The following is a 230,686-nucleotide window of genomic DNA, read 5'->3' as shown; positions in this document are numbered from 1 at the left end:
ATGGTGAGCTCGGCTCACGCGATTTCGAACGGATTGGCTGCAGACGGGGGACTGTTTGTACCCAAGGAATTTCCGCCCATCAGTGTGGCAGAAATCGATGCGATGCGGGAACAGCCGTACAGCGCCCGTGCCCTGACGGTGCTGGCCCGTTTCCTGACGGACTACAGCGAAGAAGAACTGCGGAATTGTGTGGAAACGGCCTACAGCAAAGAACGGTTCGGAGATTTTCCGGCACCGCTGCATCCGTTGAAGGACAACCTGGATGTACTGGAGCTGTGGCATGGTCCCACCTGTGCGTTCAAGGACATGGCCCTGCAGATCCTGCCTCTGTTTTTGACCCGGGCCGTCCAGAAGACCGGAGAACAGAAGAAACTGGTGATCCTGGTGGCGACTTCCGGAGATACGGGCAAGGCCGCCATGGCCGGGTTTGCGGATGTGCCTGACACGGAAGTGATTGTGTTCTATCCCCAGGAAGGGGTCAGCGACATCCAGAAGCTGCAGATGATCACCCAGCGGGGCGGCAACGTACACGCCGTGGCGGTGGAAGGCAACTTCGACGATGCCCAGACCGGCGTGAAGGTGCTGTTCGGCAGCAAACCCCTGGCGGAAGAACTGCAGGAACATGGCTGCGCTTTCTCTTCTGCCAACTCCATCAACTGGGGCCGTCTGGTTCCCCAGATCGTGTACTACTTCAGTGCCTATGCAGATGCGGTGAACAGCGGCCGCATCGAGAACGGGGATCCGGTGAACTTCGCCGTGCCCACCGGCAACTTCGGGGATATCCTGGCCGGGTTCTACGCCAAACTCATGGGCCTGCCGGTGCACAAATTCATCTGCGCCTCCAACAGCAACAATGTACTGACGGATTTCATCAATACAGGGGTATACAACCGGAAGCGCCCCTTCCACAAGACCATTTCTCCTTCCATGGATATCCTGGTTTCCAGCAACCTGGAACGGCTGCTGTTCGAGGAAACGGACCACGATGCAGCCCAGGTGGCCGAATGGATGAAGGAACTGAATGAAAAGGGCGAATACAAGGTTGGGGTGGAACTCCAGAACAAGATCCTGAAGGATTTCTTCGGCACCTGGGTGGACGAAGTGGAAACCCGGGAGACCATCGGGGATGTGTTCAACAATTATGGCTATGTGATGGATCCCCATACGGCTGTGGCCTATAAGGCCATGGAAAAATACCGGCTGCTGACCAGCGATGATACGTACAGCATTGTGCTGAGCACGGCCAGTCCCTTCAAGTTCAATGATGTGGTGCTGCAATCCATCAACCCGGACAAATTCGAAGGCAAAAACCTGGATCCCTTCGCCGCCATGGAAGAACTGAGCCGGGAAGCCAAAATGCCCATTCCCAGAGGCATGAAAGAGCTGCCCCAGCTGGAAAAACGCCAGAGCGATGTGGTGGACAAGACTCAGCTGGAAGCCGAAGTGAAAAAAGTGCTGGGGCTGGAATAACCCCCCGCATCCTGCGCAAAACTTCATACGATATACGCCGATGGTGAAAAACCATCGGCGTTTTTCATGGGGCACCGGACCTGGGAACGGACGTCCCTCATGGGCCGCCCCTACGCATGGAAACGGACGGTACGACCTGTTTCGTAGGGACTCCCCATAAGGGGAGTCCGAACCCAGGTCGCCCAGCGGGCCACTAGCCACTATATACTGTACCCATAAGTGTGGACACTTTTTAAGAGTAGCACCTGCCCACAAAATTGGACAGGCTACAATTTGAATCCTTTAAAATTGACGTGCTCATTTTGGACCCAACCTATTGAACACAATCATATGTATGTGGTATCCTCAAATCCAATAAAGCCAAGGAGAATCCACATGAGCAGAAAACTTTTTACTGAGGAGCAGATTGCAGCGTTGCGCCAGAACCCTTATGTGTATAGCGTAAGCCGCTCTACCCTGGTCCTGAGGAAGTCCTTTAAAGAAATCTTTTACACCGAATATATGGAAGGAGTCTATCCCAAAGACATCTTCAAAAAATACGGCTTTGACCCTGCTGTGCTGGGCGAAAGACGCATTGGCGGTGCTCTCCAGCATATCAAAGAGGAATATGCCAAATATGGCTGTTTCTATGAAGGCAGGAGACCCGCCGACAGGTCTGACACCGCCGCCAAGGTCAAGCATGAAGATGACATTAAGGCCCTCAGACATGAAGTTGAATACTTGCGGCAGGAAGTGGAATATTTAAAAAAAATTTCCGCGATCAAGAACACAAAAAGGTAGATTCTCTGCTCATGAACGATTCCTCTTGTGTGTTCGAAATCATAGAAAAGACGGTAAGTACCAGCGAGAACAGACTTTCCATCAGCAGTTTATGCAAGATGGCAGGCGTGTCCCGAAGCGGTTATTATGCCTGGGTGAAGGCGGAAGCATTTCGGCAGGCCCAGGAAGAACAGGACCGCAAGGACTTTGAACTGATCCTTGCCGCTTACAAAAGACGAGGGTACAAGAAGGGCGCCCGCAGCATCTATATGGAGCTGCTCCACATGGATCCGCCCGTCATTATGAATGTGAAGAAAATCCGTCGTCTGATGAAAAAGTTCCACCTGCTTTGCCCCATCAGGAAGGCGAATCCCTATCGGCAGCTGGTGAAAGCCCTGAAGACCAATACGGTGGCCGATAACTTGCTGCAGCGCCAGTTTGAGGACTATGGCCCTCGCATGGTACTGCTGACAGATATTACGTACCTTCCTTACAATGGGATCTTTGCTTATCTTTCTACCATATTGGATGCCTATACCAAGCAGATTCTGGCGTATGTCCTCAGCAATTCTTTGGAGATGGATTTCGTGGTAGAAACGGTGAACAACCTGATTCGAGATCACGGCGTCTCACTGCATGCTGAAACCATCGTGCATTCTGACCAGGGTTGCCATTATACGAGTCACAGCTTCATTGATATCCTCCATGACAAGGATCTCAGACAATCCATGTCACGGCGGGGGAATTGCTGGGACAATGCGCCGCAGGAAAGCTTCTTCGGCCGTATGAAAGACCATGTGAAAAAGAAAATTGCAGCAGCAGTGAGCTTTGGGGAGGTGAAGGCCATCGTAGATGATTACATGGATTATTACAACAACGATCGCTACCAGTGGGAACTGGCGAAACTGTCGCCAAACGAGTTCTACCAATTTGTAACAACAGGGGTTTATCCGCTCGATATTCCCAAGATGCCCGAGGTTCCTACATTGAAGCGGAGAGCCTGTGAGCTGGGGAACCAGCTCACCTCATAAAATGGCAAAAGCAGCCATTTTATGAGTAAGGAGCCAGTACATGAGATTTGGATGGTTAGGGGCCTTCTGATAGACAATTACCAGACGTCCATTTTAAAGGTACCAAGATTGTTGAACTGTCTAAAACAAGGGGTCCTACTTTTATAAACTGTCCTTGACAAGGGGTACGGTTTACTACCCACTAGCCACTACCCACTAGCCACTACCCACTAGCCACTACCCACTAACCCCGCATAAGGAAATTAGCGTACCTCATATAAGGAAAAACGTATGCTAAAGTGTAACGTTTGTTGCAGTTTTATACAAAAATATACAGTTGCCTTCTTATTTTTTCTAAGAAAATATGATATGATAGAATGTATGTAGAATGAACGTTATATCTTTTTGATTCAAAGGGGAGCAAAAGATGGAAGTCACTGTAATTACCAACATCAGACGGAAAGTGTTGACCATGCTGTCAAAAATGGCTTATGACGGGAACCTGCCGGATCACGTCTATGACATCCTGCAGATCGTCAACGAAAATACTCCGCGGACACGATGCTGCGTACATAAAGAAAGAGCGGTCCTGAAGGAACGGATCTGTGTGGCCCTGGGTGTGGATACGGATATGAACATCATCGATGCCGCCAACAAGGCCACCAGTGAACCGGTGGACCGGAGCCAGCACGTGATCGCTGTGCTGCCGGAAGGCTGCAGCGCCTGCCCGGTGAACAAGTACATGATCACCGACGTGTGCCGCCGCTGCCTGACCCACCGGTGCATGAACGGATGCCCCAAAAAGGCCATTTCCGTGTACCAGGGCCGTGCCCACATCGACTACGATATGTGCGTGGAATGCGGCAACTGCAAACGGGCCTGCCCGTACGGCGCTGTGGTGGAAATCGCCCGGCCCTGCGAAAATGCCTGCAAGGTGCATGCCCTGCATACCGGTGCCAACAAGAAGGCTGAAATCGACAAGAACATCTGTGTGGAATGCGGTGCCTGCCGCGGGGCTTGCCCCTTCGGCGCCATCGAGGAACGGAGCCATATCGTCCAGCTGATCCAGGCCATCAAAAGCGGTAAGGAAGTGGTGGCACTGCTGGCTCCTTCCTTCGTGGGCCAATTCGGTCTGAAGGTACAGCCGGGCCAGATCGTGAAGGCCTGCAAGGAACTGGGATTTACCACGGTGAAAGAAGTGGCTGTGGGGGCGGATATGACCGCCATTGCCGAAGCCGAGGAATTCCTGGAAAAGGTCCCCACGGGCAAACAGAAGGTCATGACCAGCTCCTGCTGTCCGGCTTTCGTGGCCACGGTGAAACGGCATGCTCCGGAACTGGCGGACTGCATCTCTGATGCGGTGTCTCCCATGGTGGCCCGCAGCAAACTGGAGAAACACAACCACCCCGGCGCCCTGACCTGCTTCATCGGGCCCTGCATCGCCAAGAAGGTGGAAGCCCGGGAACATCCGGAAGACATCGATTTCGTGCTGACCTTTGAAGAACTGAAGTGCATGATGGACAGCCAGGGCATCGATCCGGCCAAGTGCGAAGTGGATGCGTTCCACGCTGCCTCTTCTGCAGATGGCTGCGGCTTCCCCCAGGCGGCCGGTGTGACCCAGGCTGTGAAGGACTATGTGAAGGAAATCCATCCGGAGGTGGATGTGGACAGCCTGAAAACCGTGTACTGCAACGGGCTGGAAGAATGCCTGGCCACGCTGAAGGACATCGAAGGCGGCAAGCTGGATGTCCAGTATATGGAAGGCATGGCCTGCCAGAAGGGCTGCCTGAACGGACCGGGGGCTCTGACCGAACCGGGCCTGACCCGGGTGCTGCTGAAACGGTTCGCCGGGACCACCCAGGCCACCTCTTCTGCCGACATCAAGATGGCCATGGACGGCGTGAAGAACGTGGATATGGAACGGGTATATTTGCGCAAATAACTAGAGTGTGATAAAATAGCCGGGTATGAGTACGTTGAAAACAGGGCTCCATACCCGGCGTTTTCGAATTTATGTAGGAGGAATCTAGAATGTCAGGACATTCCAAGTGGGCGAACATCAAATTTAAAAAAGGCAAAGCAGATGCGCTGCGTGGGAAGATCACCACGAAGATCGGCAGAGAAATCACCATCGCTGTACGTATGGGAGGCCCTGATCCTACTGGTAATATGAGACTGAAACTGGCTTTGTCCAAGGCCAAAGCCAACAACATCCCCAAGGACAACATCAAGAGAGCCATTGCCAAGGGGCAGGGCGCTACGGAAGGGTCCAACTACGAACAGATCACCTATGAAGGCTACGGCCCCGCCGGCGTGGCCATCATGGTCAGCGCACTGACGGACAACCGGAACCGTACGGCTGCCGATGTGCGGCACGTGTTCTCCAAAGGCGGGAACATGGGCGAATCCGGTTGCGTAAGCTGGATGTTCAAGAACAAAGGGGTATTTACGGTAGAAAAGGAAGGGGCTCCTTCTGAGGACGAAGTGATGGAAGTGGCACTGGAAGCCGGGGCCGAAGATATGCAGACCCTGGATGATGCCTATGAGATCACCACCGCTCCGGAAGACTATGATGCTGTGGAAAAGGCCCTGGCCGATCACAACATCGATGTGGCCATGAGCGAATTGTCCCTGATCCCGGACAACACTATCGCCGTGACCGGAGAAGATGCAGAAAAAGTCCAGAACATGATCGATGCTTTCAACGATCTGGACGACGTGCAGGACGTTTATACGAACGCTGACCTGCCGGATGAAGAATAAGGGGTGCATGCCGAACAGGCATCCCGGGAGACCATAAGGCCGGCCGGCTGGGGAACTTCTTTCCCCGGGGGCCGGCTTTTTTAACCATGAGAGAGGGGAATTGCACATGCTGGCATTGGGAATCGACCCGGGTACGGCAATCTGCGGCTACGGACTGGTGCGCCTGGAACGGAGCCGGCTGATTCCCGTCCATTACGGGGCGGTCTTTACGGACAAGGATATGCTGCCGGAGCTGCGGCTGAAGAAGATCTATGAGGAACTGACGGCACTCATTGCGGAATACAAACCGGATTTCATGAGCGTGGAAAAGCTGTTCTTCAACCGGAACGTGACCACGGCCATTGCCGTGGGAGAGGCCCGGGGCATCATCCTGCTGACGGCGGCCAATGCGGGCCTGCCGGTCTACGGCTATACGCCCATCCAGGTGAAACAGGCCATCACCGGCACCGGGCGTGCGGACAAGAACCAGGTGACCTATATGGTGCAGAAGCTGCTCCATATCCAGGAAAAACCCAAACCGGATGACGTGGCCGATGCCCTGGCCATCGGGATTACAGGGCTGAACTTCATCCGGGAACAGGAACTGCGGGAGAGAATGCGATGATCGGATTCATTACCGGCCGGATCGACCATATGGGAACGAATTTCATCCTGGTGGACACTGGCGGGGTAGGGTACCGGATTTTCATGAACACCGGTGACCTGGCCCGGCTGCAGGTGGACCAGAAGGTGAAGGTCTATACGTATCTGTCAGTACGGGAAGATGCCCTGCAGCTGTTCGGCTTCCTTTCCTATGATGCCTACAGCCTGTTTACCCAGCTGATCACGGTGAGCGGCATCGGGCCCAAGATGGCCCAGGGCATCCTGTCGGCGTCCAAAGTGGACAGCTTCTATCTGGCAGTGAAGAACCGGGATGTGAAATTCCTTACCAAGCTGCCGGGTATCGGCAAAAAAACAGCGGAACGGCTTCTTCTGGAACTGAAGGATATGGTGGCGCCGGAAGGGCTCCAGGACGAGGATGGGAATGAGGTTTCCTTCAATGAAAATGACCTGGACGATGACACCACCACCCTGGGGGCTGTGGCGGAAGGGCTGGCGTCCCTGGGCTTCAGACGGGACGAAATCGATGCCGTCCTGAAACGGCTCCCTGTGAAACCGGAAAGCACGGTGGAACAGCTGCTGGACGAAGCTTTGAAGATGCTGTATCGGAGGGGTTAAATGGAAGATACCAATCGTGTGATCGCCGGGCCGGAGCAGGCCCAGGACGGCTGGCAGTACAGCCTGCGCCCCCGGCGGCTGGCGGAATACATCGGCCAGAGCAAAGTGAAGAAGAATATGGAGGTGTTCATCCAGGCGGCCCTGAAACGGAAAGAAGCCCTGGATCACGTCCTCCTGTACGGACCGCCTGGTCTGGGGAAGACCACCCTGGCCAACATCATCGCCAATGAACTGAATGTGAACATCCGGATCACCAGCGGTCCGGCCCTGGAACGGCAGGGGGACCTGGCGGCCATCCTGACCAACCTGAGCGACAGCGATGTGCTGTTCATCGATGAAATCCACCGGCTGCCCAAGACCGTGGAGGAAATCCTCTATTCGGCCATGGAAGATTACGCCCTGGACATCATCATCGGCAAGGGGCCGGCGGCCCGCAGTGTACGGCTGGATCTGCCCCGGTTCACCCTGATCGGAGCCACCACCCGCATGGGTTCCATTGCGGCACCTTTGCGGGATCGGTTCGGCGTCATCTGCCATCTGGAATTCTACAATCCGGAGGAACTGCAGATCATCGTGCAGCGGGCGGCAGAAATCCTGAAGGTGACCATCGAGCCGGAGGGAGCCTATGAAATCGGCCGCCGCAGCCGGGGTACGCCCCGGGTGGCCAACCGGCTGCTGAAACGGGTACGGGACTTTGCCGAAGTGGCAGGGTGTGATACCATCACCCGGGATGTATGCCGGCGGGCCATGGAACGACTGGAAATCGACGACCTGGGTCTGGACCAGAACGACCGTCGCCTGCTGAAGAAGCTGGTGAAGGATTTCGGGGGCCGGCCTGTGGGTGTGGATACGCTGGCCGCCTCCCTGAACGAAGAAGCGGAGACCCTGGAAGATGTCTATGAACCCTATCTGATGCAGCTGGGCATGCTCCAGCGGACCCCGAAAGGACGGCAGGCCACCCTGGCAGCCTATCGGTATCTGGGGGTACCCTATCCGGAGGAGCAGGGAAAATGAGGAAGGGTCTGGCGTTTTTCCTGTGTGTGCTGGTGCTCCTGGTGCAGGGGGTGGCACTGGGGGCGGGCTCTGCGGGGCCCAGACTGCGGGTGGGCCTGGCTGTGGACCAGTTTTCGGCCCAGGTGAGTTCCACCGGCAAAATCAAAGTGGTGGACGGCAGCGGCCGGACTACGGTGTTGGCCCCGGGCACCCATTATGTGAGCGTGAAGCAGGGCAGTCTGTATGCGGACCAGAAGAAACTGGCAGGCAGTACGGCTTCCCTTCTGGCAGGGGACCCGAAGAATCCGGTTCTGGTGAACCGGAAAAAGTACCGGGGCGCCCTGACGGTGCTGCTGAACAGCGGAAAGAAGAACCTGAACGTGGTGAATTCCCTTCCCCTGGAGCAGTACCTGTACGGGGTGGTGGCCCGGGAAGTGCTGCCTCTGTGGCCTGACGAAGCCATCAAGGCCCAGGCTGTGGCGGCCCGTTCCTTCGCCTTATATTCGATGGACAACCCCAAGTATGCCAACTTCGACATCCGGGCCAATGAAATGGGTCAGGTGTACGGTGGCATCGAAGGAGAGAACGCCAACACCACGAAGCTGGTGGATGCCACCTGCGGCATGGCCGCTCTGTACGATGGGGCGCCCATCCAGGCGGTGTTCCACAGCAGCGGGGGCGGCTATACGGAAGCGGCCAGTGCCGTGTGGGGCAAAGACATTCCCTATTTGCAGGCCGTGAAGGATTACGACCAGGATTCTCCCCGCTATGCCTGGACGAAGAGCCTGACCCGGGTGCAGCTCACCCGGCTTTTGAGCCAGGGAGGCTACCAGCTGGGCGACCTGCAGGGCATCCGGCTTTCCGCCCGTACGGCAGCCCCCATGGCCTATACCCCTGACCGGGGTGTTTCCGGGCGGGTGAAGCGGCTGACCTTCGTGGGCTCCAAAAAGAGCCTGACCCTGACGGGCAGCCAGGTGCGGAGCCTGCTGGCCCTGGACAGCACCCTGTTCGATGTGAGCATCGGACTGGAACGGCCCAAAGAACTGGATGTGACCATCACCAATGGCTACGGCTACCCGGTGGGCAAAAAGACCATCCCCATCAACGAAAAGGGTGGCACCGATTCTGCGTCCGTTGGGGATCTGCACCTGTTCACAGGAGTGGACGGGGAAAAGGTGACGTTCACCGGAAACGGCTGGGGCCACGGCGTGGGGCTCAGCCAGTGGGGCGCCCGAGGCATGGCCCTCAGCAGGGCAGCTAAAGGCAAACGCGACTATTATAAGACCATCCTGGCCCATTACTACCAGGGTGTAAAAATCAAAAAGGTATATTAGAGGAGTTAAGAACCATGGATGTAACAGATTTTGATTATGATCTGCCCAAGGAGCTGATCGCCCAGACGCCGGTGGAACCCCGGGATTCTTCCCGGCTGCTGGTCATGGACAAGAATACCGGAGAACTGGAGCACCGGCATTTCTACAATCTGCCGGAATACCTGAAACCCGGCGACCTGCTGGTGTTCAACGATACCCGGGTGATCCCGGCCCGTCTCCACGGGTTCAAGACCACCGGGGCCCATGTGGAAGTGTTCCTGCTGACCCGGAAGAACGCCACGGACTGGGAAGTGCTGGTGAAGCCGGGGAAGAAACTGCAGAAGGGTGCCCAGATCAAGTTCAGCGATGAACTGAGCTGCGAGATCCTGGATACCACCGATTTCGGGGGCCGGATCGCCCGGTTCCATTACGACGGCATTTTCGAGGAAATCCTGGACCGGCTGGGCGAAACCCCTCTGCCGCCCTATATCCACGAAAAACTGAAGGACAAGGAACGGTACCAGACGGTGTACAACCGGGAACGGGGCAGCGCTGCGGCACCGACCGCCGGCCTGCACTTCACGAAAGAGCTGCTGAAAAAGATCAAGGACATGGGCGTGGAGGAAGTGTTCGTCACCCTGCATGTGGGGCTGGGCACGTTCCGTCCGGTCAATGAGAGCAAGGTGGAAGATCACAAGATGCACCGGGAATTCTACACCGTATCCCAGGAAGCCGCGGACGCCATCAACAAGGCCAAGCGGGAAGGACGGCGGATCATTGCCGTGGGCACCACCAGTGTGCGGACCCTGGAGAGCGCCGGGGCCAGCGGCGTCATGAAAGCCGGTGGCAACTGGACGGAAATCTTTATCTATCCGGGCTACCAGTTCAAGTTCGTGGATGCCCTGGTGACCAACTTCCACCTGCCCCAGAGTACGCTGGTGATGCTGGTGTCCGCCCTGTCCAGCCGGGAGAAGATCCTCCATGCCTATCAGGTGGCCGTGGAGAACAAGTACCGGTTCTTCAGCTTCGGCGACGCCATGTTCATCCATTGATTCCATAAAGAGGAGAGGTTATGCAATCGGTCTATTTCGAACTCATCAAGGAAGATCCCCGGAGCGGGGCGCGGCTGGGCAAGCTGCACACCCCCCACGGGACCTTCGACACCCCTATGTTCATGCCGGTGGGGACCCAGGCCACGGTGAAGACCCTGACCCCGGAGGAGCTGTATGACATGCATTCCCAGGTGATCCTGTCCAACACGTATCACCTGTTCCTGCGGCCGGGCACGGAGCTGATCCGCAAGGCCGGGGGCCTGCACAAGTTCATGAACTACAAGCGGGGGATGCTCACCGACAGCGGCGGCTTCCAGGTGTTCAGCCTGGGAGAGATGCGCAAGATCACCGAGGAGGGGGTCATGTTCCGGTCCCATCTGGACGGCTCGAAGCAGTTCCTGAATCCGGAAGTGGCCACAAAGGCCCAGGAGGACCTGGGCGCGGATATCATCATGGCCTTCGATGAATGCATCCCGTATCCGGCGGATCACGCCTATGCCAAGCAGTCCACGGAACGGACCACCCGCTGGGCCAAACGCTGCCTGGAGGCCAAGACCCGGGAGGACCAGGGCCTGTTCGGCATCATCCAGGGCGGGATGTACCCGGACTTGCGGGAATACAGCGCCAAGGCTATCACTTCCATGGATTTCGCCGGGTTCGCCATCGGCGGACTGTCCGTAGGGGAACCCCATCCCCTGATGTACGACATCCTGGACAAGACCACACAGCACATGCCCAAAGACAAGGCCCGCTACCTGATGGGGGTGGGGACCCCTGACTGTCTGGTGGAAGGGGTGAACCTGGGCGTGGATATGTTCGACTGTGTGTATCCCACCCGGGTGGCCCGGAACGGTACCGCCATGATTCCCACGGGACGGCTGGTGGTACGCAATGCCCAGTACGCCGAAGACTGGCGTCCCATCGATGAGCACTGCGACTGCTACACCTGCCGGCACTTCAGCCGGGCGTACATCCGCCACCTGTTCAAGGCGGAGGAAATCCTGGCACTGCGGCTGTTATCTATACATAATCTCCATTTTCTGCTAAAATTTGCAGAGGATATGAGAAATGCCATTGCTACTGATACGTTCCCCGAATTCCGGGCGGCGTTCTTAGCCAACTATGAGACAAACAGGAGGTAATTGCAGATGGAAAACTTGCTTCAAATGGCCTGGCCCTTTATCCTGATGGGTGTGATCTTCTATGTGATGATCTACCGTCCCCAGAAACGGGATCAGAAGAAACGAAGCGAAATGCTGGATTCCCTGAAGATCGGGACGAATATCGTCACCATCGGTGGCATTTTCGGCACCATCACCAAGGTGCAGGACGACCGGATCCGCATCAAAGTGGCCAAAGGAGTGGAAATCCACATCCGGAAAAGCGCGGTGGGCGGTGTTGTAACCACGGCGTTCGACCATGGCAGCAAACCGGACGAAAAGAAAGAAGAAAAGAAGGAACCGGTGAAGGAAACCGTCAAGGCAGAACCGGAACAGCCGGCTGCAGCCCCTGCAGAAGCAGCGGCTGAAGAAGCCAGACCCGAAGAAGGGACCGGGGAAGGGAAATAATGGACAAGAAAGCGGTCCGGCTGGAAATCAGGGAGCGGATCAAGCGCCTGAACCAGCGGGAAATCCATAAATTCAACCGGGAAATCAACAGCCACATCGTGAACAGCCGGCTGTTCCTGGAAGGAAAGGTCATTATGGGCTACCTGGGAGAACCCGGGGAAGTGAATATCGACCAGTCCCTCCAGACGGCTCTCAACATGGGCAAGACCGTCTGCGTGCCCCAGATCCTGGAGGGACCGGGAGAGATGCAGGCGGCCCGGCTGGTTACATTGAAGAAGCTGGGACGGGACCGGTACGGCATCCGGACGCCCCAGGAACCTGTGGAAGCGGTGGCACCGGAGGAGATCGACCTGGTGCTGACCCCGGGGCTGGGCTTCACACCGGCCGGTGAACGGCTGGGCCGGGGCGCCGGCTACTACGATCGCTTCCTGCCACGGTGCACCAAAGCGGTTCCCATGGCAATCGGGTATGAGGTACAGGTGCAGAAAGAACTGCCCACCAATGCCCATGATGCAAAAGTCCGTTACTTGTGTACTGAAAAAGGCTTGCGGGTATGCAAGACCAACGGAAAATGAGGAGGAATCATTTTGGAGGCTAAAAATCGGGTCAAGCTGCTGGTTTCAGTGCTGGCCATCATCATTGCGTTTGCCGTATTCATCAAGCCGCTGGCCAGTACGGTCAAACAGGGCCTGGACCTGCAGGGAGGTACCCATGTGGTGCTGCAGGCACAGCCCACGGAAGAAGCCAAAGTGGATGACGATGCCATCAACCGCTCCATCCAGATCATCGAACGCCGGGTCAACGAACTGGGCCTGACGGAACCGGTGATCCAGCGCCAGGGCAAGGATAAGATCATTGTGGAACTGCCGGGTGTCAAGGATCCGGAAAAGGCCATTGCCATGCTGGGCAAGACCGCCATGCTGGAATTCAAGGACATGGATGGCAACACCGGGCTGACCGGTAAGGACCTGCAGGATTCCAAGGCCAGTGCCGACCAGAGCGGCAACCCTGTGGTCACCCTGAAATTCAACGAAGAAGGGGCGAAAAAATTCGCCGACATGACCGCCCGGAACGTGGGCAGACAGATCGCCATCCTGCTGGACGGCCAGGTACTGACTGCTCCCCGGGTGAATGAAGCCATCACCGGCGGCAACGCCCAGATCACCGGTTCCAAGGATGCCAAGGAAGCTGAACATCTGGCCATTCTGCTGCGCAGCGGCTCTCTGCCTGTGAAGCTGGAAGTGGTGGAGAACCGGACGGTGGGACCCACCCTGGGCCAGGATGCCAAGGACGCCAGCGTGAAGGCTTTCGCCATCGGGCTGGCCGGGGTATTCCTGTTCATGCTGCTGTACTACCGCCTGAGCGGGCTGGTGGCCGATATCGTGCTGCTGCTGTACACCCTGCTGCTGCTGGCGGTGATGAAGGGGCTGAATGCCACCCTGACCCTGCCGGGCATCGCCGGGATCATCCTGTCCATCGGGATGGCCGTGGATGCCAACGTGCTGATCTTTGAACGGTTCAAGGAAGAAGTCAAAGCGGGCAAGACCCTGCGGGCGGCGGTCAGTTCCGGCTTCTCCCGGGCTTTCACCACCATCCTGGACTCCAACGTGACTACCCTGATAGCGGCTGCGGTGCTGTTCTATCTGGGAACCGGACCCATCAAAGGGTTCGCCGTGACATTGGCCCTGGGCGTACTGATCAGTATGTTCACCGCTGTCACGGTAACGAAATTCATCCTCAGCGCCCTGATTGGCAGCCGGCTCGTTACGAACCCTGCCTGGTATGGGGTGCGGGGCCTGGATCACAAAAAGGAAAAAGAGGAGGCGGCACGATGAAAAAGTTCTCCATTGTACAACATGCCAAGATCTTCTTTTCCATTACGGCCATTGTCCTGATCGTGGGGATCGTATCCATGTTTACCCGGGGGTTCAACCTGGGCATCGACTTTACCGGCGGCAGCATCCTGGATGTGAAGTTCGCCCAGCCGGTGACGGTATCCCAGGTGCGGAGCGTTTTGACCAGCCATGATCTGGGCAACAGCATCATCCAGCTGGGAAGCAGTGACCAGCAGGTGGAAAGCAGCGAATCGGTGCTGATCCGGACCGGGCTGATCTCTGACAGCCAGCGGGTGGAAGTCATGAAGGACATGACTGACAAGCTGGGCCAGAACGAGGTGCTGCGGGTGGAAAACGTAGGCGCCACCGTGGGCAAGGATCTGGTGAAGAGCGCTGTAGGCGCTGTGGTCCTGAGCTGGGTGCTCATGATCATCTACATCACCATCCGGTTCGAGCTGCGGTTCGCCCTGGCGGCCATCGTTGCACTGATCATCGACGTGCTGGTGACCCTGACCTGGTTCTCGGTGCTCCATCTGGAGATCGATTCTTCCTTTGTGGCGGCGCTGCTGACCGTGGTAGGGTATTCTGTCAACGGCACTATCGTGGTGTTCGACCGGATCCGGGAAAACCTGCATACCCATCGGCGCAGCGAGAGCATGGGGGATCTGGTGGATGCCAGCATCTGGCAGACCATGACCCGGAGCGTGTACACCACGCTGACCACCCTGTTCGCCGTAGTGGCCATTTTCCTGTTCGGCGGGGAGACCATCCACAACTTCTCCTTTGCCATGCTGGTAGGCTTCTGCAGCGGGTTCTATACGTCCACCTTCCTGGCAGGCAGCATGTGGCTGTTCTTCCGGAAGAAACTGGGGAGAAAGTAAATTGAAAAAGGGAGGCTGTGAAAAAATCACAGCCTCCCTTTTTCAGTGGCTGGTGGGTAGTGGGGAGTGGCTGGGAAAGGACTTTTTTGCACGCAGACCAAGGCAGCCATCCGCCGCTTGCAGACCTGGGAACGGACGCCCCTGACGGGTCGTCCCTACGAATCTCCCCAACCATCCACCTAGCCACTTGGCCACTTACTCACTTACCCACTACCCACTACCCACTATCCACTAACCACTATCCACTTACCCCCTCCCTCCTCCCTCCTTCCCCTTGCGTCCGTCCTCTCTTTCCTGTACAATAAAAATGGATTTTTAGAACATTTTCCCGAAAGGTGGTACTACTATGAAAATCGCTGTCCCCATGTTTGTGCGGGAATCGGATCAAAAGATCCTGGAGGCGGCTGCGCCCCAGGCGGATTTCTATTATGGAAGGGACCCGGAAAAGCTGGCGGAAGCCGAGGTGATCCTGGGCAATGTGCAGCCGGAACTTCTGGGCCGCTGCCGGAACCTGAAATGGCTGCAGCTGAATTCCGCCGGGGCCGATGCCTACTGCAAGCCGGGCATCCTGCCGGAACGGGTGCAGCTGACCAACAGCACCGGTGCCTATGGCCAGGCTCTTTCTGAACATATGCTGGCCCTGCTGCTGGCCATGATGAAAAAATTGTATCTGTACCATGATAACCAGAAGGCTCACCAGTGGAAGGACGAGGGGACGGTTACCAGCTTGGAGGATGCCACCGTGGTGGTGGTGGGTTTCGGCAACATCGGCCGGGCCTTCGGACGGCTGTGCAAACTGCTGGGGGCCCATGTGATCGGCATCCGGCGCCATCGGGGAGCTGTGCCTGCAGAAGCGGACGAAATGGGGACCCTGGAGGACCTGCCCGGGCTCCTTCCCCGGGCGGATGTGGTGGCCAGTGTGCTGCCCGGTACGCCGGAGACTACCCACCTGTACGATGCCCGGGTGTTTGCGGCCATGAAGCCCGGTGCCTGGTTCATCAACTGCGGCCGGGGCAATGCCGTGGTGCAGGACGACCTGCGTCAGGCGCTGCGGAACGGCCACCTTTCCGGAGCGGCTCTGGACGTGACGGATCCGGAACCCCTGCCGGCGGAAGACCCGCTGTGGGATACGCCCAACCTGGTGATCACCCCCCACATCAGTGGCGATCATCATCTGGCCAGGACCTGGGACAACGTGGTGAACATCGCTGCCACCAACCTGAAGCATTACCTGGCAGGGGAACCGCTGGACAACCCGGTGGACCGGAAGACGGGGTACAGGAAGAGCCGGTAATGTCCTTCCCTGAAAGGGAAGGGGGACCGTCCCTATGGACGGTGGATCGGTTTCACACCGGATGCGAGACACCCTGCCTGCCAGGCGGGCCTTTCCCCTTTCAGAGGGACACAACGGGCTGTTGCTAGTGACTGTTCCCACAAAATGCGATATAATGATGAATCACGCAATCGGACGGAAAGGAAGTGGAACCCCATGTTGTATGCAATCCTGATGGGCCTCATCGCCCTGTTCATCGCCATCTTTGCCATCCAGAATGCCATTCCGGTGGAAGTCAGCTTCCTGGTCTGGCATTTTTCCCTGAGCCTGGTCCTGATCATCCTGGGCTGTCTGCTGCTGGGCTTTATCATGGCCAGCCTCTGGACCCTGAAAATCAAGGCCGGCCACTATATGAAGGACCGAAAACTGAAGAACCAGCTGCGGGACCTGGAAGCGGAAAAAGCCCAATGGGAAAAGGAAGAAACCCGGCGCACCCCTCCCATTCCCCGGGCACCCCGCACCGGCGGTTATGCTTCTAAAAGCGGGAAGCCCCTGAAAGAGGACAAAGATCCCATCATCCGGCCGTTCCGTCCCAAAGAATAAAGGAAACCCATGATCTACCATAAAATCACACCGCTGACGGACGAGGACCAGGCCACCATCGAGCGGCTCAGCACCGAGCTGGGCCTGCCCCCTCTGGTGACCGGCATCCTGGTCCGGCGGCATCTTACCGAAAAACAGCAAATCGAAGAATTCCTGGAAGGGAAGCCACAGCCGTACTATGATCCGTTCCTGCTGAAGGATATGGACAAGGCGGTGGCACGGATCTGCCAGGCCCTGCAGCAGGGGGAACCCATGACCATTTACGGGGATTACGACGTGGATGGTACATCGGCCAGCTCCCTGCTGTATTTGTTTCTGAAAGCCCAGGGTGCTTCCGTGGATGTGTATGTACCCCGGCGGGATACGGAGGGCTACGGCCTGAACGGTCCGGCCCTGGAGAAACTGGCCCGAAAGGGAACCCGGCTCCTGATCACCGTGGATACGGGCATCAGCGGCGCCCCGGTGGTGGACCAGGCTCCGAAGGACCTGGACATCATCATCACTGACCACCATCTGGCGCCCCGGCAGCTGCCTGCAGCACTGGCGGTGGTGAATCCCAACCAGCCCGGAGACACGTATCCTTTCAAGGGGATCGCCGGGGTGGGAGTGGCCTTTAAACTGTGCCAGGCCCTGTACCAGAAACTGCATCATACGGATGCCTTCTGGGACGATCTGATCGAACTGGTCGCCCTGGGTACGGTGGCCGACATGGTGCCTCTCCGGGATGAGAACCGGGAAATCGTGCGCAAGGGACTGGCCAAAATGCCCCATACGTCCCTGTGCGGCCTCCAGGCCCTGATCGGGGTCACGGTAGCCCCCGGAGCTGCCATCAACAGCGGGACCATCGGCTTTGGCCTGGGTCCCCGGATCAATGCGGCCGGCCGGCTGGACGATGCCATGGTGGCCGTACAGCTGCTGACCACAGAGGATCCGGCCCGGGCCCACGACCTGGCCAGCCAGCTGAACAGTGCCAACCAGGAACGACAGGCTCTGAGCCAGAAGATCTTTGAGGAAGCGGAACAGGAACTGGCCCGCCAGGGCGCTCCGGAGTGGGGCCTGGTGCTGGGCCGGGAAGGCTGGCACCCGGGGGTGATCGGCATCGTGGCTTCCCGGATGACGGAAAAATACCATCTGCCCTCCATCCTGCTTTCTGTGAACGGGGATATGGCCAAGGGATCCTGCCGCAGCATCCCGCCCCTGGACCTGTACAAGGCCCTGGACCGGTGCCGGGAGTACCTGGAGCAGTTCGGGGGCCACGCCCAGGCAGCGGGGCTCACCATCAAGACCGCCAACATCGATGCCTTCCGCAGGGCCTTTCAGGATGTGGTGGCGGATATGCTGGGCCAGGTTCCCTACGAACCGGCTGCCCATCCGGATTATTTCGTGCCGGAAGGCCGGGAGGTAACGGTGGAAGCGGTGCAGCAGCTGGCCAGACTGGAACCCTTCGGGGTGGGGAACCCGGCTCCGGTGCTGGGGTTCAGCCATGCCACCATCGAACAGGTGGCGCTGCTGGGCAAGGACCAGAACCATCTGCGGTTCGACCTGCACCAGGGCGGTTTCCGGTACAAGGGCCTTCTGTGGCAGGAAGGGCCCCAGTTCCATTCTTTCTACGCCGGCGAGCAGGGAGCCATCGCTTTTTCACCCCGGCTGAACACCTTTCGGGGGATTACCAGCGTGGACCTGGAGGTGGCGGCTGTGGAGGCACCCTATACCATCATCGACTGGCGGCATGAAAACCGGAATAAAGAGACAGAACTAAATAGTATTTTACAAAAAGACAGAAAAACGGTAGTATATGTAGAGGATACTGTTCCCCTGAAGACCAAATTCCCGGAAGCGACTGTACTTCCCTATGGAACGGAGGCCCCAGAGGGAACCCGGACCACGATATTTTACGGGGCCGGAGCGGACCGGGTACTCACGGCCGGGGCTTTTCCCCTGGATCCCCGGCAGACCGGGCGTCTGTACCTGTTCTACAACCGGGATGACCTGGTGGCGCTGCGGGATGCCCTGCGGCGTTCCTATCCGGATCTGGGGGGCATGCGTTTCTGTTACGCGGCCATCCGGCACCTGCTGCAGCAGCAGGGAGCCTGCCGGGAAGCCCAGCTGCTGGGCAGGACCACCCGGGAAGGGTATACGATCAGCCGGCAGGTCCTTGATATCTTTTATGAGTTACACCTGTTTACCCGGGACCGGGAACTGGTTACCCTGGGGGACACAGGACACAAGAATATGCAGGAATCCAAAGGGTTCCAGGAACTGCAGGCCACTTATGACCAAAAGTTCCAGCAGCTGAACCGAAGCTGGCTCATCACGCCGGCGGAAATCGCTGCCCTTTGGAGGACAGGAAGGTGATTCAATCATGGAACAGCTTGATGACAAGCCAATCAGTGCGGAGGAATTCTATGCCCGCATCAGCAAATATCTGACTCCCCGGCAGGTGGAGTTCGTCCGGGAAGCCTATAACTTCGCGGCGGAAGCCCATGCCAAGCAGAAACGGGCGTCCGGTGAACCCTATATCATCCATCCCCTGGGGGTGGCCTCCATCCTGGCCCAGCTCCAGATGGACGACGTGACCCTGGCGGCGGCCTTCCTGCATGACGTGGTGGAGGACACCGAAGTGTCCCTGGACCAGCTGGAAGACATTTTCGGCCGGGAAGTGGCCATGCTGGTGGACGGCGTGACCAAACTGGGCAAGATCGAATACATCTCCCGGGAAGAGCAGCAGGTGGAGAACTACCGGAAAATGTTCCTGGCCATGGCCAAGGACATCCGGGTGGTGCTGATCAAACTGGCCGACAGGCTGCACAACATGCGTACCATGAAATATATGCCGGTGAACAAGCAGAAACGGATCTCCAGCGAAACCCTGGAGATCTATGCGCCCCTGGCTCACCGGCTGGGTATCTACGCCATCAAATGGGAACTGGAGGATCTGGCCTTCCGGTACATGGAACCCCAGCATTACTACGAGCTGGTGGAACAGGTGAAGATCAAACGGCACGAGCGGGAAGCCATGGTCCAGGAAGCCATGGACGAACTGCGGAAGCTGTGCGAGGAATCGGGCATCAACTGCCAGATCCAGGGCCGTCCCAAGAGCTTCTACAGCATCTACAAGAAGATGCAGCGGGATCACAAGACCATCAACGAAATCTACGACCTTCTGGCCGTACGGGTCCTGGTGGATACGGTGAAGGACTGCTACGGGGTACTGGGAATCGTCCACGGCAAGTGGAAACCCATTCCGGGCCGGTTCAAGGACTACATCGCCGTCCCCAAATCCAACGGCTACCAGAGCCTGCATACCACGGTGGTCTCCTCCAGTGGCCAGCCTCTGGAAATCCAGATCCGGACCTTCGAGATGCACAAGGTCTCTGAATACGGTGTGGCAGCCCACTGGCGGTATAAGGAAAGCGGCGGCTCCAAGATGCCCAGCGCGGCGGACAAGAGCGTGGATGCCAAGATGGCCTGGCTGCGCCAGCTGCTGGAATGGCACAAGGACATGCGGGATCCCCATGAATTCGTGGACACGGTCAAGATGGACGTGTTCTCTGACGAAGTGTTCGTATTCACGCCCCAGGGGGATGTGCTGGACCTGCCGGAGGGATCCGTCCCCATCGATTTTGCCTACCGGGTGCATACCGGGGTGGGCAACAGCTGCGTGGGGGCCAAGGTCAACGGTAAAATCGTGCCCCTGGATTACCATCTGAAAAACGGGGACATCGTGGAGATCATCACCTCCAAGACGTCGCCGGGACCCAGCCGGGACTGGATCAACATTGTAGGGTCCAGCCAGACCAAGAACAAGATCAAACAGTTCTTCAAGAAGGAACGGCGGGAAGAGAACATCGTCAACGGCCGGGAAATGCTGGAGCGGGAATGCCGGCGCCTGGGCTACGACGTGAATACCATGCTCACGACCGAGAACCTGAAGGAAGTGGCGTCCCGGACCCATATGGACGGCAGCGTGGAGAACCTGCTGGCGGCTCTGGGGTACGGCGGCCTGATGGTGAACTCGGTGATGGTGAAGCTGGTGGACCTGTACAAGAAGGCCCAGAAGAAGAACACCAACAAGAACCTGTCCCAGCTGCTCAGTGAGCTGAAGCCCAAGACCGTGAAGACCCACAAAGGCAGCCACGGCATCCTGGTCAAAGGGGAAGACGACATCATGGTGAAGCTGGCCAAGTGCTGCAACCCCATCCCCGGCGACCCCATTGTGGGCTATATCACCCGGGGCCACGGGGTCAGTGTCCATCGGGCCGACTGCCCCAATGTGCTGGCCAATACGGAAGATCCCAACCGGATGATCGAAGTGTCCTGGAACGTGGACACGGATACGGCCTATAAGGTGGTGCTGCGGCTGACCACCTCAGACCAGCCCGGCGTCATGGCCAACATCATGACCGTGACCAGCGAGACCAAGGTGAACATCAATGCGCTGAACGCCCACACCAATCCCAACAAGACGGCGTTCATCGACATGGGACTGGACATCACCAGCCTGGACCAGCTGAACTACATCATCGGCCGGCTGCGTCGCATCAAAGGGGTCTACAAGGTGGACCGGAAAGTCTCGGGGGTGTGATATGCGGGCTGTGGTGCAGCGGGTGACGGAAGCCTCCGTCACCGTGGAAGGAAAGACGGTAGGTTCCATCGGCTCGGGGCTTATGGTGCTTCTGGGCGTGGAACAGGAAGATACGGAAAAGGACGGGGCCTATCTGGCAGAAAAGCTGGCCGGGCTGCGGATCTTTGAAGACGACCATGAGAAAATGAACCTTTCGGTGCAGCAGGTGGGGGGCAGTATTTTGCTGGTGTCCCAGTTCACCCTGCTGGGGGATGTACGCCACGGCAAACGGCCTTCCTTCACCCAGGCGGCGCCGCCCCAGGAGGCGGACGCTCTGTATGAGGACCTGGCGGACAGGCTGCGGCAGAAGGGCATCCCGGTGGAAACGGGACAGTTCCAGGCCCATATGGAAGTGAGCCTGGTGAACGATGGTCCGGTGACCATCCTGCTGGACAGCCGGAAGTTATTTTAGGAGGAAATTTTTCAATGAAGATCTATCGGGTCGTAGTGGGACCCATTCAGGAAAACTGCTATATCATCAAAAATGAAAAGAACAACCTGGGCATCATCGTGGACCCGGGGGATGAAGCCAATCTGATCCTGGACGCCGTGCACAGAGCGGGCATCCAGCAGGTGGTGGCCATTTTCATCACCCACGGCCACGGGGATCATATCTCCGCCCTGGACGAGGTGAAGAAAGCCACCGGTGCCAAGGTGTACATGAGCAAAGAGGATGCCCCCATGCTGCGGGTCTGGAACAGCAGCCTCTCCTATTCCACCAACCGGGACAAGAAATTCGATCCCCCTGATGAATACTTCACCGACGGGGAGAAACTGACCGTGGCCGGGCTGGACTTCACCATCGCTGCCACGCCGGGCCATACCCGGGGCGGGGTGTGCATCATCGGCGACGGCGTGGTGTTCTGCGGAGATACGGTATTCCTGGAAAGCATCGGCCGGACGGATCTGCCGGGCGGCTCCTACGATGCCATCCTGAACTCCATCAAGACGAAGATCCTGCCCCTGCCCGATGACTACAAACTCCTTCCTGGCCATGGCCCTGCCACCACGGTGGGCTGGGAAAGACGGCGGAATCCGTTCCTGCAGTAAGGGAAGTGGCAAATTGATGGAAATCCGACAGAAGCCCAAAGGGCTGGTGGTGAAGAGCCTGCTGGCCCTGGCCGGTTTCGGTGTGTTTTATCTGGCGGCCACGGCCTTTCTGCCCGTGCTGCTGGCCATTGGCATGAGCTTCCTGCTGTATCCCATTGTGGACCGGCTGGAAAAAATCAGGATCAAGGGACGGCCGTTTCCCAATACCCTGGCCGTGCTGATCTCGTTCCTGATCTTCGGCCTGTTTGTGGCGGCGGCGGTCAATGTATTGATCGTCCCTCTGGTGACCCAGGTGAACAACCTGCTGAAAGCCCTGCCGGGGCTGGCGGCCCATGCCAATGACAGCATCAGCCTGTTTTTGGGCGGGGAGGCCCAGAAACTGCCACCCAATGTGCGGGATCTGCTGCAGCAGGGGACCAGCAGCATGAGCAGCTATGTGATGGGGTTCCTGAAGACCATGGTCACATCCACCCTGCAGGCGGCCCGCAGCCTGGTGAACCTGGCCCTGGTGCCGTTTCTGTGCTTCTATTTCCTGAAGGACTGGCGCACCCTGAAGAAAATGGTGGTGGGGCTGTTCTCCTACAACAGGCAGACCCTGGCTGATCAGGTGCTCACCGATATCGGGCATATGCTCTGTGCCTATGTGGACAACATGTTCAAGCTGTGCTTCGTTTCCGCCATCATCCTGACCATCGGCAACACCATCCTGGGTGTGCAGTACACCCTGGTGCTGGGGTTCCTGGCCATGATCTCGGAAATGATCCCCATGGTGGGGAGCGTGGCCGGCACGCTGGCAGCGGTGTTCATCGCCCTGCTGCAGAAGCCGTCCCTGGCGGTGAAGGTGCTGGTGCTGTATCTGGTGTACTACCAGGTGGATGCCCAGGTGATCATGCCCAACCTGATGGGCCATGGCATCACCCTGCATCCGGTGCTGATCATCCTGGCGGTGATGATCGGGGGGCAGATCGGCGGCGTGGCCGGACTGATCTTTGCCGTGCCGGTACTGACCATCCTGAAAGTACTCTACGGGTACTTCTGGCATGCCGGGGAAGAAAAGAAATGACACAGATCCGTACGGTTGATAAATCCTTGCAAACTGTGTTAAAATTAATAAGTTCAAACTTGTAGTCGTATGGACGGAGGGATTTTTATGTTAACAGGGGCACCTCGTGGTACCAAAGACATTCTGCCGGGTATGGTCAATGGCTGGCGGTATGTGGAACAAATCATTCGGGAAGCTTGCCGTGAATTCAATTATCAGGAGATCCGCACTCCCATCTTTGAGCACACGGAATTGTTCCAGAGAGGCATCGGGGACGGCACCGATGTGGTGGACAAGGAAATGTACACCTTCACCGACCGCAGTGGCCGGAGCCTGACGCTGCGTCCGGAGAACACGGCTTCCGTGGTGCGTTCCTTCGTGGAAAACAAACTGTATGCGGAACCCATGCCGCTGAAGGTGTTCTATATCGGACCCATGTTCCGGTATGACCGTCCTCAGGCCGGCCGGATGAGACAATTCCATCAGTTCGGCGTGGAAGCCCTGGGGTCTGAATCTCCGGTGGTGGATGCGGAAGTCATCATGCTGGCGCTGACGGTGCTGAAGAAGCTGGGCCTGAAAGACCTGAAGCTGAAGATCAACTCCGTAGGGTGCCCCAACTGCCGTCCCCAGCACCGCAAACTGCTGCAGGACTATTTCCGTCCCCATCTGAGCGAACTGTGTGAAGACTGTCAGAGCCGTTTCGACCGGAGCCCGCTGCGGATCCTGGACTGCAAAGTGGATGCTGACAAACCGTTCATGGCCGGTGCGCCCAAAATCACGGACAGCCTGTGCGACGAATGCAGGGAACATTTTGAAACGGTCAAGAAGCTGCTGACGGAAGCCGGCGTGGAATACGAAGTGGACAGCAACCTGGTACGGGGGCTGGACTACTATACCAAGACGGCCTTCGAAATCCAGTACTCCCCGCTGGGCGCCCAGAGCGCTGTAGGCGGTGGCGGCCGGTATGACGGCCTGGTGGAGGAACTGGGCGGTCCCAGCACGCCGGGCGTGGGCTTTGCCATGGGTCTGGAACGGATCCTGCTGGCCCTGGAAAAACAGAACCTGCTGCCGAAAAGCAAGGAAGCGGTGGACGTGTTCGCCGTCATTCCCGATGAAGGCGGTGTGGCCGATGCCTTCCGTGTGGTAACGGCACTGCGTGCCCAGGGCCTGGTCTGTGACATGAACCTGGTATCCCGCAGCATGAAGGCCCAGATGAAACAGGCCAACCGGGAACAGGCCAGATTCGCACTGATCTTCGGCGAAGAAGAACGGAGCCGGGGTGCGGTGACCGTGCGGAATATGGCCGACAGCAACCAGGAAGAAGTATGCTTTGGGGCTCTGGAGTCCTATTTCCAAAAGTAAACAAATAAACCAGAGGTGTAAATCAGAATGAGTATGAAACGCAGTCATCATTGCGGTGACTTGAGAAAAGCAGATGCCGGCAAGACAGTGACCTTGTGCGGCTGGGTAAGCAAACGACGTGACCACGGCGGCATCATCTTCATCGATCTCCGTGATCGGCATGGTCTGGTGCAGGTGGTCATCGACCCCGCCCACGACAGCAAAGACTTCCATAAGGCCGAAGGTGTCCGCAGCGAATATGTGCTGCAGGTGACCGGCCTGGTGCGGGAACGGAGCGAAGAAACCGTGAACCCCCATCTGCCCACCGGTGAAGTGGAAGTGGTCGTCAAGGATCTGAACGTGCTGAATCCGTCCAAGACCCCGCCCTTCTACATCCAGGATGGCATCGATGTGGATGAAAATGTGCGTCTGCGCTATCGGTATCTGGACCTGCGCCGTCCGGAAATGCAAAAGAACCTGATCCTGCGTCACAAGGTGACCAAGGCTGTCCGGGACTTCCTGGACCACCAGGACTTCCTGGAAATTGAAACGCCGGATCTGATCCGCAGCACCCCGGAAGGTGCCCGTGACTATCTGGTACCCAGCCGTGTGAACCCCGGCAAGTTCTATGCACTGCCCCAGTCTCCCCAACTGTTCAAACAGCTGCTGATGATTGCCGGCATGGAACGGTACTTCCAGATTGCCCGCTGCTTCCGTGATGAAGACCTGCGTGCAGACCGTCAGCCCGAATTCACCCAGCTGGATATGGAAATGTCCTTCGTGGATGAAGATGATATCATGAGCCTGACGGAAAAACTGATTTCCTATGTGTTCAAACAAACCCTGAACGTGGACGTGCCCGTTCCCATGGCCCGCATGACCTGGGACGAAGCCATGGACAAGTACGGCAGCGACAAACCGGACCTGCGGTTCGGCATGCAGCTGATCAACATGAACGAAGCCCTGAAGGGGACCCAGTTCAAGGTGTTCAAGGACATCATCGACAAAGGGGGCCTGGTGAAGGCCATCAACGTCAAAGGGTACAACAAGATCCCCCGGAGAGAACTGGATGGTCTGGTGGAATTCGTAGGCATTTACGGTGCCAAGGGTCTGGCCTGGATCATCGTGAACGATGACGGCACCATCAAATCCCCTATTGCCAAATTCTTCTCCGACGAGGAAATGCAGCGGATCCTGGCTGCCGGCAAGGCAGAAAAGGGCGATGTGCTGCTGTTCGTAGCCGACCGGAAGGCTTCTGTGGTGGCTGCCGCTCTGGGCGCTCTGCGTCTGGAAATGGGCAAACGCCTGGGCCTGATCGATCCGGACAAACTGTGCTTCACCTGGGTGGTGAAGTTCCCCATGTTCGAATACAGCGAAGAGGAACATCGGTATGTGGCCATGCACCATCCGTTCACCTGCCCCTGCGATGAGGACGTGGATAAGCTGCTCACCGATCCCGGCCATGTGTATGCCAAAGCATATGATATGGTGCTGAACGGTGTTGAAATCGGCGGCGGTTCCGTTCGTATCCATCGGGAAGATGTACAGAAGAAGGTCTTTGAAGCCATCGGCCTGACCGATGAACAGGCCCAGGAAAAATTCGGATTCCTGCTGAAAGCCTTCGAATTCGGGGCACCTCCCCATGGCGGCCTGGCCTTCGGCCTGGATCGTCTGGTGATGCTCATGGCCAAACGGCCGTCCATCCGTGACGTGATTGCTTTCCCGAAATCCCAGAGTGCCATCGACCTGATGTGCCAGGCACCCAACCTGGTTGACGAAAAGCAGCTGCGTGAACTGCACATCCGCAGCACCGTTGTGAAGAAAGACAAAGACAAAGAAATAAAGAAATGATCTGGTCCGCCTGTGGGACTGGGGGGAGCGCCCCGGTCCTGCTTTATGGAGTACCATAACAGGGATCAGACTGCGAGGGAGCCCGTGAGCCGGGCTGAGAGGATACCGGAGTATCGACCGACCTGAGAGAAATCCTGTCTTGAAGGCGCGGTCTGTTCCTGAAAAAATCGGCTGTCGCCTGGTGCGGCAGCCGATTTTGTCTTATGGTGAGGGAAAGGGGAATGCAGGATGAAATTATGGAAAATGATGACAGGGATGCTGCTGGCAGGAGCGCTGCTGGCTTCCGGCTGCGGCAGTACAACGGAGAAAAAAGAAGGAAGCCGATCCATACCGGAACTGAAAATCGCCATTTCGCCCTATCAGGATGCGGATACCATCAGGACCCGGACGGAGCCCCTGGGCAAACTGCTCCAGGCCAAATTGAAGGAAAAAGGCTATGATGTGAAAAAAGTTTCCATCACCGTAGGAACCTCCTACAATGCGGTGGGAGAGGCTCTCAGTGCAGGCAGTGCCGATGTGGGCTTTATTTCCGGAGCCACGTATGTGCTCTATGACAAGGATGTGGACGTGCTGCTGACGGCACTGCGGGAAGGCATCAATAAGGACACCACGGATCTGAAGGTATGGAATGACGGCAGCCGGGATACATTCACCAAAAATCTGGTGAAATATTACCGGTCGGCCATTGTGGTGGGACCCAGCCCCAAGGGACAGGCCCTGCTTGCCAGGGTGAAACGGGGGGAAAAGCCCACCTGGGAGGAACTGGCAGATCTGAACTGGTCGGTGATGAGCCCGGCTTCCGCTTCCGGTTACCTGTATCCTTCCCTGTGGCTGAAGGAGAATTATGGAAAGACCCTGAAAGACCTGCCCCATGTGGTCCAGGCTGATTCCTATACCACCTCTGCGGCACGGCTGGCCAGTGGCCAGGTGGACGTGATGGTGGCCTATTCCCATATCCGTGCCAAGATGGAAAAAGACTGGCAGGCCAAACTGGGCGGTACCGCTCCCATCTGGGAACAGACCGGTGTGATCGGCGTATCGGACAAGATCTTCAACGATACCATCAGTGTCAGCAAAAGCAGCAAACTGATGCAGGATGAAGGATTCCGGAAAGCACTGGGCGAGGCCCTGATCGAAATCGGCAAGACGGACGAAGGGCTGAAGATCCTGAAGACCATCGGGCACAAAGGATACGACTGGGCCAGGTCCAGCGACTACGACAGCGAACGGAAGATCCAGAAGGAATTGAAATGACGAAAGAAGCACTGGGATTGCGGCATGTGACACAATCGTATCAGAAGGGACACCTCATCCTGGATGGGGTGTCTCTTTCCGTGCCGGAAGGGCAGTTCCTTTCGGTCATCGGGCCCAGCGGGGCCGGCAAGACCACCCTTCTGCGGCTGTTCAACGGCATGGTGAAGCCGGCAGCCGGGGAAGTCTGGGTGGAAGGACAGCGCTTTGACTGCCTGAAAGGGAAAAAACGCCGGCAGGTCCAGCAGCAGGTGGGGATGATCTTCCAGGATTTCTGTCTGGTGGAAGAAAGTACCTGTCTGGCCAATGTACTCAACGGCAGCCTGTCCCGTGTTCCCTTCTGGCGTGTATTGCTGGATCATTTTCCCCAGGAGGAAGTGGAACGGGCGCGGGAGGCCCTGGAACTGGTGGGCCTGGCCGATTCCGCTGACAAGAAGACCGGTGAACTGAGCGGGGGCCAGAAACAGCGGGTGGCCATTGCCCGGGTCCTGGTCCAGCAGGCATCCATCATCCTGGCAGATGAACCTGTGGCTTCCCTGGATCCCGGTTCCAGCCGGGCCATCCTGGAATTGCTGCGCCGGCTGCAGGAAACACAGCAGCTGACGGTGGTCATGAACAGCCATAACGTGGAGCAGGCCCGGCAGTATTCGGACCGGATCCTGGGTCTGCGCCAGGGACGGATCGGCTTCGATGGCAACCCGGACGAATGGACGGAAACCCGGTTCCGGGAACTGTACAGGAGGCAGGCATGAAGATTCGCTGGCGAAAACGGTGGCTCCTGCTGCTACTCCTGGCGGCGGCCTGGCAGGAGACCGGGGCCTCGCTGCTGGTGCTGGCAGAACGGGGCAGCCGGTTCCTGGACATTCTGGAAGCCATGGTCCCTCCGGACCCCCGGTATGTTGGACAAGTCCTGTACCCGCTGGCGGCCACCATCCGGATGTCGGTGCTGGGCTCGGTCCTGGGGACCCTCCTTGGATTTTTGGGGGCCCTGCTGGCCAACCGCTGGACCGATCCCTGCCCGTTTCTGCGGGTTCCCTTCAAACTGCTGATCCAGCTGCTGCGTACAGTGCCGGCGCTGATCCTGGCACTTTTCTGTACGTTTCTGGTGGGACTGGGGACCCTGGCTGGGACCCTGGCACTGACCGTTTATGCGTTCGGCGTGATGACTCGGCTGGGGTATGAAGACATGGAGACGGCGGACTGGAAGGGGGCACAGGCCCTGGCTGCGGCAGGGTCGGGAAGGGGAAAGGCGTTCTTTCGGGCCATCCTTCCCAAAGTATTGCCCGGCTATCTGAGCAATGCACTCTATCTGTGGGAGGCCAACGTGCGGCAGGCGGCCATCCTGGGCTATGTGGGCGCCGGCGGGATCGGCCTGCTTCTGAACGAGCGGCTGGCCTGGCGGGCCTACAGCCAGGTGGGTACCATTCTGCTTCTGCTGTATGGGGTGGTACTGGCTTCTGAAATGTGCAGTGAACTGCTGCGGCAGGGACTGGCCGGGAAGTGGCGGCCGGGGCAGAAAATCCGCAGGGCCCTTTGGGCGGGGGGGCTTCTGGTCCTTTTCTGGGCCCTTGGGAGTGTGGAACCCATGGGAGGGACTGGACTGAAAGCTGCCGGGGGAATGGTTTCCGGCCTGCTGCATCCGGACCTGTCCATGGTGCGGGACCTTTCCCGGGAAGGGGTCCTGTATCTGCTGTGGGAAACCTTCTGCATGGCCCTGCTGGGGACCCTGGGCGGCGCTGTACTGGCAGGAGCGCTCAGCAGTCTGTCCAGTTTCCGGCTGCTGCCGGTGGGAGTGGCACTGGTACCCCGGCTGCTGCTGCTGGCCATTCGGACGGTACCGGTCTTCGTTTATGGACTGTTATGGATCCGGGTGACGGGGCCGGGACCCTTTGCCGGGGTACTGACCCTGATGCTTTGCAGCATCGGCCTGCTGGCCAGGCGTTTCCTCAATACCCTGGAAGAAATCGCACCGGGACCCTACCTGGCGTATGAAGCCACGGGCTGCGGCAGGGCCAGGGCCTTCTGGCGGGGGCTGCTGCCCCAGCTGGAACCGGGCTGGGGTGCGGCCATCCTGTATCGTCTGGATGTGAACCTGCGGGAAGCGGCCATTCTGGGCCTGGTAGGGGCCGGAGGCATCGGTACGCCCCTGATCCTGGCCCTGCAGCATTACAAATGGCAGGAAGCCGGAGCCCTGCTCTGGGGACTGGCCCTGCTGGTCATCGCCATGGAAGCCCTCAGTGAGTGGCTGCGGAAACCATAAACCGGCAAAACCGGGAAAGGGAGCAGAAGCCGGCACTGAAACGGTTTTCCGGACTCGGGAACGGCCCCTGATGGGGCGTCCCTGCGCATACCGCGTACTGTACGATTTCGGAGGGTCTGCCCATAAGGGGCAACCGTTCCCAGGAGTGAAAAGGGAAAAATAAGGAGGCACCCATGATCATCAATACCGGGCAGCGGACGGACATCCCTGCCTTTTATGCCCGCTGGTTCCTGAACCGGATACGGGCCGGATCCGTGTGTGTACGGAATCCGTACAACCCCAGCCAGGTCAGCCGGTACCGGCTGTCACCGAAGGTGGTGGATTGCATCGGCTTCTGCACCAAGAATCCGCTGCCCCTGCTGCCCTATCTGGATCAGCTGCAGGGCTATGGCCAGTACTGGTATGTTTCCATTACGCCGTACGGACGGGATCTGGAACCTAACGTGCCGGATAAGCACCAGCTGCTGCAGGCCTTCCGCCAACTTTCCCGAGAGGTGGGCAAACAGGCCATCGGCTGGCGATATGATCCCATCCTGCTTACGGAACGCTATACGACGGAGTACCATTTGCGGGCCTTCCGGACGATGGCGGAGACCTTGGCCGGCTTTACGGATACGGTGGTCATCAGTTTCGTGGACTGCTATCCCAAGGTGCTGCAGAACTTTCCGGAGTTGCAGACGGTACCTGAAGCGGTGCGGCTGCAGCTGGGGAAGGAGCTCATAGGGATTGCGGCCCAGTATGGTATGCAGCTGAGAACCTGCGTCGAAGGGGACCAGCTAGCCCCTTATGGAGCGGATTGCAGTGGCTGTATGAAGCTTTCCGACTACGAACGGGCCATCGGCAAAAAGCTGCATGCACCGAAGGTCAAAGGGGCCCGGGCAGAATGTGCCTGTTACCTGTCATGTGATATTGGAGCCTACAGCACCTGCCGCCATTTCTGCCGCTACTGTTATGCCAATGGAGCCCGGCAGGAGGTGCTGGTACGCAGCAGGCAGCACGATCCAGATTCTCCGTTCCTGATCGGAAACTACGAGGAAGGGGACCAAATCCACGATGTGCCCCAGAAGAGCTGGGTGGAGCCGGAAATGAGTCTGTTTCCGTGAACGTATTTTGTGGCCATATTCTGTACGATTTCGGAGGGCCTGCCCATAAGGGGCAACCGTTCCCAGGCCGCCCGGCGGGCCCTACCCACTACCCACTACCCACTACCCACTATCCACTATCCACTACCCACTACCCACTACCCACTATATACTGTACCCATAAGTGTGGACACTTTTTAAGAGTAGCACCTGCCCACAAAATTGGACAGGCTACAATTTGAATCCTTTAAAATTGACGTGCTCATTTTGGACCCAACCTATTGAACACAATCATATGTATGTGGTATCCTCAAATCCAATAAAGCCAAGGAGAATCCACATGAGCAGAAAACTTTTTACTGAGGAGCAGATTGCAGCGTTGCGCCAGAACCCTTATGTGTATAGCGTAAGCCGCTCTACCCTGGTCCTGAGGAAGTCCTTTAAAGAAATCTTTTACACCGAATATATGGAAGGAGTCTATCCCAAAGACATCTTCAAAAAATACGGCTTTGACCCTGCTGTGCTGGGCGAAAGACGCATTGGCGGTGCTCTCCAGCATATCAAAGAGGAATATGCCAAATATGGCTGTTTCTATGAAGGCAGGAGACCCGCCGACAGGTCTGACACCGCCGCCAAGGTCAAGCATGAAGATGACATTAAGGCCCTCAGACATGAAGTTGAATACTTGCGGCAGGAAGTGGAATATTTAAAAAAAATTTCCGCGATCAAGAACACAAAAAGGTAGATTCTCTGCTCATGAACGATTCCTCTTGTGTGTTCGAAATCATAGAAAAGACGGTAAGTACCAGCGAGAACAGACTTTCCATCAGCAGTTTATGCAAGATGGCAGGCGTGTCCCGAAGCGGTTATTATGCCTGGGTGAAGGCGGAAGCATTTCGGCAGGCCCAGGAAGAACAGGACCGCAAGGACTTTGAACTGATCCTTGCCGCTTACAAAAGACGAGGGTACAAGAAGGGCGCCCGCAGCATCTATATGGAGCTGCTCCACATGGATCCGCCCGTCATTATGAATGTGAAGAAAATCCGTCGTCTGATGAAAAAGTTCCACCTGCTTTGCCCCATCAGGAAGGCGAATCCCTATCGGCAGCTGGTGAAAGCCCTGAAGACCAATACGGTGGCCGATAACTTGCTGCAGCGCCAGTTTGAGGACTATGGCCCTCGCATGGTACTGCTGACAGATATTACGTACCTTCCTTACAATGGGATCTTTGCTTATCTTTCTACCATATTGGATGCCTATACCAAGCAGATTCTGGCGTATGTCCTCAGCAATTCTTTGGAGATGGATTTCGTGGTAGAAACGGTGAACAACCTGATTCGAGATCACGGCGTCTCACTGCATGCTGAAACCATCGTGCATTCTGACCAGGGTTGCCATTATACGAGTCACAGCTTCATTGATATCCTCCATGACAAGGATCTCAGACAATCCATGTCACGGCGGGGGAATTGCTGGGACAATGCGCCGCAGGAAAGCTTCTTCGGCCGTATGAAAGACCATGTGAAAAAGAAAATTGCAGCAGCAGTGAGCTTTGGGGAGGTGAAGGCCATCGTAGATGATTACATGGATTATTACAACAACGATCGCTACCAGTGGGAACTGGCGAAACTGTCGCCAAACGAGTTCTACCAATTTGTAACAACAGGGGTTTATCCGCTCGATATTCCCAAGATGCCCGAGGTTCCTACATTGAAGCGGAGAGCCTGTGAGCTGGGGAACCAGCTCACCTCATAAAATGGCAAAAGCAGCCATTTTATGAGTAAGGAGCCAGTACATGAGATTTGGATGGTTAGGGGCCTTCTGATAGACAATTACCAGACGTCCATTTTAAAGGTACCAAGATTGTTGAACTGTCTAAAACAAGGGGTCCTACTTTTATAAACTGTCCTTGACAAGGGGTACGGTTTACTACCCACTACCCACTACCCACTACCCACTACCCACTATCCACTATCCACTACCCACTACCCACTACCCACTGCCCACTACCCACTACCCACTGCCCACTACCCACTACCCACTACCCACTATCCACTATCCATTACCCACTATCCCTTTTTTATTGACATCTTACTCAATCCCTAGTATCATATAGTAAATTGCAAATCTTTAGTTTCTTACTATGAATTAAAAAGGGAGCGATGACAGATGAACGGAAAAAAATGGGCATTGGCGTTGACAAGCATTCTGGCAGCGGCGCTGCTGGTGGCCGGCTGCGGTTCCAGTACGGACAAGAAGAGTGCCGGTACCAGCAGCAAACCCATTAAAATCGGGGCTACGGCAGGCCCTCATGCGGATGTGGTCCATGCAGTGGCGGACGAGGCCAAGAAGCAGGGCCTGAATGTGGAAGTGGTGGAGTTCTCCGATTACATCACTCCGGATAAGGCACTGGCCGAAGGGGACCTGGATCTGAACAGTTATCAGCACGCACCGTTCCTGGCCAATTTCAACAAACAGAACGGAACCAAACTGGTACCCATCAGCAATACCATCTTGATGCGCATGGGTATTTACAGCAATAAGATCCATGACCTGAAGAACATCCCCGACGGGGCTGTTGTGGCCATCCCCAACGATCCCACCAACGGCGGCCGGGGCCTGGTACTGCTGGAAAAGGCCGGCCTGCTGAAACTGAAGGAAGGGGTGGGCTTTAAAGCCACGGTCAATGACGTTGTAGAAAATCCCCACAACCTGAAGTTCAAGGAACTGGAAGCCGCCCAGCTGCCTCGCAGCCTGGATGACGTGGATCTGGCCGTCATCACCATGAATTACGTGATGAGCTCCGGCATGGATGTGAAGAAACAGGGCCTGTTCTGGGAAAAGGATGACGAACCGTTGGCTGTCATGGTGCTGGCTGCCCGGGAAAAGGACAAGGACAAACCGGAATACAAGAAGATCGCCGAAATCTTCCATTCCGAAGCCGTCAAGAAATTCATCGAGGAAAAATTCAAGGGAACCATCGTTCCGGCGAAGTAAGCAAGGGGGTGTGAAAAAATGCTTTTTCACACTCCGTCACTAGTCACTAGCCGATGGAAGCCAGCTGACGCTAGCGAAATAAAGACGCTGTGGATGATTTTTTCACAGCGCCTTTTTTCGTGGCCGGCAGGCAGGGAGTGGTGGGCAGGGCAGGATCCAATCCATCTTTTTAAAAAATTTTCTGAAAAACTGGACAATCTGGCACCCAGGCTGTATAATAAAACCATAAAGAGCAACCCTCCGATGTGCGAGTCGAATTCCATATGTTTTGAGCCAACACTCTCTATAAGGGAGCCCGTGAACTCCGGCCGTTGATAATATGCCCTTTCGAGGGGACATTAGATACGACAGGGAGGGCACCCACCTGCTTAGGCAGGTTCAAAACTCGGAATTGGTACGGCATTGTAGGGCTCTTTCTTTTTTTTAGCCAAATTGCCGAAAAGGAGCCGATTGATTTTTATGCTGCCCTTGATTGCGGGTGTGGTCCTGCTGGACCGGATCACCAAATTGTTGATTACCCAGACCATGGAACCGGGCATGAGTTTCCCGGTGATCCCGGGTCTGGTAAGTTGTACCTATGTGCTGAATCCCGGCGCTGCCTTTGGGCTGCTGGAACACAAACGGCTGTTTTTCGTGGTCATAACCCTGGTGGCCCTGGTGGCTATTTTCCTGTTGCGGGATCATATCCGCCGGGAAGGCCCCAAAGCCCGTCTGGGCACGGCCCTGTTCCTGGGCGGGGCCCTGGGCAACCTGATCGACCGGATTGCCACCGGGCTTGTAATTGATTTCATAGATTTTCATTTCTGGCCCGTATTCAACGTGGCGGATATCTGTATTTGTGGAGGAGTGGGACTGATCCTATGGAGCATGATGACGAACGAATCCGGGAAGAGGCAGGCCTCGGAGAAGAAGCCGGAGAACGCCTGATCACCACGGAACCGGCCACCGCTGAGGAAGCGGGGACCCGGGCGGATGTATTCCTGGCCGGCCGCCTTTCCTGCACCCGCTCCAATGTGCAGCACGACCTGGAGCAGGGCCTCATCACCCGTAAGGGGAAACCGGTGAAGGCCAATTACAAGGTGAAAGCCGGAGATTCCTTCCGGGTGAAGGTCCTGCCTCCGGTGACCCTGGAGGCCAGGCCCCAGGATATCCCTCTGGACATCCTCTATGAAGATGAGGATGTAATCGTGGTGAACAAGCCCCGGGGCATGGTGGTGCACCCGGCGGCAGGGAATCCGGACGGGACCCTGGTGAATGCTCTGCTGTACCACTGCCATGACCTGTCCGGCATCAACGGGGTGATCCGCCCGGGAATCGTCCATCGGCTGGACAAGGATACCAGCGGCGTGATGATCTGTGCCAAAAATGACCAGGCCCATCTTTCCCTGGCGGAGCAGATCCAGAAGAAAGAGGCCAAACGGACCTATCTGGCCATAGTACGGGGCAACCTGAAAGAGGACCATGGCCATATCGAGACCCAGCTGGACCGGGATCCCAGAGACCGGAAGAAGATGGCGGTGGTCCCCAGCGGAGGACGCTGGGCGGCCACGGATTATGAGGTGCTGGAGCGCTATGGCAAATTTACGGTGGTGCGCTGCAGGCTGCTCACCGGCCGGACCCACCAGATCCGGGTGCACATGACCTACCTTGGCCATCCCCTGGTGGGGGATCCCAAATACGCCCCGCAGAAAACCTGTTTTTCCATCAACGGACAGGCCCTCCATTCCTGGACCCTGACTTTCCGTCATCCCCGGACGGGGGAGCAGCTGACTTTTACGGCTCCCATTCCGGACGATATGCAAACCATCCTGACCCGTCTCCGCAACGGGCAGTTCCACTGATAAGGAGGCAATATCATGAGTACTTCCGTGAAGAAAAAAACCATTATGGATGCCGCTGCCATGCGCCGGGCTCTGGTCCGGATCGCCCACGAGATCGTGGAGCGGAACAAGGGTGTACAGAACGTGGTCCTGGTGGGGATCCGTACCCGCGGCGTGCCCCTGGCCAACCGGCTGGGAAAGGAAATCCAGCAGATCGAAGGCGTCAAGCTGCCGGTGGGTTCCCTGGACATCACCCTGTACCGGGACGACCTGTCCACTCTGGGCTATAATCCGGTGATCAGCGAAACGGACATCGACTTCGACCTGAACGGCAAGACGGTGATCCTGGTGGATGATGTGCTGTTCACCGGCCGGACGGTCCGCAGTGCCCTGGACGCCCTGATCGACATGGGCCGGCCCAGAGCCATCCAGCTGGCGGTGATGGTGGACCGGGGCCACAAGGAACTGCCCATCCGCGCCGACTACGTGGGCAAGAATGTACCCACCAGCAACAGCGAAGCCGTGGATGTGACCCTGGCGGAAATCGACGGCCAGGATGAAGTTTCCCTGTCCGATATCAAGGAATAAGAAGGAACGACTGTGCGTTTAAAAAGCTTTCAAGCCCATGGCTTTAAATCTTTCGCCGATCAGGTGGAAATTCAGTTCGAACCGGGCATCACAGCCATCGTAGGCCCCAACGGCAGTGGCAAGAGCAACATCTCCGACGCCATTCGCTGGGTCATGGGGGAACAGAGCGTCAAATACCTGCGGGGCACCAAAATGGAGGATGTGATCTTCGCCGGCAGCAGCGGGCGGCGTCCCATGGGCATGGCGGAAGTGTCCCTGACCTTTGACAATACGGACCATACCCTGCCGGTGGATTTCGACGAAGTCTGTCTCCAGCGCCGGGTGTACCGCAGCGGCGACAGTGAATATGCCATCAATCAGAAAAACTGCCGCCTGAAGGATGTGGTGGCGCTTCTGGCCGATACAGGGCTGGGGAGAGGGTCTCTGTCCATCATCGGGCAGAACAAAATCGACGAGATCCTGAACAGCCGGCCGGAAGACCGCCGGGCCATTTTCGAAGAAGCGGCAGGGATTGCCAGGTACCGGCTGCGGAAGAAGGAAGCCCTGCGGAAGCTGGACGATACCCAGGCCAATCTGCTGCGGATCCACGACATCCAGTGTGAAATTGAAAACCAGCTGGAACCCCTGGAGGCTGCGGCGGAAAAGGCCCGGCAGTATAAGGGACTGGCGGCCCGGTTGCGCCAGGTGAAGGTGACCCGGTTGCTGCGCCGGCTGGCCGCCCTGGAGCAGGATAAAGCCAGACTGGCAAGGGACCTGGATTCCCTGCAGCAGCAGCTGGAAAAGCTGGCGGAACTGAATGCCGCGCTGGAAACCCAGGCAGGGAAACTGGAAACCCGGCGGCAGCAGCAGGAAGCAGAGTACAGCACGTACCAGGAAGGCATCCTGGCCCAGGAGAAAGAGGCGGCGGGCTACCGCAGCAAACAGGCTGTACTCCGGGAACGGATCGGTCAGAGCCGCAACCGCATGGACCAGCTGGCCAGGGCCAGGGAACGGCTTACGGCCGAACTGGCGCAGAACCAGGAGAACCTCCAGCTGGTGACGGCGGAGTATGACAAACTGGAAGCGAACCAGTACCATGCCCAAAAGGTGCTGGAAAAAGCGGCTGCGGACAAGGAGACCCTGACGGGAATCGTCCGGGACGCAGAAGAAAAATTGAAAACATATCGGGAGCAGGCTTTTTCCAGCATGCAGACCCTGGTCATGACCCGGAACAGGCTGAGCAGCCTGCGTCAGGAACAGGACCGGCTACACCGGCAGCAGGAATCCCTGAAGGAAAAGGTCAATGAGGCAGAGACGGCGCTGGCGGACACCCGGAAGGCCCTGACCGGAGAACAGGACGCCCTGAGCGGACTGGCGGACCGGAGACAGCGGCTGGAGGAACAGGCCGCCAGGGCCAGTGCCCTGTTGGAAGAGAGCGTCCATGCGTACCGGGAACTGGAAGCACAGCTGCAGCAGCACCAGCGGACTCAGAACCAGAAAAAGGCCCGGCTCCAGGTGCTTTCTGTCATGGAGCGGGAACACGAAGGCTTCAGCCGGGGGGTGCGCAGCGTTCTGAACGCCCGGACCCAGTGGAAGGAACGGATCTGCGGCGTGGTGGCCGAACTGTTCACCGTGGACGACACCTATGTGACGGCGTTGGAGACGGCTCTGGGCGGCGCCCTGCAGAACATCATCACAAAGGATGCCCGGGCGGCCCAGGAGGCCATCGGATATTTGAAGAAGAACCAGGGGGGAAGAGCCACCTTCCTGCCCCTGGATACCCTGCGTCCCCGGCCGCTGGGGGTACGGGAAAAAGCAGCCCTGGGGTGCCCCGGCATCATCGGCGTTGCAGCCGACCTGGTGCAGGCGGACCCGCAGCTCCATACGGCGGTCCAGTTCCTGCTGGGGCAGGTGCTGGTGGCCGACAATCTGGACCATGCCATGGCAGCGGCCCGGAAGGCCGATATGCGGGTGCGGATCGTGACCCTGGACGGGGATGTGATCTACGCCGGCGGCAGCCTGAGCGGCGGCCAGAAACAGCCGGGCAAGAGCTTCCTTTCCCGGAAGCAGGAAATCCGCCATCTGACGGAAGAAAGCGAAACCCTGGCCAGAGAGTGCCAGACCCTGCAGCAGCAGCTGGAGGAGCTGACCCAAAAGGGACGGGAGCAGAAGGAAAAGCGGCAGCAGTGCCTGACCGCCCTCCAGCAGATCGAAGTGGAGAAGGCCGGGGCGGCTGCCCGGGTCCAGCAGCAGGAAGCCCAGCAGAAGCAGCAGCAGGAGAACCTGGAACTGCTCCTGGCTGAAAAGAGACAGGTGCTGGACGACTTCCTGGCCCGGCAGCAGGAAATCAAGGAACTGGTGCCGAAAGTCGAACAGATGGAACAGGACGACCTGGAAGGCCAGAAAGCTTCCCAGGCTCTGAGCGAGGGGCTGGTGGAACAGCGCCAGCAGCTGGACACCGCCACCCGGAAATACCAGGATGCCCTGATTGGGGTGAATGCCGGCAAAAGCCAGCTGGAAGCCCTGGATACCCGCATCCAGTCCATTGACCAGCTGGGGCAGAAGACCCAGCAGGAAATCACCGAGGGCGAGGCCCAGACTGCCAAACAGGAAGCGGCCATCACTCGGAGCCGGCAGGAGCTTGAGGACCTTTCCAGCAGACTGGAAACCCTGGAACAGGCTCTGGCCGGCTCGGACGAGACCCGGCAGAAATACCTGGCAGACCGGGAAGCCCTCCAGGAAAAACGGCAGCAGCTGACCCAGCAGAAACTGATCCTGAAAGGGCAGGAAGGCAGCGTGCAGCAGCGGCTCCACAACACCGACCTGGAACAGGTGAAGAAGACGGCAGAACTGGAACACAGCCGGCAACAGCTGGAGGAGAGCTACGGGCTCACGGAAGACGCGGCCCGAAGCGAAGCCCTGCCCCGGGAAACCCCGGATGGGGAACTGAAACGGCTGGAAAGTACGGCCACCCGGGAACTGGAGGCCCTGGGGCCTGTGAACCAGGCAGCAGAGGAGGAATTCCAGGCTGCCAGACAGCGGTATGACTTCCTGCACCGGCAGTACGAAGACATGACCCAGGCCAAGGCCCGGCTGGAAACCGTGATCAGCGGCATCAACACCGACATGACCCGGCGGTTTCGGGAGGCATTCGATCAAATCAACGGGTATTTCAGCGACTGCTATGCCAAACTGTTCGGCGGCGGCCGGGCCCGGCTGCGGATTCAGGATGACCATGCCATCCTGGACAGCGGCATCGAGATCGAGGTGCAGCCTCCGGGCAAGAAGATGCGGAACCTGTCCCTGTTTTCCGGTGGGGAACGGGCTCTCACCGTCATTGCCCTGCTGTTTGCCCTGCTGACCTATCAGCCGGCACCTTTTGTGATCCTGGATGAAATCGATGCCCCGCTGGACGAGACCAACATCGACCGGTTCGCCCAATTCCTGAAAGCGTATGGGAAGAAAACCCAGTTCATCGTGATTACGCACCGGAAAGGCACCATGGAAGCCGCAGATGTGCTCCACGGGGTCACCATGGAAGAATCCGGCGTTTCCCGGATTCTGTCAGTGAAATTATCGGAGGTACCCCAATCATGAGTTTCTTGGAACAACTGAAAGACGGGCTGAGCAAGACCCGGCAGAACTTTACGGAACGGATGGAAGACCTGGTGGGCGCCAGCGTGGAGCTGGACGACGACTTCATGGATGAGCTGGAGATGATCCTGGTGGCCGGGGACGTGGGCATCAAGACCACGGAAAAGATCATGGCCGCCCTGCGCAAGGCCGCTGCCACCCGGCAGATCAAGAGTCCGGCGGAAGCCCTGCCTTTCATCAAAAATTATATTGCAGACCTGTTGAAGACCACCGGTCCCCGGATGCGCTTCAAGGGCCATCCTTCCATCGTCCTGGTGGTGGGGGTGAACGGGGTGGGCAAGACCACCACCATCGGCAAGCTGAGCAATTATTACCGGCTCATGGGCTACAAGGTGATGATGTGCGCCGCCGATACCTTCCGGGCCGGAGCCACGGAGCAGCTTCAGATCTGGGGCAAACGGGCCCAGGTGGATGTAATCGCCCACGGGGATGGGGCGGACCCGGCCGCGGTTGTGTACGACGGCGTGAAGGCCGCCATTGCCCGGAATGCGGATGTGTTGTTTGTGGATACGGCGGGCCGGCTCCACAACAAGACCAATCTGATGAACGAGCTGGAAAAAATCTATCGGGTCATCCGGAAGGAAATCCCTGACGGACCCCACGAGACACTGCTGGTACTGGATGCCACCACGGGCCAGAATGCCATCAGCCAGGCGAAAATCTTTCTGGAGACGGCCCATGTCACCGGGGTGGTGCTGACCAAGCTGGACGGCACGGCCAAGGGAGGCGTGGTCATCGCCATCAAGGAGGAACTGGGGCTGGATGTGAAGTGGATCGGCATCGGTGAAGGGATGATGGACTTTCGCCCCTTCGACCCCCAGCAGTTTGTGGAAGCTTTGTTTGCAACGAAAAAGGCATAAAAAAGGGAGCTGTGAAAAAGTATTCTGAGCTGACCCCCAATTGTTAGACCAAAAATCTAACAATTGGGGGTTAGTTTTTTTATGGCAAGACACAGCTATGAATTTAAGAAAAAAATAGTACTGGAATACTTGAACAGTGACAAAGGGTGTATTTCTATTTCACGTAAATATGGGATGGCAAGTAGCAGCCAGCTGCTAAAGTGGGCTGCTGCTTACAAGGCATTTGGAGATAATGGTCTGAAGAGATCTCGCTCTCAAAAAATATACTCTTTCAAAGAAAAACTTTCTGTGGTAGAGTCTTACTTAACAAATGAAATCTCATATCAGGAATTGGCAATTCGTGTAGGAATCAACAATCCGTCATTGATTTCCAGATGGGTCAATGAATTTAAAATTGCGGGGCCGGATGCGTTACGGTCACATAAAAAAGGTAGGAAAAAGACTTTGAGCCAATCAAAACCCAAAAAAACAGATACCCAGGTTCAACAACCGATGGTCAACATCAGTGTGGAACATGTCCAGGAGTTAGAGAATGAAAACCTTAAACTCCGAATAGAGAATGCTTTTTTAAAAGAACTGAGGAGACTGCGTTTAGAGGACGAAGCAAAAATGAGAGAGTTGCGAAAATCATCTCCAGTCTCCGAGGATCATTCAAGTTGAAAGACATTCTCTCCTATACGCAAATGCCCAAAGCAACCTATATGTACTGGCAGAAACGGTTTGACCGCGAGAATCCAGACCAGGAAGTAGAGGAGAAAATACAGGAAATCCGCAGCCAGCATAAAGATTATGGATACCGTCGCATGACCGGTGAGCTAAAGAACCAAGGGATTTGCGTGAACAAGAAGAAAGTTCAACGTATCATGCAGAAACTGAGCCTTCAGGTAACATCTTTTACCCGGAAGAGCCGTAAATACAGCTCCTATAAGGGTAAGGTAGGAACCATTGCTCCAAATAGGATACATCGTCGTTTTGAGACGAATATCCCTCACCAGAAGATTACGACCGACACTTCAGAATTCAAATACTATGAAGCAGATTCACAGGGACATTTGACTCTGCGCAAGCTTTATCTGGATCCTTTCCTGGACATGTTCAATAATGAAATCATCAGCTATGGAATAGCCAAATATCCTTCGGCTAACAGCATACTGGAAGCTCAAGCCAAAGCAATCAAAATTACTGCTGATTGTCCGTATCGAAGAACATTTCACTCCGATCAGGGCTGGGCATACCAAATGAAATTCTATACCAAAAGACTAAAAAACGAACGAATTTTTCAGAGCATGTCTCGAAAAGGCAACTGTCATGATAACGCTGTAATGGAAAACTTCTTCGGCTTACTGAAGCAGGAAATATATTACGGAGTGACCTACTACAGCTACAAAGAATTAAAAGGCGCTATCGAACGATACATCAAATACTATAACGAGCAAAGAATCAAGGAAAAACTGGGCTGGAAAAGTCCTGTTCAATACAGGCTTTCCTTGCAGGCAGCATAAAAAAGTAACGAGACGGTAAAAACCATCTCGTTACTAAGGTCTAACTTTTTGGGGTCACATCATTCACAGCTCCTGATTTTTTTTTGCCAGCGCAGCTGGTTTCCATCGGCTAGTGACTAATGACTAGTGACTGAGCCGCTTTGCGGCTCCTATTCCGGTTTGAAGAATTCCACCATGGTGTGAGCGGCAAAGTCGCTGGTTTTGGGGTCTGAGAACGTGTGATTGGCGTTTTCTACAGGAATGAACTGGATCACATTGTCCTCGGCGAATTTTTGGGAATCCTCGATGGGAGCCAGTTTGTCCTTGGTGCCATGGAGAATCAGCATATCATCCGCCCAGTCGAAGTATTCGTACTGGCGGATGTCGCTTTTTTTCAGGTCGTCCAGGAACTGCTGGTCGCATTTCATCTTCCGCTCGTAGCCTACGGACACTTCCTTGCCCTTTTTCAGTTTGGCCAGATCTTCTTCCGACAGGTTGTTCAGCATGAGCTGGTACATGTTGATGCCCGGGCAACGGAGTCCCACCTTTTTGAAGGGATTGCCGATCTCTGCCATGTATTTCAGGGTCAGGTAGGCACCGAAACTGACCGAGTAGTTGTACAGGTCCTGGGCATGGAGCTCTTCCCGGCAGTAGTCGATGACCAGGGTCAGATAGGTCATGAATTCCTCCAGAACCAGTTTCTTTCGGGCATCCTGGCCATGACAGGGCCAGTCGAACACAATGGCACCATACCCTTTGTATTTGCTGATCAGCTGCTGGGCAAATTTGGCGGCAGAATGGTTTTCCTTGTTGCCGCCGAAACCGTGGGTACAGATCACCATGTGGGGAATGTTCCGGAAATCTTTCTGGTAGAACAGCTTGCACCGGACGCTGAGACCGTTTTTGTTGATGTCGATGTATTTTTCCATGGGTTCAGGTTCCTTTCCAAAAGTCACAGGATATAGTATAGAACAGATGGGAAGGAAAAGAAAGGGGGCGAGGGCTTATGGCATACGCGCGCCAACTGACCGTGGAGGATGCGCCGGAGTACTACCATGTGCTCCACCGCAGCTACCAGATGGACCGGCCGTATCCCATTTCTTTCTCGGCCATGGATGCCACGCTGGAAGATGAGAAAAAGTGGCTGGCGGAGACGCCCACCTACGGGTGGTTCGAGAATGACAGGCTGATCAGCGCCATCTCTTGGGTGGAGGAAGAAGTGCTGAAGAAACAGCTGAAGGCTCCTTTTGTCACCCTGGGGACGGCCAATACCCATCCCTGGCTGAAGGATATGTATCTGCATCTGGGTTTCCACATCATTGGGGAAAAACAGCTGCCGGGGAAAAAACATAAGACCATCTTTCTGCAGAAAGAGCTGTAAAAAATCATCATGGCCAGCAAAGCTGGCTTCCATTGGCTAGGGACTAGTGACTAGTGACGGGGTGTGAAAAGCAATTTTCACACCCCCTTGTGCTATAATGAATTTATCTTATGATAGGGAGCGTGATCATCCATGGATCCACAACAGATCATCGAACAGGCGGTGGACAACCGGTATAAAGACGAGCTGATCGGTCTCAGCCAGACAATCTGGGAGCTGGCGGAAGTGGGCTACGAGGAATTCAAATCGGCGGAGGCGCTGTGCCAGGCCCTGGAAAAACACGGATTCACCGTGACCCGGAATCTGGTGGATATCCCCACGGCCTTCAAGGGCGTCTGGGGAAAGGGAAGTCCGGTCATAGGCATCCTGGGCGAATATGATGCGCTGCCGGGGCTGAGCCAGGAAGCCGGCTGCCCGGTGAAGAAACCGGAACACGAAGGCTGCCCGGGCCATGGCTGCGGTCACAACCTGCTGGGCACGGGGGCGCTGGCGGGGGCACTGGCCCTGAAGGACTATCTGGAAGCCACCGGCCAGCCGGGTACGGTGGTGTACTTCGGCACCCCGGCAGAAGAGAACCTCAGTGGCAAGACCTTCATGGCCCGGGATGGGGCCTTTGACGGGGTGGATTTCTTCCTTTCCTGGCATCCAGCGGCGGAAAACCGGACGGCCACACCCCACTTGAATGCCAACGTGTGCCGTACCTACAAGTTCCAGGGCATCACCTCCCACGCGGCTGCAGCACCGGAATTGGGCCGCAGTGCCCTGGATTCCTGTGAGATCATGGGCGTGGGGGCCAACTACCTGCGGGAACATGTGATCATGGAGGCACGGATCCAGTATGCCTATCTGGACGTGGGCGGCCGGGCACCCAACGTGGTGCAGGACCATGCAGCGGTGCGCTATGTGGTGCGGGCTCCCTACTACCGGCAGGTCAAGGAAATCGTGAAGCGGCTGGATGATGTGGCCCGGGGCGCAGCCCTGATCTGCGGTACGAAGGTGCGTGTGGAACGGGAAAGCGGCTACTCCGAGTACATCAACAACAAGGTGCTGGCGCAGACGGCCACGGAAGCTTTTCATGAAATCGGGGTACCGAAATGGGACGAGGCTGATTTCGCTCTGGCCAAAAAATTCACGGAGGCTTTCAGCGACAGCATGAAGGAAAAGGAAAAGCAGATGCTGGTGAACCGGTACGGCAGGAACCGTCTGGCTGAAAAGCTGTCCCAGCCCCTGGATACGGAAATCAGGGATTTTGAACCGGATCGGGAAGAACTGGATTTCGGTTCTACGGATGTGGGGGACGTGGGTTTCATTGCGCCCACCTATTACTTCACGGCGGCCACGGAAGCCTTTGGGACGCCAGGCCATTCCTGGTACAAGACTGGACAGGTGAATTCTCCCATTGGCTGGAAAGGCATGCTGACTGCCGGGAAGGTCATTGCCCTGACGGCGGTGAAAGTACTGGAAAACCCGGCCCTTTTGGAAGCGGCCCAAAAAGAGTTCATGGAAAAGAACGACGGTCAGTACGACTGTCCGGTGGAAGGCGTAGACCATCTGCCGAAGCTGTAAAAAACAAAACAGGGTGTGAAGAAATAAAGGTCCATTTCTTCACACCCTGTTTTTCAATACCACCGCGTCATGGGCAGATTGTTGTTGTTTCCCTTGGTCATCAGTGTCTGGTGCACATCGATGTACCCGATGTGGAAGGCGGCGGCACAGCCGCACAGGTACAGATCCCACATGCGGACGAATTCCGGATCCTTCCAGCGGGCCACTTTTTCATGGACCTTGCAGAAGTTATGGTACCAGCACAGCAGGGTCCTGCAGTAATGCTGGCGCAGGCTTTCCACATCCAATACCCGGAAGCTGGCGTCATAGGCGTGGGAAATCAGCTCCCGCAGAGAGGGCAGGGTACCGCCTGGAAAGATGTATTTCCGGATCCAGGGTTCTGACACCACCTCATCGTGACCTGTGATGGAATGGAGCAGGAACAGGCCACCTTCCTTCAGCAGGTGGTTGGCGCATTCCATATAGGTGGCATAGTTGGAGCGGCCCACATGTTCCATCATGCCCACACTGGCAATGCGGTCGAAATGATTGCCCAGTCCTTTATCCTCCAGATCCCGGTAATCGCACAGGTCGATGGTTACCAGGTCTTCCAGGCCTTCCGCCCTGATCCGTTCCTGGCCTTTTTTCCACTGTTCCCGGCTCAGGGTACAGCCATAGCCCTTCACGCCATACTTCCTGGCCGCCTCGATCAGCAGAAAGCCCCAGCCGCAGCCGATGTCCAGCAGGTTCATGCCTTTTTTCAGATACAGTTTCTGCAGGATGTAATCCACCTTGTTCCTCTGGGCCTGCTCCAGGGTGTCATCCGGATGCTTGAAGTAGGCGCAGGAATAACTCATGGTCGGATCCAGCCACAACTGATAGAAATCGTTCCCCAGGTCATAATGGGAGGAAACTTCCCGGGCCTGGTCTTTTTTCTTTTCCGACATGTACAGGATGTTGCGCAGTCCTTTCCGGTCCAGGCTGAAACGGTCGGCCTGATCCAGCAGGGTACACAGCATATGGAACAGATCCCCCTTAATTTCGATGTCACCCCGCATGTAGGCTTCGCCCAGCGCCAGTTCGGTGGATTCCAGCAGTTCTTTTTTGGGGATGTCCCTGTGGATGAGAATCGTAAATTCCGGCTTGCCTTCGCCGATGGTGTACTCTTCGCCGTGGATCTGCACATTGAAGCAGTGCTTGTCGAAATGGCTCAGGTAATAGATGAAGAAATTATCCATAAGCTTATGAAACATAGCAATCATGACTCCTTCCGGTCCGCAGGTCGGGTGAGATCCATTACAGATCTCTCTCGAAAGAAATAATAATATAACCTTATTATAACATTGTTTGGATGGATTAATCAATTGCACGATTAATAGAAAACCGTTTCGAAGAAAGTGCAGAGGAAAATGTGTCAATTCGGGAAATCAAACCGTCCGTTTATGCTATGATAAGAAAATCATTGGAATTTCATGAAAATCACAGTTGGAGGTCTTACCCATGAGAATCAATACCCTGCGTTTCCTGCTTCCCCTGCTGCTGGGAAGCCTTTCTGCGCCCCTGCCGGCCCTGGCCCGGGTGACGGCCAATGTGCCGGTGGACAGTCCCTATTACGATACCGTGGATAAGCTTTCAGCCATGGGATATCTGCAAAGCCTTCCCAATGGAGCCCGGCCCTATAGCCGGCAGCAGCTGGCCGGGTGGGCCATGGAGGCGGAACAGCGGGCAGAGACGAAACCCCTGCCCGGCTATCTGGCTGATGAACTCCGGGCTCTGGAAACGTATGTGGCACCGGAAATGGATCTGGCTCGGGGAAAGACCGCCTCGGATCCGATTCGCCTGCGCCAGGTCAGCGCAGGGGTCGGGTATCGTCATGGAGATGCCTTTACCTACGGAGACCGGTCTACAGGCAGCAGTTGGGGTCCTTTCAGCCAGAACCGGAACGGACATAAGCTGGGGCGGAACGGCATGGCAACAGTCCTGGTGGAAGCCAGCGGCAACCTGGGCAGTGAAACGGCGGTTTCCCTGCGGGGACGGGCAGCCTGGGACAGGGACAATGAAGGCACGGCCAGCCTGGAAGAAGGGTATCTGAAGACTCGTACCGGGGCCTGGGCCTGGGAAGCGGGGCGGGAAGCCTTGACCTGGGGCCAGGGAGCGGGTGGCCATCTGCTTCTGGGCAACAATATGAAGCCCCTTACCCTGGTGCAGACCCATTTGAACGAACCCATCCAGGCCGGAGGTTTTTTGAAGTTCCTGGGCCAGGTGGATTTCCACGCCTTCTACGGACGTCTGGATGGGGAACGGGCCGAAGATGCCGCCCGCTCCGGTCGTCGTGATTACAACCATCCGGGGCTCCTGGGCCTGCGGCTGGACGTGACACCGGCTCCCTGGTTTACCCTGGGACTTTCCCGGGTATCCCTCCTGGGCGGGGATGGCAACGGCCTTTCCCGTTCCGACTGGGGGCACTGGTTCAACGGACACAATGTGGACAGCCATGACAAATGGGACGATATGGGCGGCTTCGATTTCCGCTTGCGTCTGCCCGGGATACAGTTCTACGGGGAGATGTACGGCGAGGATCAGGCCCAGGGGCTGCCCAGTGACTGGGGATGGCGGGGCGGACTCTATCTGCCCCAGCTTACTGGAGACGGGGCCTGGGATCTGACACTGGAAACGGCCTATACCAACAGGGACGGGTACCGTCATGGGACCTTCCAGCAGGGATGGACGTACAGCGGGGACATCCTGGGGGATGCCATGGGCACCGACAGCCGTACATACTATGCCCGGGTGAACCATTATCTGCCCGGGGAGACCCACCTGGGACTGTACTACCAGCGTACAGAAAAAGACCGGGGCCAGGAAGGACCCCGGGTGGATGAACTGGCTCTGACCGGCCGGAAGAAGCTGGGGACGGATCTCTACCTGGATGGCACCCTGGGCTATGCACGGGTCCGGCAGGGCCGGGGGGACCATACCTGGTTTGCCGGAGCCCAGGTGGACTGGCAGCTGTAAGGGACCGCGCCTCAGTTGCAGAACCGGCTGGCCAGCTGCAGCATCCGCTGACGCAGTTCCCGTGACCGATGGGCCGCCAGGGGAAGGATCTTGTCATTGCGCAGGGTCAGTTCCCGGCCCCACACATTCCGGATCCAGCGCAGATTGACCAGATAGCTGCGATGCACCCGCTGGAACAGGAATCGTTCCAGACGATGTTCCAGGGTGCGGATGGACTCCCGGTAGACATAGCTTTCATGTTCCGTGGCCACCAGGATCCTGGATCCTTCGGACTTGAAGTAGAGAATCTCCTCCAGGGTCAGCCGGTGCAGCCCCTGCCAGTTGCTGAACAAAAACGGCTGGCGCTGGGAGAACAGGTCCTGTTTCAGCAGGTCCTGGAGATCCTGGGTGAACACATAGGGCTGAAGAGGTTCTTTGTAGTAGCGATAGAGGGGAATCTCATAGCCTTCCAGAGAATATCGGCCGGTGGCTGCCAGGACCATGATGGGAACCTGGGCATCGAAGCGGCGGACGGCCCGGGCCAGGGCAAGGAGCCGCTCCCCTTCCCGGACCGTGCCCAGGATCACCAGATTGAAACGGACGCCCTGCCGGTAATCTTCCAGAAGGGAACGGCCGTGGGAATAGTGCTGGAGCTGGAGCGGTTCGGCAGGCTGGGGCAGTTTTTGGATGCAGCGGGTGAATTGGTCGCATTGGGTGGGATCGTTGTCGCAAAGGGCAATGTGGAACATGGTTCGGCCTCCATCTGTTAAATTTTATACACAATATTCAGTATACCATAAATACTTGTAAAATCCAGAAAAATATTTCATTTTGTACATTTCCAGTGGATAAATTGAAAAAATCATGAGATTTTTTTTCGGGGATACGGTATAATGGTCTGGTAACCGAAATCTGAGAGAAGAGGGGCGCACCATGTCCATTTGTCAGGAAAACCGAGTGATCTACCATTATTGTTCTGTCAGCGGATTCATGAACATCCTGCAGAACCAGTGTCTCTGGCTGACAGAAGCCTCTTTTACCAATGATGCCTGGGAGAACCGGATGCTGGACCCGATCTTTGAAGAGGCTCTGGAACAGCTGGTAGAAGAGGGGGAGATTGCCTGCAGCCAGATGGATCTGGCAAGGGATCTGTATTATCACCATTCGGCCTGTTTCATCTACCTGGGCTGTTTTTCAGAGGAGGGGGACATCCTGCCCCAATGGCGCAGCTACGCAGATGATGGCCGGGGATTTGCCATCGGCTTCAATCCCCGGGAGATGGGGTTCGACTGTTCCACGGTCCACCTGAACGCGGATTTTGCCAACAAGTACTATTTGAAGAAAGTCATCTATATGACAGAAAGCTATGGAGAACAGTTCCTGCCTCTGGCACGGAACTGGATCCGCATGCGGCTGACCCGGGGAAAACACCTGAACGACCGGGAAATCCGCCGGGCCATTGCCGATGATGCCACGTTCTCGTCTCTGCGCTATTACTGCAAGGATGCCAGCTTCGCCACGGAAAAAGAACTGCGGGCCCTGTGGCTTCCCGTCCTGATGAAGGACGAGGAGGGCCATATGGCCGCGGGCAACCGGAAAGCCTACAAGCAGATCCGGTTCCGCCCCGAGGCCAGCCGGCTGGTGCCGTATACGGAGATGCCCTTCAGCCGCAGTGCCATACGGGAAATCGTACTGGGACCCAAGAACGACATGAAGGATCACCTGGATATCCTCAAACTGTTCCTGGCAGCCAATGGGTATGACGATCGGACCCTCACTCTCAAGATTTCCAAATCATCTTATCGCTAAAGGAGAATCCCATGAACGACGAACTGTTTGCCAATCCATCCATTGCCCAACGGATCTACGATTCCCTGGATGAACAGGGCTTTCTGCCCCGTGATTTTTCCATCCGGAACCTGGTCTATCCACCCAAGATCGCCGGTATCGAATTTGCCGATGGCTTCTTCGAAGGCAATGTGACCGGACCGGAAAAAGGGGAAGAACCGGCTCCTGAGGTCATCGCCGCCACGGAAACCCTGCTCCAGGGCCACACGAAGGAGGCGGTGCAGCAGCTGGAGGACTTCTTCACTTCCGATATGGAAAATCTGATGAACGATTATACATTGACCCTGCAGCAATGGGTGGATGCCCATCGGGAGGAGATCCATCCGGAAGACCTGATCTGGTATGCCGGCCATCTGCTCCAGGAAGCCGACAATCCGGAAATCGTGAAATATGCCCTGACCCTGCTGGAATTTGCGGATCTCCATGATGATGAAGAACTGGCACCTCTTATCCGCCTGCTGGCCCAGTGCAACGAATTTACCCTGTACTGCCTGCGGAACTTCCTGGTGTGGGAGACGGCCCAGGAGGAAATCTTCCAGACAGCCCGGCTGGTGTATGGCTGGGGTCGGGTCTTTGCCCTGGAGGAACTGGAACCCCGCACGGCACAGGTACGGCAGTGGATGCTGGAAGAAGGCTGGGAAAACGACGTCAACCCCGAATACACGGCCAAGCTGATTGCTGACGGCATCGATCTGGTGGGTGTGCTGGAACAGCCCAGCCTGCGTCCCAGGGCATTCCGGGGAGCCATAGGCCTGGTGGAAGCCCTGCTGGAAGATGAACCTGTGCCAGGGATCTCGGAACTGCGCCAGCCGGTCCAGCTGCTGCGGGAACTGCTGCGCCACGCAGAAGAACAGAAGAAGGATTTCCATACGTATGAAGTCATCCTGAAGATTCTGCGCTATGCCACCACCAGGTTGGAGGGGAAGGAACAGGAAGAAATCAAACAGGCCTGCGGCAAGCTGCTGAATACCTTCGACTGTGCCCAGACGGTAAAAGCAGCACTGAAAGAAGGGAAGGGCTTTGAACTGGCCCGGGCGCTGGAACTGCCCTATGCGGAAGAAGCTACGGAACTGGTCCTGCAGGATCCGGTAAAGAACCGGCGGCTGCTGGCCTATGCCCTCACCGGCGAATCCCATCACGATGGCCATGTGATGGAGCTGTACGAAGAACTGATCCCGGGCATGAAGAAGATTTTCGATGAGAACCGAGACCATGAATTGACGGTCAAGGAACTGTTCGAAGGAATCTATGAGGAACTGAATGCCATCCTGGACCAGCTGATCGGGTTCCCGGGCACCGGGGAAAAACTGTTCCTGCTGGCCCTGGATTCTCCAGCCTTCAGCAACCGCCGGAACGCCCTGTTGAACCTGCAGCAATGGAAGAAGCTGGGTTATACCCTGAGCCCGGATCTGAAGGTGGCCGTAGAGCAGCTGCTGCTGAAGGAAAAGCGGAAGGAAATCAAAAAAGAAGCCAAAGAACTGCTGGGTATTTAATCCCCAGCAGTTTTTTGGAAAAAGTTCTAAAAAAGCTGTTGACATTTTTCACGGGTACTGGTATTATATAGAAGCTGTCGCTGATGAGACAGCAAGACGAACTTTGAGAACTGAATATTGTTGACAGATGTGCGGGTCATGTCACTTTTAGTGATGAGATCTAGTCACCTGGATGAAAACCAGGTTAAAAAATCAAAGCTAGTATTTGAGAGCCAAGCGGCTCTTCAAAATAATCTATTTTGGAGAGTTTGATCCTGGCTCAGGACGAACGCTGGCGGCGTGCTTAACACATGCAAGTCGAACGGAGAATTTGCTTCGGTAAATTCTTAGTGGCGAACGGGTGAGTAACGCGTAGGCAACCTGCCCTCTGGTTGGGGACAACATTCCGAAAGGGATGCTAATACCGAATGTGCTCCCGCCTCCGCATGGAGGCGGGAGGAAAGATGGCCTCTACTTGTAAGCTATCGCCAGAAGATGGGCCTGCGTCTGATTAGCTAGTAGGTGGGGTAACGGCTCACCTAGGCGATGATCAGTAGCCGGTCTGAGAGGATGAACGGCCACATTGGGACTGAGACACGGCCCAAACTCCTACGGGAGGCAGCAGTGGGGAATCTTCCGCAATGGACGAAAGTCTGACGGAGCAACGCCGCGTGAGTGATGAAGGTCTTCGGATTGTAAAACTCTGTTGTCAGGGACGAATGTACTGATTTACAATACACTTCGGTATTGACGGTACCTGACGAGGAAGCCACGGCTAACTACGTGCCAGCAGCCGCGGTAATACGTAGGTGGCAAGCGTTGTCCGGAATTATTGGGCGTAAAGAGCATGTAGGCGGGCTTTTAAGTCCGACGTGAAAATGCGGGGCTTAACCCCGTATGGCGTTGGATACTGGAAGTCTTGAGTGCAGGAGAGGAAAGGGGAATTCCCAGTGTAGCGGTGAAATGCGTAGATATTGGGAGGAACACCAGTGGCGAAGGCGCCTTTCTGGACTGTGTCTGACGCTGAGATGCGAAAGCCAGGGTAGCAAACGGGATTAGATACCCCGGTAGTCCTGGTCGTAAACGATGGGTACTAGGTGTAGGAGGTATCGACCCCTTCTGTGCCGGAGTTAACGCAATAAGTACCCCGCCTGGGGACTACGATCGCAAGATTGAAACTCAAAGGAATTGACGGGGGCCCGCACAAGCGGTGGAGTATGTGGTTTAATTCGACGCAACGCGAAGAACCTTACCAAGGCTTGACATTGAGTGAAAGACCTAGAGATAGGTCCCCCTCTTCGGAGGCACGAAAACAGGTGGTGCATGGCTGTCGTCAGCTCGTGTCGTGAGATGTTGGGTTAAGTCCCGCAACGAGCGCAACCCTTATCCTATGTTACCAGCACGCAACGGTGGGGACTCATAGGAGACTGCCAGGGATAACCTGGAGGAAGGCGGGGATGACGTCAAGTCATCATGCCCCTTATGTCTTGGGCTACACACGTACTACAATGGTCGGCAACAAAGGGCAGCGAAGCCGCGAGGTGGAGCAAATCCCAGAAACCCGACCCCAGTTCGGATCGCAGGCTGCAACCCGCCTGCGTGAAGTTGGAATCGCTAGTAATCGCAGGTCAGCATACTGCGGTGAATACGTTCCCGGGCCTTGTACACACCGCCCGTCACACCACGAAAGTTGGTAACACCCGAAGCCGGTGAGATAACCTTTTAGGAGTCAGCTGTCTAAGGTGGGGCCGATGATTGGGGTGAAGTCGTAACAAGGTAGCCGTTCGAGAACGAGCGGCTGGATCACCTCCTTTCTATGGAGAACCGAAGGAGCCCGAGGGCTTGCTTCTATTCTCGTCGACGCACATCTGTCAAAACAATATTTGGTTCTCAGGGCTCGTCCCTGAAGCATGAACCTTGAAAACTTCATAGAAGAGACAAAACAAAGTCTTATCCGATGTGATGATCGGATAAGCACCTCTGATCTAAATGCGAATTTAGAAACGAGTAACGAGAACTAGGAACACAGCAATGTGTCTTTAGTAATTGAGAACCGGGACCAAAGATATATGATATCTAAGGTTCACAAGCTCGCGAAGAGAAATTGGATGGATCCAAGGAACGGCGAGCATGGCGAGGGAGATTATACATCTGGTATNATCGACCGAGCTACGCGGAGACGTGACGCAGGAGACGCCAATTTATCGAAGCGAGGAAGTCAAGCTACTAAGGGCATACGGTGGATGCCTAGGCACTAAGAGCCGATGAAGGACGTGGTAAGCTGCGAAAAGCTACGGGGAGCCGCAAGCAGGCTTTGATCCGCAGATGTCCGAATGGGGAAACCCACCATCCGTTATGGGATGGTATCCTACGGGAGGGGAACCCGGTGAACTGAAACATCTAAGTAGCCGGAGGAGGAGAAATCAAACGAGATGCCCACAGTAGCGGCGAGCGAAGAGGGCAGAGCCTAAACCAGAGAACTTCGGTTCTCTGGGGTTACGGACTGGCATAAACCGAGTCAGGCCTAGCCGAATCACCTGGAAAGGTGAGCCACAGACCGTGATAGCCGGGTAGGCGAAAGGCAGAGCAAGGGGGCCAGTATCCAGAGTACCGCGAAGCACGAGGAATTTTGCGGGAAGTCGGGGGGACCACCCTCCAAGGCTAAACACTCCTTAGTGACCGATAGCGCATAGTACCGTGAGGGAAAGGTGAAAAGAACCGCGGGAGCGGAGTGAAATAGAACCTGAAACCGTATGTCTACAAGCAGTCGGAGCGCAAGCGACGGCGTGCCTATTGAAGAATGAGCCAACGAGTTACGGGCACCAGCGAGGTTAAGCAGGAAATGTGGAGCCGTAGGGAAACCGAGTCTGAACAGGGCGAATAGTTGGTGTTCGTAGACCCGAAACTGTAGTGATCTACCCATGATCAGGTTGAAGCACGGGTAAAATCGTGTGGAGGACCGAACCGGTGAGTGTTGAAAAACTTTCGGATGAATCGTGGGTAGCGGTGAAATTCCAATCGAACGCAGAGATAGCTGGTTCTCCTCGAAATAGCTTTAGGGCTAGCCTCAGGCAGTAAGCGTAGGCGGTAGAGCACTGATCGGGATAGGGACTGTAATGGTTACCGAACCCTGTCAAACTACGAATGGTTACGCTGCAGAGCCTGGGAGTCAGACTGTGAGAGATAAGTCCCATGGTCAAAAGGGAAACAGCCCAGACCATCAGCTAAGGTCCCCAATGCCATACTAAGTGGAAAAGGATGTGGGGTCTCATAAACAACCAGGATGTTGGCTCAGAAGCAGCCACCATTTAAAGAGTGCGTAATAGCTCACTGGTCGAGAGGCCCTGCGCCGAAGATTTCCGGGGCTAAAGTATGGAACCGAAGCTATGGATACATACGCAAGTATGTGTGGTAGAGGAGCGTTCCCATCGGGCTGAAGTCGTTCTGGAAACGGTGGACTGGTGGGAAGTGAGAATGTTGGCATGAGTAGCGAAAAGAATGGTGAGAATCCATTCCACCGAAAGCATAAGGATTCCTGAGCAACGATCGTCGTCTCAGGGTAAGTCGGGACCTAATCCGAGGCAGAGAGCGTAGGAGATGGACAACTGGTTGATATTCCAGTACCGGCAGTGATCGTTTGAACGATGGAGTGACGCAGGAAGGCAGGTCCGCACGAGATTGGTAGATCGTGTGCAAGCGCATAGGCTGGTCATCAGGCAAATCCGGTGACTGAGGCTGAGGCGTGATGCGGAGGGAACTTGTTCCCGAAGGGATTGAGCCTACGCTGCCGAGAAAAGCTTCTAGTGAGAAAGCTGCCGCCCGTACCGTAAACCGACACAGGTATGCGGGGAGAGAATCCTAAGGTGCGCGGGAGAACCCTCGTTAAGGAACTCGGCAAAATGTACCCGTAACTTCGGGATAAGGGTAGCCACAAAGGTGAAGGGACTTGCTCCTGGAGCCCGGTGTGGTCGCAGAGAAGAGGCCCAAGCGACTGTTAACCAGAAACACAGGTGCCTGCGAAAGAGAAATCTGAAGTATAGGTGCTGACACCTGCCCAGTGCTGGAAGGTTAAAGAAGGATGTCCGGGTTCGACCCAAAGCATTCGACTGAAGCCCCAGTGAACGGCGGCCGTAACTATAACGGTCCTAAGGTAGCGAAATTCCTTGTCGGGTAAGTTCCGACCCGCACGAAAGGTGTAACGATTTGGGCACTGTCTCAACGAGGGACCCGGTGAAATTGAAATACCTGTGAAGATGCAGGTTACCCGCGACTGGACAGAAAGACCCCATGGAGCTTTACTGTAACCTAATATTGGGTTCTGATATTTGATGCACAGGATAGGTGGGAGGCATGGAAGGCAGTCCTCTGGGATTGCCCGAGCCGCTGTTGGGATACCACCCTTCAACTATCGGGATTCTAACCGTGCGAGTAACGATCGCCGGGACAGTGTTAGGCGGGCAGTTTGACTGGGGCGGTCGCCTCCCAAAGTGTAACGGAGGCGCCCAAAGGTTCCCTCAGCGCGGACGGAAACCGCGCGGCGAGTGCAAAGGCAGAAGGGAGCTTGACTGCGAGCCAAACACGGCGAGCAGGTACGAAAGTAGGGCTTAGTGATCCGGTGGCATCCAAGTGGAAGGGCCATCGCTCAACGGATAAAAGCTACCCTGGGGATAACAGGCTAATCTCTCCCAAGAGTCCATATCGACGGGGAGGTTTGGCACCTCGATGTCGGCTCATCACATCCTGGGGCTGAAGTCGGTCCCAAGGGCTGGGCTGTTCGCCCATTAAAGTGGTACGTGAGCTGGGTTCAGAACGTCGTGAGACAGTTCGGTCCCTATCCATCGCGGGCGCAAGAGATTTGAAGGGGGCTGCTCCTAGTACGAGAGGACCGGAGTGGACGGACCGCTGGTGTACCAATTATCCCGCCAGGGGTATAGTTGGGTAGCTACGTCCGGAACGGATAAACGCTGAAAGCATCTAAGCGTGAAACCATCCTTAAGATGAGATCTCTCACAGCATAAGCTGGTAAGACACCTGGAAGATTACCAGGTTGATAGGCAGGGTGTGGAAGCGTAGCAATATGTTAAGCTGACCTGTACTAATATGTCGAGGGCTTGACTTAAACCGAGTCTGGCAATAGACAAAACGTCTCTTCATGAAGTTTTGAAGGCTCATGCCTTCAATTGAAAATCCGGTGGTGACAGCTAAGGGGATCCACCTGTTCCCATGCCGAACACAGTAGTTAAGCCCTTATACGCCGAAAGTACTCGAGTGGAAACGCTCCGGGAGGATAGGGAGCTGCCGGTTAAGACAGAAAGAGCATCGCAGTTGCGATGCTCTTTCTTTTTGTGTTCTGAGGAGAAGGCTGCTTGTCGCCGCCGGGCAGGGAACCCCTTGCCGACGCAAAGTCGCCTCCCTGCCATTTTCTGCCTCGCCGTTCCAATCCGCCTTCCGCCAACGCGCTTCGCTTGAACGAGGCTCACGGCGGATGAGCGAAACAGAAAATGGCTTTACGCTCGGCTCCATGGTCGGCCAGCGGCACCCTGCCCGGCTGAGGGAGTACAGAAACCTGCATCTTTTTCCTTTTGCCTTGTCCACTGGTCCACCAGCTGCTTCAATGCTTTCAGCCAGGGAGAAAAAGATACTGCCTTTTCCGGATAGGTGAATTGCAGGGAATGTTCCAAAGGCAGCCAGGTGCGGATATCCGATTCGTTGTGGCTGATGACGGCTTCCAGCTTGTCCAGGGCCCTGGCCACCTGGGCCTCTTTTGATGTCTGGGATTCCCATTCGGTGAGCAGGGCCGCCCATTCTTTCCGGTCTTCTTCCGGAAAGGTCTGGAGCCAATCCTGGTAGATCCGATTTTCTTCCTCCCGGTCAGCCCGGCCTTTCTGGAAGGTAGGGATGTCACCGGTAAAGGCTTCGCCCAGATCATGGATCAGGCAGAGATGGATCACCCGGTCCAGATCCACTTGGGAAAATTCAGGAACATGGGCCAGGAGCAGAGCCATCAGGGCCATGCGCCAGCTGTGATCCGCCACGCTTTCCTGCCGTCCTTTTGCCAGCCAGCAGTGGCGCACGGAAGTCTTTAGTTTTCCTGCCCGGATCAGGAGGGCAAGGAAGGTTTCAGGGGTCATGAGGATTCCTCCGTTTCATTTGGATAGAATCATTATAATACGGTTTCTGATTCCATGGTATAATTCTGGGGAAAACAGAAAGGAGACAGAACCATGATTACGTTATACGGAAGTACCATCTGCATCGACTGCCGGAATACAATGGCGGTTTTGAAAAGCCGGGGCCTGGAGGATCAGTTCCACTGGGTGGATATTACGGCCAATACCACAAACCTGAAAGCATTCCTGACCCTGCGGGACCGGAAACCGGAATTCGCCCCGGTCCGGGAAGGAGAAAATGGAACTTCCTTTATTGGCATTCCGGCCTTTGTGAAGGAGGATGGGACCATCACCCTGGACCTGGACATGGCCCTGGGCTGGCTGGGCCAGCCGCCGGTCCGGGAAGAGGAAATCGTGGAGAAATATAAGAAAGGGATGTGAAAAGTATATTTTCACATCCCTTTCTTATATCCTACCTCACCTCTTGACATTCGTACCCATTGGGGGTATCATAAGAAACACAGAAAAGGGTACCCTGGTAGGGTATTGGAAAGCGAGGTTTCTATTATGAAGCAATATATTGTTACCGGCATGACCTGTGCAGCCTGTCAGGCCCATGTGGAAAAGGCCGTAGCCGGTGTACCGGGCGTGAAAAGCGTTTCGGTTTCCCTGCTCACCAACAGCATGGGTGTGGATGGGACGGCCTCCGATACGGATATCATCAAGGCGGTGGAAGACGCCGGCTATGGTGCTTCCGTCAAGGGGGCGTCCCAGGCCAAACAGGGGCTGGCCGAAAAACTGGCCGCCGATGAAGAGGCCCTGAAGGATCATGAGACGCCCCGGTTGCGCCGTCGTCTTCTGACCTCCCTGGGTTTCCTGTTCGTGCTCATGTATCTGACCATGGGGCACAACATGCTGGATTGGCCGGTACCGGCTCTCCTGGACGGGAACCATCTGGGACTGATGCTGACCCAGATGCTGCTGGCCATCATCGTCATGCTCATCAACAGGGATTTTTACACCAGCGGGTTCAAGACCCTGCTCCATGGGGCACCCAACATGGATACCCTGGTGGCACTGGGGTCTTCCGTTTCGTTCCTGTGGTCCCTGGGGGTGTTCTATGAAATCACCTATCTGACGGTCCATGGTGCTCCTTTTGAAGCGCTCCACCATATGTATATGCACGAGCTGTATTTCGAAACGGCAGCCATGATCCCCTCCCTGATCACTCTGGGTAAGATGCTGGAAGCCATGAGCAAGGGCCGGACCACCGACGCCCTGAAAGGCCTTATGAAACTGGCTCCCAAGACGGCTGTACTGATCCGGGATGGCAGGGAAGTCACCGTTTCCATCGATGATGTGCAGAAAGGCGACATTTTCGCCGTCCGTCCCGGAGAAAACATCCCGGTGGATGGGGTGGTGGTCAAGGGGACTTCGGCTGTGAACGAAAGCGCTCTGACCGGGGAAAGCCTGCCGGTGGACAAGAAACCGGGGGACAAGGTTTCCACAGCCACCATCAACCAGTCCGGGTATCTGGAATGTGAAGCCACCCGGGTAGGGGAAGACACCACCCTGAGCCAGATCATCAAACTGGTCAGTGATGCGGCTGCCACCAAGGCTCCCATTGCCCGGATCGCCGATAAGGTTTCCGCGGTGTTCGTTCCTGCCATCATCGGCATCGCCGTGCTTACCACCATCGGCTGGCTGATTGCCGGTGTGCCGGCTTCCCAGGCCATCAGCTACGGGATTGCCGTGCTGGTGGTGGCATGCCCCTGTGCCCTGGGCCTGGCAACCCCTGTGGCCATCATGGTGGGCAGCGGCGTAGGTGCCAAAAATGGCATCCTGTTCAAGACGTCCCAGTCCCTGGAAATGGCCGGGAAAGTGAACATCGTGGCCCTGGATAAGACCGGGACCATCACCAAGGGCCAGCCCAAGGTCACCGATGTGGTCCCGGCTGCTGGCTATACGAAGGAAACCCTGCTGCAGCTGGCTTTTGACCTGGAACAGAAGTCCGAACATCCTCTGGCCAGGGCTGTGGTGGAAGAAGCCCGGGCACAGAACCTGCAGGCCGAGGCTGTGGATGCCTTCCAGGCCCTGCCGGGCAACGGGCTGCAGGTGGTCCGGAACGGCAGCAAGCTGCTGGGCGGCAGCCTGACGTATCTGGAGTCCCTGGGAATGGTAGGAGCTGACATGAAGGCCCGTGCCGCAGAACTGGCCGGCCAGGGCAAGACTCCGCTGCTGTTTGCCAGAGATGGAAAGCTGGCCGGGATGATCGCCGTAGCCGACGTGATCAAGGAAGATTCGGCCGGGGCCATCCAGGAACTGAAGAACATGGGCATCGAAGTGGTCATGGTCACCGGGGATAATGAACGGACCGCCGAAACCATCGGCAGACAGGCCGGGGTGGACCGGGTGATCGCCGGGGTCCTGCCGGAAGGCAAGGAAAGCGTGATCCGCCAGCTGCAGAAAGCCGGTACAGTGGCCATGGTGGGGGACGGCATCAACGATGCACCGGCCCTGACCCGGGCTGATCTGGGCATTGCCATCGGAGCCGGCGCCGATGTGGCCATAGATTCTGCCGACATCGTACTGATGAACAGCAGACTGACCGACGTATCCGCAGCGGTACGGCTGAGCCGCGGCACAGTACGGAACATCCATGAGAATCTGTTCTGGGCCTTCTTCTACAACGTCCTGCTGATTCCCTGCGCAGCCGGATTGTATTCCTTCAAGATGAACCCCATGCTGGGGGCTGCGGCCATGAGCATCTCCAGTTTCACCGTGTGCATGAATGCCCTGCGGCTGAACCTGTTCAAGATCCATGATGCCAGCCATGACAAAAAACGGGAAAACAGGGCCAGGGCCATGGTGGAAAGCGAAACCTTCCAGGTGGCCGGACCCCAGGTGGCAGCGGACGGCGGCCATACAGTGGTGCTGGATGTAAAGGGTATGATGTGCGCCCATTGCGAAGCGCACGTGAAGAAGAACCTGGAGGCCCTGGACGGGGTAATCAGCGCCAAAGCTGACCATACCACCGGCCGGGTGGAGGTCCGGGAATCCAGGGAGGTACCGGAAAATGACTTCAAGAGTGCCATCCTGAAAGCCGGGTACGAATACGAGGGAATCGAGGCCTGAGGGCCTTGATTCCCCCTCTTTTTCCCCTTGACGAAATTTCGTTAACAACGGTATAATGGTTAACGTAATACCCACTGATAAAAGGAGGATGTCTTTGACCTATGGCTTTGGAAAAAGGCGCAGTAGTAGATGGGATCGTCACCGGGATTACGAATTTCGGTGCATTTGTGTCGTTACCCGAAAATAAGGTTGGTTTGATTCACATTTCTGAGGTTTCCAATGTCTTCGTCAAGGATGTACATGATTTCCTCAAAGTGAAAGACAAAGTCACCGTCAAGGTGGTTTCGGTGGATGAAAAAGGCAAGATCGGCCTTTCTCTGAAAGCCCTGATGCCGCCGGCTCCCATGCCGGAACGGAAACCGGGCCATTCTTTCGAAAACAGACATTTTGAAGGAAAACGCTTCGAAGGTGGAAACAAGCACTTCGAAGGCGGCAAACGGTTCGAGGGCAAGAAGCGGTTCGAAGGCAAATCCTTCCACGGAGCTCCCCGGCCCATGGGTCCCATGAGCTTCGAAGACAAGCTTTCCAAGTTCTTAAAGGAAAGCGATGATCGTCTGCTGGATCTGAAACGGAATACGGAATCCAAACGGGGCGGCCGTGGTGCTCGCAGAGGAGATTGATGAACACAAAAGGTACTTCCTCGGAAGTACCTTTTTTTATTAAGGGGTGAGTGGAAGACGTGAGTATTCTGGAAGACAGTATGAAGAAACTGGTGGCAGCTTCTCCACTCTGGCAGCCTCAAACCACAGTGATCGCTGCCTGCAGCGGGGGCGCCGACTCCCTGGCCCTGACCGATGCCATGGCCAAACAGGGAGAAGAGGACCAGGTCAAGGTCCTGGTGGTCCATGTACAGCACCATCTCCGGGGCGAAGAAGCTGAACGGGATGCCCGGCTGGTGGAAGACTATTGCGGACAGAACGGCCTGGAATTCAGACGGATGGATGTGGACGCCGGGGAACTGGCCGAAGAAAAAGGCCTTTCTCTTGAGGATGCGGCCCGCCGGCTGCGCTATGAAGCCCTGGAAACCTGCCGGAAGGAAGCGGATGCCGGGGCCATTTTCCTGGCCCATCACCGGGATGATCAGGCAGAAACGGTGCTGCTGAACCTGCTGCGGGGTGCCGGTACCCGGGGCCTGCGGGGGATGCTGCCGGTGAGCGGATACCTGGCCCGGCCCTTTCTGGGCATTACCCGGCGGGATACGGAGGCGTACTGCGAAGAGCAGGGGCTGACCTACTGCCAGGACAGCAGCAACAGTGATCTGACCCTGAAACGGAACTGGGTACGGCAGAAACTGCTGCCCCTCCTGGAGACCCAGAATCCCCAGATCCGCAGGCAACTGGCCCAGGCAGCCGCCCTGGCGGCTGATGACGAGGCCTATCTGGAACACCAGGCCCAGCGGTACATCGACTGTTACGGCCGGGAGGTATTCGACACCTGGGATATCAAGGTGGAGAAGGAATTCGCTGCCTTGCCTCCGGCCCTCCAGAGCCGGGTGATCCGGATCCTGGCCCGGAATGTGGGTGGCGCAGAAATCGGTTATGAACATGTCCGGAAAATCCTGGATATGATTGCCAGGGGCGTGGGCAACAAAGCCCTGGATGTCCCCGGCGGTGTCCGGCTGATCTATCTGAACGGCCGGCTGATGGTGGGAAAGAACCAGCGGTCCCGGGAAGAGGAACGGGCTGCCAAGTTAGCACAAAAGGAGCGTCAAAGAAATGAACGACAAAATTGAAAGAGTCCTGATTGATGAGAAAACCCTGAAAGCCCGTATTGCTGAAATGGGTGCCCAGATCAGCCGGGATTATGCCGGGGAAGAACTGGTGGTCATCGGCCTGCTGAAGGGCGCTGCCTACTTCCTGACGGAACTGACGGAACACATCACGGTGCCGGTGCGCATCGACTTCATCAAGGCTTCTTCCTATGGGTCCGGTACGAAATCCTCCGGGAAAGTGGATATCGACTATGATACCAGCCGGAACATTGCCGGCAAGAATATCCTGCTGGTGGATGATGTGGTGGATACGGGCCTGACTCTGAAGGCCGTGGGTGAATTGTTCCACAACCGCAATCCCAAATCTCTGAAATTTGCAGCCATGCTGGACAAGAAAGAACGCCGGCTGGTGAAAGTACTGCCCGATTATGCCGGGTTTGAGATCCCCGATGAATTTGTGGTGGGATTCGGCCTGGATTACGATGAAGAATTCCGGAACCTGCCCTATATCGGCATCCTGAAACGTTCCGTCTATGAAAAATAATTTCTCCATGCCCTGAGGCAAAGCGGTAAGCGCCCCAGGCAGGAAAGGAGCCAAGTGTGAGTAAGTTTATCCGCAACCTTGTATTTTACCTGCTCATCGTCATCATAGGGGTCTGGATCTACGACTATTACAATGCATCCAATACCCCCAAGAATGAAATGAGCTACAGCAACTTCATCAAGGAAGTCCAGCAGGATGAAGTGAAGAATGTCACCATTGTGGACAACTCCGTGATCAAAGGCAAATTGAAGAACGGAGCCGAATTCACCACCATTGCGCCCCGGGACAACAAACTGGTGGAAACCCTGGAAGCCAGGGATGTGGAAATCAGGGCAGAACTGCCTCCTCAGCCGTCCATGCTCAGCAACCTGCTGAGTTCCATCCTGCCCATGGTGGTCATCGTGATCCTGTGGTTCTTCATGATGAACAATGCCCAGGGCGGCGGCAGCCGGGTCATGAGCTTTGGCAAGAGCAAGGCCAAACTGTACGGAGATGGCAAGAGCAAAGTCACGTTCAAAGATGTGGCCGGTGCTGACGAAGCCAAACAAGAACTGGAAGAAGTGGTGGAATTCCTGAAGGCACCCCAGAAGTACAACCAGCTGGGGGCCAAGATTCCCAAAGGCGTGCTGCTGTACGGACCTCCCGGTACAGGTAAGACCCTGCTGGCCAAGGCCGTGGCCGGGGAAGCCGGGGTTCCGTTCTTCAGCATTTCCGGCTCTGACTTTGTAGAAATGTTCGTGGGCGTCGGGGCTTCCCGGGTACGGGATCTGTTCGACCAGGCCAAGAAGAACGCCCCCTGTATCGTGTTCATCGATGAAATCGATGCAGTAGGCCGGCAGAGAGGTGCCGGTCTGGGCGGCGGCCACGACGAACGGGAACAGACCCTGAACCAGCTGCTGGTGGAAATGGACGGGTTTGGTGCCAATGAAGGCATCATCATGATTGCCGCCACCAACCGTCCGGACATCCTGGATCCGGCCCTGTTGCGGCCGGGCCGTTTTGACCGGCAGATTGTAGTGGACAAACCGGATATCCGGGGCCGCCGCGCCATTCTGCGGGTACATACCAAGGGAAAACCCATTGATCCCAGTGTGGATCTGGGCGTGATTGCCCGCCAGACTCCCGGGTTCACCGGGGCAGATCTGGCCAATCTGGTGAACGAAGGGGCCCTGTTGGCTGCCAGGAACAATCAGGTGACCATCACCATGAGCGACCTGGAAGAAGCTGCCGAACGGGTGATGATGGGACCGGAACGGAAGAGCCGGGTCATCACCGACGAGGAAAAACGGCTGACGGCGTACCACGAAGGCGGGCATACCCTGGTGGGCATGCTGCTGGATCATACGGATCCGGTGCACAAGGTCACCATTATCCCCAGAGGCCGGGCCGGCGGCTATACCCTGAGCCTGCCTACGGAAGACCGGTACTACGCAACCCGCAGTGAAATGCTGGATCAGCTGAAAGTGCTGCTGGGCGGCCGGGTTGCCGAAGCCCTGGTGCTGCACGAAATTTCCAGCGGTGCCAGCAGCGATCTGCAGCGGGCTACGGAACTGGCCCGCCGCATGACCTGTGAATACGGGATGAGTGAAGTGCTGGGCGCTGTGACCTTCGGCCATCGTCAGGAACAGGTGTTCCTGGGACGGGATATCGGACGGCAGAATGACTACAGTGAAAAGGTGGCTGCCCAGATCGACGGAGAAATCCGCCGGTTCATCGATGAGGCGTATGAAGGCACGGTGAAGCTGCTGAACGATAACATGGACAAGCTCCACCTGATTGCCCAGAACCTGATCGAACGGGAAACCCTGGAAGGCCACGAAGTGGAAGAACTGATCAAATATGGTCACATCCTGGAAAAGGGGGAAGTGCCTCCCAAAGAGGATCCCAATGAACCCAAGGATGGGGATCCGGCTCCCATCGGGCCCATTCCTGTGAAGGAACCGGCCCAGGAACCGGTTGTGGCGCCGGTTCCCAGAGAGGTGCCGCAGGCGTGAGAGAAAGACAGCTGCGAAAGTCCTGAGGACTTGCAGACCGGGGGTGTGAAATTTTCACACCCCCTGCTTTTGACAGTTGTGTTAACTTGAAGACAATCATATGGAAACGAAGGGAAGCGCTGCTATGCGGAATGAAATCTTGAAGATCTTGCGTGACAAGGCTCCGGAACCGGTTTCCGGAGAAGAACTGGCCAGGACCCTGGGCATTACCCGGACAGCCATCTGGAAGCACATCCAGGTCCTGAAGGAAGAGGGATACGGCATCGAAGCGTTTACGAAAAAGGGATATGTACTCACCAGCGTACCGGATAAGCTGCTGCCCTCGGAAATCGGAGAAAAGCTCCATACCCGGTTCCTGGGCCGTCACATCTGCTACGAAGAAAGTGTGGTCAGTTCCAATGAAGTGCTGAAGAAACTGGCGGAGCAGGGGGCTGCCGACGGCACTGTCTGCGTGGCTGAGGAACAGACCGGAGGCAAGGGCCGGCTGAGACGGGGCTGGTTCAGCCCCAAGGGCAAGGGACTGTGGTTCTCTGTACTGCTGAAACCTTCGTTCCTGCCCCAGGAAGCGCCCAAGATGACCCTGCTGGCCGCAGTGGCTGTGGTACAGGCCATCCGGGAAGTCTGTGGGGTAGAAGCCCAGATCAAGTGGCCCAATGACGTGCTGCTGGAAGGGAAGAAACTGGTGGGCATCCTGACAGAGATGAGTGCCGAATTCGGGCATATCAACTACCTGGTGTGCGGTACCGGCATCAATGTATGCGTCCCGAAGGAAATGGTCCCGGGGGACCTGCGGGCTTCGGCCATTTCCATTGCGGATGTGACCGGCGGCAAGGTGGACCGGGTGGCGCTCCTGGCCAGGGTGCTGGATTGCATGGAACTGTATTATGAGGAAGCCTGCCAAAATGGATTCGGGGCCGTTTTCGACCAGTGGAGAAAGTATTCCATCACCCTGGGGAAACAGGTGAAGGTGATCGCACCGGATAAGACCTATGTGGGTACGGCCGTGGATATCGACAGCATGGGGGCTCTGCAGGTCCGGAAGGAAGACGGTACTGTGGAAACGGTGCTGGCCGGGGATGTTTCCATCCGTCCGGCCCGGGGAAAGGGGAAATACGCATGACCCACACAAGAAATTTGATGGGAGCGGCTCTGTTTGCCGCTCTGATGATCGTCAGCTCCTATGTGACCATTCCCATTGGGCCGGTGCCCATTACCCTGCAGACGTTCATGGCCATGCTGGCCGGTTTTCTGCTGGGTCCGGCCTGGGGGACTGTCAGTGTTTTCGTCTGGCTGCTGCTGGGCTGCCTGGGGCTTCCGGTGTTCAACCAGGGCCAGTCGGGCATCGTGATGCTGGCCGGCCCTACGGGAGGTTTCCTGATCAGTTTCCTCCTTGTGGCCTTCCTGTCCGGCAAGATCAGCTATGGCAAAAGCGGGGACAGCCTGCTGAAGAATTTTGTCTATCTGGCCCTCACCATGGTGGTGTGCTACGCCGTAGGTGCCCTTGGGTTCAAACTGAGCTTTGCGTATTTCCTGCATAAACCCATGACCTGGGATAAGACACTGGCCCTGGCCGTCCTGCCCTTCCTGCCTCTGGACATCCTGAAAAGCTTCCTGGTGGCCTTCCTGGGCATCCGCATCCGGAGAGCGCTGAAAGCCGGGGGACTGTGGAAAGCGTAAGGAATCCTGCTGAATGGGAACCCAGTTTCTGCAGGTTCCTGTATTGACTTTATGGGGTTTTGCCCCTATAATAAAATCGTTTGTGACCCGGGCAAAGAGACCCTGGTAAGACGAGACCGGAAATTTTGGAGGTAACAAGACCATGTTGATGGTAATGGATGTTGGGAATACCAATATCGTAGTAGGGGTTCATGATGGAAACACCTGGCAGGCTCACTGGAGGATTTCCAGCAGCCGTTCCCGCACATCGGATGAATTCGGCATCATCCTGGGGAGCATGTTTGCCTACAGCGGCATGGATATGAAGGATATCGAGGATATCATCATTTCCACCGTTGTGCCGCCCCTGCTGGTACCCTTGTGCAATATGAGCAAACGGTATTTCGGGATCACTCCTTTTGTGGTGACCAGCGAAATCAATACAGGACTGAAGCTGGATTACGATGATCCTTCCCAGATCGGGGCGGATCGGATCGTGAATGCGGTGGCTGCCCATCATCTGTACGGCGATAAGGGCAACCTGATCATCATCGACTTCGGTACGGCCACTACCTTCTGTGCATTGCGCCCCGATGGGGAATACCTGGGCGGCGCCATTGCCCCGGGTATCGGGATTTCCACGGAAGCCCTGTTCCAGAAAGCAGCCAAACTGCCCCGGATCGAACTGATCAAACCGCCCAAGGCCATCTGCCGGGATACCATCCATGCCATGCGCAGCGGGGTGATCTTCGGGTTCGTAGGCCAGATGGACGGCCTGATCACCCGCATGAAAAAGGAACTGGACGGCCAGGCGTTTGTAGTGGCTACCGGCGGCTTCGGCAAGCTGATGGCTTCTGAATCCGAGCATGTGGATGTGGTGGAACCGTTCCTGACCCTGGAAGGTCTGCGGATCCTCTACAACATGAACCATCCCAAACACTATTAATCAGCTAAAAATGATGGGGAGCGGCCAGGCCGTCTCCCCGTTTTTTGTCTATAAGAAAGGAAACCATGCAGGAAAACATCTTTTCACAAAATCCAGTGGTCCTGGGCCCCATGGCCGGGGTCACCGACCTTCCCTTCCGTGTGATCTGCCGGGAACTGGGAGCCGATTATGTGGTTTCGGAAATGGTCAGTGCCAAAGCACTGCTTTTCAGGAATCCCAAGACTTTTGCCATGCTGGAAGTGGATCCCCGGGAGCATCCGGTGGCCATCCAACTGTTCGGATCCGTTCCCGGGGAACTGGCTCAGGGGGCGAAGATCGCAGCGGAGTATGGGGCCGATGGCATCGATTTCAACATGGGCTGCCCGGTGCATAAGATCGTGTCCAACGGAGAAGGGTCCGCCCTGATGAAGGATCCGGAACGGGCCTATGCCTGTCTTTGCGCCATGGTGGACGCTGTGGATCTGCCGGTGACCGTGAAATTCCGGGCCGGCTGGGATGATGAGCATAAAAATGCCGTGGAAATCGCCCGACTGGCGGAAAAGGCCGGGGTAGCGGCCGTGGCCGTCCATGGCCGGACCCGGGGTCAGTTTTATAGTGGGAAGGCTGACTGGGACATCATCCGGCAGGTGAAGGAAGCCGTTTCCATCCCGGTGATCGGCAACGGGGATGTGTTTACGGCCCGGGATGCCCTGGCCCTGCGGGAGGTCACCCACTGTGACGGCATCATGATTGCCAGGGGCGCCCAGGGCAATCCCTGGATCTTCCGGGAGGTGAAGGCAGCTCTTTCCGGGCAGCCCATCCCGGTGGTGACCCTGGAGGAACGGTTTGCCATGGTGCGACGGCACCTGCGGGATCTGATCGCCTTCAAGGGAGAAAAGGTGGCTGTCCGGGAAATGCGCAACCATGGAGCCCATTATTTCCACGGTCTGCCCCACAGCGCATTTTACCGCAATGCCATCAACCAGACGCTGACAAAAGAAGCATTGGAACAGGTATTGCAGGCTTATGAAGAAGAACTGAGCCAGGAAAAATAAACTGGTTTGATAACATCAAAAGGACCCGTCCTGGTCAGGGCGGGTCCTTTCCTTCGGCTAGAGACTAGTGACTAGAGACTTAGAAAAACGCATTCCGGCAAATGGTATCCATGATGTTCTCTTCCCACACATAATTGCCGCTGAATCTGCCGGCACTGCGTGGATCATCGTCTTCGGCCAGGGCTTCTCCGTTCATCATATACACGAAACCATCCTTTGTGCCGGGGACCAGGAACACTCCGGACAGCAGGCCGTAGGCTTCACCGGTGTGGCCCCACAGGTCCAGCTCATGGTCCTTCACCACCCGGCTGGTGGAAGTGCCGTAGATGGGGTAGAGGCCCAGGCCGTAGGCCAGGATGGTGCCTCCATAGGTGGAACCATTGGACGCTTTGGGGTCATAGGTCCATTGGGGCGTCATCATCTCTTTCAGCAGTCCCGGCCGGATGATCTGTTTCCCTTTGTATCGGCCGCCGTTCACCAGCATTTCCAGGGCATGCCCCAGTTCATCATAGCTGATCCGCAGCCCGCCCTGGGGAGAAAAGATGGTGGCGTTGGTGCCGGGTACATAGTCCTTCAGATCGTAGAACGCATCCAGCTCCCGGTGGTCCGGGTTCTGCACCTTTACCTGGTCTCTGGGCGGCTGTTTGCCCTGGTAGTCGTCGATCTGGGGAATCCAGGGGCCGTTCTCGTCCCATTTTCCGTGGCTGTTCTTCTGGTAGATCACGCCCAGGTCCCTGAATTCGCCTTTGGACAGGTTACCCGGGTTGTAGTCCGCCCGGATGCCCAGCTGTTTCAGGATGTGGCTCTTCTGGTATTTGTCGAACCGCTGTCCTGTGACTTTTTCGATGAGGGTGCCCAAAAGGCCGTAGTTGATGTTGGAGTACTTGAAGTATTTGCCCGGGGCCTGACCCAATGGAGCGAAGTGGTCGCCGTCCTCATAGAATTTCCCTTTTTCCGTGAAGAATTCCTGTACAGAGTCGGTCGGTGGGATGGCATACAGTTTGCCGTCCCGGAGGCTGGAGGTGTGGGAGAGCAGCATCCGCACTGTGATGGGAGTGTCCGGATAATGGGGGTTCCGCAGCGGGAAACCCAGCAGACCGCTTACATCCTCATCCAGGGTCAGTTTTCCTTCATCCACCAGCTGCATGATGGTGAAGGCGGTGAACATTTTGGATACGGAAGCGGCCCGGAATCGGGTTTTGCCGGTAATGGGCAGATCTTTCTGGCCGGGCTTTTCGGCAAAGTACCGGTGGCCGGCGAAATGGGTGTAGGCCTTTTTGCCGTTTTTATACACTTCCACCCCCAGTCCGGGCACGTGGGTGCCGTTATGGCCCACCATGGCATCCAGTTCCCGGGTCAGCTGCTTTCTGGCAGGACCGGGGATCCCCTTTTTCCCTTTGGCGGCCAGGCAGGCGGAAGGCAGCAGCAGGGCGGCACAGAGCCCCAGGACGGCAGCTTTCATGAATCTTCCTTTGTGCATGGGACAACCTCCTGAATTGTGAATTTTTTTTGCTATTTTTCATTATACCGATGAACAATTTACCCGTCAATATGTATACAAGATACTATATAATGTAAAAATGTGAGATAAATCGATTGACACAGAAAAAACTATCAAGTAAACTAGAATTGGTAACCGATGGAAATGCTGCTTCATTTTGTGTGGAACATCCGCCAATGTCCCAGGAAGCAAAGTGAGACCCAGCAACGGTATGAAACGGGAGTTTTATGCCTTGCTGGGCTTTTTTGTATCCTGGGATGGCATTTCCCAGGAATCAGTAAGGGAGGCAGACCAATGGAATTGACAAAATGGGTCGATCAGAACAAACAGGCCATGGTAGAAACACTGCAGCAGGCCGTCCGGATCAAGAGTGTCCGGGAAGACGCAAAACCGGGAAAACCTTTCGGGGACGGTCCGGCGAAATGCCTGGACTTCATGCTGGAGAAAGCGGCCGCTATGGGCTTCAGGACAGAAAACGTGGATCACTATATGGGCTGGTGTGAATATGGAGAAGGACCGGAAATGGTAGCCGTGCTGGGGCATCTGGATGTGGTGCCTGAAGGGGATGGCTGGGATCGGGATCCCTACAGCGGTGACTGTGACGGTACCAACGTATATGGTCGGGGCACAATGGATGACAAAGGCCCCACCACCGCTGCCCTGTATGCCCTGAAGGCTCTGAAGGACAGCGGGGTGCCTCTGAAACGGCGGATCCGCATCCTGTTCGGCACCAATGAGGAGACTGGCAGTGCCGATATGAAGCATTATCTGGAAAAAGGCGGGGAAATCCCGGTGTGCGGCTTCACCCCTGACGGAGAATACCCGGTGATCAACGGGGAAAAGGGTATCATCAATGTGACTTTCTCAAAGAAATATACCCAGGACGGTCCTGTCATCCTGAAGAGCCTGAAGGCAGGTTCGGCCTTCAATGTGGTACCGGCCCTGGCGGAAGCCATGGTGGCCTGCACACCGGCAGAAGCCACCCGTCTGCTGGAGGAAGTGGTGAAACCGGAATCCAAAGTCCAGTGGGAAGTGGTTCCGGAAGGGCTGAAAGTGGTGGCCCAGGGGGTACAGGCCCATGCGGCCCATCCGGAACAGGGTGAAAACGCTGCCGGCCGGCTGTTCAAGGCCCTGAACCAGCTGCCTTTCAGCGGGGAACTGAAGGATGCCCTGACCTTTCTGGCGGATAAAATCGGGCTGGAGGTTCACGGAGAATCCCTGGGCATCTGCCTGGAGGACGCCGATTCCGGCAAGCTCTCCTTCAACGTGGGGGTGGCGGAAGCCAATGAAACAGAACTGACTGTGAAGATCAACTACCGGTACCCGGTGACGAAACACTATGAGGACTGCGCCCCCAAACTGGATGCTGATTTTGCCGCGGCAGGCTTCACCAAGGTATCCGAGACACATAAGAAGGCACTGTATGTGGATCCCCGGACGCCCTACATCCAGACCCTGCTCCAGGTGTACGGCGAAATGACGGACTTCCAGCCCGGCACCCTGTGTATCGGCGGCGGCACCTATGCCAAGGCCATTCCCAATATCGTGGCCTTCGGACCCATTTTCCCGGGGGATGCCGTACGGGAACACCTGCCCAATGAATACTGGGAAATCGAAAAACTGGTACTGAATGCCCATATCTATGCAGAGGCGCTGTACCGGCTGGCCAAATAAGGAGGGACTGCCATGAAGATTACGAAAATCCGGCTGGGACGGATCTCCGTCCCCCTGCGGGTACCGTTCAAGACGGCCCTGCGTCAGGTGAACAGTGTGGAAGATGTGATCGTGGAAATCCACACGGACACCGGAGAGGTGGGCTTCGGGGAAGCGCCTCCCACCGGGGCCATTACCGGGGATACCACCGGTGCCATCATCGGAGCCTTTCAGGATCATATCAGCAAGACCCTGCTGGGCCGGGATGTGGACGATTTCGAGGACATCACCCGGGCGGTGCAGCAATGCATCGTGAAGAATACCAGTGCCAAGGCAGCCGCCGATATGGCCCTATGGGATCTGTATGGCAAAAAGTATGGCATCCCGGTGTACAAGATGCTGGGTGGTGCCCGCAACCAGATCGTCACGGACCTGACCATCAGTGTGAACCCTCCGGAGGAAATGGCTCGGGATGCCGTCAATGCCGTGCAGCGGGGGTATGATACCCTGAAGGTCAAGGTGGGGATCGACCCCTCCCTGGATGTGGCCCGGCTGGCTGCCATCCGGAAGGCTGTGGGACCGGACATCCGGATCCGCATCGATGCCAACCAGGCCTGGAGTCCGAAACAGGCGGTAAAACTGCTGAACCAGATGCAGGACAGGGGCCTGGATATCGAGCTGGTGGAACAGCCGGTGAAGGCCCACGACTTCGAGGGTCTGAAGTACGTGACGGAACGGTCCTACGTTCCGGTGCTGGCCGATGAAAGCGTATTCTCCGTGGAAGATGCTCTGAAGATCGTCCAGATGCAGGCAGCGGACCTGATCAACATCAAGCTGATGAAATGCGGCGGCCTGACCAACGCCCTGAAAATCGCCACACTGGCGGAGGTCTGCGGCGTGGAATGCATGATCGGCTGCATGCTGGAAGCCAAGGTCAGCGTCAATGCGGCCGTCCATCTGGCCTGTGCCCGGAAAATCATCACCAGGATCGACCTGGATGGGCCGGTGCTCTGCTCGGAAGATCCGGTGCAGGGCGGCGCCGTGTTCAACGAAAAACACATTACGGTCAGTGATGCGCCGGGACTGGGCATTACCGGCGTAGAAGGCATCCGGTATCTGGATGACTGACCTCCCGGATGGGGGAAAAGAAAGGGGCGATGAACGATGGTCATTATGATGTGACCCCAAAAAGTTAGACCTTAGTAACGAGATGGTTTTTACTGTCTCGTTACTTTTTTATGCTGCCTGCAAGGAAAGCCTATATTGAACAGGACTTTTCCAGCATAGTTTTTCCTTGATCCTTTGCTCGTTATAGTATTTAATGTATCGTTCGATAGCGTTTTTTAGTTCTTCGTAGCTGTAGTAGATTACTCCATAATACATTTCCTGCTTCATTAAGCCGAAGAAATTCTCCATTACAGCGTTATCATGACAGTTGCCCTTTCGAGACATGCTTTGAAAAATTCGTCCTTTTTTTAGATTCCTGGCATAGGCCTTCATTTGGTATGCCCAACCCTGATCGGAGTGAAACGTTCTTCGATACGGACAATCAGCAGTAATTTCGATTGCTTCAGCTTGAGCTTCCAGTATGCTTTCAGCCGAAGGACGTTTTGCTATTCCATAGCTGATGATTTCATCATTGAACATGTCCAGGAAAGGATCCAGATAAAGCTTGTGCAGGGTCAGATGTCCCTGTGGATCTACTTCATAGTATTTGAATTCTGAAGTGTCGGTTGTAATCTTCTGATGTGGGATATTCGTCTCAAAACGACGATGTATTCTATTGGGAGCAATGGTTCCTACCTTACCCTTATAGGAGCTGTATTTACGGCTTTTCCGGGTAAAGGATGTTACCTGAAGGCTCAGTTCCTGCATGATACGTTGAACTTTCTTCTTGTTCACGCAAAGCCCTTGATTCTTCAGCTCACCGGTCATGCGCCGATATCCATAATCTTTATGCTGGCTGCGGATTTCCTGTATTTTGTCCTCTACTTCCTGGTCTGGATTCACGCGGTCAAACCGTTTCTGCCAGTACATATAGGTCGCTTTAGGCATTTGAGTATAGGAGAGAAGGTCTTTCAATTTGAATGATCTTCGGAGACTGGAGATGATTTTCGCAACTCTCTCATTTTTGCTTCGTCCTCTAAACGCAGTCTCCTCAGTTCTTTTAAAAAAGCATTCTCTATACGGAGTTTAAGGAGTTCATCCTCTAACTCCTGGACATGTTCCACACTGATGTCGACCATCGGCTGCTGAACCTGGGGATCTGTTTTTTTGGTTTGAGATTTGTTCAAAGTTCTCTTCCTGCCTTTTTTATGTGGCCGTAACGCTTCCGGCCCCGCAATTTTAAATTCATTGACCCATCTGGAAATCATGGATGGATTATTGATTCCTACTTGAATTGCCAATTCCTGATACGAGATTTCGTTTGTTAAGTAAGACTCTACCACAGAAAGTTTTTCTTTGAAAGAGTATATTTTTTGAGAGCGGGATCTCTTCAGTCCATTATCACCAAATGCCTTGTAAGCAGCAACCCACTTTAGCAGCTGGCTGCTACTTGCCATCCCATATTTACGTGAAATAGAAATACACCCTTCGTCACTGTTCAAGTATTCCAGTACTATTTTTTTCTTAAATTCATAGTTGTGTTTTGCCATAAAAAACTGACCCCCAATTGTTAGATTTTTGGTCTAACAATTGGGGGTCAGCTCATTACCAACGGCTTTACTTACATTGCGTTTCTGATGTTTCTGGCAGGGGGCCTGCTGGCCCTGGAAAAATATACCAAGTGGAAGATCTTCAACCTGGTTCCACCTCTGGTGTGGATCTATGTGCTGAACATGGTGTTCTGCACCATGGGACTGTACCATTCCAAGGAAGTGTCTGCTGCGTATAAGGCACTGAAGAACAATCTGCTGTACGCCATGATCTTTGTCATGCTGCTGCGCTGCGACTTCCGGAAACTGGCCAAACTGGGCGGCCGGATGGTGGCGATCTTCCTGGGCTGTTCCGTCACCCTGTTCGTGGGCTTCGTCGTCGGGTATCCCATTTTCAAGGGATTCCTGGGCAATGATACCTGGGGTGCCGTGGCCGCTCTGTATGCCTCCTGGGTAGGGGGTTCAGCCAATATGGCAGCTATGCAGGCGGCACTGCCGGTGGATGCCGGTGCCTACAGCTGCGCCCTGGCTCTGGATACAGTGTGTTATTCCGTGTGGATCGCCCTGCTGCTGCTCATGGTGAAATACGCACCCAAATGGAACAATGCGGTGAAGGCCGATACCTCCAAACTGCAGGCTGTGGCAGATGCGGCTGCTGCTGAAGTGGCCAAGGAAAAGAAAAAGGCTACCGCAGCTGACTGGATCTTCCTGATCGGTATTTCCCTGCTGGTATCCGCCATCAGCCAGAGCGTGGGGGCTTCCCTGAATGCTTCTCTGAAGGCGGTGGGCCTGGGTATGTTCGATAAGGGCACCATGACTACCGTATTCGTCACGGTACTGGGCCTTATCTGCGCCATGAGCCCGCTGGGCAAGGTACCGGCCGTGGAGGAACTGTCCAGCGTGTACCTGTACGCTGTCGTTTCCCTGCTGGCGTCCACGGCTTCCGTCATGGACCTTCTGAGTGCGCCCATGTGGGTGGTCTACGGGTTCTTCATCCTGGCGGTGCACGTGATCCTCATGTATGTGCTCAGCAAGCTGTTCCACTGGGATCTGTGCATGGTGTCCACGGCGTCCCTGGCCAACATCGGCGGGGCAGCCTCGGCACCCATCGTGGCTTCGGCCTACAACGAATCCTATGCGGGCATCGGGGTACTGATGGGGGTGCTGGGCGCCGCCGTGGGGAATTTCGCCGGGCTGATCTGCGGCTATGTTTTGAAGTTGATGGCCTGAGGGACGTAAAGGGGGCAGCATGGAAACCACATCCAGTCTGGAACAAGTGAAAAAACGGATCGCATCCCTGTGCCGGCAGAGAGCCGGTACAGTGGCAGTGGATTTCTATGATGAAACCATCGGGCACGGGTTCTCTTTTGGGGGGACCCGTGCCGTTCCGTCTGCCAGTACCATCAAGGTATTGATCCTGGCGGAACTGCTGCGCCAGGTGGAACAGGGACTGCTTTCCCTGGAACAGCCGGTGACCATCCGGAAGGAGGATTATACCGGGGGAGATGGCATCCTGAAGGAACTGGAACCGGGGCATGTCTTTACATTGAAGGAACTGGCTACTCTGATGATCATCGTCAGCGACAATCTGGCCACCAACCGGATCATCGGTCTGGTGGGGATGGAAAATGTCAATGCGCTGGGCAAGGAACTGGGGCTCCAGGCAGCTCGCCTGGGCCGCAGGATGATGGACAGCGATGCTTTGGCACGGGGCATGGACAACTGGATTTCGGCAGGCGACATGGGAAAGCTGTTGCGGAAAATCTACGAAGGTACGCTGGTGAGCCAGCGGGCCAGCAAGCTCATGCTGGACATCCTGAAACGGCAGCAGCAGGGGGAACGGCTGCAGCGGTACCTGCCGGAGACTGTGCCTCTGGCCCACAAATGCGGGGATCTGGACGGCGTGGAGAATGACGGCGGCATCTTTTTGCTGCCGGACCATCCCTACATCCTGGTGGTACTCACCAGCCATATGCCGGACAACCGCAGCGGCCGGGAAACCATCGGACGGATTTCCCGGTGGGTGTGGGAGACTATGACAGGTGGTTGAAAGGGATATGGATCCTGATATTCGTTTTCTCCATGGAGAAGTGGTGGTAAAATAAAGAGAGCTTTTGCATTCCCAGGCAGGAGAGGGACAGGCCCATCCTGAGACAGGGGAATGGGGCGAAATGGAGTGCCCCTCTGAGCTGTCTGCATTTGATACCGAAGGAGAAACAGGAACATGGATCAACGAACTCTTTATATTACGGGAGAAGCCCGGACCAATATGGACAATGCCATCACCAGGATTTACGGCGTGTTCTACATGGCGTTCGAGGTGGTGGAACAGACCGGAGAAATCGTGGAGGTGGACAGCAATGCCACCATGGAACTGACCCGGAACTTCATCCGGAAACTGTTCCTGAAACATGATATGGTCCGGGATTCCGCGTTCCTGGAGCAGGAAGTGACCAGCCGGTATTTCGGCTCCTCCGGCAAGGCCATCCTGGCTGCCTACCGGGACGCCCGGCAGCATTACCGGCAGATCGTGGAAAAAGGATGAGGACACGGTACTTCTTTACCTTACTAAAGTTCGGAAATAGATTGTACAATTGATTATAATCAACCTTTTATTGTAAAATTATTGGACACAAACAGTTAAAATCGAACGTTTATAAAAACTAACAAGAAAATAATTCGAAAAAAGCCGTTTTTCCTCTAGGCAGATGGAATCCTTTGTGCTATAATAAGGCACGTAAACAAGGATACGGGTTTTGGAAAGGTTCCATCAACCAAGCCAGGTATTCAAAAGAGTAAAGAGTTATAGAGGGGAAAGGGGATTTCAATTATGTACGAAAAAGATTTACTGTACGTCATTAAACCCAGTCAATTGACACCGGATACGTTACAGGTTCTGCTGGCACAACATCCTGAAATCAAATTCGTGTCCTTCATGGGCATCGACTTCGCCGGGAATGATACGGATGAAAAAGTTCCCATTTCTGCCCTGCTGGACGACATGGATACCATGCTGTACCATCACACCGCTCAGACCGACGGTTCTTCCGTGGTACTGCCCGGCGTCGCTTCTCTGAACGATGCCCGTGTGGATATGGTGGCCGATCTGTCCGTGAACTGGTTCGTGGATTACAACCTGGAACATGTGGATCCGGAAACCGGCAAACTGGTTGGTACCCTGCGGGTTCCCTGCTTCCTGAAACATAATGGAGAATTCGTGGATTCCCGGTATCTGCTGAAGAAGACCCTGGAATACGTTGCCGATGAAACCCTGAAAGCCATGAAAGCAGAAGGGAAAGTCCCCGGACTGGCATTTGCTGCCGACGATGTGGAAAAAATCACCTTCACCAGTGCAACGGAACTGGAATTCTGGGTCAAGACTCCGACGGAAAATGTTTCCACCGAGGCTCTGTCCTCTTCCCAGATCATGCAGGAACAATACTGGGCTCGTACCCGTGGCAATGTCCGTACCGCTCTGGAACAGGCTGTTGCAGTGCTGGGCTACTATGGCCTGGAACCTGAAATGGGGCATAAAGAAGTGGGCGGCGTCCGTGGCCAGCTGGATGCCAACGGCAATATGACCCATGTCAATGAACAGCTGGAAATCGACTGGAAATATTCCAATGGCCTGCAGGCTGCGGATAACGAAATCCTGGTCCGCACCGTGGTCAAGGAAATTTTCCGTGCCAACGGCCTGGAAGTTTCCTTCCTGGCAAAACCCATTGTGGGCGTAGCCGGCAGTGGCGAACATACCCACGTGGGTATGGGCTGTATTACCAAAGACGGCAAGTTCTACAACCTGTTCAGCCCGGCTGATATGACGAAAGACTTTCTGTCCGCTGTAGGGTACGGCGCTCTGATGGGCATCCTGAAAAACTATGAAGTGCTGAACCCCATTGTTTCCTGCACCACCGATGCCTTCAAACGTCTGAAACCCGGGTTCGAAGCTCCGATCTGCATCGTGACTTCTCTGGGCAAGGCTCCGGACATCCCCTCCCGGAACCGTACCATCCTGGCCGGCCTGATCCGCGACCTGGACAACCCGAAAGCCACTCGTTTCGAAATGCGTGCCCCCAACCCCTTCACCAATACCTACATGGCTCTGGCTGGCTTCTATATGGCCGCTCTGGACGGCATTAAGGCTGCTCTGGGTTCCGGCAAGAGCACCGATGGACTGTGTGCTGAACTGTCCAAGAAGGCCGGCGAAGAAGGTTTCTATCTGGAAAAAGACCGTGAATATCGTTCTGAAAACGATGTATTCGAAGATTACTCCGATGAGGAACGGGATGCATATTTTGGCAAACCGCCTGCGACCGTATGGGAAAACTGCAAAGCCTTCGATGCCTATCCTGACAAGGTTGCCGTGCTGACTCAGGGAGACATCATCAAACCGGTGTACCTGAAATCCTTTGAAACGGGCGCTCTGATCCGGTGGCAGACCGAACTGCTGAAACACATCATTCCTGATTACAGAGCCAAGATCGTTGCCATGAAGCCGGTGGCCAGCGAAAGCAGCACTGCCTGGGACGATGGCATGTGGCAGAGAGTGCAGGAACTGCGTGTCCTGATCGCCAAAGACACGGATACCAGCACCAGCCTGTTCACCCAGATCGGCAAAGCCTTTGCTGACGGGGACTTCGATAAAGCCTCCGATCTGCAGAAAACCCTGGATGCCAAGATGGAAGAACTGGAAGGCCTGTACAGCGATTACAAGAACAACATCCTGTAAAAGGATCATGGCAAAAAAGGAGGCAGCCGCACAGTGCGTCACAAGACCTATGGTCTCCTGCTGACGCTCCTGCTCCTTCTGCTGATGCCCCTGACCGTGAAAGCCGCCACTGTAAAACCAGTGGCGGTTTTGGGGTCCAAGGGTCAAAAGGTGGAAGAAGTACAAGCTATGTTGTCCAAACTGAATTATTATGACGGCGATATAGATGGAGAGTACGGAACAGGGACACAGATTGCAGTCAAGAAATTCCAGAAGAAGAATCGGAAACCCCAGACCGGGCAGGTTACCTGGTCGATCTACAATTTAATGAGCAAACAGAGCGGACTGGATTTCGGCCGGTTCCGGAAAATCTGGACCATGGAAAGCACCGGGTACAGTCCCCAGGATCCAGGTGTGACGGGAATCACCTATTCAGGAATCCCCATGCGAAGGGGCGTGGTGGCCGTGGATCCGGTTCTGATCCCTCTGGGTACAAGAATGTATATAATGGGCTATGGCGAAGGATATGCCTGCGATATCGGTTCGGCGATCAAGGGCAATAAAATCGACCTGGCATTTGATAACCGCGGACAGGCGCTTGAATGGGGCCGTCGGCGGGTACGTGTGTACATTCTGTGATTTTGCGGTATAATAAATCCATAGAATACGGCAGGGACGCTGGAAAGCGCCCCTTTTTAAAGGAGTGAAAACCTTGCTGACAGCAAAAGAAATCCCGGGCTGGATGGAGCGGAAATTTGAAGAGAATACCTTCATGAAGCTGGCGGATGTGAAACTGGAAAAAGTGACCTGCGGGTATTGTGAACTGAGCATGGATGCGGATCCGGAACACAAACATGGGAACCGGTATGGTGTAATCCACGGCGGTGCCCTGTTCACCCTGGCGGATACGGCCATGGGGGCAGTGGGGTACAGCATCGGCTGTAAGGTGGTAACGCTCTCCAGTTCCATCAACTTCATCAGCAATACCAGCGCCAAGGAAAAAGTCTGGGCCAAAGCCTCCCTGATCCACGCAGGCCGTTCCACGGTGGTCACCCGGGTGATGATCTATGATCATACCGGGAAGGAAATGGCGGATGTGACGGGGACCATGTTTGTCATCGGCCATTTTGACGAAATCCCCAAAAAGTGGTAAAATAAGCCTGCATTTAGGCTTCAAAACGTGAGCAATAACGATAAAACAGGAGGAACCTTATGGATTTCGCATTAACCGAAGAGCAATTGGAACTGCAGGCAATGGTTAAAGATTTCGTCGACAAGGAAATCGTACCTTATACCGAAGAAATGGACCGGGAAAACCATGCCAGACCGGAAATCTTCAAAAAGGCCGGTGACATGGGCCTGCTGAATCTGGTGGTTCCTGAAGAATACGGTGGTCCTGGACTGGACAGCATCACCATCGCTACCATTTATGAAGAACTGGGCAAGGGCTGCGCCGGTATCGCAACGTCCATTGCGGCCAATGCCCTGGCTTCCTATCCCATCCTGATCGCCGGCAATGACGAACAGAAGAAATACCAGTGCGACCTGCTGAACGACGGCAAACTGGCTGCCTTCGCACTGACCGAACCGGGGGCCGGTTCCGATGCCGGTGCCGTTTCCACCAAGGCTGTGAAAGAGGGCGATCACTATGTGCTGAACGGGAACAAAGTGTTCATCACCAACGGTGGCATCGCTGACAGCTTCCTGATTTTCGCCAATACCCGGAAAACCGGTGGCATCCGCGGGCTGACGGCTTTCATCGTACCGAAAGGCACGCCCGGTTTCTCGGTAGGCCGCAAGGAAGACAAAATGGGGATCCGTCCCTCCAACACCTGCGAACTGATCCTGGAAGACGTGGTGGTTCCGGAAACCATGCGGGTCGGCCGTGAAGGCCAGGGCTTCCGCATTGCCATGAACACCCTGGATAGCGCCCGTCCGTTTGTGGCGGCGGTAGCCGTAGGTCTGGCACAATCCTGCCTGGATATCGCTTCTCATTATGCCCGGGAACGGAGACAGTTTGGCCAGCCCATTGCTTCCTTCCAGATGGTCCAGGCCATGATCGCTGATATGGCCATGAAGGTGGAAACCGCTCGTCTGATGGTCCATAAAGCCTGCTGGATGCGTGACCAGGGCGTGGAATTCGGCAAGGAAGCAGCCATGAGCAAATGCTTTGCTTCTGATGTGGCCATGGAAGTGGCTACGGATGCGGTGCAGATCATGGGCGGCTATGGGTATATGAAAGATTATCCCATGGAAAAGAAGATGCGGGATGCCAAGATCCTGCAAATCTACGAAGGCACCAACCAGATCCAACGGATGGTCATCGCCAACAAAATCCTGTATTGAAAACAGAAAATTGCCGCCGGTGGGCGGCAATTTTTTTATCTGGTTGTCAATTGTCCGAAAATATCATATAATGAACTGTGTATACAATGCTGGCTCCGGGGTGATGGAGGGGCCAAGAGTGGATATAGGAGAGGAAAACAATATGATCAGTGCCGGATTGTTAGCGGAAGCGAAAGAAACAGTAAGAGATTTGAGCGTTCGTGAATTGATTGAAGAAGCCGTCCGTAACGGAGAGGGGACTTTTTCTGATCGGGGCGCCCTGCGGGTGACCACCGGTACCCATACGGGCCGTTCTCCCAAAGACAAATTCATCGTTGACACGCCGCTTACCCATGATGTGGTGAACTGGGACAACAACCAGCCCTGCAGCCAGGAAACCTTCGATAAGCTGTATGCCAAATGCGAAGCCTATATCAAGGAACACAAAGTCTATGTAAAGAACGTAAAGGCCGGGGCTGACCCCAAATACCAGATCCGGGTGAAGTTCATCAATGAAAAAGCCTGGCAGACTCTGTTTGTCAGCCAGCTGTTCATCAAGACCGATGAACCCAGCACCGTCCAGGAAGATTTCACGGTGATTTCCCTGCCCAGTGTGGAAGCGGACCCCGCTGTGGATGGCACCCATTCTGAAACTTTCATCATCCTGAACTTCGACAAGAAGGTGGTCCTGATCGGCGGCGGCCTGTACGCCGGCGAATTGAAGAAATCCATTTTCTCCGTGATGAACTATCTGCTGCCGCTGCAGGACATCCTGACCATGCACTGCTCCTGCAACGAAGGCCCCAGAGGGGACGTGGCCCTGTTCTTTGGCCTGTCCGGTACCGGCAAGACCACCCTGTCTGCGGATCCCCACCGGAGCCTGATCGGAGACGATGAACACGGCTGGGGCGACAATGGTGTGTTCAACATCGAAGGGGGTTGCTATGCCAAGTGCATCGACCTGACGGAAGACAGCCAGCCGGAAATTTACAATGCCGTGAAATTCGGTGCCGTCATGGAAAACGTGGTGGTGGACCCCAAGAATGGAGTTCCCGATTTCTCCGACAGCAGCATTACGGAAAACACCCGTGTGGCCTATCCGCTGAACTATATTCCCAATGCCAAACTGCCCAGCATTGCCGGCCATCCGAAGAACATTATCTTCCTGACCGCCGATGCGTTCGGTGTGCTGCCTCCCATCTCCAAACTGACCAAGGAACAGGCCATGTACCATTACCTGACCGGGTATACCAGCAAGGTGGCCGGTACGGAACGGGGCATTACGGAACCCCAGGCCACGTTCTCCACGGCTTTCGGGGCACCGTTCCTGCCCCTGCAGCCCCTGACCTATGCCAAGCTGCTGGGCGAACGGATTGCCAAGCATGAGACCAATGTATACCTGGTGAACACCGGGTGGAGCGGCGGCCCCTACGGTGTGGGCAGCCGGATGAAACTGGCTTATACCCGTGCCATGATCCATGCGGCACTGGACGGAGAACTGGGCAAGGAAGGGTGGACCACCATGCCTCTGTTCGGGGTTTCCATCCCCAAATCCTGCCCCAATGTCCCCAGCAATGTGCTGAATCCCAGAAGCACCTGGGAAGACAAGGCAGCCTATGATGAAACGGCTCGCAAACTGGCCCGGCTGTTCCAGGAAAACTTCAAGAAATTCCAGGGGAAGGTCACGGAAGACATCGCTTCCGCCGGCCCGGTTGTGGACTAACAGAATCAGAAACGAAACGGGACTGTCCGGTGCGGCAGTCCCGTTTTTATGCTATAATAAGATATTGCGAATGATGAGCGAGAGGGGTGTAACAATGGCAGTTGTATATTGTCCGGATGAAGCGGCCACTGAGGCGCTGGGACGGCGTCTGGGCCGGCTTTGCCGGGATGGGGATGTATTCCTTCTGAACGGGGACCTGGGTACCGGAAAGACCTGCCTGGTGACGGCGGCCGCTACGGCCATGGGCGTGGATCCCAAAGAGGTCACTTCGCCGACGTTTTCCCTGATGAATGTATATCACGGGAAAGAGCTGAACATCAAACATTTTGATCTGTATCGGATCAACTGGCCGGAAGAACTGGAAGACATCGGTTTTTCTGAATATGCCGGCGGGGAGGGAGTCACATTCATCGAATGGGCGGAGCTCTTTCCCGATACCATGCCGGAAGAGAATCTGGAACTGAAATTCTCCCGCAAGGGGGAGGGACGGGAAGTGGAATTCCTGCCCCACGGAAAACGCTATGAAGCGTTGGCTGCGGCTCTCCTGAAGGAGTCCGGCCAGGAAGGATAAAACGTGCTGACATTAGGAATGGATACGGCAACCCGGGTGTGCTCGGTGGCCGTCTGCAAGGATGAAAAAATCCTGGGCAGCCTGGATATCAATGTGGGGCTGACCCACTCCGAGGGACTGGTTCCCCAGCTGGAGACCCTGCTGAAGCTGGCCCGGGTGACGAAAGAGGAACTGGATCTGATTGCCGTGAGCCGGGGGCCCGGTTCTTTCACCGGTCTGCGCATTGGCATGGCCACTGCGGAAGCCATGGCCTATGCACTGGATAAACCCCTGGTGGCAGTGGATACCCTGAAGGCCATCGCCTATAACCTGCCGGTGTCCGGGGTGCGCCTGACACCTGTTCTGGACGCCCAGAAGGGTAACCTGTATGTGGGCAGCTATGCCTGGAAGCATGGAGAACTGGTGGAACTGGCGCCTGTGGAGATCTTGGCAGGCAAGGAACTGGCTGCCAGACTGGAAGCAGGGGATGTTCCGGCCATCCTTATGGGGGAATGCCATCGGGTGCCTCTGGCCGGGACTGAAACGAAGGTATTCGCGGCGCCGGAAAGCGCTCGGCTGCCCCGGGGGTCTTCCGTGGCCATCCTGGGAGCCGGACAGTTCGATCCGGAAGCGGACAGACATGCCTATTTCGGCATGGATCCCTTCTATATCCAGCGGTCAGAAGCGGAGGAATTATGGGAAAAGAGACATCCCCAGGGACGGTGAGAGCCCTGGTGGAAGGCGATCTGGACTGGCTGATGCCCATGGATGCCGGTTCCTTTGCAGAAGCCTGGGAGGAAGCTGCCTGGCGCAATGAACTGGGAAGCCGGCTGGGCCATTACATCGCCCTGGAGCAGGACGGAGTGCCGGTGGCCTTTGGCGGATTTTGGCTGGTTGCCGGAGAAGCCCAGGTCATGCGGCTGGCCGTGGATCCCGGGCGGCGGGGAGAGAAGCTTGGGCTGCGCCTTCTGGAAGCCATGCAGGAGGAAGCCCGGCGCCTGGACGCCTTTGAGATGACCCTGGAAGTGCGGGAGAGCAACATCCCTGCCCGGCGCACCTACGACCATGTGGGATTTGCGGAATGCGGCCGGCGGGAAGGCTATTACGGAGACAACGGGGAAGCAGCCATTTTGATGCGCTGCGACCTTTGAGACAGAGGAGAACATGGAAAACAAGACTATCAACATCCTGGGAATCGAAAGTAGCTGTGATGAGACGGCAGCTTCGGTGGTACGCAATGGCAGGGAGGTCCTGTCCAATGTGGTATCCACCCAGATCCTGGTCCACCGGAAATTCGGCGGGGTGGTACCGGAAATCGCTTCCCGGAAACATATCGAACATGTGATGCCGGTGATCCATAAGGCCCTGACAGATGCGAAAATGACCTTACAGGACGTGGACGCCATTGCCGTAACCTATGGACCGGGTCTGGTGGGGGCACTGCTGGTGGGCCTCAGTGCGGCCAAAGGACTGGCTCTGGGCAGCGGGAAGCCCCTGATTGGGGTGAATCACCTGGAAGGCCATGTATTTGCCAATTTCCTGGCGGATCCGGACCTGAAACCGCCGTTTCTGGCCCTGGTGGTCAGTGGAGGACATACCTCCCTCCTGGTGGTGGAAGATTACAATACCTTCCGGCTGCTGGGGCAGACCCGGGATGATGCAGCCGGGGAAGCCTTTGACAAGATTGCCCGGTTCATGGGGCTGCCGTACCCTGGGGGCCCTGAAATCGAACGGCTGGCCAAAAATGGAGATGCCGGTGCCATCGATTTTCCCCGGCCTCTATTGCCCGGCTGCTACGATTTCAGTTTCAGCGGGCTGAAGAGCGCCGTGATCAACTATGTGCATACGGAGGAGATGCGCAAAAGCGATTTCCGCCGGGAAGACGTGGCGGCGTCTTTCCAGCAGGCCATTGTGGATGTGCTGGTGAAGAAAGCCCAGGAGGCCCTGAAGGCTACGGGCCTGAAGAAAATCGTGCTGGCCGGCGGGGTTTCTGCCAATAAACACCTGCAGGAAGCCCTGGCCAGAGGTGCGAAGGCTGTAGGAGCGGAACTGGTCCATCCCACGCCCATTTTGTGCACGGATAACGCCGTGATGATCGGGGTGCGGGGATATTACCAATATTTGAATCATGATTTTGCCAGTCTGGATTTGAATGCAGATCCCAGTTTGAAACTGGGTGAGTAAAAAGAGACAAGGGGGTGTGAAAAAATGCTTTTTCACACCCCGTCACCAGTCACTAGTCACTAGTCACTAGCCGATGGAAGCCAGCTGACGCTAGCGAAATAAAGGTTCTATAATAAATGTTGGGGTCTTGTGGACACTCCTGTTCACAAGACCCCTTGTCTTACGATAAAATAAAGACATATCTAAGCTACATTTCACCTCAACCACCACGAAGAACTGAAAGGAGAATAGATATGTCTTTCTTTCATTTTATCGAAAAAAGCTTCCATTGGGAAGAGGGTTCCATAAAAGAATTTGAAAAATTGGGATCCAGCCTCCTCCTTTACGTGGAATTCACTTCTACAGCTTCTCGTTGCCCCTACTGTCATCATAAAATTCTTCATATTAAGGACTATCGGGACCAAAAAGTCCTCTTAGGGCACTGGAACACCCATCCTGTTTCTGCTATTGTTCATAAAAGAAGATTTTTTTGCCCTTGCTGCCATAAGACATTTTATGAAAAAATTCCTGGCGTCGAGCATTACCAGCGGCGTTCTAACGATGTAAAGAACAGCATCATCCAAGCCTGTTCTGAACTGGCGAGCTTTAAAGCTATTGCCAGAAGCCATGGTGTCTCTGTTTCCACCGTAATCCGGTATTTTGATGGACTTACTTTTAAAAGGCCTCTCCATCTGCCTGAAGTTCTTTCTTTAGACGAATTTCGTGGGAACGCTCATGGGCAAAGATACCAGGTCGCTGTGAATGACCCTCAGCGTCATGAAACTCTCGATATTTTGCCAAAGAGGACAGCGCTGGAATTGATTCGTTATTTTAGCCAATTTTCAAGAGCAGAGCGATTGAAAGTAAAATTTGTCGTAATGGACCTTTCGTCACTTTTCCGCAAGGTCATCAGAGCGATGTTTCCTGGTGCAACAATTATTGGTGACCGATTCCACATACAGAGACTGGTCATTTGGGCGCTTGAACGGGTTAGGAAAAATGTACAAAAGTTATTCGACGAAAAAAGAATTTATTTCAAGAGAAACAAACATATCTTGAACAAGAGGGGTGATCGTCTGACAGAAGAAGAACTGGCCAGCCTTCGGGAAATCTTGAAGCAGTCTTCAGAATTACAGAGAGCCTATGCCTTAAAAGAGGCATTCTTTAAGGTGTTTTCTATGAAAGAACGGTCTGCTGTTGCTTCATTCTTATCTCGTTGGTTATCATTAGTCGAAGAAAGTGGGGTTGAAGAATTCAAGAGTGTTATAAAGACGTTCACTGATTGGAAGACAGAGATTTTGGAAGGATTGAGTCAAGCTGTGAATGCTAATATAAAAGTGAGCCATTTAAGATCTAAATGCTCATGAAAAAGTGAGCCACTCTGAAACAAGTTCCCCTATACTAGAGTCAGTAATTTGATTCTAAGGGGATTGATGTTAGGATGGTCATCACTATGAAAGATTATGGTCAAATTCGCCAGATGTACATTCGCGATGGAAAATCTATCCGCCAGATTGCCAGAGAAATGCATATCTCCCGTAATACTGTGGCCAAGTATTGCAAAGGAAATGCACTCCCGGGCATCCGCTGCGAATATCATCGGACATCTGCAGTGATTACAGAGGAGGTGACTCGATTCATCCAGAGCTGTCTGGATGAAGATGCGAAAGAACCCAATAAGAAGCAGCACCACACAGCCAAGCGGATTTATGACCGCCTGGTAGAAGAAACTGGATTTACAGGAGGTGCAAGCACAGTCCGGCGCTGCGTTCATCTGTTACGTGGCAATCTTCAGGAAGCCTTCGTCCCTTTGGCTCACCTTCCAGGTGATGCGATGCAGATTGATTGGGGTGAAGCTGTGGTTTACCTCAAAGGAGTGCGTACTAAAGTCAATTTCTTTTGTGCCCGCCTTTGCTACAGCTGTGCTCCTTTCGTGGTCTGTTTCCGCAGGAAGAATACGGAAGCTTTACTTGAAGCATTGAGAAAAGCTCTGGAATTCTTTGGGGGCGTCCCTGCTAAGGTCATTTTTGACAATGACCGGGTAGCCGTTAAGGAAAAAGGTGGCAAAGAAGCCATTGCCCAGGAAAAGTATGAAGCATTTGCAGCCCATTATTGCTTCCATACCGTTTTCTGCAATGTCCGGAGTGGAAATGAAAAAGGACTGGTGGAGAATCTCGTAGGCTGGGTCCGCCGGAATGTCTTTGTCCCTGTACCCAGAGTAGATGCGCTGGACGAATTGAACAGACTCCTGCTGGATAAATGCAAGGTGTATGCGAATACGCATAAAATCCCTGGACGGGAGAACCCTGTAAAGGATCTGCTCCTGGAAGACCAGAAACGTCTCTGCCCACTGCCGGGCAGCCCTTTTGATGCAAGCAGAGCAGCAGTCTGCCGAGTAACACCCTTTTCTGTTGTCCGATTCGTCGCTAACGATTATTCTGTGCCCGTGAAATATGTGGGACAGGAGGTCACGGTGCGAGCCTATGCTGAACAGATTCGGATCTTTGCCAAGGGGGAACTGATTGCTGAACACGCCAGAAACTATGGGCAAAACCAGCAGATTCTGAAACTTGCGCATTATCTGCCGTTGCTGGAATACAAGCCGCGCAGCATCCTGGAAGCAAAACCGGTACGGCAGAACCTCAGTGCTGCCCTGCTACAGTTCCTGGAGACCAATGCATTCAGCAGCGAACAGCTGGTTGAGATTCTGCGGCTATGTGCTGCCGACGGAGAGAACGCTTTTTGGGAGCACAAAGAGCAATTTATGGTTTCCGACAGGAAAGCGCATATCCTTACCGACCCGGTAAAAGTGCAGCAGACAGATCTTTCAATGTATGACCAGCTTTTACAGGAAGGAGGCACTATGTGCAGGACGCAGGTGTAAAGGAAGCACTCCGTTTCTATGCGAAACAGCTTAAACTTCCCACTTTCAAAGACGTCGGTGAACCAGCGGAAAAATTCCGCCCCGGACAAAGCCTGGAAGAATTCGTGCTCGGGTTGATGAAGCGGGAATATGCATCCCGTCAGGAAAAACAGCAGCAACGCAGGCTGAAGAGAGCGCACTTTCCCATGCTCAAGACCCTGGAAGAGTTTGATCTCACAAGGCTGGAACATGTTCGGCCTGAATATGTGAAGCAGCTGGCAAGCTGCGATTTCATAAAGAGGCATGAGAACCTGGTGATGATCGGTAATCCGGGGACGGGGAAAACACATCTGATGACAGCCCTTGGAGTGAAAGCCTGTCTGCTGGGCTGGAAGGTCATTTTCTGCAATGCCACAACGCTGGCAACTGAGCTATGTGAAGCCCATGATGATTACCAGTTGCGCAAGATGGAAAAAACTTTGAGCGGAGCAGACCTGCTGCTCATAGATGAATTAAGTTATGCAAGATTCAACCAGGAAGAATCTGAAATGTTGTTCAAAGTGATTGCCGAAAGGAGTGAAAGAGCCAGTACAGTGATTACGACAAACCTGGAGTTTTCCAAATGGACGGAGATGTTTGCCAGCGAGACGCTGGTTGCCGCATTGGTCGACCGGCTCACCTACCACTCCAGTGTTTTAAATATGAATGGACAGTCTTACCGTTTGCACAGCAGCAAACAGAAGATGACGAATGCTTAAGTGGCTCAAAAATTCGTGAGCAGGTGGCTCACTTTTTCATGAGCATGAGTGGCTCAAAAATTCGTGAGCAAGTGGCTCACTTTTTGGTTGACATTCACATCAAGCGTATTCGAATGGTTTTACGGAAGGAATGAACAATAAGATTAAGGTGTTAAAGAGAGTAGCATTTGGTTTTCGCAACTTTGAACGATTCCGTTCTCGGATTTTACTGCTTTCGATGGTGAAATTAAAATAAAAACAGACGTGAGCAAAAATCGCTCACGTCCGTGTGTGGTAGATGAATTGGAGCTTACCCCAACATTTGACAAAGAACCGAAATAAAGGCGCTGTGGATGATTTTTCCACAGCGCCTTGTTTTTATGCCTCTTTCATGGAATTCAGGATTCCATCCACCAGGTCGTTCATGCTCCGTTCCTGGCCTCCTGTCATCCGGGAGTTGATGGTCACGCCATCCTGGAGGACGGTCATGGCCTTCATGTTGTTTTCCAGGAAGTCGGTCATCAGGCCGCCTACGGTGCAGGCCCAGGACCCGTTTTCGATGATGCCCACGATCCGCTTCTGCAGATTCAGGGCCTTCATGTCTTCCAGGAAGTTCAGCATCTTGGGATAGATGCCCAGGTTGTAGGTCACCGAAGCCAGCACCAGGTGACTGTACTTGAAAGCATCGGAAATCAGATAGGAAACGTCCGTTTTGGATACATCGTACATGGCGATGTTGGTCATGCCCTTTTCCGCCAGCTTGGCCGCCAGTACGGAAGCGGTGCTTTCTGTGTTGCCGTACATGGAGGCATAGACCAGCAGTACGCCTTTTTCTTCCGGTTCATAAGTGGCCCAGTGGATGTATTTGTCCACAATGTATTTGATGTTGTTCCGCCACACCGGTCCGTGGAGGGGACAGATCATCTTGATGTCCAGCTGGCTGGCCTTGCCCAGAAGATCCATCACGAAAGGCCCGTATTTGCCCACGATGTTGGTGTAGTACCGGCGGGCATCATCCAGCCAGTCCCGGTCGAAGTTCACTTCATCATTGAAGATCCGGCCGCCCAGGGCCCCGAAGGAACCGAAGGCATCGGCGGAGAACAGGGTGCCCGTGGTCAGATCGAAGGAGACCATGGCTTCCGGCCAGTGGACCATGGGCGCGGCTACGAAAGCAATGGTGTGCTTCCCGAATTTCCGGGTGTCGCCTTCTTTCACCACGATCTGTTTTTCCCCTTCCACCCGGTAACCGAACTGATCCATCAGGGTGAAGGCCTGTTCATTGCTGATGACGGTGGTTTCCGGATGGCGGAGCAGCACTTCTTCAATGGAAGCGGCATGGTCCGGTTCCACATGGTTGATGATCAGGTAGTCCAGCTTCCGGCCATCCAGGACCCCTTCCACGTTTTCCAGGAACTGCTTGCATACGGACCAGTCCGCAGTGTCGAACAGCACGGTCTTTTCGTCCAGCAGCAGATAGGAGTTGTAGGAAACGCCCCGGGGAATGGGGTGGATGTTTTCAAACAATGCCAGCCGGCGGTCATCCGCCCCGACCCAGTATAAGTCATTGGTTAATTTTCTTACACATTCCATAGTTATGCTCCTTTTCTCACTTTACGGGTACGAATTCAGTCTTGGCGGAGTTGCACAGCGGGCAGACCCAGTCTTCCGGCAGATCCTGGAATTTGGTTCCCGGCTTTACATCCGCATCCGGGTCGCCCAGATCCGGGTTGTATTCATACCCGCATCCCTTGCAGACGTACCGGCCTTCCGGCATGTCTTTCAGGATCAGCGGTCTCTTCATCTTCACCATCGGAGGAGCAGGTTTCTTGGGCTGGCCGTTGTTCAGGGCTTTGGCCAGGAGCGGCAGGATTACCTTCACGTCGCCTACGATCCCATAGTCGCAGTTCTTGAAGATGGGGGCACCGGCATTGATGTTGATGGCCACGATGGTGGTGGCGTTCTTGATGCCCTTCAGGTGCTGGACGGCTCCGGAGATACCGCAGGCAATGTACAGGTTGCCGTTGAATTTCTGGCCGCTCATGCCCACATACCGGTCGATGGGAACATATTGCAGGGTTTCTGCTACAGGACGGGAGGAGCCTACCGCAGCACCGGCCTGGCGGGCCAGATCTTCAATCAGTTTCATATTGGCTTTTTCGCCGATGCCCTTACCGGCACTGACCACCCGTTCCGCATCAGAGATGGGGGTATCCAGAGGGATGCCTACGGTGAAGTCATAGCCGTCGTTCTTCAGGGCTTCCACCAGGGCAGCAACCTGTTCTTCCGGCGTGCCATCTTTGAAGATCTGTTTCTTCCGGGCACCGGTGATGGCCACATTCTGTTTGGGAGCGCCTCCGTGCTTGGCCACGGACATCTTGTCGGTAATGTGGGAGGCGATGACCACCCGCTGGATTTCGTTGGTGCCTTCGTAGATGGTGGTGATCTTGGCATCCCGATAGAACCGTTCCACATCCATGCCCTTCAGGTAGCCGGTGCCACCAAAGATCTGCAGGGCATCGTTGGTGATGGAGACGGCTGCATCGGAAGCGTACATCTTGGCCATGGCGCTTTCCATGCCGTAGTCCTGGTGTTCCTGTTTCAGTTCCGCAGCACTGTATACCAGGAACCGGGCTGCCCGGAGTTTGGTGGCCATATCTGCCAGTTTGAAGGATACACCCTGGTTCTGGCAGATGGGGGCGTTGAACTGGATCCGTTCCTTGGAATAGTTCAGAGCGGCTTCATAGGCTCCCTGAGCAATCCCCAGTGCCTGGGCGGCAATGCCGATCCGGCCTCCGTCCAGGGTCGCCATGGCAATCTTGAAGCCCTGGCCCCGTTTGCCCAGCAGGTTCTCTTTGGGCAGTTTCACATTGTTGAAGATCAGTTCTGCTGTGGCAGAGGAGCGGATGCCCAGTTTGTCGTAGTGGTCCCCGAAGGTGAACCCGGGCATGCCTTTTTCCACGATGAAAGCGCTGATGCCCCGGGTGCCTTTGCCCGGTTCGGTGACGGCAAATACCACATAGGTATCGGCTTTGCCTGCATTGGTGATGAAGATCTTGTTCCCGTTCAGGATCCAGTGGGTGCCGTCGAATTCAGCGGTGGTTTCCGTTTCCCCGGCATCAGAACCGGCATTGGGTTCCGTCAGGCCGAAGGCGCCGATCTTTTTCCCGGAGGCCAGGGGCACCAGGTATTTCCGTTTCTGTTCTTCCGTCCCGAAAGCAAAGATGGGGTAGGACCCCAGGGATACGTGGGCAGACAGGATGACCCCGGCGCCCCCGTCCACCCGGGCCAGTTCTTCCACGGCAATGGCGTAGCTGATATAATCCAGCCCGGCACCGCCATATTCTTTGGGGAAGGGGATGCCCATCCATCCCAGTTCTCCCATTTCCTTAACCTGTTCGTCAGGGAATTTGTTTTCCTTGTCCAGCATGAACGCAATGGGTTTGATCTTGGCTTCCGCAAATCCGCGGACCTTGGCACGAAATTCCTCGTGTTCCTGTGTGGTGGTGAATAACATACGCGTACCTCCTCTGTCATGGAAAATCAGCTTGTCAGATACCTTCAAATCAAATACAATATCATGATTTAAGAATAAAATTATTTTAATAATAATTCTATCTTTTTATGACTTAATAGTACACTTTTCATATACGTTTGTCAATGGGAAAAATCAGAAAGTTTCTGTTTCAATGATCTCTTCTTCGGTCTGGTCCACCAGGGCCAGGATTTCCTCTGCTGTTTCACCGGCTCCATCCAGGAAAGCCAGGTGAAGGAGTGGGTGAAGGGTTTGGGAGTGTAATAAAAAACGGGATGCGCACCGGCATCCCGTTTTTTTATTTCTTTCCCCGGCAGAGTCCACAGCTTCCGCAGTTTCCTCCGCAGGAACTTTTTCCGTTTTTATGATCCCGGATCATGGAGCGGATCACCGCTGCCACAATGAGAAACAGGACCATTCCAACAATGAATGTACCCATAATGATCTCTCACTTTCTTTGTTTCCTGTATAGAACAATGGGGATGTGGCTTCTGTCACATCCCCATTATACCATCAGTCTACAGCATCTGCCGCATCTTTGATCTTGATTTCTCCATTATACTTGGGAGCCGGGCGCAACAGCAGGTAAACCATCACAGCCAGGACCACACAGGCAACCGCCGTACCCAGGGTGAAAGCACCGGTGGAGATGAAGCTGCCAAACTGGTAGAACATCAGGGCCATGCAGTATGCGAAACCGCACTGATACCCAATGGCAATCAGGGTCCATTTGCCGCTGTTCATTTCTCTCCGGATGGCGCCCATGGCTGCCACGCAGGGAGCACACAGCAGGTTGAATACCAGGAAGGAATAAGCACTCAGTACGGAGAAGTCCTGGGCAAAGGTACCCCAGAATTCTTCGCCGTCTTCTGCAGCGTCAGCCAGCCCGTACAGGATCCCGAAGGTACCTACCAGGTTTTCTTTGGCAATCAGGCCGGTGAAAGCAGCTACAGCGGCTTTCCAGTCGCCCCAGCCCAGAGGGGAGAAGATCCATGCCACTTTATTTCCGATGAAGGCCAGGATGCTGTCGTTCAGCGCATCATCATCCAGCATGGTGAGAGCTCCGTCATCCCAGCCGAAGCTGGACAGGAACCAGACCAGGATGGTGGACAGCAGGATGACCGTACCGGCCTTCTTGATGAAGGAGGAACTCCGTTCCCATACGCTGCGGCCGATGTTGCCCAGCGTGGGCATATGGTAGGGAGGCAGTTCCATGACGAAGGGAGCAGGATCTCCGGCAAACAGTTTGGTTTTTTTCAGGATGATGCCGGAAATGATGATGGAGAAAATCCCCACGAAATAAGCGGAGGGCGCTACCCACCATTCCCCGTCGAAGTATGCACCGGCAATCAGAGCGATGATGGGCATTTTGGCAGAGCAGGGAATCATGGTGGTGGTCATGATGGTCATCCGCCGGTCGGACTGGTTTTCAATGGTACGGGAAGCCATGATGCCGGGCACGCCGCAGCCAGAACCGATCAGCATGGGGATGAAGGATTTACCGGACAGGCCGAATTTCCGGAAGGCACGGTCCAGGATGAAGGCGATACGGGCCATATAGCCGCAGGCTTCCAGGAAAGCCAGGAAAATGAACAGGACCACCATTTGGGGCACAAACCCCAACACAGCGCCCACACCGGAAATGATGCCGTCCACGATCAGGCCATGCAGCCAGTCCGCAACACCAAGGCTGTCCATCAGGTCATCGGCTGCAGGAATCAGCATATCGCCGAACAGGGTATCGTTCACCCAGTCCGTGGCATCGCCGCCGATGGTGGTTACAGAAACATAATAGACCAGGAACATAATGGCAGCGAAGATGGGGAGGGCCAGCCACCGGTTGGTGACAATCTTGTCGATCTTGTCGGAGGTGGTCAGCTTGCCTTTGCTCTTTTTGATGTTGCATTCGCCAATGATGGAACTGATGTATTTATACCGTTCGTTGGTAATGATGGATTCTGCATCGTCATCCAGTTCCTGTTCCACGGCTTCGATATCGCCGTCGATGTGATCCAGGACGGATTGGGGCAGCTTCAGGGCTTCCTGGACCTTGGCATCCCGTTCGAACAGTTTGATCACATACCACCGTTCCTGATGGGCAGGCAGCATTCCCTGGGTGGCTTCTTCAATATGGGCCAGAGCGTGTTCCACAGGGCCATCAAAGGAGTGCCTGGCCACCATCACCTGCTGGTGCTTGGCAGTTTTGGCAGCCAGGTCTGCGGCTTCCTTGATGCCTTCCCCGGTACGGGCGGAAATTTCGATCACCGGGCAGCCCATCCGCTGGGACAGTTTGTCGATGTTGATGATGTCTCCGTTTGCCCGGACCATATCCATCATATTGACAGCCATGACCATGGGAATGCCCAGTTCAGCCAGCTGGGTGGACAGATACAGGTTCCGTTCCAGGTTGGTACCATCCACGATGTTCAGGATGGCATCCGGCCGTTCCTTCACCAGGTACGTACGGGATACCACTTCTTCCAGGGTGTACGGGGAAAGAGAGTAGATGCCGGGCAGGTCCTGGATGATCACATCCGGATGGCCAGTCAGTTTCCCTTCCTTTTTTTCTACGGTAACACCGGGCCAGTTGCCGACGAATTGGTTGGAACCCGTCAGGGCATTGAACAGGGTGGTTTTACCGGTATTGGGGTTGCCGGCAAGGGCAATCTTGAATTCCATGTATAATTACCTTCTTTCCCAAATCTCACTTTAACAAAAATAAGTTAGAAAAAGCTAACAACATGATAAAAATGTTACAGCTCTTTCACTTCGACCATTTCAGCATCGGCTTTCCGCAGGGAAAGTTCATAACCGCGTACTGTCATTTCCACGGGATCTCCCAGAGGAGCCACTTTACGGATGTGGATGGGCGTACCCTTGGTGATTCCCATGTCCATGATCCGGCGCTTGATGGCACCTGTGCCGTGCAGTTTCACGACTTCGTAATCTTTGCCCGTCTGGGCATCTTTCAATGTAGTCATTGAATTTCCCCTCCTACAATGTTATTGAACTGTAATCTTTGCAGCCATTTCCATACTGATGGCTACCCGGGATTCCCGGATGTTCAGGATGAGTCCGCTGGGGGTATGCTGCACAATGGAAATTACAGCACCCTGGGTGATGCCCAGGTTTTCCAGGTGGGTCCGAACCTTGGGAGAACCGCCTACGCGCAGGACTGTCAGAGACACGCCTTCATCCGCAAATGTCAAGGGCATGATGCTACCTCTTTTCTCACTGAATTCATGGAATAAAACTTCCATACAGAGTATGTTAGCACATACTAACATAAGAGTCAATGGCTGTGACAAAAAAAGGAACTGCCCGTCGGGACAGTTCCTTTTGACTTTTTATTTTTATTCTTCCGGGTGCAATTTCCGTTCTGTAAAGGCTTTCAGCCCGTTCAGGGCAGCCAGGAAGACGCCGCCCATCAGGAACCAGAATATGTGGAAAGTATCCCAGGAAAGGGCGGGCTGGGGGACCTTGAGGGTGGTGGGGCCCATGGCAATGGCGTACAGGGAACCTACCATCAGCCCCAGGATGAAGTAGACTGTGGCGGACCGGTGATGATCCAGGGCATTCTTCACCAGTTTGATGATGCCGATGATTCCGGCCAGGATGCCGCAGCCAAAGATGCACAGCACCGGGAAGTAGGACAGGTTCAGGTGCAGGAATTCCTTGATGGCGTTGACGATGGGTACGTACAGCCCGAAGATCAGCAGCATGGTGGAACCGCTGATGCCCGGCAGCACCATGGCACAGATGGCGATCATGGCGCACACGAAGATGTAGCCGGCCAGGAGCGGGGACAGAGACCCGATCTCCACGTTGGTGCCCTGGCCGCCTGTTGGGTTGAATGCTGCAATGACCAGCACCAGGATGATGCCCAGGATCATGAACAGGATCCGGCTGGTCCGTCGCAGGCATTCTTTTTCTTCCTTTATAATAAGAGGAAGGGAAAAGATGGAAAAGCCCAGGAACAGGGAACTGAGTTCGTAGATGTGGGTGGTGAACAGGCTGGCGATGACCAGTACCGATGATCCCATACCGATGATCCAGCCCAGGCCCAGTTTGCCAAGGAACCGGACGGCTTCCTTCTTCAGCTCCAGGTTGCCGTGGGTGAGTACATACAGGGAGCCGATGAATTCATCATAGAATCCCAGGACAAACGCAATGGTCCCGCCGGAAACTCCGGGGACACTGTCGGCCAGGGCCATGCAGAAGCCCCGTACCATATTCAAGAACAGATCCATATCATTTACCTTCCTTTGTGACGCCTCTTGTCAGAAACGGTCTTTTCCTATAGTATAGGAAAGGGCCATAAACAATTTGAAAACAAAATCAAAAACATTCCACAAAAAATTGTGTTATAATGAAACATCGGACTGCTGGTTTCCAGGAGTCCGGGACAAAGCCATATTATATCGTATTTTGGCGTAAATTTGAATAGAAAAAGGGAAATCAACCGGATTTCCCGGTCTAAGGAGGATGCAGGTTGGATAGAGGCGAACTGAAACTGAAACTGATGGAGTATGCGGCCAAGGGGTACGAAGTGCCCCGCATGGACATGATCAAGACTCCGGAACAGATCGAAGGCATCCGTGTGGCCGGCAAGGTGAACGCGGAAGTACTGGATGCCGTGGAAAAGAACATCAAGGTGGGGATGACCACCGACGACATCAATACCATTGTGTATGATACCACCATGAAACTGAAGGCCATCCCGGCCTGCCTGAACTATGAAGGGTTTCCCAAATCCGTGTGCACGTCCGTGAACGATGTGATCTGCCACGGGATCCCGGATCCCCATCAGGTGCTGAAAAGCGGGGATATCGTCAATGTGGACGCCACCACCATTTACAATGGGTATGTGGGGGATGCCTCCCGGATGTTCATGCTGGGCCGGGTGCCGGCCAGCCGGAAGAATCTGGTGGGCATCACGAAAGAATGCCTGAAACGGGGCATGGAAAACGCCGTGGGCTGGAAGAACACCCTGGGAGATGTAGGGGCTGCCATCCAGCAGTTCGCCCAGAAACACGGCTACAGTGTGGTGCGGGACTTCGGCGGCCATGGCGTAGGTCTGGAAATGCATGAAGATCCCTTCGTGGCCCATTTCGGCAAACGGAAGACCGGGATGCTGCTGGTGCCGGGCATGGTGATCACCATCGAGCCCATGATCAACGAAGGCACGGCGGACCTGTGGATCGATGAAATGAACGGCTGGACGGTGCATACCGCTGATGGCAGGGACAGTGCCCAGTGGGAACACACCCTGCTGATCACCGACGGGGAACCGGAAGTACTGAGTTGGTAAGAAAGGATGATTGCAATGACGTTTATGGAACTGGCCAAAGCCAGATATTCGGTCCGGAAATTCAGTGACAAACCCATTGAAAAGGAAAAAATGGATGCCATCCTGGAAGCGGGGCGCATTGCTCCCACCGGTCATAACTACCAGCCGTACCGGGTGTACGTGCTGCAGAGCCCGGAAGCCCTGGAAAAGATCCGCAGCCTGACCCGCTGCGCCTTCAACGCTCCCGTGGTGCTGATGGTGACGGTGCGCAAAGACGAGGAATGGGTGAACCCGTTCGAACACAGCATTCGGGCCGGTGAGCAGGATGCCAGCATCGTGGCCACCCATATGATGCTGGAAGCCTGGGAACAGGGCATCGGATCCTGCTGGGTGAACTACTTCCCAGTGACGAAGACCGCCGATGCCTTCGGCCTGGAACTGAACGAAGTGCCCCTGCTGCTGATGCCCATGGGCTATGCTGCGGAAGGGGTGCACGCTGCCCATCTCCACAACGAACGGAGAAGCAACGACGAACTGGTGAAGGTACTGTAAGAAAAAAGACGCTGTGAAAAATCATCCACAGCGCCTTTATTTCGCTAGCGTCAGCTGGCTTCCATCGGCTAGTGACTAGTGACGGGGTGTGAAAAAGCATTTTTTCACACCCCCTTTTTTTGTTTTACAGGAGAACGTATTTCAGGATGAACAGCACTGCCAGTACATACATCAGGCCGCTGATCTTCTGGGATCTGCCCGTCAGCAGGTTCAATATCACGTAGGTGATGACACCGAAGGAGATCCCTTCGGAGATGCTGTAGGCAAAAGGCATGGCGATGATGGCGATGTAAGCCGGGATGGCTTCGCTCAGGTCGTCCATCTTGATCTTCGTCACAGAGGAGAACATCAAAAAGCCCACGATTACCAGGGCCGGTGCCGTAGCAAAGGACGGGATGGCCATGAAGAACGGGCTCAGGAACAGGCTCAGCAGGAACAGGATGGCTACGGTGATGGAAGTCAGCCCCGTGCGCCCCCCTTCGGAAACGCCGGCGGCACTTTCCACGAAGGTGGTGACGGTACTGGTACCCAGCAGTGCCCCGGTGCAGGTGGCGCAGGCATCTGCCATCAGGGCGCCTTTGATGTGGGGCAGGTGGCCTTCTTCATCCAGCATGTCGCTTTTGGCGGCCACCCCGATCAGGGTTCCCAGGGTATCAAAGGTATCCACAAACAGGAAGGCGAAGATTACGGCAAAAAAGTTCAGGCTCATCACATGGGAAAAGTCCAACTGCAGGAACAGGGAGGTCGGACTGATGGGCGCAAAGGAGGCCAGACCGCCGGACAGGTTGGGGAACACACTGAAGGTGCCCAGTTCCGGATTGGGCACATACAGACCGGTGGCTTCGCAAATCATTCCCAATACCCAGGTGCCCAGGATCCCGAACAGGATGTTGCCCCGGACGTTTTTGATGATCAGGTAGGCAGTGAAGAGAATGCCCAGCATGGCCAGCAGGACCGTGATGCCCACACTGTGGAAGGTTCCGTCGCTCATGGCCTTGGTAAAGGAATACAGGGAGACCTTGGTCGCCTTGTTGGCTACAATGATCCGGGCATTCAGGAGCCCGATAAAAGCGATGAAAAGCCCGATGCCCACGGAAATGGCCTGCTTCAGTGTCATGGGGATGGCATTGAAAATGGCTTCCCGGATGGAGGTCAGGGACAGGATGATGAAGATGACGCCTTCAATGAATACGGCCGACAGGGCCATTTCCCAGCTGTTACCCATCTGCAGGCAGACGGTGTAGGCAAAGTAGGCGTTCAGTCCCATGCCCGGTCCCAGAGCAAAGGGATAGTTGGCAAAAGCTGCCATGAAAAAGGTGCCCAGGGCGGAGGCGATGGCGGTCACGGTCAGCAGGGCTCCCTTATCCATGCCGGTGGCACTCAGAATCGACGGGTTCACGATCAGGATGTAGGCCATGGTCATGAACGTGGTGATGCCTGATACGATTTCCGTCCGCATGGAGGTGTGGTTCTCCTTCAGATGGAAAATCTTTTCGCAAAATTCTTCCATAATCAACTTCCTTTCTTTTGTTCCGCAAGGTCTGTGAGCAGGGGCTGCCAGGGCCCCACCTGTAGCGGGCCTTCTCTTGAAGGATTCTTCTATTATAGCAAAAAAAACGGGAATCTGTTAGAATAGGAGAGAATAAAATGAAGGAATCGAGGAAAAAATGACAGATCTCTTAGCATCGCTGAACGAACAACAGGCTGAGGCAGTCCGCCAGATTGCCGGGCCTATTTTAATTTTGGCCGGAGCCGGATCCGGCAAGACGAAAGCACTGACCACCAAAATTGCCTATCTGCTGGAAAAAGGGGTGAAACCCTGGAACATCCTGGCCATCACTTTCACCAACAAGGCGGCCAAGGAAATGCGCCAGCGGGTGGATGCGCTGGTGGGGCCTTCGGCCAAGGACGTGTGGCTGTATACCTTCCACGGTTTCTGCAACCAGCTGTTGCGCCGGGACATCAACCATCTCCCCGGCTACACCACCTCTTTTTCCATCTATGATCCCACGGATTGTAAGAATGTGCTGAAGGAAGCCCTGAAGAAGCTGAACCTGGACGAGAAGTTCTATCCGCTGCCGGCGCTCCTTTCCACCATCAGCAACGCCAAGAACGCCCAGGTGGACGCCAGTGAGTTCGCCCGCCAGGCTGACGATTTTCATGCCAAAAAGGTGGCGGAAATCTATAAGGAATACCAGAATCACCTGCACCAGAGCAATGCCCTGGATTTCGACGACCTGCTGCTTTTAACGGTCAAGCTGCTGCAGCAGTTCCCGGATGTCCGGGAAAAATACCAGAACAAGTTCCACTATGTACTCATCGACGAGTACCAGGACACCAACCATGTGCAGTATCTGCTGGCCAAACTCCTGTCTGCGCCGGAGAACAACCTGTGTGCCGTGGGGGATATCGACCAGAGCATCTATGGCTGGCGGGGCGCCGATATCAGCAACATCCTGGATTTCGAAAAGGATTACCCCCAGGCCAAAATCTATAAACTGGAACAGAACTACCGCAGCACCCAGGTGATTTTGGACGCAGCCAACGAGGTGATCAAGCACAATGCAGCCCGGAGACCCAAGAACCTGTGGACGGAAAACGGCAGCGGACAGCCCATTGCCTACTTCCAGGCCCGGGATGACCGGGAGGAAGCTGAATTCGTGGTGGGCCAGATCCGGAAGCTGCAGCGGGAAGGCATCAGACTGGGGGATATGGCCATTTTGTATCGGACCAATGCCCAGAGCCGGATGTTCGAAGAAAATCTGATCAACAACGGTGTGCCCTATGTGATGGTGGGGAGCCTGAAGTTCTACGACCGGAAAGAAGTAAAGGACCTTTTGAGCTATCTGCGGTTCCTGTCCAACCATCGGGACATCCAGGGGCTGGAACGGATCATCAACGAACCCAAGCGGGGCATCGGGGCGGCCACAGTGACCAAAATCCGGTCCCTGCTGGAAGAAAGCGGGATGCCGCTTGACGAAGTGCTGCAGACGGTGCAGGCCAAAGAGGTGCTGGGCCGGTCTCTGGGCAAGATCCAGGCCTTCAGTGATATGATCAGTGAACTGGATGGGGTGAAGGATACCCTGCCGGTGAAAGAGCTGATGGAACGGGTGCTGGAAAAGAGCGGGTACCTGGAAGCCCTGCGGCTGGACGGATCCGACCAGGCAAAAAGCCGTATCGACAACCTGAACGAATTCCTGCGGATCGCCGATGAATTCGCCAAGGATCCGGGAGAGGAGAACAACCAGACCCTGGAGGACTTTTTGAACCATGTGGCCCTGGTGGCGGACATTGACGATGCCAAGCTGACCAAGGATTCCGTGACCCTCATGACCCTTCATTCGGCCAAGGGACTGGAATTCCCGGTGGTGTTCATCGGGGGCATGGAGGACGGCCTGTTCCCCAGCCAGCGGTCCCTGGAAGATGAGGACAAACTGGAGGAGGAACGACGGCTTTGCTATGTGGGCATCACCCGGGCCAAGAAGCAGCTGTACCTGACCAGCTGCCGCAGCCGGATGGTGTACGGCCGGGTGGTCATGTATCCGCCTTCCCGGTTCCTGGAGGAAATTCCCCGGAACCTGATCCAGAACGTGTCCCTGCGCAGGGCCAGCATGGGAGGCTATGGCGGTTACAGGGCCCAGCAGAGCCAGCAGCATTCTGGGCTGCGGACCATTGCCCGGCACCGGGGAGGCAGCATCCTGGATACGCCGAAACCGAAGCAGAAGGGTTTTGTGCCGGAAGGAGCCGCCGTGCCGGAATTCCACGCCGGGGATAAATGCCGGCACAAAAAGTTCGGGGTGGGTACCATCATTGAAGCCAAACCGGACGGCAGCGAGGGCCAGCTGGTGATGGTGGCCTTCCCGGGCTGCGGCATCAAGCAGCTGGCCACCAAGTATAAGATCTTGCAGAAAATCTGAGGAGTTTGAACCATGAGTATGACAAAAGAACAGGCCGCAGCTCGCATTGATGAGCTGCGTGCCATCATGAAAAAGAATTCCTATCTGTATTATGTCCAGGACAATCCCATTATTACCGATGGGGAATACGACGCTATGATGCGGGAACTGAAAGCCCTGGAAGCCCAGTATCCGGATCTGGTGACGCCGGATTCTCCCAGCCAGCATGTGGGGGGCTACGCCAAACCGGGCTTTACGGAAGTACGGCATATGACGCCTCTTTTGAGCCTGGCCAATGCGTTTTCGCCGGAGGAGATGGAGGAGTTCGACCGGCGGGTGCACGAAGGCCTGCCCAAGGATGCCAGGGTGCAGTATGTGGTGGAACCCAAGATCGACGGCCTGGCCTGCAGCATCATCTACGAGAATGGCCGGTTTGTGCGGGCAGCCACCCGGGGCGACGGCGTGGTGGGTGAAAACGTCACGGAAAATGTGCGGACCATCCAGAACATCCCCAAACAATTGAAACCCATCCCGGGCATGGAAATCCCGGAACTCCTGGACGTGCGGGGAGAAGTATACATGCCCCGGGCAGCTTTTGTGAAGCTGAATGAGGAACGGCAGGAAGCCGGGGAACAGGAATTCGCCAACTGCCGGAACGCGGCAGCTGGTTCCCTGCGGCAGCTGGATCCCCGGGTCACTGCCAAACGGTCCCTGGCTTTCTTTGCCTACGGGATCGGGGTAGGGGCCGGCAATCTGCCCACCCATAACGCTTCCATGGATATGCTCCAGCAGTATGGATTTACCACGACGGAAGGCCGCACCCTGGTGGATACCATCCAGCAGGCCAATGATCTGATCAAAAAGCATGGGGAACGGCGGGCCTTCCTGGGCTATGACACCGACGGCGTGGTGGTGAAGGTCAACGATGTGTGGCAGCAAAACCTTCTGGGTGCCACCGGAAAGGATCCCCGCTGGGCCATGGCCTATAAATTCCCGCCGGAACAGGCGGAAACCGTGCTGGAGGACATTGTGATTCAGGTGGGGCGTACGGGAGTCCTGACACCGACAGCAGTACTGCAGCCGGTGCGGCTCTCTGGCAGCACCATCAGCCGGGCTACCCTGCACAACGAAGACTTCATCAAAGAACGGGATATCCGGATCGGCGACCATGTGGTGATCAATAAGGCCGCGGAAATCATCCCGGAAGTGCTCCATGTGGTGACGGAGAAGCGCACTGGGGAGGAAAAGGTGTTCCATATGCCGGAAACCTGTCCGGAATGTGGCTGGAAGGCGGAACGGAAACCCGGGGAAGCGGCCTGGCGCTGCACGAACCCCCACTGTCCGGCCCTGGGACGGGAAGGGCTGATCCACTTCACCAGCCGGGATGCCATGAACATCGACGGCTGCGGACCCAGTGTACTGGCCCAATTGACGGCCAATGGTCTGGTGAAGGATCCCTCCGACCTGTATCTTCTGACCACGGAACAGCTGATCCAGCTGGACCGGATGGGACAGAAAAGTGCCGACAATCTGGTCAATGCCATCCAGGACAGCAAGAGCCAGAGTCTGGATAAATTGCTGTTTGCCTTGGGCATCCGCCACGTAGGGGCCAAGGTGGCACGGACCCTGGCGCTGAAGTACGGCACCATGGACAATCTGATGGCTGCCACCCAGGACGAACTGGCCCAGATTCCCGACATTGGACCGGTCATTGCGGAAAGCGTGGTGACCTGGTTCGGAGATCCGGTGAACCAGGCGTTTGTGGAGCGGTTGAAGGAGCTGGGACTGAACATGGAAATGACCACGGGCCCGGCTCTGGATGAGAATCATCCCTTCTATGGCAAGACCATGGTGTTCACCGGTACCCTGCCCAACCTGGACCGGGCTACGGCCCAGACCATGGCCCAGGAAGTGGGCGCCAAGGTGACCAGTTCCGTGAGCAAGAAGACGGACTACGTGGTGGCTGGCGCTGATCCGGGCAGCAAGTATACGAAAGCCCAGACACTGGGCGTGACCATCCTGGACGAAGCGGAGTTCCTGCGGCTGTTGAGAGGCGAGCAGGAATAAGTGATTGGTGGCTAGTGGTTAGTGACTAGTGAAGGAAAGGACCTGTTCCCTTCGATGGGGAACAGGTCCTTTTTGATTGGAATGAAATTGATGAACGGAAAAAATCCCGCCACCCGGCTGGGCGGTGGGATTTTTGATCATTTTTCTGCAGTTTCAACCTTGCCGGTGAACAGTTCCTTGGTGCAGCTCCGAACCACGTTAATGGCCAGGAACATCAGGCACAGGGCAACTACCAGCTGCAGGCCTTCCACCATGGGGAAGAACACGCCAGCCATGGCTTTTTTGTAAATGCCATAGATGGACAGGCACAGGGCACTCATGGTAACCAGGAACATGAAGGTCATGGGTACGTAGAGCATCCAGCTCTTCCGGCCGGTCACCTTCAGGAATACGGCCAGGGCAACCAGAACCAGAGCACTGAGCAGCTGGTTGGCAGCACCGAACAGCGGCCAGATGTTCATGTAACCGCCCAGGCACAGCAGGTAGCTGGGAATCAGGGTTACGATGGTGGCAACGTAAGTGTTGCTCAGGAACTTGGCAACGGAGCCTTGTTCATGGCCTTCTTCCGGAGCCAGGATTTCCTGGAGCATCATCCGGCCGATACGGGTTACAGCGTCGATGGTGGTCATGGCCAGAGCGGATACGCACATGGTTACGATGCAGGTGCTGTAGTATTTGGGAATCCCGAACATGGTGAAGTAACCGCCGATGGCGCTGCCGAAAATGGCGAACGGAGTGGCTTTGGGCAGATGGCCGTTCACAGCCACGGAGCAGGCGATAACCAGAGAAACAACACCCAGGGTGGATTCGATCAGCATGGAGCCGTACCCAACAGGCAGCATGTCTTTTTCATTGGAAATGGTCTTGGAGGAAGTACCGGAGGATACCAGAGAATGGAACCCGGATACAGCCCCGCAGGCGATGGTTACGAACAGAATCGGGAACATGGGCTTGCCGGCCACTTCGAAAGAAGTGAAGGCAGGCATGTTGATGGAAGGATTCCCAACGATGATTCCAACAACACCGGCCAGGATCATACCCAGCAGCAGGAATACGCTCAGGTAGTCACGGGGTTGGATCAGCAGCCACATGGGCATGATGGAAGCAGCAAAGCAATAAGCATAGGTTACATACAGCCAGGTGGTACGGGAAGCGTACATGGGATGGGCAATGCCCAGGCTCACCATGGCGATCATGCACACAATGCCCAGAACCAGTTCCTTGGCACCGGTGATGTGGAAGCGGCGGGTGACGATACCGAACACCACAGCCACGGCGATGTAGATCATGGAAATGGAAGCAGCAGAGGCGTTAGGCCCCATCAGTTCGCCGGTCTTGGAGAACCCGTTGAAGGTGCTGGCCATGATGTCGGAGAAGGCTGCGATAACCAGCAGGGAGAACAGCCAGCCGAACATCAGGAACATCTTGCAGCCCGTATGGCCTACATACTGTTCGATCAGGGCGCCCATGCCCTTGCCGTCGTTCTTCACAGAAGCATACAGGGCGGTGAAGTCCTGTACAGCACCGAAGAATACGCCACCGACCAAAATCCATAAGAAAGCAGGAACCCAACCGAACATGGCGGCGATAATCGGACCGGTTACAGGGCCGGCACCCGTAATGGAAGAAAACTGATGGGCAAATACCGTAAACCGGGAAGCAGGAGCAAAGTCCTTATCGTCTCTGAAGCGATAGGCAGGAGTCTTCGCATCCGGTTCGATTCCCCAGGTCTTCACCAGCCAGCGACCATAAAACATGTACGCACAGATGAAGATGACAATAGCTAAACACACAAGCGTTAATCCGTTCATCAATATCACTCCTTTGAAAAAAATCCGACACTCGCATGGACAAGTGTCGTCATCAAATCGGATGCTTGTTTATAGTTCCGTAATTTATCACTCTTGTCACAGATTGTCAACAGTTTTTTGTATACCCCATACAAAATTTTTTTAAAGTGTTAGTGATCTAAAGACAGCAAATGGAATATACAGAAAAATTGTCCTCATAATAAAAACTTTCTTGAAATATGAACAATTATATGTCCTCTGGAAATGAACTTTTTTAAAACGGAGCGGTTTCCTGGAAAGGGCTTTTATTTTGATCGGAGGTATTTTTTATGATGCAGATCGGTTCACTGCTGTTGTTGTTTTTTGTGATTTTCATGGGCATGATCACCAGAAAGTGGCCATTCTGGCCTGCGAGTGTGCACCGGAAGGCGTGGACGTGAACAGACTGTATAAGAATCTGCTGCTTACAGCCATCCTGTTCAGCCTGTCTGCTTTTGTGGTTTCCTATCTGGGAATTTATACAAAACTTTTCCTGTAATATATAGTAGGAAATTGATTTGGCATGAATAAAAAAAGAAGCTGTGAAAAAAATCATTCACAGCTTCTGAATTTTGCCAGCGGAAGCTGGCTTCCATCGGCTAGTAGCTAGAGACTAGTGACTAGTGACGGGGGACGTGAAAAAGCATTTTTCACATCCCCTTTTATTCATAATGATTCAGGATGTTCCGTACCCGTTCTTTTTTTGACCTGGGAATTTTCCATTCGTAGTTGCTGAAGTTGTTTTCCTTGTGATCCGTGGAATAATCGGCATAATCGAAATCGTGATCCCGTTCGTAGCTGCGGTTGTAATCGCCGTGTCCATCGTCAAGCTGCCAGATGCTTTCCATTCCCTGCATTTCCTTTCTTTTGCAATCAACAGGACAGCCCCCTGCAAACAGGTGGGCTTGGTTCTTTTGCTGGTAATTTCCTGATAAACAGTGTACAATAAATACAGAATAAGTCAATACGTTGTTGCAGTGATACAGAATTAGGGGAGTGGATGCCATGAAAATCGTAACGTATGAATACGATCAGGATGTACAGGTAGGCGTAATTTCTGATGACGGTAAGTATGTCTACCCGGCCAATAAATATGCCAATATGTATGAACTGATCCAGGAAAGCGACTTTGAAGAACTGCTGAGCATCAATCGGATGGCTCTGGGCGGCGTACCTCTGGATCAGGTGAAGATCCTGGCTCCTCTGACCCACCCCCGGAACGATATCATCTGCCTGGGCATCAACTACAAATCCCATGACGAGGAACTGCCCGATGCCTATGTTCCGGAAAAAATCGTACAGCGCCAGGTCCCTGTGTATTTCTCCAAACGGGTGGACCGGGCCACGGATCCGGACGGCATCATTGACGGCCATTTCAATGTAGTCAAGGAACTGGACTACGAATGTGAACTGGCTGTGATCATCGGCAAAGAAGCCAGAAACGTGGAAGAAAAAGATGCTGCCGATTACGTATTCGGCTATACCATCATCAACGATGTAACGGCCCGTGATGTGCAGGTGGCCCATAAACAATGGTATTTCGGGAAGAGCCTGGATACCTTTGCCCCCATGGGACCCTGCATCGTGACCGCGGATGAATTCCCGTTCCCGCCGGCGCTGCATCTGACCTGCAAGGTGAACGGCCAGCTGCGCCAGGACAGCAATACCAAATACCTGGTGCATGGGATTCCGTATATCATCAGCGAATTGTCCAAGGGCATGACGCTGCGGGCAGGGACCATTATCGCTACCGGTACGCCTTCCGGTACGGGTATCGGTATGAACCCGCCCCAGTTCCTGAAAAACGGGGATGTGGTGGAATGCAGCATCGAAGGAATCGGGACGCTGCGGAATGTGGTGAAATGATAATCGCTAGTCTCTAGTCACTAGTCTACAGCCGATGGTGAGAAATCGCCATCGGCGATTTCTTTTATGTAACAAAAAACGCTGCCCCCGCAGGACAGCGTTTCTACTTTTTAATTGGTGGAACTAACTGGACTCGAACCAGTGACCCCCACGATGTCAACGTGATACTCTAACCATCTGAGCTATAGTTCCATAAGCAACATCATTATTCTACTCGAAACAGGGTCCTGTTGTCAATAGGGTTTCCTGTTTCTTTTTTACCGGGGAAACGATATAATGAATATATTGGACAACTTATGGAAACAGGTAGGAGGAATGGAGTTTGCCTGAAGTGACGGAAAAACGGTTTGCCTTCCGGGATGCGCGGGAAATGGTGGCGGTCCTGGGAGAAAATGATGAATATCTGCGGCAGATGCAGCAGGTACTGGGCTGCCAGCTGATTCCCCGGGGCAACGAGCTCATTGCCCAGGGAAGCAGCCAGGATACGGAACTGGCGGAAAAACTGGTGGGAGAACTGCTATACCTGTATCGGCAGGGGCTGCCCATCACCGAACATGACGTGAAGTACAGTCTGAAACTGGTCCTGGACGGGCAGGAAGAACAGCTGCACAAGCTGTTTACCGATACGGTACTGACCACAGTGCGGGGTCGCCAGGTAAAGGCCAAGACCCTGGGTCAGCTCCAGTATCTGAAGACCATTGCCCAGAACGATATCACCATTGCCATCGGACCGGCTGGCACGGGCAAGACCTACCTGGCCGTGGCCATGGCCGTCAAGGCGTTGAAGAACAAGGATGTGGAACGGATCATCCTGACCCGGCCTGCGGTGGAAGCCGGCGAAAAGCTGGGGTTCCTGCCGGGCGACCTGCAGGAAAAGGTGGACCCGTATCTGCGGCCCCTGTACGATGCTCTCTATGAGATGCTGGGGATGGAGGCTTTCCAGAAGAACCTGCAGCGGGGCATCATCGAAGTGGCGCCATTGGCCTACATGCGGGGACGTACGTTGAATGACGCTTTCATCATCCTGGACGAAGCCCAGAACACCACGGCAGAACAGATGCGCATGGCACTCACCCGGTTCGGCTTCGGCTCCAAGCTGGTGGTCACCGGGGATGCCACCCAGGTGGACCTGCCCAGTGGACGGCAGTCGGGACTGGTGAACGCGGCCTATGTGCTGCGCAATGTGCCGGGCATCGGGATTGTGCATTTCAGCGAGCACGATGTGGTCCGTCACGAAATCGTAGGGGCCATCATCAAGGCATATGAAAAATATGACAAAGCCCGGAAGGAACGGAAACGGGCAGCAGAGCCTAAAGGAGAAGAACAATGATTGTTACACTGGAAAACAACCAGGAAGAGATCGCCATTCCGGAAGAACTGGAAGCGACTCTGAAAAAGGCCATGGACATTGTGGCCCGGAAGGAAAATTTGACGGACAACACGGAAGTGGATATCACCATTGTAAACAATGAGGAAATCCATACCCTGAACCGGGAGTACCGGGGCATCGACCGTCCCACGGACGTACTGAGCTTTGCCCTGGACGAGGGGGACGAGGAACCGGAAGTGGACGACGGGGCAGCAGAGCACCTGCTGGGAGATGTGATCATTTCCGCTCCCCGGGCTGTAGAGCAGGGGGAGGAATTCGGCCACGGACTTACCCGGGAAATGACGTATCTGGCCGTGCACGGCATGCTGCACTTGCTGGGCTATGACCATATGGTGGAAGCAGACAAGAGAGTCATGCGAGCCCGGGAAGAAGAAATCCTGCGGGAACTGGACCTGGCGGAAGAAAAATACGGAGGCTGACATGGACCGGGAACTGTTCGAAGCGGCGGTGAAGGCCCGGCAGCACAGCTACAGCCCCTATTCCCACTTTGCGGTAGGGGCGGCGGTGCGGGCTGGCGACGGAAGAATCTTCACCGGCTGTAACATTGAGAACGCTTCCTATGGCCTGTGTATCTGCGCCGAACGGTGTGCCATCTTTGCGGCGGTGAAGGAAGGGGTGCAGGAGTTTTCGGCCCTTTGTGTCACAGCGGATACCTCGCAGCCGGTGTCTCCCTGTGGAGCCTGCCGGCAGGTGATGGCAGAATTTGCCATCCCGAAAGTATATCTGACGAATCTGAAAGGCGAATGGAAGGAAACCACGGTGGCGGAACTGCTGCCGTACAGTTTTGTGTTATAAAAGAAAGGAATCTGCATGGAACAGCAAGAACAGAAACAGCACCGCTCCGGCTTTGTGGCCGTTGTGGGACGCCCCAATGCGGGCAAGAGCACCCTGGTGAACCAGTTGGTGGGGGAAAAGGTGGCCATCATTTCCGACCGGCCTCAGACCACCCGGAACCGGATCCTGAGCATCTTGAGCACGGATGCGGCCCAGATGGTCTTCCTGGATACCCCGGGTCTGCACAAACCCCAGGATAAACTGGGGGAACACATGGTCCAGGCAGCGGTGAATGCCATCAAGGAAGTGGATGTGGTACTGTTCGTGGTGGATGCCTCGGAAAAGCGGGGCAAGGGAGAACAGGTCATCCTGGAGCGGCTGAAGGAAGAATGTAAGGCTCCGGTGATCCTGGTGCTGAACAAAATCGACCAGATCTCCAACAAGGAGAGCCTGCTGCCCATCATCGCCCATTTCCAGAAAGAATACCCCTTCCGCAGCATCCTGACCCTGTCCGCCCTGGCCGATGAGGACTTTACACCGCTTTTGCAGGAAATCGAAGCCTGCCTGCCGGTGGGCCCCAGCTTCTATCCGGAGGACATGTATACGGACCAGCCGGAACGGGTCATGGCGGCAGAAATCATCCGGGAGAAGATCCTGCAGCTGACCCGGGATGAAGTGCCCCATGCGGTGGCAGTGCAGGTCCAGGAAATGAAGACCCGGCCCAACGACATGGTGTATGTACGGGCGGATATCTACGTGGAACGGGATTCCCAGAAGGCCATCCTGATCGGGGCTAAAGGGAAGATGCTCAAGGAAATCAGCCAGCGGGCCCGGAAGGATATCGAGAATCTGATCGGCAACCGGGTATACCTGGAACTGTGGGTGAAGGTACGGCCCAAATGGCGGGAAAAAGAGGGCGACCTGAAGCGCCTGGGCCTGGCCAACGACCGGCCTCAATATTGACCGGAAAGCATGCCAGCGTGTATAATAAAAAAGTGTATCTATTTTATGATTTTGTGTGGAACAATCCAAAGGAGAGATGACTTATAGACGCAGGACCGGCCCTTGGCCGCTTATTGAAACCAATTGTATATCCTTTTGCCTTCTTGTTCTGGCATGTGGGGGAAGCCCTGTACCATTTCATGGGCATGGAACCGGTGCATAAAGGAACCGGCCATTCTGAGGATGATCTCCGGAAGATGGTCAGTGCCAGTGAAAAAGGCGGCAGCATCGACCCGGTGGAAAGCAGGCTCATCGACAATGTGTTCGACTTTGCTGACCGGGTGGCCCGGGAAGTGATGGTCCCCCGGCAGGATATGGTCTGTCTGTTCGTGGATGATTCCATCGAAGAAAACATGAAAGTCATCCGGGAATCGGGGCATACCCGGTATCCCCTGTGTGAGGAGGACCGGGATCACATTTTGGGCATGATCCACATCCGGGAATTCATGAATGCGGATTATAAGGCCCCCGGCTTCGACCTGAGGAGCATCATGCGGGAAATCGACGTGGTGCCCGAAAGCATGTCCATTGCTAAAATCCTGCAGCTGATGCAGCACAAACATGTGCAGATGGCGGCAGTGGCCGATGAGTACGGGGGTACAGCCGGCCTGGTGACCATGGAGGACCTGCTGGAGGAAATCGTGGGCGACATCCAGGACGAGCATGACACGGATATGCCGGAAATCAATAAGATGCCCGACGGTTCCTATGTGTTTGATGGCCTTGTGCTGCTGGACGAAGTATCAGAAATCATGGGCATCCAGTTCGATGATCCGGAAGAGGATACCATCGGGGGCTATGTGTTCGGTCTGATCGGCCGGCAGCCTGTGGTGGGCGACAGTGTGGTGGAAAACGGCTACAAGTTTGAAGTGCTGGATTCCACTGGTTTTCGGGTGCTGCGGGTGCGGGTCATCCCTTTGAAAAAAGACAACAAGAAGGAAGCGGCTGTCCATGAGCAGTGAAATGTTTCAAGACGAAGCAATCATCCTCCGGGTTAGAAATTGGCAGACTGCGGATAAATACGCAGTCTGCTTTTGTCGTGAACACGGAAAAATCCCCTTTGTGGCCTATGGGGCAGCCTATCCCCGCAGCCAGAGCGGCCGGCTGGTGCAACCTTTTGCCCACCTGCAGGTGACGCTGGCTCCAGGCCGCAAGGTGGCCACCCTGCGCAGCTGTGAAAGCCTGGAAATGCCCCAGCCCCCCGATTGGGAAAATCTGGCCTACGGGGCCATTATCGGGGAAGTGGCGGAGAACCTGCTGGGAGAAGAGGAACCCCAGGAGGAGGTGTTCCAGCTGCTGCTGGAAGCTTTTCGGCTGCTGGGCAAACGGAACAAGCGCCTGGTGACGGACAGCACCTTGCTGAAGCTGCTGTCCCTGTGCGGGTTGAATCCCATCCTGGATGTATGCACCAGCTGCAACGAGCCAGTGACGGAAGACGGATATTTCAGTCTGGTGCAGGGGGGCTTCCTGTGCAGAAAATGCGCCATGGGGGATGAACTGCCTTTTACCCTGCCCACCCGGGACCTGATGGAGCAGCTGCTGCACCTGGATCTGAACGAACCGCCTGATTTTACGGTGCGGGGCCGGGAGCTTATGAGCCTGGAAAAAATTTTGTATCAATTTATCCTGTACCAGACGGACCGGCCCATCCGGAGCCTGGAGTTTCTGGCGCAGATGGAGAAGACAGCCCATGGATAAGGTGCAACTGGGAAAATTGATCTGGCGGCAGCGGAAGGACCTGCTGTTCGGCTGGTTTTTGTTCTTCAATATCGTGACCAGCCTTGCCACCCCGGCGGTGGACTGGTATATGCCGCTGAAGCTGGTGCTGCTGTTCTGGCTGGCCAGCGGGGTGTGGCTCACCATCCCCGTACTGGGACGGTACCAGAAACGGACCTTTGCCTGGAAACTGGCCATTATAGCCCTGGTGCTGGGTCTGGTGACCCTGCTGCCGGCGTCCTGGCCCCTGCGGGTGGAATATCCGGGTCTGGAACTGTGGTTCTGGGCGGCGGTGCCTTTTGCCTGGTACAGCCTGTGGAATTTCTTCGGTTGGCAGAAAATGCGCCAGGCCCGGGGGATTTTGTGGACCCTGTGGCCAGTGTTGCTGCTGGCAGGGGCGTCGTGGGCTGTGCTGGATCCTGATTTCGGGGCCCTGGGAGCATCCTTTCTGCAGCAGCTTTTCTACGGGGCCCTGGGGTTCGAGTACCTCCGCTGTGGTGTCCATTACCAGCATCGGCTGCTGTTTACCGGGGGTCTGCTGTTGGTCAGTGCCGGCTTCTGGATGGCGCTGAACACCTTTGTGTGGATCCTGCCGGAACCCATCTATCCCATTTTGTGGGGGGTGGCCTGCGCGGTGCTGGAGTGGATCTTTCCCCAGCTGGGGAAATAGATTTGTGTCCCCCTGAAAGGGGGAAAGGACCCGCTTGCGGGTAGGGGGTCCAACGCTCAGTGTGAGACCCCATCACCATTGCGCTGAAGCGCAACGGTCCCCCTCCCCTTTTAGGGGAGGATAACTATGAGCGACAAACGATGAACTAGGAACTGTGAACATATAAACAGAGAGGGGAACCCTATGAAACTGATTACCTGGAATGTTAACGGCCTGCGGGCCTGCATGAACAAGGGCTTTGCTGATTTCATGCAACAGGCGGATGCGGATATCTTCTGCATCCAGGAAACGAAGATGCAGCGGGAGCAGTCCACCTTTGAATTTCCCGGCTACCATGAATACTGGAACAGTGCGGTGAAAAAGGGCTATTCCGGGACTGCTATCTTCACGAAGGAAGAACCGGAAAACGTCACCTATGGCCTGGGCATCGAGGAACACGACCAGGAAGGCCGGGTCATTACGGCCGAATACCCGGGCTTCATCCTGGTGAACGTGTATACCCCCAACTCCCAGCGGGGGCTGGTACGCCTGGATTATCGGGAAAAATGGGAGGATGCCTTCCAGGACTATGTGAGCCGGCTGGCGGAGAAGAAGCCGGTGATCGTGTGCGGGGACCTGAACGTGGCCGCACAGCCCATCGACCTGAAGAACCCGGACAGCAATCACAAGAACGCCGGGTTCAGCGATCAGGAACGGGCCAAGTTCCAACAGTTCCTGCAGCACGGGTTTGTGGATTCCTTCCGCAGCCTGTATCCGGATCGGGAAGGGGCCTACACCTGGTGGTCCTATATGTTCAAGGCACGGGAACGGAATGCCGGATGGCGCATCGACTACTTCCTGGTCAGTGCAAACGGAAAGGAACACATCCAGGACGTGGTCATCCACAACGAAATCTTCGGCAGCGACCACTGCCCGGTGGAGCTGGACTGGAAGGAATGAAACGAGATGTCAGAAGTTAGAGCGCTCGCTGACGCTCGCTTTGAGACGTCAGCTTGCCTGGCGATAAAGCCGTACTGTCGTGAGTTTCAGCTCGAACAAGCTGATATCTGGCATCTTGAAGCCCGTCAGGGCGCTCTGACATCTTAGCAAGGAGGTCTCTCATCATGGAAGGTGCATTCATTGGCGATATTGTGGGTTCCAAATATGAATGGCGGAATTATAGGCATAAGGCGTTTCCTCTGTTTTCCCAGGGGTGCCGGGCCACGGACGATTCCCTTATGACCCTGGCCGTGGCCCGGGCCTTTGCTGCCGCCAAAGCCCAGGGCAAGCTGCTGGAGCGCCATACAGTCCTGCCGCTTTTGGCCAGGGAAATGCGGGCTTTGGGGCAGAAGTATCCGGATGCCGGGTTCGGCGGCAAATTCCGTTACTGGCTGTTCCACCCCGAAATGGGGGCCTACGGAAGCTTCGGAAACGGAGCCGCCATGCGGGTGTCCCCGGCTGGCTGGTACGGACGGACTCTGGCGGAAGCCCGGCAGCTGGCCATTTTGACCTGTGAAGTGAGCCACAACCATCCCGAAAGCTATCGGGCGGCCCAGGCTGTGGCCGGGGCCATTTTCCTGGCCCGGCAGAAAAAAAGCAAAGAAGAGATTCGGGAGTATCTGAAACCTTTTTATGATCTTTCCTTCACCGTCGAAGGGATCCGGGATACCTACCAGGGGGATGCCACCTGCCAGAACTCCGTACCCCAGGCCCTGGTGAGCTTCCTGGACAGCAGCAGTTTTGAAGATGCCCTGCGCAATGCTGTTTCTCTGGGAGGGGACAGCGATACCCTGGCGGCCATTGCCGGCAGCATCGCTGAACCGTTTTATGGGATTCCGGAAGAAATTTTGGAAGAGGGACGGAAATTCTATCTGCCGGAAATGAAGAATGCTGTGGATAAAGAATGAGTGAGCAGGTGCTGCTCTTATAAAGTGTCCATACTTATGGGTACAGTATCACCAGGCACTAGCCACTAACCACTAACCACCAAAAAGGAGCTGTTAAGAAATGAATCTTCATTTCTTAACAGCTCCTTTTTTGTTCTTTACCAAGCACTACTCACTATCCCCCAGCCACCGAAAAAGGAGGCTGTGATTTTTTCACACCCCCTTTTTCTTACGTGAATTCCTTTACAATCTTAATATATTCCTGGGCGTGGAAGGGGAGATAGCCGTTTTTCCGGTAGGCAGCTACGAAAGTCACGGTGGTGCTGGGATCGCCTACGGAGAACAGAGCCAGCTGGCTCCGGTCGGGGATGTATTTCAGATGGGTCTCGGTGATGAAGGTGAACCCATACCCCCGAGCGGCCAGCTCCGCCTCGGCCTGGATATTCTTGGTTTCCAGGATGATCCGGGGCTCCAGGTGCTGCTGCCGGAACAGCCGGTCTACCACCTGCCGGGTCCGCTGGCTGGGATTCTGGAGGATGAACCCCTGGTCTTTCAGCAGCTTCAGGTCCATGTGGGGATACCGGCAGTCTTTCTTTTTCCGGCCGAAACGGGTGAATTCGCTGTCTTTGTTCATCACCAGCACCACTTCCTCTCGGCTGATTACCGTGGTGGCCAGCCCGGGTTCCGGGTCCAGGTAGTTGAAAAAGGCCAGGTCAATGTCCCCTTCTAGCAACAGCTTTACCAGATGCTCGGAATTGGCCTCGTGGACATCGATCCGCACATTGGGATACCGGTCGTGGAAAATGGGCAGGGTCACCGGCAGCATGTAGGTGCCCCGCATGGTGGGGAACCCGATCTTCAGGTACCCTTCGTTGTTCTTGATGATGTCGCCCATTTCCTGATCCAGGGCCCGTTTGGCTTCCAGGATCTCCCGGGCCCGCTGGAGGTATCGCTCTCCGGCGTAGGTGGGCTGGTACCGGTTTCCCAGGCGCTGGAACAGGGGCTGGTGGAGCTCCGTTTCCAGGGCCTTGAGGAATTTGGACAGGGTGGGCTGGGTGAGATGGAGGGCCTCGGCGGCCCGGGTGATGTTCTGGTGCCGGGCAATGGCCAGCACATAGGTGAGTTCTTTGAAGTCCATGGCATGCTCCTGAGTTTTTCTTTGATTATACCGTAAATTATGGTAAAAATCTATGGTAAACATGGATTCTATGAATTGCATCTATTTTACGGAAAATGAAAAAGTACAGCTTCTGCCGGATCGTGGCCGGAACTGTTTTACAATCCATGGAAATCAAACAACGGACAGTCTGGAAACTGTTTCCTCATTTCCAGAATGTCCGTCTTTTTTCGCCCCAAACCATGAATTTAATTTATGATAAAACAGTAAAAGATGAATTTAACCTATTCTGATAATTCTGGTACCATAAATCCATGAAAAGAATCTAAGGTTCGGAAAGAAGCCAAGGAGGGTTACACCATGGAAAAAGTATACAAATTACCGGTCACGCTGCTGCGGGGAGGTACCAGCAAGGGGGTCTATCTGCTGGAAAAAGATCTGCCAGCCAACCGGAAGGAATGGGACGGGCTGCTGCTGCGGCTTATGGGCAGCCCGGACAAAAAACAGATTGATGGGCTGGGGGGCAGCCAGTCGGTGACCAGCAAAGTGGCCATCTTGCGGAAGTCGGACCGGCCTGATGCGGATGTGGACTATACCTTCGCTCAGGTGTCCGTGGATAAGGCTGTGGTCAGCTATGGAGGCAACTGTGGGAATATCTCCTCCGGGGTGGGCCCCTTCGCCATCGAAAAGAAACTGGTGCCCGCCCTGGAAGGGAGCACCCTGGTGCGGATCTACAACACCAACACCGGTAAGGTGATCCAGGAAGAGGTTCCTACTGCAAACGGCCAGGTCCTCTACGACGGAGATTTCGGGATTGCCGGGGTGCCCGGAACGGCGGCACCGCTCAAGCTGAAATTCGTGGATCCGGCAGGGACTCTGGGGAAAGGGCTGCTGCCCACTGGCAATGCTGTGGATTTGCTGGAAGTACCCGGTCATGGCTCGACGAAAGTTTCCCTGGTGGATGCGGCCAATCCCCTGGTGTTCGTGAAAGCGTCGGATCTGGGGCTTACGGGAACGGAACTCCCGGAAGCCATCAACGGGGATCCGGAGCTGCTCCGACTGCTGGAAACCATCCGGGGACTGGCGGCCATGAAGCTGGGGCTGTGCAGTACACCGGAAGAAGCAGCCTGGGTTACCCCGGGGTTGCCTAAAATGACACTGGTGGCCCCGCCGGCAGACTATACGACTTCCTCTGGAGAAGCTGTAAAGGGTGATCAGGTGGACCTGGTGGCCCGGATGATGTCCATGCAGAAGACCCATCCCAGCTATGCCATGACAGGTGCCATGTGCACCGCGGCGGCTGCGGCGGTTCCTGGTACCCTGGTCCAGCAGGTGCTCCGTCCCGGCTGTAATCTCCAGAACATCCGGATCGGCCACCCGGGAGGCATCCTGCCCTGTGGGGTGGATCCGGAAGGGGAGGGACCGGTGCCCAGCATCCGGGACACCTTCGGCTATCGCACTGCCAATCTGCTGCTGGAAGGCCTGGCTCGGGTACGGGTCTGAGCCCTGAGGAAAGGAGAACGTACTATGGATTTCCGTATCATCTCGCTACTGGTGCTGGCCCTGGTGGTCGCCATCGGCTTCATTAAAAAAATCAATATCGGCTTCTTTTCCATCGGAGCCGCGTTCCTCTTGGGCATGGCCGGAGGCGTACCGGTAAAGGCCATTGTGGGGGGCTTTTCCAGCTCCATGTTCGTCACCCTGGTGGGGGTCACCTTCCTGTTCGGCATGGCCTCTGCCAACGGCACGCTGGACCTGTTTTCCAAAAAGGTGGTAGCCCTGGTGGGGAAACGGACCTATCTGATCCCCATCCTGATGTTCGTGCTCAGTGCCTTTATTTCCGCCATCGGGCCCGGGCACATCGCTGCTGGCATCCTGATGACTACCTTTGCGGTGTACCTGGCCTTTGAACTGAAAATTAATCCCATGGCCACCGCCTTGTACGCCAAGTTGGGAGCTAACGCTGGCTGCGCATCCCCCTTGTCCCTTACCGGGATCCTGGCCCGGAACCTGTCGGAACCCTATGGAATCAGCGGTTTCGGCCTCCACCTGTTCCTCACCACCCTCCTGTCCGGGTTCGTGTTCACCCTCATCGTCTACTTGCTGTACAAAGGGTACAAGGTCAGCGGGGACAACCCTCTGAAACTGTCCGACATACCCGTCTTCAACCGGGAACAGAAAATCACCATGGCCGCCATCGCCGTGATGGTCATCTTCTGCATCGGCTTCAAGATGGATACCGGCCTGTTTGCCTTTGTGGCCGCAGCGGTTCTGATCCTCTTGAAATGTGCGGACGAAAAACAGGCCATCCGCCAGATTCCCTGGGGCACTCTGATGATGATCTGCGGGGTAGGGGTACTGGTCAGCGTCATCACCAAACTGGGGGGCGTGAAACTAGTGTCTGACTTTCTGGCCTCCCTGATGACCTCTGCCACGGCAGTCCCCATTATGGCTGCTACCAGCGGGATCCTGTCGTGGGTCAGCTCCACCACAGGGGTGGTGATGCCCGCCCTGTATCCCATTGCTCATCAGATCACCGGGAATTTCGGTGGCAGCGTCAGCTATGTGGAACTGATATCCGCCATTACGGCTACTTCTTTTGCAGCGGCCATCAGTCCTTTGTCCACCGGCGGCGCCATCATCATGTCCTCCTATTCGGCGGCCCGGGAAACCACTACGTATGAAATGAATAAAATGTTCAAGACCCTGTTCCTGCTCAGCGTGGCCAATGTAGGGGTTAACGTGATCCTTGCAACCCTCCATGTATTTGGTCTGGGAGGCCTGTTCCAGTAATCTGTCAATGAGGTGAATGAAATGGAATTGTACAAAAACGGAGCCTATCTGCTCAACGGCCGGGAACTGTTTCCGGAAGAAAATAAAGCCATCGCCCAGGCTGGGATCGGGCGGCCTCTGGACCGGGAATCCGCCCGGCAGGGGACTATCGCCTGGAACATCCTCCAGAGCCACAACACCAGTGGGAATCCGAAGAAGCTGAAGATCCGCTACGATGCCCTGACTTCCCATGATCTGACCTATGTGGGGATCATCCAGACGGCTCGAGCCTCTGGCATGGATCATTTTCCCATGCCCTATGTGCTCACCTGCTGCCACAATTCCCTGTGTGCAGTAGGAGGCACAATCAACGAAGACGACCATCTCTTCGGGCTCACCGCAGCCAAAAAGTACGGGGGCATTTACGTACCGCCTCATGTGGCAGTGATTCACCAGTATATGCGGGAAAGACACGCCGGCTGCGGGAAGATGATCCTGGGATCCGATTCCCACACCCGCTATGGGGCCCTGGGCACCATGGCCGTGGGAGAAGGGGGCGGAGAATTGGACAAGCAGATCCTGGGGGATACCTGGGATACGGATTATCCGGAGGTGGTGGCTGTGTACCTTACCGGCCGTCCCCAGCCCTGGGTAGGCCCCCAGGATATCGCCCTGGCTCTGTGCCGGGCCGTATTCCAGAATGGCTATGTGAAGAACAAGGTGATGGAATTCGTGGGTCCGGGGGTTTCCTCCATGACCACCGATTACCGGAATGCGGTGGATGTGATGACCACGGAAACCACCTGTCTGTCCTCTATCTGGCGGACGGATGAGGACACCCGGATCTTTTTGCAGGAACATGGCCGGGAAGAGGAGTACAGAGAACTGAACCCGGGGCCCGTGGCCTATTATGATGGGTGCATCACGCTGGATCTGTCCACGGTGAAGCCCATGATTGCCCTGCCCTTCCATCCCTCCAACGCCTATACCATCGATGAATTGAACGCCAACCTGGAAGACATCCTCCGGGAGACGGAAAAGAAAGCGGCAGAAGTGGCCCGGGGCCGGGCGTCCTACACTCTTACCGACAAAATCCGGGATGGGAAGCTCCAGGTCCAGCAGGGGGTCATCGGAGGCTGCTCCGGCGGCAACTATTCCAATGTGGCGGAAGCGGCCGCCCTGCTCCGGGGCCGGTCCATGGGCAGCGGGGAATTCGCTCTGAACGTGTATCCTTCTTCCCTGCCGGTGTATATGGATTTAATGAAGAAAGGGATGCTGGGTGACCTGATGGCTGCCGGGGCTGTGGTGAAGACAGCCTTCTGCGGACCCTGCTTCGGTGCAGGGGATACTCCGGGGAACAACGGACTGTCCATCCGGCACAATACCCGGAACTTTCCCAACCGGGAGGGGTCCAAGCTGGGCCAGGGACAGATGGCCGCCGTGGCGCTCATGGATGCCCGGAGCATTGCCGCTACCGCCGCCAACGGAGGTATCCTTACCTCCGCGGAAGAATTCGCTGACGTGTTCGGGAAGGTGCCTGCCTATCACTTTGATGACAGCGCCTACAAGGCTCGGGTATACGACGGGTTCGGGAAGCCAGAACCGGAAGAAAAACTGTTCTACGGCCCCAACATCAAAGACTGGCCGGAAATGCCTGCCTTGGGAGACAACGTGCTGCTCCAGGTGTGTTCCAAGATCCTGGATCCGGTGACCACCACTGACGAACTGATCCCGTCCGGGGAGACTTCGTCCTACCGATCCAATCCCTTGGGGCTGGCTGAATTCACCCTGAGCCGCCGGGATCCGGAGTATGTGGAACGGACCAAGGCGGTAAAGGAGCTGGAACTGGCCCGGGAAGCAGGAAAGGATCTGCCGGAACTGGCAGAGGTATTGGAACGGATCCAGGTGCTGCCTGGCAGCCCTACCCTGGCCAATACGGAAATCGGATCCCTGGTGTACGCCACCCGGCCCGGGGATGGATCTGCCCGAGAACAAGCTGCCAGCTGCCAGCGGGTGATCGGAGGTCTGGCCAACATCACCCAGGATTACGCTACCAAGCGGTATCGGAGCAATGTAATCAACTGGGGTATGCTGCCACTGCACCTGAAAGGGGATCCTGTGGATTTTGAGGTGGGAGACTGGATCTATCTGCCGGAAATCCGGAAGGCCCTGGAAGGGGACCTGGAAAATATCCGGGGCTATGTGGTGAAAAAAGTAGGCCCTGTGGCCATTGACCTGTACTGCAAGCCCCTGACGGAGGAGGAAAAGAATATCATCCTGGACGGGTGCCTGATTAATTACAACCGGAAGAAACGATGAAGGGAAATAAGACGACAGGCCGGACCATTTGGTCCGGCCTGTCGTCTTATTATTCAAAAGCCAGCTGTGTTACGCAACTGGCTTTTTCTTCATTCCCGCCAATACAAACAGCACCAGAGCCGCACAGAACGACACCAGAGCCGTCACCTGGGCACTTTTCAATCCCCACAGCATGGGCTGTACATAGTCTCCCCGGAGAAATTCCAGGAAGAACCGGAGCACGCTGTAGAGCATGACGTACAGGCAGCAGGGCTGCCCTTTTTTGGGCCGGGTGGTCTGGAACAGCAGCAGGACAGCAAACAGAATCACATCGATCTGTCCTTCCCAGACTTCTGCCGGCCACAGGGGCTGGGTCCCATAAGTGCTGCGGGCCAGGGTGCCTGCCGGGTATAAAATGCCGAAGTCTCCGCCGGTGGGCGCCCCAAAAGCGTCTCCGTTCAGCAGGTTGGCCATGCGGCCGATGCTCTGGCCGATGAAAAGGGCCGGGCAGATCACGTCCAGCATCTCGATCCAGTTTACCTTATGTCGCCAGCAATAGAAGGCACCGGCAGCGACACCCCCCAGGATGCCCCCCTGGATGGCCATACCTCCCTGCCACACGAAAGGGATTTCCAGCAGGTGATCGCTGTAGTAACCCCAGTCGAAGAAGAATACATCCCACAGACGGGCTCCTACCAGGCCGGCGAATCCGCCATAGATGCCGATGTCGGGCAGCAGCTTTTCCCAGCCCCGGCCATCCCGCCAGGCCAGGAAGTAGGCTACAGAAGTAGCCATGAAAATAGCCATGCACAGCATGAGCCCATACATACGGATGGGGAAGTCCCCGATGAAAAACAGATATTGATGCACAGTAAAGTCCTTTCTTACACTTATAAGAGTCACTAGTCACTAGTCGACAGCCAAAGGAGAAAATTTGCTGAAGCAAATTGTAAAGGATTTCCAACCTGCCAGCTATAGCTGGCTTCCTTTGGCTGGTGACTGTGGACGAATGACTAGTGACTGATCAGGGATTGACTCGTCAATCCCTGATCTTCACCAGCCTGAAATCCACGTAATCGGCGGCCACCAGGCGGTATTGGGTACCGTCCCGTACGCCCTGGAACAGGTTCAGGAAGTGGGCCGCATCCCCGTGCACATGGCCGTAGATGCACTGCTCCACGCCGTATTCCTTGCACAGCTCTGTGAAGCCCGTGACTTCGTCCGGATGGTACAGCGGGGGATAGTGGAGGGCGGCGATGAGGTGTTTCGCTCCGGTTGCTCTGGCCCCCTCCAGGCTGCGTCCCAGCCGCTGGCATTCCCGGTCGTAGATCAGCTGGTCGTGCTCGCTGAAACCCTTCATGCTGGGCAGGTTCCAGCCCCGGGTGCCGCACAGGGCCACATCCCCGGTCTGGTAGAACGTATTGTGGAGGAAATGGACCCGGGGCAGGGCCTCCTCCATTTTTTTCAAAGAGGTCCACCAGTAGTCGTGGTTCCCTTTCAGGATCACCAGTTCTCCCGGCAGGTCCTGCAGGACCCCCAGGTCTTTTGCCACGGCGTCGGGCAGCTCCATGGACCAGGAGGTGTCGCCTACCAGCAGCACTGTGTCGCCGTCCTTCACCGTCTGTTTCCAGTATTCCAGTACCTTCTCCCGATGATTCAGCCATTGTTCTCCGAATACTTCCATGGGTTTCGTGGGAGGTTCTCCGGAAAAATGCAAGTCTCCCATGGCATAGATTGCCATAGTTCCCACTCCTTCCTGCGTTGACTTTATAAGTTGTGAAATATATAATGATTCTATTACACATGATAAAAACCACTGTAATACACATATGTTACTGAATCCCGGCAACTTATGCAAGGTGTTTCAGGTGGGTTTTCTCAATAGGAGGTATGTTCATGTTCGAGGAAAAGTATGAACCGCATGAGATCGAAGCCCGGTGGCAGAAGTACTGGGCAGACCACAAGACCTACAAGGTGGAGAACGATGATCCCCGGCCCAAATCCTATGTGCTGGAAATGTTCCCCTATCCGTCCGGTAATCTGCACATGGGGCATGTGCGGAACTACTCCATCGGGGATGTAGTGGCCCGCTTCCGCACCATGCGGGGCTTCAACGTGCTGCACCCCATCGGCTTCGACTCCTTCGGGATGCCGGCTGAAAATGCGGCCATCAAGCACCATATCCCGCCTGCCAAATGGACCATGGAAAATATCGCCAACATGACCCGGCAGCTGAAGGAACTGGGGCTTTCCTACGATTGGGACCGTCAGGTGACCACCTGCAAGGAAGAATACTACAAATGGACCCAGTGGTTCTTTGAACTGATGTACAAACGGGGCCTGGCCGTGAAGAAGGAAGCTTCCGTGAACTGGTGCAATACCTGCGGGACTGTACTGGCCAACGAACAGGTGGAAGACGGCAAATGCTGGCGCTGCCATCAGCCTGTAGAGAAAAAACAGCTGAGCCAGTGGTTCTTCAAGATCACCGACTATGCCGAACAGTTGCTGGATGACCTGGACAAGCTGAAGGGCTGGCCTGATCGGGTCAAGACCATGCAGCGCAACTGGATCGGCCGCAGCGAAGGCCTGGAATTCGGCTTCGACGTACCCAGCCTGCACAAGAAACTGATGGTGTACACCACCCGTCCGGATACCATCTATGGCGTCACCTTCGTGGTTATTCCGCCGGAACATCCCATGGTGGAGGAATTGCTGAAGGACAACCCGAAGAAAGTAGAACTGGAAGCCTTCTGCAACAAAGTGAAGAATACCTCCGATATCGAACGGACCTCCAGTGAATCGGAAAAACTGGGCATGTACACCGGGGTAGACTGCATCCATCCCCTGACCGGCGAAAAGGTGCAGATCTGGATCACCAACTATGTACTGGTGGACTACGGGACCGGCGCCGTCATGGGCGTGCCCACCGGCGACCATCGTGACTGGATGTTCGCAACCAAATATGGCATCAGGAAGATCCTGACCCTGCAGCCCAAGGACCATGAACTGAAGCTGGAGGAAATGACCGACGCCTACGAAGACAAGGACGGCGTACTGGTCAACGCCGGTCAGTTCACGGGCATGGAAATGCACAAGGCCATGAAAGCCATCATCGACTACATGGAAGAAAAGGGCCTGGGCAAACGCCGGGTGAACTACCGTCTGCGTGACTGGCTGATCAGCCGGCAGCGGTACTGGGGCTGCCCGATCCCTGTGGTGTACTGCCCTCACTGCGGCGAAGTGCTGGTACCGGAAAAAGACCTGCCGGTGAAGCTGCCCACGGACGTGAAATTCGATGCAGGCGCCAGCTCCCCGCTGGCCACCAGCGAAAGCTTCGTAAACTGCACCTGCCCGAAATGCGGCGGCCCGGCCAAACGGGAACTGGACACCATGGATACCTTCCTGTGCTCTTCCTGGTACTATCTGCGTTATACCGATCCCCATAACGACAAGGCACCGTTCAGCGAAGAGGCTGTGAACCACTGGATGCCGGTAGATCAGTACATCGGCGGCATCGAACACGCCATCCTGCATCTGCTGTATTCCCGGTTCTTCATGAAGGTGCTGCATGACGCCGGTCTGGTAGATGCTGACGAACCCTTCACCAACCTGCTGACCCAGGGCATGGTGATCAAGGACGGGGCCAAGATGAGTAAATCTCTGGGCAACGTGGTGTCTCCGGAAGAAATCGTGGGCAAGTTCGGGGCCGATACCGCCCGTCTGTTCATTATGTTCGCCGCTCCTGTGGAACGGGAACTGGAATGGAGCGACAAGGGTGTGGAAGGATCCTTCCGGTTCCTGAATCGGGTATGGCGCCTGGTGTACCACTTCAAGGATGTACTGGCCAAAAAGGTGACCAGCTACGACACGAAGAACCTGAACGAACAGGACAAGGAACTGCGTCATATCCTCCATACCAGCGTGAAGAAGGTGACCGAGGACATCGACAACCGGTTCAACTTCAACACGGCCATTTCCACGCTCATGGAACTGGTGAATGCCCTGTACGCCTACAAGGACAAGGCCGAAACTGTGAACGACGGGCTGATCTACGAAGCCATCTCCAAGCTGCTGCTGATGCTGGCTCCGTTCACGCCGCACATCACGGAAGAACTGTGGCATGACGCCATGGGCAGTGAGACCAGCATCCACAAGGAAGCCTGGCCCACCTACGATCCGGAAGCCATCAAGGTGGACGAGGTGGAAGTGTTGATCCAGGTGAACGGCAAGGGCAAGGACCGGATCATGACCGCTCCGGATATCAGCCGGGATGAACTGGGCAAACTGGCCCTGGAACAGCCGGAAGTGAAGGCTGCCATCGGAGATAGGAAAGTCCTGAAGGTCATTGCCGTACCGGGACGTCTGGTGAATATCGTAGCAAAATAAGAAATTCGAGACTTAGGGCCTGAGGACCCAAAGGCGCTGTGAAAAATCATTCACAGCGCCTTTATTTCGCTAGCGTCAGCTGGCTTCCATCGGCTAGTGACTAGAGACTAGTGACGGGGTGTGAAAAAGCATTTTTTCACACCCCCTTTTTTCAAACTTGACGGTTTTTTTGCACTTAATGACCTTCTTTTTGCAGGGAGGAAGGAATCCGCTATTCCGTGTCGAATGGGGTGGGTAGACTGTTTCTGCAAAAAGGAGGTTTTATGATGGATCCCTGGGAGAGAAAAAAGTGGCTGGTGGTACTGGGTATCGTGCTCTGCTGTGCTGCAGGCGGCCTGTGGCAGAGCCAGAGCAGGGTCCCTGAAACCACTGCCGGACAGGCGGAGGCACAGGTAGCAGTGCCCCATCCGGAGAAAAAAGCCAGAGCCACCATCTACATCAGCGGAGCGGTGCAGAGTCCGGGTCTGTACCAGGTGGAGCCGGGCATCCGGTACCAGGAGGCCCTGGAGGTGGCGGGAGGCGCCACGGAAGAAGCGGACCTCACCCGGGTGAATCTGGCCAAAAAGTGTAAGGACGGCAGCCAGGTGAACGTACCGTTTTTGAAGAAGGGCAGCCGACGGACCCGTGGAAACAGCGGAACGACACCTGTTTCAGGTGGCAGCGGAGGCGGGTCAGCGGGAGACGAAACCTTTGAGAAGGCTTCTCCAGGCCCTGTCCCTGGGGGAAAAGTGAACCTGAACACGGCGGACGAAGTCCAATTGACCACGATTCCCGGGATCGGGCCTGCCCTGGCCCGGCGGATCATCCAGTACAGACAGCAGAAACCCTTCCAGAAAGTGGAGGACCTGCAGCAGGTATCGGGAATCGGACCGGCCAAATTCCGGCGCCTGGCAGACCAGGTGGAGGTGTAGCATGTCACCTGTACTGGAGGCAGGAGTGGCTTTTGCCGTGGGGATTGCTGCCGGTCTGAGGCAGCCGGTCCCCTGGTGGGCGTGGGGCCTGGCCTCGGGAATCTGCGGGGGAATGCTGCTCTGGCTCTACAGAAGCCAGAAGGGCAGGAACAGCTGGCAGATCGGCTGTTTCCTGCTGATCTTCTGTCTGGGAGGACTGCGGTCTTCCGTGACTACGACGGCCCAGGAGCGGATGGCTCTGCTGGTGGAGCGGAAGGTCCTTCTGACTGGCCGGGTGGTGCCCGGTTCAGTCCGGGAGGAGCGGACTGGTTCTCTTTCTTTCCTGTTGGAGGAAAAACGGGGAAGGGTGCGGGTCTTTGTCCGTAAGGCAGGGAAGTTCCGGCCAAAGCAGGGAACAGTGGAAGTGCAGGGGACATTCCAGGCTCCAGACGGTTTCTACAATCCGGGCACGCCGGCCCCGGAAACCAGGGCGGCCATTGCCGGGGAAGGAGGCAGTCTGGAGACGGTGGGAGGGGACTGCCGGGTGGTGGACAGGGCGCCCGTCTGGCAGGATCGGGTCTTTGCGCTGGGAGAAATCCTGCGCAGCCAGTTGCGCCAGGCCCTGGGTCCTGAGGACAGCGCCCTTCTGGAAGGGATGCTGCTGGGAGGCAGCAGGGGCATACCGGCGGAACGGTTACGGCTTTTTACCCGCTGCGGGCTCAGCCATCTGCTTTCTGTTTCCGGCAGCCATGTAGCCCTGCTTTTGGGCCTTTTTGCCGGAGGAGCGGCTTTCCTGCCGCTGCCCCGGAAGATGGGCGCTCTGCTGGTGGCCCTTCTGCTGGTCTCCTATGGCATCCTGTGCGGCCTGCGGGCCTCTGTGTGCCGGGCCCTGCTTTTGGGGCTGGGTGCCCTGTGGGGCCGGGTGCACCGGAAACGGGCCAGCAGTACGGCCTTCCTGGGTCTGGGATTGCTGCTGCTCCCTGCCTGGCATCCCTGGTGGGTGTGGGATCCGGGATTCCAGCTTTCTTTTGCGGCCGCCGGGGGGCTGCTGCTGCTGCGCCGTCCTGTTGAAGAGAAACTGGCGGTATGGCTGCCTCAGCCTCTGGCCCGGGGCCTTTCTGTACCTCTGGGGGCCCAGATCCTGGGGCTTCCTTTTCTGATCCACCATTTCCACATGCTGTCCCTGGTGTCGCTGCTGGCCAATGTGCTGCTGGTGCCTCTGCTTTCTCTCTGCCTGGCCTTTGGTGCGGCAGGTGCCATGCTGAGTGCCCTGGGGCTTTCCTTTCCGGGGCGGCTGCTGCTGGTGGGGGCAGGGCAGCTGCTGGGGATTTCGCTTTGGGGTGGAGAGTGGCTCGCCCGATTGCCCGGGACCCACTGGGTTTCGGGCCAGGTGCCCCTGTGGGTGTGGCCCCTGTACCTGCTCCTGGTGCTGGCGCTGCTGGAACAGGGCTGGTTCAGACCGGAGCGGCCCCGGCTGCGGCGGGCCGGAATCCTGGCCTCAGGGTTGGCCCTTTGTCTCCTGCTGGTTGCCCACCATTTCCGGCCCCGGACTTTCTCGGCCTATTTCCTGGACGTGGGACAGGGGGATTGTGCTGTGGTGGTCACCCCGGAGCGGCAGGTCTTTGTGTTCGATACAGGGGGACTCAGCGGGCATTTTGATCCCGGAGAAAAAATTTTGGTGCCGTTTTTGCGCTACCTGGGGACGGATCAGGTAGATGCTGTTTTCCTCAGCCACGGGCACCATGACCATGCAGGAGGACTGGCGGGACTCCTGCGCTGGATGCCGGTTGCGGCCATCTATCTGCCTCTGGAAAATCCTAGTAAAGACGTAGAAAAAGCGTTACATCTGGTACAAAGAAAGAACACCAGCAAAATTGTATACAAAATGCAAACAAACCAGAAAATAGGCAAAAAAAAGAGTATAATAAAAATCGTAGAAGCACCGAAGTTGGAAGAGAAAGGAGGAACAGGGAACGAGAACTCTGCCATCGTACGTATGAGCTGTGATGGCCACAGTTTTCTCTTTACCGGGGATGCTCCGGCGGAAGTGGAGGAACTGGCGGCCCAAAAGCCCATCCAGAGTGATGTGCTCAAGGTATCCCATCACGGTTCCAGGACTTCTTCGTCGGAAGTCTTCCTGAAGACTGTACGGCCGCGTCTGGCCGTGGTATCCGCCGGCAGGCGGAATTCCTTCGGTCATCCCCATAGGGAGACAATTGAGAAACTGGAGACTCATAAGATTCCCCTGGTCCGAACGGATCAGGTGGGCGCAGTGAAAATCGTTTTTGACGGAGCTACCCCAATATGGTATAGTTATCGTTGGCAACGAGATTCTTTCTAGGAGTGGGTCTATTGTGAACTATACGGCAGATGTATTTCTGGAAAATCTGCGGAAAAATCCAGCGTGTCCTCATGTTGTCATTGCCTGGGGAGAGGAGGAATATTACAAGAAGACCATTCAGAAGGCCTTTCGCCAGAAAGCGTTCGCTTCCGGAGAAGAGCCCACGGAATGGGACTTTCAGGGGGACTTTGCGCTGAATGCTCTGGAGGAAGCCACCAACAGCATGCCTTTTTTTGGCGGAGGGAACTGGATCGTCATCGAAGATCCCAGGCTCCTGACCGATAAGGAAAAGGCTGGCAGCCAAAAAACGGGTGCAAAAGGGAAAAAGAAGAAAACGGCTCCCATCCAGCAGTTCATTACACTGCTGACGGATATGCCAGAGTATTCTTTTTTGATCTGTCTTTGCAGTAAGTTAGATAAAAGGCAAAGCTTTTATAAGATCATGAGCCAAAAAGTTCCGATCGTGGAATGCAGTCCTTTGCGTCCCTACCAGCTGCAGCCCTGGCTGCGGCAGCAGGCAGATCGGTATGGTGCCCGTTTTACACCGGAGGCTATGAGCCTGATCATGGAGTACGTATCGGCGACGGATACAGCGCCGCTGCTGTTCCTGCAGCAGGAAATCAGCAAGATCGCCCTGTATGCAGGAGAGCGGAAGCTCTGGCAGGCGCAGGATGTTGGACAGATGTTTTCTCAATTGCCAGAGATTTCGGGTTTTGCTCTTGGGAACGCAGTAGAAGAGAGAAAATTGGGAAAAGTTCTCCTTTTATTGGCAGAAGAGAAAAAGAACAGTGGCAGCGATGGCTTTTACAACCTGACCCTGCGGCTGGTCTCCTCTCTGCGGCGGATGCTCCAAGTAAAGGAACTGATGGAAAAAGGTGCTCGACAGGAGACCATTGCGTCGACTCTGAAAATGCATCCTTATGCGGTTAAGATGGCCATGCAGCACAGCAATCATTTTTCACGTGAATCCTTACAAACATGCATGGTAGAACTGGCTCGGATGACAGCTGAATCCCGAAAGAGCGGACGTACCTGGTCCCGCCTGGAAGAAATTTTGGTCAAACTGGTCTCTGAAAGGGAAAAAATTCCATATGGTATTTGAAGGAGGATTAAGGGAATGTTTGCATTAAACTCTTACCAAACCTTGGCTGTTGGTATCTTACTGTACTACCTGGGCAAATGGCTCAAATCGAAAATCAAATTTTTCCAGACCTACTGTATCCCTAACCCGGTTATCGGCGGTGTGCTGTTCGCACTGATCAACCTGGCCCTGTTCGAGGCAGGTACCGGTGCCATCAAACTGGATACGGTACAGCAGAGCTTCTTCATGAATATGTTCTTCACCAGTGTTGGGTTCAGTGCCAGCTATGCACTGCTGAAAAAGGGCGGCCGTGACGTCCTGATCCTGACCATCATCTGTGCCATCCTGATTACCTGCCAGGATATCATCGGTGTAGCCCTGGCCAAGGTTACGGGTCTGCAACCGCTGCTGGGCCTGTGCGCCGGTTCCATTCCTCTGGTAGGGGGGCACGGTACCTCCGGCGCCTTTGGTCCTATGCTGGAAGGCATTGGCGTTGAACGGGCCACCACCGTGGCCATTGCCATGGCTACCTTCGGCCTGATCTCCGGGTCTCTGATGGGCGGTCCGGTGGCACACCGTCTGCTGGAAAAATACCATCTGCATAGCACCAAGGAAGATCAGGAAGGGGCCAACGAAAAGGCACAGAGCATGGAAGAAAATGCCACTCTGGCCATGACTCCTGAAAACTTCATGCTGGCCACCGGCGAAATCCTGGTTGCTATGGGTATCGGCACCATCGTCAGCAAGTTCTTCACCAGCGTTGGTCTCACGTTCCCCGGATACATCGGTTCCATGATCATCGCTGCCATCATCCGCAATGTCTCTGACCACGCCCAGGGCGGTCTGCCTGTTCCCATGCAGGAAATCGGTACGGTTGGGGATGTGGGTCTGAACATCTTCCTGAGCCTGGCTATGATGAGCCTGCGGATCTGGGAACTGTTCGACATTGCCGGCCCTCTGGCCATCATTGCTGCAGTACAGGTTGTTTTCATGGTGCTGTACACCACCTTTGTGGTATTCAATGCCATGGGCAAGGACTACGATGCAGCTGTTGAAGTCTCTGCTGTATGCGGGTTCGGTATGGGCGCAACCCCCAATGCCATGGCCAACATGAGTGCCATTACGGCCAACTATGGTCCGGCTCCCCGGGCATTCTTCGCCGTACCGCTGGTAGGGGCCATGTTTGTGGACTTCTGCAACTCCGGTATCCTGATGATCTTCATCAATATGTTCAAATAAGCTGTTTGCAGATTTTCAAAAAGGACTGTCGCCAAAGCGGCAGTCCTTTTTCGATAGGAAAAAAGCGCCGCTTCACTGCGACGCTTTTTTCAGCTTCCGTTCTTCGTCAATATCCAGGTTGGGCTGGGTGAATCCCCGACCGAATACGTTGTTGGCATCCTGGATGGTGACAAAGGCCATGGGATCCACTTCTTTGATGATCTTTTCCAGGTGGGCCAGCTGGGTCAGCTTGACCACCACCAGTAAAATCTCCAGAGGTTTCCGGGTGTATCCGCCTTCTCCGTGAAGAATGGTGATGCCCCGATTCACCTCGTTCATGACCCGCTGGCCGATTTCCTCGGCATGGGTAGAGACGATGATCACCTGCTTCTTGTAGTCAAAGCCCACCATGAACACGTTGGTGGCCTGAAACGTAATAAAAAACAAGACCATACTGTACAGCACCGGGGTAAGGCCCAGGAATACCACAGCAGCCAGCATGACGCAGGTGTCGAACAGGAAGTTGGTGGTGCTCACGGAGATGTTGTAGTATTTTTTGGTTAAAAATCCGATAATGTCCACGCCTCCGGTGGAGGATTCGGACCGGTACACCAGGGCCCCGCCCAGGCCACCCAGGACCCCGCCGGCAATGCAGCACAGCAGCTGATCAGGGATGTTTACATAGTTCTGCACGAAAGCAGTGCCGTCCAGCGCTGCGGAAAACAGCACCGTGCCGATGACGCTGTCGATGAAGAACTGATGGCTCATGTATTTCCACGCCACATAGAACAGCGGGATGTTGAAAATGAAACTGGTGATGCCTGGGGGCCATCCCGTCAGGTAATACAGGATGATGGAGACCCCGGAGATGCCGCCGGACAGGAATCGGTGCTGGACAAAGAACCCATTGATGGCGATGGCCATCAACAGGCATCCCAGAGCCGTCATGATATAACGGATGGCGAGTTTTTTCATAGGCAGGACCTCCTCAGCAGCATGTTCCCTTTATTGTAACATCTTTTTACCAGGGTTGACAGAAATTTATGATACTAGAACGTTCGATGAAAAATCTTCAAAAAATGTTCATAAAGATTTCCTCAACCTATTGCGATACAGGCGTTTTCACGATACAATAATATGGATACAGAATACATTTCGTTTTGAGGGGAACATTCCAAAGGCAGGAGGCGGAAAGGCATGGAACGGACGGCCTATGGCAAGATCAACCTGGGACTCAGGGTATTGGGCAAACGCCCTGATGGGTACCATGAAGTGGATATGATCCTGCAATCCATTTCCCTGGCAGATACCATTACTTTTACCCCGGCTCCAGAGTTCAGTCTGGAAACAGACAGGCCGGATCTGCCCTGTGATGACAGCAACCTGATGGTGAAGGCGGCCCGGGCCTTTGCCCGGGCCACCGGCCGGACCATTGACTATCACCTGGCCTGTACCAAGCGGATCTTCCTGGCTGCCGGGCTGGCGGGAGGAAGCACTGATGCAGCGGCCGTGCTGCGGGGACTCAATGATCTTTGCGGCAGTCCCCTGGACCGGGCCGGATTGGAACGGTTGGGCGCCACCATTGGCAGTGACGTTCCTTTCTGCGTCTATGGAGGTACCCAGCGGGGCAGAGGCCGGGGAGAGCAGATGACGGTGCTGCCGGCGGCTCCGCTTTTGTGGCTGGTGCTGGTAAAGCCTCGGGAACTGGGCGTTTCCACGGCCTGGGTCTATGGGGAAATCGATAAAGCCACGGACCGGGAGCCGGTGGACCTGGATGGACTGGAGGAATCCCTGCGCCAGGGTGATCGGAAACGGTTGCTGGCTCTCATGGCCAACGACCTGGAACTGGTGACCCTGAAGGCCCATCCGGAACTTCAGGCCCTGAAAGAAGCCATTGCAGCCCAGGGAGCCGAAAAGGTGCTCATGAGCGGCAGCGGCCCCACGCTGTTTGGAATTTTTGCAAGCCGGGAAAAAGCCCGACAGGCGGCTGATCGGCTCCGGGATAGAGAGAGAGATGCACAGATCAAAATCGCACATACAGTGCAGGAGGAGTAGAGCAACATGGTGCAGCATTTAAAACAGATTCCGTTGGACAGTTACAGACCTTTACGGGACGTGGTAGTGGATAACCTTCGCCAGGCCATCGTCAGCGGGCAATTTCCGGCCGGTATGCGGCTGATGGAACTGCAGCTGGCAGAAGAGATGGGGGTCAGCCGGACTCCGGTGCGGGAAGCCATCCGTAAGATGGAACTGGAGGGCCTGGTGGTGATGATCCCCCGTCGGGGTGCCTACGTGGCCGATATTTCCATCAAGGACATCAACGAGGTGTATGAAATCCGTACGGCTTTGGATGTATTGGCTGCCGGCCTGGCTGCGGAACGGATCGATGATAACGAAATCAGGGAGATGAAGGAGCTGCTGGATGCGGATAAACCGCTGGTGGCGGCCAAGGATTATCCTCGGATCATCGAAAACGATACGGCCTTCCATGATGTCATTTACAAGGCCAGCCGGAACAAGCGGTGCATGAATATCATCAGCAACCTGCGGGAACAGATCACGGCCATCCGTGGCCGGTCCATGCCGTACCCTGGTCGGCTGGATGATATGATCAAGGAACACGAGAACATTTACGAAGCCATTGCCCAGCGGAGTGTGGATAAGGCCCAGAAGGCCGTGCGCACCCATATGGAAAATGCGGAACGGACCCTGCTGAAGGTCATTGAAGCCAAGGAAAAGGCTTCCGAAGAGAAACAGAAGAAAGAGGGGAAAGCGTAATGGCAAGAATCAAGCGTCTGGAACGAATCGTAGCGCTCACCAAGGAACTGAATGACCACCCGTTCCAGTTGTTCCCTTTCTCTTATTTTTGTGAGAAATTCACCGTCGCCAAATCCACCCTCAGCGAAGACGTGCAGACTGTGCGCAACGGGCTGGCCGCCTATGACCTGGGGATCATCGAGACGGTGGCCGGAGCCAGTGGCGGAGTGCGTTTCATCCCCTACCATTCTCCGGAGGCGGACAACGAATTTTTGTGGACCCTGGCCAAGAAACTCAATGATCCGTCCCGGCTGCTGCCCGGCGGGATGATTTACATGAACGACCTTCTGTTTACGCCGGACATTTCCACGCGCCTGGGAGAAATCATCATGCAGCGGACCCTGGAACTGAAGCCCGATTACATCATGACGGTGGAAGCCAAGGGGATTTCCCTGGCACTCAGTACAGCCCGGGCCTTCAACATTCCCATGGTCATGGCACGGAAGGAAGCCCGGTTCACAGAGGGCCCTGCCGTGTCCATCAGCTACGTAAGCGGGTCCAGCAAGAAGATCCAGAATATGAGTCTGCCCCGGAAAGCCCTGCCGCCCAAGGCACGGGTCCTGGTGGTGGACGACTTCATGCGGGCCGGCGGAACCGCCAAGGGCATGCAGGAACTGGCCCAGGAAGTGGGGGCCGAAGTGGTGGGCACCTACCTGTTCATTGCCAGCCGGGAACCGGAACAGAAAGTGGTGAAGGACTATGCGGCACTCATGACCCTGAAAGGGGTGGACGATGCTACGAGAGCCATTGACATCGTCCCTGAATTACTGTAAAAAGGAGAACAGAACCCATGACGGAAATGATTCCTCTGGAGACCATTCGGGCCGCCCAGGAACGCCTGGAGAAACTGGTCCACAAAACGCCTCTTGAAAGCAACCATACCTTCAGCCAGATCAGCGGCAGGGAAGTGTACCTGAAACTGGAGAACCTGCAGCGGACAGGGTCTTTCAAGGTACGGGGCGCTTCCAACTGCATCATGACCCTGAGCCAGGAACAGAAAGCCAAGGGGATCATTGCGGCTTCCGCCGGCAACCATGCCCAGGGGGTGGCTTTGGGCAGCCGTATGGCCCATTGCCGGTCCACCGTGGTGATGCCGGAAGGGGCTCCCCTGGCCAAGGCAGAAGCCACCAAGGGCTATGGCGCAGAAGTGGTACTGTTCGGTAAGACCTTTGACGAATCCCTGAAAAAGGCCCAGGAAATCCAGAAAGAAACCGGCGCCTACTTCGTCCATCCCTACGATGACCCGGCGGTGATCGCCGGTCAGGGCACCATCGGTTTGGAAATCCTGGAACAGAATCCCTACATCGAGAGCATCGTGGTACCTGTAGGAGGCGGCGGCCTTCTGGCCGGTATCGCAGCTGCAGTAAAGCAGGTGAACCCCAAGGTGAAGGTGTACGGGGTGCAGACGGAGCAGGCTCCGGCCATGTACCTGTGCAAGAAAGAGGGCAAATGGGTGAGCCACGGTGTGGGTAAGACCATCGCCGACGGAATCGCCGTAGGGCTGCCCGGCAAGCTCACCTGGGAACTGATCAACAAATACGTGGATGATATGGTGCTGGTGAACGAAGAGGACATCTGCGCCGCCATGCTGCTCATGCTGGAACGGGGCAAGATGGTGGTGGAAGGCGCCGGGGCAGCTCCCCTGGCGGCTCTGCTCCACAGCATCGTCCCCGGCAGTGACCGGGCAGCCGCCGTGATCAGCGGCGGGAACATCGACGTGAACACCATCAGCCAGATCATTGAACGGGGACTGGTCCGCACCGGCCGCCGGGTACGGATGGTCACCTGGATGGTGGACCGGCCGGGCGAGCTGCTGAAGTTCGTCAGCCATCTGGAACAGATGAAAATCAACATCCTGTATATCAACCACGACCGGGCCGACCGGTCGGTACCCCTGGGCGTCACCCGGGTGGAACTGGATGTGGAGACCCGGAATGCCCAGCACGCCAAGGAAGTGGCGGATACGCTGCGCAAAGCCGGATATAAGATTGAACTGAGATAATTTGTAGGAGGCATCAGAACCATGTCGGAATTGGCTGCCATTATTTTGGCTGCAGGGAAGGGGACCCGGATGAAATCCAAACTCCCCAAAGTATTGCATAAACTGAGCGGGAAACCCATGCTGGAACATGTGCTGGACGCAGCCGATGAGGCCGGGGCGGACGACAAGATCGTGATCGTGGGCTTCGGCTCCGAAAAGGTCACGGAATTTCTGGGGACCCGGGTCCGGGTGGCCGTACAGGATGAACAGCTGGGTACGGGCCATGCGGTGCTGCAGGCCCGGGATTTGCTGGGCGATACGGAAGGGACTGCGCTGATCCTGTGCGGGGATACGCCGCTCCTGGAAGGGGCGGAACTGAAGAAGTTCTATGAGACCCACCTGAAGAGCGGTGCCGGTGTCAGCGTGCTGACGGCGGAAGCTCCGGACCCCTTCGGCTACGGCCGGATCCTGCGGGACGATGCCGGCCAGGTGACGGGTATCGTGGAAGAAAAGGATGCCACGCCCCAGCAGCGGAAAATCCGGGAAATCAACACCGGCATCTACTGTGTGGAACTGCCCCTGCTGTTCGACCTGCTGGTGAACCTGAAGAACGATAACGCCCAGGGTGAATACTATCTGACGGATATCCTGGCTGAATGCCTGAAGAAGGGCCGCAGGGTGGCCGGTATCAAGACCGGGGACTTTGACATGGTCATGGGCATCAACAGCCGGAGACAGCTGGCCGTGGCCCAGAAGGTCATGAATGCCCGGATCGTGGGTAAGCTCATGGACGAAGGGGTTACCGTCATGGACCCTGACAGCACCTTTGTGGAAAAAGGCGTGAAGGTGGGTCGGGACACTGTACTCTATCCCTTCACCTGGCTGGAAGGGGAAACCGTGATCGGGGAGGACTGTGAAGTAGGTCCTCAGGTGCGGTTCACCAACGTGAAGGTGGGCAATGATACCCATATCCAGTTCGCCTATGCCCATGACTGCCAGGTGGGCAGCGGCGTCCATATGGGGCCCTATGACCATCTGCGGCCCAATACGGTCATCGGCGACAGGGTAAAGATGGGCAACTTCGTGGAAGTGAAGAACTCTACTGTGGGCGTGGGCACCAAACTGCCCCATCTGCAGTACATTGGTGACAGTGATATCGGCAGCGGCGTGAACATGGGCTGCGGCACCATTACTGTGAACTACGACGGAAAAGTGAAGCACCGTACCACCATCGAGGATGATGCTTTCGTGGGATGCAACAGCAATCTGGTTGCTCCTGTGACCATCGGCAGGGGAAGTTATATTGCAGCTGGTTCCACCATTACCAAGGACGTTCCGGAAAATGCATTGGGCGTGGGGCGCAGCCGTCAGGTAAACATTGCCGGCTGGGCAGAAAAATATCGGAACAAAAAATAAAAAGAAGCAGATAAAACAGGAGCCCATAGGGTGCAGCCGGATCGGCTGTCCCTATGGGCTTGTTTCATAATCATCAGGCAGGTGGCTCCCGGCAGCGTCTGGCGCAGGAAAGCCACTGCGTTCCCTTTACAGGGAAGCCCCCAACTGGAAGGCGTCCGGATTGGGAGGGATGTGGTCCATATCCAGATCGTCCGTGTGTTTCAATACAACGTTCCCTGCATTGGTCCATTCCATGCGTTTCATCAGATAGTCGAAATGGGTGAGGAGCGGTTCCGGATGGGCACCGCCTGCAGCCATCAGAAGGACACCGGTTTTCTGGTTTCCGTGCAACTCATCCTTTTCTCCCTCTGCCAATGCCCAGAGACGGTCCATGGCAATTTTCAGCAGGCCGCTGTATGACCAGAAAAACAGCGGTGTAGCAAAAACGATGACCTGGGACTTCCGGTAGGTATGGTAAATCAGATCCATATCGTCGGACTGGGTACAGGGCCGGAGCGTATTCTGGCCTCCGTGAAGGCATCCCAGGCAGGGATGGATCTTCATGTCCCGCAACTGGAAGAACGTAACTTTATGGCCTCTGGATTCCGCTCCGGCTGTAAAAGACCGGATCAGGGAATCGGTGAACCCGTGGGGACGAAAAGATCCGTTTAACACCATAATTTGTTTCATGCAGGCAGTTTCCTCCTTGTGCCATCTCCCTGGGACACTGACCCGGAGAGGGTATTTCTCATGGAATTGGATCCTATGAGGGGCTGTCCATCTATTATAGCCTATGGGGGAGAACGAGAAAAGGAATTTTCCTGACATTTACTTCACTGCCAAAAAGAAGTAAGATGGAAAACAGGAGGCGTGACAGAAATGCATCAATTGAATTGGAAAACCATCATGGTAATTTTGCCGCTGCTGGCCCTGGGGCTGCCGGCTGTAACGGGAGCAGAAGGATCCCTTACGCAGGCAGCCAGCGTCCAGTACCGGGCAGACGGCACTCCATCAAAGGAAGTCTATTCCGGCTATGACCTGGCCGTACAGGATGATACCCTGACGCTGAACCTGAAAGGGAACGCAGAGGGGAATATGGGATGGGTTGTGGAGAACCTGGATCCGGCCCTGCTGAGACTGGATGACCGGACTGTAACCCAGGGCACCGGGGAACAGACAAAGCTGTCCGTAACCAGGCTGCATTTCACGGCCCTGAAGGCAGGGGATGCCATATTCCGGATCAGACAGGACAAGGCAGCCGGAGCAGAGGAACTGGAAGCCCATGTCACCATCAATCAGGAGAAGCAGATCACCAGTGTCCGCTTCACCCGTCCGGGTGCAGCCGCCAGCAAGGAAGCCTCTGCTCGGAAATCTCCGGAGTCTGTCCAGGGAAATCCTTTTCAGGAAACCCATGAAGGGCATTTGATCCGCAATGGTTTTACGGGTGAAGCCTATTCCGACCAAATGGTGCTGCTGCACCTTGATTGGGGGATGACCCGGAAAGACGTGGAAAAACTGGCCAAAAAAATGGACTGCAGGGTGCAGTATTACATGCCCATGCTGAGCATGGCTGCCCTCAAACTGGATAAACCGGTGCAGGATTCCCGGGAAATGCGGAAGATCCTGGATCGATTCAACGGAACCACAGGCGTGATCATGGCGGATGTAGACCGGATCATGCTGCTGGAATGATCCATGATACAGGTCCTGAAGGATATTTCCCTGAAAGGCAGCTGAGGGGAAAGGATAACGAGTTGAGGTGAGGAAATGCTGCTCTTGGAAATCATTGAAGATATCCTGCCCATTATTTTCCTGATGGCGCTGGGATATTTCCTGCGGGAGAAAAAATTCATCAACGATGGCTTAAATGCTAATCTTGCCTTTCTGGTGATGAATATCGCCCTGCCGTCGTCCATTTTCGTTTCTGTGTTGAAAACCCTGGACCTTTCCCGGTTGGGAACACTGAAGGAGCCGCTGCTCCTGGGCGCCGGGGTGCTGGTTGTCTTGTATGCGATCAGTGTCCTTCTTGTGAAAGTTTGCCGGATTCCCCGGGGACGCCGGGGCAGTTTCATCAACGGCATCGTCAATACAAACAGCCTCTTCATCGGTATGCCCTTGAATGCAGCGCTGTTTGGCGATAAAGCCATCTCCTATTTTCTTGTTTTTTATGTGCTGAGTCTGTTTTCCATCTGGACCATTGGTGCCACGCTGGTGGTCAATGACTCCAGTTCTTCCTCGGATGCTGTGGGAGGCTCCTGCTTCCAGCCGAAACGGCTTCTGCAGGCACCGCTGGTGGGAGGTGTGGCGGCTTTCCTGGTCCTTTTACTGGGCATCCAGGTTCCGAAGCCTCTGTTCGCCACATTGAACTATCTGGGCAATATGGTGACAGGATTGTCACTGATCTATATTGGCATCAGTCTTTCGGTGGCCGGACTTTCCAGCATCCGCTTCGACAGGGATACCCTTGTTGCCATGGTCGGTAAATTCGTCCTGAGCCCGGTACTGACGGCTGGGATATTCGGCCTTGCGGCTCTTTTGGGATCGGCCCAGCCGGTGATCGCCAGCCAGACTTTTATCGTGCAGAGTGCTGTGCCCACCCTGGCTGTGCTGCCAATCCTGGCCGAACAGGGCAAGGGTGACGTGGTTTACGCTGCCAACCTGGTCACCATTGGCACGCTGCTGTTTGTGGTGGTGGTGCCGCTGGTCATGCTGCTGGTATCCTAGCAAGACAGGGAAACGAGAAGCGTGCAGAAGGAAGTCCTGGAACAGGCAGGAAATGCCGGTGGAATTTTTTGCAGACGATGGAGTGTGAAAAATAACTCCTTGCCATACAGGGCAATGAGTTGTATACTTTTTAATAGATTTAAATTATAAGCAGTGGGGGTATTAATTGTATGTTGGGTGATAAAACAGGCGAAGACATGGCTATTTTCTCCGGTAACGCCAATCCTGATCTGGCACGGGAAATCGCTGCCTATCTGGGTACCACGGTAGGGGATGCGGTCATTAACCGCTTCAACAACGGTGAAGTACAAGTCATGATCAATGAAAGTGTCCGTGGCAAGGATGTATTTGTCATCCAACCGACCTGCGGACCGGCAGTCAACGATAACGTCATGGAACTGCTGATCATGTGCGATGCTTTCAAGAGAGCCAGCGCACGTCATATCACGGCGGTAGTTCCTTTCTATGGCTATGCCCGGCAGGACAGAAAAGCCCGCGGCCGTGAACCCATCACTGCCAAACTGATGGCAGATCTGATGACCGTTTCTGGCATTACCCGTCTGGTAACCGTGGATCTTCATGCGGCCCAGATCCAGGGCTTCTTTGATATCCCTGTGGATCATATGCCCGGCGGCCCGATCCTGGCCGACTATGTAAAAGAAAAAGGCTTCGCTCCGGAAGACATGGTGGTCATTTCTCCGGATCTGGGCGGTGTAAGCCGTGCCCGGAACATTGCCAACCGTCTGGAATGCGGACTGGCCATCATCGACAAGAGACGGCCTGAACCTGGCGTGGCAGAAGTCATGAACCTGATCGGTAACGTGGAAGGTAAAATCTGCATCATGGTGGACGATATCGTAGATACCGCCGGTTCTCTGTGTGAAGGCGCCAAGGCGCTGAAGAAATTCGGTGCCAAAGACATCTACGCCTGCGTAACCCACCCGATCCTGACGGATCCGGCTCTGAGCCGTATTGCACAATCCGAAATCAAGGAACTGATCGTGACCAATACGATTCCTCTGCCGCCCAACAAAAAGCATCCGAAGATCACCCAGCTGTCTGTGGCTCCGATCCTGGCAGAAACCATCCTGCGGATTTACAACCAGCTGTCCATCAGCCAACTGTTCGAAATCTAAAGTACACATGGTGTAAGGGGCTGTCCTGTGACAGCCCCTTATTTGGCAATGGCTGGATTCCCTCCGGGAGACCACGGACGGGCTCCCCTCATGGGCAGCCCCTACGCATTTCATGTATCATACGTTGTTTTTGTAGGGACGGCCCATAAGGGACGTCCGTTCCCAGGTCTGCCAGAGGCACCAGCCACCAATCACTAACCACTGACAGATTGGAGAGTTTTACAGCCATGAAATTAGTCGTTGCCCTGGGCAACATTGGAAAGGAATATGCCGGTACCCGGCACAACATCGGATTCATGGTGGCGGACATCCTGGCCAGCCGCTGGGGTGAGGAAAGCGGCTGGCGCAAGGCTGACAATGCCACCTACCTGGAAAAACGGATGCCGGAGAAATGTTATCTCATCAAACCCACCACCTACATGAACAACAGCGGGGTGGCAGTGGCGGATTTTGCCAATTTCTACCACATCCCGCCGGAAGAGGTGCTGGTGATCCAGGACGATATGGATCTGCCGGTGGGTACGCTGCGGATTCGCCGCAAAGGGTCCTCCGGGGGCCACAATGGTCTGAAATCCATCGAACGGGCTCTGGGCAGCCAGGACTATCCCCGCATTAAGGTGGGCATTGGGCATCCGGTCCATGAGGAGCAGGCCGTGATCAGCCATGTGCTCCATCCCTTTCGGGGAAAGGACAGGGAAACCATCAATCACGTACTGGCCAAAGCGGCGGATGCCGTGGAAGCCTGGCTGAAAGGAGCTTCCCTCAGTGAAATGATGGAGAACTTCAATATGAAAGCTCCCAAAAAGAAACCTGTGCCGGACGTGAAGCCGGAAGAAAAGGAGAACGCACAATGATGAAAGTCCGTAAAGCCGTCATCCCCGCCGCCGGGTTCGGCACCCGGTTCCTGCCGGAAACCAAGGCCATGCCGAAAGAGATGCTGCCCATTGTGGATAAACCCACCATCCAGTACATTGTGGAAGAAATCCTGGAAAGCGGCATTGAACAGATCCTGATCATTTCCGGCCATGCCAAGCGGGCCATCGAGGATCATTTCGACTCTTCCCCGGAACTGGAGGAACACCTGTACGAAACGGGTAAAATCGAACTGCTGAAGCAGATCCGGAAGATTTCCGACATCAAAATCCACTATGTGCGCCAGAAATACCAGCGAGGACTGGGGGACGCCATCCTGTGTGCCAAAGATTTCATCGACGGGGAACCCTTCGGTGTGATCCTGGGCGACGACGTGGTGTATAACGGGAACGGGGAACCGGCCCTGAAGCAGCTCATTGACCAGTATGACAAGACCGGCGGCACCATCATCGGCTGTCAGGTGGTACGGCCGGAGCAGGTGTCTGCCTACGGAATCATCGATGGCGCGGAAACAGAAGACCATAACCTGCTGAAGGTAAAGGATATGGTGGAGAAACCCAGCGTGGAAGAGGCTCCCAGCCGGTTCGCTGCCCTGGGCCGCTATGTGATTACACCGGATGTGTTCGATATCCTGGACGAAACCAAACCGGGCAAGGGAGGAGAGATCCAGCTCACCGACGCCCTGCGGGTGATGGCTCATAATGAAAGCGTCTATGCCTACAATTTTACCGGCAAGCGCTATGATACAGGGGACAAGCTGGGCTATCTGAAGGCCACGGTGGAATTCGCCCTGCGCCGCAAGGACCTGGGACCGGCGTTCAAGGAATATTTGAAAGAACTGACGAAAACCCTGTAAATCTTTGTCCTTCCCTGAAAGGGAAGGGGAACCAGCCGAATGGCTGGTGGATGGGTCACACACCCGATGTGAGACCCCCTGCCCGCAAGCGGGTCCTTTCCCCCTTTCAGGGGGACACAAATCAAAAAGAGGGATTGCCGGCGCAATCCCTCTTTTCTTTTCCCTACTTCCGTGTTATACTATAGCCAATTAAATGTAACTTCAATGAAAACAGTTGATAGGAGATGGAAGAAATGCGTGAACGGAATTTTTATGAAGCGGTGGCCCATCGGCGCACCAATTATGCCCTGGGAAAGAATATCCCGGTCACGGAAAAGGAAATCGTGGAAACGGTGGAGAAGGTGACACGGGAGGTCCCTTCGGCCTTTAACATGCAGAGCGGCCGGGTGATCATCGCCCTGGGCAGCAAGCATGATGCCGTGTGGAACATTGTGATGGAGACCCTGCGGAAAATTGTACCGGCAGACAAATTCGCTCCCACGGAAGCCAAGGTGAAGGGCTTTGCCGCTGCCTACGGGACCCTGCTGTACTTCGAAGAGATGGCTACGGTGAAGAAGCTGCAGGAACAGTTCCCGGGCTATGCGGACAACTTCCCCATCTGGGCCAGCCAGGGGAATGGGATGCTGCAGTTTGCCCTGTGGACGGCCCTGACGGATCTGGGACTGGGCGTGAATATCCAGCATTACAACCCCATTATCGATGATGCCATCAAAAAGGAATTCCAGGTGCCGGACAGCTGGGTCCTGGTGGCGCAGATGCCTTTTGGCGAAGCGGTGGCAGATCCCAAACCCATTGAAAAGCTGCCTGCCGGAGAGCGGGTATGGGTGAGAAAATAAAAATAATAAAAAATCGCTCCTTTTGAGGGAGCGATTTTTATCATTTGGCTAGTGACTGGAGACTAGTAACCAGTGACGGGGTGTGAAAAAGCATTTTTTCACATCCCCTTTTGTTATTCTTTCGCCGGAAACAGCTTTGTCAGTCCGTAGGTCAGGGCTGCAAACAGGGCCATGACCACGAACACCAGAGGATAGGCGATGACGAGCAGTTCCAGGGATGATGTGATTGCATCCATCGTTCCAGCACCTCCCTTACATAAGCACCGGGATCAGGGCCATGACCAGTCCCCCGGCCACCACACTGGCCACCTGCCCGGCCACGTTCACACCGATGGCCGGCTGCAGGATGAAGTTGGTGGGATCTTCCTGCAGGGCCATCCGGCTGATCACCCGCCCGCTGATGGGGAAGGCGGAAATGCCGCAGGCTCCGATCATGGGATTGATTTTCTGTTTCAGGAACAGGTTGGCCAGTTTGGCGAACAGCAGGCCGCCCACCGTATCGAATATGAAGGCCACCGCACCCAGGCACAGGATCTTCAATACCTGCAGGGTCAGGATGTTTTCGGCCGTCATGGTGGCACCTACGGTGATTCCCAGAAGCAGGGTCACCAGATTGGTCAGTTCATTTTGGGCACAGTTGGACAGGCTGTCGGTACAGCCGGATACTTTCAGCAGATTGCCGAACATCAGGGCCCCGATCAGGGGTACGGAAATGGGAGCGATGATCCCGGCAATCAGGGTGACCATCAGGGGAAACAGGAACAGGGCCGTCCTGGAAACAGGTTTTTCTTCCTGGTAGGGCATCCGGATGAGCCGTTCTTCCCGGGTGGTCAGCAGTTTTACCACCGGCGGCTGGATGATGGGTACCAGGGACATGTAACAGAAAGCAGTTACAGTCAGCGGGGCCAGCATTTCGGTGGCAAATTTCTGGGCCACAAAGATGGTGGTGGGGCCGTCGGCGGCTCCGATGATGCCAATGGAGGCAGCTTCGTTGAAGGGGAAACCGACCAGGGCCGCACAGAGGGTGGCTGCAAAAATGCCCAGGTGAGCGGCCGCGGCAAAGAGCATCATATAGGGCTTCCGCAGAAGGGGCGTAAAGTCGCACATGGCGCCGATGCCGATGAAGATCAGTACCGGGAACAGCTCATTGGCAATGCCCATTTTGTACAGTACGGTAAGGAATCCCGGTTCCCCGCCCCCTGTGGGCACCACGGCAAAATGACCGGGGATGTTGGCCAGGATGCAGCCGATTCCCATGGGAAACAGCAGTACGGGCTCATACCCTTTGCGGACTCCCAGATAAATCAGCAGGCCGCCGATCAGGAACATGACCCAGATGGTCCAGTCGCCCATGGCCAGGACGCCGGCGAACAGTTCCCGGAAAACAGTTGTTGCGTTTGACATATCCATCACCTCATGAAAGATTTCTGCCAGGTCCATAAAAAAGAGGACCGGACATTTTTCAATGCCAGGTCCTCCCAACCCTTCCTACCCCTGTGCCATCCGCAGGAAGGTCATATCCAATTGGTACAGAGGCATTATATCCTATAATGGGATTTTACGCAAGATGAAAATGGTTTTGCGGATCCGGCATGGCTTCTTCCGGGAATAACTGTGGTATAATGGATAACGATGTAAGAAGATGGTATTTCCCGTCTTCAATTCGCTAAGGGGAGTGAATGGCAATGGATTATAAGGAACTGATGGAAAACGCACGGAAATGTCTGGGGAAGTGCAAGGGCTGTCCCGTCTGCAACGGGGTGGCCTGTCGCAATACGATTCCGGGACCCGGAGCCAAGGGTGTGGGCGATACCGCCATCCGTAACTATAACAAGTGGCAGGAAATCCGGGTGGTCATGGATACCCTGTGTGCCAAACGGCCGGTGGATACCAGCCTGGAACTGTTCGGCAAGACCTTCAAATACCCGATCTTTGCCGGCCCGGTAGGGGCTGTGGCCATGCACTACAGCGACAAGTACAATGATGTGACGTACAATGCAGAACTGGTGCCCGGTGCGGCCGAAGCGGGCATCGCCGCCTTCACCGGCGACGGTATGGATCCCCAGGTGATGCAGGGGGCCACGGCTGCCATCAAGGCCTGCGGCGGCCTGGGCGTGCCCACGGTGAAACCCTGGAATACCCAGATGATCTCTGAAAAGATGGAACAGGTGAAGGATTCCCATGCGTTTGCCGTGGCCATGGATGTGGATGCGGCCGGATTGCCTTTCCTGAAGAATTTTGTGCCTCCTGCGGGGAGCAAATCTGTCGAGGAAATGAAAGAAATCATCCAAATGGCCGGCCGGCCCTTCATCATCAAAGGCATCATGAGCGTGAAGGGTGCCCTGAAGGCCAAAGAAGCCGGTGCCTCTGCCATTGTGGTCTCCAACCATGGGGGCCGTGTACTGGACCAGAGCCCGGCCACGGCAGAAGTGCTGGAAGAAATTGCCGTAGCGGTGGGCGGTACCATGAAAATCTTTGTGGACGGTGGCATCCGCAGCGGCGTGGACGTGTTCAAGGCCCTGGCCATGGGTGCTGATGCCGTACTGATTGCCCGTCCCTTCGTGAACGCGGTGTACGGTGGCGGCAGGGAAGGCGTGAAGATCCTGGCAGACAAGCTGGGCGCCGAACTGGCCGATACCATGGAAATGTGCGGGGCTGCTTCTTTGAAGGAAATCACTGCGGACATGATCCGGAAATAAGGTGCAGCCATCTTGAACCAGATTAGACGGTTTTCTCCCTCTCAGCTGATTGCCCTGACGTTCGTGGGGCTGATCCTGGCCGGTGCCCTGCTGCTGATGCTTCCCATCGCCAGCACGGACGGCAGCTCTCTGTCCTTTGTGGACGCCCTGTTCACAGCCACCTCAGCTTCCTGCGTCACCGGGCTGGTGGTGGTGGATACGGGGACGTATTTTTCTGTGTTCGGCCAGCTGGTGGTCATTGCTTTGATCCAACTGGGCGGCCTGGGGCTTGTGCTTTTCGCTACGCTGTTTTCGGTGGTCATGCGGAAGAAAATCGATCTCCAGTCCCGGCTGAACATCCAGGCTTCCCTGAACCAGAATGAACTGGATGGGGTGGTGCGCATGAGTCTCCGGATCGCCAAATATACGGCGGCCATTGAAGCATTTTTTGGGACGGTGCTGGCCCTGCGATTCTTTCCGGAATACGGGCTCAAGGGTATCTACTTCGGCTACTGGCACGCGGTGTCAGCGTTCTGTAACGCCGGCTTCGACCTGTTCGGCCATTACCAGAGCCTGACTGCCTTTGTGGGTGATCCCGTGGTGAACCTTTCCATCTGTCTGTGTATCATTCTGGGTGGCCTGGGCTTTGCGGTTATGCGGGATGTGCTGAAAAAACGGAATTTCCGACAGCTGAAGCTCCACAGCAAGCTGGTACTTACGGTCACAGCAACCCTGATTGTGGTGGGTACAGCCGTAATTGCTTTTCTGGAATGGCACAACCCGGGAACGTTGGGCAGCCTTTCCGGCAGTGATGCCCTGTGGGCCAGCTTCATGCAGTCCGTCAGCCCCCGTACAGCCGGATTCAACACCATCGATATGAATGCCCTGCGGATCCCCACAATGATCTTCATTATCCTGCTCATGTTCATCGGGGCCAGCCCGGCATCCACGGGCGGCGGGATCAAGACCACCACCTTTGCGCTGATCCTTCTGAACATCTCTCAGGTGGTCCGGGGCCGCAGCGAATGCGAAATCTTCGGCCGCAGGGTGGGGAACGATACCATTTTCCAGGCCTTTGCCATCACCAGCATGTCCATCCTGTGGGTGGTGTCTGCTACCCTGCTGGTGACCTGTCTGGAGGATACTTCGTTCCTGTATGCCCTGTTCGAGGTGGTGTCGGCATTCGCAACGGTGGGACTTTCCACCGGGCTCAGCCAGCATATCTGCACCGCCAGCAAGATCATCCTGATCCTGTCCATGTATGCCGGACGGGTAGGGTTCATGACCTTTGCCCTGGCGCTAACGGCACAAAAGCCGGAAAAGCATATCCATTATCCCAAAGAGAATATCATCATCGGTTAGGAGCTGTCACAAATGAAAGACAAACGGCAATTCATCGTCTGGGGCCTGGGCCGCTTCGGCAGCAGCATCGCGGAAACGCTGACGGCACTGGGGCACGAGGTCCTGGGCATCGACAATAACGAAGACGTGGTGGAGAATATGGCGGACAAACTGACCCATGCCGTGGTCTGCGACGTCATCGACGAAAAAACGGTCAAGAGCCTGGGAGTACGGAACTTCGACGTGGGCATTGTGGCCATCGGTACACTGGAACCCAGTCTGCTGGCTACCATGCTGCTGAAGGAGGCCGGTGTCAAGACCATCGTGGCCAAGGCTTCCAACCCCATCCACGCCAAGATGCTGAAAAAGCTGGGTGCCACCCAGATCATTTCCCCGGAACGGGATATGGGCCGCCGGGTGGCCCACAACCTGGCCTATACCAATATCATGGATTTTGTGGAGCTGTCCGATAACATCTGCCTTATGGAAGTGAAGCTGACACCGGCCATGTATGGGAAAAGCATTGTGGAAATGGATGTACGGAGAAAGTACAATGTGAACGTGGTGGCCGTCAAGCACAAAGACGGAACCAGCGAGATGACCCTGGAACCCAACCAGCCCATGCAGGAAGGGGATATGCTGGTGGTCATCGGGACAAGAAAGAGTGTAGAAGCCCTGGAGGACGGCATATGATCCAAACCATCACTTCTTTGAAAAACGACCTGGTGAAGCGGGTGGCTTCCCTGAAGGTGAAAAAATACCGCCAGCGGGAAGGGCTGTTCCTGCTGGAGGGGAAACGGGCCGTGGAAGAGGCCCTGGCATCCGGCTGGAAGATCCAGTGCCTGTTTTACACCCAACTTCCGGAAGGCTGGGAAGAACAGGCAGAAACCAGCAGAGTGCCCTGGTATCAGGTATCTCTTCCTGTGCTGCAGAAAATCACGGCTACGGAAGATCCCCAGCGTGTGGCGGCTTTGGTGGAGCTGCACCGGGACAACCTGGAATCCTTTGCACCGGAAAAAGGCCTGGTGCTGGTCCTGGACCAGATCCGGGATCCGGGGAACCTGGGGACCCTGATCCGCACGGCGGATGCCCTGGGCGCCGCAGCGGTGGTATTATTGGAAAACACGACGGACCTGTACAATCCCAAGGTGGTGCGCAGTACCATGGGGAGCCTGTTCCATTTGCCGGTTTTCACAGGGGTGAGCGTGGACCAGCTGGCTGATTGGTGCAAAAAACGGCAGTTCGCCCTGTGGGCCACGGCCCTGGAAGGAGCCGAAGACGTGACGAAGCTCCAGTGGCCGGATAAAGTGGCCCTGGTGCTGGGCAGCGAGGCCGAAGGGGTCAGTGGGGAGTTACTGGCCAAGGCGGACCAGAAGGTAAAGATTCCCATGGCCGGCCACGCCGAAAGCCTGAACGTGGCCATCGCCGGCGGCATTTTGCTGTTCGAGTCCTCTTTACACAGGTAACTATTGTTGTTATAATAGGAGAGAATTTCAAACCAACAGGCGATGACAGAGACAGTACGCCACCTGGCTGGTACAGCGACCCGGGGAGGGTGGGAGCCCGGGCAGGAAGCCAAATGACCGAACATCACTCTGGAGCCGGTCCTTGAATCAGCAGTAAAGGACCCGGGTTATGATCGTTATCTCATACAGAGTGGCAGCATGGCTGTCATGAGGGTGGTACCACGGGCCCTTTTGTCCCGTCCCTTTGGGGACGGGACTTATTTTTTTGGAGGTGTAAAACTGTGAGCAAGAAAGATGACAAGTATTCAGCAACCCTGAATCTTCCGGAAACCGATTTCCCCATGCGGGCAGGCCTGCCCAAACGGGAACCGGATTTCCTGGATTTCTGGTATAAAAATGATATCTATGGAGAAAAGCAGAAACTCCATGCAGGCCACAAGAAATTCGTCCTGCACGATGGCCCTCCCTATGCCAACGGTAAGATCCACATGGGTCATGCCCTGAACAAAGTGCTGAAGGACATCATCATGAAATATAAGTACGCACAGGGCTTCGATACCCCGTACGTACCCGGCTGGGATACTCACGGCATGCCCATCGAACATGCCTGCCTGAAAGCCACTGGGGTGGACCGGCATAAACTGTCCGCCCTGGAACTGCGGAAAATGTGCAAGGAATATGCGCTGCAGTGGATCGACACCCAGCGCAAGGATTTCAAACGCCTGGGTGTGCTGGGGGATTGGGATCATCCTTATGTGACGCTGGATCCCCACTTCGAGGCGGAACAGATCCGCGTGTTCGGGTCCATGGCCAACAAAGGCTACATCTATAAAGGAAAGAAAACCGTATACTGGTGCCCCCATTGCGAAACCGCTCTGGCCGAAGCTGAAATCGAATATGCCGACCAGAAGACCCCGACCATTTTCGTGAAGATGCCCCTGGTCAAAGACAACGGCCTGACTCCGGAAGCTGCCAAGGGAAAGAAAGCCTACATGGTGATTTGGACCACCACCCCCTGGACCATTCCGGCCAACGTGGCTGTGGCGCTGAACCCTGACTTTGAATATGCCTGGGTGGAATACAACGGGGAAGTATTGATTATGGCCGCCGATCTGGTGGACAAAGTGGCCCAGGAATGTGGCGTGGAATTCGGCCCCGTGCTGGGGACCACCAAAGGCCGTGCCTTTGAAAATGCCGAATGCGAACATCCTTTCCCGGAATACAATCACCGGAAATCCCTGGTGGTACTGGCCGACTATGTGGATAAGGAATCTGGTTCCGGCTGCGTCCATACCGCTCCCGGCCACGGCGACGTGGACTATCTGACCGGTCTGAAATACCATCTGCCCATCCTGTGCCCGGTGGACACCAAAGGCTGCTTCACCAAAGAAGCCGGCGAACTGTTTGAAGGCAAGTTCGTGTTCGACAGCAACGGCCTGGTGATCAAACACCTGGCAGAACAGGGAGCCCTGCTGGGCAAAAAGAGCATCCATCACCAGTACGCCCATTGCTGGCGCTGCAAGAACCCCATCATTTTCCGGGCTTCTGAACAATGGTTTGCTTCTGTGGACGGCTTCCGGGATGATGCCCTGAAAGCCATCGCCAACGACGTGCAATGGATCCCCAGCTGGGGCGAAAGCCGCATCCACAACATGGTGGCTGACCGCCATGACTGGTGCATTTCCCGTCAGAGAGTCTGGGGCGTTCCCATCCCCATCTTCTACTGCGAAGATTGCGGGGAACCCCTGATCAACGAAGAGACGGTGGAAAAGATTGCCAACGTATTCGACAAAGAAGGCAGCGATGCCTGGTGGAAACATACGGCTGAAGAACTGCTGCCGGAAGGTACCAAGTGCCCCAAATGCGGCGGCACCCACTTCCGCAAGGAAAAGGATATCATGGACGTATGGTTCGATTCCGGTTCCTCCCACATGGGCGTTTGCAAACGGCGTCCGGAACTGTCCTGGCCAGCCGATATGTATCTGGAAGGCAGCGACCAGCACAGAGGCTGGTTCCAGAGCAGCCTGCTGACTTCTGTGGCTGTAACGGGTAAAGCCCCGTACCGCAGCGTACTGACCCACGGCTACGTGCTGGATGGGGAAGGCCGCAAGATGAGTAAATCCCTGGGCAATGTGGTGGTACCTCAGGAAGTCATCGACCAGTATGGCGCTGATATCGTCCGGCTGTGGGCCGCTTCTTCCGACTACAAGCAGGATGTGCGGATCAGCCCGGTGATCCTGAAGCAGTTGGCGGAAGCCTACCGGAAAGTCCGGAATACCATCCGGTACATCCTGGGCAACACCCACGATTTCGATTACGAAACCGAAAAGGTGCCCTTCCATGAAATGGAAGAACTGGACCAGTGGGCATTGATGCGGTTCGAAGGCCTGAAGAAGGACGTGACCGAAGCCTACGAAACCTACGATTTCCATGTGCTGTTCCATGCCATCCATGACTTCTGCACGGTGGACATGAGCTCCTTCTACCTGGATATCATCAAGGATCGTCTGTACACCAGCAAGAAGGACAGCAAGGCCCGCCGCTCTGCCCAGACGGCCATGACCCAGATCCTGCGGGAACTGATCGTCATGCTGATGCCGGTGCTGAGCTTTACCATGGAAGAAGTGTACCAGTTCATGAACAAGCCGGCTGATGCGCCCAAGAGCGTGCAGATGCTGCCCTGGCCCCAGGCTCATCCGGAATATATCCAGAAGGATCTGGAAGAGAAATGGGATAAATTCATTTCTCTGCGCAGTGAAATCACCAAGGTGCTGGAAGGCGCCCGCCGGGCCAAGACCATCGGCAACAGCCTGGATGCCAAGGTGGAACTGTATGCCACCGGCGATGCCCTGGCAGAACTGAAGGCTGTGGAAAAAGACCTGCCGACTCTGCTGATCGTTTCCCAGGCTGTGCTCCACGAAGGGCTGACCGATGCCGGCGAAGCCACCGGCCGGGACGACCTGAAGGTGGTTGTGGAAGCTGCTGAAGGGGAGAAATGCGAACGGTGCTGGTGCTACAGCAAGACTGTAGGCCAGGATCCGAAACATCCGACCCTGTGTGCCAAGTGCTGTGCCGCTGTGGAGGATTAAGTCACTGGTCTGCAGTCACTAGTCACTAGCTGAAGGGGGCCAGCACATGCTGGCATTGAATGGAATTGCCTTCCGGGAGAACTGGGAGCGGGCTCCCCTGACGGGTAGCCCCTACGCATTTCACGTAAATTTCGTTATTTTCGTAGGGATGGCCCATAAGGGACATCCGGTCCCAGGTATGGAGGTTTTATTGTTTTGCAAATTTGCTTCAGCAAGTTTGTTCCATCGGCTAGGGACTAGAGACTAGGGACTAGAGACTTCAAAAAGAAAGGGATTGTCATCTTGACAATCCCTTTCCTTCTGACTACAATATACGTAACGGAGGTATAGTATGATGGAACACGAAAAGACCATGCGGGATAAAGAGTGTAAGGAGTACCGCGACCTGATCACCCGGTTGAACCGGATCGAGGGCCAGGTACGGGGAGTGAAAAAAATGCTGGAAGAAGACCGCTACTGCGTGGACATCCTGACCCAGGTCAGCGCCATCAGCAATGGTCTCAACGCCTTCAACAAAAAACTGCTGGCCAACCACATCAAAAGCTGTGTGGTGAATGACATCCGGGCCGGTAATGACGGAGTCGTGGACGAACTGTGCGAGACGCTGCAGAAACTCATGAAGTAACCAGCCAGATCTGTTTGTGTATATATGAAGGAGGAATTGACAATGGAAAAGGAACTGAATGTAAAAGGCATGATGTGTAAAATGTGCCAGAAACACGTACATGATGCCCTGGCCGGCATGGCAGGGGTATCCGCTGTGGATGTGGACCTGGAGAAGGGTACAGCCAAAGTGACCGCTGACCGGGACATCCCTCAGGATGAATTCAAGAAAGTCATCGAAGAAGCCGGGTATGAACTGGCATAAGTCCAACCCATGGAAAAGCGGCATCCCAGTTGGGGTGTCGCTTTTTTCGCTTGCACGCGCAATCCACTCATGATATAATGACTCTCGTTAAGATTTCATTCCGAAAATGGACTAAAGAGAGGATGATCATTTTGAAAAAGCAGTTTTTGGCTATGGCATTGGCATTGCTGGTGTGCGTCGGCTACACGGGAGCAGTGGTTCCGGCAACGGCTTACGCAGCAGACACCATCGGTTATGTAGATTTAAATACCGTGTTCTCCCACCATCCTGATTTCGAATCTGCCCGGGCCGCTATGAACCTGGAACAGCAGAAAGCACAGCAGGAATTCCAGCAGAAGGCTCCCAGCCTGGACGACAATGGCAAACGGGCCCTGGACAACACCCTGACCGAACGGATTGCCAAGAGAGAACAGGATCTGTTCAACCCGATCCGGAAGAAAATCCTGGATGCCGTGCATAAAGTAGCCAAAGAAAAGGGCATCAACACCGTCCTGAGCGCTGGTGCAGTGGTTGACGGCGGTGTGGACATCACCAATGATGTCATGAAAGCCTGCGGTGCAAAATAAGTTTTTGGCTGCAGTGTCTCAACAATAGGGAATAGGGCATTTGTCAACTGCCTTGGGGAGGGAAATGCTTTCAAGCATTTCCCTCTTTTTCTATTTCTGGATCTTTTTGGCAAAGCAGGAAGGGAGCGGATGCGTGGATGAAAGGAAAAAACAGGGAAAATACGGAAAATACGGAAAATACGGGTCGGCAGCTGGGAGGTCTGGCTTTTTTGCCTCTTTTGGTGTTCCTGGTGCTCTATATCGGTTCCGGTATGACTTTTACCCTGATGGGGTTTCCAAAACCCTTCAGTTACCTGCCCCGGCATGTGGCACTGCTGGCCGGTACGCTGGTTGCCCTGTACCTGTGGCGGAAGGGGCCCATCGATGAAAAACTGAAGGTGTTCTGCACCGGCATGGGGGATTCCGGGGTCATGATGATCGTGCTGATCTACCTGCTGGCCGGAGGGTTCCAGGGGGCGGCTGCTGCCATCGGCGGCAAGACCAGCGTGGTGAACTTCTGCCTTCAGTTCATTCCGCCTTCCCTGCTGATCCCTGGTGTGTTTCTGATGTGCTGTTTCATTTCCACGGCCATCGGGACCAGCATGGGGACCATTGCGGCCATGGCTCCTGTGGCCATCGGCGTGGCCCAGGGGGCCGGCTTGAACCTGGCGGCTGTATGCGCTGCCGTGATCTGCGGCTCCTATTTCGGGGATAACCTGTCCATGATTTCCGATACCACCATTGCTGCTGCGGAAGGATGCGGTTCCAAAATGCAGGACAAGTTCCGCATGAATTTCGCCATTGCCCTGCCCGCTGCGCTGGTGAGCCTGGTGCTGTACTACCTGGTCAGCGGCCAGGTGGTGGGCAGCATCCAGGTGGGGGAGTATAATTTCCTGCAGGTGCTACCCTACATCTTTGTACTGGTACTGGCTCTCAGGGGTATCAACGTGGCCCTGGTGCTGCTGGGTGGCATCCTGATGACCGGGATCATCGGCCTGAGCCAGGGTACGGTGGACATCTTTACCTGGGCCAGGGGCCTTGGCAGCGGCATGGAGGACATGTTCTCCATCAGCATCGTGGCCATCCTGGTGTCCGGTATCATCGCCCTGGTACGGTATTACGGCGGGGTGGAATGGATGGTCCGGAAGATTACGAAACACATCCACGGCCGCAAAGGCGCAGAATATGGCATCGGCCTGCTGTCCGGCATTTTGTCCGCAGCCATGGTGAACAACACCATCGCCATCATCGTTACCTGTCCCATTGCCAGGGTGGTGGGAGGCAAATACAGCATCGCACCCAGGCGTCTGGCCAGCCTGGTGGATATCTTCGCCTGCAGCTTCCTTTGTGTGATGCCCCATGACGGCGGCATGCTGATCGTGACCCAGCTGGCAGGCACATCGCCTCTCGACGTGATGAAGTACTGCTACTACATCTTTGCCCTGCTGATTGCCACTTGCATCACCATCCAGTTCGGGACGCATGAGAATAAGTAATACCAATAGGGGGTGCCGCAAATTTGCGGCACCCCCTATTGACATTCCTAACTGTATTTGCTAAAATTACAGTATCAAATTCAACGGACATTGGAGTATCTGAAGGAGGTATCATCTCATGGAATTTTTGAGCGTGAATAAAGACAATTTTGAAAGCGACGTACTGAAAAGCAGCAAACCGTTCGTGGTGGGCTTCTCCGCTCCCTGGTGCGGCTACTGCAAACGGCTGAAACCGGCTATGGGCCAGCTGGCCGCAGAAGTGGCCGACAAGGTTTCCTTCGGCAGCGTGAACATCGACGAACAGCGGGAATTGGCGGAACAGTTTAAGGTAGAGACCATTCCCAGCCTGATGCTGGTGAAAGATGGAAAATGCAGTGAACTGCTGGTGAACCCGCCCTCCAAGGCAGCGGTGAAGACCTGGCTCCAGGAGAAAGGCGCATTATGAGTGAAAAGAATCTCTATGACATCCTGATCATCGGTGGCGGCCCGGCCGGCTATACGGCAGCCCTGTATGGAGCCCGCAGTGGGTTCCGCACGGCTGTACTGGAAAAACTCTCCCCGGGAGGCCAGATGGCTACCACCAGCGATGTGGAGAACTATCCCGGTTTCCCAGGGGTGGTGGACGGCTTCGAACTGGGCGAAAAGATGCAGCAGGGAGCTGAACAGGCCGGGGCTGAAACCGTATATGCGGAAGTGACCAAAGTGGATCTGGCGGCTGACCCCAAAGTGGTGGAGACCAGCGAAGGCACCTATCTGGGCCGGACCGTGATCATCGCCACCGGGGCCCATCCCCGGAAACTGGGCCTGCCCCAGGAGGAGAACCTGGTGAACCGTGGCATTTCCTACTGCGCCACCTGTGACGGCAGCTTCTATAAAGACAAGACCGTGGTGGTGAACGGCGGCGGCAACACGGCTGTGGGCGACGCCCTGTACCTGGCCAAACTGGCCCGGAAGGTATACCTGGTCCACCGCCGGGATACCCTGCGGGCTACGCCCATCTACCTGCAGCGCCTGAAAGATGCCCATGTGGAAATCATCTGGAACAGCGTGATCAGCGGCCTGGAAGCCGATAAGAAGCTGACGGCCGTGGACGTAAAGAACGTGAAGACCGGCGAAGTGACGAAGCTGCCGGCGGACGGCCTGTTCGTGGCCATTGGCCAGCTGCCGGAAAACAGCCTGGTTGCAGGCCAGGTGGCAACGGACAAAGCAGGCTACATCGTGGCCGGTGAAGATACAAAGACTTCTGTGCCCGGGGTATTCGCCATTGGGGATGTGCGGACGAAACAGGTACGACAGATCATCACCGCTGCGGCTGATGGGGCTGTGGCTGTCCATTTTGCGGAAGAATATCTGAACGAGAAATAAGAGGAGGAAAATAAGACAGGCGGGCCATGGTCCGTCCTGTCTTTCTGGAATTATCATGAAAAGTGATTTTATTGTAGCTGTCCATGCGTTGGTCTATTTGTCTCATCGGGGGTGCCTGGCTTCCAGCGAAGAACTGGCCGAGAACATCTGCACCAATCCGGCACGGGTCCGGAAAATCATGGGCAAATTGAAGAAAATGGGCATCATCACCACCCGGGAGGGACATGTAGGAGGATACTGTCCCTGTGAAGGGCTGGAAAAAGTCACCTTATATGATATTGCCCAGGGTATGGGGACGGTATTCGTGGATACCAAGTGGCGCAGTGGCAACGAAGAGAACAACTGCTTCATCAGCAGTGGCATGGCTTCTGTGTTCGATGGGTTGTACCGGGAAATGGATGCTTTGTGTATGGAACATTTGAAAAAGATCACCCTGGGGGATGTGACCGTAAAAATCGTGGAGACCCAGCTCCGCAGCCAGAAAGAGTGCCATGGGGCCCTTACTGGCGATTGTCCTGCCTGGCATAAGCAGTGTGGAGAAGAACATAAAAATTTTTAGATCCGAGGCTGTAGAGGGTAGCCTTGCCCTTTGCGTCTTAAAATATGTTATAATGCTTACAACATATTTCCAATGAGGTGATATCCATGAAAAAAATCGGAGCAATCTTTGCAGCTGCGGCGCTGGCCCTGAGCCTGCATGCCACCCCTGCGCTGGCCGACCAGCCTCTGGACACCATTCAGATCACCGGTACGGCCAGTCGTACGGTGGATCCGGACATGGCCACGGTGAACTTCGCTTTTGAAAAGCAGGGCGCTACCCTGGAAGAAGTGCGCCAGGCCGGAGCCGATGCCAGCACCAGATTCATCAATTCCATGCTGGGGCAGGGCATCAGCCGCAGCGACATTGCCACTACCGGGTACAATATTTCTCCCCGCTACACCTATGAACGGAATGGAGCCCAAAAATTGAACGGCTATCAGGTCAATGCCAACTGGAGCGTGAAGGTGCGGAACCTGGACAAGCTGGGCACTCTCATCGACAAGGGTCTTACCAGTGCCAACCGTATGGACAATGTGAAGTTCGGCCTGCAGGATGAAGACCTGATCAAACGGCAGCTCCTCTCCCAGGCAGTGGAAAATGCCAAATATACAGCGGCGGCAGTGGCCAATGCCGGTGGGCGGGGCCTGGGTGTCCTGCGCCAGGCCAGCATCCCTTCCACGTCCGTGGTCCAGGTGCAGCCCCTCATGATGGCAAAACTGGCCCGGGCGAATGCGGCGGAAGATGCTACAGAAACGGAACTGGCGCCTACCGCGCTTACCATTACGGTGCGGGTGGATACCCTTTTTGCACTGACCCTGGAGTAACGGATGGCAGGGGAAAAACAAGGGCTGGCTCAGGAAAACCGGGCCGGCGGACAAAGGAACAGAAAGCAAGAAGGTTTCAGGGATGTGAATGATTCACATCCCATTTTGCTGCAGGGCGCTATGGAGCTGGAGATCTCAACCCTGCTGGCAGCCCTGACAGAGGTGGAGGAGCAGTCTGTGGGCAGCTTCCAGTTCTGGCAGGGGAAACTGGGCAGGTACCCTGTGGTGCTCAGCCAGACAGGCATCGGAACAGCGGCGGCCGCTGCCGCTACGGCTCTGGGCTGTGAGCGGTTCCAGCCTGCGCTGGTGCTGAACCAGGGGACGGCCGGTGGTTATACGGAAAATCTCCATCCCTATGACCTGGTCATTGGAAAGACCTGGTACAATGCCAATGCCCGGTTCCGGGCCCGGTACGGGAAAACCTATTTCCTGGACCTGGTGGCTCTGGAAGGGGAGAGCAAAGAAAGAGAATTCACCGGGTCCCACCCGTTCCTGCATCACAGCAATCAGGACCTGGTGGCCTGGCTGGACCGGGAAAGCCTGCACTATACCCGGGGCCGCAGCGTGCTGGGCTGTATCGCCAGCGGGGACCAGTGGAACGACGAGCCGGATGCCATTGCGGCCCTGCAGCAGCAGACGGGGGCTCTGTGCGAAGAAATGGAAACGGCGGCGGCCGGCGAAGTGGCCGCCCGTCTGGGAGTCCCATTCGGGGCTGTGCGGGTGATCTCCAACAACAACCGGCTGGGGGAACCCTTTGACCCGGATACAGCGGTGGCGCTGCAGGAGTGGGTGTCTAAGGCAGTGAAGAGTGCAGAGTGAATAACGATCCTTGTCCTCCCCTGAAAGGGGAGGGGGACCAGCCGAATGGCTGGTGGAGGGGTTCAACATCGGGTGTAAGACGTACGTCGGGTGTGAGACCCCCTACCCGCAAGCGGGTCCTGTCCCCCTTTCAGGGGGACACTGCAGAGGGCAATCGTCGTGATCGACTCGCGGTATCTTGAAAGGATGGTGTAAACCGGCATGGAACTTCGTGTATTGCGGTATTTTCTGGAGGTGGCGCGGCAGGGGAACATCACCCGGGCGGCAGAGGCACTCCACGTGACCCAGCCCACCCTTTCCCGGCAGCTCCAGGATCTGGAAAAGGAACTGGGAGCGCCGCTGTTCATCCGGTCCAAACGCCGGATAGAACTGACGGAAGCCGGGCTTTTTCTCAAGGCCCGGGCTGAGGAAATGACCACCCTGGAAGAAAAGACACTGGACCAGTTCGCCCATCTGGAGGAGTTCGTGGCCGGAGATGTGTACATCGGCGGCGGGGAGACGGAGGCCATGAAGCAGGTGATGGAAGCCCTGACGCCCCTGGGCCGTGCCTATCCCCAGGTCCATTTCCATTTTTACAGTGGCAACGAGGAACAGACCATTGACGGGCTGCAGCGGGGGACGCTGGATTTCGGGCTCCTGTGCCTGGAGACGCCGCCGGAAGGGGTGGTGTACCGCAAAATCCCCTATGACGATACCTGGGGAATCTATCTGCGCAAGGATCATCCTCTGGCCCGGAAGGACGCCATTACCGCGGCTGATATTGCCGGAGAGTCGGTTATCCTGTCCCGCCAGCTGCTGAACAATCATATCTTCAACCACTGGCTGGGAATCGAGGCGGAGAAGCTGAACGTGCGGGCCACATACAATCTGATCTATAATGCAGCTTTCCTTGCGGAGCAGCGTATGGGTCTGCTGTTTTCTTTTGGGGGATTGCTGGCCCTGGATGGGGATCACCATTCCCAGCTGACCTTCCGGCCGCTGCAGCCGGCCCTGCATTCTCATAACTACCTGGTCTGGAAGGAGAATCAGGTCTTTTCCCGGGCTGCCGGCGTGGTCCATGCCCGGCTGGAGGAAGTGTTCGGACCTCACAATTAGTATGCTTTTTAAGCATAACAAATAAAATCATATAAGTATTGGTAATAAATCACCTCCTGCTGTATACTGAAACCAGTGGAAAGAGCAAATGACTGGTTTGGAATACAGAAAGAGGTGTTTTTTATGAACGGAAAAAAGAAACTGCAGAGGGTCCTGGCAATGGCTGTGCTGGGGATGACCTGTGCCCTGGGGGTATTTGGGGCAGAGGCCCAGGCGGCTCCACAGACGAAACAGGCTAAGGCAGCCGTCCAGACGAAGGAACAGGGAGGAAGTCCATTGAAACTGACAAAGGAATGGGATAAGGTATTTCCAGAAAGCAAAGAAGTGAATCATCGGAAAGTGACGTTCCGCAATCGGTATGGCATCGAGCTGGCTGCCGATCTGTACGAGCCGAAAAATGTGAAGGGCAAACTGGCCGCTATCGCCGTCAGCGGACCTTTTGGTGCGGTCAAGGAGCAGGCTTCCGGTCTGTATGCCCAGGAAATGGCCAAACGGGGCTTTTTGACCATCGCCTTCGATCCCTCCTTTACGGGCGAGAGCGGGGGTGTGAACGGGGTGCGCAATGTGGCGTCTCCGGATATCAATACCGAAGATTTCTCCGCTGCGGTGGATTTCCTGTCCAATGAAAAAGACGTGGACCCCAACCGGATCGGCCTGATCGGCATCTGCGGCTGGGGCGGCATGGCACTTAACGATGCGGCCATCGATACCCGGGTCAAGGCCACGGTGGTTTCCACCATGTACGATATGAGCCGGGTGATGGCCAACGGATATTTCGATTATACGAAAGATGCCGCCACCCTGAAAAAGGAGCGGATGGTAAGTCGCAGGGCTCTCAATGCCCAGCGGACGGAAGACTTCCGCACGGGTACGTTCAAACGGGCCGGAGGCGTGGTGGATCCGTTACCGGCCAATGCTCCCCAGTTCGTGAAAGATTACTATGCCTACTACAAGACGAAACGCGGGTACCATCCCCGCAGCCTGAATTCCAACGAAGGCTGGAATGCCACCAGTGCCCTGTCCTTCATGAATATGCCGCTGCTTTCCTATGCGGATGAAATCGAAAGTGCGGTACTTGTCATCCACGGGGAAAAGGCCCATTCCCGGTACTTCGGAGAAGATGCTTTCAAGAAGCTGAAAGGCGATAACAAAGAACTGCTGATCATCCCGGGGGCCAATCATACGGATCTTTACGACAATCTGGAAAAGATTCCCTTCGATACAATGACGGCATTCTTCCAGAAGTATTTGAAGTGATTTGCGGTAACGCAATACAGCAGGGGTCGATCGTTTTGATCGACCCGCTTCCATTGTCATACGGTTTATGTATGGAATGGCCAACCCAATAAGCATTTCATTTTCCCGCATGTTTCTGTTATGTTGGTAGTATTGGAAAAAGAATTGCTGATTACAAAGGAGAGAATATCATGTTAGGAAATTTCACCTACTGCAACCCTACGAAACTGTACTTCGGTAAGGATGCCTTGCAGAACCTGCCGGCTGAACTGGCCAAGTATGGCAAGAAGGTCATCCTGGTCTACGGGGGCGGTTCCATCAAAAAGAACGGCATCTATGATGCGGTGACGAAGATTTTGGCGGAAGCCGGCAAGGACGTGGCCGAAATCGCCGGCGTTATGTCCAACCCCACCATCCACAAGCTGCGGGAAGGCATCGCCATTGCCCGGAAGCACGGCGCTGATTTCATCCTGGCCGTGGGCGGCGGTTCCGTCATCGACTATTCCAAGGCCCTGTCCGTTTCTGTGAACTGCGACGAAGACCCCTGGGAAAAATATTTCGTGAGATTTGAAGAACCCACCTGTGAAACCATCCCCGTGGGGACGGTGCTGACCATGGTGGGGACCGGCTCGGAAATGAATGCCGGGGCCGTCATCACCTATCCGGAAAAGAAGCTGAAGATGGGCAAGGTATTCGCCGATGAAAAAATCATGCCCCGGTTCTCCATCCTGAACCCGGTCTATACCATGACCCTGCCCAAGTACCAGATGGTGGCCGGCATCTATGACATCTTCAACCACATCTGCGAGCAGTATTTCTCCGGTACGGATGATAATACCAGCGACTACCTGGCCGAAGGCCTCATGCGCAATGTGGTGGAAGCCAGCCGGACTGCCGTCAAGAATCCCCAGGATTACGAAGCCCGGTCCAACCTGATGTGGGATGCCACCTGGGCCTTGAACACCCTGATTGCCAAGGGAAAATCCACAGATTGGATGGTCCACATGCTGGGCCAGGCTGCCGGGGGTGTTACCAATGCCACCCATGGCATGACTCTGGCTGCCGTTTCCCTGCCTTACTACCGGTTCATCCTGAAGGACGGGCTGCCCAAATTCGTGCGGTTCGCCAAAGTGGTATGGGATGTGCGGCCGGAAGGCAAGACCGATGAGGAAATCGCCAAGGAAGGGCTGGAAAAGATGGAAGACTGGATGCAGCAGCTGGGTCTGGTACTGCACCTGAAAGATCTGGGCGCCACGGAAGACATGCTGGACGACCTGGTGAACGGTACGCTGATCCTGACCGGCGGCTACCGGGTACTGACGAAAGAAGAAATCCGGGAAATCTTCCGCCGGGCGATGTGAGCGGAGCAGCTACCACCAGTCTCTGGTCACTAGTCAGCAGCATAAGGAAAAATCCGCCTTCGGGCGGATTTTTTTGCGGGCGGGTCAAGGCGACCCGCCCCAGGAGTGCTGAAATAGATAGGATACGTTTTTCGTATGGATAGGATGATCGAATAAGCATTGGTTTTCCTGCCCCGTTTCTGGTATGCTTGAAATGCTGAAAAAGATTTTATCAGGAAGGAACCCATACCCTATGACGAGACGTGAATTCATCCTGGCCTGTCTGAGCCTTTTGGCCGCTACCGCGGCGGGCGGAGTCTACCGGTATCTGCATCTGCCCCAGTTCGGCGAGCTGCCCACCGGCGACCGGCTGCGGCGCATGCAGGCTTCCCCCCATTATCACGGGGACCATTTCGAGAACCTGGTACCGGTGCCAGTCATGTCGCAGAAAGAAGGAGAACGGGAAAACCGTTTCACGGCCACCTGGAAATTCCTGTTCGGTGATAAAAAGGGGCTCTGGCCCGACGGGTCCCTGCCTTCGGAAAAGACGAACCTGAAGGCCCTGCCCCGGCAGCAGGATGCCGTGGTGTGGCTGGGCCATTCCAGCTTTTACGTGCAGATGGGCGGGTACCGCATCCTCATCGACCCGGTGTTCAGCAGCTTCGCTTCACCCCTCTGGTTCGTGAACAAGGCTTTTCCCGGTTCTAACGTGTATACGGCCGATGATTTCCCGGACATCGATGTGCTGGCAATCAGCCACGACCACTGGGATCACCTGGATTACCCTACGGTGAAGGCTCTTCTGCCCAAGGTCCGTCAGGTGGTCTGCCCCCTGGGTGTGGGTGCCTATCTGGAGCAGTGGGGCTTTGCTCCCAAGATCATCCACGAGGAGGACTGGGATACGGAGATCCGGCTGGCAGATACGCTGACGGTCCATATCCTGCCCTCCCAGCATTTTTCGGGACGTTTCTTAAAACAGAACCCCACGCTGTGGTGCGGCATGGCTTTTCTCACCCCGGAACGCAGCCTCTACTATACGGGGGATGGGGGCTACGGCAGTCATTTCAAGGCCATTGGGAAAAAGTTCGGAGGGTTCGATTGTGTGCTGGCGGAAAACGGGCAGTACAACCTGGCCTGGCATGCCATCCACATGCTGCCGGAAGAAACGGCCCGGGCCGCAGAAGACGTGGGAGCAAAACTGGTCATTCCCGCTCACAACAGCAAATTCGCCCTGGCCCGTCATCCTTGGCAGGAGCCCATGGAAAAACTGCGGCAGGCCAGCCGGGGGAAAGCGTACCGCCTGTTGACCCCGGAAATCGGGGCCCTGGTGCTGCTGGACAGACCGTCCGATTCCGGGGAGTGGTGGAAAGAGTAAGTCTACAATCCCAGTTTCAGCCGCTTCGTCAGGTTCTTCTCGCAGCCGGGAAGAACCTGTAAAATCCTGTAAAATTCCAACCATACACTTTCCGTATATTGCACAAAACCAAATAAGCATTTTATATTGCAGCAGAGGTGTGCTATGCTGTAGCCAACGGATAAAGAATCGCCGGATTTCTTGAAGGAGGAAAGAACGATGGATCTGGAAGAAATGCTGAAACATACGCCTTTTGGCCTGGGCGAGGAAAATACGGCCTATGCCCAATATTTCGACGGCAAGAGTTATTTGGACATGCTGACCACGGAACAGGTGCCCACGGCTGTGGTGAATTTCGAACCGGGCTGCCGGAACCACTGGCACATCCACCATGCCACAAAGGGTGGCGGGCAGATGCTGATTGTCACCGCCGGCCGGGGCTGGTACCAGGAATGGGGGCAGCCGGCACGGGAACTGAAACCGGGCGATGTGGTGAACATCCCGCCGGAAGTGAAGCACTGGCACGGCGCTGCCAAGGATTGCGCCTTCCAGCATCTGGCCCTGGAAATCCCCGGAGAAGGCTGCAGCAACGAATGGTGCGAAGCCGTGGATCCGGACGAATACAACAAGCTGAAATAAGGGTAGGAAACCACAATGAAACTGAAGAAATTCTTTGCCATCGTCTGCATGGCCGTAAGCCTGCTGGGCGTGACCGCCTGCGGCAGCCAGGCCAGCAATACCACGGGTGGCGGCAGCCAGACCGCCGCTGCGGAAAAGGCACCGGCCAAAGCCAGGAAGGTGCTGGTAGTGTACTACACCAACAGCCACCGGACGGAACAGGTAGCCAGGGACATCGCCAGGAAGACCGGCGGCGACCTGTACCTGCTGGAACCCCAGCAGCCCTACACGGAAGCGGACTTGGACTACAACAACAAGAGCGCCCGTGTTTATAAAGAACACGAGGATCCCAAACTGCAGGATGTGGCTCTGAAGAATGCCAAACCGGCCAACTGGAAAGACTACGATACCGTATTCGTGGGCTACCCCATCTGGTGGGGCATAGCAGCCTGGCCTCTGAACCAGTTCGTGAAGAGCAACGATTTCACCGGCAAGACGGTAATCCCCTTCAGCACTTCCGCCAGCAGCGGTATGGGCGGCAGCGTGGAGAAGTTGAAGGCCATGGCTGGCGGCAAAGGCAACTGGCTGAGCGGCATGGGCTTCACCGGCGGTATCGACGACAGCAAGGTGAACAGCTGGGTCGACAGCCTGGGACTGAAATAAGGGAGAGCCGCACTGCGGTTCTCAGTCTCTAGTCAATGGTCTCTAGTCTCTAGCCGATGGAGAAAATTTAAATAATAAAATCAGAAGAACCCGTCCGCTAAGGGCGGGTCCTTTCCATAAGCTCGAGACTCGAGACTCGAGACTCGTGACTTATCCATTCATTTTCCGTATCATGCATAAGAATCAATAAGCATTTCATATTGCTGCGGATTTCTGGTATGCTGAAGACAACGGATACAGGAGGGAAAATAAATTATGAAGAAACTGCTGATTGTCTATTATTCCTAGTCCAACGGGAATACCAAAAAGATCGCGGAGGAGCTGCAGAAGGTTACTGGCGGCGACCTGGCCCGGATCGATACGAAAACCGCCTATAAAGATCAGGACTACCAGGTGGTGGTGGATCAGGCGGAAAAGGATGTGCAGCGGGGCTACGAACCCGTCCTGGCACCCCGTTTCTTTAAGGTGAAGGATTACGACGCCATCGCCCTGGGCACGCCCACCTGGTGGTATACCATGGCCCCGGCCATGAAGACGTTCCTCCATGAGGAGGATATGAAGGGCAAGCTGGTGATCCCCTTTGCCACCCATGGCGGCTGGCCGGCCCATGTGCTGGACGATTTGAAGAAGGCCTGTCCCGGAGCCCAGTTCGGACCGGAGCTGGCTGTACAGTTCGATTCTCAGGGTGGCAGTACCCAGGTGACGCCCCAGAAGCAGGTGGAAGCCTGGCTGGAACAGGTGAAAACCTGTCTGGCATAAGAAATAGTTCGTAAAGTGATTCCAAGAATCAGCGGAAACGCAGTGTGGATTTTGGAAGGATCCGGAAGGAGGACATGATGTTTGGATTGGGCGTACCAGAATTGATGATGATCCTGATCATCGGGCTGATCGTGTTCGGACCGGGCAAGCTGCCCACCATTGGCAGCGCCCTGGGCAAGAGCATCCGGGAGTTCAAGGAGGCCTTCTATGCTCCCGTGGAAAGCCGGGAAAAAGAAGGTGGAAAGGATGGCAAGCCGGACGCAAAGCAGGACTGATGATATGACCTGGGTGGAACATATGGAGGAGCTGCGTCGGCGGATCCTGAAATCCCTGCTGGCCGTGGGAATCGGCATGGTGGCGGCGTTCTTCTTCATGGACCCGATCATGGCCTTTCTCACCCGTTCGGCCGGGACCCTGTACTTTTTGAAACCGGCCGAAGCCTTCATGACGTATTTCAAGGTGCTGGCGGTGGTCGGGCTGCTGCTGGCTTCTCCAGTCTGGTTCTACCAGCTGTGGGCGTTCCTGCTGCCGGCGCTGACACAGAAAGAGAAGAAGACCCTGCTGGCCTTCGTCCCTTTTTCGGTGCTGCTGTTCGTGGGCGGCTGCGTCTTCGCCTTTGAAATCGTGCTGCCCCGGGGCCTGGCGTTCTTCCTGGAGTTCACGTCCCCGGCAGTGCAGCCGTTGCTTTCCCTGGAAAGCTATCTGGATTTCATGGTGATGCTGGTGCTGCCTTTCGGGGTGCTGTTCAACTTGCCGCTGGCGCTGCTGTTCCTGGCCCTGGCCGGGCTCATCCGGTCGGAGCAGCTGCGGAAGGCCAGACGATTCGTGATCTTCGGCAGTTTCGTGGCGGCGGGGATTTTGACGCCTACTACGGACATCGTGACCCAGTGCCTGCTGGCCGTGCCGCTGATTTTGCTCTACGAGCTGAGCTACGGCATGATCCGGTTCGGGCTGGGACGGTAAATGGCAGGTATGTAGCGGAGGCTATCTGCTTGTCGCTGAAAGCGATGGCAAGGGCTATGAGCCGATGGAAGCCAGATCACGCTGGCAAAGAATAAAGAATAAAACCCTCCAGACCTGGGTTCGGACGTCCCTGATGGGCCGTCCCTACGAAAACAATATACCGTACGGTAAAATTTCGTAGGGTCTACCCGTAAAGGGGAGACCGTTCCCAGGTCCTCCGAGGGCTTTTTTTATTTTATAGAGATGAAAAAATCGTATATCAAATGATATATCATAAGCATTTAACATATCGCTGACACCGTGTTATTTTATAGACAACAAAAAGGAAGGAGCTGAAAGGCCATGCAAAAGACCGTGCGTCACTCTTTAAAAGCCAGCCTGCTGGCACTTCTGGTGGTCCCGCTGCTCTTGGGAAGCAGCTGCACCGTCCGCCGGAGCCTTGGGCTTTCTACGGATACCACCATGTCTCAGGAGGCAACGGCCCAGACGGCCACCGTGGACCTGGGACTGCTCCAGTGGCCCCAGCGGCTGGATGCGGTTCGCAGCGAAGTGGAGATCCTGGATGGGATCCCCGCCAGCCTGGATCCGGACAAACCCAGTCCGGACGCCATCTACCGCAACGGCCACGTGTATGGCAGCGCCATCCTGTTGCCCATGGGGGAACTGAAGGGTAAAAAAACGCAGCCGCTCCTGTATTACCGGGTGCGGGCCTACGATCTGGACGGCAATCCGGTGGGATCTTACTCCCAGATGCAGCCCGTCAGCGGCAGCCTCCAGAAGGTGACCCGGAATGCCCCCGTACCACGCAGCAGCATGGAGGACAACGGTTCCGAGCTGCTGTACCCTGTATATGCCTATACGGGCAACCCCGGCGCCACTCAGTATGAGGTGGAAGTCACGGACCATCGGCCGGAAAACCCCAATGGCACGGCTCCTTCCCGCTACCGGGTGTTTGCCCAGACCACGAAGCTGACGGACCTGTACGATGAAAAGCCCCGGATCGGCACCTACTACTGGCGGGTACGGGGCATGGACGACGCCGGCAATCCCGTAGGGGAATGGAGCGAAGCCCAGAAGTTCACCACCCTGCCCAAAGGGGACATCAAAGTGGGTATCTACGGCGACAGCATTTCCCACGGCGGCGGGCACCTTTCCTACAGCCCCGTGGATTACTCCTACAGCTACAGCCACTATCTGGGCTTCCGGACCATCAACCTGTCCCAGAGCGGGGACACCAGCGCCATGATGCTGGAACGGTTCGACCGGGATGTACCGGCTTTCCGGCTGAAGTACCTGCTGATCATGGGCGGCACCAACAGCCTGCGGGCCGGCGTACCGGCGGAGGATGTGATCCGGGATTTGGAGGCCATCGGAGAAAAGGCACGGGAACGAGGCATTACCCCCATCTACCTGACGCTGCCGCCCATCAATCCGGCCAACATCGACAAGGCCTTTGACGAACCCACCTACGAAAACTGGCGGCAGTCCTTTGCCCAGGTGAACGACTACATCCGCAGCCGGGACCACATCGATGTGGCGGCCCAGTTCGACGAGCAGAAGGACCTTCCGACGGAACTGGCCCTGGACGGAATCCATGGCGACTGGAATATGAAACAGATCATGGCCCAGGCCATCAACACGGCTATGGCTGGACGGGTGTAAAGGAGGAATTTGTCCATGCATGACGTCATCTTGAACTGCGCAGAACAGCTGGGGGCCAACCTGTAAGCGATAGAAGGAGGAAGGCATGATGGTGACGGCGGCAGCGACCCTGGAATCCTGGAAGAGCCTGCTCCTTCCCCGGAAGGAAGAGACCCTGGATACAAAGGAGAAGCTGTTCTCCAACCGGCAGCTGCGGCAGAGCGGAGCCTGGAAAGAAAAACAACTGATTTAGAGAAAACGATACGATTTTTCTATGGCAACGTATCGGCAATAAGCATTTAACATTGTGTCAAGGATTTGGTATGCTGGACGCAGAAGAACCTGGAGGAGGGAAATTCCTGATGAAAAAGAAACTGGTTGCCTATTTTTCTGCCAGCGGGGTTACAGCCGCCAAGGCGAAGAAACTGGCTGAAGTGGTGGGGGCGGACCTGTACGAAATCGCTCCCAAAGATAGATATACGAATGCGGACCTGAACTGGACGAACAAAAAGGCCCGCAGCACGGTGGAAATGAACGATCCGGCCAGTCGTCCGGAACTAAAGGAAAACGGCCTGGATCTGACGGGGTACGACACGGTTTACATCGGCTTCCCCATCTGGTGGTACACGGCGCCCCACATCATCCGCAGCTTCCTGGAACAGAACAAGCTGACCGGCGTGGACATCGTATTGTTCGCCACCAGCGGGGGCAGCAGCATTTCCAAGGCGTACCAGGACCTGCGCAAGGCCTACCCGAAACTGAACATCACGAACGGGGTGCTGCTGAACGGCTCCATTCCCGGGAACCTGGCGTAAGAATAGGAGCTGTGGATTGATTTCACAGCTCCGTTTTCGGCATTTTTGAAAAGGAGGATCCCTTATGGACCGCAGAGAATTTTTGAAGACGTCCGGACTGGGGGCACTGGCCCTGGTCCTGAGCAGCTGTGGCTTTTCAAAACAGACGGCTTCTTCGGCACAGCTGACGGGCGGCGGCAGCTCCGCCACCGGCAAGGAAAAAGTGGCCGGTACGGGCGGTGACAAATACATTCCGCCGGAACAACGGCAGGGCAATGAATCCGTGGTGTACTTCACCCGGGACCTGTCGGCGGCCGGCCTGCTGAAGATTTATGAGACCGTTGCCGGCAATATGACCGGCAAAGTGGGCATCAAACTGCACACAGGCGAGCCCCATGGCCCCAACATCATTCCCCGGCCCTGGGTAAAGCAGCTCATGGAAGCCCGTCTGCCCGGCGCGAAAATCGTGGAAACGAATACCTATTACGGCGGAGCCCGGTACACCACGGAAGAACACCGGAAGACCCTGGCCGTGAACGGCTGGGATTTCGCGCCGGTGGATATCCTGGATGAAGAGGGGACCACCATGCTGCCCGTCAAGGGGGGCAAGTGGTTCACGGAAATGTCCGTGGGCTCCCATCTGCTGAACTACGATTCCCTGCTGGTGCTGACCCATTTCAAGGGGCACACCATGGGCGGTTTCGGCGGCTCCGACAAGAACATCGGCATCGGCTGTGCCGACGGCCGCATTGGCAAGAAGATGATCCATTCCGGCGAGGGCGGCAGCCAGTGGGGTATCGACAAGGAAGAATTCATGGAACGGCTGACGGAATCATCCAAGGCCACGGCGGACCATTTCGGCAATCACATCGCCTACATCAATGTGCTGCGCAATATGTCCGTATCCTGTGACTGCGAAGGGACCGGGGCCCAGCCCGTGGTGACGCCCAACATCGGTATCCTGGCGTCCACGGACATCCTGGCGGCCGACCAGGCTTCCGTCGACCTGGTCTATGCCTTGCCGGAAAAAGATCGCCACGCCCTGGTGGAACGGATGGAAAGCCGCCACGGACTGCGCCAGCTGAGCTACATGAAGGAACTGGGCATGGGCTGCGACCGGTATGTGCTGCTGGACCTGGACCATGGCAGCCAGCCCCTGACACTGGCGGATGCGGTGAAGGACGTAAAACCCTTCGAGGGATAAAAAACAGCTGAGAAGAGGTATGATTTTTCACATCATTTTTTCATACATTTTTCCTATTTCCATGGATAAACGATAAGCATTTAACATGACTGTCCGGATTTGCTATGATACACCCAAGAGATAACCCGAAGGAGGAATCATGATGGACGAACGCTTGAAACAATTTGCTGGCTTCGCGCTGGCCCTGGTCATGACGACTTGTATGGGCATACATTTTGGGGAGGCAGCAGCCATGGAAAATGAAACGAAGAAACCGGTCAAAATCGTGCAAACCGCAGGCAGAGACGTGCTGGGGGAATTCGCCCCGGACTTTGCCCGCTACAACGATGACATCCTGTTCGGTGAAGTGTGGAGCGCCAACGACAAACTGAGCCTGCACGACCGCAGCATCGTCACCGTATCCGCTCTGATCTCTCAGGGCATCACGGACAGTTCTCTGAAATACCATATCACGTCCGCCAGGAACAACGGCGTGACGAAGGAAGAAATGGTCCAGATCATCACCCAGCTGGGCTTCTACGCCGGCTGGCCCAAAGCCTGGGCAGCATTCCGGCTGGCGAAGGAAGTGTACGAAGCTTGAGGCAGTCACTAGTCACCAGCCGAAGGAGAAAATTTGCCACAGGCAAATTTTGAAGAAAAGAACAAGATCAAGATGAGGTAACAGGTATGGACGAAAAACTCCGTGAGAATCTGGAGGCTGCCGGATGCCCGGATGAGGTCATCCGGAAAGTCCAGCAGCTGGAGGGGACACAGCAGCAGACCCTGGAGCTGCGGAAATACCGGCGCTGCCTGCTGGAAAAGGTGCACCGGGAACAGGAACGGCTGACGAACCTGGATTATCTGCTGTACCAGTTGGAGAAGCAAGCTTGAAACAGTCTCGAGTCACTAGTCACTAGTCTCTAGCCAAAGGAAAGAACCTGCCCTGGAAACAGGACAGGTTCTTTTGATATTATTTTTCTGGATTGACTTTCTCCTTCAGTCGTTCCAGGAATACCTGGCTGGAATGGCTGAGCAGGCGGTACTTTTTCCAGGCCACCAGGCTGGAGACTTCGTAGGCTGGCTCCAGAGGGATGAATTTCAATTCCGGGGATTCGTGGTGCTCCAGCCGGTCTATGCACAGCAAGTTGGCCACCTGCTGGAAGACCAGGGGATTGGTGTTGCAGGAAAGGTCCGTGGTGCCCACGATGTTCAGCTTCTCTACAGAGAACTTGCCCTTGGACCAGCCTTCCAGGTCGAAGGTCCGGTTGTTGTGCCGGGAGGAGGTCATGAGGGGGATTCCCAGGATGTTTTCCGGGGTGACGGCATCCAGCTTTGCCCAGGGGCTGTGGATGCTGGTGACGATGCCCAGCCGGTTCTTGCCCGGCAGCTCCAGATAATTGTAGTTTTCCACGTTGAAGGGCTGGATGAACAGGCCGAAATCCAGCAGGCCGTGTTCCAGCTTTTCCTGGATGATGTCGGCGTTGCCGGTGATCATTTCGATGGTCAGGTGGGGATTCTCCTTGCGCAGGTCGGCGAAGGTATCCGTCAGATAGTGGACCAGATAGGTGATGCCGGCCCCGATGCGGATGCAGCCGGTCAGATCCAGATCTTCATCCTTGATCTCGCTTTTCGTCTGTTCCACCAGGGCCAGGATTTCTTCGGCCCGCTGGCGCAGGTGCATCCCTTCTTCGGTGAGGGTGGTGCTGCGGTTGCTGCGGATGAACAGCTTCTTGCCCAGTTCCTTTTCCAGGTCGGCCATCTGGCGGGACAGGGTGGGCTGGGTGACGAACAGCAAATTGGCGGCTTCGGTCATGTTCTGTTCCCGGGCCACCGCCAGGAAATATTTCAGGGTGCGGATTTCCATAAGGACGCTCCTTTCACTGGGCATGTATGACAAGCAAGATATTATGCAAAATATTTATGCCATAAGAATAATAAGAAATCGTAGGAATGTCAATATTTGGAGGCCACGGAAAAAGTCCTCACCGTCGTAAATTGTCCATATGGTATGTGTTTTCTGTCCTCCCCTGAAAGGGGAGGGGGACCAGCCGAATGGCTGGTGGAGGGGTTTACCATCAAACGTAAGCCGCACATCGGGTGTGAGACCCCTTACCCGCAAGCGGGTCCTTTCCCCCTTTCAGGGGGACACAATTTGGAGGTGTGGACAAGGCCGGCAGTTAGGCTTTATAATAAATATATCTAACTGACGCATCGAAAGGACGGGTGGGCATTGTGGATCTGGTGGACAAGCTGAAGGAATATTCCGTACTCACGGACGAGGAGTATAAGGCCCTGCTCCAGACGGAGGACCCTCTGCTGCGGGATAAACTGTTCCGGGGTGCCCAGGAGGCCATGAACTATGTGTTCCACCGCAGGGTGTACTTCCAGGGCGTGCTGGAATTCAGCAACCACTGCCCCCAGAACTGTCTGTACTGCCCCCGCCGGGAGGAGAACGGTGAACTCCACCGCTTCCGGCTGAACTGGGAACAGATCCGGGGGGCCTGCGCCCTGGGCTATGAGCTGGGGATCCGATCCTTTCTGCTGGAAGGGGGAGAGGATCATTACTATACGGATATGATCCTGTGCAATATCCTGACCAACTTGAAGCAGGAATTCCCCGACTGCGCCCTGGGCCTTTCTGTGGGGGAACGGACGAAGAAATCCTACCATCGGCTGCACCAGGCCGGGGCCCAGCGGTACTTCCTCAGCTTCGTGACCTCGGCCCCTCTCCATTTCAGTCGGCTCCATCCCCCCACCCATTCCCTTTCCACCAAGATCGACTGTGTGAACGATCTGAAGGATCTGGGGTATGAGACGGATACAGGATTCCTGGTAGGGGCTCCCTATGAACAGGTGGACTATCTGGTGAAAGACCTGACACTGCTCCAGGAACTGGCACCTCACAACATCACCCTGACACCCTTCCTGCCTGAGGACGGTACACCGTTCCGCCAGGAAAGGCGCATGGCCCTGGAAGAGTACCTGCGGCTCACAGCCATTTTGCGGATCCTGTTTCCCCGGGCCAACATCGTGGCACCCTGGGCCATCCGGAGGATCCATGCCCACGGCCAGATCCTCAGCGTCCAGAGCGGTGCCAACGTGCTGCGCATGCCCATGCTGCCTCCGGCCGATCCGGACTCCCTGAACCAGGATGCCCGGAAGAAGCTGCTCCACACCATCGAGGTCATGTACCGCTATTTGAAGCATTACGGTTACGAAATGACCCTGGGCAGAGGGGACTCCATGCTGTACCCCAACAGGGTGGAGGACAAGGAGCCGGAGGCAGTGGCAGAACCTGAGACAAAAGAATAAATTTGTCCTTCCCTGAAAGGGAAGGGGGACCATCCGCATGGATGGTGGATGGGTCATACACCTGGTGTGAGACCCCCTACCCGCAAGCGGGCCCTTTCCCCCTTTCAGGGGGACACAAATAAAATTCATTCCGTTGTTTAAACAACGGAACTTTTTTTATTCCTCCCTTATACTTACCACTGTAAGCGATAAACAAACACTTCCCAATCATAGGAAACCACACACTTCCGAGAATTGGAAACCACAACGGGTACATATAAGGAGGAAATCATTATGGAAAACAAAGTTACGAAAGATATGCTGGTGGGTAAAATCTGTGCAGAACATCCGGAAGCCATCCCGGCTCTGCTGGGCGTGGGCATGCACTGCCTGGGCTGCCCTTCTTCCCAGATGGAATCCCTGCAGGATGCCGCTTTCGTCCATGGGCTGGATCCGGAAGCCGTCGTAGCCGCCGTCAACGAAGCCATCGCCAAGGCGTAAGCGAAGGGGGAAACGAACATGAGCGCATTTCTGGGACCCATCCATCATTGGCTGTACGGCAAGATCCAGCTGCAGGAAGCTTTCATTGCAGCTCTGGCTGATGCCGCTGAAAAGAACCACTGGAACACCGGCGACAAACCCGCCGCAAGCTATGTGAACAACGAAACCCGTCCTCTGGACGAACTGATCGATACCATGAACATCCATGGCTGGTTGCAGGGCCGCATCCACGATGCCGAAGGCCGTTATGCCCAGTTGGCCGGTGCCCTGCTGCATCATAACGACAATCTGCTGCCCCAGCTGGAACAGCTGGCCCTGGAATTCGGCCGTACCCGTGCCCTGAAAGCCGACGCCGATGCTTCCACCATCTACCGGGCCTTCGAAGATGCCTTCCTGAACGGCATGCCCTGCGACCGGGTGAATATGGTGGTGGATCAGGATCCGGATGCCTTCGCCTGGGATCAGACCGATGACCTGCACGGCGGTTTCTGGGAAGAAGCCGATGTGAACCCGTCCGTATACTACACCTTGCGGGACGCCATGATGCAGATGATGATGTAAATAGAAACCCGGAAACACGCGCCAGGCCTAGGTTCATGGGCTGGAAAGCCCGTGAAATTGGGCTGAAATTGGGCTGAAATTGGGCGAAAAAATTTCATAAAAATACCCCGTGTATATTATGCACTGGGTATTTATTTTTATACATAACAGGAAAATCCCCGCACCATAAGGCACGGGGATAGGAGTTACTGGAAATCGGCAACGGCATCGAGGTATCGGGCTATTTCTTCCAGATGTTTTGCACGGTCAGTAAGATATAGAGTAACCGCAAAATCATCAGGTGTACAACATATAAAGCAATAGGCCCTGCCGACTAAAGCCGGCAGGGCCTATTGCTTACTTGCATATATTCTGTACTTCTTCAGACCAGGGCATCATCTGCTGGAGCAGTTCCGGATGGATCTTGAAATCCATGTTGGGCAGCTTCTCGAACAGGTAGGTCAGATAAGTGTATGGCTCCAGGCCATTGGCCTTACAGGTCTCGATGATGCTGTAAATCGTGGCACTGGCTTCTGCTCCTTTGGGAGAAGCGCTGAATAACCAGTTTTTCCGGCCTATGGTGAAGTTCCGGATGGCCCGTTCACAGATATTGTTCGTCATGGCAGCTTCTCCATATTCCAGGTAGGCGCTCAACTGCTTCCTGTGGAGGAGAATATATTGGATAGCCTTGCCCAGCGGCGACTTCAGGCTCGGTTGTTCGTCCATTTTCGTTTCCAGCCACGCAAAGTAAGCCTCCAGCTTGCTTCTTTCAAGCCGCAGACGTTCTTCTTTCCGCTTTTCTGGATCCAGTTCCGCCAGTTTCTTGTCTTCGGCAAAGATTTCCCCCAGTTTCTGGATGGCCTGGCCGCAGGTGGTCTGGGCAACCTCTTCCTTGGGCATGTCGGCTGGGATGGCTTCGACGAACTTCCTCCGGGCATGCACCCAGCACAGGGCATGGACTTTGCAGGAGACCTTCTCATATCCTGCATACCCATCAGTCTGCAGGATTCCCTGATACCCCTCCAGGAATTTCCTGGCGAACTCACCGCTCCTGCCCTGGCAGTACTGGTAGATCCGTATCTTTTTCAGTTGTTCATATTCCCCATTGGTATACACCCACATGAAGGACTTGGTGGTGTTTTTCCGGTTCTGCTCATTCAGCACCTGGACCGGAGTTTCATCCGCATGGATCACCGCCTGCTTCAGCAGCTCTGCCTTCATGACACTGACCAGGGGAGCCAGCCAGTCCTGGGAAGACCGGATGATCCAGTTGGCCATGGTTGCCCGGGAAAGCGGCAGGCCGATATTCTTCCATTCCTGTTCCTGACGGTGGAGCGGCACGGCCATCTGGTATTTCTGGACGATGACATGGGCTACGGCAGATGCTGTGGCCATGGAATTCTGCAGGACGCTGTGAGGCACTTGAGGCTTCTCAACCACAAAATGTTCCTGCTTCCGACATTCCAGGCACTGGAAAGATTCCCGGTAGATGTCGATGATCTTGACCTGGGCAGGGATGAACTGCACTTCTGTGCGGATTTTCTCTTTGCCCATGGAGACCAGGGGACTGCCGCAGCGTTTGCAGATCCGTTCATCTTCCGGGAGAGTATACAGTTTTTCTTCATGGGGAAATTTTTCCAGCAGCTCGGCCCAATCCCGCTTCTGCTTCTTGCGCCGTTTGTGGGCCGGGACTTCGATTTCAGGTTCCGGTGCCGATGGTTTGGCTTCCACTTCGGCCTCATTGAAGAGATTGAGCTGGTCCGGACAAATCTTTTCCGCCTTTTCCGTGCGGGAACCAAAGACAGTGTGCCGCAGAGCATGCAGCTGTTGTTTGAGTCTCTGGTTCTCCTCGGACAGACGTTCCACTTTCTGTTCCAGTTCCTTGATCTGTTCTTCGGTTCTCCCTGCTTCGGCCACGGTTCCGGTCTCCTTCGTTTCATGATGTCTCCATTATACCGGAGGAAAGGACTGAAATCCAGGAAATCCACAGACTTACTATTCCTACTTTTTTCAGATGGTCAGGGACGGATGGACCGTCTGCACAGCTTTTGGCTGATGGATGGAGAGACCCTCTATGAGCCAGCGGAGCTGCTGTTGGGAGAGTTCCACCAAATCTTCTGGAGTATTTGGCCACTGATACCGGCCATTTTCCAGTCTCTTGTACAGCAGCAGGAATCCAGTCTCATCCCACAAGAGAGCCTTGATCCGGTCTTTCCTTCTGCCACAGAACAGAAAGAGGGCGGGCTGATGGGGATCCAGATGGAAACGGGCAGCCACCAGAGCAGCCAGCCCGTCGATGGATTTGCGCATATCCGTATATCCACAGGCCAGGTAGATATGGTCGGCAGTGATGTTGCGGATTAACACAAGAATACCTCTTTGAGGACCTGCAGCGTACGCTGCAAATCTGGCGCAGCGGTTCCCTCAGGGATTTCAAGAGAAGCAGAGCCCACGTGGACGACCATCTTCCCGCAGGAATGCTGTTGCTCCTGAGCCAGAGAGACGGGCGCAAATTGAGTAGTACGGGCGGGTGCCTGAGGATTGACCAACAGCGCTTCCTCTCTCAGTTCCTTGATCCAGTAATACATGGCATGATGGCTCATCTGACGTGACCGACAGAACGCCTTGATGCAAAGGCCGCTTTCCTGTTGCTCCTTTAGAATCTGGCTCCAGTATTCCAGAGCCTTCTGATGTTTTATGCGTTGAATTTCACCCAAAACAAAACCACCTCCAGAGATGAGTGACACAAATGGCTCGAAAAAAACGACACGTTGCGCACTGTAGAGAAATTCGTTTTTTTCGTGCGATATTTTTAACATCCGTATTATCTCAAACTGAAGGTGGTAATTCCATACACCGGATTTTTTAGCGCTTACGATATAGAGCCTCGAATCGCAGGATTTCCTCCTGTTCTTCTTTGGTTTTGGCCTTTGCATAGTCGTTGGCAAAGGCTTCCATGACCTTTGCTGTGTTGTGCAGGTTGTCGACGAGTTGACCTTGGATTTTCTTCATGGTTATCATCCTCCTTCACTAGTAGTAGGACAGTAGGATGATAGTTAAGTACCGCTTTTCCCATTTTCTTCAATGCTTTTAAACAAAAAGCCCGTAAAGCCAGGTGTTTCCTAACTCTACGGGCTTTTTGCGTTTGTAATAACAGTCTGTCAATGCCATACAATGGGGTGAAATGGGATAAAGTGGGAAACCGTAGGAAAATCAACGTTCCATGAGTTCGGAAAATTTTTCAGCCGCCCGGCGTTTCATGTGTTTTGTCACGTGTAGATATATTTTTCGGGTGGTAGTATCGTCGGAATGGCCTAACCGTTCCATGATGTCCACCAGGTCAACGCCCGCCTCGGCTAGCAGCGATGTGTGTGTGTGGCGGAAAATATGAGGATGTACACGACAAGGGAGCGGCGGGGTTAAAACCTGTTGTATATGATCGATATGATGCTGGACGCTACGTTGCGTTATTGGGTATCCCGGGTGCATGGGGGCCGTAAACACAAACCCGGCACGGCTGCCTTCGGGATAATGCCATAATTCCCCAAACGTAAACCGGCGCGCCGTTGCTTCCAGGCGGTATTTTTTGAGTTCCGCAACGAGCTGGGTGGGCAGCGATAAAATCCGCGCCGACGTCCGCGTTTTAGGCGGCAAGAGCGTATAGGCATTGTAACGGCTGGTTGGATTGTACAGCGTTTTGGTGACTTTGAGCGTCGCGGCATCCAGATCAATATCTTCCCAGGTCAGGGCAAGGGCTTCCCCTATACGGAGCCCCGTATAGGCCAGCAGCATAAACAGCGCCGTATAATCGCCGTACTGAGTGTGTCGCCGGGATTCGTCCAAAAAACGTTGCAGATCAGCCTTTTCCAGGTATTGCGGTATGTCTTGTTCCGGATCAATGATTTTCCGTGACGGGCGGGGCGGCGAGGCAAATTCCGTAGGATCGTTGTAAATCAGCTCAAACTCCCGTGCCTTCTTAAAAATCATTTTAGCCGCTGCATGGACACCGCAGATCGTGTTGGGCTGCAATTTATCTTTTAGGTCCAGCAAAAACATCTGGTAATCACGTTTGGTGATCTGCTGCAATGGGATTTTCGCAAAATAGCGATTTAACCAGGCGATATTATGTTCCCGGATTCGGACGGTTGATATTTTGACTTGCTGGGCATAGATTTTCAGCCAGTCAGCGGCAAAATCTTCAAAGGTCACGTTGGATACAGGAACATATTGTTGTTTCTTGATGGATTCCTGGATTTCCCGCAAAGCGGCCTCCGCGTCCTTGCGACGCGGGAAGCCGAACCGGGATACACGTTTGCGCTTGCCCGTTGCAGGGTCAAGACCAACGACGGTACGGAAGCCCCATGTGCCGTTGGGGGAATGGATGATTTCCATGATTAGTCCTTTTCTAACTCGTTCCCGTCAATTTCCACTTTAGTCATTGTTCCGTTTTGCTTAAAGTCAAACGAAGCACTAAAAGGGGTACGGATCATAGCACCAAAAGAATTCTGAGCGTCAACAAAGCCAGATACGATCCCGACGCCGTGAATCTTTCTGAACTTAAAATTGCTAAATTTTGCGGTAGAAGGTGCTTTCAAGTTGGCTTTTACTACCTTTTCAACTTGCTTTTGCATATGTTGCATTTCTCTCTCGGATGGGATATTATCCGTTATTTTTTCAAGCACCTTTCCTTCTTCATACAATGTTACACCTGAATACATTACGGAATGGACTGTGAAATTTGGATTCAACCATAATCCATAGCTGTACCCTTTCCCGTCCGTAGAGAAGCTATAATATTTTCTTCCGTTTGGGTCCGCTCTGTCCGTTACTTTCCACGCCTTTATTTTCTCCGGATCTATTTCTGTTGATTTTAACGCTGCCGTTATACCGTCTAACTGTTTCTGGTTTTTAAGTTGCATTATTTTGGTAATCTTATTGTTCTCAAAAGCATATTTTCCTCCAGACGGCGATGTGGCATACACGCCTAAAATGATTAGGAGTCCAATTCCTGCAATAACAACTTTCTTCTTACTCATAATAATATCCTCCTTTACTTAATAACAGATTGTTTTAACACGGCAAGGCCTAAACAGCGGAAATCCCTGCAATTATCAGAGTTAAAAACCATGGGCGCATATTTTGGGTTTTCTGATACCAGCATAACTCCGGTATCCGTTTTGTAAAAACGCTTTAAGCATACCCGTTCGCCGTCGATTTCGAAACAACCGATCTGGCCAACTTCCACCTCGGGTTGTTGCTTGACGAAAACGATGTCGCCGTCATTAATGCCAGCATTGACCATGGAGTCGCCGCACACCGTAATACAGAAATCCACCTTGTAACGGTTATCCACGTCATAGTACGGCGTGTCCTGGTTAACATCTTCCAGGGGCGCACCCGCTGCTGCATACCCTAGCATGGGGACGCGTTTAAAATGACGTTGCAGATCGTCGGAGGTGAAGTCGTCTTTTAGCAGCAGCACGGGCGACACCTGCAAGACGCTGGCCAGCAAGTCGATTTTATCCCGCCCCATATTTTTAATTAATCCCTTTTCCCATTTCCGTACTGTGCTTTTTCCCACGCCGCAACGTTGAGCAACTTCTTCCAACGTCAGGCCCAACTCCTTGCGCCGTATTGCCATAAATTCATTGGTTTTCATGGGCTTCTCCTTTCTGATTACATCATTATTATACCACGAAAAAGTTTCTTTTTGGCAACTTTTCCGTAAAAAACGGGAAAAAAGTTTCCAAAAGTGCTTGATTTCCATTCCCGTGTGTGGTATCCTATAAGTGTCCTAAAGGAAACAACAAGGAGGTGAAACGGATATGAACGCTCTGGAACTGATTGCAACGATCAAGCTAGAAGGACTGACCATGAAGAAATTCCTAAAGAAAATCGGGATGAGCAGCAGCACGTGGTCAAAGAAAATTCGCGGGCTGTCTGAGTTTACCCGGGCGGAAATCCAGAAAATCATCCAGGTGCTAAACCTGAGTGACGCCAAAACCATGAGTATTTTTTTTAACGTCAAAGTGTCCTAAAAGACACTGAAAGAGAGGGGGGAACAACATGAACAAACGAAACGGCCTGGCCGCCGTGGTCCTGGTGCTGTGTGGCCTAACTCTTTTGAGTCACGGTGTGGACGCGGTGGAACAAGAGCAACGGCCTTGCAAGATGGTGTCCCGGGTAGTCCAACCGGGGCAGAGCCTATGGGATATATGTTCCCGGCTGGACAGCAGCGAGGACATAAGAACCATTATCGACCGGACCCGGGTTGACAACGATATAACCGACCCGGGCCGATTACAGCCCGGGCGCGTGATTACCATACGATTTAAGCAATAAGGAGGATGAACCATGAAAAAAGAAACGATGAACAAGGTGAAAGGGACCTTGAGCCATGAGGAAAGGGCGCCCTTTAATTTAGCAGCCAGCGTATTGCGAAATGCCGGGTTTAAACAAGTGTTAATTTTTGCAACGCGTCTGGACAGCGCCGACGACGCGGAAAGAATCGACGTAAGCGACAAAAGGGAACTTAAGAAATACGGCTCCCATGTCTTTCAGAAGATGGATACTGTTTGTATGCTGGCTTCCGTTGGGTCCCATATCGAGGAGTTGGTCAAGAGCCACCCAGAGGAAAAGAAAAATGTAGCGTATTTTCTTACTAGGCTGATTGATGCCGTCATTGGCGATGACCCGGAAGCCATGAATTAAAAGGAAGGGGATAAACCTATGAAAGAGGAAGCGCTGAACAAGACCATGGACAAGGTGAAAGAAATCCTGAATGATGCCGGTGTGAGGCAGTACGTTTTGTCCATATCTGGTTACAAGGACTCCGCGGAAATCGTCGAAGAGTCAGAACGCGACCCGGAAGCAATTACAACAGTAACGCAAATTGAAGCCGATGAAGAAACGCTGTTTGTGATGATCGTAACCATGCTGGAAGGGCTGATTAAAAGGACCACGAAGCCGCGGCCGTCATACAATCGGAAAATAAAAATAAACCAAGTCGTTGCCAGAATTAACCTGGCTTTACGTGACACGTTATTGAATTAAAAGGCGGTGATTTTATGGAAACCATTGATGCCCGCGTTGCCATCCTGGAACAGCGGGTGAAGAATCTGGAAGCGCAACTCCATGGGCCGGTGTTCGGCGCGGCGTTGCCATCCGTCCTGGATATAGAGGCGTTGATGAACGCCCTGGATTGCAGCGAATACAGGGCAAGGGAAATCATGAAATCCGGGAGGTTGAAAGTTTTCCGGATTGGCAAGAAATACCTGGCCACCCGGGAACACTTCCTGGAATGGCTGGAACAGGGAGGTGATGCTGGTGGACAACGAAATGGCCAATAATTTTCGGGACTGGGAACGTTACATCAGGATAACGCGGCGATTTACAGCTACAGAGGTTGCGAAACAAGCAGACCACGACCCCTCCTGGCTGCTGCGATGGGAGAAACTTTCCCAGGCTACAATCCTGGAGCCGTGGCAATATTTAAAAATCCGTGACTATATCGCGCCTGGTGTACCCATGCGCAGCCTGGTAAAAACGGCACCCATGAAGCTGCCGTTCCTGTCCCGGGAACAGCGCAAGAAAGCCGCGAAAATCCTGGAACGTGCCCGGATTGCTAAATGTGTCGCAAATTTTACCCTGTCTGAAAGAATCGGGTTAAGTGCTGGCTCATGGTCATACATGATTTGTGTCGGCGGGGCGCCGTCTGACTCTACCACTTACCTAGCCTGTAAGGTTTTGGGCCTGGATTATAAAGAGCTGTTAAAGGAGGTTGGAGTCGATGAGCCTGAAGAGTGCAGCCGTTGAGCTGCTGTTACACACACGGGAAACGCGGTTTGAGGACCTAAAAGAGGTCCCGACGGCCTACGTGGAAAACCTGAGAAAAGCCCTGGCTGAGGAACAGAAAGAGGTGAAAAAGGATGCTTGAATCTGACTACCTGGATTTTACCGCCCCCGCCCCTGCTGAGAGCCGAGAGCACTGGAAGCCGGAAAACGACGACCAGGCGAACTGGTGCCTGGAAAAGATTTCCGAAGCAAAGGCGGAAATCATGGGTGCCCGGGCATTTTACGAAGCAAAGAAACGGCAGCTGGATCAGTGGCTGGAAAACACCATTGCGCCGTACAACCGGGATTGCGAACATTTCGAAGCCCTTCTCGCCGGATACGCGGAAGAAGCCTTGACCGGCAAGAAAAAACGGACCATTTCCTTGCCAGGTGGGAAATTCGGATTCCGCAAGGTCCCAGCAAAAATCGACCGTGACGAAGCCGCCCTTCTGGAATTTGCCGAAAGCAGCGCGCCGGGGTTCGTCAAGGTGAAAAAATCCGTTGATTGGGCCGCCCTGAAAAAGACCTGCAAGGCTGACGGCGACCACATGGTGACGGCGGACGGGGAAATCGTGCCGGGCGTGACTGTAACAGAACAGCCGGATAAATTTATTTGTGAGGTGGTGTAACTATGGGTATGCCTGTTTTAATCCTGGGTGCCAGCGGCAGCGGGAAATCCGCTAGCTTGAGAAATTTTGAACCTGACGAAATCGGTATCTTTAACGTTGCCGGGAAGCCGTTGCCGTTTCGGAAGAAGCTGCCGTTATTTAATAACGCGGGTTACAGGGAAATCGAAGCCGCGTTAAAGCGGCCGAAGCTGAAAGCCTATGTTATTGACGACAGCCAGTACCTGATGGCGTTTTTCCTGTTTGACCATGTAAAGGATATGGGATATGGGAAGTTTACCCAGTGCGCCGTTGATTTCCGAAACCTGATTGACTTCATCGTGCGGCAGACCCCGCCGGACGTGATTGTTTACCTGCTGCACCACACAGAGCGGGACGACAACGGGTTTATCAAGGCCAAAACGTCCGGGAAAATGCTAGACAACCAGCTGACGGTGGAGGGGCTGTTTTCCATTGTGTTGTTGGCTGAAACGGATGGTAAGAACCATTGGTTTACCACACAGAGCGACGGCTTTACACCGGCAAAGTCCCCAATGGGGCTGTTTCCCGAAAAAATCGAGAACGACTTGAAAAAAGTCGATACGGAGATCCGGGAATACTACGATATGAAACCGATTAAAGACAATGTGAAGGGAGAAGCTGAAAATGCAAAAGGTTGATTGGAATAACGTGAACGAATCCACAAACGGCGGCAACCGCCCGCCCGTCGGGGGTTATGTGTTGACCATCGTCAACGCCACCGAAAAGCCAGAAAAACAGTATTTCCAGATCGAGTGGGATTACAACGAAGGAGAATTTGCCGGGCATAACCAGAAAAACGCAACGATGAACGGCTGGCGGCTGCCAGCGCTGTTCCGGAGCTACAAACCGGCGGCCCTGGGTATGCTGAAACATTTTCTCATTGCCCTGGAAAAATCCAACCGCGATTGGACCATGGACCGCTGGAACAGTTTGCCGGACGCGCAGCAGGCACCGGCCCTGAACGGCTTAATTTTCGGCGCCGTGATCGGGGAAGAAGAATACATCAACAAGGACGGCAAGGTCAAGACACGGCAATATATCGCCGATACCCTGCCCGCGGCCGATATTCGCGCCGGTAAATTCCAGGTCCCGGACTTGAAAAAGCTGAAAGGAAACGACGGTAGCACCCCCGCTCCCGCTGCTGAAAACCCGGCAACAACCGCCCCCATTGAAACGGGCGTTGAAGAATGTCCGTTCTGAGTTATGAGGAAATCCTTGGGAAACTGAATAACGTACATAAACGCGGCAGCGCCCTGGTTGCGCAGTGCCCGGTGTGCGGCGACGAGGACCACCTGTACATCAGCCGGGACGGGGAGAAAACGCTGGCATTTTGTCATAAGTGCCACGCGTCCCTCCCGGCGGTGTTAAAGGCTCTGGATGTGGGCGGGGAACCGCCTGCACCGGTTGCGCCGTCAAGGCCGAAAAATCACGGGCGGAGGGTGGAACGGATAGTCTACACCTACCGGGACCCGGACGGGAAAGAGGCTTATTGCAAAATCCGAGAAAAATTTGCAGACGGGCACAAAAAATTCAGCTTTTTGTATACCGGTCCGGACGGAACGGTGATTTATAAAAAGCCGAAGCCATGCAACAACCTGTATAACCTGGACCGTCTGACGGCGGCAAAGAAAACCGAGACACTGTACATCGTTGAGGGCGAGAAATGCGCCGACGCTATGACCAACGCGGGATTCCTGGCCACCAGCACCAACACGGGGGCGGAAAGCCCGAACCTGTCTGAGACGGACCGAAAAGCCGTCGGGAAGTTTGCCCGGAAAGTTATTATTCCCGACAACGACGATCCAGGCGCTGTGTACGGCAAGGCATGGGCGGAACGCGGGGCAAAGATTTTGCCGCTGCCGGAAATCTGGCCAGAGTGCCCGGTGAAAGGTGACGTTGCCGATTACCTGGAAGCAGGCGGGGACCCGGAAAAAATCCGCGGGTACAAATTCCCCACGGTGGAATTTTCCGAGGAATACTTCCAGGGATTGGATAGGGCGGACCTTGTTTCAGAGGATTTCCTTTTAAAGCTGATTCAGATTGACGACCCGGTGCAGCAGCAGCGGGCGGAAAGCCTGGCCACGTTCCGGGCCAGTGACCTGGCCATAAAACGGGAGTTTTGTAAAAACCTGCAAGCGGCCAGAATTAAACTGGCACAGAACCGGAACGGCAACGAAAATACCACCCATTTCACCGGGCAGCCGCTGGCATTGCGTTGCGGCGACTGGATCGCCGATGACGAAGGGATCCGGCGCATGACCACGAAGGGCAACGGCGGCGATTTTACCTATCAATGGGCAAGCCGGATTCCCACGATGCCTACGGGAATTTTGGTGAACGCCGAAACGGGCGAGGAGCGGATCCGCCTTGATTTTTACAAGGCGGGCAAGTGGTCCAACATCACGGCCGACCGGGCCGATGTGGCAAGCAAAAACCGCATTGTAAACCTGGCCAACAATGGACTGGAAGTCACGACGGACAACGCGCAGTACCTGGTTAAATATATCAGCGAGTGCGTGACGGAAAACCCGGCCGATATGCCGCGGGAAACGTATATCGACCATTTCGGATGGACGGAGGACGGCTGGTTTGCCCCGTATGTTGACGGGTTGACGATCGACGCCGGGCCAACAGGAGACGCCCTGGTTAATGCAATCCAGCAAAAGGGCACCCTGGACGAATGGTTAAAGATTGTGCGGCCGCTGATGGATAACATCTACCTGCGGTTAACCGTTGCCGCTAGCCTTGCTGCGCCCCTGCTGGAAATCATTAAGGGGCTGCCCTACGTGTTTCACCTCTGGGGCGGCACTGGCAGCGGCAAGACCGTAGGTATCATGGTTGCGGCCAGCGTGTGGGGCAACCCGCAATTTGGCGCAATGGTTAGGACCATGAACATGACGGATAACGCATTGGTGGGCATTGCGTCAACCTTGCGCAACATCCCGTTTTTCGGCGACGAACTACAGACCATCAAAGACCGTTTTAACGGCTATGACAGATTGCTGTACCGCATTACGGAAAAAACAGGCCGGGCGCGCATGACCGCCGACCGGCGGGTAGAAAAGCCCGAAACCTGGAACACTGGATTTATTTTTACGGGGGAGGAACCCGTGACCGGCGAAAGTTCTGGTGGCGGCGTAAAAAACCGCGTGATTGAGATTGAGTGCGACGGGCCGGTAGTTGAACACGGCAATCAGGTGGTCAGGGCGATCAATGAGCACTACGGCACATTGGGGCCGGAATACATCAAGAAGGCCCTGCAAGTTGACGTCCGCGCCGCCTACGATGGTACGTTCCAGGAGCTGATGAAGCTGGGGACGACTGACAAACAGGCAATGACGATGGCGCTGCTTATGGTAGCAGACGATATTTTTAGGATTTATTTTTTAAAATCCGTAATTCCCGGGCTGATGCCTGCCGACGTTGCCCCGTTCCTGCTGAGCAAAAAGCAGGTAGACGTTTCCGAACGGGCATATAGTGCTGTGGTTGACTGGATCGCGGAAAACACCGATAAATTTTACGTTGCCCATGAGGACGACGCAGAACACCGTGACTGCGACGGCCGTATCTGGGGCGGACGAAGCGGAAATGAAGTGAGCATTAACAGATCCGTGCTAATGCGTTTTATGGCCGATGAAGGATTCAATTTTACCGCTGTCAAGAAAAAATGGGCTGCAACAGGGAAAATCTTGACGCGTCCGGATGGGAGGGTGCTATGGACTAAATCAATTTGTGGAGTTCGGGCGTCTTATGTGGTTTTGGTAACTGGTAAATAGTTGCAAGAAAATTCTGAAAGGGTAGAGATGGTAGACGTAGGGTAGACTTTTCAAAATCCGAAAACCCGCACCACGCCTATATATTTACTACTATATCTACCATTCTACCATATCTACCATACATATATAGATATATATGGAAATTAAAATTCCGGAAGGAATTGGTGGTCCGGATATATTTATATATTATGCTACCCCCTCTACGAAAAAAGGGTAGACATGGTAGACAATGCCATAAAGCTAGGCAGGATGCGGGTTCCGGAGTCTACCGTAAGGGGGTGCAAAATGGTAGACTTTCGGAAGAAACAAGAAAGTAGGTGTAAAAAGTGGATGAATTTGACGAAATGCGCGAAATGTTAGACGCGGACGAGGAACGCATTGACGACCTGGAACGAGAAAACGAAGCCTTGCAAGATCGCATTACTGAACTGGAAGCGGAAAACCACAGGCTGGGGGCAACGATTGACCAGGACAACAAGATTATCCTGGCGTTGACCCGAGCGCTTCACAAGGAAAGGAAAGGACAGAGATGATTAACCAAAAGGCTTTATGCCACGCCAAAACGGCTATGCACGATGCTCAAAAAATCGCGCGCGGGCTGAATTGGAACCTGAGATACCGACACGGGTACAACCTGAGATTAAATGACTCTGTGCAACGGCTTTTTGATGCAGAGGAAGAAATTGCCAACGTGATTGATCGTTTACGATTGGCGCGGTATCGTTTGCGAGATGCTATTACGCAGGAGGTGGAGTATGAGTATGAAAGCAACCATAAATAATGCTATGTTGGCTTTTGGCTTACTGGAGAACGCGGGACGGCTTACCATGGCTTCTATGAGCGCCCGCCGGAATGAAATCACATTCCACCCGGAGAGGGGTGAAGAAATCATTGACACGGCAATCAAGAATCTTGACGCCGTAAAAAATGTCATTAAGGAACAGCGCCGGAAGCTGGTTCGGGCGCGGTATGAATTAAGAAAGGAGCAAGAAAATGAGAAAAACGACCAAATTACCCGTGGTTAAAATCAAGGTTTTCCCAGGCGGGCATATGCCTGTTAAGAAAACCAAAGGCGCGGCGGCTTATGACTGTTACGCCCGAATTGACGGGACAGGAGATGATCAGTATTACGACACCGACCGCAAGCTGCATTATATCCCTGGAATTAACGGATGTACCACAAAAACCCCGTTAGGGTTTGCACTAGAGATGCCCGAGGGTATCCACGCGTTTATCCTTGCAAGGTCCAGCATGGGAGTAAAAACGATGCTGGTTTGTCCCATCGGTGTGGGACTCATTGACAGCGATTACCGCGGCGAGGTCTGTATGCTGTATCGTGAGATAGACCCCGACTATGACGTCCCTAGCTGGAAGCAGGACGACGCAATCTACCACGGCGACCGTATCGCGCAGCTGCTGTTTAACGTGCCGGTGGAATTGCAGCAGGTGGACGAGCTGACACCAACAGAGCGGGGCAACGGCGGCTTCGGGAGCACGGGGCGCGCTGATAAACCGGACGCGAAAGGGGAGTAAACCATGGATGTACTTTTTAAAGCGCTGATGCTTTTGGCCATTATCGACCTGGCAATTATGGCCGTCGAGGAGGGCCGGACCATTTACCGCCGTTACCAGGCAAAGAAAGACCTGAAAGCGTTTGCAGAATGGGCGAAGAAACGAATGAAGGAACGGGAGGAGAAAAAGAAAGAAGGGTAATCAATGGAGTTACGGCCATATCAGAGGGAACTTGTGAATAACATCCGGACGGCTATTAACCGCGGCAACCAGCGCGTTTGTGCCGTCCTGGGATGTGGGGGCGGTAAATCCGTTATCATTGCCACCATTGCCAGAGCGTCCACGGACAACGGGGCGCGGGTGCTGTTTTTGGTCCATCGCCGGGAGCTGGTAGAACAGATCAAGCGAACCATGCACCGGCAAGGCGTGGACCCGGACCTGTGCAACGTGATGATGGTACAGACAGCCAGCCGCCGTTTGCGCAGCCTGGCCCCGCCGGTGCTGATTATCGTGGACGAAGCCCACCACATTCTGTCCCGGACCTACCAGAAAATCATTGAGTATTTCCCAAAGGCTCTGGTGGTTGGATTTACGGCAACGCCGCAGCGGATGGGAGAAGGCGGCCTGGGCAAGGTGTTTCAGCAACTTATAACGTCGGTATCAACAAAATGGTTGATTGATAACCATTATCTGGCACCGTATCACCTGTACTCCGCGCCCCTGGCTGACCCCAAAGGGCTGCACACGCGCAACGGGGATTACGCCCCAGAGGAAGTGGCAGAGCTGATGGAAAAGGGCGCGATTTTTGGCGATACGGTAAAGAACTGGAAGCATTACGCGGACGGTAAAAAGACCATTGTATACTGCGCCAGTATCAAGTCAAGCAAGGGGACGGTGGCAGCGTTTCAAGCCGCCGGAATACCCGCGGAACACCTGGACGGACAGACGCCCGCGGCGCTGCGGCAAAAGATCGTTGAGGATTTCCGGGCCGGACGCGTCCTGGTGTTGTGCAACGTGGACCTGTTCGGGGAGGGTTTTGACGTCCCGGATTGCGAGGTCGTGTGTTTGCTGAGGCCCACAAAATCCCTGACGCTGTATATCCAGCAAGCTATGCGGCCTATGAGGACGGACCCGGGCAATCCAGGTAAAGAGGCCATCATCCTGGACCATGTGGGCAACTACACCCGCCATGGGTTCCCGGACGACGACCGGGAGTGGAGCCTAAAACCTAAAAAACGGAAAAAGCAGGCTGAAACGACAGTAACGCAGTGCCCGGTATGCTTCCACGTTTTTAAACCGGCGCCCGCGTGTCCGTATTGCGGCTATGAGTTTAAAGCCGCGAGGGACAGCAGCGGCGGCGATAAAGACAGGGAGCAGGAAACGGTGGACGGGTTAACGTTGGAAGAAATCAAAGAATCACCGTATGGAGATTACAAGCGCTGCAAAACCTGGGCAGAGCTGGAAATTTTCCGCAAGGCGAAAGGGTATAAATTTGGCTGGAGCTTGCACAAGGCCGCGGAAATGGGTTTGGAGATGCCCCCGAAATATAGGGGCGTAGCACGGAAATTCAGCGAGGGTTGGTTCAGAAGGAGGAAAGCATGATAAAACTGGAAGATGTATTAAAAGTGGTTAATACTACTGGCAAGCTGTTTATTAGTAGACCATGTTACGAGGGGGAAGAAAACGGAGAAGGAATTATTTTCGATGGTTATTATGATGCAATGAAGTATCACGATGTAGAGCCGTTCCTTGATTATGAAGTATACAATATTATGGCTGGTGGCGAAGGGGACGGAATGCCTGGTGTTTTGTATATTGACGTTTACAAACAGGAGGGCAAGAAATGACAGAAACAGACCTTATGCACGAAATCGAGATCGCTTTATCAGAGCGCGGCTGCTACGTTGAGCGCATCAACGTTGGCAAGGTCCAGACCAAAGACGGCCGGTGGTTTTCCACCGGCGCGCCTAAAGGCCGCCCGGACCTGTCCGGATTTTTGCCCACAACTGGACGTATGTTTTTTGTCGAGGTCAAAGTAAAGCCGAACAAGCCGACGGAAGAGCAGCTGCGGTTTATCCATATGGCCAAATCGTCCGGCGCCCTGGCTTGCGTTGCCTACAGCGTAGACGACGCATTAAAAATGGTCAACGATGCTATTTTTGACGGTATGGGCCTGGTAGTCATGGACCCGGCCGCGGAACGGCTGCCGGATGATTCGGATTTATGGTTAAAGCTGCTGACCTTTTCCAGTGATTGCCGAGAGCTATTCGGCGCGCTGTTTGCCGTACGGGATTGCGGGGCAAGGCTGGAAAAGAACGACAAATTCGGCTTCCGGATCGTTCCCTGCGAACGTCAAGACGTTTATCAGGAGAGTCTGAAGATGTTTAAAAAATACGCCAAACCGTTGACCGATGAATTATTTTATTTAGGAAAGGTAGGTGTTTAAAATGCACGAATGGAGGGCAGAGATTGCTATGGCTGGCATTGCTTTGTATATCCTGATTGCCGCGATTATTGCCATAGTAGGGCTGTCTGGCTATACGGATTGGGGGCGCGCCATCTGATGGGGACAACGAGAGCGGGGAGCATTGAGGCCAGGCGCCATGTTTGCGACAAATGCGGCAAGGAGTTTATCGTACCCCTAGTGGGCAAGTATCCGTACACATTTTATTACAGACATAAGCGCTATTGGTTCTGCAGCGACCATTGCAAGAGACTGACCGAGGACAGATTGGGGCGGAGGCATTATGTATGTAAAACCTGATGTTTTCCGGGCGTGCGGTGATTGCGGCGGTGTTTTCCGCTGCACCCCGACCTGGAAATGGTGGACAAAAGACCGGCGCGGCAAAAAGATTTATTTTTGCGGCCGCGAGTGCTACAGAAATTTCTTAACGAGGAGGCAACATGATGGATATTAAAATCTGTAAAACCTGTGAGTATTGTACATTTAAAATTGACGAGGATAAAAAACGCGTGGATCCCCGTTGCCATGTAACCAGCACGTGCGGAACGCCGCTGTCCATGGTGGACGAGTGCCCCGTCATCGCGGCAGCAAAACGGGTGCCAGCTGGCAAGACTGATAACACCGGCAAGGATGCAGCAGATCGGTACACCTGGAGGGACGGGATAGAGTGCCGGGAAATTCAGCGCATTATGGCGTGGGGCAGCACGGCAGAAGAAGCGCCGTACATTTATGACAACGTGAAATATCTGTACCGTTATCCCAAGAAAGGCGGGAGCAAGGACATCAGAAAGGCCATCAAATGCCTGGAAGAGCTTGCCGAACTGGTGGAAGCCAATGAACGTAGCTGATCAATTCCTGGAAGCAGCGGCTGGGGTTGTGCAACGGCTGAAAAAGCTGGAAGAAGAGCGTGAGGAATTTATCCTCGCCATCTCTTCCCCGTCAGCCGTAGACCCCAGCCGTGACTACGTGCAAGGCGGGGCCGCTCATGATATGGCTGATGATGTGGCAAGGCTGGAGGACAATACACAGCGCATTAAAGCGTTAAAGCGGGAGTTAATGGTGATGCAAGGATATGTTAAACGGATTGATAACGAGCATTACAGGTATCTACTGTATACCCATGGTATGTATGGGGTGCCTCTGCTTACTATATCCAATACCATTAAGACACCATACACAACATTGCGTCGGGATTATGCAGCAGCTAAAGCGGAGCTGTGCAAAGCATTGGTAGACTGGCGACCACAAAAGAGGTAAAATGTATTATGTAGGTTTATCCCTTTCATATGGTTTTCAGTTTAAGATTCCCCTCTTACTCTGACAGCAAAGACTTCCGTAAAAATACCGTGTCATTAATTGGCACGGTATTTTTATTGCACAAATTGTTCACAAAGATTTCACGCGATAGGGGGTATGGTTCGGAAAAGTTGGCACGAGGTTTGCAATTCGGAGGTGGGTTTCCATTTTTTCTCAAGGTGGTTAACGGAAATGGCAAAAGCAAGCAGAACAAGAGAAATTAATAATCTTTATCAATTTATATACAGTCTAAAGAATAAGTGTGACAGTATCAACGACGTTAACAAGGATCTAATCTTGCAATATTGCCGCTTTACCATCATGAGCAATGAAGTATCAAAGGAAATCCAGGACGGGCTAGGCGTCAAGGAACCGGACGAGCTGGCAACACTGATCGGGCTGTACAAAGAATTTAATAAGATCGCCATTGCACTATACAAGACCTTGAAATTTGACTCCATAAAAGAGGAACTGAAAGCCGATAAAAACCCATACTTTGAACTATTAGAGGATGCGCGGAAAAATGGGAGCGATTAAAAAACGCTGTCCAACGTGCCATCAGCTATACGAAGGGAAGCGCTGCCCCGTCTGTACCCGGAAGTATCAAAATAAACGGATGCAAGAAAACGAAGCGAGGAAAATGTACGGCAGCCGGAAATGGGAGAAGTGCCGTAAAAACGTGCTCATTAAATACATGGGTTACGATATATGGATGATGGGCATTGGGATTTACTCCCGCCCCGCGCGGCCAGTGGTCCATCATATCATAGAGCGGGACGAAGCGCCGGAGCTAGCCTACCGCCTGGACAATCTCATTACGGTAAGCATTGAGAGCCACGCGGAAATCCATGCCATGTACAAGAAGGACAAAGAAGCAGCCCTGGAAAGAATCCAGGCAGGTATTATGGAATTTAGAAAACGTTTTGGTGGTGGTTAAATGTATGAAAAGGAACTGCGATCGGCAAAGGTCCCCGCGGAACTCAAAAACTGCATAGGCGACTACTACCGGGCACTGGTTGAACGCGATAAGAAGGGATTGCTGGGGCGGGCGGAGCTGCTGTGCTTCACCCGTTTTCTGGACCTTGCGAAAAAATACCGTTTTGCTGCCGATGAAATGGCCATGATGTTTAAATTTTTGAACCTGCTGATTTATGTGGATCAAGATGGACGGGCAAAGCACCTGGAATTATATCCGGCGCAGAAATTTATCATGTGCGGGATTTTCGGTTTGCGCCGCCCGGACGGCGGATATCTGGTGAACACGGCAAATATTTACGTTGCCCGGCGTAACGGAAAATCCTTTTTATTGTCCGGCGTCCTGCATTATCTAATGACCATGAGCAAATACCGGAATGAGAATATCATCCTAGCCAGCTGCAAGGGGCAGAACGCGGAAATCTGTTTTGACGAATTTGTGAAATTTATCGATAATGACCCGTACCTGGCGGAAACGTATACTAACGTGAACCGGACAGCCTGCTGGGCGAAAAGCCGGATTACGAACAATAAACTGGATATGTTCCGGACCGGGAGCGGCGCGAAAAAATCCCTGGATGGATTTACTAACCGTGTGGCGGTAATCGATGAAGAGATGTTATGCGACGAAATCATAACGAAAACCATCCAGGACGGGCAAGGTCATTACAAAGATAAATTGCTAGTGACTATGAGCACGGCGCAGTTTGAGATCGGTGGAACGAATCATAAAAAATGGTTAAGCCTGGAGAAGAACCTATTCGAGGGAACGCTGCCGGACGAAAATTTCCTGTTTTTGTGCGAGCCGGACAAAGAAGATATAGCGAAAAAAGATTTTTCTTCTATCAAGGTATGGGGCAAGGCAAACCCGGTGCTGCTTTTTCAGCAGGACGGCTATACCGTCAAGGACTACATTAAAAAATCCTACACGGCAAAGGCGCGGGCAGCGAACGAGGTTAAAGGCTTTGAACTGCAATCATTCGCGACGAAGCAATGCAACGTGTGGTATTCGGCTGAGGACCGCGGATTGTGCACGTTTGAACAGATGAAAGCGTGCGGCGCGCCCGTCGGTTTTGCTGATGTTGTGGGCAAGGGCTACAAAGACTGGTATCTGGGCATTGACCTGTCCCACACCCTGGATTTAACGTCCGTTTGGTTCGGGGCGATCGTCAAGGAACAGGACGGGAAAATATTAAAGGCTGAAAGTCCAAAGGGAACCCCGCGGATGTTTTGCCACGTTGTGTCCTGGATGCCAAAGAATAAATTACAGATGCACGTGGACGCGGATAAATTTCCCTACCGTGATTATGTGGACCGAGAATTATTTCTTTGCACCGGCGGAGGCGGCGAGAATATCGACGCCGGGCAAGTCCTGGAATACATCCGGGCAACGATGGAGAAGCACGGCCTGCATTATGTAACCATCGCCGCGGACCCCTACGGGATTGCGGGCATACAGGAGCAGCTGGCCGAGATGTGCGACACGTTCATCCTGCAAAACCAAAGCCCCAAGGCACTGAGTCAATACATCGAGATTTTGTCCGGACTCTGGAAAGATAAATCCATTATCTACAGCGCCGGAAACGAAGATATTTTAGAAAAAGCCATGATGAACGCGGTAATGGTCAAGAACCCGACGGGCTATTACAGCCTGGAAAAAATCAGTCTGAGGGCTGACAGCAACGTCCGCATTGACCCGGTGGACGCCATGCTGACCGGGTTCATCGCCCCGTATATCGATTGGAGCCGGGGCGACGTTGACGGAAACGAGATCGTGGATGACTGGCTGGAAATGGTAAGGGGTGAGTAAATGGTCACGCTTGATGAAGTCAAGGAATATTTAAATATCGTGGGGAGCGACGACGACAGGATTTTAACCCGGGAAATTTCCGCCGGGTACGGATACCTGGAAGATGCTATAGACGATTTCCAGGCGATTTATGACAGCAACGAAAATTTTAAAAATAAGGCGGACGCCTGGGTGCTGGATTTCTGGCTGCCGGATGCTTACGACAACCGGGAAGGTGGATGGGCCGAAGGAAGCGCCGGGATGGACCCGCGCGCCCGCGCTATGATTACCCAGTTACAGCTGTATAGAAAGGAATGAGGAAATGGAAAATATTGCTTTAATCGGACCTGTTTATGATTGCATGGAAACCGATGACCTTGTCGCTAGTATCCAGGGGACCGCGGAAGATTACAGCCTGGACATCAACAGCCCGGGCGGCGACGTATTCGCCGGGCTGACCATTGTAAACGCTATCCAAAATAGCGAACACAAGGCAACGGCGAACGTACATGTTATGGCTGCAAGCATTGCCGCCATCATCGCCCTGGCATGTGACGAGGTGGTAGTAGATGAAAACAGCGTCGTGATGCTGCATAATTGCTGGACCGTTGCCGACGGGAACAAAGAGGAATTGCAGAACGCCGTGGAAGCCATGAAGCGGATTGACGCCATCCAGCGGAACATCCTGGCTGCCCATTGCCGGGACATTGACAAGGTAAGCGCGGCCATGGACGCCGGGGATTTTTGGATGACTGCTGATGAAGCCGCGGAATACTTTGATAATGTGGTAGTCAAGAAAGTGGAACGCCCCGATGGTTCCCTGGCCGCCGTCGGGAGCCTGTATGACCTGGTAATTAAATCTAGAGCAAAAGCAGACGATGAACCGGAAGGGGGCGGCGACGATGAACCCGCGGAACCTGACGAAGGAGAGCCGGAAAACCCTGAACAGAATGATAACGAGGACGACGAAAAGAAGCCGGATCCGGATACCAGCGAGGATGATAAAAAGCCGCAGGCGTACGTTGTCCCACCCGCCCTAGTTGCTTTATTTGCCAGCGTTGACCGGGAACTGGAGGCGTAAATGTTTGAAAAAATCAAGGCTTACATTCGTGGTTATCCCCCGGCGAAACAGTACCGGAACCTGGCCCCGGTAGGATACGGCCGCGCGTTTAACATCAGTCCGAACTCCGATGTGATTTTTGCCACGTGTGTAAAAATCCTGGCTCAAAACCTGGCACAATTCCGGTGGACGGTTTACCGCCCGGATTCTACGGCGGAACCTGCTGCCGTGCCGGGAAGTGCCAATGTAATGAATTACCAGCCGTATCCGGGGATTAATGCGTATACGTTTTGGGAATACATGGAAAAACAGCGGCTTTTATACGGAAACGCGTTCGCGTACATCAACTGCGACCGTACAACGGCCCTGGCCGCCCTGGTGCCCCTGGACGCCGGAAGTATGCAGGTAGTGTGGGATGATGTCAATGTCCTGGACGGACAGCGTAAGCTGGTTTACCGGTACACGGACCCGCGGAACGGTGCAACGTACACCATCCTACCGGAGGAAATCTTGCATTTCCGGGCGTTTTCCACCAACGGGATTCTGGGCCGCCCGGCGGGCGTCGTATTGCGCGACACCCTGCAAGCCAACGCGGAAGCGGAAGGCGCTATCCGGAGCACCATTTCTAACGGTTTTTCTGGAACCATCGTTTTAACGTACACGTCCGACCTGAGCAAGACAAAGCAGAAAGAGCTGCAAGCACAGATCAAGGAGCTACTGTCCAACAGCAACGCCACGATTCTGCCGTTGCCTGCTGGCATGGAAGCAAGCAACATCACAAACGACGTGGGAAGTTACTACCAGATCGTTAAAGAATCCAAAGCGGAAGACATTTCCGCCCTGTTTGGTATCCCGTTGGCCATGCTGAACCGGATGGGCGGGACCGGCGCGGCAACGTTTTCCGCGTCCCAGATGATGCAGTTTTTTAGTCAGACCATCGCCCCGATTCTGGAACAATACGCCGCGGAGCTGTCTGTTAAGCTGCTGTCCGAACGGCAACGGGAAGCCGGGTTACGTTTCGGAACCGTGAATGATGTGTTTGATACCCTGGATGCTCAAAGCAAGGCGTCCGTGCTGTGCAGCTACACCGGCGCCGGTATCCTGACGCCTAACGAAGCCAGGGCCAGTTTGAAATACCCGCGCCTGGATACGCCGGAGGCTGATATGCTGACACAGCGGGGCGGCACCGGTGCCCTGGGTGACAGCCCGGGCGACGAACAAGGAAACGAAGGAGGAGAAAATGGCAACAATTGACAAGACCGTAAAATTTAAAGCTGGTGAAAAGGAATACAGCGTATGTTTTCCGCTGAAAGCCGTCATGGGGGCAGAACAGGAACTGCCGGGAAACAGCCTTTTTAAAGCCGTGGCAACGGCCAGCCTGACGAATTTTTACATCATGCTAAAATGGGGGCTTATCGGCGGCGGGATGCCGGAAAACACACCGGCAGAAACGTTTGACGAAATCTGGGGCGCCGCCCTGGCTGAAATGAGCGCACAGGATTTGTATATGAAGGTACTGGTGCCCGCGCTGATGAAGTCCGGCACGTTTGGCAAAGTGCCAAAAAACCTGCCCCAGGGGACCAAAAAATAAAATCCTATGATTCCGTTACCGATTTGGTAACGGAACTGGAAAAAATCGCTTATGGAGAACTGAACCTAAAGCCGTGGGAATTTGAACGGCTGACGGTTGGGGAGCTAGACGCCCTATTTGAAGGATACATGCGGAGGGTAGATCGGGAAGAAGATATACTTATCAGGCGCGTATCCCTGCCCGTGTATCAGTCAATGTTAGGGAAACATGCTCCCACCTATGAGCAACTGACCGCCTACCGGCGGAAAAACAAAGCGCCGGGGAAGATGGACCCCGCCCTGGCTGAGAAATGGAGGAAATTTTTCAATGTTGCACTCCCTGGAATTAAAAAGGGAGCTGGCCGCCATCCAGGCCAGCCTGAAAAAGAAGGTTGAAAACCAGGAGCCGGTGAGCGCTGAGGAACAGCAGCGCCTGCAGGCCGCCCTGGACGAATATAAAAACGCCGTTGCCGCGGAAACCGCGGAGAAAGGAAAGAAAACGAATATGGAAAAAGTAACTAGAGGAATGATTAACGCCGCCCTGAAAGATTTCCTGCGGGGCGATCGCGAAAAAATGAACCAGCTGGACGCCACCATGAAAGCAGCGTTCCAGGCAGCTGCTACCGGCCAGAATGGTGCCGTATCTGCTGACGGCGGTTTCCTGATTCCGGAAATTCTGCTGCCCATCGTCGAAAATGACCGGCAGGGTGTAGACCTGAGATCCATCGTGACCGGCGTAACCGTGGGCACCCGTTCCGGTAAAATCCCCGTCATTGATTATGCGAACCAGGCAGGCGTGACTCTGGAAGCGTTTGACGAAAACAACAGCATTAAAGAAGGCAAGGCAGCATTTACCCAACTGGCATTTACCCTGGCTAGCAAGGGAGCGCTGATTCCCGTATCTAACGAACTAATTCGTGATAGTGCAACGGACATTGTGGCCCTGATCGCTACCCTGTTTAACCGTATCTATATCAATGACGTAAACAAGGACATCCTGGCTAAAGCCGTTGCCCCGACCGACGTCAAGAAGAACACCGTTGCCGATTTCGGGACCGTCGCTGCCATCGACGCAATTAAGAAGGCCATCATTACCTGCCCATTGGATGCAGGCGCCAACGCGTCCGTTGTTGTCAACCAGAATACGTTCGCAGCTATGGCACTGGCAAAAGACACCCAGGACCGTTACCTGCTGGCACGTGACGCCAACAACGAAACCGTGCGGCAGATTGAAAGCCGTCCTATTCACGTGGTGGAAGGTGCCGCCCTGGCTGATAATACGGCCGTGATTGGTGACTATCGGGCACTGTACCATATCGCGTACCCCGCTCTGGAAGTACAGGCCAGCACGGAAGCCGGGTTCAGAACGAACAGTACCGTAGTTCGCGCGGTGGCTAGATTTACCGACCTGAACACCTACGGTAAATGCTTTACCGTCCTGACCAAGACCGGGGCATAAGATGTTCCGGCGCAACCCGGGACGATTTACGGAAACTGTGAAGCTGATGAAGCCCAGCGCCCCTAAACGGGACGCCCTGGGCGGCGTCAGTGCAATAACCTATACGGATTTTTTAAAGCTACGGGCACTTGTGACCGTCAAAAGCCAAAGCAAACAGCAGATTATTGGCGACTATGTGACCGTTGACACCCGTTATTTCCTGGTGCGGGACACCAGGAAAACGTGCCCGGACCTGGACAGCACGTGGCGCCTGGAATGGGGCGGAAAGGCGTATAAAATCAACGACGTTTTGCTGATTGACGAAAGCCGCCCGGCTTATGTTCAGATTACAGCAACGGCCATCACGGGAGGCGGTAAACTATGACGTACAAATTGCCATTTACCGCTATCAGTAAAGCATTATATGCCACGTTAAACGGGCAAGGGCTGGAGTGGTTCGACAGCGCGGTACCGATTTCGGAAATTGAAGATTATTTTCGGAGCCAGGCCGAGTTTGCCTACGGCATCCTGGGCGCGGCCGACATGGACGCGCGGGACACAAAAACAGGCCCCGTGTGGACCATGACCATTAACCTGCAAATTTACAGCAACTACCGCGGACGGAAAGACGTTGCCGAAAAGCTGGAAGCCACATTTTGCCGCCTGGCAAGCCCAGAAGGGCGAGCGGCGTTAAACAAGAGCTTAAACGACGACGGTTTTACCCTGGTGGACCTGACTATCGGCGCCGTATCCATCAGTTTACCGATTGTAGGAGACGCCGGGGAATGGCAAAACGGAAGCATAAACCTGAAAATCCGTGTAGGACAGCTAAAGGAGGACTAATTTAAATGAGCGTGACTATTACTGCGGAAAACTTGCCGCAATTTGACGGCGCCACCGGTATTTCCGGTAAAAAGCGCCTGTTGTACGTAAACTATGGGAACGGTGCCACCGCAGAATCCCCGAAATGGACTCTTATTGGCGGGGCCGAAGATTTTACCATGAGTCCGACCGTTAACACCCAAAGCAAGACCACCAAAGACAGCGGCGGCTGGTCCATCGCGGCCCCGACCGGCAAGAGTTTTGAAATCTCTTCTAAGCTGGTGGCAATCGCGAACGATGTTGGCCAGAACGTCCTGAAATCTTTCGTTTATGACGACAAGTGCACCGATAAAAACGCGCTGCAATTTGCCTATGTAGACGTTGACAGCAAGGAATATATGCAGTTTACCGCCGTCGTCACGAGTTTTGAAGAAACCAGTGCAGCGGAGGACCTGGTAGAATACAGCATGAAGGCAACCGGCACCGGGAAGCCGGAAACGAAAACCGGGTTTACCACCGGTGAATAACTGAACAGGGCCGCCGCCGCGGCCCTTATTTATTATTATGAGGTGATCGCGTGGAAACCATTGCAGAGCTGCAGGCAAAAGTCCAGAAATATACAGACGCAGGGTTTACCGCGGACGTTGTGAAAGCCGCCCGGGAAGCACAAAACGCGACATGCGACTATATCCGGCGTACCCATCCACAGACAGGGTTCGGCGGGATGGAAATCGCCAAATATATACAAAAAGGAAAATTTACAGTGGAAAACGTAGGCGTTGTTAACGCAACGGTTTACGCAAATTATTTTGCCCGTTGGTACAATACCGGGGCCTATGGACGCGCAATCCGCAAGAGAGGACCGCGGCAAGGCATGAAAGGCCCTGAATATGCACCACACGGGACTTATTTCGAAAAAAACGCGCAAGCGATTGAACAATATTTTACGGATTATCTTTTAAATTACCTGAAAGAACACATTGACCTGTAGGAGGTGGAATGAATGGCCGACGCAAAAATTAATCTTGAAACCTTTACCAATGACGAAGGGTTAAAGCGGTTGAACAGCGCCCTGGCAGAAGGTGCCCAGGCCGCCGCCGCGATGCAAAAGGAGCTGCGGGACCTGGAAAAGGCCACGCAGTCCGGCACCAACGCCACCGCCGAACAGGCCAAAGCGATGCAGGACTTGCGGGAGAAATTAACCGCCCAGAAGCAGGTCAATGCGGAATACAACAAAGCGATCAAGGAGACGGTACACCATCTGGGCAACGTAGAGGAAAAACACAGCGCCCTGGAAACCGTTTTAAACAACGTAGCCGGGAAACTGGGCATTAATACCGCGGCGTTTACGTCCCTGGACGTTGCCGCCGGGATGTTTGCCGGGACTCTGGCCACCAAAGTAGCCGGTGCCCTTGCGCAGTTTGTCCAGGACGTTGCCGCCATGGGGGCGGCTGCTGAAAAGTCCGCGGCCGTATTTGCTGCCTGGAAACCGGCAGCCGACGACGCGGCACAGTCCCTGGTGCTGTTTAACACGGTGGGGCGTGATACCAACTACGACCTGAGCGCCGTTAAGCAATGGGGCATGGACCTGGTTAACCTGGGCTATAGCGCAAACAACGCCGCCCGCATGATTAAGCTGTGCGCCGACACGGCCGCCGGTTTGGGCAAAGGCCAGGCAGGCGCCGAAACACTGATCCGGACTCTGGCAAGAATCCAGGCAACGGGGCAAGTATCCAGTAGGCAGATGAAGGAGTTACAGCAATCCGGCCTGGACATGGACAAGGCTTTCGAGTCCGTAGGCATGACCGCCGAAGAAGCCATGGACGCCATGGATGACGGAACACTGAACGCCCAGGACGCCGTGGCCAGCTTAACCGACTACATGCACACGTTCGACGGCTCAATGGCTGAATCTAAACAGAACATCATTGACGAATGGGGCGACGTCGAGGGCAACATGACGACCATCTGCGCAAGCATTGGCGGCGCCATCTTTGAAGCGTTTGACAAGTCCGGTATCGTGCAAACCCTGATTGACTTTACCCAAGATTTATTGGACCTTGTGTGGAGCGACGGCACCAGTGCATTTAGCGAATTTGCCAGCATTGGGCAATGGGCGCTGGACGTAATCGACGACGGGTTGGAAGTCGTCAGAACAGCCATTAAGGCCGTGATCGTGATTTTCTACAAGCTCAATGATGCCGCCAGGAGTATCGGGAGCGCCATTGCTGGGTATCTGGCACCAATTCTCCGACCGCTGCAAGCTATTTGGGACAAAGTAAAATCTATCGTGTCCACGTTGGGCGGAGCTGTCCAGGAATACGTCGGGACCGCGTGGGATGAACTGGTTGGACCTAGAAAAGGCGTACCGAAGGAATACAACGAGGACGACAACCACTTCCACACCGCCGTCCGGGCACCAAAAGAAGAAAAAGATACAAAGGAACCCAAAGAAAAGAAAGAAAAACTTACCGAAGAACAGCGTCAAATTGAAGCGCTTATAAAAAAATACTCCGACTGGATCGCTATTAGACAGGCAAACGAAAAAGCAGCCATCGAAGAAATGAAGGTCCGGGCAACAATGCTGACCGGTGAGGCTAAGGCGGATGCCGATCGAGCAGTTAAGCTGGCGGAATATAAAAAACAGTATGATGACCTTATCGACAGTTACGAAAAGGAAATCAAGCTGGCCGAAGGAATCGAAAATGACGAAACCAGACAGGCTGTTGCTGACCGTATTAGTGAGCAAGAACGAAACGCCAAAGAGCTTTACATGGCACAAATCGAAGCACTGCAATACGCCGAACGCTATAAACAGCAGCAGGCCAACAGCAAGGAATTGATGGCCACGTTTGGGGCTGACCCGAACAGTGTTAAGGCATACATCGACGCTATAAAAACAACCGTGACGGATGCAATGGCTGAAATCGACCAGGCTATGGCTACGGCGGGCGAGGACCAGGAAGCGGGCATTAATGGCCTGGCAAAGGTCCTGGGTATGAGTCCAGAAGCCATCAAAGAAGAACTGGCCACGAAAAATGAGACATTGCAGGAATTTGTCGACAGCTATAAACAAAAATTAGTTGACGCCGGGGAAGCCGAAACGAACCAGGTTAAAAATACGAAAAGCTGGAAGGATGCTATGGTCAGTTATTGGCAAGAGGCTGGCAAATCCATGGGAGAGGCTTTTAGCAGCATTTTAACGGGGACGAAATCCGCGAGTGCTGCCCTGGGTGATTTCGTCAAAACAATTTTTCAGAACGCGTTAAAAATTGCCACGGAATGGCTGGGCCTGTTTGCTATCTACTCTATTGTAGGCGACCCGAAACTAGCCGCCCGTTGGGCAGGTCATACCCTGTTTGGTATGGATTTCGGCGGTGTGACCAAGGGCAAGTTTGGTTTTGCGACCGGCGGATACGTTGCCGGTCCCGGCACCGGAACAAGCGATTCCATCCCGGCGATGTTGAGCAACGGGGAGTACGTCATAACGTCTCAAGCGGTAAACCGCATTGGGCGGGACAACCTGGACGCCATCAACGCCGGACGCGTCCCCGACCTGGGCAGCAGCGGCGGTGTTACCGCGATTTCCGGCGGCAATGTAACGCTAAATGTATCCGCGGTTGACGCGTCCGGATTTAGCGCATTTTTACAGCGCGGCGGCCTGGATGCCATCAAGCAGGCGCTTTTTGATAATAATCGTAATTTTGCCGCCGATAGCGGGGTGTGGTAATGGCCTTAAAAAAATTTCCGCAAGAAATTAAACATTTAACCTGGAACAGCAAATTCAAGCAAAAGTGGAACACACAGGTACAGACGTCCGGATCCGGAATGATCCGGACGTTGACCAACCAGCTTTATCCCCAATGGACCATTACGGAAACGTTTGGGCTGCTGGATGACGATACGGCCGATAAATTAATGGCATTTATTGCTAGCGTCAAGGGCGGTTATGAGCCGTTTTTATGGTTGGACCATACGTTAAATCGGGAAACCGGCCGGGCGTTGCCTGCAATCGTGCCAGGAAAATACCAAGCGGTTTGGAGCCTGGACGGATACGTGGAACCGGCGGATTACATTGAGGACGTGACCGTCTACGTGGACGGCAAAAAGCAGACAAGCGGCTACAGTGTGTCCGGCGGCGTCATCAGTTTTTCCACGGCACAGGCAACGGGCGCCGTTGTCACGGCCGATTATACGTATTGGTTTAAGGTTCGGTTTTCCGACGATGGGGGAGAGTTAACCAGAGTTTTTGAAAACGTTAACAATTCCAGCAGCTTTAAAATGGATGTGGTGAGATGAAACAAGTAGACACGAGCCTGACGGCTTACTTAAACACACAAAAGCAAATACAGAGTTGTGACTTATACGACATTATTCTGGCCAACGGCAATCACTACTATTACACCGACGCAGATATTGACATCAACAACGGCGGCACGGTTTACCAGCACGGCAAGCTGCTATTTAAACGGCAGCAGATTAAATTAAATTCTACCCTGACCGTGGACACGTTGAGCGTCACCATTTACGCCGGGAAAACCGACATGATCGAGAGTAAACCCATCATGCAGGCCGCGCTGGACGGGACCATGGACCGGGCGCGGCTGCACCTGAAACGCTGCTTTTTCCGTGACGGCGCCGTGGTGGGAACGGTTGATTTATTTGCCGGGAAAATCGAAATCAAGAACGCGGGCGGGCTGCAGCTACAACTGTCCATCAAGGCGGAAACGAGCGGGTTAAACATGAATTTCCCCATCCGGAAATATTACCCGCAAGGGAGCTTTTCAACCGGTTCCGGCGGCGTGGTTACAGCGTCCAGCACGGACAGCAGCGCCGTGATTGCGCCGTATATCCCGCGCAAGGAGGTGCTGCTATGAGTGACCAAGGCGACCGGATCGCCGCTGCCGCATTAACCTGGCTGGGCACGCCCCATGTGAACGAAGCAAAGGCCAAAGGGCACGGCGTGGATTGCGGTATGCTGCTAATTTGCAGCCTGGAGGACGCCGGACTGGTAAAACGCGGCGAAATCAAGGTGAAGCATTACTCCAATATGTGGCATTTGAGCCACGGAGAAGAATGGTTTAAATCCATCGTGGAGCGGTATTGCGACAAGGTGGAAACCATGGAGCGGGGCGATTTTTTGCTGTATCAGTATGGCCGCTGCGTCAGTCACGGCGGCGTTTATATGGGCAACGGCGTTGTTTGTCATGCCAGGGTGGAGCAGGGCGTTATCCTGTCCTCCGTAAATGACGTTGATTTTTTGGACGCACGCGGCAACAGCCGCCTCCGGGGCGTGTATCGATTTAGTACGAAAAAGCGAGACGAGGTGAGAGCGCATGGGGCTGTTTAGAGGCCGGACTGTAACCACAAGGGCAAACAAGATTTCAGATTTTACCGTTGCAACGGCCAGTTACGGCGGCGCGGTCCCCGTCGTATACGGCACCAGCCGCCTGGCTGGCAACGTAATTTATTACGACGATTTCACGGCCCACGAGCACCGGGAAACGCAGCGGACCGGGAAGGGCGGTAAAAGTAAGTCCGTGTCCATAACGTACACGTATACCGTTGCCGTCATCCTGGGGCTGTGTGAGGGTCCTATCCATAGCATAGGCAAGGTCTGGCTGGGCAAAGACGTATACCAATATCCCTCTGACCAGATCGGTATGACTTTGTATGATGGGAGTCAAAAAGCCCCCTGGCCGTACGTCAAGGGAAAACACCCGGACAAAGCGCTGACCTACGAGAACCTAGCCTATATGGCGGGCGTTATCGACCTGGGCGACAGCGGATCCATGCCTGATTATAATTTTGAAGTCCGCGGGATGCTGACCGATACGGGCGACGGAACCGACGCAAACCCGGCTGATGTTATCCGTGATATTCTGAACAAGGTAGGTCTGTCCAGTGTTGAAATTATCGGCCTGGACAATTACCGCAAGTATTGCCGGGAAGCAGATTTACTGATTTCCAGCCCAACGGATACCACCGAAGCCAAGGCAGCACACGACATCATCAACGAGCTTATGACGTTGACCAACGCGTATATGTTTTGGAGTAATAATAAATTCAAAATTGTATGCAAGGCCGACCGCCCCGTGGGCAGCTGGGCACCGGATACAACTATCCAATACGATTTAACCGCGGACGATTTTTTGGAGAGCAACGGGGCGCTAGTAACGTGCCAGCGCAAGGACAGTTCAGAAATTTATAACCGTTTTCCAGTAGAATTTATTAGCCGCAAAAACAGCTACGAAACGGAAACAGTGGCCTATGAGCTGAAAGACGACATAGCGGAATATGGCTTGCGGCAGGCCAGCAGCACGACGGCGCACTGGTTCTATACGAAGGAGCGGGCCGTTAAGGTGGCCGAACAGCTGGCAAGGGACGCCCTGTATGGGCGGAATAAATTCACGTTTAAACTTGATTGGGCGTTTTGCCGCCTGGAAGTGGGCGATCTGGTGACGTTGACTGACAGCGCCCTGGGCCTTGATAAAACCCCGGTTATGATTGACAGCGTAACGGAAAACACGGATGGAACGCTGACGTTCACGGCCATCAGCCGACCACCGATGAAAGCAAGTAAACCGGCGTATGATGTGCATGAGGGCGACCGGCCGTATATCGACTACAACGCGGACGCGCCCGACACGGATACGCCGCTTATTATGCAGCCGCCCGCAGAGCTGACCACCAGCGGCCTGGAAGTGTGGATCGGGGCAAAAGGCAAGGGCGAACTGTGGGGCGGCTGTGAGGTGTACGTTGCTGACGACGGGACAAATTACCGGGCGGCGGGTACCATTGCCAGCAGCGCCCGGGTTGGGACCCTGGCCAAAGCTATCAAGGCCACGGATACCAGCGTGGAAGTGGCCTGCAACGGGACGTTTTTAAGCGGCAGTCAGCAGGACGCGGAACGCGGCAACACCCTGTGCTGGATTGACGGCGAGTGTTTGAGTTACCAGGGCGCCACGCTGCTGGACAACGGGAACTGGCGGCTTGACGGCTGTATCCGCGGACAGCACACGACCACGGCCGCGGCTCATGACGCCGGGGCACAGTTTGCGCGCCTGGATGCAAGTTTGCTCCGGATCCCGTTCTTGTCCGAGGATATAGGAAAGAAAGTATACTTAAAGTTTGTTTCCTTTAACGTTTTCGGGGCCGGTGTGCAAGACCTGGCCAGCGTTAAGGCATATGAGTACACCATTAAAAAATATTACATTCCGGCTGTAAAAAACGTGCGGGCTTACAACCGGTACAGGCACCTGGCCGACGGTGTGAGCCGCTATGACGTAGTGGTCCAATGGGACCCGCCTATCCTGGAAAGCTATGCAGCGGGGCAGGTGTGGTATCGTACCAACGCCGGGCAGATACAGGATTTAAAGGCAATTAGCGGCGTACCGGCCAGCGAACTGGGTTACTACGGTAAATGGATTTTTGGCGGACAGGGGAAAAATGAAGTTGTAATTCCCCAGGCCGTGGTAGGGGATACCTACGAAATCGCGGTAACTACGGTTGATAAATGGTCCGCAAGCACGGACCCGGACCTTGCGCCAAAAACGAAGATTACCGTGGCGATGAAAACCATGGTGCCTAACACGCCGGACGGATTTACCCTGGCGTTTAGCAAGACGGCAACGGCCGCCTGGAACGAAGTAACGAACACGGACGTGATGTATTATGAAATCCGCCGGGACAATGCGCCGGGAGCTGAAACGGCTGGCCTGCTGGCACGAACGGGTGGAACGTCGGCAACCGTTGCATTAAACGCCCGGTCTGGAAGGTTATATCTTTTTGCCCGAAACGCATTAGGAAAATACAGCGTCCCGGCGGTACTGGATTACAACAAGACGGCGCCCGGGAAGCCGGAGGCCCCGACGGTTAAAAATACCATGACAGGATTCAGCGTTGCTGGGCAAGGTATTCCGGCGGACGCAATCGGGATGCTTGTATACATCAACGACGGCGACGCCGTAAAGACCGAAAACCCGGTCATGAGCTATAACTGCGAACCTGGAATTTATGACGTTTCCATTGCATACTATGATATGTTCGGGGCCGGTGAGCGGTCCGCAACGACGCGAACCGTGGTAAAAATCATTATTGACGAAACAAACATCAAGGATATGGCCATCAGCCTTGACAAGGTAGACAAGACCATCCAAGATGCCGTGAAGGAAGCGCAAGGAGTTTCCGGGAAGGTTGCTGAAATCAAGCAGACCACCGATAGTATCCAAGCGACCGTTGCCGATGACAAAAAGGAATTGTCCAGCCAGATTACACAGAACAGCGACAAGATTACATCCGTTGTAACGAATTTGGGAGATGCGGCGAAGGCCAAAGAAGCCTATAGCGCAATTGCCCAAATGCAAGATGATATTGCATTACGTGTTAAATCTGGGGAAATTATTTCCCAGATTAATTTGAGCAAAGAGGGCGTCCAGATTGACGGGAAGCTGCTGCACGTAACCGGTGACACGGTGTTTGATAAAAATGTTGTCGTTAAAGACATGATACAGGCTGGTGCAGTTACCGCTGATAAGATGAGCGTGGATACCCTGTCAGCGATTACGGCGACCATCGGCACGTTGAGAACGTCCACGACGGGAGCCAGAACGGAAATCCGGGATAACTTGATTCTTGTGTATGATGCGAACAACGTTTTGCGGGTGCGCATGGGGGTGTGGTGATGTATGTGATTTATGTGATTGCGGCGATTGCCGTAGCCGTTGCCGCCATAATTGTACGGAAACGGAAAAAGAAACCGGCAACGACGGAAGCGCCGGGAAAGCCGGTTGAAATCACCGGCAGCACGTCGGAAAACATTGCCGTGACGTATTACGTGGACGGTGAAAAGAGAGAGGGGACGGTAAAAATGGCGCAAGGGCTACAGGTTTTCCGGGCAGACGGAAGTGTTGATTTAGACATCACGGAAAACTTACCAAAGGTTATAGCAACGCTGGACGTTGCTGGAAATGGCGGAAGTTATAGTAATGATATGTTGAAAAATGCAAAAATATGGTGGGCATTGGTGTTGCCCACCATACAGCAAAATATATACGTCCCTAGTGAGATTAAAACAAGCAGCGGGAAAATTACGTGGAGCAGTTCGGCGGAAAACGGCAACGCCCATTCCGTTACTCCTGGTGTTAAGCTGGTTGTGGGGGCATACTAATGAGCCAAAGTGGAATAACGGTTTACAACACAAATAATAATCTTGTACTTGATAATACTTATCAAAATTTTTATTTAACAAGTGTTGGAATTAAAGAGCCGGATTATGTGACGAACAGTAATAACGGAACCCATGCAACTAAATATGAGGGATATTTAAGCAACAGCATGAACACCGTCCGAGGAACGCTGATGAGTGAACAACGGAGGCTCCCCTATGAATATATGTTATCTACACACGATACACTGGTTGCCGTTGGATGTAGTCCATCAAATATGTACAAAACATACACTTTCAAAAATGAGCCGCAGACCGCCAGCGCCAAGGGAATTGGATTGCAGGTTTTTGATGCAAATGGTAAATGTATCTATGATTCTAACTGGAAGCGATTAAAGGTTTTGTTTTTTGGTGGAAGCGGCTTTAAATTGCCCACAGATAAAGAACTTGCAATTATTACGTGTTCTTCTTCTTTGTGTTGGGCCATAGTTCCAGATAACAATTTAGACGGTGCCAGTTTGGTTTATGAAGTGTCAGCAGTATTGCCAATAGATGGATACACAAAAATAAAAACTTTTTGTTATGTTGCAGGCCCCATCGGCGGTTATAGCGTCAACATTTTACCGCGGCAGGTTGCCTGTATGGTTATCGACGTAACCGGTTATTAAGGAGGAAGCATGAAGCAAACGACATTCCAGCTACCGGAAATCCGGGACGCAAACGATAGCATTATCCAGGCGGGGACATACGGCAAAGAGTCCCCATTGGTTAACTCGACGAATGACGGCGTTTTGGACTACATCAATAACAACTTGATGTATCTCTACAACAACACCATGGGCGGAACCGGTGGGGAAATCAACACGGAAACGATTACCGGCAAGACGGGAACCATTACCAACCTAACGGCAACGACGGTTAAAGCTGGCACTTTGACAGCCGACGCCCTAAACGGCCCGTTGACCGGCAACGTAACCGGAGATGTAACTGGCAATGTAACCGGCGACGTTACAGGTAATTTAACCGGTAATGTAAACGGTAATGTAAACGGGGATGTAACCGGCAACGTCACGGGCACGGCCGACAAGGCCGTTGCAGACGGGAGCGGAAATAACATTGTCAACACGTACGTTACAAAATCCGCCCTTGCATCCAGCGTGACCACAGCGACGGGGAAGGTTACAACGTTAACGGCGACCAACAGCACGTTAACCAACGTCACGATTACCGGCACAACCTCTGTCCCCACGGCCAACGCTGGCAACAGCAGCAAAGCCATTGCCAACACGGAGTTCGTGTCCAAATCCATCTCCGCCCTTGTCAACGGCGCACCCGACCAGCTTAACACACTGAACGAGCTGGCAAAGGCTCTGGGCAACGATTCCAACTTTGCGGCCACCGTGACGGCGGAACTGGCCAAGAAGCTGAACAGCACAGAAGCCGAAAGCACCTACGCCACAAAGCAGGAAGCGAGGGTATTGCCCGGAACCGTAACGGCGTTTTCCGGGACGTTTAAAGACGGCTACCCGATTGATAAAAACACGGGGCTGGTAAATAAGGAGTGGCACTTGTGCGACGGCACGAACGGAACACCCGACTTGCGTAATCGCTTCATTTTCGGCGGGGACGGGACGAACAACGGGACAACGGGCGGGGAAGCAAGCGTAACGCTGATAAAGGAAAACATTCCCGCACATAGCCACAATTTCTATCTTGACACGACAAAGAACGGGACCGCCAAGGATAATGCCTGGCTTGTTGACGCAGGCACCAAAGGTGCCACAAAAGGGCTTCTCCGAACCACGGAACCAACAGGCGGCAACCAGCCCCATAACAATATGCCACCGTATTTCGTGTTGGCATTTATCATGAAACTTTAATGGAGGACATCAAGCGTGAACGATATTATCATCGAGGGATTAAGCACAGTCATTAGCCTTGCCGTGGGCGGGCTTATCGGCTACGTGGTGGCCTACGTTACGGGATTGCGGGCAATCCGGAAAGGGATGCAGTTAATCCTGCGTGCGTCCTTAAACGATATGTACATCCGGTTCCAAAGCCATCCGCCAACGGCTGACGACAAGCAGGCGTTTGAAGAAATGTTCGAAGTTTACGAAAAACTGGCGGACAACGGCGTTATGGACGTGAAGCATGAAGCCGTTTTAAGGATGAAGGAAGCGGTAAAATGATTAAGCAGTTTCTCCGGCGTTTGCAGCGTTGGAAAGCCGCCGCCCTGTCCCCCATGGGCTTTATAATGATTATTGCATCGGCGCTATTGTTTGAGTTATGCCTTATGCCCATGGCCTGGACAACGGGGTGGGTGTATCATCTATCTTCCGAGTGGTATTTCCGGATGTTGGACGAATTGCGGAAAAATGTAAATACAAGTTTTGCCCCGGCGGTTATTTCCGGGGCAATTTTAATTGCCGGGTACCTGGTGAATCGGAACCGGGATAAAATCCCGGATAAAATGGAAGGAGCGGACAAGAATGTTACAAGAAATCCAGTTTCAGCGAAACAAACAAAGGATTTACGCGATGGACGAAAATTATAATGTAATCGGGCAATGGGAGTGCCGGAGTGACTTTTTCCCGGGATACAACGAGGAGGGCGACCCGCGGGGCAGCTTGCCCAACGGCGACTATACCCATGTGAGCGCCGAAATCACGGACGGCGCGTATGGCCCGGCGTACGGAAACTTTTACATTACGAGCGGCGATCCCCGCGGCCGGGACATTCACGGCGGCGGCAGCGACCTGGACGCCCCCTACGCGGACTATCAGGGCTGGGAGCCGACCTACGGCTGCCTCCGGATGCAAAACGCGGACGGCGTGGAATTATCTAAAATGATTATTGATAACGGCAACGACGTATTGCTGACTGTAAGGGATGAGTAAATGGAGGTGGATAGAATTGCCGAAGTTAAAAACCGTATTCGCTGCCTGCTGCCTGTCCTGGCTGCTGTGTGTATTGCCCTGTTATGCGGCGCCGTCGCCGGATACCAGTACCGCGCCCGGGAAGATGTATACATTGAGCGAGCAGGAGTTAACGACCCTGGAACGGAACTCAAACGAATTAGCGAGAATCAACGAGGAATTACGGAAAACTTGCAACGGGCAGGAAGTACAGTTAACGACATTACAAGCACAGTTAACGCAAGCACAGGAACTGTCCATGAAATTGAAAAATCAAATCGACAGCTTGACAGCGCAATCAGCCGAGCAACAGAGCTTAATAGAGAAAACCAACAGATTATTGCAAGAATCCGCGAAAGAGGAAAAACGAACTAGGCTCCGGATTAAGCGGCAACGGAACGGGTGGGAAGCTGCCGCCGCGCTGCTTGCTTGCGTTGCAATCGGAAAATAAATCGTTGCAACGGAAATGCAACGAAAGATAAATCGTTGCAAGGTCCGCGACGATCGCGGACCATTTTCTTCTCCTGGAGGTTTTGAAAAATGCAAAAATTAATTAACGGCGACTGCCTGGAATCTTTAAAGCTCATTGACGACAACTCCGTCGACCTGGTGCTAATCGACCCGCCCTATAGTTCGGGCGGCGACCGTAAGGCCGACACCCGCACAAAATATTGCAGAAACGGCTTTAATGGCGCTAGTCGGTTTCCGTCTTTTACAGGCGATAACATGGACCAGCACGCGTTGCTAGCTTATTGGTCTATGGTTTTCCGCCGGATCGGGAACAAGCTCAAACCCGGCGCGATCTTTGAGACGTTTGTCGATTGGCGCAACCTGGCCGTTGCCATCGACGCCCTGCAATGTGCTAGCCTGGTGTATCGCGGTATTGTGGTCTGGAATAAATCCAACAGCCACCCGACCCCGTACCGGTTTAGAAACGATTGCGAGTACATCGTGTGGGGCACCAAGGGACAGCGCCCGGCGCCCATGGTCAAGGGCGCACAGGTTTATCCTGGATGTTATACGGTTAAATCTGTACAGACGCGGCAAAAGCACCACCAGACCGAGAAGCCGGTTGAGCTGCTGAAAAATCTTATTGCCATCTGTCCCGAGGGCGGCACGGTCCTTGATTGCTTTATGGGCAGCGGTAGCACCGGCGTTGCCTGCAAAGAAACGGGCCGCGATTTTATCGGTATCGAGCTAGCCCCGGAATATTTTAAAACCGCCCAGGAACGTTTAGCAGAATAACGTATTACGCCCGCTTTATGCGGGCGCTTTTTTATTTGCCGAGAAAAAACGTGCGTTTAAACCGTTTTACAGCATTTTTATTTTTGTCCGCTTATGATTTATCGTAGAAAACGGAAAACGCTCCAAAAGGCATTTAAAAGCGCAACAGGGTCAATCCATAATTTTCAGAATCGTTTTAGAAAATATGCGTATAAAATTTTAAAAAATATACGGATAAATACTTGCAAAATATACGTATACGTGCTATTATATAGTTGCAGGGAGGAAAGGAAAGCCCCCACTCAATAAAAAGGAGGAATTAATTATGGAAAGCGCAAAGATGATTGAACTGGAAACCACAGCAGCCAGCCTGTATGACGGAGGATGGAGAGCAGCTGACGCTGAAGAACTGAAAGACGAATACGGTTTTACCGATGAAGAGCTGGAAGTTGTCACCGAAAAGCTGAAAGAATACGAAGAACGGTAATAACCCGGGCGGGGCCGAAAACCCCGCCACCATCTGAAAGGACTGTTAACCATGAGGAAATTGAAATACAAGAAAGATGGAGACAAGTGGGAATGGAAATGGTCCGATAGCGATCTCTACTGGACCACTAACGGCAGGGGAGAGGGTGTTTTCGTGATTGACCCTTCCCACAATGAAGAGAAGCAGGTCCTCGGGACCTGTGATTTCTCCCTCCGTGGGATGAAGGACGCTTCCGTAAAAAGAAAAATACGGAAGTGGATGACTAAAGACGATGATTTCTGGGACGATGATTTCTGGGCGGATTAACCTTAATCCCCGCCACCACTTGAAAGGAGCTGAAACCCATGAAATGTTTTGTGAATTTTATTAATGGCGATAACGGCGAGGAAGACGCATATCGGGTACTGACTGTTCCGGCGGAAGCTGAACACCAGGTTGACGCCTGGGTCCAGAGTCTGATTCAAGAAATGAAGCCAACTCAGAAGGAACTGGACAAGAAGTTCGGCGCTACCCATTCCCTGCTGATTATAGTCAAGGATGGAGCCGAAGAAATTTTCAGCCTCCACGCTGAATGAAAGGAGTTAAAACCATGAAAAAAACCATTTACATGAATGGCCCGTTGTATAAGCTCAATGAACAAACCCCGGACGGCGGTTTTTCCCGCCGCCTGGGCGAAATCGTAGAAAGGTATGACATTATCATGAAGCTAACGCCGGAACCTCCGAAATTCACCCAGGCGGAAATGCACATCCTGGGTGAAGTCCTTGCTAGTGCAAAGATTTCCGCAGGGTTTATCTATTCCCTGGGCTTTGAAATCCAGGACAGTGTCCTGGAAACGCCGGAAATCCGGGAAGCCCTTGCAAAAAAAATCGACGGCATGACAGCCGCGGAAAAAGTGAAAATGATAGAGATGTATTTAAAATAAAACCAGCCGCCGGACACCCCTGTGGCTTTATACATTGTTATACATTTTTGCAAATTGGGCTGGAATTGGGCAAAAATACCGCAAAAAGTCCACACAGGCCAGACGTTTTCGGCAGATGAAACGCCGAAAAACCGCGTATTTCCTAGCGTTTCGGCGTTTCCCGTATCGTCCCGATAGGACGTTCCGTAATGCAGGGCATGCTGGAAAACACCCAATTCGAACTGGACCAGCAGGACCACAGCCATTACGTGCTGCGTCCGAAAGCAGCCTGAGAGGAGGAACGGCCATGACCTGGACCATTGACCTGATGAAAGAAGAACATGCCAACATCAGCCGGATGCTGGAAGTGATCCGCCAGGCATCCATCGGCATCCTGGAAGGCAAGCCCGTGGACGTGGCCGACTTCCGGAACATGGTGGATTTCATCCGCCGGTATGCGGACAAGCATCACCACGGGAAGGAAGAGGTATATCTGTTCCCGGTGATGGTGGCCAGACTGGGTCGCATCGCCGACAATCTGGTGACCCATGGGATGCTGGTGGAGCACGACCTGGGACGGGATCATGTGATGAGCCTGGCCACCGCCCTGGACGAATACGAAAAGAATCCCAAGACCGAGTACAAGCTGGACATCCTGACGGAAGCCATGGGCTACGCCCGGCTGCTGAAGCGCCACGTGGAAAAGGAAAACAATGTGGTGTACACCTTCGCCGAAAACCAGCTGAGCCAGGAAGATCTGGCCGACATCGACGCCCGGAGCAGAAAGTTCGAGGACGAAGAGACGGAAAAGGGCATTCAGGAGCATTATCTGGGGATGCTGGAAGCGCTGGAAAAGAAGTATATCGGGTAAAAAAGGGAAGAGAGCAGAGACAGGCCCAAGGGCCGTTACGCCGGGATGCCGCATGGGCAGCATCCCGGTTTTTATGGTACAATGGAAAAAACAACTCCAGGAGGAATGCCATGAAACTCTCACGTTTGCTCTGCATCGGTCTCTGTCTGTTGGCCCTTACCGGCACGGCCTGTGCCAAAAAGCCCACCGCTCCTGCTGTGAAAAAAAACGGTCCGGTGACGGCCTATATGCCCCGGAAACTGGAGGGGCCCGTCCATCTGGTCTGGGACTGGCAGGCCCCCGGGGAAGCCTCTTCCAAACTGGCCCAGGAAAAAAAGCTGCCCGGCATCAACGTCCTTTCACCCAGCTGGTTCATCCTCAGCGATACGGAGGGGAATATTGAAGTGAAGAATGCCACCACCGACTATGCTCCCCAGGCCCATGACAAGGGGTACAGGGTGTGGGCACTCATTACCAACGGGTTCGACCCGGATCGCACCCATGGCCTTTTGGACAATCCGGCGGGGCGGCAGAAAGCCGCCGAGAACCTGTTGCAGCTGGCCCGGACCTACCAGCTGGACGGCATCAACCTGGATTTCGAGAACATCAAACCGGAAGACAGCGACCGGCTTACGGCCTTTGTGGGGGAACTCAGCGGCGTGCTGAAACCGGCGGGATACACGGTTTCCATCGATGTGACCGTGCCCAGCGACAATGGCAACTGGTCAAAATGCTACAATAGAAAAGAACTGGCGGAGCAGGTGGATTATGTGATGCTCATGGCCTACGACGAGCACCACCGCCTGTCCAACGTAGCGGGCAGCGTGGCCAGCCTGCCCTGGGTGGAGCAGGGCATCCAGAAGACCCTGCTGGAAGTGCCCAAAGAGAAACTGGTGCTGGGTATGCCGCTCTATATGCGGGACTGGACCGTGAAAGAAGACGGAACCGTCAGCGCCCGGACCCTTTCCATGCCCGGAGCCAGGAAGCGGATCCGGGATCACAGCCTGGTACCTGCCTGGCTGAGCAGCGAAGGGCAGTACTATTTCGAATATAAAGAGCAGGGAACCCTGCATAAAGTCTGGATGGAAGAGGGCCGCAGCCTGGCTCTGAAGAATGCCCTGATCAGCCGCTACGACCTGGCCGGCAGCGCCTATTGGCGAAAGGGACTGGAAGAGCCGGAAGTCTGGGAGAAGGCGGAGGCCTATACCGCAGGGGCGGGTCACACCGACTCGCCCGCCGAAAACGGTTCAGCCGTTCCTCACTAACCCCTAACCCCTAACCACTACCCCTTCCCCATTGGCATAAATCTGAAAATTGGGTATAATAATATGAGCTGTGCGTTGTTGGCGCCAGCTCTTTATTTGTCAAATTTTGATTCACTACTGCATTTCTACATCATGGAGGTTACAATGAAAGCACAGAAACAACGCCCCGTGCTTCTGAAGGAAGCTCCGGAAGGGGCCCTGGAACAGCTTGATGACCAGGAACTGAAGCTGCTGTACCAGAGCGCACCCATGGAACTCCTTCTGAAGCCCATGAAAAGCAACAGCCGTCCGTATCGAAAATACATCGCCCAGCTGGGCAAACTGGACCGGCGGTCGCCCAATGTCAAGAAGAAAATGATTCCCTTTGCGGTGGAACTGTACCGCAGCGGCAATAAATCCTATCAGGCTCTGGCCAGGGCCAGCCTGGGATCTCTTCTGTTTGCCGTGGAAAAGGGTCTGGCTCACAATCTGAGCCAGGATCCGGAAGACTGGAAAAAGATCCAGGGCTACAATGCATCCACCATGGCCGACCTTCTGGATAAGGTCTATGGGTATTACCGGAAAGAGCATTGCAAGGTCACGCTGGAAGAATTCTGGCTGGGCCTGAAGCTGCTGGAAATCCCCTATCCGGTAGGGCCCCAGAAAAAGGTGGCACTGCTGCTGGAAAAGAAGAACCAAGAAGCGGCAGCATCCAAAGAGGAACCGTCCAAACCGGAGACCGTGGAAGCGAAAGCAGGAAAGAAGGAACCGGAAACCCAAAAGGATGAAAGGGTGAAGGATTCCCGTACCTCAAATACCCGGAAGGAAAACAAAAAGGAACGGAACCGGAACCGGGAGGCCCAGAACCGCAAAAAGAAAGATGAACCCCAGGTGGCTGCTGCAGAGAAAGAACCGGAAACAAAAACGGAAACAAGACCGAAGCTGATGGCCGAACCGGTGAAGCCCCGGAAGAATCCGGCGAAAGCACAGACAGAAATGGCCAAACCCCAGCCGGCTGGGGAATCTGCACCGGCCGCGCCAGCTCCCGTTCCGGAAATTCCGGAACCTGCCAGGCAGGACATCCCTGAGTCCCGGACCCTGGTGGGCCGGATCAATATTGTAGACAGCTTCTACAACTTTACCCCCATGGGGGTGTGGGACGAAGGCCAGTACCGGGCTCTTTCTCCGGAAGAAATCGATGACCTGATTCCCCGGGCAGAGCAGTACAAGAACATCAACCTGTGGTACAGCCTTCACAGCGATCAGAAATTCATGGAGGAGCATTTCCATGAGAACGATATTGTGTTTCTGGATCTGGCTTCCGATGACCTGGTGGAAAACAAGGACGGACAGGGCAATCTGCGCTCCACGGCCTATCGGGTATTCTGCATCGACGCTCTGAAAGCGGGCAAACTGCGCTTCCCCTATGAAGAAGGCCTGTACACCCTGGTGGAGGAGAAGCAACTCCTGGATCCTCTGGCCACGGATACGGTGCTGCGGCTGCAGGAACCCGGCCTGTTTGTGGGCCAGCAGCTGCTGCTCCATCTGGAAAACGGCTGGATTGCCGGGCCTTATGAAGTACAGCGGAATGTGCGTTTCGGGTTCTACCTGGAAAGCGACGTGCCTGAGAACCAGTATCTGCTTACTGCCTGCCCGCCGGAAGCATGGCAGGCCACCACCTTCTATCCGGCGGAGGGCACCTGGGCCAGCCGCCAGGAAAAGACCCAGTGGGTGTTCTACCATCGTCTGTCCGGCACCCAGAGCCAGCTGGTGGATCTGGCCACCGACGAAGTTCTGGTGCGCAGCCTGGTGAATTGCTGCCGGGTGGAACAGGGCGACCTGGTGAAAGCCCCGGACCTGAAGGCCTTCCTGCAGCGGGAGGAGGAACGGCTGTTCACCGGCCTGCCCACTGCCATTCGCCAGCAGCGCCTGGACCGGCTGGAAGCCATCCTGGAAGGGGACGACACGGCCCGGGACAGCTACAGGGCTGTAGGGGACTTTCTGTACCAGCACCTGCTGGAGAACCTGAACAAGCGCTGGAGCCAGGACTTCATTACAGCCCTGTTGGAACGGGTGCCGGATCTGTGGCAGCAGCTGGGAACGGCAAAGAACCTTTCCAGCCGCAATCGCCGGGCCATTGCCCAGGTGCAGGAACGGCAGGCCCGTCTGGCCCAGCCCCAGAGCGAGGAAGAGCTGGCCCAGCGGATCAATGCCCTGCCGGCTGCAGGCAGCAATAACCGCAAATGTCTGGATTACCTAGTGGAAACCATCCAGAAAGAACGGCCCCAGTACAGCCGCAACCTGATCATGAACCTGCTGTTGTGTACCACCCAGGGATTCCTGACCGTGTTCTCCGGAGCTCCGGGCAGTGGCAAGACTTCCTTCTGCAATCTTCTGGGCAAAGTCCTGGGCCTGACCCAGTTCGACCGGAAAATCGGTCCCCAGGACTTTATGAGCACCACCAACCGGTATATCCCGGTATCTGTGGAACGGGGCTGGACCAGCAAGCGGGATCTAATCGGGTACTACAATCCCCTGAACAAGACCTTTGAGGAAAGCAATCGGGACGTGTATGATGGCCTGCGGCTGCTGGACTGGGAAAAACGCCACGGGGTGCATCAGTATCCCTATTACATCCTGCTGGACGAAGCCAACCTGTCTCCCATGGAATACTACTGGGCTGACTTCATGAACGTGTGTGATGACTGGAACGGAGAACATACCATCAACCTGGGACACAACCATCGGTTCCAGCTGCCCGAGACGCTGCATTTCCTGGCCACCATCAACAACGACCATACCACCGAGACCCTCTCACCCCGGCTCATCGACCGGGCCTGGATCGTTACCCTGCCCCATACGGAATTTGTACCTGAAGTGGGCCGGGGCCTGGGCAACGGAGAAATCCAGCAGATTTCCTGGCCCCAGCTGAAGAGCCTGTTCGACGTGGCACCCCGGGAAAGCTGTGCTTTGACCAGCGTGGAACAGAACGTGTACGACCGGGTGAAGGCCCGTCTGGCTGAGCAGAACATCTACCTAAGCATGCGGATCGAGCTGGCCATCCATCGCTACTGGCGGGCGGCCTCCCGGCTCATGGAGCCGGAAGACCACATCCGGCCCGGTATCATTGCTCTGGACTTTGCCGTGGCCCAGAAGATTCTCCCCAAACTCAGCGGCAATGGGGTGGATTATGAAAAATGGCTGATCCAGTTCCGGGACGACTGCGCCAGCAATAAATTGCTGCAGAGTGCCGGCCTGCTGGATCAGATTCTGGAGTGGGGGAACCGGCGGATGAAATTCTTCCAGTTCTTCCATTGAGATCATGATGAACGAAATTCGTCTGCTGGAACAAAACGGTCCGGTGCTGACCCTGCCTGTAACGGCCCAGCAGCAGCCCTACGGAGCCGAACGGATCCTGGCAGCCACCGGACATCCCGGCGTGCGGGAGAATCAGCACTATGACCTGGAGCTGCCCCAGGCCGGGAATCCGGCAGAAGTCAACGTGACGCTCAATGGCAAGCCGCTGAACGGGATGTACGACCGGCGACACCGGCAGGTGCTGTTCTCCTATCCCATCTTTGCCTATCATATGGGGCTGGTGGAGCTGGAAATCACCCTGCAGCAGGAAGACGGCACCGCCGAGACCTATTACACCGATCTCCTGCCCGTACTGATCCAGCCCTCCGTCCGGCAGCAGAATCTGGCGGCCATGCTGGAATTCGTGTACGCCCACCAGGCGCCCCTGCTGGAAGGCAGTTCCCTCCAGGCCGGGGAATCCGGATTCTCGGATTTTCTCAGCCAGCTGACCCTGGCCGAAGAAATCCTGCAGGTCTATGAAGAAAATTACGGGTATTTCAAGGCCAACTGCCGCCACACCCTGGAAACGGAAGAGGTGGTGGACTGGACGGAAAAGGTCCAGACTGTGAACTCCCACACCCTGCAGTACCTGGTACGCCACCCTGAATACCTGCGGAAGGCTCCTTATGGAGTGGACTGTGGCAGTGGCCATTATCTGCCCGAAAAGCTGCTCATGACCCAGGATAAGATGAGCCGGGATGTGTATGAAAATCAGGTGGTGCTCAGCTTCCTGCAGCGTCTGTGCTATGATCTGGAGGAGGAACGGAAGGAGATCACCGAGGCCCTGGACCAGCTCCGGATGCCCGGGCCTTTGGCGGACGGCTATCTTCTCAGCAGCGAGGTGCTCTATGCGAACGCTGCCAGAATGCTGCGGGGCTTCCTGGAGCGGTGCAGTGAGGTGGAAGAGCGGCTGCAGGAGATGTTCGTTTCCTATCAGCAGATTCTGCCGGTGACCCTTCTGGACGCCTCCCGGCTGCCTGTGCCCACGGAACCCTTCTTCCGGGTGCCCCAGTATTATCGGATCTACCTGTGCATCCATAAATGGTATGAAAATGCCACCCATCATTTCCCCCGGGAGCGGATGCTGCTGAACCTGTACGAGAACACGTTCGTGTTCGAGATCTACTGCCTGGTGAAGCTGCTGGATCTGGCCCAGAAGGCCGGATACAGGCTGACCGGCAGCCGTCGTCAGACGTACAGCGTGGGAGGACGGGGATTTTACAGCGCCGGCGGATACCGGAATGTATTCACCCTGGAAAAGGAGGGCGCCACCCTGACACTGTACTTCCATCCCGTGCTTACGGATACGGACGAGAGCGCCCGGACCGGCATCCACCTGTACCGGAACAGCACCTACGCCTTCAAGGCCCTGGAAGAGGGCCATTATTACACCCCCGATTATCTGTTGCAGTGGAAAGGGAAGGGGAGGGAGAACTACCTGGTACTGGACGCCAAGTACAGTTACAAGAAAAAGGTGCTTCAGGAGCTGATGCCCGAGATGGCCTACAAGTACCTGCTTTCGTTGAGTCCCGTGGCCTATGAGGAGAAGGGGCAGCCCGTGAAGGTGACCATGAAGGGCCTGGAGATCCTGTATGGCCTCACCAACGGAGACCAGGAACTGGAATCCTTCTACAACTGCCAGCTGCCTGGAAGCACCATCACTCCGGCGGCCAATGCAGTGCCCTGTTCGGAGGAAGTGGCGCAGGAGAACCAGCAGCAGAACATGGCCGAACTGCTGCGGGAAATCGAAGGATAAAAAATAGTTGACAAGATCGGCTGATTGGTGTATTATATACGAGTCAGCCGGTTCTAATGGAGTGGTACTCAAGTGGCTGAAGAGGACGGTTTGCTAAATCGTTAGGGGGGTTAAACCTCGCGAGAGTTCGAATCTCTCCCACTCCGCCACAGGGAAAAAGCCTGTCACGAAAGTGACAGGCTTTTTTGTCGTAAGAACACAAACGGACGGGAAGGGTACCCCGCCAGACCATGCATGCGGGCGGTTCACGACGAACCGCCCCTGCGACGATAACAACCCAACCCGCGCCTACGTGTAAAAATCCGTTCCCAGGATAAAAAAATTCCGCTGCGGCTGGGCAGCGGATTTTTTTATTCCAGAGATTCGAAGTAGGAGAATCTCCAGCCTTTCAGGGTCTTTACGTAGGGGAAGGTCACCTTGTAGGTCTTTACCACGTTGGTCTTGCCGTGGGCCGGATCTTCCATGATGGGGGTGCTGACCTCCAAGTTGATTTTGGTGGGGGACACCCGGACGATGTTGATGGTGCTGGTCCCTTTGTGGGGATCTGTGGCCCTGGCGCTGGGGGCCACATACAGCTTGCCGTCGAACTCACGGTACATGCGGCTGTCGCTGATGATGAAGCTGGCCAGGGCTTCGGTGAAATGTTCGTTCACTTTTGCCTTCAACGCCATCATATTGGGGTAGGCCTTATCAGCCACCGTGTAGTAAATCATATAACCGGTGTCCCGTTCCCCCTTGCCGTCGGTGCGCAGAGGGTGATGTTCGAACCATTCATAAACGGTGTTGGCCTGCTGGAAGGCCTGGATCACTTCCTGGTCCGTGGGGGCTTCCGGGGAAGCAAAGGCGGTCAGGGCAGCAGTCAGCACCATGAGGCCGGTCAGTAATAACGAACGTACGAGTTTCATGGACGCACTCTCCTTTTGTTTGATTCTTCTTATTGTACCATAGTTTGACAGGTTGTGGTATCATCTTATAGGTAAAGAGAGAATCAGAAATGAGGGGAAACCAATGACAAAATATCAGGCAGTTGTATTCGATCTGGATGGGACGTTGCTGGATACCCTGACAGATCTGTGGAATGCGGTGAACGTGGCGTGCAGGAGCGGGGGCTATCCCACCCGGACCCGGCTGCAGGTGCGGCGGGATCTGGGGAACGGGCTGCAGCGGCTGCTGAAGCTGTCCCTGCCCAAAGATGTGGAGGAAAACCAGTTCAGGAGCCTGTTCCAGGCTTTCCGCCAGTATTATCTGACCCATTGCAACGAGGCCACCCATCCCTATGGGGGGATCCCGGAACTGCTGGCGCAGCTCAAGGCGGCGGGTATCAAGACGGCCATTGTTTCCAACAAGGCCCATCCGGCGGTACAGGAACTGCGGGACCGGTATTTTCCCGAAACCATGAAGGTGGCCATCGGTGAAAGTGCCAGGGTACGGCGGAAACCGGCTCCGGATACGGTGCTGCAGGCCCTGCGGGAACTGGGTGTGGACAGGAGACAGGCTGTATACGTGGGGGATTCGGAAGTGGACAAGGCCACGGCGGACAACGTGGGTATGGACTGCTTCCTGGTGACCTGGGGATTTCGGGACCGGGGGGAACTGCAGGCCCTGAAACCCACGGCCCTGGTGGATCAGCCGGCGGAAATACAAAAGCTGGTGCTGGGATAAAAAATAAGACTGCCGATTTTCCGACAGTCTTATTTTTTTATTTCCGATAGGCCAACGCCAAATCGGAACTGGTGAACACGGTCCCTTCCATGTTGGCGTTGGACAGGTCCGCATCGTCCAGGTTGGTATTGGTGAGGACGGCCTTGCTCAGGTTGCTGCCCCGCAGGGTGGCGCTCATCAGATTGGCGTTCCTGAAATTGGCTTCCGTGAGTCCGGCCTTCCGCAGCCGTGCATTGTACAGGTTGGCCGACGTAAAGTTGGCGCCCCGCAGCTGGGTGCTGAAAAACCAGCTCCGGGCCAGGTTGGCCGAGAAAAAGTTGGCCATGGCTCCGTTGGCAAAGTCGAAATTGCTTTCCCGCAGATCCGCCGTATACAGGTTGGCAAAGGTCAGCAGCGCATGGGAAAAGTTGGTCCGGTAGGCGGTGAGCCCTACCATGGAAGCGTGGTTCAGCACCGTGTGGGAAAAGTTGGCGTTGCTCAGGTTGGCGCCTTCCAGGTTGGCGTTGGCCATGTAGGCATTCCGCAGGTTGGCTTTCTGGAAATCCACCTTTTGCAGGTCTGCATTTTCCAGAATGGCATTGGTCAGATTGGCATAGCTCAAATCGGCCCCCTGCAGATCGGCACCGGTCAGATCGGCATTCTGCAGGAAGGCGCCCCGCAGATTGCCCCCGGGACAGGAACGGGTGGCCAGCAGCCGGTCCACATCGGCCTGCTGATAGGCCAGGGCAGGGGACATGCAGCAAAAGGACAGCAGCAGCCCTGCCAGGAGCTTCTTGATCTTCATGGCATCACACCTCTTCCACAATGGCCCGCAGTGCTTCCGGCCGGGCCGGCAGTTCCGGGATGATTTTCCAGGGATGGAAGGCTTCCAGCCGGTCCCGGGTATAGCTGGAACCTTTCTGTACGATCAGGCTCCGTACGCCCACAGCCTGGGCGCAGGTGATGTCGTGGGGGGTGTCTCCGATGACCAGCAGCTGGTCCGGGGTCACTCCAGGGTCCTTTTTCTGCAGCTTCTGCAGCAGGGCCCGGCTCAGGTCGTCCCGCAGCTCGCTGATCTCGCCGAAGGCACTGAGATCGTAATCGAAATACTGGTCGATGCCGAAGTAGGCCAGCTTGGCATGGGCCGCCGGTTCACAGTTGCCGGTGAGCAGGACGGAGGTGCAGTCGGGGGCCTGATCGAAATAAGCCAGGGTCTCCTTCACGTGGGGCAGCAGGTGGCCGTGCTTTTCCACCAGGGAGGCCGGCAGCTTTTTGCCGTACGCAGAGAGCATGGCTGTCACTTCGTCCGGGGTGCAGTGGCCCTGGATGCCTTCGATGGCCTTCCGGGCAATGTAGGTATCGGTACGACCGGCCATGCCATAGGTAAATTCAAAATGGTCCAGGCCGTACAGGTCCTGGATGGTCTCTTTCATGGCGGCGACCCCGGCGTAGTTGGTCAGGAGCAGGGTCCCGTCAATATCCCAGCAAATGTAGTACATGGTGTTCTCTTCCTTTATAAAAATAAGAGGCACTGGATCAGCGCCTCTTGCTGCAGTTCATACGTTTTGCTTCCACTGCATGAATTTCTTCAGTTTGGCACCGGCATTTTTGGCCCGGCGCATGGGTTTTACCAGTTTCTGCCGCCGGGGCTTCATGTCTTTGATGGAACCGTAATCCCCCCGCTTCAGCGTGGTGATCTTGGCCTGGTCCGGAGCGAATTCCTGGCGCAGGAATACAGCCACCTGTTCCGGGTTGGCGGCACTTTCCAGGGTGAAGATGTCCGCTTCCACATATCCATAGGTGGGGAACACATGGAGAAAGATGTGCCCGTTGGTGCAGAGCATGACGAAGCAGAAGTCGTCGCCTTCCTCATTTTCTGTAGCGTACAGGGACAGTTCCTTCATCGCAAACCGGTCCGCTGCAGTTTCCAGGATTTCATGGATCTTGTCTTTGTCGAAAACAACTTCTTCTGCACAGCGGTACATATCCAAAGCTGCCTGTGTACCTTTTCCAATCACGCGCGTCTCACTTCCTTATACTTATGGCATTTTTTTACGAATTCAGCTTCCCTATTATACCGTAATCCCACGCAAACTGTCAAAAAAAATGAAAATTTATGCTATAATAAAAGGAACATTTGTTCAGAAGGGAGAAAGGCCCATGACCGAGGCAGTATCCATAGAAATCACCGTAAAAAATATCGTGTTCCAGGCATCTTCCGGAACCTTCTGTGTGTTCCGGGGAGAAAATCCGGAAACCGGTGCCTTTTCGGTGGTCTACAAGGGCCAGGCTCCTTTTGCAGGGGAACAGGTACGGCTCGTGGGTCAGTGGGGCGAGCATCCCCGGTTCGGACGCCAGTTCCAGGCCGGCAGCTGGGAGGCCATCCAGCCCAAGGGGGAAGAAGGGCTGGTGCGGATGCTGGGCAGCGGTGTGCTGAAGGGCGTTGGGCCGGCCATGGCCCAGCGCATTGTGGACAGGTTCGGGGACAGGACCCTGGAAGTGCTGGAAAGGACCCCGGAACGGCTGCAGGAAGTCCACGGCATCGGCAAAAAAAAGGCCGAGGCCATTGTGGCCTCCTATGGCGAACTGCGGGATACCCGGGAACTGGTGTTCTTTCTGGAAACCCATGGCATCAGCGGGAATTATGCGCCTCGCATCCAGGCGCTGTATGGCAATACGGCAGTGACCCGGATCAGCAACAATCCCTATTGCCTAGCGGAGGATGTGGAGGGCATCGGCTTTCGGACGGCGGATTCCTTGGCCCGCAGCCTGGGGTTCGATGAACTTTCGGAGGACCGGATCCGGGCGGGCATCCACTTTACCCTGCTCCAGGGGGCCAGCCAGGGCCATACCTGTGTGCCTGACCAGTGGCTGGTGACTATGGCGGCCAGGGTGCTGCAGGTGGATCCCCTGGAGGTGGGTCAGGTGTTCCGGCAGTTGCTGAAGGACAATCTGCTGCGGACGGAGGATGTGGGGGACCATCTGTGCGTCTACCCAGAATTCCTGTATCGGGCGGAGAAAGGTGTGGCGCATCGGCTGCTGGCGCTGCGGGACAACGTGAACCAGCTGTGGAAGGTGGACTACCAGAAAATCATCCGGGAATGGGAACAGGACGAGAACATCCAGCTGGCACCGGAACAGGCGGAAGCGGTGAAGGCCTCTGTGGATCACGGGGTATTCGTGCTCACCGGTGGTCCCGGTACCGGGAAGACTACCGTGGTGAAGGGCATCCTTTCGGTGATGGAACAGGCGGGCTGTAAGATCCTGCTGGCGGCGCCCACAGGACGGGCGGCCAAACGGCTGGCGGAAAGCGCCGGCAAACCGGCCCAGACCGTACACCGGCTGCTGGAATATACCCCCAGCGGGGACGAGGGGGATGCCATCTGGGGGCGCAACGAGGACAACCCCCTGGAAGCGGACGCAGTGATCGTGGACGAAGCCTCCATGCTGGACATTGTGCTCATGTACAATTTATTGAAGGCCCTGCCCCTGGGCTGCCGGCTGATCCTGGTGGGGGACGTGGACCAGCTGCCCAGCGTGGGCCCGGGTTCCGTGCTGCAGGATATCATCCGCAGCGACACCATGCCCGTGGTCCGGCTGGAAAACGTGTTCCGCCAGGCGGAGCAGAGTCCCATTGTGCGCAATGCCCACCGGATCAACCAGGGCCTGATGCCCCAATGGGAGGGGGAGAAGGATTTTACCTTCAAGGAATGCAGTTCGGAAGAGGAGACCATGCACTATGTGGTGGATCTGTACCAGCAGCTTTCTGCCCGGGCCCCTCTGGAAAGCGTCCAGGTACTGACTCCCATGCACAGGAATTTGTGCGGGGTGGAGAACCTGAATACGCTGCTCCAGGCCCGTATGAATCCCCCTGCCGAAGACAAGGCGGAATTCCGGAACAGCTTCCTGACCCTGCGGGAAGGGGACAAGGTGATGCAGATCCGCAACAATTATGAAAAGAACGTGTTCAACGGGGACATCGGCAAGGTGATCCATATCCAGGGTGCCTTTGTGACCGTGGACTTCCCCGACCGTCCGGAGGGAGAAAGTGTGACCTACGAAGGGGCCGAAGTGGCGGACTTGCGTCTGGCCTACGCCATGAGCGTACACAAATCCCAGGGCAGCGAATATGCCACGGTGATCATGCCCCTGGTACCCAGCCAGTACATCATGCTCCAGCGGAATCTGTTCTATACGGCCATTACCCGGGCCAAGAAGCAGGTGCACCTGGCCGGCAGCAAGCGGGCCATGCGAACAGCCGTGGAAAACGACAAGACCCGGAAGCGGTACAGCCTGCTGGCCGAGAGATTGAAAAGAGGATAAGCCCTCTGGGCGATCTGGCGACGGAGGCGACGAGAAGGAGCCTCCTAGTCCCGTGGAGAACGGACGCCCCTTATGGGTCGTCCCTACGCAGCATTATCACTAACCACTAACCACTATCCACTGGAGGAAACCATGTTATCGACCTTGTTTTCCCTTCTCTCCGACCTGTTCTACCCCCACAACTGCCCGGGCTGCGGGGAACCGGTTCCCGGCCCTCTGGCTCTGTGCGACCGGTGCCGGGAGGGAGTGTACCATCCCCGGCCCTTTCACCCGGACAGCCTGGGGTGCCCCCATCTGGACGGGTTGTTTTTTCTGTTCGACTATGCCGGGGCCATCCAGGAGGCCCTGCACAAGACAAAATTCGAAAAAAGAGAAGACCTGCTGCCCCGGCTGGCCCGGGAGTGGCAGGCAGGGGTGGCGCAGGAGGGGCGCTTTGCCTGGCAGCTGCCGGCAGAGGTGGACCTTGGGGTGACGGCCATTCCCACGGATCCGGCCCGGCGGAAACAGCGGAGCTACGATGTGCCCGAAGAGATCTTCCGGCCTTGGGCCCTGAAAAACGGGTACCGGTGGGCTCCGCTGTTGCAGAGGGTGCGGCCTACCCGGCCCCAGTTCAGCCTGACACCGGCGGAACGGAAAGAGAACATCCGGGGCTGCTTTGCCCTGGCACCTGAAGCTTTGATGCCGGACATCGTGCTCCTGTGCGATGACATCTGCACCACCGGCGCCACCCTGGAGGAGGCGGCCAGGGTGCTGAAGCAGGGCGGGGTCCAAAAAGTGTACGGCCTGGCCCTGGCCAGCAGCAATTAGGCTCGTCCTCCTTTCACAGACATTTCAAAAACATTCTGGTATCCTATAGATATATTATATTGTAAGGACAGGTAGTATCTACAATGGTTGAACAGCGACAGTCTTTTCTGCCCCGGGCGGGGCTCCTGGTGGCCCTGGGGATCCTGATCCCCTTTGTGACAGGTCACGGCTTCGGCATGGCCGGCAACATCCTTTTGCCCATGCACTTTACGGTGCTGCTTTCGGGCTTTCTTCTGGGTCCCCAGGGCGGCCTGCTGGTGGGAGTGATGACCCCGATCCTGTCCAGCCTGCTCACGGGCATGCCCCCGGCTTTTCCCATGCTGCCCGCTATGGTGGGCGAACTGGGAACCTACGGGCTTGCCACCGGAGCCCTGTGGCAGCGGGGCAAAGGCCTGTACATCTCCCTTCTGGGAGCCATGGTGCTGGGCCGGGTGGTCCACGCTTTGCTCATGGCCTGTTTCATTGCCTGGCAGGGGAAGGCCATCGGGCTTTCCCTGCTGTTCTTCCTGGTCCAGGGCATCCCCGGCACGGTGTTGCAGCTGGTGCTTTTGCCTGTGATCCTGCGCCGGTTGGGCCTGGAACGTCCGGCCGCCACGGAAACGGATCTCTGTCGGCCGACACCTGCTGTCTTACAGAAAGGAAATGATTCCATGGAAACTCTCATCCAGGAACAGATGGAGCAGATCCTCCATCACGGGCAATCCATTGCCCTTATTAAAAATCACAATGTCATCTTCACCGACCGCAGCCGGGGCGTCATGCCTCTGCTGAAGCTGCTGGACA

General features: G+C 55.0%; 227 protein-coding genes, 2 tRNA genes, 3 rRNA genes, 1 other RNA gene and 2 pseudogenes (2 of these 235 cut by a window edge). 198 read left to right on the top strand and 37 right to left on the bottom strand.

All coding sequences use genetic code 11. The annotated features are described in order from the left end of the window. From thrC to BQ5462_RS11750, 39 genes are all read left to right on the top strand, one after another. Positions 1-1,470, top strand: the 3' portion of a protein-coding gene (gene thrC, locus BQ5462_RS10105) for a threonine synthase (protein ID WP_071143178.1). Its footprint begins 33 nt before the window's first position; only the last 1,470 of its 1,503 coding nucleotides appear in the window; the start codon falls outside the window, past its left edge; its stop codon occupies positions 1,468-1,470. Positions 1,471-1,845: 375 nt separating this feature from the next. Continuing rightward, entirely contained in the window at positions 1,846-2,250 is a 405-nt protein-coding gene (locus BQ5462_RS10100; protein WP_071141606.1) for an HTH domain-containing protein, read from the top strand. Between the two features lie 11 nt (positions 2,251-2,261). After that, on the top strand, positions 2,262-3,260 hold the full coding sequence (locus tag BQ5462_RS10095; RefSeq protein ID WP_071141607.1) for an IS3 family transposase: 999 nt from the start codon (positions 2,262-2,264) through the stop codon (positions 3,258-3,260). A gap of 406 nt (positions 3,261-3,666) precedes the next feature. Further along, positions 3,667-5,181: a 4Fe-4S dicluster domain-containing protein gene (locus tag BQ5462_RS10090; RefSeq protein WP_071143177.1), complete on the top strand. Its 1,515-nt coding sequence runs from the start codon at positions 3,667-3,669 to the stop codon at positions 5,179-5,181. Positions 5,182-5,270: 89 nt separating this feature from the next. Further along, a complete protein-coding gene (locus BQ5462_RS10085) occupies positions 5,271-6,002 on the top strand; it encodes a YebC/PmpR family DNA-binding transcriptional regulator (RefSeq protein WP_071143176.1) in 732 nt (243 codons plus the stop codon). A gap of 106 nt (positions 6,003-6,108) precedes the next feature. Continuing rightward, positions 6,109-6,606, top strand: coding sequence for a crossover junction endodeoxyribonuclease RuvC (gene ruvC, locus BQ5462_RS10080; RefSeq protein WP_071143175.1), 498 nt, complete (start codon positions 6,109-6,111; stop codon positions 6,604-6,606). Further along, positions 6,603-7,220, top strand: coding sequence for a Holliday junction branch migration protein RuvA (gene ruvA / locus BQ5462_RS10075; protein WP_071143174.1), 618 nt, complete (start codon positions 6,603-6,605; stop codon positions 7,218-7,220). Before ruvC ends, ruvA begins: the two co-directional genes overlap by 4 nt. After that, positions 7,221-8,234, top strand: a complete 1,014-nt coding sequence (gene ruvB, locus BQ5462_RS10070) for a Holliday junction branch migration DNA helicase RuvB (protein ID WP_071143173.1) — start codon at positions 7,221-7,223, stop codon at positions 8,232-8,234. Beyond that, positions 8,231-9,547 (top strand): SpoIID/LytB domain-containing protein, encoded by a 1,317-nt coding sequence (locus BQ5462_RS10065; RefSeq protein ID WP_071143172.1) that lies wholly within the window; start codon positions 8,231-8,233, stop codon positions 9,545-9,547. The genes ruvB and BQ5462_RS10065 overlap by 4 nt, the downstream gene beginning before the upstream one ends. Positions 9,548-9,561: 14 nt before the next feature. Then, a complete protein-coding gene (gene queA, locus BQ5462_RS10060) occupies positions 9,562-10,578 on the top strand; it encodes a tRNA preQ1(34) S-adenosylmethionine ribosyltransferase-isomerase QueA (RefSeq protein ID WP_071143171.1) in 1,017 nt (338 codons plus the stop codon). Positions 10,579-10,598: 20 nt separating this feature from the next. Beyond that, positions 10,599-11,720, top strand: a complete 1,122-nt coding sequence (gene tgt, locus BQ5462_RS10055; protein WP_071143170.1) for a tRNA guanosine(34) transglycosylase Tgt — start codon at positions 10,599-10,601, stop codon at positions 11,718-11,720. A 6-nt stretch (positions 11,721-11,726) separates the two neighbouring features. Further along, positions 11,727-12,146 (top strand): preprotein translocase subunit YajC, encoded by a 420-nt coding sequence (gene yajC, locus BQ5462_RS10050; RefSeq protein WP_071143169.1) that lies wholly within the window; start codon positions 11,727-11,729, stop codon positions 12,144-12,146. Beyond that, complete coding sequence (locus BQ5462_RS11190) at positions 12,146-12,721, top strand: 5-formyltetrahydrofolate cyclo-ligase (RefSeq protein ID WP_071143168.1); 576 nt, start codon at positions 12,146-12,148, stop codon at positions 12,719-12,721. Before yajC ends, BQ5462_RS11190 begins: the two co-directional genes overlap by 1 nt. A gap of 12 nt (positions 12,722-12,733) precedes the next feature. Next, the gene (gene secD / locus BQ5462_RS10040) at positions 12,734-13,981 is read left to right on the top strand and encodes a protein translocase subunit SecD (protein ID WP_071143167.1); all 1,248 of its coding nucleotides are present in this window, start codon (positions 12,734-12,736) and stop codon (positions 13,979-13,981) included. Beyond that, complete coding sequence (secF, locus tag BQ5462_RS10035; protein WP_071143166.1) at positions 13,978-14,862, top strand: protein translocase subunit SecF; 885 nt, start codon at positions 13,978-13,980, stop codon at positions 14,860-14,862. The genes secD and secF overlap by 4 nt, the downstream gene beginning before the upstream one ends. Positions 14,863-15,208: 346 nt before the next feature. Then, complete coding sequence (locus BQ5462_RS10030; protein WP_071143165.1) at positions 15,209-16,156, top strand: D-2-hydroxyacid dehydrogenase; 948 nt, start codon at positions 15,209-15,211, stop codon at positions 16,154-16,156. A gap of 195 nt (positions 16,157-16,351) precedes the next feature. Beyond that, positions 16,352-16,738 (top strand): lipopolysaccharide assembly protein LapA domain-containing protein, encoded by a 387-nt coding sequence (locus BQ5462_RS10025; RefSeq protein ID WP_071143164.1) that lies wholly within the window; start codon positions 16,352-16,354, stop codon positions 16,736-16,738. 9 nt (positions 16,739-16,747) lie between these two features. After that, positions 16,748-19,093, top strand: coding sequence for a single-stranded-DNA-specific exonuclease RecJ (gene recJ, locus BQ5462_RS10020; protein ID WP_071143163.1), 2,346 nt, complete (start codon positions 16,748-16,750; stop codon positions 19,091-19,093). A gap of 7 nt (positions 19,094-19,100) precedes the next feature. Further along, positions 19,101-21,323 (top strand): RelA/SpoT family protein, encoded by a 2,223-nt coding sequence (locus BQ5462_RS10015; RefSeq protein ID WP_071143162.1) that lies wholly within the window; start codon positions 19,101-19,103, stop codon positions 21,321-21,323. 1 nt (position 21,324) lies between these two features. Next, the gene (dtd, locus tag BQ5462_RS10010; RefSeq protein ID WP_071143161.1) at positions 21,325-21,774 is read left to right on the top strand and encodes a D-aminoacyl-tRNA deacylase; all 450 of its coding nucleotides are present in this window, start codon (positions 21,325-21,327) and stop codon (positions 21,772-21,774) included. 14 nt (positions 21,775-21,788) lie between these two features. After that, positions 21,789-22,412: an MBL fold metallo-hydrolase gene (locus tag BQ5462_RS10005; protein WP_071143160.1), complete on the top strand. Its 624-nt coding sequence runs from the start codon at positions 21,789-21,791 to the stop codon at positions 22,410-22,412. A 16-nt stretch (positions 22,413-22,428) separates the two neighbouring features. Continuing rightward, positions 22,429-23,475: an AI-2E family transporter gene (locus tag BQ5462_RS10000; RefSeq protein WP_071143159.1), complete on the top strand. Its 1,047-nt coding sequence runs from the start codon at positions 22,429-22,431 to the stop codon at positions 23,473-23,475. Positions 23,476-23,562: 87 nt separating this feature from the next. Beyond that, on the top strand, positions 23,563-24,816 hold the full coding sequence (gene hisS, locus BQ5462_RS09995) for a histidine--tRNA ligase (protein WP_071143158.1): 1,254 nt from the start codon (positions 23,563-23,565) through the stop codon (positions 24,814-24,816). A 27-nt stretch (positions 24,817-24,843) separates the two neighbouring features. Beyond that, complete coding sequence (gene aspS, locus BQ5462_RS09990) at positions 24,844-26,646, top strand: aspartate--tRNA ligase (protein ID WP_071143157.1); 1,803 nt, start codon at positions 24,844-24,846, stop codon at positions 26,644-26,646. Positions 26,647-26,874: 228 nt separating this feature from the next. Continuing rightward, positions 26,875-27,900 carry a phosphate/phosphite/phosphonate ABC transporter substrate-binding protein gene (locus BQ5462_RS09985; protein ID WP_071143156.1) on the top strand — a complete coding sequence of 342 codons (1,026 nt, stop codon included), beginning with the start codon at positions 26,875-26,877 and terminating at the stop codon, positions 27,898-27,900. Next, positions 27,897-28,649, top strand: a complete 753-nt coding sequence (phnC, locus tag BQ5462_RS09980; protein WP_071143155.1) for a phosphonate ABC transporter ATP-binding protein — start codon at positions 27,897-27,899, stop codon at positions 28,647-28,649. Before BQ5462_RS09985 ends, phnC begins: the two co-directional genes overlap by 4 nt. After that, the gene (locus BQ5462_RS09975) at positions 28,646-30,157 is read left to right on the top strand and encodes a PhnE/PtxC family ABC transporter permease (RefSeq protein ID WP_071143154.1); all 1,512 of its coding nucleotides are present in this window, start codon (positions 28,646-28,648) and stop codon (positions 30,155-30,157) included. Before phnC ends, BQ5462_RS09975 begins: the two co-directional genes overlap by 4 nt. Before the next feature lie 173 nt (positions 30,158-30,330). Then, positions 30,331-31,260 carry a DUF1848 domain-containing protein gene (locus BQ5462_RS09970; protein WP_071143153.1) on the top strand — a complete coding sequence of 310 codons (930 nt, stop codon included), beginning with the start codon at positions 30,331-30,333 and terminating at the stop codon, positions 31,258-31,260. Positions 31,261-31,579: 319 nt separating this feature from the next. Then, positions 31,580-31,984: an HTH domain-containing protein gene (locus BQ5462_RS09965; protein WP_071141606.1), complete on the top strand. Its 405-nt coding sequence runs from the start codon at positions 31,580-31,582 to the stop codon at positions 31,982-31,984. An 11-nt stretch (positions 31,985-31,995) separates the two neighbouring features. Continuing rightward, positions 31,996-32,994, top strand: a complete 999-nt coding sequence (locus BQ5462_RS09960) for an IS3 family transposase (RefSeq protein WP_071141607.1) — start codon at positions 31,996-31,998, stop codon at positions 32,992-32,994. A 414-nt stretch (positions 32,995-33,408) separates the two neighbouring features. Next, complete coding sequence (locus BQ5462_RS09955; protein WP_071143152.1) at positions 33,409-34,236, top strand: MetQ/NlpA family ABC transporter substrate-binding protein; 828 nt, start codon at positions 33,409-33,411, stop codon at positions 34,234-34,236. Between the two features lie 232 nt (positions 34,237-34,468). After that, a non-coding RNA gene (gene ssrS, locus BQ5462_RS09950) (6S RNA) lies at positions 34,469-34,651 on the top strand. A 44-nt stretch (positions 34,652-34,695) separates the two neighbouring features. Next, positions 34,696-35,163, top strand: a complete 468-nt coding sequence (gene lspA / locus BQ5462_RS09945; protein ID WP_071143151.1) for a signal peptidase II — start codon at positions 34,696-34,698, stop codon at positions 35,161-35,163. Next, positions 35,097-36,077 (top strand): RluA family pseudouridine synthase, encoded by a 981-nt coding sequence (locus BQ5462_RS09940; RefSeq protein ID WP_083378131.1) that lies wholly within the window; start codon positions 35,097-35,099, stop codon positions 36,075-36,077. The genes lspA and BQ5462_RS09940 overlap by 67 nt, the downstream gene beginning before the upstream one ends. Positions 36,078-36,092: 15 nt before the next feature. Next, a complete protein-coding gene (gene pyrR / locus BQ5462_RS09935) occupies positions 36,093-36,644 on the top strand; it encodes a bifunctional pyr operon transcriptional regulator/uracil phosphoribosyltransferase PyrR (RefSeq protein WP_071143150.1) in 552 nt (183 codons plus the stop codon). 12 nt (positions 36,645-36,656) lie between these two features. Beyond that, entirely contained in the window at positions 36,657-40,220 is a 3,564-nt protein-coding gene (smc, locus tag BQ5462_RS09930; RefSeq protein ID WP_071143149.1) for a chromosome segregation protein SMC, read from the top strand. Continuing rightward, the gene (gene ftsY / locus BQ5462_RS09925; RefSeq protein ID WP_071143148.1) at positions 40,217-41,137 is read left to right on the top strand and encodes a signal recognition particle-docking protein FtsY; all 921 of its coding nucleotides are present in this window, start codon (positions 40,217-40,219) and stop codon (positions 41,135-41,137) included. The genes smc and ftsY overlap by 4 nt, the downstream gene beginning before the upstream one ends. A gap of 81 nt (positions 41,138-41,218) precedes the next feature. Then, positions 41,219-41,797, top strand: a complete 579-nt coding sequence (locus tag BQ5462_RS11755; protein ID WP_071141584.1) for a helix-turn-helix domain-containing protein — start codon at positions 41,219-41,221, stop codon at positions 41,795-41,797. After that, the gene (locus BQ5462_RS11750; protein WP_143037990.1) at positions 41,764-42,639 is read left to right on the top strand and encodes an IS3 family transposase; all 876 of its coding nucleotides are present in this window, start codon (positions 41,764-41,766) and stop codon (positions 42,637-42,639) included. The genes BQ5462_RS11755 and BQ5462_RS11750 overlap by 34 nt, the downstream gene beginning before the upstream one ends. Before the next feature lie 149 nt (positions 42,640-42,788). Here the strand turns inward: BQ5462_RS11750 and BQ5462_RS09910 are convergent, their stop codons facing one another. Further along, positions 42,789-43,547, bottom strand: coding sequence for an alpha/beta hydrolase family protein (locus tag BQ5462_RS09910; RefSeq protein WP_071143147.1), 759 nt, complete (start codon positions 43,545-43,547; stop codon positions 42,789-42,791). Between the two features lie 77 nt (positions 43,548-43,624). Between BQ5462_RS09910 and BQ5462_RS09905 the strand changes: the two genes are divergently transcribed. After that, entirely contained in the window at positions 43,625-43,999 is a 375-nt protein-coding gene (locus tag BQ5462_RS09905; RefSeq protein WP_071143146.1) for a hypothetical protein, read from the top strand. Positions 44,000-44,131: 132 nt separating this feature from the next. Further along, entirely contained in the window at positions 44,132-45,565 is a 1,434-nt protein-coding gene (locus tag BQ5462_RS09900; protein ID WP_071143145.1) for an amidohydrolase, read from the top strand. 53 nt (positions 45,566-45,618) lie between these two features. Here the strand turns inward: BQ5462_RS09900 and BQ5462_RS09895 are convergent, their stop codons facing one another. After that, a complete protein-coding gene (locus tag BQ5462_RS09895) occupies positions 45,619-46,797 on the bottom strand; it encodes a class I SAM-dependent methyltransferase (protein ID WP_071143144.1) in 1,179 nt (392 codons plus the stop codon). A gap of 247 nt (positions 46,798-47,044) precedes the next feature. Between BQ5462_RS09895 and BQ5462_RS09890 the strand changes: the two genes are divergently transcribed. Continuing rightward, positions 47,045-48,559 (top strand): capsule assembly Wzi family protein, encoded by a 1,515-nt coding sequence (locus BQ5462_RS09890; protein ID WP_071143143.1) that lies wholly within the window; start codon positions 47,045-47,047, stop codon positions 48,557-48,559. An 11-nt stretch (positions 48,560-48,570) separates the two neighbouring features. Here the strand turns inward: BQ5462_RS09890 and BQ5462_RS09885 are convergent, their stop codons facing one another. Continuing rightward, positions 48,571-49,287: a LytR/AlgR family response regulator transcription factor gene (locus tag BQ5462_RS09885; RefSeq protein WP_071143142.1), complete on the bottom strand. Its 717-nt coding sequence runs from the start codon at positions 49,285-49,287 to the stop codon at positions 48,571-48,573. Positions 49,288-49,471: 184 nt separating this feature from the next. On the opposite strand from BQ5462_RS09885, the gene BQ5462_RS09880 reads away from it, so the two are divergent. The 5 genes from BQ5462_RS09880 to rrf all read left to right on the top strand — a co-directional run bounded on the left by BQ5462_RS09880 (position 49,472) and on the right by rrf (position 57,162). Next, the gene (locus BQ5462_RS09880; protein ID WP_071143141.1) at positions 49,472-50,347 is read left to right on the top strand and encodes a DUF2971 domain-containing protein; all 876 of its coding nucleotides are present in this window, start codon (positions 49,472-49,474) and stop codon (positions 50,345-50,347) included. 11 nt (positions 50,348-50,358) lie between these two features. Beyond that, positions 50,359-51,879, top strand: a complete 1,521-nt coding sequence (locus BQ5462_RS09875; RefSeq protein ID WP_071143140.1) for a hypothetical protein — start codon at positions 50,359-50,361, stop codon at positions 51,877-51,879. A gap of 236 nt (positions 51,880-52,115) precedes the next feature. After that, positions 52,116-53,672, top strand: a 16S ribosomal RNA gene (locus BQ5462_RS09870). A 402-nt stretch (positions 53,673-54,074) separates the two neighbouring features. Then, positions 54,075-56,977: ribosomal RNA gene (locus BQ5462_RS09865) — 23S ribosomal RNA — on the top strand. Positions 56,978-57,045: 68 nt separating this feature from the next. Next, positions 57,046-57,162, top strand: a 5S ribosomal RNA gene (rrf, locus tag BQ5462_RS09860). The 16S, 23S and 5S rRNA genes sit together here, the layout of an rRNA operon. A gap of 203 nt (positions 57,163-57,365) precedes the next feature. Here the strand turns inward: rrf and BQ5462_RS09855 are convergent. Further along, positions 57,366-57,989, bottom strand: coding sequence for an HD domain-containing protein (locus BQ5462_RS09855; RefSeq protein ID WP_071143139.1), 624 nt, complete (start codon positions 57,987-57,989; stop codon positions 57,366-57,368). A gap of 93 nt (positions 57,990-58,082) precedes the next feature. Here BQ5462_RS09855 and BQ5462_RS09850 point away from each other — a divergent pair, with 93 nt between their 5' ends. The 10 genes from BQ5462_RS09850 (at position 58,083) to dusB (ending at position 68,988) form a co-directional block, all read left to right on the top strand. Then, complete coding sequence (locus BQ5462_RS09850) at positions 58,083-58,409, top strand: hypothetical protein (RefSeq protein WP_071143138.1); 327 nt, start codon at positions 58,083-58,085, stop codon at positions 58,407-58,409. A 126-nt stretch (positions 58,410-58,535) separates the two neighbouring features. Beyond that, positions 58,536-61,103: a heavy metal translocating P-type ATPase gene (locus BQ5462_RS09845; protein WP_071143137.1), complete on the top strand. Its 2,568-nt coding sequence runs from the start codon at positions 58,536-58,538 to the stop codon at positions 61,101-61,103. 101 nt (positions 61,104-61,204) lie between these two features. Continuing rightward, positions 61,205-61,723, top strand: a complete 519-nt coding sequence (locus BQ5462_RS09840) for a S1 RNA-binding domain-containing protein (protein ID WP_071143136.1) — start codon at positions 61,205-61,207, stop codon at positions 61,721-61,723. 59 nt (positions 61,724-61,782) lie between these two features. Then, the gene (gene tilS, locus BQ5462_RS09835) at positions 61,783-62,835 is read left to right on the top strand and encodes a tRNA lysidine(34) synthetase TilS (protein ID WP_071143380.1); all 1,053 of its coding nucleotides are present in this window, start codon (positions 61,783-61,785) and stop codon (positions 62,833-62,835) included. Further along, positions 62,819-63,358: a hypoxanthine phosphoribosyltransferase gene (gene hpt / locus BQ5462_RS09830; RefSeq protein WP_071143135.1), complete on the top strand. Its 540-nt coding sequence runs from the start codon at positions 62,819-62,821 to the stop codon at positions 63,356-63,358. Before tilS ends, hpt begins: the two co-directional genes overlap by 17 nt. Before the next feature lie 56 nt (positions 63,359-63,414). Continuing rightward, positions 63,415-65,352 (top strand): ATP-dependent zinc metalloprotease FtsH, encoded by a 1,938-nt coding sequence (ftsH, locus tag BQ5462_RS09825; protein ID WP_071143134.1) that lies wholly within the window; start codon positions 63,415-63,417, stop codon positions 65,350-65,352. A 124-nt stretch (positions 65,353-65,476) separates the two neighbouring features. Further along, on the top strand, positions 65,477-66,472 hold the full coding sequence (locus BQ5462_RS09820) for a biotin--[acetyl-CoA-carboxylase] ligase (RefSeq protein WP_071143133.1): 996 nt from the start codon (positions 65,477-65,479) through the stop codon (positions 66,470-66,472). Further along, positions 66,469-67,029, top strand: coding sequence for a biotin transporter BioY (locus BQ5462_RS09815; protein ID WP_071143132.1), 561 nt, complete (start codon positions 66,469-66,471; stop codon positions 67,027-67,029). The genes BQ5462_RS09820 and BQ5462_RS09815 overlap by 4 nt, the downstream gene beginning before the upstream one ends. Before the next feature lie 142 nt (positions 67,030-67,171). Further along, positions 67,172-67,954 carry a type III pantothenate kinase gene (locus tag BQ5462_RS09810; RefSeq protein WP_071143131.1) on the top strand — a complete coding sequence of 261 codons (783 nt, stop codon included), beginning with the start codon at positions 67,172-67,174 and terminating at the stop codon, positions 67,952-67,954. A gap of 65 nt (positions 67,955-68,019) precedes the next feature. After that, positions 68,020-68,988 (top strand): tRNA dihydrouridine synthase DusB, encoded by a 969-nt coding sequence (gene dusB / locus BQ5462_RS09805; RefSeq protein ID WP_071143130.1) that lies wholly within the window; start codon positions 68,020-68,022, stop codon positions 68,986-68,988. A gap of 79 nt (positions 68,989-69,067) precedes the next feature. Here the strand turns inward: dusB and BQ5462_RS09800 are convergent, their stop codons facing one another. Beyond that, positions 69,068-70,468: a serine hydrolase domain-containing protein gene (locus BQ5462_RS09800; protein WP_205407956.1), complete on the bottom strand. Its 1,401-nt coding sequence runs from the start codon at positions 70,466-70,468 to the stop codon at positions 69,068-69,070. A gap of 315 nt (positions 70,469-70,783) precedes the next feature. On the opposite strand from BQ5462_RS09800, the gene pepV reads away from it, so the two are divergent. After that, positions 70,784-72,163: a dipeptidase PepV gene (gene pepV / locus BQ5462_RS09795; RefSeq protein ID WP_071143129.1), complete on the top strand. Its 1,380-nt coding sequence runs from the start codon at positions 70,784-70,786 to the stop codon at positions 72,161-72,163. A gap of 12 nt (positions 72,164-72,175) precedes the next feature. Further along, the gene (locus BQ5462_RS09790; protein ID WP_071143128.1) at positions 72,176-73,270 is read left to right on the top strand and encodes a dipeptide epimerase; all 1,095 of its coding nucleotides are present in this window, start codon (positions 72,176-72,178) and stop codon (positions 73,268-73,270) included. Between the two features lie 108 nt (positions 73,271-73,378). On the opposite strand, the gene BQ5462_RS11745 is transcribed toward BQ5462_RS09790, so the two are convergent. Together BQ5462_RS11745 and BQ5462_RS11740 are read right to left on the bottom strand one after the other, a co-directional pair. Then, on the bottom strand, positions 73,379-74,251 hold the full coding sequence (locus BQ5462_RS11745) for an IS3 family transposase (protein WP_407923321.1): 873 nt from the start codon (positions 74,249-74,251) through the stop codon (positions 73,379-73,381). Further along, positions 74,221-74,799 (bottom strand): helix-turn-helix domain-containing protein, encoded by a 579-nt coding sequence (locus BQ5462_RS11740; protein ID WP_071141679.1) that lies wholly within the window; start codon positions 74,797-74,799, stop codon positions 74,221-74,223. Before BQ5462_RS11740 ends, BQ5462_RS11745 begins: the two co-directional genes overlap by 31 nt. An 87-nt stretch (positions 74,800-74,886) precedes the next feature. On the opposite strand from BQ5462_RS11740, the gene BQ5462_RS09775 reads away from it, so the two are divergent. The 16 genes and pseudogenes from BQ5462_RS09775 to BQ5462_RS10975 all read left to right on the top strand — a co-directional run. Further along, positions 74,887-76,029 (top strand): DUF819 family protein, encoded by a 1,143-nt coding sequence (locus tag BQ5462_RS09775; protein WP_071143127.1) that lies wholly within the window; start codon positions 74,887-74,889, stop codon positions 76,027-76,029. A gap of 19 nt (positions 76,030-76,048) precedes the next feature. Next, a complete protein-coding gene (locus BQ5462_RS09770; protein ID WP_071143126.1) occupies positions 76,049-76,849 on the top strand; it encodes a serine hydrolase in 801 nt (266 codons plus the stop codon). Between the two features lie 174 nt (positions 76,850-77,023). Then, a complete protein-coding gene (locus BQ5462_RS09765) occupies positions 77,024-77,344 on the top strand; it encodes a DUF3870 domain-containing protein (protein ID WP_071143125.1) in 321 nt (106 codons plus the stop codon). Between the two features lie 285 nt (positions 77,345-77,629). Continuing rightward, on the top strand, positions 77,630-79,528 hold the full coding sequence (locus tag BQ5462_RS09760; RefSeq protein ID WP_071143124.1) for a type I glutamate--ammonia ligase: 1,899 nt from the start codon (positions 77,630-77,632) through the stop codon (positions 79,526-79,528). 33 nt (positions 79,529-79,561) lie between these two features. Continuing rightward, positions 79,562-80,146 (top strand): 3D domain-containing protein, encoded by a 585-nt coding sequence (locus tag BQ5462_RS09755; RefSeq protein ID WP_071143123.1) that lies wholly within the window; start codon positions 79,562-79,564, stop codon positions 80,144-80,146. A 73-nt stretch (positions 80,147-80,219) separates the two neighbouring features. Beyond that, complete coding sequence (locus BQ5462_RS09750) at positions 80,220-80,660, top strand: PaaI family thioesterase (RefSeq protein WP_205407955.1); 441 nt, start codon at positions 80,220-80,222, stop codon at positions 80,658-80,660. A 59-nt stretch (positions 80,661-80,719) separates the two neighbouring features. Further along, positions 80,720-81,853, top strand: coding sequence for an acyl-CoA dehydrogenase family protein (locus tag BQ5462_RS09745; protein ID WP_071143122.1), 1,134 nt, complete (start codon positions 80,720-80,722; stop codon positions 81,851-81,853). A gap of 142 nt (positions 81,854-81,995) precedes the next feature. Beyond that, entirely contained in the window at positions 81,996-83,555 is a 1,560-nt protein-coding gene (pckA, locus tag BQ5462_RS09740) for a phosphoenolpyruvate carboxykinase (ATP) (protein ID WP_071143121.1), read from the top strand. 94 nt (positions 83,556-83,649) lie between these two features. Continuing rightward, complete coding sequence (tsaE, locus tag BQ5462_RS09735) at positions 83,650-84,126, top strand: tRNA (adenosine(37)-N6)-threonylcarbamoyltransferase complex ATPase subunit type 1 TsaE (RefSeq protein WP_071143120.1); 477 nt, start codon at positions 83,650-83,652, stop codon at positions 84,124-84,126. 3 nt (positions 84,127-84,129) lie between these two features. Next, positions 84,130-84,831, top strand: a complete 702-nt coding sequence (gene tsaB / locus BQ5462_RS09730) for a tRNA (adenosine(37)-N6)-threonylcarbamoyltransferase complex dimerization subunit type 1 TsaB (RefSeq protein ID WP_071143119.1) — start codon at positions 84,130-84,132, stop codon at positions 84,829-84,831. Beyond that, positions 84,801-85,256: a ribosomal protein S18-alanine N-acetyltransferase gene (gene rimI / locus BQ5462_RS09725; protein WP_071143118.1), complete on the top strand. Its 456-nt coding sequence runs from the start codon at positions 84,801-84,803 to the stop codon at positions 85,254-85,256. Before tsaB ends, rimI begins: the two co-directional genes overlap by 31 nt. A 13-nt stretch (positions 85,257-85,269) precedes the next feature. After that, positions 85,270-86,289, top strand: a complete 1,020-nt coding sequence (gene tsaD, locus BQ5462_RS09720) for a tRNA (adenosine(37)-N6)-threonylcarbamoyltransferase complex transferase subunit TsaD (protein WP_071143117.1) — start codon at positions 85,270-85,272, stop codon at positions 86,287-86,289. A 233-nt stretch (positions 86,290-86,522) separates the two neighbouring features. Beyond that, positions 86,523-87,635, top strand: a complete 1,113-nt coding sequence (locus BQ5462_RS09715) for an ISL3 family transposase (protein WP_071143116.1) — start codon at positions 86,523-86,525, stop codon at positions 87,633-87,635. A 74-nt stretch (positions 87,636-87,709) separates the two neighbouring features. Then, a complete protein-coding gene (gene istA, locus BQ5462_RS09710) occupies positions 87,710-89,152 on the top strand; it encodes an IS21 family transposase (protein WP_071141677.1) in 1,443 nt (480 codons plus the stop codon). Next, entirely contained in the window at positions 89,134-89,889 is a 756-nt protein-coding gene (gene istB / locus BQ5462_RS09705; RefSeq protein WP_071141678.1) for an IS21-like element helper ATPase IstB, read from the top strand. Before istA ends, istB begins: the two co-directional genes overlap by 19 nt. 106 nt (positions 89,890-89,995) lie before the next feature. Continuing rightward, a pseudogene (locus BQ5462_RS10975) lies at positions 89,996-90,124 on the top strand (transposase); the annotation flags it as partial. Positions 90,125-90,246: 122 nt separating this feature from the next. Here BQ5462_RS10975 and BQ5462_RS09700 read toward each other — a convergent pair. The 7 genes from BQ5462_RS09700 to BQ5462_RS09675 all read right to left on the bottom strand — a co-directional run bounded on the left by BQ5462_RS09700 (position 90,247) and on the right by BQ5462_RS09675 (position 97,650). Then, positions 90,247-91,458, bottom strand: coding sequence for an FprA family A-type flavoprotein (locus BQ5462_RS09700; protein WP_071143115.1), 1,212 nt, complete (start codon positions 91,456-91,458; stop codon positions 90,247-90,249). 16 nt (positions 91,459-91,474) lie between these two features. Beyond that, positions 91,475-93,382: an acyl-CoA dehydrogenase family protein gene (locus tag BQ5462_RS11555; RefSeq protein WP_076978305.1), complete on the bottom strand. Its 1,908-nt coding sequence runs from the start codon at positions 93,380-93,382 to the stop codon at positions 91,475-91,477. A gap of 316 nt (positions 93,383-93,698) precedes the next feature. Continuing rightward, positions 93,699-93,839, bottom strand: coding sequence for a FeoB-associated Cys-rich membrane protein (locus BQ5462_RS11540; protein ID WP_076978304.1), 141 nt, complete (start codon positions 93,837-93,839; stop codon positions 93,699-93,701). 74 nt (positions 93,840-93,913) lie between these two features. After that, positions 93,914-96,079 carry a ferrous iron transport protein B gene (gene feoB / locus BQ5462_RS09690; RefSeq protein WP_071143114.1) on the bottom strand — a complete coding sequence of 722 codons (2,166 nt, stop codon included), beginning with the start codon at positions 96,077-96,079 and terminating at the stop codon, positions 93,914-93,916. Between the two features lie 74 nt (positions 96,080-96,153). Further along, on the bottom strand, positions 96,154-96,381 hold the full coding sequence (locus tag BQ5462_RS09685; protein WP_071143113.1) for a FeoA family protein: 228 nt from the start codon (positions 96,379-96,381) through the stop codon (positions 96,154-96,156). A 21-nt stretch (positions 96,382-96,402) separates the two neighbouring features. Beyond that, positions 96,403-96,615 (bottom strand): FeoA family protein, encoded by a 213-nt coding sequence (locus tag BQ5462_RS09680; RefSeq protein WP_071143112.1) that lies wholly within the window; start codon positions 96,613-96,615, stop codon positions 96,403-96,405. 138 nt (positions 96,616-96,753) lie between these two features. Then, positions 96,754-97,650 (bottom strand): DUF368 domain-containing protein, encoded by an 897-nt coding sequence (locus BQ5462_RS09675; RefSeq protein ID WP_071143111.1) that lies wholly within the window; start codon positions 97,648-97,650, stop codon positions 96,754-96,756. 272 nt (positions 97,651-97,922) lie between these two features. On the opposite strand from BQ5462_RS09675, the gene map reads away from it, so the two are divergent. Together map and BQ5462_RS09665 are read left to right on the top strand one after the other, a co-directional pair. Next, a complete protein-coding gene (gene map / locus BQ5462_RS09670; RefSeq protein ID WP_407923325.1) occupies positions 97,923-98,711 on the top strand; it encodes a type I methionyl aminopeptidase in 789 nt (262 codons plus the stop codon). 15 nt (positions 98,712-98,726) lie between these two features. Next, positions 98,727-99,242 carry a nitroreductase family protein gene (locus tag BQ5462_RS09665; protein WP_071143109.1) on the top strand — a complete coding sequence of 172 codons (516 nt, stop codon included), beginning with the start codon at positions 98,727-98,729 and terminating at the stop codon, positions 99,240-99,242. 124 nt (positions 99,243-99,366) lie between these two features. Here the strand turns inward: BQ5462_RS09665 and BQ5462_RS09660 are convergent, their stop codons facing one another. After that, positions 99,367-100,752: an NCS2 family permease gene (locus BQ5462_RS09660; protein ID WP_071143108.1), complete on the bottom strand. Its 1,386-nt coding sequence runs from the start codon at positions 100,750-100,752 to the stop codon at positions 99,367-99,369. A 157-nt stretch (positions 100,753-100,909) separates the two neighbouring features. Between BQ5462_RS09660 and pcrA the strand changes: the two genes are divergently transcribed. Further along, on the top strand, positions 100,910-103,159 hold the full coding sequence (gene pcrA / locus BQ5462_RS09655; protein ID WP_071143107.1) for a DNA helicase PcrA: 2,250 nt from the start codon (positions 100,910-100,912) through the stop codon (positions 103,157-103,159). A 12-nt stretch (positions 103,160-103,171) separates the two neighbouring features. After that, positions 103,172-105,205: an NAD-dependent DNA ligase LigA gene (gene ligA, locus BQ5462_RS09650; RefSeq protein ID WP_071143106.1), complete on the top strand. Its 2,034-nt coding sequence runs from the start codon at positions 103,172-103,174 to the stop codon at positions 105,203-105,205. Positions 105,206-105,342: 137 nt separating this feature from the next. On the opposite strand, the gene BQ5462_RS09645 is transcribed toward ligA, so the two are convergent. After that, entirely contained in the window at positions 105,343-107,016 is a 1,674-nt protein-coding gene (locus BQ5462_RS09645; RefSeq protein WP_071143105.1) for a carbon starvation CstA family protein, read from the bottom strand. Positions 107,017-107,305: 289 nt separating this feature from the next. On the opposite strand from BQ5462_RS09645, the gene BQ5462_RS09640 reads away from it, so the two are divergent. Next, positions 107,306-107,533 carry a hypothetical protein gene (locus BQ5462_RS09640; protein WP_071143104.1) on the top strand — a complete coding sequence of 76 codons (228 nt, stop codon included), beginning with the start codon at positions 107,306-107,308 and terminating at the stop codon, positions 107,531-107,533. A 163-nt stretch (positions 107,534-107,696) separates the two neighbouring features. Here the strand turns inward: BQ5462_RS09640 and BQ5462_RS09635 are convergent, their stop codons facing one another. After that, on the bottom strand, positions 107,697-107,882 hold the full coding sequence (locus BQ5462_RS09635; RefSeq protein ID WP_071143103.1) for a hypothetical protein: 186 nt from the start codon (positions 107,880-107,882) through the stop codon (positions 107,697-107,699). Positions 107,883-108,039: 157 nt separating this feature from the next. Here BQ5462_RS09635 and BQ5462_RS09630 point away from each other — a divergent pair, with 157 nt between their 5' ends. Beyond that, positions 108,040-108,900 (top strand): fumarylacetoacetate hydrolase family protein, encoded by an 861-nt coding sequence (locus tag BQ5462_RS09630; protein WP_071143102.1) that lies wholly within the window; start codon positions 108,040-108,042, stop codon positions 108,898-108,900. A gap of 115 nt (positions 108,901-109,015) precedes the next feature. On the opposite strand, the gene BQ5462_RS09625 is transcribed toward BQ5462_RS09630, so the two are convergent. Continuing rightward, positions 109,016-109,092 (bottom strand) — tRNA-Val (locus BQ5462_RS09625). 130 nt (positions 109,093-109,222) lie between these two features. Here BQ5462_RS09625 and BQ5462_RS09620 point away from each other — a divergent pair. The 9 genes from BQ5462_RS09620 (at position 109,223) to BQ5462_RS09580 (ending at position 116,338) form a co-directional block, all read left to right on the top strand. After that, positions 109,223-110,230 (top strand): PhoH family protein, encoded by a 1,008-nt coding sequence (locus BQ5462_RS09620; RefSeq protein WP_071143101.1) that lies wholly within the window; start codon positions 109,223-109,225, stop codon positions 110,228-110,230. Next, positions 110,227-110,709, top strand: a complete 483-nt coding sequence (gene ybeY / locus BQ5462_RS09615) for an rRNA maturation RNase YbeY (protein WP_071143100.1) — start codon at positions 110,227-110,229, stop codon at positions 110,707-110,709. The genes BQ5462_RS09620 and ybeY overlap by 4 nt, the downstream gene beginning before the upstream one ends. A gap of 1 nt (position 110,710) precedes the next feature. Further along, positions 110,711-111,085 (top strand): cytidine deaminase, encoded by a 375-nt coding sequence (locus tag BQ5462_RS09610; protein WP_071143099.1) that lies wholly within the window; start codon positions 110,711-110,713, stop codon positions 111,083-111,085. 15 nt (positions 111,086-111,100) lie between these two features. Beyond that, entirely contained in the window at positions 111,101-112,027 is a 927-nt protein-coding gene (gene era, locus BQ5462_RS09605) for a GTPase Era (RefSeq protein ID WP_071143098.1), read from the top strand. Positions 112,028-112,140: 113 nt separating this feature from the next. Further along, positions 112,141-113,028, top strand: a complete 888-nt coding sequence (locus BQ5462_RS09600; RefSeq protein ID WP_071143097.1) for a hemolysin family protein — start codon at positions 112,141-112,143, stop codon at positions 113,026-113,028. Then, positions 113,018-113,764: a DNA repair protein RecO gene (recO, locus tag BQ5462_RS09595; RefSeq protein WP_071143096.1), complete on the top strand. Its 747-nt coding sequence runs from the start codon at positions 113,018-113,020 to the stop codon at positions 113,762-113,764. The genes BQ5462_RS09600 and recO overlap by 11 nt, the downstream gene beginning before the upstream one ends. Next, the gene (locus tag BQ5462_RS09590; protein ID WP_071143095.1) at positions 113,757-114,452 is read left to right on the top strand and encodes a hypothetical protein; all 696 of its coding nucleotides are present in this window, start codon (positions 113,757-113,759) and stop codon (positions 114,450-114,452) included. Before recO ends, BQ5462_RS09590 begins: the two co-directional genes overlap by 8 nt. Positions 114,453-114,635: 183 nt before the next feature. Further along, positions 114,636-115,391, top strand: a complete 756-nt coding sequence (locus tag BQ5462_RS09585; RefSeq protein ID WP_071143094.1) for an exodeoxyribonuclease III — start codon at positions 114,636-114,638, stop codon at positions 115,389-115,391. A gap of 164 nt (positions 115,392-115,555) precedes the next feature. Beyond that, positions 115,556-116,338 carry an ADP-ribosylglycohydrolase family protein gene (locus BQ5462_RS09580; RefSeq protein ID WP_071143093.1) on the top strand — a complete coding sequence of 261 codons (783 nt, stop codon included), beginning with the start codon at positions 115,556-115,558 and terminating at the stop codon, positions 116,336-116,338. A gap of 208 nt (positions 116,339-116,546) precedes the next feature. Here the strand turns inward: BQ5462_RS09580 and BQ5462_RS09575 are convergent, their stop codons facing one another. After that, entirely contained in the window at positions 116,547-117,455 is a 909-nt protein-coding gene (locus BQ5462_RS09575; protein WP_071143092.1) for a LysR family transcriptional regulator, read from the bottom strand. A gap of 339 nt (positions 117,456-117,794) precedes the next feature. On the opposite strand from BQ5462_RS09575, the gene BQ5462_RS09570 reads away from it, so the two are divergent. Genes BQ5462_RS09570 through BQ5462_RS09560 form a run of 3 tightly spaced genes read left to right on the top strand, consistent with a single transcriptional unit; the run spans position 117,795 to position 122,525 of the window. Continuing rightward, on the top strand, positions 117,795-118,937 hold the full coding sequence (locus tag BQ5462_RS09570) for a 2-methylaconitate cis-trans isomerase PrpF family protein (protein ID WP_071143091.1): 1,143 nt from the start codon (positions 117,795-117,797) through the stop codon (positions 118,935-118,937). A 24-nt stretch (positions 118,938-118,961) separates the two neighbouring features. Next, positions 118,962-120,227, top strand: coding sequence for an ArsB/NhaD family transporter (locus tag BQ5462_RS09565; RefSeq protein WP_071143090.1), 1,266 nt, complete (start codon positions 118,962-118,964; stop codon positions 120,225-120,227). A gap of 21 nt (positions 120,228-120,248) precedes the next feature. Then, a complete protein-coding gene (locus BQ5462_RS09560) occupies positions 120,249-122,525 on the top strand; it encodes a hydratase (protein ID WP_071143089.1) in 2,277 nt (758 codons plus the stop codon). A 69-nt stretch (positions 122,526-122,594) separates the two neighbouring features. On the opposite strand, the gene lgt is transcribed toward BQ5462_RS09560, so the two are convergent. After that, positions 122,595-123,374 (bottom strand): prolipoprotein diacylglyceryl transferase, encoded by a 780-nt coding sequence (lgt, locus tag BQ5462_RS09555; protein ID WP_071143088.1) that lies wholly within the window; start codon positions 123,372-123,374, stop codon positions 122,595-122,597. A 169-nt stretch (positions 123,375-123,543) separates the two neighbouring features. Continuing rightward, on the bottom strand, positions 123,544-124,245 hold the full coding sequence (locus BQ5462_RS09550; protein ID WP_071143087.1) for a metallophosphoesterase: 702 nt from the start codon (positions 124,243-124,245) through the stop codon (positions 123,544-123,546). 155 nt (positions 124,246-124,400) lie between these two features. Here BQ5462_RS09550 and leuS point away from each other — a divergent pair, with 155 nt between their 5' ends. The 5 genes from leuS (at position 124,401) to gltS (ending at position 132,441) form a co-directional block, all read left to right on the top strand. Continuing rightward, a complete protein-coding gene (gene leuS, locus BQ5462_RS09545; RefSeq protein ID WP_071143086.1) occupies positions 124,401-126,890 on the top strand; it encodes a leucine--tRNA ligase in 2,490 nt (829 codons plus the stop codon). 263 nt (positions 126,891-127,153) lie between these two features. Next, a complete protein-coding gene (locus BQ5462_RS09540; RefSeq protein WP_083378129.1) occupies positions 127,154-127,801 on the top strand; it encodes a ComEA family DNA-binding protein in 648 nt (215 codons plus the stop codon). A gap of 1 nt (position 127,802) precedes the next feature. Then, the gene (locus BQ5462_RS09535) at positions 127,803-130,121 is read left to right on the top strand and encodes a DNA internalization-related competence protein ComEC/Rec2 (protein WP_071143084.1); all 2,319 of its coding nucleotides are present in this window, start codon (positions 127,803-127,805) and stop codon (positions 130,119-130,121) included. Next, complete coding sequence (gene holA / locus BQ5462_RS09530; RefSeq protein WP_235819620.1) at positions 130,066-131,223, top strand: DNA polymerase III subunit delta; 1,158 nt, start codon at positions 130,066-130,068, stop codon at positions 131,221-131,223. The genes BQ5462_RS09535 and holA overlap by 56 nt, the downstream gene beginning before the upstream one ends. Before the next feature lie 15 nt (positions 131,224-131,238). Further along, the gene (gltS, locus tag BQ5462_RS09525; protein WP_071143082.1) at positions 131,239-132,441 is read left to right on the top strand and encodes a sodium/glutamate symporter; all 1,203 of its coding nucleotides are present in this window, start codon (positions 131,239-131,241) and stop codon (positions 132,439-132,441) included. A 72-nt stretch (positions 132,442-132,513) separates the two neighbouring features. Here the strand turns inward: gltS and BQ5462_RS09520 are convergent, their stop codons facing one another. Further along, complete coding sequence (locus tag BQ5462_RS09520) at positions 132,514-133,395, bottom strand: YitT family protein (RefSeq protein WP_071143081.1); 882 nt, start codon at positions 133,393-133,395, stop codon at positions 132,514-132,516. A gap of 222 nt (positions 133,396-133,617) precedes the next feature. On the opposite strand from BQ5462_RS09520, the gene ispE reads away from it, so the two are divergent. Genes ispE through glmU form a run of 5 tightly spaced genes read left to right on the top strand, consistent with a single transcriptional unit; the run spans position 133,618 to position 138,634 of the window. Continuing rightward, the gene (gene ispE, locus BQ5462_RS09515; RefSeq protein WP_071143080.1) at positions 133,618-134,475 is read left to right on the top strand and encodes a 4-(cytidine 5'-diphospho)-2-C-methyl-D-erythritol kinase; all 858 of its coding nucleotides are present in this window, start codon (positions 133,618-133,620) and stop codon (positions 134,473-134,475) included. Positions 134,476-134,481: 6 nt separating this feature from the next. After that, positions 134,482-135,198, top strand: a complete 717-nt coding sequence (locus BQ5462_RS09510) for a GntR family transcriptional regulator (RefSeq protein ID WP_071143079.1) — start codon at positions 134,482-134,484, stop codon at positions 135,196-135,198. Then, a complete protein-coding gene (gene purR, locus BQ5462_RS09505; protein WP_071143078.1) occupies positions 135,198-136,010 on the top strand; it encodes a pur operon repressor in 813 nt (270 codons plus the stop codon). The genes BQ5462_RS09510 and purR overlap by 1 nt, the downstream gene beginning before the upstream one ends. Positions 136,011-136,027: 17 nt before the next feature. Beyond that, a complete protein-coding gene (ilvA, locus tag BQ5462_RS09500; protein ID WP_071143077.1) occupies positions 136,028-137,239 on the top strand; it encodes a threonine ammonia-lyase in 1,212 nt (403 codons plus the stop codon). A gap of 21 nt (positions 137,240-137,260) precedes the next feature. Beyond that, the gene (gene glmU, locus BQ5462_RS09495; RefSeq protein WP_071143076.1) at positions 137,261-138,634 is read left to right on the top strand and encodes a bifunctional UDP-N-acetylglucosamine diphosphorylase/glucosamine-1-phosphate N-acetyltransferase GlmU; all 1,374 of its coding nucleotides are present in this window, start codon (positions 137,261-137,263) and stop codon (positions 138,632-138,634) included. 126 nt (positions 138,635-138,760) lie between these two features. On the opposite strand, the gene BQ5462_RS09490 is transcribed toward glmU, so the two are convergent. Continuing rightward, positions 138,761-139,303 (bottom strand): flavodoxin family protein, encoded by a 543-nt coding sequence (locus BQ5462_RS09490; protein ID WP_071143075.1) that lies wholly within the window; start codon positions 139,301-139,303, stop codon positions 138,761-138,763. A 189-nt stretch (positions 139,304-139,492) separates the two neighbouring features. On the opposite strand from BQ5462_RS09490, the gene BQ5462_RS09485 reads away from it, so the two are divergent. The 6 genes from BQ5462_RS09485 (at position 139,493) to BQ5462_RS09460 (ending at position 145,038) form a co-directional block, all read left to right on the top strand. Continuing rightward, positions 139,493-140,305 (top strand): hypothetical protein, encoded by an 813-nt coding sequence (locus BQ5462_RS09485; RefSeq protein WP_071143074.1) that lies wholly within the window; start codon positions 139,493-139,495, stop codon positions 140,303-140,305. A gap of 75 nt (positions 140,306-140,380) precedes the next feature. After that, on the top strand, positions 140,381-141,337 hold the full coding sequence (locus tag BQ5462_RS09480) for an AEC family transporter (RefSeq protein ID WP_071143073.1): 957 nt from the start codon (positions 140,381-140,383) through the stop codon (positions 141,335-141,337). Positions 141,338-141,507: 170 nt separating this feature from the next. Beyond that, positions 141,508-142,473 carry a ribose-phosphate diphosphokinase gene (locus BQ5462_RS09475; protein ID WP_022486598.1) on the top strand — a complete coding sequence of 322 codons (966 nt, stop codon included), beginning with the start codon at positions 141,508-141,510 and terminating at the stop codon, positions 142,471-142,473. A 227-nt stretch (positions 142,474-142,700) separates the two neighbouring features. Continuing rightward, positions 142,701-143,327 carry an aminoacyl-tRNA hydrolase gene (gene pth, locus BQ5462_RS09470; RefSeq protein WP_071143072.1) on the top strand — a complete coding sequence of 209 codons (627 nt, stop codon included), beginning with the start codon at positions 142,701-142,703 and terminating at the stop codon, positions 143,325-143,327. Further along, on the top strand, positions 143,324-144,202 hold the full coding sequence (gene galU, locus BQ5462_RS09465; protein WP_071143071.1) for a UTP--glucose-1-phosphate uridylyltransferase GalU: 879 nt from the start codon (positions 143,324-143,326) through the stop codon (positions 144,200-144,202). Before pth ends, galU begins: the two co-directional genes overlap by 4 nt. A 233-nt stretch (positions 144,203-144,435) precedes the next feature. Next, on the top strand, positions 144,436-145,038 hold the full coding sequence (locus BQ5462_RS09460; protein WP_071143070.1) for a nitroreductase family protein: 603 nt from the start codon (positions 144,436-144,438) through the stop codon (positions 145,036-145,038). Between the two features lie 113 nt (positions 145,039-145,151). On the opposite strand, the gene BQ5462_RS11535 is transcribed toward BQ5462_RS09460, so the two are convergent. Together BQ5462_RS11535 and BQ5462_RS09455 are read right to left on the bottom strand one after the other, a co-directional pair. Beyond that, positions 145,152-145,274, bottom strand: coding sequence for a hypothetical protein (locus tag BQ5462_RS11535; RefSeq protein WP_268873079.1), 123 nt, complete (start codon positions 145,272-145,274; stop codon positions 145,152-145,154). Between the two features lie 16 nt (positions 145,275-145,290). Continuing rightward, positions 145,291-146,442, bottom strand: coding sequence for a sodium ion-translocating decarboxylase subunit beta (locus BQ5462_RS09455; protein WP_071143377.1), 1,152 nt, complete (start codon positions 146,440-146,442; stop codon positions 145,291-145,293). 281 nt (positions 146,443-146,723) lie between these two features. On the opposite strand from BQ5462_RS09455, the gene BQ5462_RS09450 reads away from it, so the two are divergent. From BQ5462_RS09450 to BQ5462_RS09310, 29 genes and pseudogenes are all read left to right on the top strand, one after another. Beyond that, complete coding sequence (locus tag BQ5462_RS09450; protein ID WP_071143069.1) at positions 146,724-147,737, top strand: alpha-hydroxy-acid oxidizing protein; 1,014 nt, start codon at positions 146,724-146,726, stop codon at positions 147,735-147,737. 12 nt (positions 147,738-147,749) lie between these two features. Next, positions 147,750-149,078: a TrkH family potassium uptake protein gene (locus tag BQ5462_RS09445; RefSeq protein ID WP_071143068.1), complete on the top strand. Its 1,329-nt coding sequence runs from the start codon at positions 147,750-147,752 to the stop codon at positions 149,076-149,078. 12 nt (positions 149,079-149,090) lie between these two features. Then, positions 149,091-149,750: a potassium channel family protein gene (locus tag BQ5462_RS09440; RefSeq protein WP_071143067.1), complete on the top strand. Its 660-nt coding sequence runs from the start codon at positions 149,091-149,093 to the stop codon at positions 149,748-149,750. Beyond that, positions 149,747-150,523, top strand: coding sequence for a TrmH family RNA methyltransferase (locus tag BQ5462_RS09435; protein ID WP_071143066.1), 777 nt, complete (start codon positions 149,747-149,749; stop codon positions 150,521-150,523). The genes BQ5462_RS09440 and BQ5462_RS09435 overlap by 4 nt, the downstream gene beginning before the upstream one ends. 341 nt (positions 150,524-150,864) lie before the next feature. Further along, entirely contained in the window at positions 150,865-153,612 is a 2,748-nt protein-coding gene (gene ileS, locus BQ5462_RS09430; RefSeq protein WP_071143376.1) for an isoleucine--tRNA ligase, read from the top strand. 334 nt (positions 153,613-153,946) lie between these two features. After that, positions 153,947-154,237, top strand: a complete 291-nt coding sequence (locus tag BQ5462_RS09420; protein ID WP_071143375.1) for a metal-sensing transcriptional repressor — start codon at positions 153,947-153,949, stop codon at positions 154,235-154,237. A 42-nt stretch (positions 154,238-154,279) separates the two neighbouring features. Next, entirely contained in the window at positions 154,280-154,480 is a 201-nt protein-coding gene (locus BQ5462_RS09415; protein WP_071143064.1) for a heavy-metal-associated domain-containing protein, read from the top strand. 152 nt (positions 154,481-154,632) lie between these two features. Beyond that, positions 154,633-155,046, top strand: coding sequence for an OmpH/Skp family outer membrane protein (locus tag BQ5462_RS09410; RefSeq protein WP_235819617.1), 414 nt, complete (start codon positions 154,633-154,635; stop codon positions 155,044-155,046). Between the two features lie 137 nt (positions 155,047-155,183). Next, positions 155,184-156,521, top strand: coding sequence for a Na+/H+ antiporter NhaC family protein (locus tag BQ5462_RS09405; RefSeq protein ID WP_071143062.1), 1,338 nt, complete (start codon positions 155,184-155,186; stop codon positions 156,519-156,521). A gap of 118 nt (positions 156,522-156,639) precedes the next feature. Further along, positions 156,640-156,966, top strand: coding sequence for a thioredoxin family protein (locus BQ5462_RS09400; protein WP_071143061.1), 327 nt, complete (start codon positions 156,640-156,642; stop codon positions 156,964-156,966). Then, positions 156,963-157,886 (top strand): thioredoxin-disulfide reductase, encoded by a 924-nt coding sequence (gene trxB / locus BQ5462_RS09395; protein ID WP_071143060.1) that lies wholly within the window; start codon positions 156,963-156,965, stop codon positions 157,884-157,886. The genes BQ5462_RS09400 and trxB overlap by 4 nt, the downstream gene beginning before the upstream one ends. 55 nt (positions 157,887-157,941) lie before the next feature. Further along, complete coding sequence (locus BQ5462_RS09390) at positions 157,942-158,445, top strand: RrF2 family transcriptional regulator (protein ID WP_071143059.1); 504 nt, start codon at positions 157,942-157,944, stop codon at positions 158,443-158,445. An 86-nt stretch (positions 158,446-158,531) separates the two neighbouring features. Further along, the gene (locus BQ5462_RS09385; RefSeq protein WP_071143058.1) at positions 158,532-159,251 is read left to right on the top strand and encodes an SIMPL domain-containing protein; all 720 of its coding nucleotides are present in this window, start codon (positions 158,532-158,534) and stop codon (positions 159,249-159,251) included. 84 nt (positions 159,252-159,335) lie between these two features. Then, on the top strand, positions 159,336-160,070 hold the full coding sequence (locus tag BQ5462_RS09380; RefSeq protein WP_071143374.1) for a 5'-methylthioadenosine/S-adenosylhomocysteine nucleosidase: 735 nt from the start codon (positions 159,336-159,338) through the stop codon (positions 160,068-160,070). 201 nt (positions 160,071-160,271) lie between these two features. Continuing rightward, positions 160,272-161,165, top strand: a complete 894-nt coding sequence (locus BQ5462_RS09375; RefSeq protein ID WP_071143057.1) for a LysR family transcriptional regulator — start codon at positions 160,272-160,274, stop codon at positions 161,163-161,165. Between the two features lie 123 nt (positions 161,166-161,288). Next, a complete protein-coding gene (locus BQ5462_RS09370; protein ID WP_071143056.1) occupies positions 161,289-162,422 on the top strand; it encodes an alpha/beta hydrolase in 1,134 nt (377 codons plus the stop codon). 170 nt (positions 162,423-162,592) lie between these two features. Then, entirely contained in the window at positions 162,593-163,762 is a 1,170-nt protein-coding gene (locus BQ5462_RS09365) for an iron-containing alcohol dehydrogenase (protein ID WP_071143055.1), read from the top strand. A gap of 232 nt (positions 163,763-163,994) precedes the next feature. Further along, a complete protein-coding gene (locus BQ5462_RS09360; protein WP_071143054.1) occupies positions 163,995-165,116 on the top strand; it encodes an MBL fold metallo-hydrolase in 1,122 nt (373 codons plus the stop codon). Between the two features lie 198 nt (positions 165,117-165,314). Beyond that, a complete protein-coding gene (locus BQ5462_RS09355; RefSeq protein ID WP_071143053.1) occupies positions 165,315-165,734 on the top strand; it encodes a cupin domain-containing protein in 420 nt (139 codons plus the stop codon). Positions 165,735-165,749: 15 nt separating this feature from the next. Beyond that, positions 165,750-166,376, top strand: coding sequence for a flavodoxin (locus tag BQ5462_RS09350; RefSeq protein ID WP_071143052.1), 627 nt, complete (start codon positions 165,750-165,752; stop codon positions 166,374-166,376). 303 nt (positions 166,377-166,679) lie between these two features. Continuing rightward, a pseudogene (locus BQ5462_RS09345) lies at positions 166,680-167,135 on the top strand (flavodoxin); the annotation flags it as partial. A 77-nt stretch (positions 167,136-167,212) separates the two neighbouring features. Further along, positions 167,213-167,410, top strand: coding sequence for a twin-arginine translocase TatA/TatE family subunit (locus tag BQ5462_RS09340; protein ID WP_012937922.1), 198 nt, complete (start codon positions 167,213-167,215; stop codon positions 167,408-167,410). Next, positions 167,382-168,098: a twin-arginine translocase subunit TatC gene (gene tatC, locus BQ5462_RS09335; protein WP_041666081.1), complete on the top strand. Its 717-nt coding sequence runs from the start codon at positions 167,382-167,384 to the stop codon at positions 168,096-168,098. Before BQ5462_RS09340 ends, tatC begins: the two co-directional genes overlap by 29 nt. A gap of 342 nt (positions 168,099-168,440) precedes the next feature. After that, the gene (locus BQ5462_RS09330) at positions 168,441-169,760 is read left to right on the top strand and encodes an SGNH/GDSL hydrolase family protein (RefSeq protein WP_071143051.1); all 1,320 of its coding nucleotides are present in this window, start codon (positions 168,441-168,443) and stop codon (positions 169,758-169,760) included. Between the two features lie 85 nt (positions 169,761-169,845). Beyond that, positions 169,846-169,992, top strand: coding sequence for a hypothetical protein (locus tag BQ5462_RS11285; protein ID WP_159429689.1), 147 nt, complete (start codon positions 169,846-169,848; stop codon positions 169,990-169,992). Positions 169,993-170,101: 109 nt separating this feature from the next. Then, complete coding sequence (locus BQ5462_RS09325) at positions 170,102-170,554, top strand: flavodoxin (protein ID WP_071143373.1); 453 nt, start codon at positions 170,102-170,104, stop codon at positions 170,552-170,554. A 64-nt stretch (positions 170,555-170,618) separates the two neighbouring features. Next, a complete protein-coding gene (locus tag BQ5462_RS09320) occupies positions 170,619-171,737 on the top strand; it encodes a DUF362 domain-containing protein (RefSeq protein WP_071143050.1) in 1,119 nt (372 codons plus the stop codon). A 142-nt stretch (positions 171,738-171,879) separates the two neighbouring features. Next, entirely contained in the window at positions 171,880-172,317 is a 438-nt protein-coding gene (locus tag BQ5462_RS09315) for a carboxymuconolactone decarboxylase family protein (protein ID WP_143038049.1), read from the top strand. Between the two features lie 86 nt (positions 172,318-172,403). Beyond that, positions 172,404-172,607, top strand: coding sequence for a hypothetical protein (locus BQ5462_RS09310; RefSeq protein WP_071143049.1), 204 nt, complete (start codon positions 172,404-172,406; stop codon positions 172,605-172,607). Between the two features lie 79 nt (positions 172,608-172,686). On the opposite strand, the gene BQ5462_RS09305 is transcribed toward BQ5462_RS09310, so the two are convergent. Beyond that, positions 172,687-173,580, bottom strand: a complete 894-nt coding sequence (locus BQ5462_RS09305; protein WP_071143048.1) for a LysR family transcriptional regulator — start codon at positions 173,578-173,580, stop codon at positions 172,687-172,689. Between the two features lie 359 nt (positions 173,581-173,939). Here BQ5462_RS09305 and hydE point away from each other — a divergent pair, with 359 nt between their 5' ends. From hydE to BQ5462_RS09290, 3 genes are all read left to right on the top strand, one after another. After that, complete coding sequence (hydE, locus tag BQ5462_RS09300; RefSeq protein ID WP_235819616.1) at positions 173,940-175,028, top strand: [FeFe] hydrogenase H-cluster radical SAM maturase HydE; 1,089 nt, start codon at positions 173,940-173,942, stop codon at positions 175,026-175,028. A gap of 273 nt (positions 175,029-175,301) precedes the next feature. Then, a complete protein-coding gene (locus tag BQ5462_RS09295; RefSeq protein ID WP_071143047.1) occupies positions 175,302-175,508 on the top strand; it encodes a DUF1858 domain-containing protein in 207 nt (68 codons plus the stop codon). Between the two features lie 18 nt (positions 175,509-175,526). Further along, entirely contained in the window at positions 175,527-176,069 is a 543-nt protein-coding gene (locus tag BQ5462_RS09290) for a hypothetical protein (RefSeq protein WP_071143046.1), read from the top strand. A gap of 336 nt (positions 176,070-176,405) precedes the next feature. On the opposite strand, the gene tnpC is transcribed toward BQ5462_RS09290, so the two are convergent. From tnpC to BQ5462_RS09260, 7 genes are all read right to left on the bottom strand, one after another. Then, entirely contained in the window at positions 176,406-177,965 is a 1,560-nt protein-coding gene (gene tnpC, locus BQ5462_RS09285; protein ID WP_071143045.1) for an IS66 family transposase, read from the bottom strand. Between the two features lie 93 nt (positions 177,966-178,058). Then, positions 178,059-178,415, bottom strand: coding sequence for an IS66 family insertion sequence element accessory protein TnpB (gene tnpB / locus BQ5462_RS09280; RefSeq protein WP_071143044.1), 357 nt, complete (start codon positions 178,413-178,415; stop codon positions 178,059-178,061). Continuing rightward, entirely contained in the window at positions 178,409-178,867 is a 459-nt protein-coding gene (gene tnpA, locus BQ5462_RS09275; protein WP_071143043.1) for an IS66 family insertion sequence element accessory protein TnpA, read from the bottom strand. Before tnpA ends, tnpB begins: the two co-directional genes overlap by 7 nt. Positions 178,868-178,913: 46 nt before the next feature. Next, complete coding sequence (locus tag BQ5462_RS11280; RefSeq protein ID WP_159429688.1) at positions 178,914-179,060, bottom strand: hypothetical protein; 147 nt, start codon at positions 179,058-179,060, stop codon at positions 178,914-178,916. Positions 179,061-179,261: 201 nt separating this feature from the next. Next, on the bottom strand, positions 179,262-180,440 hold the full coding sequence (locus BQ5462_RS09270; protein ID WP_071143042.1) for a site-specific integrase: 1,179 nt from the start codon (positions 180,438-180,440) through the stop codon (positions 179,262-179,264). Positions 180,441-180,442: 2 nt separating this feature from the next. Beyond that, positions 180,443-181,084 (bottom strand): hypothetical protein, encoded by a 642-nt coding sequence (locus tag BQ5462_RS09265; protein WP_071143041.1) that lies wholly within the window; start codon positions 181,082-181,084, stop codon positions 180,443-180,445. A 14-nt stretch (positions 181,085-181,098) separates the two neighbouring features. Beyond that, entirely contained in the window at positions 181,099-181,707 is a 609-nt protein-coding gene (locus BQ5462_RS09260) for a LexA family protein (protein ID WP_071143040.1), read from the bottom strand. A gap of 166 nt (positions 181,708-181,873) precedes the next feature. Here BQ5462_RS09260 and BQ5462_RS09255 point away from each other — a divergent pair, with 166 nt between their 5' ends. The 53 genes from BQ5462_RS09255 (at position 181,874) to BQ5462_RS09000 (ending at position 223,281) form a co-directional block, all read left to right on the top strand. Next, entirely contained in the window at positions 181,874-182,086 is a 213-nt protein-coding gene (locus BQ5462_RS09255; protein WP_071143039.1) for a helix-turn-helix domain-containing protein, read from the top strand. Positions 182,087-182,402: 316 nt separating this feature from the next. Continuing rightward, complete coding sequence (locus BQ5462_RS09245) at positions 182,403-182,759, top strand: hypothetical protein (protein WP_071143037.1); 357 nt, start codon at positions 182,403-182,405, stop codon at positions 182,757-182,759. An 18-nt stretch (positions 182,760-182,777) separates the two neighbouring features. Next, a complete protein-coding gene (locus BQ5462_RS09240; RefSeq protein ID WP_071143036.1) occupies positions 182,778-183,101 on the top strand; it encodes a hypothetical protein in 324 nt (107 codons plus the stop codon). A gap of 14 nt (positions 183,102-183,115) precedes the next feature. Then, a complete protein-coding gene (locus BQ5462_RS09235) occupies positions 183,116-183,397 on the top strand; it encodes a helix-turn-helix domain-containing protein (protein ID WP_071143035.1) in 282 nt (93 codons plus the stop codon). Further along, the gene (locus BQ5462_RS09230) at positions 183,375-183,863 is read left to right on the top strand and encodes a hypothetical protein (RefSeq protein WP_071143034.1); all 489 of its coding nucleotides are present in this window, start codon (positions 183,375-183,377) and stop codon (positions 183,861-183,863) included. Before BQ5462_RS09235 ends, BQ5462_RS09230 begins: the two co-directional genes overlap by 23 nt. A gap of 113 nt (positions 183,864-183,976) precedes the next feature. Beyond that, complete coding sequence (locus BQ5462_RS09225) at positions 183,977-184,510, top strand: host-nuclease inhibitor Gam family protein (protein ID WP_071143033.1); 534 nt, start codon at positions 183,977-183,979, stop codon at positions 184,508-184,510. Positions 184,511-184,512: 2 nt separating this feature from the next. After that, the gene (locus BQ5462_RS09220; RefSeq protein ID WP_071143032.1) at positions 184,513-185,166 is read left to right on the top strand and encodes a DEAD/DEAH box helicase family protein; all 654 of its coding nucleotides are present in this window, start codon (positions 184,513-184,515) and stop codon (positions 185,164-185,166) included. Beyond that, positions 185,153-185,728 (top strand): hypothetical protein, encoded by a 576-nt coding sequence (locus BQ5462_RS09215; RefSeq protein WP_071143031.1) that lies wholly within the window; start codon positions 185,153-185,155, stop codon positions 185,726-185,728. Before BQ5462_RS09220 ends, BQ5462_RS09215 begins: the two co-directional genes overlap by 14 nt. Continuing rightward, positions 185,716-188,304, top strand: a complete 2,589-nt coding sequence (locus BQ5462_RS09210) for a DUF927 domain-containing protein (RefSeq protein WP_071143030.1) — start codon at positions 185,716-185,718, stop codon at positions 188,302-188,304. Before BQ5462_RS09215 ends, BQ5462_RS09210 begins: the two co-directional genes overlap by 13 nt. Before the next feature lie 326 nt (positions 188,305-188,630). Next, positions 188,631-188,837, top strand: coding sequence for a hypothetical protein (locus tag BQ5462_RS09205; protein ID WP_071143029.1), 207 nt, complete (start codon positions 188,631-188,633; stop codon positions 188,835-188,837). Then, positions 188,834-189,085, top strand: coding sequence for a hypothetical protein (locus tag BQ5462_RS09200; RefSeq protein ID WP_071143028.1), 252 nt, complete (start codon positions 188,834-188,836; stop codon positions 189,083-189,085). The genes BQ5462_RS09205 and BQ5462_RS09200 overlap by 4 nt, the downstream gene beginning before the upstream one ends. Continuing rightward, positions 189,060-189,329 (top strand): hypothetical protein, encoded by a 270-nt coding sequence (locus BQ5462_RS09195; RefSeq protein WP_143038048.1) that lies wholly within the window; start codon positions 189,060-189,062, stop codon positions 189,327-189,329. Before BQ5462_RS09200 ends, BQ5462_RS09195 begins: the two co-directional genes overlap by 26 nt. After that, positions 189,298-189,837: a dUTP diphosphatase gene (locus tag BQ5462_RS09190; protein WP_083378126.1), complete on the top strand. Its 540-nt coding sequence runs from the start codon at positions 189,298-189,300 to the stop codon at positions 189,835-189,837. Before BQ5462_RS09195 ends, BQ5462_RS09190 begins: the two co-directional genes overlap by 32 nt. A 3-nt stretch (positions 189,838-189,840) precedes the next feature. Then, positions 189,841-190,017: a hypothetical protein gene (locus BQ5462_RS11275; RefSeq protein WP_159429687.1), complete on the top strand. Its 177-nt coding sequence runs from the start codon at positions 189,841-189,843 to the stop codon at positions 190,015-190,017. Between the two features lie 3 nt (positions 190,018-190,020). Further along, positions 190,021-191,418 (top strand): DEAD/DEAH box helicase, encoded by a 1,398-nt coding sequence (locus BQ5462_RS09185; RefSeq protein WP_071143025.1) that lies wholly within the window; start codon positions 190,021-190,023, stop codon positions 191,416-191,418. After that, a complete protein-coding gene (locus BQ5462_RS09180; protein ID WP_071143024.1) occupies positions 191,415-191,663 on the top strand; it encodes a hypothetical protein in 249 nt (82 codons plus the stop codon). Before BQ5462_RS09185 ends, BQ5462_RS09180 begins: the two co-directional genes overlap by 4 nt. Then, a complete protein-coding gene (locus BQ5462_RS09175; protein WP_071143023.1) occupies positions 191,660-192,262 on the top strand; it encodes a VRR-NUC domain-containing protein in 603 nt (200 codons plus the stop codon). Before BQ5462_RS09180 ends, BQ5462_RS09175 begins: the two co-directional genes overlap by 4 nt. A gap of 458 nt (positions 192,263-192,720) precedes the next feature. Next, positions 192,721-193,128 (top strand): DUF3310 domain-containing protein, encoded by a 408-nt coding sequence (locus BQ5462_RS11095; protein ID WP_143038047.1) that lies wholly within the window; start codon positions 192,721-192,723, stop codon positions 193,126-193,128. Then, the gene (locus BQ5462_RS09165) at positions 193,115-193,537 is read left to right on the top strand and encodes a hypothetical protein (RefSeq protein WP_071143022.1); all 423 of its coding nucleotides are present in this window, start codon (positions 193,115-193,117) and stop codon (positions 193,535-193,537) included. Before BQ5462_RS11095 ends, BQ5462_RS09165 begins: the two co-directional genes overlap by 14 nt. Positions 193,538-193,768: 231 nt before the next feature. Next, entirely contained in the window at positions 193,769-194,113 is a 345-nt protein-coding gene (locus tag BQ5462_RS09160; protein ID WP_071143021.1) for a hypothetical protein, read from the top strand. Next, a complete protein-coding gene (locus tag BQ5462_RS09155) occupies positions 194,100-194,513 on the top strand; it encodes a DUF2225 domain-containing protein (RefSeq protein WP_071143020.1) in 414 nt (137 codons plus the stop codon). The genes BQ5462_RS09160 and BQ5462_RS09155 overlap by 14 nt, the downstream gene beginning before the upstream one ends. Next, the gene (locus tag BQ5462_RS09150) at positions 194,514-196,361 is read left to right on the top strand and encodes a terminase TerL endonuclease subunit (RefSeq protein ID WP_071143019.1); all 1,848 of its coding nucleotides are present in this window, start codon (positions 194,514-194,516) and stop codon (positions 196,359-196,361) included. It begins immediately after the preceding gene. Continuing rightward, a complete protein-coding gene (locus tag BQ5462_RS09145; RefSeq protein ID WP_071143018.1) occupies positions 196,362-196,658 on the top strand; it encodes a head-tail connector protein in 297 nt (98 codons plus the stop codon). It begins immediately after the preceding gene. Positions 196,659-196,662: 4 nt separating this feature from the next. Next, positions 196,663-197,421: an ATP-dependent Clp protease proteolytic subunit gene (locus BQ5462_RS09140; RefSeq protein WP_071143017.1), complete on the top strand. Its 759-nt coding sequence runs from the start codon at positions 196,663-196,665 to the stop codon at positions 197,419-197,421. Next, the gene (locus BQ5462_RS09135; RefSeq protein ID WP_071143016.1) at positions 197,422-198,654 is read left to right on the top strand and encodes a phage portal protein; all 1,233 of its coding nucleotides are present in this window, start codon (positions 197,422-197,424) and stop codon (positions 198,652-198,654) included. Beyond that, positions 198,641-198,991, top strand: a complete 351-nt coding sequence (locus BQ5462_RS09130) for a hypothetical protein (RefSeq protein ID WP_071143015.1) — start codon at positions 198,641-198,643, stop codon at positions 198,989-198,991. Before BQ5462_RS09135 ends, BQ5462_RS09130 begins: the two co-directional genes overlap by 14 nt. 306 nt (positions 198,992-199,297) lie before the next feature. Next, complete coding sequence (locus BQ5462_RS09125) at positions 199,298-200,428, top strand: phage major capsid protein (protein ID WP_071143014.1); 1,131 nt, start codon at positions 199,298-199,300, stop codon at positions 200,426-200,428. 1 nt (position 200,429) lies between these two features. Beyond that, positions 200,430-200,792, top strand: coding sequence for a phage head completion protein (locus tag BQ5462_RS09120; protein WP_071143013.1), 363 nt, complete (start codon positions 200,430-200,432; stop codon positions 200,790-200,792). Further along, entirely contained in the window at positions 200,789-201,250 is a 462-nt protein-coding gene (locus tag BQ5462_RS09115) for a hypothetical protein (protein WP_071143012.1), read from the top strand. Before BQ5462_RS09120 ends, BQ5462_RS09115 begins: the two co-directional genes overlap by 4 nt. Before the next feature lie 5 nt (positions 201,251-201,255). After that, complete coding sequence (locus tag BQ5462_RS09110; protein WP_071143011.1) at positions 201,256-201,756, top strand: phage tail tube protein; 501 nt, start codon at positions 201,256-201,258, stop codon at positions 201,754-201,756. Positions 201,757-201,806: 50 nt separating this feature from the next. After that, positions 201,807-202,220 (top strand): hypothetical protein, encoded by a 414-nt coding sequence (locus tag BQ5462_RS09105; protein WP_071143010.1) that lies wholly within the window; start codon positions 201,807-201,809, stop codon positions 202,218-202,220. A 12-nt stretch (positions 202,221-202,232) separates the two neighbouring features. After that, entirely contained in the window at positions 202,233-204,959 is a 2,727-nt protein-coding gene (locus tag BQ5462_RS09100; protein ID WP_071143009.1) for a phage tail tape measure protein, read from the top strand. Then, positions 204,959-205,528: a DUF2460 domain-containing protein gene (locus BQ5462_RS09095; RefSeq protein ID WP_071143008.1), complete on the top strand. Its 570-nt coding sequence runs from the start codon at positions 204,959-204,961 to the stop codon at positions 205,526-205,528. Before BQ5462_RS09100 ends, BQ5462_RS09095 begins: the two co-directional genes overlap by 1 nt. Further along, on the top strand, positions 205,525-206,106 hold the full coding sequence (locus BQ5462_RS09090; protein ID WP_071143007.1) for a baseplate hub domain-containing protein: 582 nt from the start codon (positions 205,525-205,527) through the stop codon (positions 206,104-206,106). Before BQ5462_RS09095 ends, BQ5462_RS09090 begins: the two co-directional genes overlap by 4 nt. Next, a complete protein-coding gene (locus BQ5462_RS09085; RefSeq protein ID WP_071143006.1) occupies positions 206,103-206,579 on the top strand; it encodes an NlpC/P60 family protein in 477 nt (158 codons plus the stop codon). The genes BQ5462_RS09090 and BQ5462_RS09085 overlap by 4 nt, the downstream gene beginning before the upstream one ends. Further along, positions 206,566-209,913: a phage tail protein gene (locus BQ5462_RS09080; protein WP_071143005.1), complete on the top strand. Its 3,348-nt coding sequence runs from the start codon at positions 206,566-206,568 to the stop codon at positions 209,911-209,913. Before BQ5462_RS09085 ends, BQ5462_RS09080 begins: the two co-directional genes overlap by 14 nt. Continuing rightward, entirely contained in the window at positions 209,913-210,398 is a 486-nt protein-coding gene (locus BQ5462_RS09075; protein ID WP_071143004.1) for a hypothetical protein, read from the top strand. Before BQ5462_RS09080 ends, BQ5462_RS09075 begins: the two co-directional genes overlap by 1 nt. Then, the gene (locus BQ5462_RS09070) at positions 210,398-211,063 is read left to right on the top strand and encodes a hypothetical protein (protein ID WP_071143003.1); all 666 of its coding nucleotides are present in this window, start codon (positions 210,398-210,400) and stop codon (positions 211,061-211,063) included. The genes BQ5462_RS09075 and BQ5462_RS09070 overlap by 1 nt, the downstream gene beginning before the upstream one ends. Positions 211,064-211,072: 9 nt before the next feature. Continuing rightward, positions 211,073-212,275, top strand: coding sequence for a hypothetical protein (locus BQ5462_RS09065; RefSeq protein ID WP_071143002.1), 1,203 nt, complete (start codon positions 211,073-211,075; stop codon positions 212,273-212,275). 15 nt (positions 212,276-212,290) lie between these two features. Continuing rightward, the gene (locus tag BQ5462_RS09060; protein ID WP_071143001.1) at positions 212,291-212,584 is read left to right on the top strand and encodes a hypothetical protein; all 294 of its coding nucleotides are present in this window, start codon (positions 212,291-212,293) and stop codon (positions 212,582-212,584) included. After that, the gene (locus BQ5462_RS09055) at positions 212,581-212,949 is read left to right on the top strand and encodes a hypothetical protein (protein ID WP_071143000.1); all 369 of its coding nucleotides are present in this window, start codon (positions 212,581-212,583) and stop codon (positions 212,947-212,949) included. Before BQ5462_RS09060 ends, BQ5462_RS09055 begins: the two co-directional genes overlap by 4 nt. Then, positions 212,885-213,292 (top strand): hypothetical protein, encoded by a 408-nt coding sequence (locus BQ5462_RS09050; protein ID WP_159429686.1) that lies wholly within the window; start codon positions 212,885-212,887, stop codon positions 213,290-213,292. Before BQ5462_RS09055 ends, BQ5462_RS09050 begins: the two co-directional genes overlap by 65 nt. Then, positions 213,293-213,685 (top strand): hypothetical protein, encoded by a 393-nt coding sequence (locus BQ5462_RS09045; RefSeq protein WP_143038046.1) that lies wholly within the window; start codon positions 213,293-213,295, stop codon positions 213,683-213,685. 165 nt (positions 213,686-213,850) lie between these two features. Further along, positions 213,851-214,555: a DNA-methyltransferase gene (locus tag BQ5462_RS09040; protein ID WP_071142997.1), complete on the top strand. Its 705-nt coding sequence runs from the start codon at positions 213,851-213,853 to the stop codon at positions 214,553-214,555. A 304-nt stretch (positions 214,556-214,859) separates the two neighbouring features. After that, positions 214,860-215,021, top strand: coding sequence for a hypothetical protein (locus BQ5462_RS11270; protein ID WP_159429685.1), 162 nt, complete (start codon positions 214,860-214,862; stop codon positions 215,019-215,021). A 51-nt stretch (positions 215,022-215,072) separates the two neighbouring features. Continuing rightward, complete coding sequence (locus tag BQ5462_RS09035; RefSeq protein WP_071142996.1) at positions 215,073-215,327, top strand: hypothetical protein; 255 nt, start codon at positions 215,073-215,075, stop codon at positions 215,325-215,327. Positions 215,328-215,365: 38 nt separating this feature from the next. Further along, entirely contained in the window at positions 215,366-215,596 is a 231-nt protein-coding gene (locus tag BQ5462_RS09030) for a hypothetical protein (RefSeq protein ID WP_071142995.1), read from the top strand. A gap of 14 nt (positions 215,597-215,610) precedes the next feature. Further along, positions 215,611-215,946, top strand: a complete 336-nt coding sequence (locus BQ5462_RS09025; RefSeq protein ID WP_071142994.1) for a hypothetical protein — start codon at positions 215,611-215,613, stop codon at positions 215,944-215,946. Positions 215,947-216,232: 286 nt separating this feature from the next. Next, positions 216,233-216,796, top strand: a complete 564-nt coding sequence (locus BQ5462_RS09020; RefSeq protein ID WP_071142993.1) for a hemerythrin domain-containing protein — start codon at positions 216,233-216,235, stop codon at positions 216,794-216,796. Between the two features lie 110 nt (positions 216,797-216,906). Then, the gene (locus BQ5462_RS09015; RefSeq protein ID WP_083378124.1) at positions 216,907-218,040 is read left to right on the top strand and encodes a glycosyl hydrolase family 18 protein; all 1,134 of its coding nucleotides are present in this window, start codon (positions 216,907-216,909) and stop codon (positions 218,038-218,040) included. A 144-nt stretch (positions 218,041-218,184) separates the two neighbouring features. Beyond that, positions 218,185-221,337 (top strand): hypothetical protein, encoded by a 3,153-nt coding sequence (locus BQ5462_RS09010; protein WP_071142992.1) that lies wholly within the window; start codon positions 218,185-218,187, stop codon positions 221,335-221,337. Positions 221,338-221,344: 7 nt separating this feature from the next. Next, on the top strand, positions 221,345-223,132 hold the full coding sequence (locus tag BQ5462_RS09005) for a DUF2357 domain-containing protein (protein ID WP_071142991.1): 1,788 nt from the start codon (positions 221,345-221,347) through the stop codon (positions 223,130-223,132). 58 nt (positions 223,133-223,190) lie between these two features. Next, positions 223,191-223,281, top strand: a tRNA-Ser gene (locus tag BQ5462_RS09000). 201 nt (positions 223,282-223,482) lie between these two features. Here BQ5462_RS09000 and BQ5462_RS08995 read toward each other — a convergent pair. Further along, a complete protein-coding gene (locus BQ5462_RS08995) occupies positions 223,483-224,037 on the bottom strand; it encodes a hypothetical protein (RefSeq protein ID WP_071142990.1) in 555 nt (184 codons plus the stop codon). A gap of 103 nt (positions 224,038-224,140) precedes the next feature. Between BQ5462_RS08995 and BQ5462_RS08990 the strand changes: the two genes are divergently transcribed. Further along, on the top strand, positions 224,141-224,794 hold the full coding sequence (locus tag BQ5462_RS08990; RefSeq protein ID WP_071142989.1) for an HAD family hydrolase: 654 nt from the start codon (positions 224,141-224,143) through the stop codon (positions 224,792-224,794). Positions 224,795-224,831: 37 nt separating this feature from the next. On the opposite strand, the gene BQ5462_RS08985 is transcribed toward BQ5462_RS08990, so the two are convergent. Genes BQ5462_RS08985 through speD form a run of 3 tightly spaced genes read right to left on the bottom strand, consistent with a single transcriptional unit; the run spans position 224,832 to position 226,791 of the window. After that, the gene (locus tag BQ5462_RS08985) at positions 224,832-225,578 is read right to left on the bottom strand and encodes a pentapeptide repeat-containing protein (protein ID WP_071142988.1); all 747 of its coding nucleotides are present in this window, start codon (positions 225,576-225,578) and stop codon (positions 224,832-224,834) included. Between the two features lie 4 nt (positions 225,579-225,582). Next, positions 225,583-226,272, bottom strand: coding sequence for an HAD family hydrolase (locus BQ5462_RS08980; RefSeq protein WP_071142987.1), 690 nt, complete (start codon positions 226,270-226,272; stop codon positions 225,583-225,585). Between the two features lie 57 nt (positions 226,273-226,329). After that, on the bottom strand, positions 226,330-226,791 hold the full coding sequence (gene speD, locus BQ5462_RS08975) for an S-adenosylmethionine decarboxylase (protein ID WP_071142986.1): 462 nt from the start codon (positions 226,789-226,791) through the stop codon (positions 226,330-226,332). Positions 226,792-226,933: 142 nt separating this feature from the next. Between speD and recD2 the strand changes: the two genes are divergently transcribed. From recD2 to BQ5462_RS08960, 3 genes are all read left to right on the top strand, one after another. After that, positions 226,934-229,096, top strand: coding sequence for an SF1B family DNA helicase RecD2 (recD2, locus tag BQ5462_RS08970; RefSeq protein ID WP_071142985.1), 2,163 nt, complete (start codon positions 226,934-226,936; stop codon positions 229,094-229,096). Positions 229,097-229,228: 132 nt separating this feature from the next. Next, positions 229,229-229,903, top strand: coding sequence for a ComF family protein (locus BQ5462_RS08965; protein WP_143038044.1), 675 nt, complete (start codon positions 229,229-229,231; stop codon positions 229,901-229,903). 83 nt (positions 229,904-229,986) lie between these two features. Continuing rightward, positions 229,987-230,686: the 5' portion of an ECF transporter S component gene (locus tag BQ5462_RS08960; protein WP_071142983.1), read on the top strand. Its footprint extends 329 nt past the window's final position; 700 of the gene's 1,029 nt are visible here — the first part of the coding sequence; it begins with the start codon at positions 229,987-229,989; the stop codon falls past the right edge of the window.

Source organism: Acidaminococcus timonensis (assembly GCF_900106585.1).
Lineage (GTDB): Bacteria > Bacillota > Negativicutes > Acidaminococcales > Acidaminococcaceae > Acidaminococcus > Acidaminococcus timonensis.
This window is presented reverse-complemented; position numbering and strand designations above follow the sequence as displayed.

Excerpts from the sequence above, each read along its gene's own strand:
- BQ5462_RS09215 (WP_071143031.1), top strand. The coding sequence starts at position 185,153 with ATGCAAAAGGTTGATTGGAATAACGTGAACGAATCCACAAACGGCGGC.
- BQ5462_RS09080 (WP_071143005.1), top strand. The coding sequence starts at position 206,566 with ATGGGGCTGTTTAGAGGCCGGACTGTAACCACAAGGGCAAACAAGATT.
- BQ5462_RS09020 (WP_071142993.1), top strand. The coding sequence starts at position 216,233 with ATGACCTGGACCATTGACCTGATGAAAGAAGAACATGCCAACATCAGC.
- BQ5462_RS09635 (WP_071143103.1), bottom strand. The coding sequence starts at position 107,882 with ATGGAAAGCATCTGGCAGCTTGACGATGGACACGGCGATTACAACCGC.
- BQ5462_RS10095 (WP_071141607.1), top strand. The coding sequence starts at position 2,262 with ATGAACGATTCCTCTTGTGTGTTCGAAATCATAGAAAAGACGGTAAGT.
- BQ5462_RS09315 (WP_143038049.1), top strand. The coding sequence starts at position 171,880 with ATGGACGAACGCTTGAAACAATTTGCTGGCTTCGCGCTGGCCCTGGTC.
- BQ5462_RS09400 (WP_071143061.1), top strand. The coding sequence starts at position 156,640 with ATGGAATTTTTGAGCGTGAATAAAGACAATTTTGAAAGCGACGTACTG.
- BQ5462_RS11095 (WP_143038047.1), top strand. The coding sequence starts at position 192,721 with ATGATGGATATTAAAATCTGTAAAACCTGTGAGTATTGTACATTTAAA.
- BQ5462_RS09135 (WP_071143016.1), top strand. The coding sequence starts at position 197,422 with ATGTTTGAAAAAATCAAGGCTTACATTCGTGGTTATCCCCCGGCGAAA.
- BQ5462_RS09340 (WP_012937922.1), top strand. The coding sequence starts at position 167,213 with ATGTTTGGATTGGGCGTACCAGAATTGATGATGATCCTGATCATCGGG.
- BQ5462_RS09025 (WP_071142994.1), top strand. The coding sequence starts at position 215,611 with ATGAAAAAAACCATTTACATGAATGGCCCGTTGTATAAGCTCAATGAA.
- BQ5462_RS09645 (WP_071143105.1), bottom strand. The coding sequence starts at position 107,016 with ATGAACGGATTAACGCTTGTGTGTTTAGCTATTGTCATCTTCATCTGT.
- BQ5462_RS09145 (WP_071143018.1), top strand. The coding sequence starts at position 196,362 with ATGGTCACGCTTGATGAAGTCAAGGAATATTTAAATATCGTGGGGAGC.
- BQ5462_RS08990 (WP_071142989.1), top strand. The coding sequence starts at position 224,141 with ATGACAAAATATCAGGCAGTTGTATTCGATCTGGATGGGACGTTGCTG.
- BQ5462_RS09095 (WP_071143008.1), top strand. The coding sequence starts at position 204,959 with ATGGCCTTAAAAAAATTTCCGCAAGAAATTAAACATTTAACCTGGAAC.
- recJ (WP_071143163.1), top strand. The coding sequence starts at position 16,748 with ATGATCTACCATAAAATCACACCGCTGACGGACGAGGACCAGGCCACC.
- BQ5462_RS09970 (WP_071143153.1), top strand. The coding sequence starts at position 30,331 with ATGATCATCAATACCGGGCAGCGGACGGACATCCCTGCCTTTTATGCC.
- BQ5462_RS09660 (WP_071143108.1), bottom strand. The coding sequence starts at position 100,752 with ATGGAAGAATTTTGCGAAAAGATTTTCCATCTGAAGGAGAACCACACC.
- BQ5462_RS09385 (WP_071143058.1), top strand. The coding sequence starts at position 158,532 with ATGAAAAAAATCGGAGCAATCTTTGCAGCTGCGGCGCTGGCCCTGAGC.
- BQ5462_RS09365 (WP_071143055.1), top strand. The coding sequence starts at position 162,593 with ATGTTAGGAAATTTCACCTACTGCAACCCTACGAAACTGTACTTCGGT.
- BQ5462_RS09910 (WP_071143147.1), bottom strand. The coding sequence starts at position 43,547 with ATGGAAAAATACATCGACATCAACAAAAACGGTCTCAGCGTCCGGTGC.
- BQ5462_RS09815 (WP_071143132.1), top strand. The coding sequence starts at position 66,469 with ATGACCCACACAAGAAATTTGATGGGAGCGGCTCTGTTTGCCGCTCTG.
- BQ5462_RS09855 (WP_071143139.1), bottom strand. The coding sequence starts at position 57,989 with ATGACCCCTGAAACCTTCCTTGCCCTCCTGATCCGGGCAGGAAAACTA.
- BQ5462_RS09850 (WP_071143138.1), top strand. The coding sequence starts at position 58,083 with ATGATTACGTTATACGGAAGTACCATCTGCATCGACTGCCGGAATACA.
- BQ5462_RS09940 (WP_083378131.1), top strand. The coding sequence starts at position 35,097 with ATGGAGCATGATGACGAACGAATCCGGGAAGAGGCAGGCCTCGGAGAA.
- BQ5462_RS09410 (WP_235819617.1), top strand. The coding sequence starts at position 154,633 with ATGGCATTGGCATTGCTGGTGTGCGTCGGCTACACGGGAGCAGTGGTT.
- BQ5462_RS09840 (WP_071143136.1), top strand. The coding sequence starts at position 61,205 with ATGGCTTTGGAAAAAGGCGCAGTAGTAGATGGGATCGTCACCGGGATT.
- BQ5462_RS09680 (WP_071143112.1), bottom strand. The coding sequence starts at position 96,615 with ATGCCCTTGACATTTGCGGATGAAGGCGTGTCTCTGACAGTCCTGCGC.
- BQ5462_RS09765 (WP_071143125.1), top strand. The coding sequence starts at position 77,024 with ATGGATCAACGAACTCTTTATATTACGGGAGAAGCCCGGACCAATATG.
- BQ5462_RS09675 (WP_071143111.1), bottom strand. The coding sequence starts at position 97,650 with ATGGATCTGTTCTTGAATATGGTACGGGGCTTCTGCATGGCCCTGGCC.
- pyrR (WP_071143150.1), top strand. The coding sequence starts at position 36,093 with ATGAGTACTTCCGTGAAGAAAAAAACCATTATGGATGCCGCTGCCATG.
- BQ5462_RS09010 (WP_071142992.1), top strand. The coding sequence starts at position 218,185 with ATGAAAGCACAGAAACAACGCCCCGTGCTTCTGAAGGAAGCTCCGGAA.
- lspA (WP_071143151.1), top strand. The coding sequence starts at position 34,696 with ATGCTGCCCTTGATTGCGGGTGTGGTCCTGCTGGACCGGATCACCAAA.
- BQ5462_RS09700 (WP_071143115.1), bottom strand. The coding sequence starts at position 91,458 with ATGGAATGTGTAAGAAAATTAACCAATGACTTATACTGGGTCGGGGCG.
- pepV (WP_071143129.1), top strand. The coding sequence starts at position 70,784 with ATGGAATTGACAAAATGGGTCGATCAGAACAAACAGGCCATGGTAGAA.
- ftsY (WP_071143148.1), top strand. The coding sequence starts at position 40,217 with ATGAGTTTCTTGGAACAACTGAAAGACGGGCTGAGCAAGACCCGGCAG.
- BQ5462_RS09085 (WP_071143006.1), top strand. The coding sequence starts at position 206,103 with ATGAGTGACCAAGGCGACCGGATCGCCGCTGCCGCATTAACCTGGCTG.
- BQ5462_RS09150 (WP_071143019.1), top strand. The coding sequence starts at position 194,514 with ATGTATGAAAAGGAACTGCGATCGGCAAAGGTCCCCGCGGAACTCAAA.
- BQ5462_RS09885 (WP_071143142.1), bottom strand. The coding sequence starts at position 49,287 with ATGTTCCACATTGCCCTTTGCGACAACGATCCCACCCAATGCGACCAA.
- galU (WP_071143071.1), top strand. The coding sequence starts at position 143,324 with ATGATGAAAGTCCGTAAAGCCGTCATCCCCGCCGCCGGGTTCGGCACC.
- purR (WP_071143078.1), top strand. The coding sequence starts at position 135,198 with ATGGCAAGAATCAAGCGTCTGGAACGAATCGTAGCGCTCACCAAGGAA.
- pcrA (WP_071143107.1), top strand. The coding sequence starts at position 100,910 with ATGACAGATCTCTTAGCATCGCTGAACGAACAACAGGCTGAGGCAGTC.
- ilvA (WP_071143077.1), top strand. The coding sequence starts at position 136,028 with ATGACGGAAATGATTCCTCTGGAGACCATTCGGGCCGCCCAGGAACGC.
- BQ5462_RS09240 (WP_071143036.1), top strand. The coding sequence starts at position 182,778 with ATGAAAGAGGAAGCGCTGAACAAGACCATGGACAAGGTGAAAGAAATC.
- BQ5462_RS09760 (WP_071143124.1), top strand. The coding sequence starts at position 77,630 with ATGTACGAAAAAGATTTACTGTACGTCATTAAACCCAGTCAATTGACA.
- feoB (WP_071143114.1), bottom strand. The coding sequence starts at position 96,079 with ATGGAATTCAAGATTGCCCTTGCCGGCAACCCCAATACCGGTAAAACC.
- recO (WP_071143096.1), top strand. The coding sequence starts at position 113,018 with ATGAGCAGTGAAATGTTTCAAGACGAAGCAATCATCCTCCGGGTTAGA.
- BQ5462_RS09030 (WP_071142995.1), top strand. The coding sequence starts at position 215,366 with ATGAAATGTTTTGTGAATTTTATTAATGGCGATAACGGCGAGGAAGAC.
- BQ5462_RS09350 (WP_071143052.1), top strand. The coding sequence starts at position 165,750 with ATGAAACTGAAGAAATTCTTTGCCATCGTCTGCATGGCCGTAAGCCTG.
- BQ5462_RS09510 (WP_071143079.1), top strand. The coding sequence starts at position 134,482 with ATGGTGCAGCATTTAAAACAGATTCCGTTGGACAGTTACAGACCTTTA.
- BQ5462_RS09325 (WP_071143373.1), top strand. The coding sequence starts at position 170,102 with ATGAAAAAGAAACTGGTTGCCTATTTTTCTGCCAGCGGGGTTACAGCC.
- BQ5462_RS09520 (WP_071143081.1), bottom strand. The coding sequence starts at position 133,395 with ATGAAAAAACTCGCCATCCGTTATATCATGACGGCTCTGGGATGCCTG.
- BQ5462_RS09960 (WP_071141607.1), top strand. The coding sequence starts at position 31,996 with ATGAACGATTCCTCTTGTGTGTTCGAAATCATAGAAAAGACGGTAAGT.
- BQ5462_RS09480 (WP_071143073.1), top strand. The coding sequence starts at position 140,381 with ATGCTGCTCTTGGAAATCATTGAAGATATCCTGCCCATTATTTTCCTG.
- BQ5462_RS09890 (WP_071143143.1), top strand. The coding sequence starts at position 47,045 with ATGAGAATCAATACCCTGCGTTTCCTGCTTCCCCTGCTGCTGGGAAGC.
- BQ5462_RS09185 (WP_071143025.1), top strand. The coding sequence starts at position 190,021 with ATGGAGTTACGGCCATATCAGAGGGAACTTGTGAATAACATCCGGACG.
- BQ5462_RS09895 (WP_071143144.1), bottom strand. The coding sequence starts at position 46,797 with ATGTTTCATAAGCTTATGGATAATTTCTTCATCTATTACCTGAGCCAT.
- dtd (WP_071143161.1), top strand. The coding sequence starts at position 21,325 with ATGCGGGCTGTGGTGCAGCGGGTGACGGAAGCCTCCGTCACCGTGGAA.
- BQ5462_RS09165 (WP_071143022.1), top strand. The coding sequence starts at position 193,115 with ATGAACGTAGCTGATCAATTCCTGGAAGCAGCGGCTGGGGTTGTGCAA.
- BQ5462_RS09045 (WP_143038046.1), top strand. The coding sequence starts at position 213,293 with ATGGAGGTGGATAGAATTGCCGAAGTTAAAAACCGTATTCGCTGCCTG.
- BQ5462_RS08995 (WP_071142990.1), bottom strand. The coding sequence starts at position 224,037 with ATGAAACTCGTACGTTCGTTATTACTGACCGGCCTCATGGTGCTGACT.
- BQ5462_RS09575 (WP_071143092.1), bottom strand. The coding sequence starts at position 117,455 with ATGGACTTCAAAGAACTCACCTATGTGCTGGCCATTGCCCGGCACCAG.
- glmU (WP_071143076.1), top strand. The coding sequence starts at position 137,261 with ATGTCGGAATTGGCTGCCATTATTTTGGCTGCAGGGAAGGGGACCCGG.
- BQ5462_RS10005 (WP_071143160.1), top strand. The coding sequence starts at position 21,789 with ATGAAGATCTATCGGGTCGTAGTGGGACCCATTCAGGAAAACTGCTAT.
- BQ5462_RS11755 (WP_071141584.1), top strand. The coding sequence starts at position 41,219 with ATGGCAAGACACAGCTATGAATTTAAGAAAAAAATAGTACTGGAATAC.
- queA (WP_071143171.1), top strand. The coding sequence starts at position 9,562 with ATGGATGTAACAGATTTTGATTATGATCTGCCCAAGGAGCTGATCGCC.
- BQ5462_RS09005 (WP_071142991.1), top strand. The coding sequence starts at position 221,345 with ATGAACGAAATTCGTCTGCTGGAACAAAACGGTCCGGTGCTGACCCTG.
- BQ5462_RS09195 (WP_143038048.1), top strand. The coding sequence starts at position 189,060 with ATGAGTATGAAAGCAACCATAAATAATGCTATGTTGGCTTTTGGCTTA.
- BQ5462_RS09120 (WP_071143013.1), top strand. The coding sequence starts at position 200,430 with ATGTTCCGGCGCAACCCGGGACGATTTACGGAAACTGTGAAGCTGATG.
- BQ5462_RS09390 (WP_071143059.1), top strand. The coding sequence starts at position 157,942 with ATGAAAAGTGATTTTATTGTAGCTGTCCATGCGTTGGTCTATTTGTCT.
- BQ5462_RS09560 (WP_071143089.1), top strand. The coding sequence starts at position 120,249 with ATGGAATTGTACAAAAACGGAGCCTATCTGCTCAACGGCCGGGAACTG.
- istA (WP_071141677.1), top strand. The coding sequence starts at position 87,710 with ATGGTCATCACTATGAAAGATTATGGTCAAATTCGCCAGATGTACATT.
- BQ5462_RS09070 (WP_071143003.1), top strand. The coding sequence starts at position 210,398 with ATGAGCCAAAGTGGAATAACGGTTTACAACACAAATAATAATCTTGTA.
- dusB (WP_071143130.1), top strand. The coding sequence starts at position 68,020 with ATGCAGGAAAACATCTTTTCACAAAATCCAGTGGTCCTGGGCCCCATG.
- BQ5462_RS11740 (WP_071141679.1), bottom strand. The coding sequence starts at position 74,799 with ATGGCAAAACACAACTATGAATTTAAGAAAAAAATAGTACTGGAATAC.
- BQ5462_RS11555 (WP_076978305.1), bottom strand. The coding sequence starts at position 93,382 with ATGTTATTCACCACCACACAGGAACACGAGGAATTTCGTGCCAAGGTC.
- BQ5462_RS09375 (WP_071143057.1), top strand. The coding sequence starts at position 160,272 with ATGGAACTTCGTGTATTGCGGTATTTTCTGGAGGTGGCGCGGCAGGGG.
- BQ5462_RS09570 (WP_071143091.1), top strand. The coding sequence starts at position 117,795 with ATGGAAAAAGTATACAAATTACCGGTCACGCTGCTGCGGGGAGGTACC.
- BQ5462_RS09260 (WP_071143040.1), bottom strand. The coding sequence starts at position 181,707 with ATGAAAACCAATGAATTTATGGCAATACGGCGCAAGGAGTTGGGCCTG.
- BQ5462_RS10090 (WP_071143177.1), top strand. The coding sequence starts at position 3,667 with ATGGAAGTCACTGTAATTACCAACATCAGACGGAAAGTGTTGACCATG.
- BQ5462_RS09320 (WP_071143050.1), top strand. The coding sequence starts at position 170,619 with ATGGACCGCAGAGAATTTTTGAAGACGTCCGGACTGGGGGCACTGGCC.
- tatC (WP_041666081.1), top strand. The coding sequence starts at position 167,382 with ATGGCAAGCCGGACGCAAAGCAGGACTGATGATATGACCTGGGTGGAA.
- BQ5462_RS09810 (WP_071143131.1), top strand. The coding sequence starts at position 67,172 with ATGTTGATGGTAATGGATGTTGGGAATACCAATATCGTAGTAGGGGTT.
- BQ5462_RS09295 (WP_071143047.1), top strand. The coding sequence starts at position 175,302 with ATGGAAAACAAAGTTACGAAAGATATGCTGGTGGGTAAAATCTGTGCA.
- BQ5462_RS09235 (WP_071143035.1), top strand. The coding sequence starts at position 183,116 with ATGGAAACCATTGATGCCCGCGTTGCCATCCTGGAACAGCGGGTGAAG.
- BQ5462_RS09310 (WP_071143049.1), top strand. The coding sequence starts at position 172,404 with ATGGACGAAAAACTCCGTGAGAATCTGGAGGCTGCCGGATGCCCGGAT.
- pckA (WP_071143121.1), top strand. The coding sequence starts at position 81,996 with ATGATCAGTGCCGGATTGTTAGCGGAAGCGAAAGAAACAGTAAGAGAT.
- BQ5462_RS09565 (WP_071143090.1), top strand. The coding sequence starts at position 118,962 with ATGGATTTCCGTATCATCTCGCTACTGGTGCTGGCCCTGGTGGTCGCC.
- BQ5462_RS09775 (WP_071143127.1), top strand. The coding sequence starts at position 74,887 with ATGTTTCTGGCAGGGGGCCTGCTGGCCCTGGAAAAATATACCAAGTGG.
- BQ5462_RS08965 (WP_143038044.1), top strand. The coding sequence starts at position 229,229 with ATGTTATCGACCTTGTTTTCCCTTCTCTCCGACCTGTTCTACCCCCAC.
- BQ5462_RS09610 (WP_071143099.1), top strand. The coding sequence starts at position 110,711 with ATGGACCGGGAACTGTTCGAAGCGGCGGTGAAGGCCCGGCAGCACAGC.
- ruvC (WP_071143175.1), top strand. The coding sequence starts at position 6,109 with ATGCTGGCATTGGGAATCGACCCGGGTACGGCAATCTGCGGCTACGGA.
- tnpA (WP_071143043.1), bottom strand. The coding sequence starts at position 178,867 with ATGTTAAAAATATCGCACGAAAAAAACGAATTTCTCTACAGTGCGCAA.
- BQ5462_RS09905 (WP_071143146.1), top strand. The coding sequence starts at position 43,625 with ATGGCATACGCGCGCCAACTGACCGTGGAGGATGCGCCGGAGTACTAC.
- ligA (WP_071143106.1), top strand. The coding sequence starts at position 103,172 with ATGAGTATGACAAAAGAACAGGCCGCAGCTCGCATTGATGAGCTGCGT.
- BQ5462_RS10085 (WP_071143176.1), top strand. The coding sequence starts at position 5,271 with ATGTCAGGACATTCCAAGTGGGCGAACATCAAATTTAAAAAAGGCAAA.
- BQ5462_RS09875 (WP_071143140.1), top strand. The coding sequence starts at position 50,359 with ATGAACGACGAACTGTTTGCCAATCCATCCATTGCCCAACGGATCTAC.
- aspS (WP_071143157.1), top strand. The coding sequence starts at position 24,844 with ATGAGTATGAAACGCAGTCATCATTGCGGTGACTTGAGAAAAGCAGAT.
- BQ5462_RS09290 (WP_071143046.1), top strand. The coding sequence starts at position 175,527 with ATGAGCGCATTTCTGGGACCCATCCATCATTGGCTGTACGGCAAGATC.
- BQ5462_RS09900 (WP_071143145.1), top strand. The coding sequence starts at position 44,132 with ATGGATCCACAACAGATCATCGAACAGGCGGTGGACAACCGGTATAAA.
- BQ5462_RS09090 (WP_071143007.1), top strand. The coding sequence starts at position 205,525 with ATGAAACAAGTAGACACGAGCCTGACGGCTTACTTAAACACACAAAAG.
- BQ5462_RS08985 (WP_071142988.1), bottom strand. The coding sequence starts at position 225,578 with ATGAAGATCAAGAAGCTCCTGGCAGGGCTGCTGCTGTCCTTTTGCTGC.
- BQ5462_RS09140 (WP_071143017.1), top strand. The coding sequence starts at position 196,663 with ATGGAAAATATTGCTTTAATCGGACCTGTTTATGATTGCATGGAAACC.
- era (WP_071143098.1), top strand. The coding sequence starts at position 111,101 with ATGGAACAGCAAGAACAGAAACAGCACCGCTCCGGCTTTGTGGCCGTT.
- BQ5462_RS09050 (WP_159429686.1), top strand. The coding sequence starts at position 212,885 with ATGTTACAAGAAATCCAGTTTCAGCGAAACAAACAAAGGATTTACGCG.
- BQ5462_RS09405 (WP_071143062.1), top strand. The coding sequence starts at position 155,184 with ATGAAAGGAAAAAACAGGGAAAATACGGAAAATACGGAAAATACGGGT.
- ruvB (WP_071143173.1), top strand. The coding sequence starts at position 7,221 with ATGGAAGATACCAATCGTGTGATCGCCGGGCCGGAGCAGGCCCAGGAC.
- tgt (WP_071143170.1), top strand. The coding sequence starts at position 10,599 with ATGCAATCGGTCTATTTCGAACTCATCAAGGAAGATCCCCGGAGCGGG.
- BQ5462_RS11270 (WP_159429685.1), top strand. The coding sequence starts at position 214,860 with ATGGAAAGCGCAAAGATGATTGAACTGGAAACCACAGCAGCCAGCCTG.
- BQ5462_RS09955 (WP_071143152.1), top strand. The coding sequence starts at position 33,409 with ATGAACGGAAAAAAATGGGCATTGGCGTTGACAAGCATTCTGGCAGCG.
- BQ5462_RS11280 (WP_159429688.1), bottom strand. The coding sequence starts at position 179,060 with ATGAAGAAAATCCAAGGTCAACTCGTCGACAACCTGCACAACACAGCA.
- BQ5462_RS10015 (WP_071143162.1), top strand. The coding sequence starts at position 19,101 with ATGGAACAGCTTGATGACAAGCCAATCAGTGCGGAGGAATTCTATGCC.
- BQ5462_RS09355 (WP_071143053.1), top strand. The coding sequence starts at position 165,315 with ATGGATCTGGAAGAAATGCTGAAACATACGCCTTTTGGCCTGGGCGAG.
- BQ5462_RS09845 (WP_071143137.1), top strand. The coding sequence starts at position 58,536 with ATGAAGCAATATATTGTTACCGGCATGACCTGTGCAGCCTGTCAGGCC.
- BQ5462_RS09475 (WP_022486598.1), top strand. The coding sequence starts at position 141,508 with ATGTTGGGTGATAAAACAGGCGAAGACATGGCTATTTTCTCCGGTAAC.
- BQ5462_RS09100 (WP_071143009.1), top strand. The coding sequence starts at position 202,233 with ATGGCCGACGCAAAAATTAATCTTGAAACCTTTACCAATGACGAAGGG.
- BQ5462_RS09180 (WP_071143024.1), top strand. The coding sequence starts at position 191,415 with ATGATAAAACTGGAAGATGTATTAAAAGTGGTTAATACTACTGGCAAG.
- BQ5462_RS09415 (WP_071143064.1), top strand. The coding sequence starts at position 154,280 with ATGGAAAAGGAACTGAATGTAAAAGGCATGATGTGTAAAATGTGCCAG.
- BQ5462_RS09490 (WP_071143075.1), bottom strand. The coding sequence starts at position 139,303 with ATGAAACAAATTATGGTGTTAAACGGATCTTTTCGTCCCCACGGGTTC.
- BQ5462_RS09790 (WP_071143128.1), top strand. The coding sequence starts at position 72,176 with ATGAAGATTACGAAAATCCGGCTGGGACGGATCTCCGTCCCCCTGCGG.
- BQ5462_RS09880 (WP_071143141.1), top strand. The coding sequence starts at position 49,472 with ATGTCCATTTGTCAGGAAAACCGAGTGATCTACCATTATTGTTCTGTC.
- BQ5462_RS09200 (WP_071143028.1), top strand. The coding sequence starts at position 188,834 with ATGATTAACCAAAAGGCTTTATGCCACGCCAAAACGGCTATGCACGAT.
- BQ5462_RS09115 (WP_071143012.1), top strand. The coding sequence starts at position 200,789 with ATGACGTACAAATTGCCATTTACCGCTATCAGTAAAGCATTATATGCC.
- BQ5462_RS09770 (WP_071143126.1), top strand. The coding sequence starts at position 76,049 with ATGGAAACCACATCCAGTCTGGAACAAGTGAAAAAACGGATCGCATCC.
- BQ5462_RS09055 (WP_071143000.1), top strand. The coding sequence starts at position 212,581 with ATGATTAAGCAGTTTCTCCGGCGTTTGCAGCGTTGGAAAGCCGCCGCC.
- BQ5462_RS09590 (WP_071143095.1), top strand. The coding sequence starts at position 113,757 with ATGGATAAGGTGCAACTGGGAAAATTGATCTGGCGGCAGCGGAAGGAC.
- BQ5462_RS11285 (WP_159429689.1), top strand. The coding sequence starts at position 169,846 with ATGATGGTGACGGCGGCAGCGACCCTGGAATCCTGGAAGAGCCTGCTC.
- trxB (WP_071143060.1), top strand. The coding sequence starts at position 156,963 with ATGAGTGAAAAGAATCTCTATGACATCCTGATCATCGGTGGCGGCCCG.
- ispE (WP_071143080.1), top strand. The coding sequence starts at position 133,618 with ATGGAACGGACGGCCTATGGCAAGATCAACCTGGGACTCAGGGTATTG.
- BQ5462_RS09125 (WP_071143014.1), top strand. The coding sequence starts at position 199,298 with ATGTTGCACTCCCTGGAATTAAAAAGGGAGCTGGCCGCCATCCAGGCC.
- BQ5462_RS09580 (WP_071143093.1), top strand. The coding sequence starts at position 115,556 with ATGGAAGGTGCATTCATTGGCGATATTGTGGGTTCCAAATATGAATGG.
- BQ5462_RS09370 (WP_071143056.1), top strand. The coding sequence starts at position 161,289 with ATGAACGGAAAAAAGAAACTGCAGAGGGTCCTGGCAATGGCTGTGCTG.
- BQ5462_RS09245 (WP_071143037.1), top strand. The coding sequence starts at position 182,403 with ATGAAAAAAGAAACGATGAACAAGGTGAAAGGGACCTTGAGCCATGAG.
- BQ5462_RS09450 (WP_071143069.1), top strand. The coding sequence starts at position 146,724 with ATGGATTATAAGGAACTGATGGAAAACGCACGGAAATGTCTGGGGAAG.
- BQ5462_RS09820 (WP_071143133.1), top strand. The coding sequence starts at position 65,477 with ATGCGGAATGAAATCTTGAAGATCTTGCGTGACAAGGCTCCGGAACCG.
- BQ5462_RS09685 (WP_071143113.1), bottom strand. The coding sequence starts at position 96,381 with ATGACTACATTGAAAGATGCCCAGACGGGCAAAGATTACGAAGTCGTG.
- BQ5462_RS08980 (WP_071142987.1), bottom strand. The coding sequence starts at position 226,272 with ATGTACTACATTTGCTGGGATATTGACGGGACCCTGCTCCTGACCAAC.
- BQ5462_RS09715 (WP_071143116.1), top strand. The coding sequence starts at position 86,523 with ATGTCTTTCTTTCATTTTATCGAAAAAAGCTTCCATTGGGAAGAGGGT.
- BQ5462_RS09255 (WP_071143039.1), top strand. The coding sequence starts at position 181,874 with ATGAACGCTCTGGAACTGATTGCAACGATCAAGCTAGAAGGACTGACC.
- BQ5462_RS09130 (WP_071143015.1), top strand. The coding sequence starts at position 198,641 with ATGGCAACAATTGACAAGACCGTAAAATTTAAAGCTGGTGAAAAGGAA.
- BQ5462_RS09210 (WP_071143030.1), top strand. The coding sequence starts at position 185,716 with ATGTCCGTTCTGAGTTATGAGGAAATCCTTGGGAAACTGAATAACGTA.
- BQ5462_RS09075 (WP_071143004.1), top strand. The coding sequence starts at position 209,913 with ATGTATGTGATTTATGTGATTGCGGCGATTGCCGTAGCCGTTGCCGCC.
- BQ5462_RS10100 (WP_071141606.1), top strand. The coding sequence starts at position 1,846 with ATGAGCAGAAAACTTTTTACTGAGGAGCAGATTGCAGCGTTGCGCCAG.
- BQ5462_RS09190 (WP_083378126.1), top strand. The coding sequence starts at position 189,298 with ATGAGAAAAACGACCAAATTACCCGTGGTTAAAATCAAGGTTTTCCCA.
- gltS (WP_071143082.1), top strand. The coding sequence starts at position 131,239 with ATGTTTGCATTAAACTCTTACCAAACCTTGGCTGTTGGTATCTTACTG.
- BQ5462_RS09630 (WP_071143102.1), top strand. The coding sequence starts at position 108,040 with ATGAAAATCGTAACGTATGAATACGATCAGGATGTACAGGTAGGCGTA.
- pth (WP_071143072.1), top strand. The coding sequence starts at position 142,701 with ATGAAATTAGTCGTTGCCCTGGGCAACATTGGAAAGGAATATGCCGGT.
- BQ5462_RS09800 (WP_205407956.1), bottom strand. The coding sequence starts at position 70,468 with ATGCACAAAGGAAGATTCATGAAAGCTGCCGTCCTGGGGCTCTGTGCC.
- BQ5462_RS10065 (WP_071143172.1), top strand. The coding sequence starts at position 8,231 with ATGAGGAAGGGTCTGGCGTTTTTCCTGTGTGTGCTGGTGCTCCTGGTG.
- rimI (WP_071143118.1), top strand. The coding sequence starts at position 84,801 with ATGGGAAAAGAGACATCCCCAGGGACGGTGAGAGCCCTGGTGGAAGGC.
- BQ5462_RS11540 (WP_076978304.1), bottom strand. The coding sequence starts at position 93,839 with ATGGGTACATTCATTGTTGGAATGGTCCTGTTTCTCATTGTGGCAGCG.
- BQ5462_RS09270 (WP_071143042.1), bottom strand. The coding sequence starts at position 180,440 with ATGGAAATCATCCATTCCCCCAACGGCACATGGGGCTTCCGTACCGTC.
- BQ5462_RS09035 (WP_071142996.1), top strand. The coding sequence starts at position 215,073 with ATGAGGAAATTGAAATACAAGAAAGATGGAGACAAGTGGGAATGGAAA.
- BQ5462_RS09065 (WP_071143002.1), top strand. The coding sequence starts at position 211,073 with ATGAAGCAAACGACATTCCAGCTACCGGAAATCCGGGACGCAAACGAT.
- ruvA (WP_071143174.1), top strand. The coding sequence starts at position 6,603 with ATGATCGGATTCATTACCGGCCGGATCGACCATATGGGAACGAATTTC.
- map (WP_407923325.1), top strand. The coding sequence starts at position 97,923 with ATGGAGTATGCGGCCAAGGGGTACGAAGTGCCCCGCATGGACATGATC.
- BQ5462_RS10025 (WP_071143164.1), top strand. The coding sequence starts at position 16,352 with ATGTTGTATGCAATCCTGATGGGCCTCATCGCCCTGTTCATCGCCATC.
- BQ5462_RS09160 (WP_071143021.1), top strand. The coding sequence starts at position 193,769 with ATGGCAAAAGCAAGCAGAACAAGAGAAATTAATAATCTTTATCAATTT.
- ileS (WP_071143376.1), top strand. The coding sequence starts at position 150,865 with ATGCGGGCAGGCCTGCCCAAACGGGAACCGGATTTCCTGGATTTCTGG.
- hisS (WP_071143158.1), top strand. The coding sequence starts at position 23,563 with ATGTTAACAGGGGCACCTCGTGGTACCAAAGACATTCTGCCGGGTATG.
- BQ5462_RS09745 (WP_071143122.1), top strand. The coding sequence starts at position 80,720 with ATGGATTTCGCATTAACCGAAGAGCAATTGGAACTGCAGGCAATGGTT.
- tsaD (WP_071143117.1), top strand. The coding sequence starts at position 85,270 with ATGGAAAACAAGACTATCAACATCCTGGGAATCGAAAGTAGCTGTGAT.
- BQ5462_RS09535 (WP_071143084.1), top strand. The coding sequence starts at position 127,803 with ATGTCACCTGTACTGGAGGCAGGAGTGGCTTTTGCCGTGGGGATTGCT.
- BQ5462_RS11535 (WP_268873079.1), bottom strand. The coding sequence starts at position 145,274 with ATGGATGCAATCACATCATCCCTGGAACTGCTCGTCATCGCCTATCCT.
- BQ5462_RS09455 (WP_071143377.1), bottom strand. The coding sequence starts at position 146,442 with ATGTCAAACGCAACAACTGTTTTCCGGGAACTGTTCGCCGGCGTCCTG.
- yajC (WP_071143169.1), top strand. The coding sequence starts at position 11,727 with ATGGAAAACTTGCTTCAAATGGCCTGGCCCTTTATCCTGATGGGTGTG.
- BQ5462_RS09550 (WP_071143087.1), bottom strand. The coding sequence starts at position 124,245 with ATGGCAATCTATGCCATGGGAGACTTGCATTTTTCCGGAGAACCTCCC.
- BQ5462_RS09155 (WP_071143020.1), top strand. The coding sequence starts at position 194,100 with ATGGGAGCGATTAAAAAACGCTGTCCAACGTGCCATCAGCTATACGAA.
- BQ5462_RS09110 (WP_071143011.1), top strand. The coding sequence starts at position 201,256 with ATGAGCGTGACTATTACTGCGGAAAACTTGCCGCAATTTGACGGCGCC.
- BQ5462_RS11275 (WP_159429687.1), top strand. The coding sequence starts at position 189,841 with ATGGATGTACTTTTTAAAGCGCTGATGCTTTTGGCCATTATCGACCTG.
- tsaE (WP_071143120.1), top strand. The coding sequence starts at position 83,650 with ATGGCAGTTGTATATTGTCCGGATGAAGCGGCCACTGAGGCGCTGGGA.
- BQ5462_RS09305 (WP_071143048.1), bottom strand. The coding sequence starts at position 173,580 with ATGGAAATCCGCACCCTGAAATATTTCCTGGCGGTGGCCCGGGAACAG.
- BQ5462_RS09330 (WP_071143051.1), top strand. The coding sequence starts at position 168,441 with ATGCAAAAGACCGTGCGTCACTCTTTAAAAGCCAGCCTGCTGGCACTT.
- recD2 (WP_071142985.1), top strand. The coding sequence starts at position 226,934 with ATGACCGAGGCAGTATCCATAGAAATCACCGTAAAAAATATCGTGTTC.
- BQ5462_RS09585 (WP_071143094.1), top strand. The coding sequence starts at position 114,636 with ATGAAACTGATTACCTGGAATGTTAACGGCCTGCGGGCCTGCATGAAC.
- BQ5462_RS09485 (WP_071143074.1), top strand. The coding sequence starts at position 139,493 with ATGCATCAATTGAATTGGAAAACCATCATGGTAATTTTGCCGCTGCTG.
- BQ5462_RS09665 (WP_071143109.1), top strand. The coding sequence starts at position 98,727 with ATGACGTTTATGGAACTGGCCAAAGCCAGATATTCGGTCCGGAAATTC.
- BQ5462_RS10000 (WP_071143159.1), top strand. The coding sequence starts at position 22,429 with ATGGAAATCCGACAGAAGCCCAAAGGGCTGGTGGTGAAGAGCCTGCTG.
- leuS (WP_071143086.1), top strand. The coding sequence starts at position 124,401 with ATGTTCGAGGAAAAGTATGAACCGCATGAGATCGAAGCCCGGTGGCAG.
- BQ5462_RS09225 (WP_071143033.1), top strand. The coding sequence starts at position 183,977 with ATGCTTGAATCTGACTACCTGGATTTTACCGCCCCCGCCCCTGCTGAG.
- secF (WP_071143166.1), top strand. The coding sequence starts at position 13,978 with ATGAAAAAGTTCTCCATTGTACAACATGCCAAGATCTTCTTTTCCATT.
- hpt (WP_071143135.1), top strand. The coding sequence starts at position 62,819 with ATGAACGACAAAATTGAAAGAGTCCTGATTGATGAGAAAACCCTGAAA.
- BQ5462_RS09975 (WP_071143154.1), top strand. The coding sequence starts at position 28,646 with ATGAAGATTCGCTGGCGAAAACGGTGGCTCCTGCTGCTACTCCTGGCG.
- BQ5462_RS09540 (WP_083378129.1), top strand. The coding sequence starts at position 127,154 with ATGATGGATCCCTGGGAGAGAAAAAAGTGGCTGGTGGTACTGGGTATC.
- BQ5462_RS09040 (WP_071142997.1), top strand. The coding sequence starts at position 213,851 with ATGCAAAAATTAATTAACGGCGACTGCCTGGAATCTTTAAAGCTCATT.
- BQ5462_RS09985 (WP_071143156.1), top strand. The coding sequence starts at position 26,875 with ATGAAATTATGGAAAATGATGACAGGGATGCTGCTGGCAGGAGCGCTG.
- BQ5462_RS09440 (WP_071143067.1), top strand. The coding sequence starts at position 149,091 with ATGAAAGACAAACGGCAATTCATCGTCTGGGGCCTGGGCCGCTTCGGC.
- BQ5462_RS09460 (WP_071143070.1), top strand. The coding sequence starts at position 144,436 with ATGCGTGAACGGAATTTTTATGAAGCGGTGGCCCATCGGCGCACCAAT.
- ybeY (WP_071143100.1), top strand. The coding sequence starts at position 110,227 with ATGATTGTTACACTGGAAAACAACCAGGAAGAGATCGCCATTCCGGAA.
- BQ5462_RS10030 (WP_071143165.1), top strand. The coding sequence starts at position 15,209 with ATGAAAATCGCTGTCCCCATGTTTGTGCGGGAATCGGATCAAAAGATC.
- BQ5462_RS09435 (WP_071143066.1), top strand. The coding sequence starts at position 149,747 with ATGATCCAAACCATCACTTCTTTGAAAAACGACCTGGTGAAGCGGGTG.
- BQ5462_RS09360 (WP_071143054.1), top strand. The coding sequence starts at position 163,995 with ATGACGAGACGTGAATTCATCCTGGCCTGTCTGAGCCTTTTGGCCGCT.
- BQ5462_RS09220 (WP_071143032.1), top strand. The coding sequence starts at position 184,513 with ATGGGTATGCCTGTTTTAATCCTGGGTGCCAGCGGCAGCGGGAAATCC.
- BQ5462_RS11190 (WP_071143168.1), top strand. The coding sequence starts at position 12,146 with ATGGACAAGAAAGCGGTCCGGCTGGAAATCAGGGAGCGGATCAAGCGC.
- BQ5462_RS09420 (WP_071143375.1), top strand. The coding sequence starts at position 153,947 with ATGGAACACGAAAAGACCATGCGGGATAAAGAGTGTAAGGAGTACCGC.
- BQ5462_RS09015 (WP_083378124.1), top strand. The coding sequence starts at position 216,907 with ATGAAACTCTCACGTTTGCTCTGCATCGGTCTCTGTCTGTTGGCCCTT.
- BQ5462_RS09265 (WP_071143041.1), bottom strand. The coding sequence starts at position 181,084 with ATGAGTAAGAAGAAAGTTGTTATTGCAGGAATTGGACTCCTAATCATT.
- BQ5462_RS09965 (WP_071141606.1), top strand. The coding sequence starts at position 31,580 with ATGAGCAGAAAACTTTTTACTGAGGAGCAGATTGCAGCGTTGCGCCAG.
- BQ5462_RS09175 (WP_071143023.1), top strand. The coding sequence starts at position 191,660 with ATGACAGAAACAGACCTTATGCACGAAATCGAGATCGCTTTATCAGAG.
- phnC (WP_071143155.1), top strand. The coding sequence starts at position 27,897 with ATGACGAAAGAAGCACTGGGATTGCGGCATGTGACACAATCGTATCAG.